The organism is Marinobacter sediminum (assembly GCF_023657445.1).
GTDB lineage: Bacteria > Pseudomonadota > Gammaproteobacteria > Pseudomonadales > Oleiphilaceae > Marinobacter > Marinobacter sediminum_A.
The window spans coordinates 230,687-459,831 of sequence record NZ_JAGTWY010000001.1 but is presented as its reverse complement, the minus strand read 5'-3'; the positions used below and the strand labels follow the sequence as shown (position 1 = coordinate 459,831).

The window sequence follows — 229,145 nt, the reverse complement described above, 5'->3', positions numbered from 1 at the left end:
GATTTCATGTTGAATCTTGACGTTCAGGTTCACGGTTATGGGTTCCTTCGGAGCCGCCATTTGCACGGTTGGTGTGCAGGCTGCGGCCAGTAACGGGATAACGGCAATAGCGACAAGCTTCCGCATCACGCCCGCTGTACCAAGCCCCCGGCTGTATCCTGTCATGTGATTTACCCCTGTTCGATTCCGCCGATCATCTGTCCGGCACTATTGTCCGGTCTTGCCGGCCTCACGCTTTTTCATCAGGTTCCGGACCTTTTCAGTTACCGCTTCGTTCACCCGCCCGCTCAGCTGCAGACTGGTCAGTAACGCCGGGATGTCTTCCTCGAAATTGATGTTAACCACCATGGGGTGGCCATCCCGAACGTCAGGATTGCTTCCCTCCAGCCGAAGTCCCAGGCTCAGGGTTCCATCCTGATCATAGTCTATCGTGCTACGCAGCCGGTCATAGTTAAAGTTTTGAAGGGCCAGAACCACCAGTTTCATGGTGTCGTTATTCTGTGCCAACGCCTGCAAACGACCCGCCGGGAATTTCAGCATGCCGCCCGGTGAAGCGGCATTGATCACGCCACCGGCAACCCGCACACCATCCATGCTGATTAGCAGCGGAACCTCCCCCTCTAGCGTCCCACTGCCATCCAACCCCTCTGCCGGATATACCTTCATCAAGCGGCCAACCTGAACATCATTCAGCCAAACCGTTACCCTGGCGGGCAAATCGGTCACCCTCCACTCCCCGGGCTTCACCCGAAGCTCACCACCGAGAAATCCCGCGTGCCCCTTTATCACCGACACGGTACCTGCGAACGGCGCTTCACGAGACGCCTCGTAACGGCCACTAACGACGAGGGGGCCCATGGCGATGCCAGGATTCAACCGTTCCAGCCTGAGATCGGATGTCCGGACAACCATTTTATCCCCGTACTGAACATCCAGCTGGCCATTAAGTCCGGTCCATGCCATGCGGTCCAGAATGCCTGACACCCCTTTCGCACGGACCTTCGCCTCGGCCACAGGCGTTGCGCCAGGCAAACGCACTTCGGCCTGCAAGTTGAGCTGCCCTTCACTGATCTCAAGGCCGGACGGCCAGGGGGTCAGTGTTTCGGCAAAGGCCTTTCCGGCTTTCTCTCCCGCCATATCCAGCGTCGCCGAAATAACAGGCACGCCAGCTACAGGCCAGAGAACTGATACATCCGAGGTAACGCCAGCCTCACCGGCCACCGCCCCTCTGAGGTCGACCTGACGGAGGTTGCCGTCGACCAGGCCCTTAAAATTCCAGAATTGTGGTTGTAGATTCGGATGATGTAACGACCGGGCGGCCAGAGTCAGAGGACCTTCATACGCCAGTGTCAGCAGATTGCGGTCGGTGAGGCTGTAGGTTGCTTCGAGGCGAAGTCCGTCCGCAGCGGCATCTACCTGACCAAGCCAGATGTTTTCGCCCGCGCGGGGGCCATCGAGGCGGTCAACATGGAGCACTGAATCCGGAAGCACATCCAGGGTGAGCTGGTCGAATCCGGCCGAGCCGGCAAGTCCCACCCGGGCGTTAACGCCCCGGAAAGTCCAGCCTGCCTGGTGGATGTCTGGCAGAGCAGCCTCAATCCACGTTTCATCGGTTTCCAGATGCCATTGCTCCGGGTTCGCGGCGAGACTGAGCACCAGATTGCCACGGACCTGAACCTTATCTGGCAAGCTGGCACTAAAGTGCCTGATGGCAATGCGATCGGGGAGCCACGAGGGCAGCTGATCTGGCAGATTCAACGGACTTCCTGTTTCCGTTGTCGCCTGCGCAACCGGCCAGGACGGGATCTCAACATCGAGTCGTTCGACCCGGACATTGGAGAGCGCCAGATGCCAAAGGCTCCAACCCAGAGCAAACCCGTCGCCCTCGACAGAAAATCGCTGTGCCCCGTCAGACCGGACCAATGAGAATGCCTCTGCATGGATACCGTCCAGAGAAAGCCTGACGCCCTGCCAATCGAACTGCTGGATCGCCTGCGCTGCCTTCCACTCCTCCCAGGCCTTACGGGCATAAAGGCCGCACACCAGAAGAACTGCCAGGAGAATGACCACAGACCAGACAAACAGCCGGCGGATTTTGCTAGACATTGAGCTCTCCAGGTTGCTCAGTAATCAGGAATTGCCAAAGTCACACAAGCCGTAACCTGACATCCGGTCCAATCAGTAATAAAGTTTATACAGGATCAACTTCCCGGAGTTCCAGTATGGCAGCATTGCTCAAACAGTCTCTCTTGTTAACGATGCTGGCTTTGGCACTCGGAGGCTGTGCCAGTACCACAAACCTGCAAACCGCAGGCGATAACCGGTTTTCGGCGGTTGACCCATCACAGTCTTCGGAATCGACCCAGCGGCTATGGCAGGTTTTTGAGCGCTATCAGGGCGCGCCTTATGAATACGGTGGCACCTCGGCGCAAGGTTTTGACTGTTCCGGGTTCATTATGACCGCTTACCGTGAGGGCCTTGGCAAGCAGGTGCCCCGAACGACCTCCCAGATGCTCAAATATGGAAAGGTGATTGCCCCAGCCAGCGTACAACCGGGCGATCTGGTGTTTTTCCGGATCCGGGGCAAGGAACAGCATGCGGGTATCTACATGGGCGATGACCGTTTCATCCATGCGTCCACGTCTGCGGGCGTTACGCTTTCAGAGCTGGATGGCTACTACTGGAGAGACCGCTTTACTGAGGCACGCCGCTTCGAGTAGAAGCGGCTCCTTGCAACGGATCGCAATCAAAGCCCTCCGAACGCCAGTTGAAGCGCTATTCCCGCCATCATAAGTCCAATTACGCCATCAATGATACGCCAGGCCAGCGGGCGGGAGAGGATGGGTGCCAGCGCAGAACCACCCCAGGCAACCAGCCCGAACCAGAGTATTGAGGCACTGCTGGCCCCGGCCACAAACGTGGTGGCATTTTCCTGCTGCGCACCGATCGCAGGAATCAGCAACAGGGTATCCAGGTACACTTGCGGGTTCAGCAGCGTCACCGCCAGTGTGGTGAACAATACCCCCTTGAGACTGCGCTTTGTGATCTCACCGGCCTCAAGCGCCGCCCTGCCCCGACTGGCCCGAAAGAACGCCTGAATCGCCAGCCACCCCAGAAAGGCAACCCCCAGCCAGCGCAGAATATCCAGCGCCTCCGGCATCGCCATCAGGGCCGCGCTCACGCCAAACATTCCCAGGGTGAACAGGGTAATATCCGCCACCATACACAGGCCCGCGGACCACCAGTGATGTTCACGACGAATGGCCTGGCTCAGGATATAAGCATTCTGGGCACCAATAGCCACAATGATGCCACCGCAAACAACCAGACCTGTCAGATAACTCTCGAGCACGATGAAACCTCCTGATTTGATGACGGCAGCATATCGATTTCCGTCTATACTGGAAATTCATACTGATAATGCTACATAAGATTTTCTAATGCTTGACTACAAACTGCTGGAAGCGTTGGCCACCGTCATCGAGTGTGGCGGTTTTGAACGGGCGGGAGCTGCGCTCGGTCTTACTCAGTCCGCCGTATCCCAGAGAATACGGACGCTCGAGATCAGGCTGGGCCAGCCTGTACTGGTTCGCAGCCCCACCATCAAGGCAACACTCGCCGGCCAGCGGCTTCTGAACCACGTACAGCAGGTTCAGTTGCTGGAGCGGGATCTGTCGCAATCCATTCCCTCGCTTTCAGAACCGGCGGCAAGACTCCGTATTGCCCTCAACGCTGACAGCCTGGCCACCTGGTGGGCGAGCGCTATCAGCCGGTTTTGCCGTGAGGAATCGCTGTTACTCGATATGGTGATCGAAGATCAGGACATCGGCCTGCGCCGCATGCGGGAGGGCGATGTCGCAGCCTGCCTGTGCAGCAGCCCTCACCCTGTTGCGGGAGCACGTTGTGTGCCTTTGGGCAGCATGACCTATCTGCCCCTGGCAACACCGGACTATGTCCGCCGTCATTTCCCCGATGGCTTTAATGAGACCAACCTGGAAACGGCTCCGGCTATCGTGTTCGGACCGCACGACCAGCTGCAGCATCGCTTTCTTGCCCAATGCGGCTACCATGGCAGTGTGCCCTACCACCTTTGCCCTTCCTCCGAAGGTTTTGTAAAACTGGCACTGGCCGGCATGGGGTATGGCATGATTCCCGAGCTGCAGGCGCGCGACGAAGTGCAGGCCGGGAAACTGGTTAACATTGGGCCCAGGCAGTCGCTGCAAGTCCAGCTATACTGGCACTTCTGGCGCCATGGCGGGGGCATTATGGATCGCATGACCCAGACGCTGACGTCCGCAAACACATTTACCTGAACAAAGGAGCTTATGGGAATGGCTACGCTGATCGCTGGTCTGATTCTGTTTCTTGGCCTTCACTCGCTATCGATTATCAACGAACCGCTACGAAACAGATTGCATGGATCGCTTGGAGAGGCTGCTTTCAAAGGAATCTACTCCGTTATTTCCCTGGTCGGCCTGGTGCTGATCGTGATGGGTTACGGTGCTGCCAGAATGGACCCTACGCTTGTCTACACCCCTCCGGGCGGGCTACGACACCTGGCCATGCTGTTATTGATTCCGGTGTTTCCTCTGCTGCTTGCAACCTATCTCCCCGGCCGCATCAAAGCCAGACTGAAGCATCCTATGCTGGTTGCGGTAAAGCTTTGGGCCCTGGCGCATTTACTGGCCAACGGGATGTTGCATGACCTGATTCTCTTCGGCTCATTCCTGGCCTGGGCCGTGGTTGACCGCATCTCCCTCAAGCGCCGCACACCCAGGGCAATAGCAACCCTTCCGGCTGGCAAGGCCAACGACCTCATCGCCGTCGTGGGAGGGCTGATACTTTATGTCATCACGGTGCTCTGGGCTCACCAGTGGCTGATTGGCGTTGCGCCGGTCTGATCGCTTTATGAAGCATATGGTCGCGGTCTACGGCACCCTCAAGCGGGGTCACAACAACAGCCATCTGTTGAAGGGTGCCAGGTTTATTGGCGAGGACTCTCTGAGTGGGCTGACCCTGTTCAATCTGGGCCCGTACCCCGGTGCCCTGGCGAAGCCCTCAGAGGGGGTTCTGGTGGAAGTGTACGCCGTCAACGACCAGATCCTCACCGAGCTCGATATACTGGAGGACTACTTTCCGGCTGCGCCCGGTGACAGTCTTTACCTGCGCAAGAGGATGGCGACGAAGCACGGGCCCGCGTGGGTCTATATATATAACAGGCCGGTTCAGCACCAACAGCGCATTAGTTCCGGAACCTGGTAACCCTGCGCTCCCATCGAACAAGACAAGGACCCGACTTTGGATCTTACGACCCCTGCCCTGCTATTCCCGGCTATTTCGTTACTGCTGCTGGCCTACACCAACCGGTTCCTGGTTCTGGCACAGCTTATCCGGCAGCTCAGACAGATGGATACCGAAGAAGACCACGCACTGATCGCTCGCCAGATCAGCATGCTTCGAAAACGCATCGTGCTGACAAAGCGCATGCAGGCGTTCGGGGTTATGAGTTTCTTTGTCTGCACCGTATCCATGTTCCTGCTGTTCCTGGGGACGGAATTGCCCGGCATTATCGCGTTCGGAACCAGTCTGGTGCTGCTGTCTTTGTCGCTGCTTTTCTCCCTGTACGAAATACAGATATCCACAAATGCCATCAATGTGGAACTGGCCAGCTTTGAAGCGAGGAAACGGGCACTGCGGGAAGATATCGATCAGGACTGATCTGAGCGCCGGACACCAAACCAGTGGGGAAAACGAAGCAGACAGAATAGCGCAACCATGTCGTACACGGCGTGCCAGATCATGACCAGCGCAATGCTGTCGGAGAGTGCATAGGCTGAGCCCAGCAAAAGACCGAGGCCTGTTGCTACCAGGAAGTAGGCGAAAGAAAGGTAGTGCACCGCCCCAAAAAGCACAGAGGACACCACAACAGCAGCCAGCTCACCGGTCACCCCCGTCAGCCAGCCCTGAACAGCGCCCCGAAAAAGAAGCTCCTCGCCAACCCCGGCAAAGATGGACAAAGCCACCAATACGGGCCAGCCAAAGCTGGAAGCAAACCGATGCAGCCCTCGCATCTGTCGCTCCAGGTCGTCAGGGAAAATGCCTGGGATACGGGCCATCAGGAGCAACAGCCCATAGGTACCAAACGCACCAACGCATCCGTAAGCCAGCGCCTGTGAAAAAGACACCCCGCCGTTTTGAACCGGTATATCGAACAGGACAATGGCAATCAGCCCAAACACACCAATGCCGCCCTGAAATACCAGGGCAGCACGGGAGGAAATGCCGGAACGGGATTCGGCAGCGGCCATTTACGACTCGAACAGTCCCTTCACCGGGAACAGGTCATCGTATTCGGGCGTTTTCTTCTGGGCCTTGGCCTGGAAGGATTTCATCATGTCACCGGGACGGAACATCCCCGCCTGCCAGGTCGCCATGTACTTCAGACTGTCCTCCACTGAGTGGTCCCGGCTGTAATTCAGCATCTCCTTGCAGCCAGTTACCGCCAATGGTGCATTGGCCGCAATCTGACCGGCAATGCCCATCACAGCCGCCAGCATAGCCTCCTGATCCTCGTAGACAGCATTCACGAAGCCAAGATTCTGCGCTTCGTTGGCAGAGAACTTGCGGCCGGTATATGCCAGTTCCCGAACCACACCTTCCGGCATCAACTTCGGCAAACGCTGCAGCGTGCCAACGTCGGCCGTCATGCCCAACTCGGTTTCCTTGATGGTGAAGTAGGCGTCCTCGGTGCAGTAACGGCTGTCCGCGGCGCACACCAGATCCAGAGCACCACCAATACAGCCACCGTGAATGGCGGCCAGCACCGGCAGGCGAATCTTTTCAAGCGAGGTCAGTGTGTCCTGCAGCTGCAGTACCACACGACGAAGATTTTCTGCCATGCGGCCGGGATCGCCACTCATCGGAACCGCTTTCGGATCGCTGAATACGCCCAGGTCCATACCGGCCGAGAAGTGCTTGCCGGTGCTGGAAATCACGATGACCCTGGCGTCGGTATAGGCCTCAATGTCCTGCATGCATTTTGGCAGTTCCAGCCAGAATGCCTTGTTCATGGTGTTCATCGCTTCCGGGCGACTGAACTGGACATGGGCAATGAAATCCGTGATTTCTACCGAAAAGCTTTGATAGGTGGGCAGGTTAGACAAGACAAAACTCCTTTGATCGTCTCTTGTTCTGGAGAAGCATACGGAAAATGACACCGAATCGGAAATGACGGGACAGTCCGGCGATGCGGCCCGGGAGCAGACAGTGTCCAGCAAGAGATCGGTAAATTCGGTTACCGGGATTGGCGGTGTCTCTTTCATTCAGGAACTATAAGGCGATTTCAGCCGGACCATCAACAGACTTGCCGTTTGGTTCCGTCGAGACCATGCTGAAGGTCCACGGAGAGAGACCAGAATCATGACACAGCGCTTTCAGGCACGAACCGGAGAAGTGGGTGGTATTCCTGTCGCACGCAACCTCCCTACCCGGGGCCTCCGTCAAATAGGCGCCTGGTGTTTTATGGATCACATTGGCCCCATAACGTTCGATGATGAAGCAAGCCAGGGACTGCGAGTTGCCCCCCACCCGCACATTGGACTGCAAACCTTTACCTGGATGATCCAGGGCGAACTGCTGCACCGGGACAGCCTCGGTACGGCACAGCCCATTCGGCCGGGCGAGGTTAACCTGATGACCGCCGGACGCGGAGTCAGCCACACGGAGGAATCCCTGTTCGGCGACCGGACCCTGCATGCCGCGCAACTTTGGATTGCCCTTCCGGAAGGGGATCGCAACGTACCACCGCGCTTTGATCATTACCCGTCTCTTCCCTGCTGGCAGAATCAGGGGGCAACCTGGACCCTGCTCACCGGACAGTACGAGTCCCGGCAAGCCGACACCCTGCAATATTCAGCGCTAGTAGGGCTCGATATCGACTGCCAGATGTCCCTGACCATTGAGCTGGTCCTGGAACCTGATTTTGAATACGGCATTCTGCCCCTCACCGGGGCCTGCGAGATTAACGGTGAGCGCTTTGAGACCGACGAACTGGCTTATATCGGCAATGGCCTGGAAAAGCTGACCGTTGCCTGTGATCCGGAAACCCGTATGTTGCTTATCGGCGGCCAGCCGTTGGGTAAGGATGTGGTCATCTGGTGGAACTACGTGGGTTATTGCAAAGAGGAGATAGTCGAAGCCGAACAGGACTGGGAGAACCAGAGCCTTCGGTTCGGCGACATCCCCGAATGGCAGGGAGACCGGTTACAAGGGCCGCCATCACCTTGGCGGCGCTGACAGCTCTTCGACCTCTTCCCCATCCACCAGGCGTGCGCGAATCCGTGGCAGGTAGTCCGGATAATGCTCTTGCAGGAAGCTGATCAAGCCTTCTCTTACCGCACACCGGAGATCCCATGCCTTACTGGAATCGGGAGCACTCATCAGAAAGCGGACCTGGATGGTGCGGTCGTCAGACTCCGTCACCTGCACGGTTTCGGTCTTGCCATCCCATTGCGATGACTGTCGAAGAAGTCGCGCAAACTCCTCTCTCAAAGGATTCATCGGCATGGCGTAATCCAGCCGGATAAACACCGTACCCAGCAGGTCCGCATTGTTTCTGGACCAGTTCTGGAACGGATTCTCGATGAACCACTGCAACGGCACAATCAAACGACGCAGATCCCAGACCCGCAGCACCACATAAGTCGCCGTGACCTCCTCGACCCAGCACCATTCACCCTGCACATAAAGCACATCGTCAATCCGGAATGGCTGAGTGAGCGCAATCTGCATCCCTGCGAGAAGACTTCCCAGCACCGGCCTCGCTGCAAAGCCCAGAATAATGCCACCGACACCCGCCGAAGCAAGCAGACTGCCTCCCACATGACGCACTGAATCAAAAGTCATCAGTGCAGCACCGAGGCCCAGTATCACGATCAGAATATTCAGCCCGCGAACGAGAAAATGGGTCTGGGTTTCCACTGTTCGGGCGCGCTTCCACTCCCCCTCCAGAACCGGGTTGAGGGTGACAACCACCTTTCCGATTGCCGACGTACAACGCACCATCGCCCAGGTCACGGACAGAATCAGAAACAGGGTCGCGGTGTGCTGAAGCTCCGCCAGAAACGGCAGATCGGATGGCGCGGCTTCCAGCACCCCGTTGAGCACCAGCAGGCAGACGAATACCCCCAGGGCCCGATCCGCAGCATCCAGAAACAGGCGGGGGATGGCTTTGCGACGGGTCAACCGCCGAACCGCGCCAAGCGCAAGGCGAAAAACAAGGTAGGTAATTCCCACGGAAAGCAGCGCAGACAGGCCCGGAACCAGCCACGCTCGCAACCCTGCCTCAATCGATTCCCACATGTCCTGCTCCACTCACCGGTTTCACTCTGCCTTAAGATAGCAGGCATTTCCGAGGCGCAAGATATGATAAAACTGGAAACGGCACAATTGAGACAAAAGAGGCGTTATGGAATTCACCTTTCTGGGCACATCCGCGGGCACGCCCACCAGGGCCAGGAATGTCACCGGCCTGGCCCTGCAGCATGGCAAACCGAAACACTGGTACCTGATCGACTGCGGTGAAGGCACCCAGCAGCAGCTCTTGAAGACCCGATATTCCGTAATGCAGTTACAGGCAATCTTTATTACCCATGTTCACGGGGACCATACCTTCGGGCTACCCGGCCTCTTGACCAGTGCGTCCATGCTCGGCCGCAGCGAGCCGCTGTTCCTGATCGCACCAAGACCGGTTCGCTCCTTCGTCGAGGCTGCACTCGGCAACACAGACTCCAGCCTGAGCTACGAACTGAAATTTATCGATTCCGAGGCCAGCGACTTCGCCTGGGAGGACGGCGCGTGTCAGGTGACCGCAACGGCCCTTTCTCACAGGGTGTCGTGCAGGGCATTTGCGTTTACGGAGACAAACCTGGAGCGCCAGCTCCTCAAGGAAAAACTACTCGCTGACGGTATTGAAGCAGGGCCGGCATGGGGAAAACTGCAACAGGGACTGGATGCGGTCCTTGAAAGCGGAACCCTGTTACGCAGCGATGACTACACAACCATCACCCGCTCGCCCCGAAAAATAGTGGTTGGCGGCGACAACGACACACCGGAGCTGCTGCAGGAAACCTGCAAGGATGCCCAGGTGCTGATACATGAAGCGACCTATACCCAGGAAGTCGCAGACCGTGTCGGCACCTGGCCCCAACACAGTTCGGCGGCGCAGGTAGCGCGCTTTGCTCAATCAGTGAAACTGCCAAACCTGGTACTCACACATTTCAGCTCCCGCTACCAGTTCAACCCCAATGCCTATCCGCACATTGGTGAGGTGGAGTCGGAAGCGAGGGGGATTTACCGGGGCAACCTTTACCTCGCCAGAGATTTCGACAGCTATCGACTGGACAGGGAAATGAACCTGGTTGCCAGAGAATCGTCCTGAATTGATGACTGATTGAGACGCCCCATCCCGGGCCTAACCACGTAATTTACAATATCGCGTCGGTAGATTCACTTTGCGAAAAAGTCAATCCCTCTCTAGAGTGAAGGTGCTTCCATAGCAAAAAGATTCTGTTTTGGCTGCAAAGGAAGGCAGTAGATGAGTTCAGATCAGTCCCGGAACGCCAAACTCACAATGGATGTTATCCTCGTGGCTCAGGGCACGCCTCCCTGCGGCTGTATCGTTTCCGATGTTAGTATGCTGAACAATCAGGTTATTCTTTCCCTCGGAGAGCTGACATCCCCTTCCATAAGTCATCAACTCGCAGACGGCCACTCCCATCAGACTGAGTTGCACATATGCAGGCTCACAGACTCCGAAGAGCAGCACCTTCACCTCAAAGGCAAGGCAAGATGGGAAAAGGAGCAGGGCTTGACCTTCCGAACCCAATCGGAACAACCGGTCTCAGACGCACTTCAGACGCTAGAGCATGGCTCGAGGCAAACGCAATTGCTCGGCAACGGTGCAGCCATCGAGTCGTTAGGGCGACTCTACCGGCAACACAGCATTTGTCTGCTCGAAAGTCTGCTTGCTGAGTTTGTAGAAAACGCCAGAGACGGCATTGAAAAGGATCTGGACAACGCTGCAGAAGTCCGCGAAATTACCCGCCTGAAGGACATGCGCTTTATCTTCAACAGCCGGCAATCCCAGATCTTTCAGGATTTCGAAGCCCGCTTTTCCGCCACCAGCGCAGACCTGACGACTGAACCCGGCCGCAGCGACAAAAGCAACGAGTTACATCTTCTTCAGCAGCATGTGTTCGAAGACTGGCTGGGGCTTCAAATAGTCGCCTCCAGGCTCGCCGAAAACCACTCCAATACCCTGTTTGCCCTGAATCAGCTGCTCAACCGGATTTTCAGGCGGGATGTCAGCGATTCGAATAACCCCCTGTCTCCCCGATCGTTATGCGTCTGCCTGCAATATGCCGTAGACCGGTTGGGTATCAGCCGGGAACACCGACAAACCATTTACCATGCGTTCGAAATTGCTCTGAATGAGATCTGGCCAACCGCCACGCAATCGTTGATCCATGAATGCACCAGGGCTGGGCTCAGAACGCTCAATTACAGTGATCTTCCAGCAAACTGGTCACTCCGTGAGGAAGCCTCGTCCGAAGACCTTCAGAAGGATGATACTGCCGCTGATGAACACCCGCTCTCCGGGGACGACACCGACACTGTAGGGGAAGCCGAAACAGATCCCCAGAAGACACCTGACCAGTCGATTTTCCGATTGATGGGATTGCAGCACAGTCCCGACGCCAGTCCGGGAGGCTGGCACAAATCCAGCCCTCAGTTCTGCGAAAACCTGAAACCCAAACGAGCAGATCTGCTTGATAAGCTGCGGACCGATCAACCGGAAATCAGCCGTGCCATTCGTGAGCTGGCCGATAACGATCCAGACCTGGGCAGCTCTCTTGATCAGCAAACCCTGGAGAAGGCCAACCTGGTCGACCAGCTCTTTGCGCCGCTTAAAGGTCAAAACGGACTGTCTGATGCCCTGCGGAACGAACTTGAACAGCTCCGCCTCCCGGTCTTTGAAGAGCTGCTCAATACTCCGGGATTTCTTAATGAGAAAGATCATCCCGCCCGGGAAATCGTCAATAACCTGATGAAACTCAGTTTCGCCGACAGGATTTCAACCAAGAGTCTCGAATCCACCGTTTCCGCAATCATTGGAGAACTGGTTCAGTCTGAGACAGAGGACCCGGATCGGCTTAAGGACCTCAACCATAAACTCAAAAAACTGGTTGAACGTCAGGATCAGTCGTTCCTCAGAAATTCCGAGCGGCTGGCCAAGGCACTGGAAGGCAAGGAACGCCTGAAAAATACCCGAAAGCAGGTTCAGCAACAGCTGAATACTCTGCTCGCCGGCAAAGAAGTCCCTGTCGTACTCATGGATTTGCTCGAATCCGGCTGGGAGCAGCTCATGGTCCTTGCACTGCTGCGCGAAGGGCCAGAGAGCCCTCACCATGAAGAACTTATGGAGGTCGTGATTCTGCTCCAGGAGTGGCTTTCACCGGGAGGACATCATGAGGAGCGAGCTTTTGAACGGGAGCTGGAAAGTGGCACTGTGCTGAAATTCATAGACCGGGAACTGCGAAGTGTCGGCGACATCGCCCGCTTCCAGTCGGTCATGGCAGAGCTCACCGATCAGATCCGGCACCAAAAGAAAGCCCGTACCGTAATGGTAGACCACTACGGCGAAGAACCAGATCAACAGACACCCCCGAGTGAACCCGAAGAAAACCGTTGGGCACAAAGAGCCCGGTCGCTTGGCGCTGGTGACTGGGTGGAGCTTGCTCTTGATAGTGGAGAAAGACGCCGCATACGAATGGTTTGGGGCGGTGAAGATGTCTTGCGGTTCGTTTTCCTGTCGCCGAAGGGAATGAGCGAAATCAGCTATGAGTTTTCTGAGTTTGTCCAGAAACTCGCAACCGGCGAAGCGTGGATCGTGGATGAAGGGGAAGTTCCTTTCGTGGACCAGAGCCTGTTCAATATCGTTCAGAACGTCTACCAACGACTGAACTTTCAGGCGACTCACGACGCCCTGACCGGTTGCATGTATCGCCATGATTTCGAGAAACATCTCGCCGGCCTCTTGACCGAAAACCCGGACAACAGCGCTGGGGCACTTATCGTGCTCGACATCGACGAGTTCAGCGTTATAAACGCCTCCTACGGCGCACAGGCCGGCGATGCCCTGCTTAAAGCCACCGGTCAGTTGATCCAGAGGCATGTCGAGCACCGGGAGTCTGAAACGTATCTTGGCCGAATCAGCGGCAATGAATTCGCCATACTGCTGGGCAATACATCCATTGAGGAATGCCTCGATTTCGCCGAAATACTGCGTCGGGATTTTGAAGAGCAGACCTTCAGTCATGGCGATGCGGAATTCAGCGTCACCATCAGCTCATGTGTCTACCCGATAACCATTAATGCAGGCTCCGCCGGTGACCTGCTGAACCGTTCCAGCCTTTCGCTGAAATCGGTCAAGCGCCTGGGCGGCAATCGCACGGAACTGCTCAGGGAAACACCAGATGAATCCAGGCCGGCAACGCCTCAGTGGGTGTCCGAGATCGACCGCAGCATACGCGACGGCAGCCTCTACCTTCGGGCTCAGCCTATCGTTCCCTTGCATGACTCACCCGGCACCGGCAAATCCTACGAACTCCTGCTGGGGATGAGAAACGCCTCTGGCAACGAAGTATCGCCCCAGAATTACATCGAGGCTGCGGAAAAATTCCGGCGAAGCACTCTGGTGGACCTCTGGGTGGTGGAAGAGGTGCTCGGCTGGATGAATGACAACCGCGAAACCCTCGCAGGTATCGACACCCTCAACGTGAACCTTTCTGGTTGCTCGTTGAGCGACGACACCTTCATGCTAAAGCTTGAATCCATTCTCAGGCAGAACCGCAGCCATACACCCAGAATATGTTTTGAGGTCACCGAAACCTCAGCGGTATCCAACCTCCACTACGCCGCAGACTTCATGCGAGAGATGCAACGACTGGAATGCCGGTTCGCACTGGATGATTTTGGTACCGGAATGTCGTCCTATGCCTACCTTCAGAAATTGCCGGTAGACTATGTGAAGATCGACGGTACGTTTGTCCGTGACATGGCCACGAACCTGACAAACTACGCCATGGTCCGCTCCATCAATGAACTCTGTCATTTTCTGGACCTGAAAACGATCGCCGAATACGTCGAAAACCTGGAGATCATTGAAAGCCTTCGGGAGATACAGGTGGACTTCGCCCAGGGTTACGGGATCGCAAAGCCGAGACGGCTGGACAGCCTCAAAAACGAAAAAACCGCCTACACGGGTTTCTGCGTATAAAAAATTGCTTTGCGTTTTCAGGTTTCTCGCGTAAAGTGACTCTCGTTGGAAAGATTAGCAAAGCATTTCATGAATAAGACGCCTCCGAGTTGTAACTAGTAGCACGTCCTGTTTTTGATCCCGCAAGTTTTTTGTTTCCCGCATACCGCTGATCAGTTATCACGACGATAGCCTGACGGCACATTACAGATTGATTTCAGGAAAGTTATATTATGTCTACAGTTACCGGCAACGTTAAGTTCTTCAACGAAGCAAAAGGTTTTGGTTTCATCACTCGTGAAGGCGGCCCGGACGTATTTGTTCACTACAGCGCCATTCAAGGCGGTGGTTTCAAGACTCTGGCCGAAGGCCAAGAAGTCGAGTTCACCGTGACTCAGGGCCAGAAAGGTCCTCAGGCGGAGAACGTTGTTGCTCTTTAATCCTTAACGGATTAAGCAATAACCGCAAAAAAGGCAGCTTCGGCTGCCTTTTTTTATGCCTGCTGCCTCACTCCAATCCTTCCACCGGTATGGTCTCGGTGTTCTTTATCTCCCGCAAGGCAAAATTCGAGTTCACCTGGGAAATCCCCTTCAAGGTAAATATCTTTTCGTTCAGGAAGCGATCGTAGCTGGCCATATCCGGCACGATAACCCTCAGTACGAAGTCCGCAGTTCCGGTGACAGCAAAGCACTGAAGCACCTCAGGGTAGCTGCTGACCTGCTGCTCAATCTCGGCCGTGCTATCAATGTTGTGCCTCTGAAGTGAAAGATTGACCAGCACACACAACCCCTGCCCCATAAGCTGTGGGTCCACGCGCGCACTGTACCCCTGAATGACCCCGGTTTCCTCAAGGGTTCTCACCCGCCGCCAGCAAGCAGCCGGCGATAATCCGACCTGTTCCGCCAGCAACTGATTACTGATACGCCCATCCTGCTGCAGGGCCGCAAGGATACGCCGATCCAGCTTATCCAGTTCCACCTGTTTCATTTGGTAACACCCGATTTTATTCAAAGCTTCTTTCTTTATATTGTCATTTATCAAAACCTCTTTCGCAAACTCTGCCAACGGTCATCCAATAAGAAAGCACCTTTTGCGGACTTCCGTCTAAACTTTTGGTCATAAAATCGACAAATAAGGAGGGCGCCATGTCCGCCGATACCCCACAACTCGACAATTACAAGCTTGAAGACCGCTATTTGCGGGACTCAGGCCGGGTATTTCTGACCGGAACACAGGCCCTGGTCCGCATACCGCTGATGCAAGCTGCTCTTGATCGTAAGCAGGGCCTGAACACCGCCGGCATGGTCAGCGGCTACCGGGGCTCCCCTCTCGGGGCCTACGACCAGGCACTGTGGCAGGCCAAAACGCTGCTGGACGACAACAGCATCGATTTCGTACCGGCGATTAACGAAGACCTGGCCGCAACCATCATGCTGGGCACCCAGCAAGTGGAAACCGATGATGACCGTCAGGTGGATGGGGTGTTCGGCCTCTGGTACGGCAAAGGTCCCGGCGTTGACCGGGCCGGTGATGCCCTCAAACACGGCACCACTTACGGCAGCTCGCCTCACGGCGGGGTGCTGGTGGTCGCCGGTGATGACCACGGGTGCGTATCCTCCTCCATGCCTCACCAGTCCGATGTGGCGTTCATGAGCTTTTTCATGCCCACAATCAACCCGGCCAACATCGCTGAATACCTTGAGTTCGGCCTGTGGGGCTATGCGCTGTCCCGTTACAGCGGCTGCTGGGTAGGATTCAAGGCCATATCGGAGACGGTGGAAAGCGCCGCTTCAGTGGATCTGCCGGCCCTTCCGGAGTTTGTTACCCCGGACGACTTCACCTCACCCGAGGGCGGCCTGCACTACCGCTGGCCAGACCTGCCCGGGCCCCAGCTGGAGACCCGGATAGAACACAAACTCGCCGCAGTGCAGGCATTTGCGCGGGCCAATCCCATCGACCGCTGCCTGTACAACAACACGGAAGCGCGCTTCGGCATTGTCACCACGGGCAAAGGCCATCTGGACTTGCTGGAAGCCCTGGACCTGCTGGGTATCGACGAAGACCGCGCCCGGAAAATGGGCCTCGATATCTATAAGATCGGCATGGTCTGGCCTCTGGAGCGCCACGGCATTCTCAACTTTGTTCATGGCAAGGAAGAAGTTCTGGTCATTGAGGAGAAGCGGGGCATCATCGAGAGCCAGATCAAGGAATACATGTCCGAACCGGATCGTCCCGGTGAAGTTCTGATTACCGGCAAACAGGACGAACTGGGCCGACCGCTGATTCCCTATGTGGGTGAACTCAGCCCGAAACTGGTTGCCGGCTTCCTGGCGGCCCGACTGGGCCGTTTCTTTGCCGTGGATTTCAGCGAACAACTGGCGGTCATGAACACCATGACCACGGCGCAGGATCCGGGTGGGGTCCGACGCCTGCCGTATTTTTGCTCCGGTTGCCCCCACAATACCTCCACCAAGGTACCGGAAGGCAGTAAGGCACTGGCCGGCATCGGCTGCCACTTCATGGCGTCCTGGATGGGCCGTAACACCGAATCCCTGATCCAGATGGGCGGCGAAGGTGTGAACTGGATCGGCAAGAGCCGGTATACCGGTAACCCTCACGTATTCCAGAACCTGGGCGAAGGCACCTACTTCCACTCAGGTTCCATGGCCATCCGCCAGGCGGTAGCCGCCGGCATCAATATTACCTACAAGATCCTGTTCAACGATGCGGTTGCCATGACTGGTGGCCAACCTGTGGATGGACAGATTACCGTGCCCATGATCGCTCAACAGGTGACGTCCGAAGGCGTCCGCCGGGTAGTGGTGCTTAGCGATGAACCGGAGAAGTATCAGGGTCATGAAGATCAGTTCCCGAAGGACGTCACCTTCCACGATCGTAGCGAACTGGACCATGTGCAGCGAGAGCTAAGGGAAATTCCCGGCTGCACCGTGCTGATCTATGACCAGACCTGCGCCGCTGAGAAACGGCGTCGCCGCAAGCGCAAGCAGTTCCCGGACCCGGCAAAGCGGGCCTTTATCAACCACCATGTCTGCGAAGGCTGTGGTGACTGCTCCGTCCAGTCCAACTGCCTGTCGGTGGTGCCGCGCAATACGGAACTGGGGCGCAAGCGCAAGATTGACCAGTCCTCCTGCAACAAGGACTTCTCCTGCGTTAATGGTTTCTGCCCCAGTTTCGTCACTATTGAAGGCGGCCAGTTGCGCAAATCTCGCGGCATGGACACCGGCTCCGTGCTGACCCGCAAACTGGCAGACATTCCCGAGCCCGACCTGCCCGCAATGACCGGCTCTTACGACCTTCTGGTCGGCGGTGTTGGCGGCACCGGCGTGGTCACCGTAGGCCAGCTCATCACCATGGCGGCACACCTGGAATCCCGCGGCGCCTCGGTGCTGGACTTTATGGGCTTTGCCCAAAAAGGCGGTACCGTGCTGAGCTATGTACGAATGGCACCTTCCCCGGACAAGCTGCATCAGGTTCGCATCAGCAACGGCCAGGCCGACGCCGTCATCGCCTGTGACCTGGTGGTAGCCTCTTCCCAGAAAGCTCTGAGCGTACTGCGCCCGAACCACACCCGAGTGGTGGCCAACGAGGCAGAACTGCCCACCGCCGATTACGTGCTGTTCCGGGATGCAGACATGCAGGCGGACAAACGTCTGGACCTGATTCGTGACGCAGTAGGAGACGACCACTTCTCCCGGCTGGACGCCAACGGCATTGCCGACAAACTGCTGGGGGACACCGTGTTCTCCAACATCATGATGCTGGGCTTCGCCTGGCAGAAAGGGCTACTCCCGCTGTCACAGGCGGCACTGATGAAGGCGATTGAACTGAACGGCGTTGCCATTGAGCGCAACAAGGAAGCCTTTGGCTGGGGCCGTGTGGCTGCGGTTGCACCGGAGGCGATTACCGATCTGCTGGATAACAACAAGGCGCAGGTCGTGGAAGTGAAACCGGAGCCGTCTCTGGATCAACTGATCGACACGCGCTACAAGCACCTCGTGAACTACCAGAACAAAAGCTGGGCAAACCAGTACACCGACCTGGTCAGCCAGGTACGCAAAGCCGAGGAAAACCTGGGCCAGACCAATTTGCTGGTAACCCACACCGTGGCCCAACAGCTCTACCGTTTCATGGCCTACAAGGACGAATACGAAGTAGCCCGCCTGTTCGCGGAAACCGACTTCATGAAGGAAGTGAACGACACCTTTGAAGGCGACTTCAAGGTCCACTTCCACCTGGCACCCCCCATCATGAACAGGGGCACCGATGCCCAGGGCCGGCCGAAAAAACGCCAGTTCGGACCCTGGATGTTCCGCGCTTTCAAGTTCCTTGCAAAATTGCGTGGCCTTAGGGGTTCGGCACTCGACCCGTTCCGTTTCTCCGCTGACCGCCAGCTGGACCGCTCCCTGCTGCAAGACTACCGGCAGCTGGTGGAGCGCATGGCCCGGGAACTGGACGCCAGCAACTACGACACCTTCCTGCAACTGGCGGAACTGCCGGCAGACGTCCGCGGCTATGGCCCGGTTCGCGAGCAGGCTGCAGAAGCCATTCAGGAGAAGCAGTCACAACTGACCAAGGCGTTGGACACCGGTCGTCCCACCCTGATTCGCACCCAGCAGGCCGGTGATAAGGAGGAAAACCATGTTTGAGTCCCTCAAGACCCTGCCCCAGGACCCGATACTGCAACTGATGCAAACCTTCCGGGACGACCCACGTCCGGACAAGGTGGACCTGGGCATCGGCGTTTATAAAGACGATGCCGGCAATACCCCGATCATGGCAGCGGTGCACGAAGCAGAACGACGTCTGCTTGAAGGTGAAACCACCAAGAGTTATGTAGGCCCGGCCGGGTCCGCAGGCTTCAATGACGCGATGGCTCGTCTGATCCTCGGGAACGGAAGCACACTGATTCGGGATGGCCGTACCTCTGTGGTCCAGACGCCAGGTGGTTGTGGCGCCCTGCGCATGGCAGCGGAATTCCTTCGGCTGTGCCAGCCGGATACCAACGTTTGGGTCAGTACCCCCACCTGGGCAAACCACCTGCCCCTGCTTGGTGGCGCCGGCCTGACCATTCGCGAATATTCCTATCTGAATCAGGACACGTTGCAGGTGGACTTCAACGCCATGCTGGAGGCCCTGGAAGGAGCCAGCACCGGCGACGTGGTACTGCTTCACGGATGCTGCCATAACCCGTCCGGTGCGGACCTGTCCTTCGAACAGTGGCAGGCCGTTACCAACCTCATTCAGCGCAAGGGGCTGCTGCCCTTTGTGGACATGGCATATCAGGGACTGGGTGACGGGCTTGATCAGGACGCTGCCGGCCTTCGCCACCTGGCAAGCCAGGTGCCGGAAATGCTGGTGGCCGCTTCCTGTTCCAAGAACTTTGGCCTTTACCGGGAGCGCACTGGCGCCCTGATGCTGATCTCTGCCACGGAAACGATCAACAAGGCGGCTACCAGCCAGTTGCTGAGCGTTATTCGCTCCCACTACTCCATGCCCCCGGCCCACGGCGCGGCAATTGTGGAGACCATCCTGGGCGATGACGGATTACGCGACCAGTGGCAGGACGAGCTGAACGGTATGTGCGAACGCATCCTGCACCTTCGCCACGCCTTCGCCGACGCCCTGGCCCCGGTCGGCGATTTCCGCTTTATTGCCCGGCAAAGAGGCATGTTCTCGTTCCTGGGCATTTCCCCGGAGCAGGTTCGCCGGTTACGGGAAGAGCACGGCATCTACATGCTGGAAAGCAGCCGGGTCAATGTCGCTGGCCTGAATGACCGGGTCCTTCCGCGGGTCGCGACCGCGATACGCAACATCCTGTGACGGTCCAGTTGACCAGATCACCCAAGAACACCCTGAAAGACGATCCGACAAAAACAACTACTCGGAGAACCCAATGAGTCAAAATGCTCAACCCCACCAGCAGGCCAACAACCTCTGGTCCTCGAAAATGGCCTTCACCCTGGCCGCCGCCGGTTCTGCCGTAGGGCTCGGCAATATCTGGAAATTCCCCTACATCACCGGTGAGAATGGCGGTGGTGCCTTCGTGCTTATTTACCTGGCCTGTATCTTTCTCATAGGCGTGCCCGTCCTCATCGCCGAAACCATGATCGGCCGCCGGGGTGGCCAGAGCCCCATCGCAACCATGCGCAGCCTGACCAAATCCGAGGGTACCAACAGGGGCTGGCAGGCCATCGGCTGGAACGGCGTTATCGCCTCGTTCCTGGTGCTCTCTTTCTACGCAGTTATCGGTGGCTGGGCCCTCGTATACATAGGCAAGGCGGCACTTGGCCTGTTCACCGGTGCCGATGCCGAAGCCATCGGCGGGCAATTTGGCAACCTGCTGGCCAACCCCTGGGAGCTGCTGCTCTGGCACTCCGTATTCATGGGCATTGTGGTCTTTATTGTCAGCCGTGGCATCCGCTCCGGCCTTGAGAAAGCCGTCAACCTGCTGATGCCCCTGCTGTTCATATTGCTAATCGCCATGGTGTTCTATGCGATGACCAGCGGCAGCTTCGGCCGGGCGGTCAGCTTCATGTTCTCACCCGACTTCAGCAAGCTCACGACGGCCGGCGTGCTCACCGCCCTTGGTCATGCGGCTTTTACCCTCAGTATCGGCATCGGCGTTCTGATGGCCTACGGCTCATACCTGCCGAAAAGCGTGAACATCGCCAAAACCGCCATGACCATTGCCGTACTGGACACCGGTGTTGCCCTCCTGGCCGGCCTGGCAATCTTCCCGCTGGTATTCGCCAACAACCTGGAACCCGGCGCCGGCCCTGGTCTGATCTTCGTAACCCTGCCTCTGGCCTTCGGACAAATGAGCGGCGGCGCCGTCTTTGGCACCCTCTTTTTTGCCTTATTGTTGGTTGCTGCCATCACCTCCGCCATATCCATGCTGGAACCGGTGGTGGAATGGCTGGAGGAACACAAAGGCGTCAGCCGGGTCAAAAGTGCCATGGGTGGCGGGCTGGCCATCTGGTTTATCGGCATTGGTACGGTGCTGTCTTTCAACGTCTGGGGAGACCTGCATCCGCTCGGGTTTGTCAGCTTCTTTGAGGGCAAGACGGTGTTCGACCTGCTCGACTTCCTGGTATCGAACCTGATGATGCCTCTCGGCGGTCTGGCCATCGCCCTGTTTGCCGGCTGGGCCATGAGGCGGGAAGGGCTGGTTACCGAAATCGGCCTGAAAGGTGGGAGCTTCAAAGCCTTTATGTTCGTACTCCGGTTCGTGACACCCGCCGGTATCGGCATTGTATTCCTGTACAACCTCCTCTGACCCGGGGGCCCTCCCTGCTTTCACGGCGCCAACGCGGCGTGAAAGCAGGCTCTTCCCCTATCGGCAAGAGCCCCCAATTTTTGCCTGCAATCAATTTCATTCCTTTCGTTTTGGCAAAATCCGGCGATTACTGCCACGCTTTTAGACATGGATGGCGTGATTCAACGCCCGACCTGACATAAGGAGCGTCACTATGTACAGAAAAATTCTCGTGCCCGTCGATCTGGCACACACGGAAAAAATGTCGAAAGCCCTTGATACCGCGATCGACATCGCCAAGCACTATAACGCCACGCTCTGCTACATCACCGTGACCAACACGGCCCCGTCTGCTGCGGCACACACCCCGGAAGAGCTGGCCGACAAGCTCAGCGCCTTCGCGCAAGAACAGGGCACATCACACGGCATCAATACCGACAGCAAAGTACTGTCAACAGCAGATACCGCTGTGGAACTGGATGACCGCCTTCTGGACGCGATCAAAGACACGGGTGCGGACCTTGTCATCATGGCCTCTCATCCGCCTGGCATCGGAGACAAACTGCATATTCTCCATTCCAATGGCGCAAACATCGTCAAACACAGCGACGTGTCGGTCTTTGTTGTGCGTTAGAGCTGAGCCGGCGCCGCGCGGGGGTCAGGGGCGATGATCCTGTCGTTGCGCACGTAGAAGTCTCCGTTAATGGTCAGGGCCAAAGGCTTCCCACTTAGCGGAGCACCCTCAGGCAAGCCCCGCTGGGCATGCACGTGTAAGTGCGGCTCGGAACTGTTTCCGGAATTACCCATTTCACCAAGCCTGTCACCTGTGTCCAGCCGATCACCGGCCCGAACCTCAATGCTGCCCTGGCGAAGATGCGCCAACACGACAAAAAAATCGCCGCAATCAACGGCAACGTAATTGCCTGCCATGTGCTCACGGTCCATCTGAGGGACCTGCATGTCCTTCACGCCACCCACAACCCTGGCGACTTCCCCGCTGCAGGGGGCGAGCACGGGCGTACCAAAGGTAACGTATCGAGCAGGGTCGACCGGTTGCCAGCCATCCACATGCCGGCCGAACGGAGTCGTGCGGAAGATATCGAGAGCACGGCTCTGGCCTCGCCAGGGCCGGAATCGTTCCACGGACTCGTCCAGGGTATGCAGGTGGATATTAACCAGATTATTTGAGCCTCCATGGGCCACCAGATAGGTTCCCGCGCCGAAGGGCGGCGCGATATCCACGGTTTCCACCTTCGGGAGTTCTCTGCCCAGCAAACCCAGATAGCCCATGTAGCCACCCATCAGGCCTAACCCGAATGCCAGCAGCACCAGTGTCGTTGGGCCGGCGGTAGCTCGCCAAAGCCCGTTGCCCAGGAAGCGGCCTTTCAAAAGGTGCCACGCTGCGATCATCAGGAACACCACGCCGTAAAGATACGGTACCCAAAATGGCGGCATGGCCCACAAGGCGGTGAGCCCCAGCCCCAGAAGAACCGCCCCGACCGAGAGCGCCTGGAGTCCAAGGGCAAGCACACCAGCCGCCGGAAACAGGGCAAACCAGAGCAACAACAGAACGGGTAGCAGAACCTGAGTGACAATCACCATCCAGGACATTAATCGGGATTCCTTAATACAGGCCGGGCTGAGCCGGTCGTGATTAGTGTTTGGGAAACGTTATACCCGTCACCCTGGCGATAAAGAAGGGAAAGTAATCTTCCGTGCCGAAGAAATTGCCGGCTTCCACGTGCGTTGGCAACCGAAAACCACCAAAAGTTCTGAATTCGGACAGAAATCCGCCAAAGGGCTGCAGTCGGTGAACCTTGTCCGGATTGGCGTCACTCCAGCGGGCAAAGCTGACCTGAGTGGGTTGGCCGTCTTCGGCAACCGTTACGTCGACCGACTGTTCAAGTCTGTTGTGGCGAACGGTCACTCTAGCGGTGTTCACGTCCACCAGTTCCCAGCGAACGCCCGGCCCTGGCAGCATCGCTGCCGGCGTCCAGAATACCGCTTCCGCCACGTAACGACCGAATGCCGACCGGGTGTGGTCCGGTGTGCCTCCCATACGCGCCACCGGGATAACCTCCATCAGCCAGAACCGGGTCCAGCGCTGGCTGTCCGAGCCGGACAAACGCATCAGGCCCCGCCCGGCACGCATCTGCCAGACAAAACCTTTTGGCAGGGCCAGAACCTGCCTGGCGGCCATCCGGAGGTAACCGGGCTTGTCCCTCTCACCCATGCCAAACCGGCCATCCATGACGATGTCGGCCACCGTATATAGCGGTGTTCCCGGTTCAATGGTGTAGGCGAAATAGCGGCGCGCCGGCTCTGGAAGCCCGGCAACCATGGCCAGATCAAAACACGCCGGGCGTTCGGGCTGAGCGGCCATCAATTGTTGCATGGCAGCCAAATCAGAACGGCGGTCCATCTGTCGCCACAACCAGAGCAGCGCCAAGAGGCCAAAGACAGTAATCAACAGGATGAGCAAAAGGGTTTTCATGTAAGCTATGCTCCATAATAGTCATTCTCCCTTTAAAGCCCACGCCTGGCCTTGCTTCAGATCAACGGCACCGTCAGCACATTTACGGTTAACTGAAAAGGTTTTATGAAAGTACCGAAGAGATTACAACCCCTTGTCGACGATGGCATGGTGGACGAAGTGCTTTACCAGTTGATGAGCGGTAAGGAAGCGCAGGTGTATGTCGTTCGCTGTGGTGATCATGTGCGCTGTGCAAAAGTCTTCAAGGAAGCGCAGAAGCGCAGCTTCAAGCAGGCCGTGGAATACCAGGAAGGCCGGAAGGTGCGCAACAGCCGCCGAGCCAGGGCCATGAGCAAGAAGACCAAGTATGGCCAGAAGGAACAGGAAGATGCCTGGCTCAATGCCGAGGTAGACGCCCTGTATCGCCTGGCGGCGGCCGGCGTGCGTGTGCCGGAACCCCTGGGGTTTGTGGATGGCGTGCTGCTGATGGAACTGGTCGCCGACGAAGATGGCAAGGCGGCGCCGCGGCTTGGCGATGTCACCCTCACCCCCGAACAGGCCCGTGAGTATCACGGCAGGGTGGTCGCAGAGGTGGTCCGGATGCTGAGCGCCGGACTGATTCACGGAGACCTGTCCGAATTCAACGTGCTGGTTGATAGCGAAGGCCCCGTTATCATCGACCTGCCCCAGGCCGTAAACGCCGCTGGCAACAACAGTGCGGAACGCATGCTCGAGCGGGATGTTGACAACATGCGCCGCTATTTCGGCAAGTACGCCCCGGAACTGCTGATTACCGACTACGGCAAGGAAATCTGGGCGTTATACGAAAGCGGCGACCTGCACCCGGACAGCAAGCTGACAGGCTGCTTCGAACACGATACCCACAGCGCGGATGTTGACGAGCTGATGGCCGTGATAGACGCCGCCAAAGAGGAAGAGCTGGAACGGCAGGAACGCATGCAGGCTGAGGACGACGACTAAGCCTGTTTACCAGGCCAGCCAGATAACATGCTTCGCGCCTTTACCGGGGCGGTGAGCCCTTACTGTGACCGGCTCGACCGACAAGCCGGCGCGTTTCAGCCGTTCAGTAAAGGCGGGATCCTGTCCCGCCGACCAGTAGGCCAGAATGCCGTCAGGTGTCAGGGCTGCCTGCGCCGCGGCAATGCCAGGTGCGGTGTATAACCAGTCATTTTCCTTTCGGGTCAGCCCCTCCGGGCCATTGTCGATATCCAGCAGAATCGCATCGTAGCTGGCCGGCGAGGCCTTGATCAGTTCTACCACGTCCCCGATGTGAACCCGGGCTCTCACATCCTTCAGCGGATAGCCGGCAGCACTGCCCAGAGGTCCGAGGTTCCACTGCTCCACTTCCGGCACCAGCTCCGCAACCGTCACCTCGGCCGTCTCGCCCAGAGCACCCAGCGCCGCTGCCAATGTGAATCCCATGCCCAGGCCACCGATGAGAACCCGCGGGGCGGGATGGTCCGCGACCCGCTCGCAAGCCAGCGTTGCCAGTGCATCCTCGGAGCCATGCAAGCGGCTGTTCATCAGCTCGCCGGTGCTGCCGGCAATCTTGATGGAAAACTCGTCGTTGCGCTGGAGCAGGCGCAGCTGGGACCCCTTGCCGGGAATAGTGGCAGTACCGAGCAACTCAAAACGGGCCATACAAACCTCAGAAAAGTGAATCAATGCGCTGACACAGCGCGTGTGCAAACCGACCCGCAAGCGGAACTGAAGAAACTACAACACCGGGTAAATCAGGAACGTTGATCAAGCAGGCTCGCCAGTATCTCTTGTTCAGCCGGGAGCGGGAGTACACCGGTCAGCCATGCTTCGATCACAATCTCACCATGCTGGTTGGACAACACCGCCTCTGCCTTGGCACGGTTGCGGTCATCCAACTCGGAAAGGGTAAACACACAGGTAATCGTATCCCCGAAATACACCGGCCGTCGGAATCGAAAGTTCATCCCCGAGGCCAGCCAGCCAATCTGGCCGCCCACTTCCGTGATCATTCCTCCAACCAGCAGACCATGGCAGATCTTTCCCTGCAGGTCTTTGGCGTCGGCGAAGCGATCGTCATAATGCACCGGGTTGTGGTCACGGCTGATCTCGCCAAACGCCAGACTGTCTTCTTCTGAAAATGTCCGGCTAATGGTGAACGAATCACCGACCTTGAGACCAGCTGCGGCCTTTTTTCGGATATGGGACATGCTGAATTTCCGTCGTTCGGGCCGAATCGCTTACAGGTAGCGCCCGCCTGCGCCGACCACAACCACCACAATGCCAATGATCAGGTTGATACCCACCAGCTTGCGGATCTGCCCCACCCGGCGGCCACCTTCCTCTGGGTTCTTCTCGGCAACAGCCTGTTTAAGGCGGCGGAAGGGCGCAAAATACACATGAAAGAAAAGCAGCATCATGATCAGGCCGAGAGTTTGCATCACGTGGATGTGCCAGCCAGCCCCGGCCATACCGCCAAACATGCTGAAGGTCATCCAGTACCCGGTCACCAGCAACAACACAACCGCCAGCCAGACCCACCGGAAAAACCGGGACAGAGTCTGACACCAGAGCACGCCACGCTGGGATGCTTCTACAACTTCCACCACGGCGGGACGCATGGCCATGTAGGCGAAGAACATACCGCCAACCCAGATAACCGCAGACAACACGTGCAGCGCAATCGCCAGACTCATAAAACACTCCCGGTGGACAAAACGTGAAAATGAACGGTCAACACTCTACCACGGCAACAGCTCGCCGTTGCTATGCCAGAACGACCCCGTATTCTCCAGGTTCAGGGCCTCAATGCGGGCTGCCAGCCCTTTCGCTGACTCCTCCGGTGTGATCAGCCCGCCAAAATTCACCATGCGGGTCTGCACATACCCCGGGTGAAGCTGGGCAACGGCGATGCCACGGGGCTTCAGGTCCATCGCCAGGGATTTGCCGAACGCATTCAGCGCGGCCTTGGAAGCCCGGTACCCGTAGCGCCCGCCGGAATCGTTGTCGGCAATCGACCCCATGCGGCTGGTAATGTTGGCAATCTTGCCACCGGACGGAATCTGGACGTACAGTGCCTCGGCAACCCGCAAAGGTGCGTAGGCGTTGATTTCCATCTGCGTGCGAATGGAATCGAGATCGATGCTCCCGAGCTGTTCATCCTGCAACAGGCCCGCGTTGTTGATCAGCAAGTCGATTTCCCGGCCCTTCAGGCCTTCGGTCAGCTTCCGGATGCCGGCATCGGTGGTTACATCAACACCGTCGATCACGCTCGCAGCCGCTTCCGTCAACTCGGCCGAGGCTTCGCGACAAACGCCGATAACCTCGCAACCCTCGCTTGCAAAGTGTCGGGTCAGCTCCAGCCCAATTCCCCGATTGGCGCCAGTAATTACAACAACTCGTTTATCAGACATCACAACTCCTTAAGCATGAATAGGATAAGATGGCGGGAAACCCACCTGGACAGGACACATACGAAATGTCGTCCCCTTTTGTATTTGCCGTCTTCGCCCTGACATTCATCACACTGGCCGTATTTTACCTGTTTTTCTACCGTAACTGGCGGCGTGAACGGGAACTGCGACACCCCTTTCCGAAAGCGTGGCGCAAGCTGCTGAAAACCAATGTCCCGCTTTACCAGAAACTCCCCGCTCAATTGAAAAAGCGGCTGGAGCAGCACGTTCAGCTCTTTCTCTCAGAAAAAGAGTTCTACGGCTGCGCGGGCTTTCAGGTGGATGACCGGGTAAGAGTCACCATTGCCGGGCACGCCTGCCTGCTTATCCTCGCCCGCCCGTACAGTTCGTATGACGAGGTTCGCAGTATCCTGGTATACCCGGATGTGTACCGGGTTCAGGCGCCCCAAAGCGACGGCCTGGTGGTCAGCGTCAACGAGCAGGTCCGGGCAGGCGAAGCCTCTACCCGGGGGCAAGTGGTGCTGGCATGGTCCGAGTGTGAAGAGGGAGCCATGCACCCGAACGGCCCCCATAATGTCATTCTCCACGAATTCGCCCACCAGCTGGACTACCTCGACGGAACCGCCGACGGCGCACCGCCGCTGAGTGGAGAGCAGGCCAGAGACTGGCAAAAAACCATGACCAGAGCCTACGAGAACCTTCGGGACACCCTGAGGCATCACCGCAAAAGCTGGCTGGATCCCTACGGCGCAACCCAGCCTGCGGAATTTTTCGCGGTGCTGACAGAGGCCTTCTATCAGCAACCCAGACACCTGAAAGCTGAGCAGCCCGGTGTATATGAGGCACTACGAGGGTTTTACCGGCTGGATCCGCTGGATTTCAAAGCCCGTAACCGTTGAACGGAATGAGCGAAGTCATAACCACCTGCGCACCCGTGACTCATAGGCCCTGAACTCCTCCCCGAACAGCTCCCGCAGCGCCTGTTCTTCCGGAATGATCTGGAAGTGATTCAGGTAAAGCACAAAACCGACGACGCCTGACAGCGACCACGCCGATGCCAGAAAGACAGCCCATGCTGACAGGGCAAGAGCAAACCCCACGTACATGGGATTCCTGGAAAAGCGATAAATGCCGGAGCTGACCAAAGAGGAAGCCGCCTCCGGCTTACGGGGATCCACCGTGGTGTTTGCCTGCCGGAACGAAATCACTCCGGCAACACTGAAGAACACCCCCAGGGCGAGCAACAGAGCCGCACCACCCATACGGACAATTTCAGGAACCGGCATACGGCCGGTGACCTGAGACACTCCCCACATGCAGGCGCCAACCACTGCAGCCAGCAACAGAGGCGGAACTTTGCTGGCTAATACCCGCATGATCGGTCTTTCTCCGGGTGCTGGCCAGACGCCCAGCTCCTGATGCTCTGCGCCAATGCCTGCGCCTCTTCCAGCGATTCCGTGGCTTTGCGCAGGGACCACGTTTCCTCTGCCCATATCGCGGCCCGGAGAAACTCATGCGCCCCGAACGTCACCCGGATAATTTCACCGAGCTGGTTGTCACTGAACTGGGTGAGAGCCAGCGCCCCCTGATCACTCAAAGTCAGAAATACCGCGGCTTTGTCACCCTGATCACTCACGGCGACCTTATCGATGTAGCCCGGGCACAACTGGAAAACGGGTTCTTCCTCACCGAATGCCGGAGAGGCACACCCAATCAGCAGGGCCGCAATGGCACACTGCAACTTGAGGCCGGGGCAAACCCGATCAAGCAGAAACGACCCTGTTTTTGCCCATTCGCTTAGCTTCATACATGGCACCATCCGCGCGTTTCAGGGTGTCTTCATACGACCGGTCTGAAGGCAACATGGTCGCCACACCAATGCTTGCGGTTGCGGCGACACCATCAATGGAAAATTGAGTCAGTTCGCTCCTGAAGCACTCACGCAGCCGGTCGGCAAATTGCACTGCATGCTCCCGTTCAATATTGGGCAGGGCAATGACGAATTCATCACCACCAAAGCGACAGGCAGTATCTGTTTTTCTAAGCTCTGATCGACAAATGTTTGCAACCGCAAGGATCATCTCATCACCGGCGTGATGGCCAAGGGTGTCATTGATCTTCTTCAGGTTGTCGAGATCAAACATCAAAATGGACGTTGGCACCGCGTGTCGGTCGAACGTCTCATAATTCAGTGTCAGGTCGCGCTCCAGTTTTCTGCGATTGAAAAGCCCCGTGAGCTGATCGGTGTCGCTGAGTTCCCGCAGCTTGATTTCCAGTTCGTGTCGCTCTGAAATATTACTCGCCACCCAAAGCACAACCGCTTCACCGTCCACCAGGAAATCGAGGGCCTGAATACGGCCCTCGAACCAGATCGGTTGTTCGGGCCCTTCATCGGGCAGCCCTTTTACATCCTTGTTGCTCAGCTCGTACTCTTCGATCAGCAACTTGCCGGTTGCCAGTGCCAGCTCTATCTGTTCAAGAAACCAGTTCGCCTTCTCGGCTTTCACCAGATCGGAAACATACAAACCCACCAGCCCGCTGCCGTCGTGGTAATAACGGGCATCACGGCCCCCGAACACCGCTACATATTTGCCGCTGCGGGACAATATAAAGGCCGGGTCCGGCAATGCATCCAATACGGAGGCCATCTGCTCAATATCAATCATAAAAAGTACTTTGAAATTGCTTTTGAAAACAACGGATGGCCCACGACTCTCTTTACAGTCATCCTCAACACCAGGCCATAATTCTATCGATATTTGAATTAACGTTCACACTTTTCGAGGCTCTGGCAGACTCTGAACCTTTCAGGTTGACCTTCCCGGTTCCCTCCTGCCCCGCGCCCTGTAGAATGCAGCACATCCGATTACTCAAAAGGCCAGACCACCATGATCGATTTCCGCAGCGATACCGTCACCCGCCCTACCCGGGAAATGCGTCAGGCCATGGCCAACGCCGAGGTGGGTGACGATGTGTACGGAGACGACCCAACGGTTAACAGCCTTCAGGCCTATACCGCCGAGCGGTTCGGTTTTGAGTCCGCCCTGTTTACCGCCACCGGCACCCAGGCCAACCTCCTGGCCATCATGAGCCACTGTGGCCGGGGCGATGAGTATCTCTGCGGCCAGTCGGCGCACAACTATCGCTATGAGGGCGGCGGCGCCGCCGTACTCGGCAGCGTGCAGCCGCAACCCATTGAGAACGAGCCTGACGGAAGCATCAACCTCGACAAGGCCCGCGCAGCCATCAAGGCCGATGACTTCCATTTCGCCATGACCCGCCTGCTGTCGCTGGAGAACACCATCGGCGGCAAAGTGCTGTCACTGGACTACCAGCGCCAGGCTCGCGCCTTCTGCGATGACCATCAGCTGCGGTTACACCTCGATGGCGCCCGGGTATTCAACGCAGCAGTAAAGTCCGACTGTGATGTGACCGGGATAACCAAACACTACGATTCGGTGAGCGTTTGCCTCTCCAAAGGACTGGGTGCCCCGGTGGGCTCCATGCTGCTGGGCACAAAAGCCTTTATCGACCGGGCCACACGGCTGCGGAAAATGGTGGGCGGCGGCATGCGCCAGGCCGGCATACTGGCTGCCGCCGGGCGAATCGCTCTGGAGCAGGGGCCGCTTCGATTGCATGAAGACCATGAAAACGCCGAATACCTGACCGCCGGCCTCGCGGATATTGCAGAGCTGGACATCAACGCGGCCAACACCCAGACCAACATCGTCTACGCCCGCTGCCGGTCCGGCAAAGCCATGGCCCTGCGAGACTACCTGGCCGACCAGGGCATCCTTATCACTGCGGGTAAGCCGATCCGGTTTGTGACCCATCTGGATGTGAATCGTGAGGATGTGGATCAGTTGTTGCGGGCTATCCGGCGGTTTTATCAGGCGTCTTCATAGATTCAACAGCATGACCGATCCTGCTGAATGGGCGGGCACGGTGTATCGCCATATGAGCAGAATACACAGCAATCACCAGGCTTTGGTTTGAGCAGAGCCTTGCAGTTTTTGCATTCATAGAAATACTGGCAGGCATCTTCCGGCATGGTCTCTACTTCTTTGTGCCCACAGCCCGGGCAGGTGATTTCAGACCTCAACTTTGGCGTCATAATCAGTCACCCCCAACATTTGTAGCTCCTGCGAGAGCATAACATCAGGCCAGGCGCAGGCGGCCACTAAATTCAGCCTGGCGCCAATGCCGAGGGCGTCTGACAGCCGACAGTCGCAGGGGCCTCATGAATGAGTTCGTCATTCTCAAGGGCTTCTACCATGAAAAGCGCAAAGTCTATACGGCGGGTGAGATTGCTCTCAAGAATGGGGTCACCCACGTGTCGACTCCACACCGGCAACCCCTGGCTTTCCCCCTCCTCTAGGTCACTCCCGCGTACAACGGTCCACCTGGTATCGCTGGCAAAAATTCGACTGCATGCCTCAACCTGATCGTCTAGCTCCACCAGTCGGAAAAGCCTCGCCAGTCCGCCAAATACTTTGACGAGCGCCTTCAGTTTCCAAGAGTAGACATCCTTGCCATCCATGCTGATGTGCCAGCCGCAGGAAAAGATCAGCCGGGCACCCGGTTCCGCATAGTCCAGCACCGACTGTGCAGTGCCGGACGAGTACTGCTGAACACCCCAGGGCACCAGCACCGTCAGTACACCGTCACATCCCGAGACAGCCTTCCTGATCACCTCCCGATCGTTCGTCGCGCCCGGAACGATGGTCATCTGCCCTTTGAAAGCGTCGAGTTTTCCGACGCTTTGCTCCCTGCAGACGCCAACTACTTCATAGCCACGATCCAGCGCGTGCTGAACCATGTACTTCCCGAGTTTCCCCGATGCACCTACGATACAAACCTTGTTCATATCCACCCCTTACAGAGGCACATAGCGCAGTGCTTAGCGGCAGCCTGGATTACTCCATGTTTTGTCCAGACTGGTCCATTTTCATCCGCTCATAAGATCTGCTTCACAACCGGAAAGCAGAGCCGGTGAATCAAGCCGGAATCGCGGCAATGACCATAATTTCCACTTTCCATTCCGGTTTGGCCAGATCGCCTGTGACACAGGCACGAGCTGGGGTACGTTCCGGCACAACCCAGGCATCCCAGGCGGCATTCATTTCCTGGAACTCGGCCATGTCGGTTACCCAGATGGTCGCAGACAGAATGTGGGATTTATCGGTACCGGCCTTGGCCAGAAGTTGATCAATGCCTTGCAGAATCTGTTCGGTCTGTCCGCGCATACCGGCACTGGCGTCATGAGCTACCTGGCCTGCCAGATAGGCGGTGTTGCCGTGCACGACGACCTGACTCATGCGCTGGTTGCTATCGATGTAATGATCACTCATAAAACACACTCTCTTTAGTTGAAAAAAGCGGGAAGCCCGCACCATTAACCACAACGGAAGCCCTGCAGAAAGGCGGTGAGATTATCACCGAGACTGTCAGTGGGATAGCCGCCCTCCTGAACAATCACTTTCGGGCCTTTAACCTGAGCCAGGCGCTGGCCAATGCGGTAAAAATCCTCGGTTTCCAGCGTCATCCCGGCCAGCGGGTCATCCTTGTGGGCATCGAGCCCGAGTGCGATGACGATGGCCTGAGGCTGGAATTCAGCCAGGGTTGATAACAGGCGCGACAAGGCCTGTAAAAAGTCGATGCCGTTGGCGCCAAGTGGCAGGGGCACATTACGGTTATACCCCTTGCCATCGCCCTCCCCATCTTCGTCCGCCGCACCCCAGTAAAAGGGGTAGTAGTCCGCAGGGTCGACATGGACCGATCCAGTCCAGACGTCGTTTCGTTGCCAGAAAATGTCCTGGGTGCCGTTGCCGTGATGCACATCGACATCAACGATGGCGACGCGATCATAGCGCTCCCGCAATACTGTGGCCGCCAGAGCCGAGTTGTTCAGGAAGCAGAAGCCCCCCGCCCGCTCCGGCCCGGCATGGTGGCCCGGCGGCCGACACAGGGCGTAGCTCGCAACCTCACCTTGCAGCACAGCATCGGCGGCGGCCTGGGCTGTTGTTGCACTGGCGAGGATGCCGGTATAACTGCCTTCATCCATCGGACAGGCCATATCGTGCATGTGCCAGCCTGCCTGGCCGACTATGTGGCGTGGGTAAAACCGGGCATAGCCACAGGGGTGTGTATTGGGAGCCACTACATCAGATGCACCAGACAGGGCTCGCCAGCGCTCCACCGCGTTCTCAAGGAAAGTCAGATAGCGAGGGGTATGAATGCGTTTCAAACGGTCCAGGAGGAGCGGATCCCGGGTAAGTTCTGGCAATAAAGTCAGGCTGGCATTCGTGGCTTCAATTGCCGTTTTCAGTCGCTCGAAGCGCACCGGCTGCTCCGGTGAGGGTGCAGGTTGACCGCGAAGAAAAAAGTGCTTCGGCGCGTGAAGCGATTGCGCCTCGTGGTAAAAATATTTCACGATTCACAGCCTAGTGATGACCGCCAAGGTGTTTGCGCAGGAAGTTGCGTGTGCGCTCCTGCTCCGGATTACTGAACAGCTTCTCCGGGGTGCACTCTTCAACGACGACGCCCCCGTCCATAAACATGGCCCAGTCTGAAACATCGCGCGCAAAGGTCATCTCGTGTGTCACAATCAACATGGTCATGTGTTCCTCTGCCAGGCCGCGCATTACCCGGTTAACTTCTTCGACAAGCTCTGGATCCAGGGCTGACGTTGCCTCATCAAACAGCATCACCTTGGGCTGCATCGCCAGCGCCCGGGCAATGGCCACCCGTTGCTTTTGACCGCCCGACAACCAGTTGGGAAACACGTCAGCTTTTTCGGCAAGGCCGACCCGGTCGAGCAATTCCATGCCCAGTTCGTGGGCAACTTTCTTATCCATGCCTTTCAGCTTTCGAGGTCCCAGGATGACATTGTCAATCGTGGACAGATGGGGAAAGAGATTGAAGTGTTGAAACACCATGCCCATGTTCTGGCGGACGTGGTTGATGTGGCGTTCAAATGCGAGGCCGTTCATATCAGGCCGGTTCACCTGAACGCCATCAAGAAGGATCTCACCCTGGTCAATCACCTCCAGGTGATTGACCGAGCGTAACAGAGTGCTCTTGCCAGAACCGGAAGGGCCGATGATGGATACAATCTTTCCACGATTCACCGTCAGGTTGATGCCTTTTAAAACTTCCAGATCGCCAAAACGCTTGTATACATTGCGGATTTCGACCATTGGAGTGTCGATTTGATGCTCAGTGCTCATGGGTTCTACCGCCTTTTATACTGTTATCGATTTGGATCTAGCGACGATAGGCCGCCTGCCGCTCCAGCCAGGCCTGACCCAGCTCCATAAAGATGTTGATCACGTAATACAGCAGTGCGATAACGATGAAAAACTCGAAGGGTCGGAACGATACGCTGATCGCATACTGGGAGGCATACACCAGCTCGGCCACACCAATGGCGGATAAGACCGAGGTATCTTTCACCATTAAAATCATATTGTTGCCCAGCTGCGGGATCGCGCGAATAAAGGCCTGTGGCACAATGATGTAGACAATGGTGGCAATATGTCCGAAGCCGAGCGACCGTGACGCTTCATACTGACCGCCGGACACTGACTTGATGGTGGCAATGAAAATGTCGGCATTGTAAGCCATGTAGTGAAAGCCCAGCCCAAGAATGCCAACCAGGATGGCGGGAATCAGAATCCACTCGCCGAGGCCGAAATACAAAAAGTAAAGCTGTAACAGCAATGGCGTCGTCATGAACAGCCAGATAAAGAAGCGCAATGGCCAGCTCAGAACCTTATTGATATAAATGGAGATCACCGCCACCACCAGCCCACCCACAATCGACAGGAAGGCAACCGCGATGGCTACCAGAGAAGCCACCCCCAGGCCTTTCAGCAAGGTAGGGAAGTAGGTTATTACCGGACCGAAATCAAGTTCCATCTCCGCGTCCTCCTATTGGGTCGTGTAGCGCGTCGCGCGACGGTAGGCCAGTTCAATGATGCCCATCACCGCGTAGACAATGACGATGTACATCAGCGCACTAAGGGTGAAAATCTCCAGGGGCTTGTAGGTCGAACCGATCAACCGCTGAGCCTGATACGTCAGCTCAACAACGGAGATGATGGAAACCAGAGAGGAATTTTTCACAAGTACAATGGCTAACACGCCGACCGAACGAATCATCAGCGGGGCGGCTTGCGGCAACACGATAGACACCATCGTTTTTACCTTGCCAAACCCCAGTGATCTGGCGGCCTCTGTCTGGCCGTTATCCACAGACTCGATAGAGCCGCGAATCGCTTCACTCATATAGGCGCCAATATTGAAGGCGCCTACGAAGATACCGCACGTGATGGGGTCAAGCCTGAAGCCAATACTCGGGCCGCCATAAAATACCAGCAACAATTGGACGAAATAGGGTGTCCCGCGCACCACGCTGACATAGCCCCGGGCAAACCAGCGGATGGGTGCAAAGCGAAACGTCTGCAAGAACACCAGCCCACAGGCGACAAAAAACCCAAAGAACATTGAACGAGCAGAGACGTCTATCGTGACCCATGCGGCCTTGATTAACAGGGGCGTGACCTCGACCATCAAGTTAAAATCCATGGTCATACCTTCCTAGCGATTGTTGTTGATACAACGCTCGACATGTTGTCGCCGAGAGCGAAGTGAAAAGTGGGGTGAAAGGCGAACCTTCACCCCACTTGCCCCGCCTTTACTCGATGTTGGCGCCCTCGCCAATCCACTTGTCGACAATGTCCTGGTACGTGCCATCAGCCTTGATTTCTGCCAGGGCAGTATTCAACGCTTCAAGCAGTTCAGGGCTGTTTTTTTGAACAGAAATGGCGGCAGGCCAACGTGGCAATTCACCAACGTCGACCATCTTGATTGCGGGTGAGTCCTCCTGCATGGCAACCAGCACAGGCACATCATCGGCAATCATCAGATCGATGCGGCCTGTGGTCAGGCCGTTCATCATGCTCGGCAGGCCCTGGAAGGTCTGGTTAGTCCATTTGCCTGCGCCATTTTCCACTGCCCACTGGTTGCCGGTTTCACCCAGGGTTGAGCCGACCTTTTTGCCAGCAAAGTCTTCAATGCTGTTAATGTCGTCGGTGCCTTCTTGCACCCACACTGACAGCCCGGCGCTGTAGTAAGGGTCGGAAAAGTCAATTGCCTTCCGACGCTCTTCGGTATTGCTCATGCTGCAGATGCAGGCATCAAAACGGCCACCGACCATGGCGGCGATGATGCCGTTCCAGGGCGATGATTGAACGTTGACCTCAACGTCCATCTTTTCAGCCAGGGCCCTGGCAATATCAACATCAAAGCCAACCAGTTCGCCCTTGGTGTTCACAAAACTGAAGGGAGGGTACGCGCCGGAATTTACAACCTGAAATACGTCATCACGAATTTCATCCATATCACGCGCCTGCGCGGGCATGGCGACCATGGCCGCTGCACTGGCGACTATTGCTGCGACAGCCAGAGATTGGGAGAACCTTTTAGTAAGAGTCTTCATATTCTTCTTCCTGTTCAGACTTTTTTATAAAGCAATGCACACATCGATGCATCGCACCTCTTCACACTGGAACTGTTGAGCCAGGATCGATCGCTTTTATCCATCCACGTTAATTATAGATATAACTATTTTGTTTGCTGGTAGGGTCACCTCCTGTCCGTTTTCTCCTGATGCACGCGTCTAGTGGGGATTGCCCGGCATCCGACACGGCAAAGGGCAAAACTTCATCGATAAAGGTCATGACTCTGCCTCTCCGGTGGCAAACGTCAGCTCCGCTTCGGTCTTGGCCTGCAAATCAGCGTTACTGATCTGGACCAGTTTTTCACGCACCACCAGGCCTTGCGGAGTAATGTCCATCACAGCGAGGTCGGACACTATGCGGTTAACGCAGGCTTCAGCCGTCAAAGGTAATCGGCAATTTTTAAGGATCTTGGGTCGACCGTGTTTATCAGTATGGGTCGTCAGCACGACGATGCGCCGTGTCTTTTGTGCCAGCTCCATGGCACCACCAATCCCTGGCGAAAATTTGCCCGGAATTTTCCAGTTGGCAAGGTTGCCGTGCTCGTCGACTTCGAAGGCGCCAATCATGGTCAAATCCAGGCGAGCGCGACGAATCATGGCGAAAGAGACAGCACTGTCGAACAGACTGGCCCCCTCGCGAAGGGAAACATAGGCGCCGGCAGCATCAATGAGGAAGGGGTCCATTTCCTCTGGTGGACTCTGCTTCCAGGCACCGAGAATGCCGTTCTCCGAATGGATCTGTACATCGAAGTCGTCCGGAAGGTAACGGATAACCTGCGTTGGCAAACCAATACCCAGATTAACAATGCTGCCCGGGGTGATTTCATTCACCGCCCGGCCCAAAATGCGTTCAGCGGCGGACATGATGCTCCAGAATCCCGTAGTCAGAGGTGAGTGATTCCAGCGGTACAATGCTGTCGACGAAGGCCCCCGGCGTATGCACCTGTTCCGGTTTGAATCGGCCGGGCTCACCGAGATCCGGCGTTTCAGCAATGACGTGGTTCGCAGCCATGGCCATCAAGGGGCTGAAGTTGATAGCCGAGCCCCGATACACCAGATTGCCGATCCAGTCCGCCTGTGCGGCATGAATGAGAGCATAGTCAGCCGACAACGCCATCTCGACCTTGTAGGTCTGACCTTGCCATTCGAGCAGATCTTCTGGCCGGGTAATCTCGGAATGGATGCCGATGTCAGTGAGGAAACCAAAGCTGCCAGCACCGGCGGTGCGAATCTTTTCGGCCAGAATGCCCTGGGGATGAAACTCAACCTCAAATTCGCCCTGGTTCATTAAATCAATCACGCGTTTGTTCAGGCCAATATGCGTGGTGATCAGCTTGCTCACCTGGCCATTCTCCATCAGCCTGCTCAAACCATGACCGGGTTCGTTGGCATCGTTCTTGATAAGCGTCAGACCGGTCTGTCCCTGACGCACCAGTTCATTGATCAGGCTGAACGGCGTACCCGGATTGCCAAAACCACCGACCATAACCACAGCTCCGGACGGGATGGCGGCGATGGCATTTTCCAGGCTTTGATTCTTTTTCATGAACAGACCGCCTGCTCTCGCGCTACCTGTTCAAAGGCAGCCAGGCTGTCGTCCAGCAGGGCGATTATGTCGTCAATGTCCGTAGTGGTGACGGTCAGGGGCGGTGTAATCAACACATGATCCCCCTCCAGGCCATCCAGGCAACGCCTCGGATAAATCAGCAGGCCACGGGCCTTGGCCAGAGCGGTGAGCTTGTCGAAGGCATTGAACGATGCCGGGAACGGCCGCTTTCCCGCCTTGTCCTGCACCAGTTCCACTCCCTGCAACAAGCCGATGCCCCGTACATTGCCAATGCAGTCATACTTGAGAGCCAGTTGGTCAAGTTGCTGACGAAGATAGGCACCCTGCTCTACCGCATTGCTGACAAGCTGTTCCGAGCTCATCACACCAATGACAGCAAGGGCCGTAGCACAGGCCAGGGGGTTACCGGCGTAGGTATGGCCGTGCATGAAGCCGCCACTGCGACTCACCTCGTCAACCAGCTCCTGACGCGCCATCATGGCCGCGATGGGGTAGTAGCCAGAACCGAGCCCTTTGGCCAGCGCCATAATGTCGGGCACCACATCGAAATGCTGGTAGGCAAACCAGGCACCGGTACGGCCCATGCCGCTGAGCACTTCGTCCATAATCAGCAGGCAACCGTAGCGGTCACACAAAGCCCGCAGCCCTTCCATATAGGCCCTGGTGACCATGCGTCCGCCGGTGCTGGCACCGCCAACCGGCTCCAGCGCCAGGGCGGCAATGGTCTCCGGGCCTGCCGCCAGAATGGCGTTTTCGGTCTGTTCCAGCACCGACGCAATGTGTTCTTCAACGCTGGCTTCCCGGTAACGGTACAAATCCGGCGAGGGCACCTTGACAGAGCCAAGAGTGATCGCGCGATAGGGCGCCTCCAGGGGCTCATACCCGGTCAGTCCAAGTGCTCCGATGGTGCTGCCATGGTAGGAAGGGCGCAGCGAAACAAACTTGCAACGCTCTGGCTGCCCTTTGGCGACGAAATACTGGACCGCCAGTTTGATCGCGCTCTCGACCGCTTCTGAACCGCTGCCGACAAAAAAGACTTTGTCCAGCTCACCGTCGGTCAGATCAACCAGTCTGGTTGCCAGGTCCAGCGCGACCTGGCTTTCGAACTGGGTGCGATAACTGAAAGCAACCTTATCGAGTTGCTCAACCATGGCGCGTTTTACGGTGGGATGATTGTGGCCAATATTACAGGTGATGGCACCAGAGCAGGCATCGATGTAACGGCGCCCTGTGGTATCCCAGATATAAATGCCATCGGCATGGCTGACCAGCGGCATGTCATTACTGGTCAGATAGAACAAAGCGTTGCTGGACATGGCATCAGCTATCCTTGCAAAAGGATCGGTGTTTTTTTGATCGATTTTCATTATAGGAACAGCTAAACATTTATTTCAACGCATAATGTTTTTTCATTATTTGATGATTTAAAATCATGTTTTAGTCCAGAAAATCGCCTCCGAGATCAGCCGATATGAGCGACATAAATCTTAATTCTCTGAAATCTCTGCTTATTTTTAAAACGCTTTACGAGACCGGCACGGCCACACGGACCGCCCGGGATTTGGGCATTACCCAGTCTGGCGTCAGTCGATCTCTGGCGCAGTTGGAAGAAAATATTGGAATTCCGCTCTTCATGCGGCACAAGAAGCGGCTAATCGCTCTGCCTGAGGCCGATGAGCTCTATGGTGAGATTCTTGGTTTGCTGAGCAACTTGGAGAACATGAAGCACAGCATTGTGTCACTGCGCGAATTTGGCGCCTCGCGCATACGCATCGCCTCTGCACCGGCTCTGGGTTTTGCCTATGTCCCCAAAACCATCGCCCGTATTCTGAGTGACAACCCTAAATACAGCATCTACCTGGACATCATGCCCAGCCCGGAAGTGGTTCGTGCGGTTGAAGCGGGTTATTTCGATGTCGGATTTGTCACCCTTCCGGTTACCAGTCAGGTACTGGCGGTTGATGAGTTGATCTCAACCGAAGCCGTGTGTCTGATGCCAAAAAACCACAGCCTGGCCAAAGCCAGGGTGATCACAACAGAGGACCTCAAAGGCCAGCACCTGGTCATACCCAACCAGCCCAATCTGGCCGCCGACCAGCTCCTGCTGCACCTGTCGGAGAAAAACATTCGCATCGCCGGTAAAACCGAAGCCAACATCGCTGCCATTTGCTCACTGGTTGCCAACGGTGTCGGTATCACCCTGATCAACCCCATCACAGCCTACGACCACCAGGCGGCCCGTGATGACCTTCTGATCAAGCCGTTCAAGCCGGCCTTTCACTATCGTTTTGGACTGGTGTACAAGCAGAAATGGGCGAACAACCGGTTAATCGGTTTGCTCAAGGAAATGATACCGGCATTGCCGGATCACCTCGGGAAAAACGCACATACGCCTGAGTGACTTGAGGCAGTCATTCAAGGTCGGGAGGGCCAGCATACCGGACTTCACTGCGCCGGTTCGGATTCGGCTGTTGAACCGGAGGCATAAAAAACCGATCACATGAAATTGGTCAGCTTTAACACTCAGCCAAAGAAAGTAACTCGAAACCGGTTAACTGATAGCCAATCCATTCATCTTTTGGCTTAGCACCAAGTGATTTATAAAATTCAATAGCAGTTTCGTTCCATTCAAGCACACTCCACTCAAGCCTTCCGCACCTATTATCCAAAGCAATTTTAGCCAGATGCTTTAGAATACACTTTCCTGCCCCACTACCCCGCTCCGCATGAGTTACATACAAATCCTCAAGGTAGAGACCATGCTTTCCTAACCAGGTTGAATAATTAAAATAGTAAACGGCAAAACCAATTGGCTCACCTTGTTTCTCGCAAATAACAGCTTTTGTAGAAGAATTTTCAGCAAAGAGCGAATTCTTAAGAGACGACTCAGTAGCGCGGACTTCATGTTCAGATTTCTGATATTTTGCTAATTCTTTAACAAACCCGAGAATTAAACCTGAGTCATCTTTATTTGCTTCTCGTATTACAACTGACATTGAAACTCCATGTGAAAACTAACGCCTGGGCTGAGGGGCGTTTGTGGGGCACGCACCGCGTACGGAACAAACATCACACTCCAACGACTTGTTGGCTGTCATCGATTCTGAACACGTTCTTTCTGAATCACCAAATTATCGTTTTTCAGTTTTCCATATTGTGTCCGGTATGGTCCATCTTCATGTCCTGTTTCCGCATGCCACCGTCCAGCGGCTTTACCGTCAGCTCAACGTCCATGGCCTCGGCACCGTCAAACCGCAGAGTGACGGGTATGCTCTCCCCTTCCACCAGGGGCGATTTCAGCTTTTCCAGCATCAGGTGGTAGCCGTGGGGTTTGAGCTCTACGGTTTTGCCTGCGGGTATGGTCAGGCCGCCTTTCACAGGCTGCATGCGCATTACGCCGTCTTTCATGCTGGATTGGTGAATGGAGATTCGGGCAGCCCGGGGGGTTTCGGCGCTGGTGAGGGTAATGGTCTTGTCGCCACTGTTGGTGATGGCCAGGTAACCTACACCCATGGGGGTGCCTGGGGGGGTTGGGCGGCTCCAGGGGTGATCGATTTTTACGTGGCCAAGAGCGTAGTCATGGGCGAAGCCACAGGCAGACCACAGGGCCAACAGCAGGGCAACGGTCGCGGTTCGAATTTTCATATCAGCGGTTTCCTTACGGCAAACAGGTAGTTACCAGTTAGAATAGGGGCATTGACACCCCACCGCCAAATGATTTGCTGCGTCTTATCGTCGCAGCAGTTCAGATGACTTCAGCGGAGAGGGCGTCCCGTATCTGGGCCATGGATTGCGGTTTGCTGAAGTAGTAGCCCTGGAAGCGGCGGCACCCCATGTGAAGCAGCGCATTCACCTGATCTTCCAGCTCCACCCCCTCGGCAATCAGCTCCATGTTGTGGTTGCGGGCAATGGCGATGATGCTCTCAATCATGTTTCTGGCTTTTTCATCATCCAGAATGTGGTCCACAAAGCTCTTGTCGATCTTCAGTTCATCAATGGGTAGCTGGCGTAACAGGCTGAGAGAGGAGTAGCCCGTGCCGAAGTCGTCCATGGAAACCCGGATACCCTCCGCCCGCAATCGCTCCAATGTATTGAGTACCCGAGCAAAGTTATACATGAAGAGCGTTTCCGTGATCTCAAGGACCAGGTGTCTGGGGGGCACGCCGTGTTTAGCGAGTACGCTCAGTACGGAATCCACGAAATCCGGCTGGGTGAACTGAATAACCGAGATGTTCACGGCAAGATCGAGGTGATCACCCAGGTCAGACCGCAACTCACTGAATTCGCGAATGCTCCTTTTCAGAACGTAATGCCCCAGCGGCACCATCAGGCCACTCTGCTCGGCCACTGCGACAAACTCCGCCGGCGAGACGAACCCCAGCTCCTCGTCCTGCCAGCGAACAAGCGATTCCAGTGCGACGGTTTGCCCCTTTTCATCCACCTGGGGCTGGTAAACCATGTAGGGCGCCTCTAGCGCGAGGCCGTAGCGAAGCCGTTGTTCAATGGTCAGCCGGCGCAAATACGCCATTTCCATTTCTTTCAGGTAAACACACGCGGAATTGCGGTTTTTCTTGGCTTCATACACTGCAAGGTGCGCACCGCGGATCAGGTCGCTGAAGGAGTCGCCATGATCGGGGTAAATGACGACGCCGACACTGGCCGTAACCTGCAACTGCAACCGCTCCACCTCAACGGTATCAGCCATTTGATGAACCAATGAGATGCACGCCTTCTCAAGAGCCTGCAGGTCGACATTCCGGGTGAGAACGGCGAACTCGTCACCTCCGAGCCGGGCAAGGTCATCAGAGCTTTCAAGCATCTGCCAGAGCCGCTGGCTGAACTGCTGAAGCGTCTTGTCACCGTACTCTTCCCCAAACCGGTCGTTAATGCCGCGGAAATTATCAATATTCACGACCACCAGGCCGAACGGACGGTCTTTTGAGATCAGGTATTCAACACGGTCCATCAGCCCGGCACGGTTAAGCAATCCGGTCAGGTCATCGTGCCGCGACTGGAACATCAGTTGCTGATGCCGCTTGCGCTCAGTCCGGTCAATTACCCGGAAAAGAAGAAAGAGAACGCTACTCACAGCGACATACGCAAGGAAGTAACCCAAAAACGACCGGGCGAACTCCCGATGGACAGGCGCCATTTTGGTTTCCGATAACACCCAAAGCTGGTAACGCTTGTTGAACACGCCTGCCATCAGAACGTCATGCCCATCTCGCTGCATCCTTACAGAGACTGCTTCCTTACTGGCAAAGACGTCCTCGAAGGGCATGTTGAGCTGTTTCTCAAAGCTTCGCCGATTCGAAAGTTTCCGGTCCTCTGGAATCCTGATCTCGGAAAACTGCTCAGGTCCCACACCTTCCTGGGACATGAATTGCACATAACCATCAGCTTCCCGAAACAGAATGACAGCATCGTCTGGTCCATCGTGGAGGGTCTGGTCAAACACCGTTGGCCCTGATCCAATCTGCAGGCCTGCCGTCATCACCGCTACCACATCACCCTCGGGTGACCGGAGGGCCTTCCGGATGGGAATTACCCATGAACCCAAAGCGTCCATGAAGTAGGTTCGGCCCAAAACCATGGAATCCGATTCCAGAGCCTGTGCAAAGCCCTCTCTGGTCTCCGGGTGGGTTCGCAGGTTGGGGAGTATCGAGAGATCCAGATTAGAACTGACTCTGACGAGCTTTCCGTTCGGGCGCGCCAGTCCGAATCCGATCAGTGAGGGGTCGGCTCGCAGAATGCTGTCCAGCAACGGGATCCGCCGGCTTCGGGACCAGATATCCTCTTGCCGCAACAACTCACGCCCCACCACATCCAGCACGAGCTCCTGGGTGCGAAGCACACTGTCGACAGATTGCGCCACCAATTTGGCCCGGGCTTTCTGATAGCTCTCATGATCGGAAAGGACGGTTTGCCAGCGGGAATAGAGATTAAAACCCAGAAGCGCCACGCCACCAGACAGGATCAGAAAGAACAATGCCCAGATATTTCGTTTGATGGCAAGCACCGGTATTCCTTGGGAGTCGTGGCGGAAAAACACGCGGGAAACCACCCGGTGAAGCAACAGGTAGCTAATTCACCGCTCCATAAGAATCTGAATCCGGCGTATTTTTCAGTCCCTTACCATAACGCAGTATTCATGATCTGGACAGTGCCTCGACGACAACGGAATGATCAACGGAACCTTTCCCTCGATTTCGTGACAATAGAGAAACTCTGGCTTGACGAAGCAAACGAGGCTGCCCGGCCGGAATGGCTCTGGAAACTTTCAAATGAACCCAATGGCAGGAGTGGAAAATGAATGTGATGTCGGTCCTCAATCAGGTGATGAATCAAGCCCAAGGCGGTCAGTCACGCGGAGGCGGTGGAATGGGTGTCAACGGGGTGGTGGACAGCCTTAGCTCTCATTTCACAGGTGGACAGAGTTCTGGCGGCGGCAGTGGGATTGACGTCAAAAGCCTTCTGGGCGGCGGTGCCCTGGGGCTGATGCTGGGCTCAAAACGCGGCCGCAAGATGGGCGGAAAAGCTCTGAAATACGGCGCTTTGGCGGGCGTGGGCGTACTGGCCTGGAAAGCCTACCAAAACTACCAAACCAATACCCAGAGCGGCGGGCAACCAGCCGGCTCCCAGCAGGGTCAACCGCTGGAGCAGCTACAGGGACAGGCGCAGGAGCAGCGTGGCCTGGAAATATTGCAGGCCATGATTATGGCTGCCCGGGCGGATGGCCATATCGATGCCAACGAGCGCGCATTGCTTACCGGGGAGATTGAGAACCTGGGACCGGATGACGAGCTGCATGCCTGGATTCAACAACAGTTCGATGCACCTCTGGATGCCAACGCACTGGCCCGGAACGCAGATTCGCCTCAGGCCAGCCGGGAGATATACATCGTCAGCGCAGTCATGATTGATGAGCAGAACCCGATGGAGCGCGCCTGGCTTGACCAGCTCGCGACGGCTCTAAACCTGGATGCGGGGATGGCCAGAGAACTTGAGCAACAGATCCAGACCGCAACCAGCTGATACTCTGCGGTGCACCGGGGGCAGCGCAGTCAATCCCTCTCTGGGGAGGCTGGCTGCCCTGGCAGCCAGCGCCCAAGGCGCGCGGACTTGGTCAAACCTTTTTGACGAATTCCGACTTCAACTTCATTGCACCGATACCGTCAATTTTGCAATCGATATCGTGGTCACCCTCCACCAGGCGGATGCTCTTCACCTTGGTACCCACTTTCACCACCGAACTGGAGCCCTTCACTTTAAGGTCTTTAATCACTGTGACTGTATCACCGTCCTGCAGTTCATTGCCGTTGGCATCACGAATCACCTTGCCCGCCTCGGCCTCAGCCGCTTCGGCTTCTGTCCATTCATGGCCACATTCCGGGCACACAAGCTGAACGCCATCTTCGTAGGTGTATTCAGAACCACACTGGGGGCAAGGAGGAAGCTGGGACATTATCATTTCCTGTTAATTGAATGGGAACAGGATTATACCATCAACGCCCCGGCGAAACCCGGGCAAGCACCTCGGGCGAGTCCGACAACGGCAAGGCAATAATCACCCCCTCATTGGACGACGGATAAATCCCGGTCAGCGCCGTTGTATTAACCTGGTGGGAAACCATGATCACCGGCGCACCTGGCGGCAACTCGTTCACGCCCTCAATCGTTTCGCGAGTCTGATCCGGCCCATCGCCCCGGCTCTGGAAGAACGAATTCAGCGGGGCCCACCCGGTCACCTCCCCCATGTTCAACTCCGTTGCGGTATCCATACAACGGCACCACTGGCTGGAAAAAACCCGCGCCTCGGTGATGCCGTGTTCTGCCAGAAACGGCTTCCAGGACCGCGCCTGCTCCCGCCCAGTCTCATTAAGATTCCGTTGGGTGCTGCAATCACCCAGCTTGAAGTTCGCCGGGTCGCCCGTGCCCGGCGCCAGCGCATGGCGCATCATCAGAACCGCGTTACCCTCGCGGAGGGCTTTCCAGGCATCAGAGTTGCCGTCGTTTGCGAGCGACGGAAGCGAGATAACAAAAGCCAGTATTCCTGAAACCAACATTCTCAGAGACATAACTATTACTCCTGCTGAAAACCTTAGCCGGCAAACCTGAGACGGCGCGGAACTGCCCGCGGTTTCGAATCGAGACATTGAGAGGGTTCTTCCAAAAATGTCGGAGGCCAGGGAAGGCCGGAGACAAGCCCACATGGATGTGTTCGTAGCGGTTTTTGGAAGAACCCTCTCGATGTCTCAGCCACCAAAACCAACAGGCATATAGAGCTTTACGTGGCAATCAACTACCAAGCTCACATCAACAACCGTTAAACTCCGCGAAGACAACAAACCAATGAAGGAACCAACCATGCCAATCTGGGTCGACGCCGACGCCTGCCCCGTACCCATTCGGGAAATCCTCTGCCGTGCGGCTACTCGCTGGCAGGTCCAGACGACCTTCATCGCCAACCACGCCATTACCCTGCCGCCCAGCCAATACATCCAGCGCCGGCAGGTACCTCAGGGCTTCGACGTGGCAGACAACGAAATCATGGACCAGATGACCGAGGGCGACCTGGTGATCACGCAGGACATCCCTCTGGCCGCCGAAGCCATCGAAAAAGGCGCGGACGTATTCAACCCACGGGGCCAGGCGTTCACCAAAGAAAACATCCGCCAGCGCCTGGCCATGCGCAACTTCATGGAAGAAATGCGAAACGCCGGCGAGGTTACCGGTGGCCCCCCACCCTTCAGCCAGACCGACCGCAAAGAATTCGCCGACAAACTGGACCGCTGGCTGCAACGCAATCGTAAACACTGATTGAACATGGCGGTTCCCCGCCGCGTTCTGGACCTGTTGGCCAAGCCGGTGCACGTGCACGATGAAGCGCGCCAGCCTTTGAAGGGGCCCGTCAAAGTCGACGTCCATTTCGAAAAAGTAAGCTTTCACTATCGCTCCAGCGGCGACAGATAATAGTAGGTGCTATCCTGAAATATTCTCGACACCAGGCGAGTTGACTGACTTTTACGATGACTTCGGGGAGGTTCTGATGGGCCCATTCAAACATCTGGCGATGACATGCAGCCTTTTTCTTGCGAGCGTACCCTTGGCTGTTGGCCAGACCTTCTCGTCCGATCGCCTGGAGTTCCGGCTGGAAACCGTTGCCGCCGGGCTAGCCTATCCATGGAGCCTCGCCTTCCTTCCGGATGGTTCCGCGTTGGTAACCGAAAGAGCCGGAAGACTGCGGATGATTCGGGATGGTGCGCTGGAGGCCGACGCCATCTCCGGGTTACCAGAACTGGTCGTCTCGGGCCAGGGCGGCCTTCTCGATGTGCTTTTACATCCCGCGTTTGCCGACAACCGAACACTGTTCCTGAGTTATGCCCACCGAACCGGCAGTGGCATGACCACGAGGGTTGCCAAAGCGACATTACAACAGGACCGACTGGAAAACGTTGAGGTGATCTTTGAAGCCCTGCCCCGCTCCGGCAGCACTCGGCATTTCGCCGGGCGGATGGCATTCGACAGCAGTGGCTACCTTTACGTTGCCGTTGGTGACCGGGGCGAAATGGATCGGGCCCAGGACACAGCCGACGATGCCGGTGGCGTTCACCGGATGACCGTGAACGGCGAACCTGCCCCCGGGAACCCCGGGCTGAATAATTCACGCATTAACGACACCTTTTACACCTGGGGCAATCGCAATATCCAGGGCATGACCGTGCATCCGGACACTGGTGACATCTGGACTCACGAACACGGCCCCCGTGGCGGAGACGAAATCAACATCCTTCGCGCCGGCACCAATTATGGCTGGCCTGAAATCACCTACGGCATCGATTACTCGGGACTCCCGATCACCCTGGACACCCGGAAAGAGGGCATGGCCCAGCCTCTGCACTACTGGGATCCATCCATTGCGCCCTCGGGCATGGCCTTCTACACAGGGTCTCTGATCCCCGAGTGGCAGGGCGATTTATTTGTGGGCGCACTCAAGCTGCGGAAGCTGGTCCGCCTCAGGATTACGGATGACATTGTGCGCGAGGAAGAAGATCTTCTGACGGATTTCGGGGAACGCATCCGTGACGTGCGGATGGGACCGGACGGAGCCCTGTGGCTCCTGACCGATGCCTCGAACGGGAAGGTTCACCGGTTGGTTCCGGCTCAGTGAGGATCGTTGGTTCTTTCGGTTTTTTCGAACTGGGGAATGTCGTCGGTAATCTCGAACCAGTCTGATTTTGAGCCCACGTAAACATGCTGTGACGGGCCCTTGCCAAGGGGTTCGTTGATCACACCAACCCGCAGGCGAAGAATCCCCGGGATGGCATCTACCCGGCTGTAAAGCTGGCTGCCACAACGGCTGCAGAAGGCCCGGTATTTGCCAGGCCGGGACTCAAACTCGGTCACGAGCGCTTCGCCAGACAGGAAACGGAAGCGGATTTTCTGGACCGGAGAGCTGGCAGAGAACGCACTGCCATGGGCTCGGCGGCACTGGCTGCAGTGACACAAGGCAACCGGTCCGAGCGGGCCGTCGTATTCAAAGGTGATATCGCCGCACAGGCATTGGCCGGTATACATAACTCTTACTCTCGGTTTAGCGGGTCGCGTCAATTCAGCGCCGATGATACCCGCCGGCCACTTGAAGAACCAGAGAGCCGGCACCATCTAACGAATACACAGATCGAACAGGAGGAAAGTATGTCGTTCAGCACACTTCCGAGCATCGGCATGGGAACGTTCCGGTTGAAGGGTAATGACGCACGGGATGCGGTTAAAAGTGCCCTGTCGCTGGGTTACCGGCACATTGATACTGCCCAGATGTACGGGAACGAAGCGGAAGTCGGCGATGGCATTACATCCAGCGGCATCCCCCGCCGCGAGATTTTCCTCACTACGAAAATCTGGCACGACCAGCTACGTGCAAGTGACCTGATCAACAGCCTGCATGACAGCCTCGCCCGTCTGAAAACCGACCATGTGGATCTCACCCTGATTCACTGGCCGTCTCCGGACGACGAAGTGGCCATGGAAGAATACCTGGGGGCTTTGCGGGACGCGCAACGGGAAGGCCTTACCGATCACATCGGCATTTCAAACTTCACCTGCGCCCAGATGGACAAGGCGAAGGAAATCCTCGGCGAAGGCGCCATATTCACCAACCAGGTAGAAGTACATCCGTTCCTGGCCAACCGTAAAGTCGTGGAGCATGCCCAGAAGCTCGGCATTACCGTGACAGGCTACATGCCTCTTGCTGTTGGCAAGGTGATGGAAGACGAAACCCTGCAGCGGATCGGCCAAACACATAACGCAACGCCGGCCCAGATCGCCATTGCCTGGGTAGCCGCCCGTGGCGTCGTGCCGATTCCTTCATCTACCCGCTCAGCTCACCAGAAAGCGAACCTGGATGCGTTGAACATCAAACTGAGCGAAGACGAAATCCGGGCTATTGACGAGCTGGATCGGGGCGAGCGGATTGCAAACCCGGGCTTTGCCCCGGACTGGGACTGAGCCACAACCCGGCGCCAGCCAGCAGCAGCGTGGCCAGTGGGGTAATGAGCAACCACCAGGTTTGCAACACCCAGAACATGGCCGCGCTGAACAGACTCCACAGCACCAGCAGCGGCAGATAAAGCCAACGCCAGGGCCCTGTCATCAGAGCAAGAGCCAGGGCGCCGGCGGCGGCTGTTGTGCCTGGCGCCACGCCAAAGAGCGCCACCGACTGCCAATCGCCGGTATCAGCCACTACCAACCAGGGCAAACCACACACAGCTGCCAGCCAGAAGAGCGCGAGCTGCTTTGCTCGCAGCGTTTGCCCATGGACACCCCCGAAATGCGCTGCGGCTGCAAGCAGGCCGCCCTGCGCAACAAAGGCCCAGCCAAACCACGCCGCTGGCCAGTTAATGGGTCCGAAGTAGCCCACCAGAAATCCGTAACCACTGCTCGCCCAGGCCGCAGCCATCAGTCCAACAGCCAAACGCGAGGCACGAAGATCCCGTTGCAGAAGCAGTAACGGCATACCCACGGCAACCACCACAGCCAACAGTTGCCAGGGCCAGAGGTCCTGATTGATCCGAACAAACAGCCGCAGAAACACCTGCGGCCCGAACATCACAAAATCCTGGAGCGAATAACTCAGCCAATCCTCACCACTCACAGGGACCTCACGTAATTCGCCATCCGCCGACGCTGCTCCGGGTTTGGCAGGGCCCCGTAGAGTGCGCCCATATTTTCCTTCATGTGCTCAACCTTGCTTGTGGCCGGAATCGCACAGGTCACCGCTGGGTGGGAGATGATGTACTTGAGAAAGAACTCTGCCCAATTACTGACGCCAGCCTCACCAGCCCACTCAGGCAAAGGCTCCGACTGGAATCGGCGAAACAGCGAACCACCCTTGAACGGCCGGTTTACAATCACCCCGATTCCCCGTTCCTCTGCCAGGGGCAGCAAACGATCCTCGACCTCACGATCCAGGACGTTATAAGTCAGCTGCACAAAATCCAGCGGTTCACGCTCCATAAACCGCTCGAAATCACCATGGCGACGACCGTGGGAAGTCGTGATACCGATATATCGCACCTCCCCGTCCGACTTCATCTGTTTCAACGTTTCAAGATGCCCTTGCCAGCCCAGCAGATTGTGCACCTGTAACAGATCAAACCGCTCAACGCCCCAACGCTGCTGGGAACGCGCCGCCGCCTGTCGGGTTTCCGACTCGTCGCCAGTCCAGATTTTGGTGGCCGCAAAAATCCGGTCATGTGCATCCAGCGCATTCAGCGCCTCACCCACCACATCAGAGGCGCTGCCGTACATGGGAGAGCCATCCACAACCGTGCCGCCGAGATCGAAAAAGGTTTTCAGAACCCTGGTGCGCTGCTCAACCAGCTGCGTGTCGCCACCCACATTGAAGGTGATCCAGGTACCCATGCCGATCGCCGGAATGGTTTCGTTGGTTCCGGGAATCCGGCGGGTGATGGGTGAAGAAGAGGGATTCCCTGCCATGTTCGCCAATATGCGAGGGGATGTCAGTGCTAATCCTACCAATCCGGAACTAACTAGAAACTGCCTTCGAGTAAACCGATTCTTCATACCTGCTGCCCCACTGCCATGAATTTCATTGCGAATAGCACGTGGCCCTAAAGCGCGAGCGGGTCATCCCTTTGACAGACCGTGGAGGGCCAGGGATGGCCCGACCGAGCCTACATGGAAGTATTTACGGCGTGTCTGGCAAAGGGATGACCCGCTCGCGCGGCTACTTCATGGCTGACAGTCCTACAAACAGGTCAGTTCCCGTACTCACGATCCAGGTATTTCAGAATCCGAGAGGACTCAAACAGCCCTTCCCCAGTATTGGGATCCTCCAGATAAGGCACCTGAACCCGCTTGTGCACCTGAAAGAACGCATCCCGTTTGCCACCCGGAATGGGCGTATATGGCCCCGGCTTGATGCGCTGCTTCGCTGGCCCGAGCTCTGACCAGTGCTCTTTTGCAAGGTTATGGAGCGTATAGGGGATTTCCAGCTCGCACAGCTTCTCCCGCACCAGTCGCGAAAACGGGCTGCCCTCGAAGCTCCACAAATGCAGCGGTTGCTCCGGCCGCTTCCCGGGACTGGCCCGCAGCCCCCTCATGGCACTGGTCACGGAGGCCACCGAACCCAGAACCGGCTGCCAGACCCGGCCCCGGTAATATTTGGGCACTGGCCCCCCGGCGTACTGACGGAAAAGATACTCAATGATCTCCTCAGACTCATACATCACCACGCCGGTGTTCTGGTCCGCCAGCAACGGAAACTGCTGTTTGCCACCAAGCGCCTCGGCCTGCTCCCGAAACACCGAACCACCTGTTGGACAGGGGCGGATTTCCACATCCAGGTTCAGAGCGGTCAGGGCTTCACGGACCCGGCGGCAGTATGGGCAGCCTTCCATATCGTAGAGCACGATCGGCTTTTCCGGTTGGGGCACATGCTTCACCACCAGGCAACCACGCCAGCCTGTCAACGAAGAGGTAGCGACCGAGCCCAGAACATGAGCGTTATGAGACAACATTTTGGACATAAATAAACCTTCTGTTGGAGACCACGCCATTATCACGCAATCTGACGATTTTCCATTGGCTCCCGGGAACGTTAAATTTTGGACACCTAACCTCATGATTCAAAAGGGCACTTACAAGGCGTCACAAAAGTTCAATACAAACAACGACTCTACTGCCATTTTTTAACGTCATGTAGAGGTTTTCTGCATAGTATGGCGGACAAAGATGGGCTATTGTTGAAGCATAAGAACTCATTGAATGACCATCAGGGTGGTTCCGGTATGCAACGCGCTTCATCGACAGGTAAAAAGGGGTCGGTTTTCAGACGTTCGGCTCTGGCTGCCAGTACCGCCCTGGCTTTGGCCGGGAGCCCCACCCTGCAGGCCCTGGATAATGATCATTCGGGGTTTTCCTCTGCCCGGGTCTGGAGCAATCAGGTCCGGGACTATGCCTTCGAATCCCTCCATGACGAGAATGCCCTGAGCATGGCGGCCATTCCTCTCAATGGCCCGGGAATTGAGCAGTACATCAATGCCGACGAGCTGATGAGCCCCGGTTCCATCATGAAACTGGTCACCACCTTCGCTGCACTGGAAATACTGGGCCCGAGCCACCACTGGGATACCGCTTTCCTGACCGACGGCGACATGGTTGGCGATACCCTGACGGGTAATCTGTACGTTCGCTTCGGAGGCGACCCCAAACTCACCATCGAACGCCTCTGGGGCACGCTCCGGGAACTTCGGAGCATGGGCATCACCCGCATTGATGGTCAACTGGTTCTCGACGGTAGCTATTTCGAGATTGATGATGGCTTCCCGATCTTTGAAGACAACGGCGACAACCCTCACGCCCCTTTCCTGGTTGAGCCCTCGGCCTATCTGACCAACCTTAACCTGTTGCATTTCCAGGTCCGGGCAGACGAGCGTGGTACCCAGGCCTGGAGCACACCGGCGCTGGGCGAGGTTGTCATTGATAATCGCGTGACTGCTACCGCAGATGGTCCCTGTCCGAGTCGCAGGAGCTTTGAATGGGAGCCGATCTACCACGATAACGGCAATGTCACTGTTCGCGTTCAGGGTGAGCTGCCCCAGGGCTGCCGAACCACAAGTTACCTTTCGCTTCTGTCTCACGAGCAATACACCGCATCCATGATCCGTTCACTGCTGGCCGACATCGGTGTGACCGTTACCGGTGAGAACGCCACAGGTGTGACTCCAGAAGACGCTCGCCTGGTGTTGAAAACCACATCACCGGATCTGGTGGCAATGGTGCGCGACATCAACAAATGGAGCAGCAACGTAATGGCCCGCCAGATGCTGCTGACCATTGGTGCCGAAAACCGGATGGACAGCGAAGACGACGACCGGGTTGCCGGTATCCGCGTGATCTATGACTGGCTGGAGAATAAAGGCATCAACACAAACGGTATGGTGATCGAAAACGGCGCCGGCCTGAGCCGCCACGGGCGCATCACTGCCCGCCAGGGTGCCGAGCTTTTGCAACATGCCTGGAACAGCCCCTTCGCTGCCGACCTCATGGCCTCCATGCCGATCATCGCCATGGACGGAACCATGGCCCGCAGACTGAGAAACACCGGCATGGACGGCAGTGGGCGCATTAAAACCGGTTACCTCGAAGATGTTCGCTCTATTGCCGGCTTCACCCGGGATGAGCACAACACAACCTGGGCTGTGGTGGGCATGGTCAATAACGATCCCGCCTGGAATGGCCAGGCAGTGCTGGACCGGATCCTGTATTCCCTGCATTTCAGGCCGCCGACCGGTACGGCCATTTCCCAGGCCAATTCGGGTTCTCCGGAAACGTCCATCCAATAAAAAATCCCCGGCCGTAGCCGGGGATTTCATGGTCTCTAAACTGATATTGACCTGATTATCAACGCAAATCGTCAAGAATCAGGGCACTTAGATTTCCTCCTGATGCTCCCAGGGCGATGGCCGTTGCGACACCACCGGTTCCAAGGGTTATGCCATCAGTTCCAGGCACGGCTGCTGTCGTTGTCCCGTCGGCTGCAATGACAACATCATAGCCGGCCGGCGCAGCAAGCGTGACATAGCCCGTGTCCTGACCGAACAGGACATCCGGAAAGTCGGGGTCACCCGATACCATCGTGCCTGCGGCAACGACAAAGATGTCAACAGGCTGCGCTACGGACGCTGAGGCTGCATGAACCAGTCTCACCTTCGCCTCGTCGCTGGATACAAATTCCCTTTCGTCTTGCAGAACGATCAGTTGAGTAGCTGCCAAGTTGTTCAAACCACCGGCCGCAATCACCGTGTAAGACTCCCCGCGCTCAAGGGTGAGGGTATCAGTCAGGCTCTCAATAGCATTTCCAATGCCCTGACCCGCCGGTGCAATGGCCACATCAAGAATGCCGGCACCAACTTCGACATAGTCCTGCACACTGGTGTACGTGAAATCACCAAGCAGTTCCTCTCCACCCGCAAAAACGTCCACATCGACATCATCAACCGCATGGACAATCCTCACCTCTGCGCTGTTGCTCAGAACGACCGCGACCGGGGTCTGGGTTTCGGTCCATACCAACAATGAAACAGGAGATGCCCCTTTCTGGCTGTTCACCGCGACAGCAGTTACATCAGCTCCAACATTTAGCGTTCCGGAGTCATAAACCACATCGGTTGATCCGGCAGCGGCGATTCGAACCTGGTAGTCACCGGCTGCTATCTGTTCGAGCGTCGCATTTGCGCCAAAAGGAACGTCTGGCAAAGTCGGCATCATCGGAAGTGCAGCACCTGCTGCCGTGACATTCACGTCCACATTTCCGGCATCGGGAGAAGCATGCACCACTGTCACATCATTGGTGCTGTTTGCCCTGCGTTCCGTGTCGTCAAGCGCTTCGAGATCAATGCTGGCCAGTTCATTCAGGGCGAGAATAGAGTATGAGCGATTGGCTTCTACGGTGAACATTTCAGAATAAACATCCGTACCGTCAACCTGGAGCGAAACCTCTCGGGTGCCAGCAGTAACAGGCAGATAACCTGAACCTTGCTGAAATTCCACGCCGGATAAAACAACTTCTCCATCAATCGCCACGTCCACCGCAGGCGCGTCCGCAGACGCGTGCATCACTCGGACACTCGCAGTTGGTGCTGGATCATCATCATTGTCACTACAACCAACCAGTCCAAGACTCAGAATGGCAGGTATCAAAACCAGTTTCTTTGTATTCATTGTCTTTTATCCTCGATCGCTGAGGTTGATTACCAGGGTTAGGTGGTTCGAACCTGCACTAATTCAGTCCCTGAATAGTACGTATCAGCAATCTACGGAGATTCAAATGAAACGGATTGACATTTTTTTACGTTCTGGAGTTTGAGTGCCTCGTGTCTCAGGACTGGAAGCGGCGCAGGGTAGCCTCTGTCATTTTGCCTGCCAGCGGTGCAATAAAGGTAACCAACGGAAAAGCAACGCCCCAGGCAACCAGCCATGCGGCAAGCCAACGCATGGGGAAATCCCGATCAATGCCGGTATTGATCAGAGTGATCACGGCGGACATCAAAAAAGACATGATGCCCGACATATAAAATCCGAAGACGAGTTGGCGTATACGTGCAGACTTCATTCGGCCCATGATATCTCCCGTTCAGGCGGTCCGATTCGCATCGGTAACATCCGAAAAAGACGGATTGTCGTAAACTAAGGGGATGCAAGGATTGCATGATAATGAGCTTGCGCTCTTTTTGCGATAAGACTTAATACTATCCCGAGGTCAATATGGCTGTCCTGAGGGGCATTCAAATCGTCAAGCGTGGCACAGTCGCACTGCTTTTGATCAGTGCGTTGCTGGTTTCGGCCTGCAGTTCAACCAAGGTGGCCTACCGCTATGCCGACTGGGGAATTGTCTGGTGGGTTGAAGATTATGTCACCCTCACCGATGCCCAGAAGCAGCAGCTCAATATCGACATTGATCAGTTTCGCCAGTGGCACTGTTCAACCGAACTCCCGCGCTACCAAACCTGGCTGAACGACCTGGAGTCCGACATCAGGAAGGGCAGCCTGGACCAGAGTGACGTCGCCTTTCACCAGGAACAGTTGTTCGACTTCTTTGGGCCTCTGCTTTCAAGAGTGCCCCCGATTGCCACGAACCTTCTTGCCAGCCTCAGCGAGGCCCAGGTACGCGAACTCACCAGAAACATGCAGGAAAATCAGCAGGAGCTCGAAGAAGAGTTCCTGGCCGACGATCCGGAAGCCACGGCAGCAGCTCGTGCCGAGCGAACGCTGGAGCGCGTGGAGCGCTGGTTGGGCGATCTTAACGACGACCAAAAGGCGATCGTCAGAACCTGGTCGGAACAGCGTGGCCGGCAAACCGAGATCTGGCTGGAGGGGCGGCGTAAGTGGCAACTTGCCTTACTTGACGCTCTGGAAAAACGAAATGACCCAGGGTTTTACACCGAGATTGAACGGCTGATAACGGAATCGGAACAATTTCGGGGCGAGGATTATCAGGCGATGATGGCCGAGAGCCGCACCGCAATGAATACCCTGATGCTCACGTTGATTCAGGCGAGCGACTCAACGCATCTCACCCACCTGAGTAATCGTGCCGCAGAACTGAATAGCGACTTCGAGACACTGACCTGTTCACCAGCTCCCGAAGTTGCGGAGTCATCCTGAAGTCAGATGGTCAGATAACCACCGTCGACATTGATACAGGCGCCAGTAGTGTAGCTTGAGGCATCTGAAACCAGGTACAGAACGGTACCCGCCATCTCGCTGGGATCCGCTACCCGTTTCATCGGGATATGGGCCATGGCCTGCTTTTTAATGGCCTCATTGCTGGTCAGCGCACTGGCAAACTTGGTATCGGTCAGGCCCGGCAGCAGCGCGTTTACCCGGATCTTCTGCTGGCCAAGCTCCATGGCGAAGGACTTGGTCATGGAGATAACCGCTGCCTTGGTCACCGAGTAGATGCCCTGGAAGTGCCCCGGATTGACACCGTTTACTGAAGCGACGTTGACGATCGATCCACCGCCGTTCTTTTTCATCAGCTGCGCACCACGGGCACACATGAAGAAATAACCACGGATATTCACATCAACCGTCTTGTCGAACGCACCCAGGTCCGTGTCTTCAATCGGTCCAAAGTAAGGATTCGCGGCCGCATTGTTCACCAGGATATCCAGCTTGCCATGCTCTTTTTCTATGTGAGCCCAGATACTTTCGATCTGATCCATCTCACCAATGTGACATGCTACGGCCTCAGCACTGCCGCCCGCTTCGCGGATACTGCTGGCCACGGCCTCACAGCCATCAATCTTGCGGCTGCTGACAATCACATGGGCGCCATAATCCGCCAGTGTGCGGGCGATACTCTCACCGATACCACGGCTGGCGCCGGTAATCAGGGCTACCCTGCCGCTCAGATCAAACAGGTCTTTGCTGTTCATTCATTCACCTCAATCGCTATCGGAACGTCACCAGAGCGGGGTCTTCCGCTTCCAGATGACTGTAATTGTTAAAAACTGACAGGCTGCAGCGTGGCCCGGAATAAAGAACCCGGCTGACGCTGGTATTGGCGATCACCTCATTCAGGCCCAGCGCACGCCGATCATCAAGGGCCAGCAGGTGCTGGCAGATAACCGATATCGGTCCGCCGGAGGTAGCAACCAGGACATCACCACCATCCGCGTACTCAATCATGTCATCAAATGCCTTGAGCACTCTCGCCTTGAAGTCTGGCCAGGTCTCCTCGTAGTCATGGTCATGCTCACCGGAGGCCCAGCGACGGACTGCCTGAACGAAGGCTTCCTGAAACGCTCTCGCAGGCTTGGGAAAAGCCGCCAGATCCCGGGCCATGATTTCACGGTCCCTCCACTCAGGGCGATAGCATGTCAAAACCGACGTGTGATCGAATTCGTTGAAGCCCGGCGCCACCTGCATATCCGGAAGCCTGGTGCCAAAACCGGTGGCAATGGCTTCGACGGTTTCCCGGTGACGCTCCTGGTTGCCACCAAAAATGGCGGCCGGTGTCACCTTGTCTGCCAGCCAGCGTCCCAGTACCCGACCCTGCTCCCAGCCGGTAGGTGACAGCTGGTCGTAGTTGGCCTTTCCGAAACTCGCCTGCCCGTGACGCACCAGATAAACCGTAGCCATTACAGGGAACTCTCGGCGATCAGGCGCTGACAGCGTTTTTCCAGATAATTGGCGGCCTGGCCGAAGGCTGCAAAGCGCTTGTCACTGGTCTGGCCATGGTAATAGCGGTAGTAGATCTGCTGAACAATCACCGCCAGCCGGAACAGGCCATAGATTTCATAGAAATCGAAGTTATCGACCCGAAAGCCGGACTTCTCCATGTAATACTCCACCACTTCCTTCCGGCTCAGCATGCCGGGACGGTGAGTAGGCTGACGACGCAGCATCTGGAATGGACCTTCATCGTCTGCCTCAATCCAATAGGCCAGACTGTTGCCCAGATCCATCAGCGGGTCGCCGATGGTGGCCATTTCCCAGTCCAGCACACCGGTCACTTCAAACGGGTTATCCGGGTTCAGCACCACATTGTCGAAGCGGAAATCGTTATGGATGACAACCTGGGCAATATCCTCCGGCATTTTGTCATCCAGCCAGGACATGACGGCCTCGAAATCACCAACATCCTCAGTACGTGCCTTGCGAAAACGATCGCTCCAGCCGCCAATCTGGCGCTGAACATAGCCCTCGCCCTTGCCGAGCCTATCCAGGCCAGCAGCCCTGGCATCCACACGGTGCAGGTCAACCAGTTTGTCGACAACGTTCAGGCACAGCTTGCGGGTATCTGCCTCGCTCAAATCGAAGTCTTCGGGGAAATCCTGGCGCAGGATGATGCCTTTCAGTCGCTCCATGACATAGAAATCACAACCCAGCACATCGTGGTCATCGCATATGGCGATAATAGTCGGCACGTAGGGATAAACCGGCTTCAGAGCCCTCATTACCCTCGCTTCCCGCAGCATGTCGTGGGCTGACTTGGCAATCTTGCCGAGAGGGGGACGACGGAGAACGTAGGAACGGTCTCCGTAATCCACCTGGTAGGTCAGGTTCGAGGCACCGCCCGGGTACTGGCGAATATCCGGTTCGCCTGCTAATTCCGGAATGGCCTTTTTCATGAATCGGTCTACGGCGGCTACGTCCAGCTCTTCGCCTTCACGGATCTCCATCGCCTCATCAATCTGGGTCATTCAGGGCTCTCCTCTTGTTCGCGTGTCTGGTTCAGGCCTTGGCCTTACCGCCCATCTTTTTCATCCAGCGCCTGCTTTCCTGATGCATCAGCCAGTCAAAGGCCTTGGGCGCGTGCCTCTTGAGCATCCACATACGGCGCTCTTTGGCGTGAGGCAGAACCCAGAAACTCTGGTCATTCGCTGACCGCACGACGTCCTCAGCCACATCTTCAGCGGTAATACTGGAGCGCTTCATCAGCTTGTTCACGTTCTGCTGAACACCGGGAAGATCGGAACGCATGCTGCTGGCGAGGTTGGTCTGGAAAAATGCCGGGCACACGCAGCTGACATGGATACCGGCATCACGCAGCTCATGGCTCAGGGTCTCAGACAGGGCAATCACACCGGCCTTGGATACATTGTAGCTATCCATCAGCGGCGCAAGCATCAGGCCTGCCATGGAGGCGATGTTCACAAACGTGCCGGAACCCTGCTTCTTGAACTGGGGTGTAAAGGCCTTACAGCCACGAACGACACCCAGAACGTTGATGTCCAGGATCCATTCCCAGTCTGCCATGGTGGTGTCTTCAATAGAGCCTGCAGAGGCAACGCCCGCATTGTTCACGACAACATCCACGCCACCCCATTTGGTGGTCAGATCGTCGCAGATCTTCTCCAGATCGGTCAGGCGGCGAACATCGCATTCCACGAAGTAGCCTTCGCCACCTGCGTTGTTGATTTCCTGTTCAACACTGGCACCCTGCTCCGGGTTAATGTCACCGATACAGACTTTGGCGCCGTCTTTGGCGTAACGCAGTGCGATGGCACGACCGAGTCCGCTCGCGCCGCCTGTTATGAATACTCGCTGTGTCATGGTGTTCCCCACTGCCTATTTGTTAAAAACCGAAGCCAACTCCGAAGCACAATGGAGTCAGCGAAAGGGTATTTCTGAAACTGTGCGGAGCCATGGATGGCGGAGCCCAAGCATCACATGGATGTGCCGCCAGGAGCGTGTTTCAGAAATACCCTTCCGCCGACTCCTGCCCCGAATTCTAAGTCTCAGCTCTTGTATTTGCGCAATTCCAGGCGAGCTACCATCGCCCGGTGCACCTCATCCGGACCATCCGCCAGCCGCAATACACGAGCGTACGCAAATAACTGGGTCAACGGGAAGTCATCATCACTGACCCCGGCGCCACCATGGATCTGAATGGCCTGATCGACAATGGTCTGCAGCATGGAAGGAATCACCGCCTTGATCATGGAAACTTCCTGCAGTGCGCCCGCAATACCCTTGGTATCCAGCGCCCAGGCGCATTTCAGCGTTAGCAGGCGGGCCTGCTCAATAGCCATTCGGGCATTGGCAATAATATCCGGATTGCCACCGAGCTTGGCAATCGGGCGACCAAACGCTTCACGTGTCGTCGCACGGTTAATCAGCAGTTCCAGGGTACGCTCCGCAGCGCCGATAGCCCGCATGCAATGGTGTACGCGACCGGGGCCCAAACGGCCCTGAGCAATTTCGAAACCGCGGCCCGGGCCTGCAATGATTGCACTCTTGGGCAGGCGGACATTGTCGAACAGAACCTCACCATGGCCATAAGGCTCGTCATATTCACCAAACACCGGGAGCATCCGCTCGATTTTCACACCTGGTGTATCCAGCGGGACCAGCACCATGGAATGACGGCGATGTTTCTGGGCATCCGGATCGGTGACACCCATGAAAATGCCGACCTTACAGTCCGGATGACCGATACCGGTGCTCCACCATTTGCGGCCATTCAGGACCACTTCATCGCCTTCTACCGTCGCGGTTGCTTCCATATTGGTCGCATCGGAAGAAGCCACGGCCGGCTCAGTCATACAGAAGGCAGAGCGGATTTCGCCACTCATCAACCCGGGCAACCACTCAGCCTTCTGCTCGTCGGAACCGTAATGAATCAACACCTCCATGTTCCCGGTGTCCGGCGCATTGCAGTTGAAAATCTCCGGGGCAATGAAGCTGCGACCGGTTTCCTCGGCAATCAGGGCATAATCGGAGTTCAGCAGGCCACAACCGTGCTTTTCATCCGGGAAAAACATGTTCCACAGTCCCTGGGATTTGGCTTTCTCTTTCAGCTCCTTGATAACGGGCAACACAACCCAGCGGTCCTCAAGAGATGCGAGCTCCTTGTGGTACTGTTCTTCAATGGGAAAAATCTCATCCTTCATGAATTGCTTCACTCGGTTGAGATAGTCCTGACCTTTCTCGGAAATATTAAAATCCATCGCCGTATCCTCGCTGAAATTGCACGACCAGGTGCGCTGAAAAATTGATGAGTCCAGTCTAGGGTGGGGACAACTATTACGCGACTGAATTATTCTTATCGTTTATCATTAGTATAACTTATTCACAAACGCGGACTTTTAACATGGCCCTGAATCGCCTGGACCTGAATCTTCTGCATGTTTTCGACACTATCTATCGGGAAGGCAGCCTGACCCGAGCAGCACGGGCACTGCATCTCACTCAGCCCGCAGTCAGCCATTCGCTGTCCCGACTCAGAGAGCATTTTGATGACCCCCTGTTCTCACGCCAGGGCAATCAAATGGTGCCCACCCCTCTGGCGCGAAGATTCCTGGAATCCATGCGCCCCGGTTTGACCCAGATCCAGAGCGCGGTTAACCAGTTTCATGCCTTTGATCCGGCAAGCCAGCGCAAAACCTACTCACTGGGTCTGAGGGATATCCTGGAATCCACGTTTCTGCCCCAGTTAATGAAGCGTCTGGATCAGTATCCGGAGCTGGAGATTGTCAGCCAGCGTATTGCGCGACGGGAGATGGAAACCCAGCTGGCCGCCGGCAAGCTGGACTTTGCGGTGGACGTATTGCTGCCGGTGAGCAACCAGACATCTCACGAACTGCTTCGGCGGGACCGGCTGGTGGTGCTGGCAAGAGATGACCACCCACTGGCGGCTGAGGCACTGACCATGGAAGGCTATCTATCTGCCCGGCATGTGCTGGTGTCGTCCCGGACGGAAGGCCCCGGAATTGAGGATTTCGAACTGTCCCGCCTTGGCGTGCAGCGCAGCATCCGGTTGCGCTGCCAGCACTACTATGCTGCCTGTCGGGTCGTGGAAGAAACGGATCTGCTGCTCACCATGCCGGAAGCCTATGCAAAGATTATTGCCGAGCGAGCGAACATCACCATCATGGACCCGCCCGCCGATTTTCCCTCGATTGACGTGCACCTTTACTGGCACAAAGCCTATGAGCGGGAACCGGCGCTCATCTGGTTCAGGGAGCAGCTACGCGTGATCAGCTGAAAAGGCCGGTCAATAGGCCCCCACGGCCGCGAGAAAACCGAAGAAGCCGATGGCGGTAATGCCGAGGGCCGCCACAACAATGCCGAAGCCCCACCAGATTGCAGCGCCGTCGGATATGTTCACGTCATGACCCCTGAGTGTTCGATAGAACGCCCAGGGGCCCAGAACAAAAGCGCCAACAACGGCGAAAACGAGCCCGACACTGATACCGGCAAAGGTCCAGGTCGCAAGCACAGTGGCTCGATCAGAGACCTGATCAGTAACGCCATGGTACTCAAGGAATTTCTTGCAGAAATACCAGAGCAGGGCGAACAGGGCGACAACAAATATCAGTCCGCCAACAATCGTTAAAATGCGGTAGAGCAACGGTAGAGTCCTGTCAGTTCAGGGGTACGTTAAGCCGGATAAACCGGCTCCGGAAGGCACTCGAACCCGGGCTTCGCGAAAAGAAAGCCCTGATAAAGGGTAATACCTTGTGAGCGTAACCAGAAATACTCTTCTTTGGTTTCCACTCCCTCAGCAACAATCTTACCACCCAACTGCTTCATCATGGTGATGATGCCGGCCACCACGGCCTGCTTGTTGGGCTGTTCCTGAATGTTACGGACGAGCCCCATATCCAGTTTAAGCAGATCCGGGGGGCAGGCCATCATGATGTTGTAGCGGGAGTACCCTGCGCCAAAATCATCAATTGCGGTGCTGAAACCCATCTCTTGATAGGCCTCGATAATCGATACCAGGTGCTCCACGGACGTCAGCTTTTCGTCCTCCGTCAACTCAAAGATAATTTTACTGGTATCAAAGTTATAGGTCTTGGCAGCCGCCAGCGTTGTACGGATGCAATATTCGGCCTGGTAGACCGCATTAGGCATGAAATTAATACTGAGCTTGGCGTCCATACCCAGCCTGGACGCCAGTTTCACCGCCTTTACCCGACAAACCTGATCAAACGAATAACGATTACGCTCGTTCACCTTCGACAGGACACTCATGGCGCCCTCGCCTTCCGGACCACGAACCAGTGCTTCGTAGGCATATACGGATTTGTTCACGACATCCACAATAGGCTGGAACGCGAACGTGAAGGAAAAATCCAACCCTTCGCCACAGGCGCATTGCTCACAATGAGACTCATCAAACAGGACAGCGGGCTGGTTCACTTCAACTCCTAAACAACTCGTCGGGCCGAATACTTACCTTTTGTAAGCAGTATCTTCACATTAATATAAACGTCAACCACTCCCTGGTAAAACAGCTCGAAGCTATTACGTCGATATACGGTGGCATCCCCAATTTACATGACTAAACTGAGGTGAGTTTGTTATACGAGTCTATTCAAAAAAGGAGTCTCCGGAATGGGTGAAACTACCCGCATCGCAGTCACACCAGGCGATGGAATTGGGCCAGAAGTTGTTAGTGAAGCCGTGCGTTGCCTGGAAACCCTGCGGGCCAGGCACGATCTGACGCTGGAGTGGACACGTTTTCCCTGGCCTTCCCATGCCTGGCATGAGGACCATGGCGAATCCATGCCGGAAGACGCGCTGACCCAGCTGCAGGCTTACGATGCCATTTTGCTCGGCGCACTGGGGGATCCCGGCCCCGTTGACGATCCCGAGCGCTATCTGCTGCCAGACAGCATTTCGCTGGCGCCCCTGCTGGACATGCGCAAGGGTTTTGACCAATGGGTGTGTGAGCGCCCTGCCCGGCTATTACCTGGTGCCCGCCAGTACCTGGCTGACGACCGGGCGAGAGATATCGACATGCTGGTCATCCGGGAAAACTCAGAGGGTGAATATGTCGGTCAGGGCGGCCGCCTGCGAAAGGGTTTACCGGACGAAGTGGCGACCCAGATGGAAGTGTTCACCCGCAAGGCAACCGACCGCATTATTCGCTATGGTTTTGAACAGGCACGTGCCAGGGCAGCTGAGCGGGTAAAGGGTGGCCGCACACGCAGCTTCCGCACTATTGACGGCCGGACCTGCGAAAGCCAGGTGTGCCTGGTGACCAAACGCAATGCCCTGCGTTACTGGGGCGACATGTATACCGAAGCTTTTGAGGAAATCAGCCGGGAGTATCCGGACGTTGCCATTCACCACGAGCTGGTGGATGCAGCCTGCATGAAATTCGTGCAAAGCCCCTGGGCCTTTGATGTGGTTGTCGCCAGTAACCTGCAAGGCGATATTCTGACCGATCTCGCGGCAGTACTTTCAGGCGGCATGGGCGTGGCACCGTCCTGCAACCTTAACCCCACAGACCCGCACATGCCTTCCATGTTCGAACCCACCCATGGCAGTGCTCCGGACATTGCGGGCCAGGGCCTGGCAGACCCCACGGCCATGCTGTTCACCACAGCCCGTATGCTTGAGTGGCTGGGCCGAAAGGACCCATCACTGGCGGCCGCCGGCAAGGAGTTATTTGAAGCAGTAGCTGCCGATCTGGCCGAAAACGCAGGCAGTCAGCGCGGCACCCATGAAATCGGCTCCGCAATCTGTAAGCGACTGTCCCCCTGACCTGGAAGGATGCGGGCGGTCCGGAAGCGGACCGCCCGCATTGTTCAACGTGACGCCCTACTGGTCCGCCATGACAAATTCCAGACGCCCGGGCGCCACCCGCACATCCACCGGCATCATGCCAAACATCCGCTGGGCAAAATCGGTATCGTCGAGACGATAAACTGGCATGGTTTCCAGCATCTGGGCCACAACCCGCATCGCGGTATCGGTGACCGGCTTCAGGTCACCCTTGAACAGGGGGGAATCAATGCTGCTCTCCAGTAACTGCAGGCGGCGAATGTAAATCGCCTTCTCCTTACTGTCATAGACGGGTGCGCCCTCCACCTTGAGGGCAATGTCTACGGGCAGTTTAACCATCAGCGCATTGAGGGCTACCTGCCCCCGCACATCGATCACGGCAACGTCCCGGCCATCAGGTCCAAGGGTTATGTCTGCATCGTCGAGACTCAGACTAAGAGGCGAGCCACTTTGCAGCTGCTGGCGATCATACTCACTCACTACATCCTGCAGATGGCGTTCCAGCTCCCCTTCCGAAATAGAGTAGGGAGATAAACTGGCGCAACCACTGGTCAACACCAGGGTAAGTAAAACAAGAGCCCAGAGGCCCCTCAAGGGTAATGTCGTCATGGAATTCTCTCCGTGAATGTCACCTTCATCCTGAGGCACGGCGGGCATTCGGGCAACTTTGGCAGGTTAATGATTGGTCAGAATTGACCGGGCCGGTTATTCGTTCTCGGCCCGGGCATCAACATGGGGAGTCAGGTTGTCATCAAAGATAACGTGAATCAGGATCGGCTGGCAGCAAACCTGGCAGTCCTCAACGTATTCCTGCTCCGGCACTGATGGGTCGACACTTATGTCCAGCGACTCCCAACAGTATGGGCATTGGATGAGAACTGAGTCCAGGGCTGCCATGATCCAGCCTCAGAACTGCTGCTTCGCCATCCAGGGGATGATGCGATCGAAGGCCTCATCCAGTTTTTCACAGGTCGTCGAGAAACTGATCCGTACAGCGTTCGTGCAACCCTCACCAAAAGCATCACCAGGCACGAGACAGACACCGGTTTCTTTCAGCATCCTCAGAGCCAGATCTGACCCATCCACATGGGGAGGGAGATCGGGGAACGCAAAAAACGCCCCGCCAGGCTTGTAGCCAGTCATGTACGGCGTCTGGTCGATCAGTTCCACCACCTTGTCACGACGCTCACGGTAGATATTGACCATATCCGTAACGCACTGCTGGTCACCGGTCAGTGCCGCCACACCCGCAAACTGGGACGGCGTATTGGCGACTGAGGTGGTGAACATGTGATAGCGCCTCAGGGACTTGATGGCTGCCTGGCTGGATATCACCCAGCCTATCCGAAGCCCGGCCATGCTGTAGGTTTTGGAGAAGCTGCTGATGCACATTATGTTGTCCAGATCCATCGAGCAGTTCAGCACACTGGCAAAGTCGTCATCGTCGAAAATCAGGTGGTCGTATACCTCGTCCGCATACACCTGAATACCCCGATAAGCGCATTCCTCAAGAATGGTCTCCACCGTAGTACGGGGATAAACCGCGCCAGTGGGATTATTGGGGTTGTTCAGAATAAGCGCGAAGGTGCGCGGCCCCATAGCTGCGATCACCTCATCCGGATCCAGCTGGTGGTCATTCTCTGCCCGTGTCGGGACGAACTTGACCTCGCCGCCATTCATCCGGATCAGCGGCGCGTAAAGCAGGAACGACGGATCCGTGACGATAAACTGCCGGCCGGGAGCCGACGTGGCAGAAATAGCCAGGTACATGGCCTCAGTGGCGCCACTGGTGATCAGGATGTTATCCCGGGTCAGTTTCCGGTTATAGCGCTTGCCGTAGTAATCCCGCAATGCAACCAGAAGCTCCGGCAAACCAGCGTCCATGGTATAGCCGGTTTGCCCGGCATTGAGCGCATCAATATACGCATCAATAATGTGCTTGGGCGTAGGCAAATCCGGCTGGCCGATGGAAAGATGTATGACGTCCTTCATGGTGGCTGCCATATTCACCATACGGCGAATGCCCGGCACAGGAACGGCCTGCATGGCAGGGTTCCAACTGGCCTTGTTCTTGCGGTACTTCACCTTACGGGGTTTGGACTGGCCAGTCTCTCTGTTGGTGGGTTCAGCCATATACACCTCTTGCGAACGGGACAATGATTATCTACCCCTGCAGATTAGTCAGTAAGGAGGGGGCATACAAGACTTAAAATCAGAAAGATTATGTACGTGAAAGTGCTGCGATCAGAGGCGTCCCGGAAGGTTCGCGCAAGCACCAGTTGACCCCGCAGCACCAGCGAACCAGACTGTAGTGGATTCAACCCACCAGATCGTCAGCCAGATAACCAGGCGGAGGTTAAATGACGCAGCAAAACAAGCCCGTTGTAACCGTTCTTACTGCTCCGGGCGAGCAGGAACCACCAGGGATGGACGCAGTCCGGGCGCGGGCGGAAGTGCGATTCGCCTTTGACGAGCAAACCCTCCGGGATACTCTGCCTGGCACCGAGATAATGATGGTGACAGACTTCCGTACGGAAGCCCTTGAAGCGGCCTGGCCATGTGCGGACAAATTGAAATGGATCCACGCCACCAGCGCCGGTGTGGACGCACTGATGTTTCCGGCCCTGATCAAGGGCGATGTTGTGGTCACTAATGCCCGGGGGATCTTTGACCGGACCATCGCCGAATACGTTCTCTGTACCATTCTCATGTTTGCCAAGGACTTCCCCGGTTCCATCCGGTTGCAGCTGAAACACCAGTGGAAGCACCGGGACACTGAACGGGCAGAAGGCAAGCAGGTGCTGGTAGTTGGCGCCGGTTCCATTGGTCGCCAGATTGGGCGCCTGGTAGGTGCTGCCGGTCTGAAGCCCCACGGAATTGCCCGCACCCCCCGCCGTGACGACCCGGACTTCGTTGCCGTCCATGGCAACGATGACCTGTATGAACAGCTGGGGCATGCGGACTACGTGGTTATCGCTGCGCCTCTGACACCTCAGACTGAAGGCCTGTTCGACGAAAAGGCGTTCAAGGCGATGAAAAATACGGCACGCCTTATCAACATCGGCCGCGGCCCGATTGTGAAAACCGATGACCTGGTTGCGGCACTCAACAGTGGCGAGATTGCCGGAGCCGGACTGGACGTCTTCGAAGAAGAGCCGTTACAGGAAGATCACCCACTGTGGGACATGGAGAACGTCACCATGACCGCCCACATGGCGGGCGACTTTATTGGCTGGAAACGCGCCCTCACCGACCAGTTCCTCGAGAACTTTGATCGATGGCACAAAAGCGGAAAGCTGTTCAACCTGGTGGACAAGGAACTGGGTTACGCCGGAAGTAAGTAATACGGCTATCAGTGAACAAAACTTGAGAACGGGTACAAACAAAAAACGGGAGCCCCAGGGCTCCCATTTCATATCCAAACCGGAAAAGCTGAGTTTCAGCTTCCAGACAACGACTGATCCGAAGGATCAATCTCCATCTGCTGGATCGCAATCACCGCCTGGGTCCGGTTACGAACCCCGAGCTTCCTGAACACGGCCGTAATATGTGCCTTGATCGTTGCCTCCGAAACATCCAGATCATAAGCAATCTGTTTGTTCAGAAGCCCCTCGGCCAACATACCCAGCACCCGGAACTGTTGCGGTGTCAGCGACGCCAGTTTTTCCGAAAAGTCTGTGGCATCCGAATGCATCCGCTCAATCTTATCGGCCACCCCGGCCGGCAACCAGACGTCTCCTTCCAGAACCGCCTGAATCGCCTCCGTGATGGTGGGCAACGGCGCCGACTTGGGAATGAAGCCGGACGCCCCGTAATCAATCGAGCGGCGCATCACCTGCATTTCTTCAGAACCTGACACAACCACCACCGGCAAGCCCGGGTACTGCCCGCGCATAAACACGAGCCCGGAGAAACCGTGGGCACCCGGCATATTGAGATCCAGTAGAACCAAATCCGCATCCGGGTGTGACTCTACCGCCGCCTGCAGTGCCTTGATGCTATCGACCTCTACTGTCTCTGCATCCGGCACCGCCTGACTGACCGCCTGCTTTAGCGCTGCTCTGAACAGCGGGTGATCATCAGCGACGATAATTGTTTGTGGCATTCAACGATTCCTTACAGGTTTGCGGCCTGCATCCAGACCTTATTTAAACTCACGACTGCCGATGAGCTCATCTACCACACCCGGGTCTGCCAGAGTGGAGGTATCGCCCAACTGATCGTGCTCGTTTGCAGCAATCTTACGCAAAATCCGGCGCATAATCTTGCCAGAACGCGTTTTCGGCAGTCCAGGTGCCCACTGGATCACATCCGGAGAGGCAATCGGACCGATTTCCTTCCGCACCCATTGGACCAGTTCCTTTTTCAGCTCATCGCTTGGCTCAACGCCCTGAACCAGGGTTACATAGACATAGATGCCCTGCCCCTTGATGTCATGCGGATAACCAACCACGGCGGCTTCGGCTACCTTGCCATGCCCCACGAGAGCACTCTCGACCTCGGCGGTGCCCAGGCGGTGACCCGATACGTTCAGAACGTCGTCGACACGGCCGGTAATCCAGTAATAACCGTCTTCATCACGACGGGCACCGTCACCGGTAAAGTACATGCCCTTGTAAGTGCTGAAGTAGGTCTGCACAAAGCGCTCATGATCACCGTAGATGGTGCGCATCTGACCGGGCCAGCTATCCAGAATAACCAGGTTACCCTCGGTCTTGCCTTCCAGGATGTTGCCGTCGTTATCAACCAGTGCCGGCTGCACGCCAAAGAACGGAACAGTGGCTGAACCCGGCTTCAGGTCAATAGCGCCCGGCAGCGGCGAAATCAGAATGCCGCCAGTCTCGGTCTGCCACCAGGTATCCACGATCGGGCACTTGCTGTTGCCGATCACGCGGTGATACCACTCCCAGGCTTCCGGGTTGATTGGTTCGCCGACAGAACCCAGCAGCTTAAGGCTCTCACGGGTTGTGCCATTCATGCAGGACTCGCCCTCGGCCATAAGGGCACGGATAGCTGTCGGCGCAGTGTAGAGGATATTGACCTTGTGCTTGTCAACAACCTGCCCCATGCGAGAACTGTCCGGATAGTTGGGCACACCCTCGAACAGGACAGAGATAGCGCCGTTGGCCAGCGGGCCGTAGAGGATATAGCTGTGGCCGGTAACCCAGCCGAAGTCAGCGGTACACCAGTAGACATCACCATCGTGATAATCGAACACGTATTCATGAGTCATGGAGGCGTAAACCATGTAACCACCGGTGGTGTGCAGAACACCTTTGGGGGCACCGGTTGAGCCTGAAGTGTAAAGCATGAACAGCGGGTCTTCCGCTCCCATTGGCTCCGGCGGGCAGTCTGCGGAAGCAGACTTCATCAGATCCTCATAACGCTCGTCACGACTTTCGTTCCAGGGCACATCGCCGCCGGTACGGGAAACCACAACGACTTTCTCAACCTTGGCAGACTCTTCCTTCTTGAGGGCCGCATCCACGTTCTTTTTCAGAGGAATCTTGCGACCGCCACGAAGGCCTTCGTCTGAGGTGATCACGAAGCGGGAGTTGCCATTAACAATACGGGCACCCAATGCTTCCGGCGAGAAGCCGCCGAAAACGACAGAGTGGATCGCACCGATGCGTGCGCAGGCCAGCATGGCAACAGCGGTCTCGACAATCATTGGCATGTAGATGGTGACGACATCACCCTTCTTCACACCCAGACTCTTGAGGACGTTGGCGAACTTGCTGGTCTCCTCGTGCAGTTCGCGATAAGTCACGTTGCGGGAATCGGCCGGATCATCACCTTCAAAGATAATGGCAGTCTGGTCACCCTTCTTTTCGAGGTGACGATCAAGGCAATTGGCAGAGGCGTTCAGCTGACCATCCTCGAACCACTTTATCGACAGATTGTTATAGTCGTAAGAGGTGTTCTTCACCTTGGTGTAGGGCTTGATCCATTCAAGGCGCTTGCCGTGTTCAGCCCAGAAGGTATCCGGGTCCTCGACTGACTGACGATACATTTCGTCATACTGTTCCCTGTTAAGCAGGGCCCGTTTAGCCACATCAGGGCTTACCGGATATACCTGTTTATCAGTCATTGTGCTCCCCCTTTAGTCAGAGTCTGTTGTCGTTGTCGGTTTTTTTGGAATACAGAGCGATCGGGCCTCTCCAGCCCTTAAGACGGATAGCGGTAGTTCAACATGTGTGCCACTGCACATTGAATTAGACTAACGTCCTAACACGCATGAACTTTTGGCCGAATTAGTCCAGTAACCTTCAAGAAAACAACGGTAATTTGCATCCAATGAGAAGCTCCTCAAAGGATAGACCTATCAGGGCCAACCGCAACCAGGATTAACAACAGTTCGGCCCGGCGCATTGGAAGAGGAGAGTAAAGCCCGATTCGGGAGAATCGGGCGGGGAGTTTAAGCCGCTTTCTTGCGGGCCTTGGCCGAACGAAGGCTGTAGAGCTTCCGCTCCTTGAGTGCGTAACGGTTCAAACCCGCAAGGTGGATCTTCTGGAGGTAAACGCCCCAGTTGATCTGGCGCGCATCGATCGGGAACAGAACCTTGTCCACTTGCCCCATTCGGGAAGCGAGCGCGAGCAGCTCATCGTTACGGAAGATATAATCCGGCGCTGTGTAAAAACCAAAGATCGTTGCCAGAGAACGAGTAGTATCCAGGTTACGCAATACCTTCAGCTCGCGATTCTGCCCGAGCATTTTGAGAACCCGGCCAGTAATGCTGAGCGGGATACGTACCCCACCAACCACGGCATCAAAGAGTTTCCGGTTCACGGCAATGAACGGCTTGCTCGGCTGACGATAGAACAGCTGATCGTATTCCGCGTAGTTGGCTTTGGCTTCCGCCATCAGGTGGTCAATGAACTCGCCTAGAGAGATGGGGTTCGAGCTACCACTGCAACACTGGTAAATGCGCTGGCGCGCGGGCTCTGAAAGCGCTTCGGCCAGGGACAATATGATCGCGTTAGCAACCAGATCCACCGGAATAACATCAATCACACCGGAACGTTTGCCCGGGAACAGAGTCACCTTCTCACGGGCATAGGCAAGAATAATCGCATCCGCCACCTTCACACCCTCAATCCAGCCCGGTGCCGGTTCTTCCAGCGCGCTTTCGATGATGGATGGACGTATAATGGTCAGGGGTCGACCGGACAGCGCTTTCATCAGCAACTGCTCCCCCAGCCACTTGGTAAAGGTGTAGGTGTCGCTCCAGCCATACCGATTGGCTTCACGAATCCCAAGATCCACCAGTTTTTTCTCCAGTGCCTTGCCCGAATACCTCGAACGTACATCGGCGATCTTGTCTTCCAGCAGCCGAACCAGTTCGTCGATCTCGTAATAACCTTCCGTGCTGCGCGGAATGGGCTCGCCTGCAGGCTTGATAACCGCTTCGGCTACCTGACCCGAATTCATACCATTCACATAGCAGGTAGAAACCTGCAACACAGCCAGATCACTGTTCTGACGGGCCAGTTCAGCGACATTTTCCAGGCAACGGGTATTGATCGCCAAGGCCTTGTCCAGCTCTTCTCGGAAATTCACACTGGCCGCGGAATTGATCACTGCATCCAGGCCACCCGCCAGTTTCCGGAAGTGATCCGGTGATAGTCCGAACAGCGGTTCCGTCACTTCACCGGTTACACAATGGATCCGATCCTCCACAAAGTTTTCGAACGCCTCATTGTCTTCCTGACGCAGACGTTCAAATACCGAGGACGTTGCAATCTCATTCATGAACCGGCCGCGGGCATCAGGATGGCGCTTGTTACCCCGAATCAACAGATAAATACCACCAATCTCGGGAACAGCTCGAATCAGTTTTTCGAGCACAACCTTGCCAAGGAAACCCGAGGTACCAGTGATAAGAACGTGCTTGCCCCGGAGCTGTTCGAGTACCTTCGACGACGACTCTCCGGATGTAAGCTGCTGTGTTGCCATTTAAGAACTCCTTCTCAATATTCATGTCTGCGGCCGGACTCAGCCCTGCCGGCAAGGAAAATACCTGCGAACCACGCTCAGAAATCCTGTTGCATATTACGCGCCACTACGGGCGATTGTGGTTAATCTTTGCACACCTTCCATGACATTGTGGTGACACACTGCAAAGTTACGATACAAAAAAATGCTAATAAAATGAGGGGGAAAATAGGCGGGCTTTTGGGTGGCAAATCAGGATCGGCTGCTGTCCTTGCCAGCGAGGGATCGCAACAGCTGATCCAGGGAAATATCCGCGGGCTGCTCCCTGAGCACACGAACCAGTCGGTCCTGCTCACCAAAACTGATCCTGTCATAAACAGGTTCGGGCAGAGCCGGGTGGCCCGGTGATACGGGTGTGTCTGGCGGCTGCTCTTCTTGCGGTGCGATTTCATCGGCCAGATGACGAAGGTGCACAGCGAGATGCTCCTTGCGCTCTATATCCAGTTTTTCCCACTCCATGGACCCCAGCCCGGTCTGGATTATTTCCACGGTATCACTGTCCAGTGTGCTCCCCAGCAGTGCAAACAGCCGGGTAAATGCCTCATAACGCAGCATCGCGTTATCCGGCACTTGCGTCAGCGCTGCCTCAAGCTCGCTGACTGCGTTAAGACACCGCTCCCGAGGGTCGACGGATTGCGGAGGCCGGGCAGCCTCCTTGCGCTCACCATTCTGACGGCGTGATACATTGTGCCAGTATGCAGCAATACCGGCTTTTCGCTGGGGCAACTGGGAAAGCCGGACATTCACCATGTCCGCCAGGGTATGAAACTGTCGACAGGAAGGATCTGACACCGGCAACAGTGCAACCGGCTTCTGATTGAGCACAGACTGGCGAAGGGTCTCGTCCCGCCAGATACCTCCCATGTAGTGGAGCGAAATCCCAAGGTGGCGCTGCGCAGCCGAATCAAGGCGCTGGAACACCGACCGGGCCTGGCTGGCTCCCTGCGCCATGTTCACGAGAATACTGGGCACTCTCTTGTAGCCGCGGCGGAGGATGACTTTAATCAGCGAGAAGGCATCCGTGAGCGATGCCGGATCCGAAGTCACCACAACGCATGCAAGCTCCGCCGCTGCAATCATATGAAGGCTCGGGGCCTGCAGGCCGGCCGCGGTATCCGTGATCACATAGTCGTACCGGCTTTCAAGATGGGAAAGCGCCCGCAGTATGCGCAGGCTGTCAGAGGGACTCATGTCCATGCATTCCTGCATACCGGAAGCTCCCGGCACAATGTGAAGGTCATAGTCCGTCTTGAGGAGGATATCTTCAAGCCGGCATTCACCAGCCATCACATTAGCCAGAGTCTTCTGAGGATACAGGCCAACCATAATACTGACGTTGGCAAGATCGGTGTCACCATCCAGCAGCAAAACCCGGTTTCCCTGACGCGCGAGAGTCAGTGCCAGATTCAAGGCCACCGAGGTCTTGCCGACACCGCCCTTGCCACCGGTAATGGCAATGGTCCGGGGTTGATGTAATTTGGGCTTTGCTGGTTCTTTTACGGTCATGACCGGTAAGCTACGTCCCTGATTTTACGGATTCTGACATTTTAACCTGTAAAAATTCTACACATATCACATGATAGATAATATATTGCTTAAAAAAAGAGCAACAAGTATTTAATAACGACGGATTATTGTCTAAGCTCAACGCGGGCCCTAAGAATGAACAGGACGTCACAGGCTGTCTTTTGGACCTATAATAAACTTTGCCAAGGCGCGGCAGGTAAGCTCCATGCAATTTGCTCCTGATCTTCAACTACCGAGTCTGCCGGAGGTAACCCTTCGGGCGCTTGAGGCGTGCCAACAGGATGAGAACTACCGGACCATCAGTCAGATAGTTTCGGCAGATACGGCTCTCGTCACGCGCATCCTCGCGCTCGCAAACTCAGCCCTTTACGGCCCGACAACGCGGATCCGGTCGGTGGACCAGGCCCTTCTCAGGCTCGGCACAAGGCGATTCCATACCCTAGTTCTGACCGCAGCTTTACGCCAGCTTTTGTTCGAGCTGGGCGGTGATGAGTGGCAGCAGCTCCGTGATTTCTGGCGCCATTCACTGACGACAGCACTCACCGCGCGAGCTCTTGCCACCCTCACCCGATACTCGGAACCGGACGAAGCTTTCATGCTGGGCATGCTTCACAATATCGGCGAGTTGATAGCCATTAAAACCCCGGCAGCGGAAACGAAGCAATACTATTTTGATCACCAGTCCGACATTGCGGCCGAGCTGGTTACAGCCTGGGGGCTTGGCCCCATGGCGGCCGATGCCATGCGTTATCAGCAAGCCCTCCCGAATGAACTACGGGACGCCGGACATCTGGTAAAACTGATCAGCCTTGCCACCCGCCTGGCACTTTCGGATGCCGCCGGCATTGCCGCCGCCGCAACCATTTTTGGCCTCAATGAAGAATTAACCCGGGAGATCAACCGCCGCATCGCCCACGAAGTGTCAGGAATGGCTGCATCATTGGGGATCCCCCTTGATGATGAGTACAGTGGTGAAAGCGCAACACAGCAACTGAAACAGGTAATCCTTCGACAGACGATTGCCAGTCAGGCTATTCAGCTTGCGGACCTCAATGGTGAGATGGATAGCATTCTCGCCGAGACGGTCAACAGCCTGACCCTGGTCACGGGCCTCCCCGCCCTTTGCTTTGGCCACGTGGATGACAACCTGGTACTGCTTTCAGGAACCATCGGTGACATCCCGCATTTTTCCATCTCGGCCCAGCCTGGCGGTAGCGTGCTGACCGAAGCATTCACTTCGGGGCGCTCCGTGAGCCTCGGGGATCGCGCTCCCACGGTTCTGGATCGCCAGTTGCTGTCTCTCCTGCATGCGCCATCCCTGCTGGCAGTGCCGGTTGTCAGTGGCGACAAGTCCTCGGGCGTGTTCGCCCTGGGCACGGACAAGGAGGATCTGACAGCGACCACTGAACTTGCCAGTTTGTTTACTCGCCAGCTCTCGATCGCTCTGGGTGACCGGACGCCCGCAGTCACACCTTCGAAGGCTGACCATCAGTTTGATGAAGAAATCGCCAGCGCGCAGATGCGAAAGCAGGTACACGAGGTAAGTAATCCGTTAACCATTATACGTCAGTATATTTTCAGGCTGAGAAACCGGCTTGAAGATAGTGACGTGCGCCAGGAGCTGGATGTCATTCGTGAGGAGCTGGACCGGGCAGGCAATCTGCTGCTGCAGATGAGTCGTTCCGACAGCGCACTGCAGGATTCCGAAGGGATCGGGCCGAGCACTGAATTGAATGCCGAGCTGAAAAGTCTCTCACGTATACTGGAAGACAGCCTGTTCGCGGACAGCAAACGTAAACTTGACGTGCTACTGTGCAAACAGTCAACCGAAGTCGCCGCGAGCGCTCCACCCATTCGCCAGATCGTAATCAATCTGGTACGTAATGCGGCGGAAAGTCTTCCCGAAGATGGCGGCAGAGTCGAAATAAGGACATCGGCCCCTGTGTGGCAAAATAACCGCACGTGGGTGGAGCTTGAGATTACGGATACCGGAGCGGGAATACCCGAGCAGATTCGGGAATCGCTGTTTGCACCGGTCAGTACCACAAAGGGAGAGGGCCACAGCGGTTTGGGCCTGAGTATTGTGAAGCAGCTCATTGATGACATGGAGGCCATCATAGCTTGCCGCACGGGGCAGGAAGGAACCACCTTCAGGATTTTGCTGCCAGCGGCCAGCCATAAAAAGAATGAGACCGACTGACGATGAAACGGACACAGACCGATGGCATCTGAACTCGCTGACCAGCCTTTCAGTTATGGATTAACCGCCCACATTCTGGTGGTGGATGACGAGCCCCGCCTGCTGACTACACTCGCCTCCCTGTTGCGGGACCGTGGCTACCAGGTTACGGAAGCCAGTGGAGGGGCAAAGGCATGTGAACTGGTAAATTCGCAACACTTCGACCTGGCTCTTCTGGACCTGCGAATGCCAGAAGTCGATGGCTTCGATGTCATGGCCCACCTGACCGACATCCAGCCCGACTGCGGCACCATCGTGGTCAGCGGAGAAAGCTCCTTCAACGCCGTCAGTCGTGCACTCCGGCGGGGTGCACTGGACTACATCCGGAAACCCTTTGATCCGGAAGAGTTACTCGCCACCGTTGAAAGTGTTATCGGTCAGCAGTCGCTGATGAAAGCCCATGAACACGTTCAGATGCGGCTGGAGAAGTCGGAAGCCCTGCACCGGTATATCGTAAACAGCTCCCCCGACATTGTGTTCATGCTCGACGATCATGGTCATTTTTGCTTCGTAAACAGCAAGGTCGAAAGTCTGCTGGGTTATCAGCCGACGGAGCTCTGCGGTCGGCATTTTCGCCACATTCTGGACGACCGTGACGTAGCCCGGGGAACATATGCCCTGAAGGGCCCTAACATAACCGCTGACAACCCCAGAACCCTGGAGGTTCGCCTTAAAACCCGAGGCAGCCGTCGTGCAACAAGACATTTCGAGGTCACCGCATTCCCTGTCGACCCTCAAACCTGGCCACACGCCGGTGCAACCCATGGTGGCGGGAATGGCAAGGCTGCTCGCTATTACGGCACAGCAAGAGATGTCACTGAGAGGAAAGAAGCCGAGGCGTTCATTAACTTCCAGGCCTATCACGACCTGCTGACACGGTTACCAAACCGTGCGCTATTTAAAGACCGCCTGGAACTGGCCATAACTCATGCCAGTCGCGAAGAGCAGAAACTGGCGGTGATGTTCCTGGACCTTGACCGTTTCAAGGTTATCAACGATACCCTGGGCCACGCGATGGGTGATCGTCTGTTGCAGGCAGTCACCCAGAGGCTTGAGAAGTGCCTTCGCAAAGGCGATACCCTGTCCCGTTTTGGCGGTGATGAATTCACACTGCTACTTCCCTCCATGCACAATCACGATGATGCGAAACAGATAGCGAAGAAGTTGATCAATGCATTACGGGCGCCTTTCCAGCTTGGCGACCATGAGGTTTTTGTAGGCGTCAGCATTGGCATTGCCATCTACCCTGAAGCCGGCGTAAACATGGATCAGCTGATCCAGAACGCCGACATTGCCATGTACCACGTCAAAGGCAAAGGCAAGGACGGTTACCGATTCTATTCAGAGAGCATGAGCATCGACACGGCAAACCGGCTGAATCTTGAGCGGGATCTCCGTCGTGGGCTTGAACGGGATGAATTAAGGGTCTTCTACCAGCCCCAGGTCTGCTCGACCACCAATCGAATTGTCGGCCTTGAGGCTCTGGTGCGCTGGCAACATCCTGAACGGGGATTGCTCTACCCCCGGGATTTTCTGCCCCTGGCAGAGGAAACCAAATTGATCGGCCAGCTAAGCGAATGGGTGCTGGACCAGGCATGCCAGGACGTCGGTCAGTGGATTCGCTCCGGCCACTCTGACCTTCGTCTCGCGGTGAACCTGTCCCCGATTCAGGTCGAACACCCACGCTTTGTGGAAACTCTGATGCAGAGAGTGAAGGCCCGCAATTTCCCGGCCAGCAATCTCGAGATTGAGATTACCGAAAACGTGATCATGACGGATCTGGAGCAGATCAGTCAGAAACTCCGTGAGCTGGCAGCACTTGGCGTGCGTATCGCCATCGACGACTTCGGCACCGGTTACTCCTCGCTCAACTACCTGCACAGACTGCCTATCCATACCCTGAAAGTGGACCAGTCCTTTGTCAAAGCCATACGCAGCGGCGATGACGGGGCCTGTATTGTGAATGCCATTGTCGCCATGGCCCATGGCCTGAAGCTGGAGATTGTGGCTGAAGGCGTTGAAACTGATGAGCAGCTGAAGTACCTGCGAGATCTGGGCTGTCATCAGGTTCAGGGCTTCTTCTACGGGCCGGCGCGACCTGCTGCCGATATTTGTAAATCCCTTGGCCAGGCGACCGCCCAGGCTGTGGCCTTCTAGCTCCACCCTCCCTTTATTGATTGTCTGACACTCCTAGTTAAAACCTTGATCCGGTTTGCAAAGTATTGCAGTGCGTTACTTTGTGTATCTGGAAATGCGTATTGCTGCACATAATTCCCCCAGCCTGTTCTCTAAGCTCAAACCCATACGACGTTGCTCACCGAAAAACCGACAGGCCGTCGGGCCAATAAAGACAAAAACGGTGACAACATCCCAAGGAACAAGAACAGGCAACAGTCATCATGCGCGACAAGTACAAATACATTGGCCCCGTCTACGATTTCCTGAGCAATCTCTACAGCGGCAAAAACATTCACCGCTGTAAAACCGCGATGCTGGATGTAGAAACTGTAAAACCCGGTGACCGTATTCTGTTTGCCGGCGTTGGTCATGGCCGCGATGCCATCCGCGCCGCTGAACTGGGTGCAGACGTGACTGTGGTGGACCTTTCTGAAACCATGCTGCGCAAGTTTGGCGAAGCCCAGGAGCAGGAGGCACCGCAACTGACTATCCGCCGCATTCATAGCGACATCATGGCGGTGGAGGAGTTCGAACAGTACGACATGGTCGTCGCCAATTTCTTCCTGAATGTGTTTGACGAAGACATGATGGTGCGGGTTTTAGAGCACCTGATCCGACTCGGCAAGGCCGATGCCAAAGTTGTGGTTGGAGACTTCTGCTACCCCACTGGCAACGTTCTCGCACGTATGTTCAAGAAGCTCTACTGGTACATGGCGGTGTTTACTTTCTGGCTATTCGCCAACAATGCCTTCCACAAGATTTACAACTATCCCGAGCACATGAAACGCCTGGGCCTTCAGGTTACCGAGAAGAGGCATTTCAAGCTTCTGAATATGGACTGCTACTGGTCCATTCTGGGCCAGAAACAGGCGTAATCCGCCTCGCCACCCAAGAAATAACAACAATCGGGGAGCATAAACATGTCGGATCAGATTCTTGCACTGGATGGATTACGCGAACTGGATGGTGGCTCATTCACTTTTCCCGAGCGCGTCGGTTACCTGAAAAAGTACGGGACACACTCCCAGTCTTTCTCGACGCTTCAGCCAGGCATGCAATACTTTGACGTGCCGGGCGTCGGTTATGTGGCGTACATGCGCAAATGGGGCGGAACCTTCGTCCTCTCCGATCCGGTCTGTGCACCAGAAAGCTTCGGCGTCATGCTTGAGCATTTTCACAACCGTTTCCCCAATGCCTGCTACATTCAGGTATCCAAGCCCGTCGTGGACTTCCTGCACCTGCGCTATGGCCTTTATGGCACACAGTTCGGCAGTGAGTCCCGGATTGATCTCGGCAAATGGTCGCTGACGGGTAAAAAAAAGCAGATCCTTCGCACCGCTCTTAATCAGGCCAAGAAGAACAATATCACCGTAAAGGAACGATTCAGTGACGACCACACCCGGGAAATCTCGGAAGCGTGGATTCGCACCCGAAAGTGCAAGAGCAATGAGATCCGCTTCCTGATTCGTCCGATGGAGATGGAGTATCGGGAAAACGAGCGCCACTTCTACGCGTACCAGGATGGCAAGGCGGCCGGCTTCATCTATTTCGACCCGATTTATCGCAACAATGAAATCATCAGCTATGTGCCGAACATATCCCGGGCCAACGCCGATTTCCGGCAGGGAATTTTCTATACCCTGATGGCTCATGCCATGGACGTCTTCAAAGCCGAAGGTGTGCCCTACCTGGATCTCGGCCTGATTCCACTGTCCCTGGATACTACTACCGAGCATCAGGAAAGCCGGTTATTGAAACGACTATTACACGGCCTCTATGAGAAGGGGAACTTCCTGTATAACTTCAAGGGCCTCGAATTCACGAAATCCCGTTTCAGGGGCGACAGTTTCAAAACCTATTGTTGCCACAAACGTGCGATTCCCGCTCTGGAGTTTCTCGCGATGTTCAAGCTGACCCGGTTGTTGTAATACTCTCAGCACTACCGGGCCAGCATCCGCAGATTTCATGCGGCCGCAGGCCGAGCCTGGCCATATAGCTGGCCACCCCCCCGGGCACCGGGCCGGAAAACAACGCCGCTCTTACCGGATCACGCTGCTCAACCTCAGCTTTGGTGGTCCGTGGCCGCTTCCCATGCTGGTCGAGCAGGTAGCCCACGCGCCTGGCAATGGCGTCGCCGGAATCCACCCAGAACTTTACCTCCGGCAGCGTTTCCTTGAGCGCTTCCAGCAGTAACGGGTAATGGGTGCAACCAAGCACTACGGTATCGACACCTGCCCTGCGAAACCCCGAGACAGCCTCAGCCAGCGCATTCCGCGACACGTCCACCCCACCGACCGAATCTTCGACCCAACGCACCAGGTCCGGATGGCCGATACGCTCCACGTGGCAATGCCCGGCAAACTCATTCACCAGAGTATCCAGATAAGGCCTTCGGATAGTGGCCGGTGTTGCCAAAAGACCTATGCGCTGGTTGCGGGTTTTTTCGGCTGCAGGTTTAACGGCAGGGACAACGCCGACCACCGGCACTGTTGTTATCGCCCGCAGGTGAGGCAAAACAACGGTACTGGCAGTGTTGCATGCCACTACGATGACATCGCAGGGCAACTGTTCGAGAGCTTTGGCAATGAGGCCGCAACAGCGCTCAACCACCACGGATTCCGGCTGATCGCCATAGGGGAATCCGGCATTATCGGCCAGATAGACCAGCTCCGTTGCCGGCAGATGCTGGCGAATACAGGCGGCCACACTCAACCCGCCAACGCCGGAATCAAAGACCAGAACTCTTGGAGGGGCGATATCCGTCAAAGGGGAACACCTCCCTGGGATATTTCTTTTTCCATAGCACGGATGAGTCGGCCGGCAATGGTCGTCTGTGGCGGGACCGGGGGAGTATCTCCCGGCAGAAACCAGCCGGCATCCGCCAGCTCATCTTCCTGCAGAACCAATTCGCCGCCTGCATAGTCAGCAAAAAAACCTACCATCAACTGATGCGGAAATGGCCAGGGCTGCGAGGCGTGATAGCGAACATTGGTTACGTCCAGCCCGGTTTCCTCTTTCACCTCCCGTGCAACCGCGCCTTCCAGGCTCTCGCCCGGCTCTACAAATCCGGCGATGAGGCTGTAGAAATGGTGTTTTGCCCGCGATGATCTCGCCAGCAAGAGATGATCTCCCTTGCGAATCACAACAATTACACATGGAGCCAGCCTCGGATACCAGGGAATGCTGCAAGGCTGACACCACCTGGCTCGTTCTCCCGGATGGGAGGTGGTTTCGCCTCCGCAACGCCCGCAAAACCGGTGGTCACGCCACCACTGCCATACCTGAAACCCAGTACTGAGTAGGTCTGTCGGGGCGTCCTCCATCATCAGCAGTGCATCCCGAAGGGCTACAGACTCAAGTCCGGAAGCGTCCGCCTCGTCAAGCTCGGTCACAAAAACAGGGGTGTCATTCATTGACCCGAGAGATACGGTGTCGCCAGCGCCTGCCGCCAGCCCCTCACTTCCCCATGGAAGCAGCCAGCCATCAGGCGGCTTGAGGATGCTTGAGCCAGAGATAGCCAGCACCAGATCCCCTTTGCTGGGAACACCGGTAGACCAACCCGGAGTCCAGCCTGTGTTTGACATCACCATTGTCTGTTTGCGCCTGAGTGTTAAGTGGGCCAGCCTGAAATGTACCACAATGCGCTTGCGGCCAAGAATGAATGCCGACTTCCCGGCCAGTACTCAACCAAGTAAACTTGGCACCTGTTTTTAGTTACCGGAGCTTCACTATATGCGAATTTACCAGGGCATTCGCAGCCTGATCCTGACACTTTTCCGCAAGATACTGTTCCTGTGGGTCAGGACAGACGTTAGCGGCAACAGCCTCGAAGCTCTGGGACTGGATCCGGACAAATCGGTTTGCTACGTGCTCCAGTACAGCTCCCTCTCCAATCGCCTGGTACTGGAGCAGGAAGTGATTCGTGCAGGTCTGCCCGGGGCCGCGGACTCACTGCCGGTAAAAAACAGGCCATCTCACTCGTTCTTCTTCCTGTATCGCCGTACTAGCGGGCTGTTTCGTCGGCGCCAGGCACCGGTACCAACCAGCGAATTCCAGGCACTGACCCACTACGGCATCGAACATCCGGACCAGGATGTGCAGATAGTCCCGGTCTCACTATTCTGGGGCCGCTCTCCTGACAAGGAAAAGTCCCTGGTCAAGCTGCTGCTATCCGACACGTGGAGCGTCGCCGGGCGCCTGCAGAAGTTTCTGATCATCATGGTGCATGGACGCAATACCTATGTTCAGTTCAACCAGCCGCTTTCCCTGAAACAGGTTATTGATGAATATCGTAACTCTGAGGAGCGGGCCAATCGCAAACTGGCTCGAATCCTCCGCACCCATTTCCGCCGTGTTCGCCAGGCGGTGCTCGGGCCGGATCTGTCCCACCGCCGCACTCTGGTGGGCGGCCTGGTGCGCACCCAGGCGGTGAAGGAAGCGATTCGCGAAACCGCTGCAAAAGATGAAATCCCGCCGGAAAAGGTTCGCGCCAAGGCGTGGAAATATGCCGATGAAATCGCCGCAAGCATGTCGGTTGTCACTATCCGGATCCTTGAAGTTGTGTTGTCCTGGCTCTGGAACCGGATCTACAACGGCATTAACATTAATAACATCCAGGTGGTGAAGGAGGTGGCCCAGGACAATGCCGTAGTTTATGTGCCTTGCCATCGCTCACACATTGATTATCTGCTGCTCTCCTACGTGCTTTACAAGAATGGCCTTATGCCTCCGCATATCGCCGCCGGAATTAACCTGAACATGCCGATCGTGGGCCCGATTCTGCGTCGTGGCGGTGCCTTTTTCATGCGCCGCAGTTTCAAGGACAACCCTCTGTACGCCACGGTATTCAACGAGTATATGCACGTCATGTTCTCCCGCGGCTACTCCGTCGAGTACTTCGTGGAAGGTGGGCGGAGCCGGACCGGGCGGATGCTTCAGCCTCGCCCCGGCATGCTGTCCATGACCGTGCGAAGCTTTCTCCGGGATCACCGCAAGCCCATTGTCTTTGTGCCGGTGTACATCGGCTATGAAAAGGTGATGGAAGGCCGCTCCTATCTGGGCGAACTGCGGGGCAAGAAGAAGCAGAAAGAAAGTGTGTTCGCAATTGCCAGAACCGTACGTAAGCTTAACAACTCCTTTGGCCAGGTCGCGGTGAACTTTGGTGAGGCGATTCCGCTGGCAGACGTTCTGGACCAGGTTCACGACAGCTGGCGCCAGGAAGCCTATGATTCTGAGTACCGGCCAGCCTGGCTGACTAAAGCCGTGAACGAATTATCCCTGCGAGTGGCCGCCAACATCAATGCCTCTGTAGCGGTCAACCCCATTGGCATGGCAGCGACCGTCCTTCTGGGCACCGACCGCCTGGCCATGGACGAAGGTCAGCTGATCCGGCTGATGGATCAGTACGCCAACCTCCTTAAAGCCTATCCCTATGCGGAGACGGTTACCCTGCCTGAAGGCACCGGTAAGGACTGGGTCGCCTATTGCGAAAACATGGGGCTTGTTGAGCGACAGCCTCAGAAGCTGGGCGATATCATTGCGCTGGAAGGCAGCAATGCCATCCTGATGACTTACTACCGCAACAACATCCAGCACCTCTTCGCCCTGCCCTCGCTGATCGCCAGCCTGTTTGAGAATATGGATTCCCTGAGCCGGGACAAGATCGTTTTCCTGGCCGGCGTGGCGTACCCCTATCTGCAGTCAGAATTGTTCCTCAGATACCACGCGGATCAGGCCGAATCCGTCATCAATCAATGGATTGATGTGCTAATCGAGCAAGGACTGCTGAAAGCTCTGGACGATGAGCGCATCGGACGGCCCGAGGAAAGCACCGAGGAGATGCTCCGGTTACGGGTGCTGTCCAGGTTCATTATTCAGACGCTCGAACGCTACCATATTGCCCTGGGCATCCTGCGAAAATACGGGTCGGGCAAGATCAGTGCAGAGGAACTCGAAGAGCAGAGCACCCTGCTTGCCGAGCGCATGTCCATTCTTTTCGGCCTGAACGCTCCGGAGTTTTTCGACAAGAGCCTGTTCCGGAATTTCATCGCCAACATGCAAAAGAATGGGGTTATTACCACCGATGACAATGGACTTATCTGCTACGGCGAAGGTCTGGATGAAGTCGCTGAGGATGCACGTTTGGTTCTGAGCGTCGAAAAACGCCAGGCCATTCAGCAAGTCACTATGATGGGGGCCTGAGCGGCTCACCCGGCCGGCAATGCCTTAATGGGATAAATGTCATAGCGACTGCTTTTGCCCTCAATGCGGGCCGCAGGTTCCGGCCCGCTGATGGCCGGCGCCTTGCGGGACCGCTTAACCACCACCCGGTAGGTCGCACATTTCAGAGCGGCTTCAAGCAGTTCGCCGGAATCGTCATCATCGCCGACAACCACCCGGAACACCTGCATTTCTTTCTTGACGAGTGCGGACTTATCCCGGTGCGGGAACATCGGATCAAGGTAAATGATGTCTGCGGCATCCGGGCCAGCACCCCGAAGCCACTCAATACTGCCGCCCTTCTCCAGCTTCATTCGCTCGATAATAGGCGCACAGTCAACATTCAGCGAAGCTCGCGCCAGCCCGTCCTCCAGCAACGCATGAACCACGGGATTGCGCTCAAACAGGGTAACCCGACAACCAAGACTGGCAAGTATGAATGCATCCTGTCCAAGCCCAGCGGTGGCATCCAGAACGTGCAGGCCGGCACGGGTTTTCTGCAATCCCACGGCCCTGGCCACCAACTGCCCTGCGCCACCACCATGTTCACGGCGATAGCCCATTTTACCAGTCACAAACTCCGCCCTCACTGGCCCGGGAGCTCCCTTTCCGGTTAGTTGCAGGCAAAGGCCGTTTTCATCCAGAAACAATAAAACACCGACATCCCTGACATCCCTGGGCCGCACCACTCCGAGGTTTTTCAGATTCAGATCCTGACTGAGAAGGGAGGCCTGCGCCGGGTCACCTAACGGACTGCGTCCAACAGCCACTCTTTGATGCCAGTTGCCTGGTGACGAGTCTTTAGAGGAAGGATCGGACATCAGACGAGGATATCGATGCCGGCAAGCGAAGTCTCACCACCAGATTCCTGTCCCGCTGCCGCAACATCCGCAAAGGTGGACAGGGCACGGGCTGTCGGCAGTGACACTTCATCGGCCCGGAATCTTTCGAGGCGCACGTCTTCAGAAGCGCGCCGGGCCTCGACACGGCGTTCCAGGCTCTCTCCGGGAGTACGATCTTTGACAGGGGACTGGGGGCTGTCCGCCAGATCACGACGAACCGTATCTGTGATCTTTTCCGGTGTCGATGCCGGGACACGGGCCGCATCACTGCGCTCCCGGACCGGGCTATTGTTGCCGGACTGGAAGCCATAGTTGTTACCTGGATTTATACCGCCAATCATGAACAGATACCGCTGGCTCGACGACAGAAAAACGCGAGAGGAAAGTATGTAAGAATCTGGCGTGGAAGAAAAGCCTGCTGATCAGTTTTTGCTCATCCAATCCGCAGCCAACTCAGGCTAACCCCGCCCGGGCAACTTTTTCCAGGCGACTTCATCCCGGATATAGACCGGCTGGGCCTGTTCAGCCGGAACCGCCGCTCCCTGTTCATACCCGATCGCTGCCAGCCTGGCGACCCAAGCAGCCCGGGGAATCAGGGACTCATCGACCGAACCAATGCGACCTGAAACATCACCCGGCATATCCTCCCGGAACTTCCAGCCCTGCCCTGCGCCCGACCAATGCTCTGACTCGCCCGTCAGGGCAACTCTCGCCGGAGGACAGACCCGCTCATCCCCAAGAAGCACAGGAAGACCGCTCTGGCAGACGAAGCACCCCCAGTAGACCTCTCCCATACGGGCATCAAATGCCACAGCAACTGCATCGTTTTCAGCCAGATCAAGAGCATCGATTGCCCCCAGCGCCACCGCTGCCAGAGATGATACCGGTACCACAGGAATATTCAGGCCCCAGGCCAGGCCCTGCACCACGCCGGTGGCAATCCGAAGCCCGGTGAAGGAGCCCGGGCCGCAGGCAAAAGCCAGAGCATCCAGATCTGATGGTGCCAGTGCTTTTTCGGCAAGCAGTTCTCGCACCATGGGCATCAGGAGCCGGGTATGGCCTCTGGGTGCAAGCTCAAAACGTTCGGAGATCTCGCCATCAACAAGAAGGGCTGCCGAGCAGCCCTCCGATGACGTATCCAGTGCCAGCAGTTTCACGGAAGTGAAAACCCTCAGATCAGGATGACGTTGACTTACTTGAGTTTGGACAGGATCTGGTCGCGAATGTTATCCAGGCTGCCAACCCCTTCCACGCGCACGTACTTGGGTGCGGCTTCCGGATTCTCGCTGGCCAGGTCCTGATAGTAGCCTACCAGAGGAGCCGTTTGATCATGGTAGATCTTCAGGCGCTTGCGAACTGTTTCTTCTTTGTCGTCCTCACGCTGAACCAGTGGCTCACCGGTTTCATCATCCTTGCCTTCTGCCTTGGGCGGATCGAATTTCACGTGGTAAATACGACCGCTGCCTTCGTGTACGCGACGGCCTGACAGACGACTGACGATTTCTTCGTCGTCCACCGCAATCTCAACCACATAATCAATAGCAATACCCTGATCCTTGAGGGCTTCAGCCTGAGGAATGGTGCGAGGGAAGCCGTCCAGCAAAAAGCCGTTCTTGCAGTCCGGCTGCTGAATTCGCTCTTCAATCAGCGCGATGATGATGTCATCAGACACGAGGCCGCCAGTTGCCATAACCTCTTTGACCTGCTTGCCCAACTCGGACTCGGCCTTAACCGCCGCCCGCAGCATGTCACCGGTGGAGATCTGAGGAATATTAAAGCGTTCAGTGATGAACTGAGCCTGGGTCCCCTTACCTGCGCCCGGTGCGCCTAACATGATGATCCGCATAACGCTGTGCTCCCGTTTTAGTCATTATCGTTTGAAAAGTTGTGGCAAAAACCTCGGCCTTTGCGCCAACCTCTCCACACCGGAACAGGTGTCAGCCAGAATCGGCGAAGCCGCATTATACGAAGTCAGCCAGCGTAGAGAAAGTCGACCTCCGTATCATGCACGGCAAGCGGGCACCAGCCGACCTGAAAGGTCGACCGGCTCAGGATGACAGGGACATAGCCAGCGCGTCCAGATCCGGTGCAACACCATCCATTTCCAGCCCCAGATCGTCTACCACCTCAGAAGGCAGCCCGAGCCCTTCGAGCAGCTCGGGAATATCGTCTGGATTGAACTCATCACCTATGCCACGCCCCTTGAGCAAAGCATTGGCCAGTTGAACCATCAGAACGTAGCTTTCGTGCTCGCCATGATAGCCCAGGTGCTGATGCACACCCGCAGCTTTGACCACAGGATCCGGCAATTGCCACAAGCGGTGCAGGATGCCACCGATGGCGCCATGACCCACGGCCATGATCTGGTCCCCGTCACCATGGCCAAAGACCTGCTGCTCAAGGGAGTGCATACTGGCCTCGGGATTGGCTTCACGCAGGGTATTGAGCTCTTCGAATTCAGCCGGAAAGAGGTGCCCTACCAGCAAGAGTCCAAAGTTGTGCAATAACCCACACAGATAGGCCAGACCTTTGTCAGCACCACAGCGGGGCGCGATACTCTGGCACAGGAACGCGCAGTAAAGGGAGTGACGCCAGAACTGGTCCATCCCAAGCATGCCCTTACGCGGTATGTCGAAAGCGCGGACCGAAGCAATACCAAGAGCAATATGGGCCACCCGGTCGAAACCCAGAACCCGCGTTACCGCTTCCTGAACAGAATTGACCTGGCCGGGGTAATTGAACAGGGCTGATCGGGCATAGCGCATGATCTGCGCCGTCAAACTCGGGTCATACTCGATAAGCTCAGCCAACTCGCGAGCCGTCGCCTCGGTATTGGCGGTCAGGCGCAGGATACGCAGCGCCAATGCCGGCATCGGCGGCAAACGATAAAGCTTTTGGAGCTTGTCGGCGACCTCTTCAAGGGTCAGCGCCTCCCGGTCGCCATTGCCCTGCCCCCGGATCACCAGGTGGCCTTGCCGACTGCCGGCCAGCGCCAGCCTCAGAGACCGTCCATCCATCTCGACCAGACCATAAGCGGAACCGCCAGAAAACAGTACACGTTCGGCTCCGGAAACATCTTCGTCCACCAGCACCGGGAGTTCGTAGGCGGCGCCAATAGGTGGCGTGAAGCCCGGATCGCAATCACCGAACAACCTTATGCTCTGGCGCGCAGTCAAAGGCTGCAATCGGCGGCCCGTCATCTGATTGACAGCGTCCAGATCCAACGAGCTGTCGAACTTGTGAACCGCCATGATCACACCGTTAATATCAATCAGAAGCGTCGCCTGAATGAAGTCGGTTTGCGGCTGCCCGGAGGCAATCACCGCAGCATCCAGACTGGTGGCCTGCTCAATCGGCAAATCATTGTAGGGTATGCCCTTACGGGTCAGAAAACGTTCCAACTGTGCAGCCAGAGCCACAACTTACTCCTATTGTCCATAATGGGGTGTGATGACAGCCACCGCTCCAGTTTACCCCGTATTGCGCATGCCTGCTGAAATACCCGCCATGGTGACCTTGAGGGCCCGTTCCACAAGCTCCGGCACTTCGCCCTTGCCTTCACTTTCACGGTCACGCCTGAGTAACTCGGCCTGCAGATAATGCAGCGGATCTGTATAGGGGCTACGTACCCGCATGGAGTGAGCGAAAACTGGCTCACCTTCCAGTAGCTCCGTCTGCTGCTTCAGCTCCAGAAGGCGCGCGATACAGCCCTTCAGCCTTGCTCTCAGGTCCTCTCCCAGGGCACGAAGCTTATCGTCATCCAGTAGCGTCTGTTCGTAATAACTGGCAATGCGCAAATCCGATTTGGCCAACACCATTTCCAGCATATCCACATAGGTGCGGAAGAATGGCCAACCCGCCATCATCTCACGCAATACCGGGAGACGATTGTCCCTGGCAGCAGCTTCGAGTGCGACGTCACTGCCCAGCCAGCTGGGCAGCATCAATCGCATCTGGGTCCAGGCGAAAATCCACGGAATAGCCCTGAGACTCTCAACACCGCCAGTTGCTTTGCGCCTTGCGGGGCGACTTCCAAGAGACAGCTTGCCCAGAGCCTGTTCCGGCGTCACCTGGCGGAAATAGGGCACAAAATCGGGGTTTTCACGCACTACCTCCCGGTATGCCTTGAGAGACCGTTCGGTCAACCAGTCCATGGTGTCACGCCAGGTGTCTTCTGGTTCGGGTGGTGGAGCCAGTGTCGCCTCAATCACCGCTGTGGTGTAGAGAGTCAGGCTCTGGATGGCCAGTTGCGGCAAGCCAAATTTGAAGCGGATCATTTCGCCCTGTTCGGTAATGCGGAAACTGCCGTTCACCGACCCAGGTGGCTGGGACAGAATCGCACGGTTAGCAGGACCACCACCGCGGCCCACGGTACCACCGCGACCATGGAACAGCGTCAGGTGCACACCATATTGGCTGGCCACGCGTGTGAGCTTTTCCTGGGCCTGGTATTGCGCCCAGGCCGCCATCAACTGACCGGCATCCTTGGACGAATCCGAATAACCAATCATGACCTCCTGACGGCCCTGACAATATTCCCGGTACCACTCCACTTCGTAGAGCGCAGCCATGCTGTCTGGCGCGCCGCGCAAGTCATCCAGGGTCTCAAACAGTGGCACAACCCGCATCGGATGCTTCATGCCCGATTCCCGCAGCAGCAGTATCACACTGAGCACATCGGACGGCTTGCTGGCCATAGAGATTACATAGGAGCCAAGTGCCTGCGGGGTTTGCTGAGCCACGACCTCACAGGTCGCCAGTACTTCCCGCACCTGCTCGGACGGTTCCCAGTTCCGGGGAACCAGTGGGCGCCTGCCCTGAAGCTCTTTTACCAGGAAGGCCTGGCGTTCTTCTTCGCTCCAGGACAGGTAATCACCGAGGTCAAGGTAATCCACCATTTCAGCAACGGCCTCGGCGTGGCGGGACGCCTCCTGACGGATATCCAGACGGATCAGCGGTAGGCCGAAGGTGTGGGCGCGGCGGATGGTATCCAGCAGCGGCCCATTGGCGATATTATCCAGCCCGCACTCCACCAGTGAGCGGTAGCACAGCTCCAGAGGTGCGGTGAAATCCTCATTCTCGAACAGGATACCGGATGCGTCTGCCGACTGGCCGTTAATGCCGGCTTCGGCCCAGTCCCGGGTCCTGATCAGCTGTTCTCTCAGCTTCCCCAGTACCTGGCGGTAGGGCTCCCGCGCATCACCGACCCGTTCACGGAGTTCACTGCTGGCTTGCCACATGGACAACTCGGCTCTCAGTGCCTGGATATCTCTCAGGTAGAGATCCGCCGCCATCCAGCGCCCCAAAAGGAATACCTTGCGGCTGACCTGATGAGTGACATTAGGGTTACCGTCCCGGTCACCGCCCATCCAGGACGCTATCCGGATCGGCGAAGCCCGCAATGGCAGCCCCTTCCCCGTGGCGTCAGACAGCGATGTGTCCAGGCTCCGCAGGAAGCGGGGGAGCGCTTGCCACAAACTGTTTTCGATAACGGCGAAACCCCACTTGGCTTCATCCACCGCGGTGGGACGCTCATGGCGGATTTCGTCGGTATGCCAGGCTTCGGTAATCAGCTGGGAAAGCCGACCGACGATCTCCTCACGCTCACCAGGCATCAGATCATCGTGATCAAGCCGGGCCAGGCACTCGGACATCTCATCGTACTTCATGATAAGCGTGCGGCGAGCCACCTCTGTCGGGTGCGCCGTCAAAACAAACTCAATACGCAGGTCTGCGACTTTCTTGTGCAGCTCCTCCGGATCCACGCCGCCATCTTTAAGACGACCAAATACCTCACCCAGAGATTCGACCATCAGGTCAGAATGATGACCGCGTTTCCGACGGATTCCATGATATTGCTCAGCCAGGTTGGCAAGGTTGAGGAACTGATTAAAAGCACGGGTCACCGGCAATAGTTCTTCGTCGCCCAGTTTACCCAACAGCCTGATCAGACGCTGTCCGGAACCGCTTTCCTGGCGCCTGTCGGCCTTGGCGGCGGCGCGGATCTCCTCAATCAGTTCGTAGCAGTCCTGCCCCGGCTGACGCCGGATACTCTGGCCAAGCAGTTCGCCCAGCATGCGTACGTTCTCACGGAGATCGGAATGTAGCTCAGTCACATTGACATCCTTTTGAATTGACGGAGGCAAAGTAAACTTACGATACTAAGGAACAGTCGAGAAAGTCTATTGGCGATTAATACCTGAGGCCGCAAGGAGTATTCATGAAAGTGACTGATTTGCCCAAACATTGGGAACAAGACAAAGAGACCGTTGAGCGGACCCACGACTACAACCTGCGACTTCCGCTGGAAGATGCTGCGAGGATTGCCGCACTGGCGGAGCTTTATCCGGACCGGAGCGAAAGCGACATTCTTAACGACATGATTGGCGCAGCCCTCGACGATCTGGTTCGCCAGAGCCCGCTGAAAGATAAACTGGAAGGTAAGCAATAAAAGCGCTGGGGAGAACAGCCCGGCTTGAAAAGTAATAGCGCAGGTTATGCTGGATGGAGTGGCTGGCGCCACTCCATTCGGAGAGTCCTTATATCAGTCTGGCTACTGTCAGCAGCTCAGGCTACAGATTCCAGCTGACGAGCCTTGAGACGCTGGATGTGCTTCTGGCTCAGGCTCACGAACTTTGGTGTCATGCCCTGGTCCTCATAAATCTCGAAGCCATCCTCATCATAGGCAACCACCCTGGTGCCCTCCACATAGGGAAAGCTGGTTTCAATCTCATCCAGTGCAGCAGAGATCAGATCTCGCATCAGATCCTGCGGTGATTTCATCGGATAGAGAGCGGCCAGCTTTTCCAGGCGCTTGTGATGCTGGTCGGACAAAGCCATAAAATAGGCATCGCGGGTAAGACGACCGCGAGCGTGCTTGTCCCAGTACTTGACCAGATCTTTGATTTTCATGGTGCCTTCACTCCTGCATCTTTTTGATGGCGCACGTCGCACAGAATCAGTGCATCCGTTCCCGGAAGTGTAGACGAAGCCGCCCCGTCGGGGCCATAAAATTGGCTACGGATTGTACTTACCGCAGACCGTCTCTCAGTGCCCGGAGCTCCCCTTCTCCACACCTTTGACCGTTTGCCACACGGCATCCAGCGCTTCCAGGGATTCTTCGTCCAAGTTGCGGCCTTCACGCTCCAGTACATTTTCGATCGCCCGGAACCGGGCATTGAATTTGTGATTGGTGCGTTTCAGGGCCTGCTCCGGATTTACCTTCATGAAGCGTGCCAGATTCACGCACACGAACAAAAGGTCACCTAACTCGTCCTCGACAGCGTCCGGATCGCCAGTGCCGGATTCCGCTGCTTGCCAGGCCTCCTTGAGTTCGTCGATTTCCTCATGAAGCTTGTCGAATACCGGGCCAATCGTTGGCCAGTCAAACCCGTGTCTGGCGGCCCGTTTTTGCAACTTTTCCGCCCTCGCCATAGCTGGCAGGGCACGGGCGATGCCATCCAGACGGCTGAGCGGTTCACTGGATGGTGGTATCGAGGCACGTTCCTCGGCCTTGATACGCTCCCAGCTTTCCTTGATCCACGCTTCATCAGGCCGATTGCACGGATCAATCCGGCTTGCCAGCGTTCCTTCAGGAAAGACATGGGGGTGGCGCCGGATCAGTTTGCGCACCAGGTTGTCCACGACCGCATCAAAATCAAAATGGCCGTCTTCCTTGCCAATCTGGGTGTAGAAAATCACCTGGAATAACAGGTCGCCGAGCTCATCCTTTAGGTGGGGATAATCTTCCCGCGCAATGGCATCCGCGACTTCATACGCCTCTTCGAGAGTATGGGGCACGATGGTCTTGTAGGTCTGTTTCGTATCCCAGGGGCACCCGGTTTCCGGATCTCTGAGCCGGGCCATCAGGGTTTTGAGGTCTTCAATTGAATAGCTCATCCACGCTTGCGCCTTACGTCAATAATGTTGGGCAGATTACGGATCTGTGCCAGCAAACGAGCCAACTGTTCCAGGCTGGAGATTTCCAGCGTTACCGTCATGGTGGCGGTATTCTCGTCCTTGTTGGTCAGGGTATTGAGCGCAAGCACGTCGCTTTTTGACGACGACAGGACCTGGGTGATGTCCCGCAGCAAACCGGAACGATCATAAGCCTCAATTTCGACATCCACAGGATAGACCGCGGCGGGCTGGCCACCCCAGCTGACCTCGATAATCCGGTTTGGCTCAAATTCCTGCAAGTTCAGGAACGTCAGGCAATCTTGCCGGTGGACGGTCACGCCACGACCGACAGTAATGTAGCCACCGATAGCATCACCCGGCAACGGCTTACAGCACTTGGCCACCTGGGTTTTAAGCTTGCCAACCCCCACGATCTGGATATCCGATTCAGTGTCATAGGGCTTTCGGCGCTGTGTGCTGAGCTTGAGGTCCAGTTGCTCGGATTTTGGCTCGAGCATCTGTTGGGCGACATGAGCCACATGAGTTGACCGCAGGTCTCCGGCACCGATGGCCGCATACATGTCATCCGCCTCGGGGTAATTCACCTTCCTGGCAAGCTCATTCAGGTCAACGTCATACAGCGAGAGCCGTTTTAACTCGTCTTCCAGAATTGCCCGGCCATCGACAATGTTCCGCCCGCGGTCCTGCTGCTTGAACCAGTGAGTCACCTTGGCCCGCGCCCTGGACGTCTGAACGTAACCGAGACTCGGATTCAACCAGTCACGACTGGGCGCCGGATTGTTGGAAGTGAGAATGAAGATCTGGTCGCCGGTTTTCAGCGGATAGGTCAGCGGCACGATCCGGTTGTTAACCCGCGCTCCGCGGCACGCATGGCCGATCTCGGTATGCACCCGATAGGCAAAATCGACTGGCGTGGCTCCCTGGGATAAATCCACCACATGACCTTCCGGCGTGAAAACATAAACCCGGTCTGACGCCACATCGGTCTTGAGGTGATCGGCCAGGCCAGACAGGTCGCCAAGATCTTCCTGCCACTCCAGTACCTGACGAAGCCAGTTGATTTTGGCGTCATAACCGGATGACTTATTGCTCCTGTCGGTACCCTTGTATAGCCAGTGCGCGCAAACACCAAGCTCCGCCTCATCGTGCATCTTGTGAGTGCGGATCTGAACTTCCATCACCTTACCTTCTGGCCCGATCACGGCCGTGTGCAGCGACTGGTAACCGTTTTCCTTGGGGTTGGCGATGTAATCATCAAACTCGTTGGGGATATGCCGCCAGAGGGTGTGCACAATACCCAGAGCGGCGTAGCAATCCCGCACTTGCGGTACAAGAATCCTGACAGCGCGAACATCATAAACCTGGGAAAAGTCGATGCCCTTGCGGCGCATCTTTCTCCAGATGCTGTAGATATGCTTGGCACGGCCAGACAGCTCACCCTTGATTCCGTACTCTTTCAGCTCAGTCTGAAGTGTTGCAATAACCCGCCTGATGTAGCCATCCCGATCAAGACGCTTTTCATCCAGCAGCTTTGCAATCTTTTTGTAGGCGGTCTCGTGGAGATACCGGAACGACAGATCTTCAAGTTCCCATTTGATATGACCGATACCGAGACGGTGCGCCAGCGGGGCATATATATCGAATACCTCTCGCGCGACCCGCATTCGCTTCTCTTCCGGCACATTCTTGACGGCCCGGATGGCACAGGTCCGCTCCGCCAGCTTGATCAGCGCTACCCGAACATCATCGATCATGGTGACCAGCATTTTTCGGACATTATCCAGCTGGCCCTCACTCTGCCCAAGTACATTGCCTTTGAGCGGATGATGGATGGAAGAGATCGCAGCCATTTGCTGCACACCATTGATTAGCCCGGCAATTTCATCACCGAACTCTTTGCGAATATCCTCAAGCGCTACCCGCTCTTCCCTGACTGCACGATAGAGAATAGCCGCAACCAGGCTGGCCTGATCCAGATGCAGCTCTGCCAGCACCTGGGCCATTTCAATACCGATCCGGAAACTGCTGGACCCCGGAGCCCAAAGCCGGTCTTCACGGAAAGCCTGCAGGTCAATCTCCGCAGCCTTTTCACAGGCCCTGCGGAACTGGTCCTCGTTTTCCAGATAGGTTTGCGAGGCGATGTGACGGAGCCAGCGCTCAATGTCCACCTCGCCGTCACCGGTCATTGCGTAATCTTCGCGAACTTTTACCATATCGGTTTTGTTATTCCTGGTTGCGCCCGCAGCCATCCCTGGCCACGCATAACATCGGTCAACCGGAATCCCGCTCGAACAATGCGATGGATTCCACATGAGTGGTGTGAGGGAACATATCCATCACACCGGCCCGCACAAGCCGGTAGCCATTACGCGCCATAACACCGGCATCCCGGGCCAGTGTCGCCGGGTTACAGGAGACATAAACAATCCTGCTTGCCCCAAAGGCTGTCAGGTACTTGCAGATCTCCTCAGCTCCGGAGCGGGGCGGGTCTATCAGAATCTTGTCAAAGCCCTCTTTGGCCCAGCTCTGACTGGTGAAATCACCATGCAGGTCGGCACCATGGAAATCGACATTATTCAGGCCATTCAGTTCCGCATTTTCGCGACCACGAACCACCATTGCGTCATCCCCTTCCACGCCAACCACCTGACCGCCTTTGCGAGCCAGTGGCAAGGTGAAGTTACCCAGACCACAGAACAGATCAAGAACCCGCTCACCCGGCTCCACATCCAGCCACTCCACAGCCCTGTGTACCATGGTGCGGTTAATGTCTGCATTGACCTGAGTAAAGTCCATGGGATGAAATTTCATGGTCAGGTCGAACTCATCGAGACGGTAGCTCAATCGCTCGTCAGCGCGACCCGCGGACTCCGGCCAGATCCGGTGCACGGTATCCGGCCCCTTGGGCTGAAGGTAAATGTGCAAATCATGGGCCTGGCCAAAGGCAATCAGTTTTTCCCGATCGCCATCGCTGAGGTCATCCATGTTGCGAAACACCATGACGGCGGCGTCATCACCGCAGGCTACTTCAACCTGGGGGATTCGGCTGTAGGCATCAAGCTCATGGAGCATCTCGCGCAAAGGCAGAATCCTCTCGCCAATCCGGGGGTCCAAAACGACGCACTTGTCGATATCCGTGAGGAAACTGTTACGTTTCTCACGGAATCCGACCAGCACAGACTCACGGGCAGGAACATAGCGCACGCCCATACGTGCCTTGCGACGATAGGCCAAACTGCTTTCCGACCGCATCGGAGCCACCCACTCTTCTGGCTCAATGCCTCCAAAATGGGCAAAATTTTCCCGCAGGGTGTCTTCCTTGAACCGAATCTGCGCATCGCCACTCATGTGCTGAAGACTGCAGCCCCCGCAGAGATCGGCAAACTCGCATGGCGGTGTCTGCCGTTCCGGCACGGCCTCAAGCACCTCAAGGGTTCGCAGTTCGTCAAATTTGCTGCGGGTGCCGACCATCTTGGCCATGACGGTTTCACCCGGCAGGGCACCATCCACGAACTGGGTTTTGCCGTCCTGACGGGCAATGCCGCGGCCGTCATGGCTCAACTTTTCAATTTCACAGCGCACGGGCTCTTTGGGTAGAGCCTTCCGGCGTCGTCTACTCATAGTGACTACTCTTGATGAAAAGGTCCGGTTCAGGCGCCCGGGAAGACGCCGGTAGAGAGGTAGCGGTCGCCACGATCACAAATGATGGCAACGATGACGGCGTTTTCAACCTGCTCAGAGAGCTTCAATGCGGCCGCAATAGAGCCTCCGGAGGACACTCCACAGAAGATTCCTTCTTCAGAGGCAAGAGCGCGCATGGTTGTTTCCGCCTCCTCCTGACCAATATCAAGCACCTGATCGACGCGCGCGGCATCATAGATTTTGGGCAGGTACTCCTCAGGCCAGCGACGGATACCGGGAATGGCCGCGCCTTCTTTCGGTTGCAGCCCGATGATCCGGATATCAGGATTCCGCTCTTTCAGGTAACGGGACACCCCCATAATGGTACCCGTGGTTCCCATGGAGCTGACAAAGTGCGTAACCCGCCCTTCAGTCTGCGCCCATATTTCCGGGCCAGTGGTCCGATAGTGGGCCAGGGGGTTGTCCGGGTTACTGAACTGATCCAGCACCTTGCCCTTGCCTTCGGCTTCCATCTGCAAGGCCATATCCCGGGCCGTTTCCATGCCCTCTTCCTTGCTGACCGTTACAATTTCAGCGCCGTAGGCACGCATGGACGCTCGCCGCTCTTCACTCATGTTGGCGGGCATGATCAGCACCATCCGGTAACCTTTTATGGCCGCCGCCATCGCCAGAGCGATACCCGTATTACCACTGGTCGCCTCAATCAGCGTATCGCCTGGTTTAATCTCGCCCCGGCGCTCAGCCTCCTGAATCATGCTGACCGCCGGACGGTCCTTTACCGACCCAGCCGGGTTGTTACCTTCAAGCTTGGCGAGAATAACATTACTCGTTTCACCCGGGAGACGCTGCAGGCGAACCAGAGGGGTATGCCCGACATAATCTTCAATGGTGGGAAAATTCATATGATTACCCTGTGGTACACTTTTGGATCGCATGATACGCGTTATGGCCTCGGTCTCCCAATACAGCTTCTCGCTATATCCATGACCGGCGGCTATAACTGCAGCGAAATTTCCGGAGGTGCTGGGACTGATACCACAGTCATCAGCTTCCAGATCATCTATTCTGGCAGGGAAGTGACCCGCGTTTGTTCAGGCGGGCTCAGGCAATAATCAGGAACAGGGTATGCGGCGCTGGGGTATTCGCAAAAAAGTACTGGTGGTGACTCTCATTCCCACCCTGATGACAACTCTCATGCTGGGGATGTTCTTCACCTACAGCTGGGTGAACAATATTGAGAGCCTGCTCAGCGACCGGGGCGAGTCCCTGTCCCGACAGCTTGCTTCCGGCGCCGAGTATGGCCTGTTCACCGCCAACCGCAGCCTGCTCAGCAACCTTTCCAACGCTTTGCTGGAAGAACAGGATGTTCGTTCCATCACCTTCTATGGCAGTGACAGCAGCCGTCTTCTCCATACGGGCCCCGGCAGTTCCGACACCGTCGATGCTGAAAACCTGAACGCTGAAAAAGCCATCAGGGTCTCCCGCGAAGACAGTACCCGCTTCGTTACCCCGGTTTTCCTGCAGGATCTGATGATCGAGAACATGCTCGATCCCGATGCCCGGCAAACCATGTCGCGGCTGCGCGAACCCCTGGGCTGGGTAGCTGTGGAGATGTCCCATGTGCGGACAGAAAAAGAAACCTATAAGGCACTGCTGATTTCCCTTTTACTGGTGCTGGGGGGCGTGCTCCTGAGCCTTGCCATCGCCCTTCGCCTGAGCCGTGCCTTTACCAACCCGGTCTTTGAGCTTAATGAAGCCGTTGCCAGGCTCAAGGAAGGCAAACTGGACACCCGGGTGTATACGGGTGCGGGCCCGGAATTCGAACAGCTGGAATCCGGCCTGAATGCCATGGCCGGAGAATTGAGCAAGGCCCAGGCAGAAATGCAGCAAAACATTGACCAGGCCACGGAAGACCTGCGGGAAACCCTCGAGACCATCGAGATCCAGAACATTGAGCTGGACTTTGCCCGCAAGGAAGCTCTGGAAGCGAGCCGCATAAAATCCGAGTTCCTGGCCAATATGTCCCACGAAATCCGCACACCACTAAACGGCATTATCGGATTTACCGAATTGCTGCTGAAAAGTCCGCTACCACGCCAGCAGCGAGACCATTTGAGTACCATCCGGAAATCCTCGGAAATCCTTCTGACTATCATTAACGACATACTGGATTTCTCCAAGATCGAGGCAGGCAAGCTCATTCTCGACCGCATACCCTTCCAGCTTCGGGATATCGTGGAAGAGGTCATGGTTATGCTGGCTCCGGCCGCTCATGCCAAGAATCTCGACCTGGTTCCACTGGTCTACAACGACGTGCCGGATAACATCATGGGGGATCCGCTCCGGGTCAAACAGGTGATCACGAACCTGGTGAACAATGCCATCAAGTTTACCCAGACCGGTGAGGTTGTTTTGCGCGCCAGCCTGGAAGAAGAGGAAAAAGACAGCAACCACGTCACCCTTCGCCTTAGCATCACCGACTCCGGGGTTGGCCTTTCCCGAGCCCAGCAACAGTCACTATTCAATGCCTTCAGCCAGGCCGACGCCTCCACCGCAAGGCAATACGGTGGAACCGGCCTGGGCCTTGCCATCTCCAAGCGACTGGTAGAAGAGATGGGCGGCAAAATAGGGCTGGAAAGCGAGCTCGGCAAGGGCTCTACCTTCTGGTTCACCCTCACCTCAGAGCTCTCAACCAGCAGTGACGTCATTGCACCCCGGGATGACCTTCGCGGGGAACGGGTCATCTATCTGGAACAACAGAAAACGACCGGTCTGGCCGTTGAGCATCTCCTGAAGGATTGGGGTATGACAGTCGATCGGGTCGCATCACCCGGGGCCATGCAGGAACAAATTGAGGAAGCCCAGAAAAGTCAGACGGGGTATGCCGTGGCAATCCTCGGGATTACCGGGAACCTGCTTAACTCCAGTCAATACTGCGAGCTGGTTCGCACCCTGGAAATCGATCGGGATTGCCGCACGCTGCTGCTGACCCCAACACCTGAAACCCATGACACCCCACTCTCAGGCCTCGCCAGTAGCCACCTGACCAAGCCTGTTTGTCGGAATGCGCTCTACGACGAACTCCTTTTGCTGGTTCATGGCATCAATACCGGCAGCCGCATGGCGCTGGACTACGATGCCTCTGCCACGCATTTACCGTCAGTCAACATTCCCAGGGTACTGGCCGTTGATGATAACGACGCCAACCTGAAGCTGGTGAAAACTCTGCTCAATGACTGCCAGATAGAAGCCGAAGGTGCTTCAAGCGGTTTTGAAGCCCTGAGTAAAGCCCGGCAAAAACCCTTTGATCTGGTATTCATGGACTTGCAGATGCCGGGCATGGATGGCGTGGAAACAACCGCCCGGCTGCGGGATATGGATTCCAGTGCTCACCGAACCCCGATCATTGCACTCACCGCTCATGCCCTGGCCGATGAGCAGGATCGCCTGGCTCAACAGGGCTTTGACGGCTACATGTCGAAGCCCATCAGCAGTTCACAGTTAACGGAAATCGTTCGCGAATACACCGGATACGTTTGTAACAAAACAGATCAAAACAGCCAGATCCGTGTTCCGGAAGTGCGTGACACCCGGCGAGCCCTGCGTCCCTCAACGCGGAAGATGCAACAGGACTGCGTAAGCGTGGAGGAAAGTATCCAGCTTGCTGCGGGTAAGGCTGATCTTGCCGAGGAATTATTCAGCATGCTCCTTGAGCAGCTGCATATCGATATGACCCGGGTGGAAACATTCTGGCGTGACGATGACCTGGACGGCCTGCTGGAATGCGTGCATAAACTGCACGGCGCGACCCGTTATTGCGGTGTTCCGGAACTCCGCGCCGCCGCGAACCATCTGGAAACAGCACTGAAGTGCTCGGCACCAGACATTGCACAACAGAAAGATCAGCTGGTATCTGCTATGGAACGCCTGCAGATCTGGAGCGAACAGACCGACTGGCAACGACTGTTCCGCGAACAGCGCCAGTCGGAAAAAGCAACCTGACCCGCGCCTGGCCAATCAGGATCGGACACAGGCCTGTTCGAGAATAGCCTTCATATCACGCACTGCCTCTTTCAGGCCCGTGAAAACGGCGCGGGCAATGATTGCATGGCCGATGTTCAGCTCATTAATGCCCGGAATCGCCGCCACTCGTTCAGTGTTGTGGTAATGCAGACCGTGCCCTGCATTGACGATCAAACCTTTTTTCCGGGCATAGGCGACTGCATCTGAAATCGTCTTGAACGCGGTTTCAGTCTCTTCATCAGTCCTCGCCTCTGCATATTCTCCCGTGTGCAGTTCCACCACCGGTGCTCCGCAGCGGACCGCAGCGTCAATCTGTACCGGATCCGGATCAATAAACAGAGAAACTTCCGCCCCGATTCTGGCCAAACGTTCGCACGCCCTGGCTACTCGCGCTTCCTGCCCGTCTACATCAAGACCGCCTTCGGTAGTAAGCTCCTCACGTTTTTCCGGCACCAGGCAAACGCATTCCGGCCGCACCTGCTCGGCAAACGCCAGCATGGCGTCAGTAACGGCCATTTCCAGATTCATCTTGGTCTGCAGCACTTCACGCAGCAAAAGAACATCCCGGTCCTGAATATGGCGCCGGTCCTCACGGGGGTGGATGGTGATGCCATCGGCCCCGGCCTCCTCTGCCAACAACGCAGCCTGAACAGGGTCCGGGTAACGGGTGCCCCGAGCCTGTCGCAACGTGGCCACATGGTCGATATTGACGCCGAGCAATACTCTAGGATTCATGACGTTCTCCCCGAAGGTGACTGAATAAACTGCGACTATGCAGGGGCCGCCCCTGCAAAAGGTAATCGGTAAGCACCCGCATGACGCGTTTGGCGGTTCTTCGGCACGCTTCGGTAGCGAGGTCCCCCTCCGCCAAGGCCAGTAACACGTCGCCCTGCAGATTTTTTAACCGGACGCCTTGCGAGGGGGCCGCAACGATGCCTTGCTCCGGATCATAACAATACTGCGCCCCGGCCTCGACGGATTGCCCGGTATCGGTGGCAACATCCCAGGCAAAGTCATAACCGAGCGCCGACGCAAAAGCACGCTCAAACCGCCTGAGCACAGGTTCAATGTCGCTGGTCTCCGCGAGCTCGGCGATGGCATCGATGTAGGCAGCAAAAAGGGTCGGGTGCGGATCGGCGGCCGGAAGAATGCGTTGTATCAGCTCATTCAGGTAAAGACCACTGTAAAGCGAGGCCGTGCGATGAAGCGACGGACCTGTGCGGATATCGACATGGGTCAGGGTTTTCAGGTCACCACGGCCGCTCCAGTCCAGCATCAGAGGCTGAAACGGCTGTAACTGGGCCTTGAGCGGACTCCGGGCACTATTGGCACCGCGGGCAATCACCGTCATACGCCCGTGATTGAGCGTGAACACGTCCACCATCAGGCTGGTTTCGCGCCATGGCCGACGGTGAATCACGTAAGCGGGCTCCTGATGTTCCGGCCCCCTCATAAACGCCTCAGAAGTCGTTCATACCGAGGCTTTTAAGGGCTCGGTCGCTATCCGCCCAGCCACGCTTGACCTTAACCCAGAGCCGCAACATGACCTTGCTGTCGAACAGGCGCTCCATATCGGCACGGGCCTCCTGGCCGATACGACGCATCCGCTCACCCTTGTCGCCAATCATGATCTTTTTCTGTCCTTCACGCTCGACAAGGATCAGGGCAGAAATATGAAGGGTTTTGCCGTCGCGCTTGAACTCCTCGATTTCAACCGCAACGGAGTATGGCAGCTCGGCGCCCAGTTGCCGGGTGATTTTCTCGCGGACGATTTCAGAGGCCATAAACCGCTCGGAACGGTCGGTAATCTGGTCATCCGGATAGAAATGTATGCTTTCGGGAAGATACCGGCCTACCGCCTCTTCCAGCGGTTCAAGGTTGGTTTCCCTGAGAGCGGACAAGGGAATGATTTCCGCAAATTCCCGCTTTTTGGACAACATATCCAGATGCGGCAGCAGAGCGTCACGCTTCTCGATTTTATCCACTTTGTTCACAGCGAGGATAACAGGACACTTCAGTTTGCTGAGCTTTTCCAGAACCATTTCATCGGCCGTGGTCCAGGCCAGCTGGTCTATGACAAAGACCACAACATCGACATCAATCAGAGCCGACGTGGCAGCCTTGTTCATGTAACGGTTCAGTGCCCGGGGCTCTTCTTCATGCATCCCCGGGGTATCCACATAAATAGCCTGTACCGGACCAATGGACTTGATACCCAAAACCTGGTGACGGGTAGTCTGGGGCTTGCGGGAAGTGATACTCAGCTTCTGCCCGAGAATATGATTGAGCAACGTGGATTTACCCACATTGGGTCGGCCGACAATTGCTACAAAGCCGCAGCGACTGTCCGGGTTTTCCGGACGGGTAATATCGTTCATTACTGGTTCTCCACGCCAAGCTCTTTGAGGGCGTTACGGGCTGCCTGCTGCTCGGCTACACGGCGACTGCTGCCAGTACCGCTCGTCTTTCGATCCAGCGAAGGCAGCGCACAGGATACATGGAAGGTCTGGTTGTGCGCTTCGCCGTCTACGGAAATAACGTCGTAACGCGGGAGCGGGAACTGCCTGGACTGGAGATACTCCTGCAGCCGGGTCTTGGGATCTTTCTGCGTATCCTGCAGGTCCAGTTTTTCCAGCCGCTGTTCAAACCACTGCAGAACCTTTTCACGGCAGGTATGGAAATCGCTATCCAGGTAGATCGCTCCGATAATGGATTCCACAGCATCGGCAAGGATCGATTCGCGCCGGAAACCACCACTTTTCAGCTCACCCGAACCAAGACGCAGATAATTACCCAGCTGAAACTCACGGCCGATCTCAGCCAGGGTCACGCCTTTGACCATGCGGGCACGAAGTCGGCTGAGCTGGCCTTCACGGGCTTTCTCGAAGTGCAGAAAGAGATATTCCGCAATCACCATATTAACAATGGAATCGCCAAGAAACTCCAGGCGCTCGTTGTTCTGGTTGCCATAACTGCGGTGGGTAAGTGCCAACAGCAACCGCTCGGGCGATTTGAACTGATAGCCTATGCGGCGCTGTAACTGATCCAGATCTGGTTGCGAACTCACTTGCCCTTCATCTCGTATTCATGCTGGAAGTGGACAATGGTGTCCACGTTGCTGAAAAGGTTATTGCGAACCTCGTAATCCACATTGATCACGACCAACTCGCCGTCTTTCTCCACAGAAATATTCTTGGCCGAAAAACCGCGCACATTATTCACACTCAGACGCTTGTTAATGAGGGTGCGGACCTGGGCAGGGCCCATGGTGGAAAGCCCCTCGGTGCCTTCAAGGCCCTCGAGTGCCTCCTGAATTGTGATGTCATCCACATAGGCCGGGCCGAGCTTGAGTGCCAGGGTCAGAAGGCTACCAAAAAACAGCACCATGACCATCATTGTCAGCCCTGAGGCACCACCCTGCAGGCCCATGTGAGATAGGTTATTTTTCTTCATTTTTACTACGCTCCAGAATAGTCAGGATTACTCGATACCGCCGACACGATCAAAGGATGGCAGACTGGTCAGTGATTTCCAGTGCATCCAGATGGCGAAAGCCTTGCCCACCACCAAATCGTCAGGAACCATCCCCCAGTACCGGCTGTCATTGCTGTTATCTCGGTTGTCACCCATCATGAAGTAGTGGCCTTCAGGCACTACCCACTCACCCTCACCAGCGGTGCCGGGACGCCCCAGGGTCAGGAAAATGTCATGCTCAACCTCACCGAGGTCCTCCCGGCGTAACTCGACCGGGGGCAGACGCGCCACAAACCGGCTGTCTATTTCTTCACCATTAATGAACAGCTGCTTGTTCTGGTAACGAATCCTGTCGCCAGCCAAGCCGATCACACGCTTGATATAGTTGGTTTCGCCATCTTTCGGGTAGCGGAACACCATAACATCACCGCGTTGAGGGTCACCCACTTCCAGAATCTTGGTGCCGGCAACCGGCAGACGCAGACCATAAGCGTATTTGTTAACCAGAATGAAGTCTCCGACTTCAAGTGTCGGCAACATTGAACCAGAGGGGATCTGAAACGGTTCAACCAGGAAGGATCGCAAGACGAGCACAATCGCCAGCACCGGGAAAAACGACCGGCTCAAATCGACGAGATAAGGTTCTTTAGGCTCTTCAACTTCGCCTGTAACAGCGTTGCCCGTCTGGGGGGAAGACGAACTCCCGCTGGCCCGGGCAGCAGCAAGACGACGCTCACGCAAGAAAAGTTTGTCCGCCAGCCAGATCAGACCTGTCGCGAAGGTCAGAACAACCAGTACCAGGGGAAAATCAATATCCATCCGGGTGCCTTCTATTTATCCACTTGCAACACGGCAAGAAACGCTTCCTGAGGCACCTCGACATTACCCAGCTGCTTCATACGCTTCTTACCCTCTTTCTGCTTCTGGAGCAGCTTTTTCTTTCGGCTAACGTCACCACCATAACACTTGGCTGTTACGTTCTTGCGCAGGGCCTTGACCGTGACCCGAGCTACCACCTGGGTACCGATAGCCGCCTGGATGGCAATATCAAACATCTGCCTCGGAATCAGCTCCTTCATCTTGTCGATTAACTGGCGTCCCTTGTAGTGCGCCTGCTCCTTGTGCACGATCAAAGCCAGTGCATCAACTCGTTCGGCATTGATCAGGACGTCCAGGCGCACAAGATTGGCGGGCTGGAACCGGACAAAGTGGTAGTCAAGCGAGGCAAAACCACGGCTCGCAGACTTGATGCGATCAAAGAAATCCAAGACCACCTCGGCCATGGGTATTTCATAGGTAAGCTGAACCTGAGTCGACATGAAGTGCATATTCTTCTGAACTCCACGCTTCTCCTCACACAGGGTAATGACGTTACCCAGATGCTCCTGGGGCACCAGAATGTTTGCCTCCACGATAGGCTCACGCATTTCCTCAATAGACCCAATATCCGGAAGCCGTGACGGGTTGTCTACCGACAGGGTCTCACCCTGTTTGGTAACTACCTCATAGATCACGGTGGGCGCCGTTGTGATCAGGTCAATGCCGTATTCCCGTTCGAGCCGCTCCTGAATAATCTCCATGTGCAGCATGCCAAGGAAACCACAACGGAAACCAAAGCCAAGTGCGTCAGAATTCTCCGGCTCAAAAAACAGGGACGCATCGTTCAGAGTCAGCTTTTCCAGAGCATCCCGGAAATCGTCATAGTCATCGGAACTGACCGGAAACAGACCCGCGTAGACCTGCGGCTTAACCTTCTTGAAGCCCGGTAGCATCGGTGTTTCTTCGGCGAACTTCTGATGCACAATGGTATCACCCACCGGTGCACCGTGAATGTCCTTGATACCGGCAACAACGAAACCCACATCACCCGCTTCAAGAATATCCGTATCCTTCGGCTTGGGATTAAAAATGCCGACCTTGTCCGCATTCCAGGCTTTCTTCGTCGACTTGATGACAATTCTGTCACCCTTCTTCAACGTGCCTTCGGTCACGCGAACCAGCGACACAACGCCGAGGTAGTTATCAAACCAGGAATCGATAATCAGCGCTTGCAGCGGAGCATCGCGATCCCCCTTCGGCGGCGGAACTTTCTGAATCAGATCTTCCAGCACGTCCTCGACACCGATGCCGCTTTTGGCGCTGCAGCGGACAGCATCAGAAGCCTCGATACCGATAATATCCTCGATCTCGGCGGCAACGCGCTCTGGTTCCGCTTGTGGCAAGTCCATCTTGTTGAGAACCGGAACAACTTCCAGTCCCTGCTCGATCGCTGTGTAGCAGTTGGCCACGGACTGGGCTTCCACACCCTGCCCCGCATCCACAACGAGTAACGCCCCTTCACAGGCGTACAGGGAACGCGACACCTCGTAGGAGAAATCCACGTGGCCCGGAGTGTCGATGAAGTTCAGTTTGTACTCATGACCATCGCGGGCCGTGTAATTGAGCGTGACACTCTGGGCCTTGATAGTGATACCCCGCTCTCGCTCCAGGTCCATGGAGTCCAGGACCTGCTCGGCCATTTCACGCTCCGTCAGACCGCCACAGATCTGGATAAAACGATCTGCCAGCGTGGATTTGCCATGGTCGATGTGGGCGATAATGGAGAAGTTACGGATTCGGCTCAGTTCAGTCACAGACAATGAATACTCATATAAGACGAAGGATTGAGCCCGGAAAGGCCGCTACCGGGATCCGGGAACGGCGTGATTTTACCGGTTACCGGCCGCCATTGCCATGATCAGGAAATAAGCGGCCTTTCATACTGCCGAATCAGGAACCCGATCAGCGCGTCTTCATCCAGTGGGTAACTGAACAGATTGCCCTGACACTGGGCGCAACCGGCCGATTTGAGGAAGCTCAGTTGCTGAGGCGTTTCCACACCTTCCGCTACCACCGTGAGGTGCAACTTGCGGGCAAGGGCGATAACAGCAGACGCAACGTCGGTCGCGCTAACGTTGTAAGGAATATCCCGGATAAATCGGTGATCGATCTTGACCACATCCAGGGGCAACTGTTGCAGCGCAACCAGAGAGCATGACCCCGTGCCAAAATCGTCAAGAATCAGACAAACGCCCAGGTCATGCAGTGCAACCAGTAACTCCCGGAGCATCCGAGGGTCCTCATTCAGAAGCTCTGCCGGCATCTCCAACTCCAGGCGTTCCGGAGACACCCCCGTCTCGGTAATTACCTGACGGATCATATCCAGAAAACCGGAATCAGTGAGCTGGCGCACTGACAAATTGACGGCCATCTTCAGGGATTCAAATCCTGCCCGCTCCAGAGCCTGAACCTGAATGCAGGCCTGACGTAATGCCATTTCACCCAGGCGCACAATGAGACCGGTCTCTTCTGCCAGACCAATAAACTGCTGGGCCGACACAAGCCCCTTTTCCGGATGATGCCAGCGCAGGAAGGCCTCAACACCAATTACCCGATTACTGGCCAAGTCCACCTTCGGCTGGTAATGCAGCGCGAAGCTGTCGCTCTCCAGCGCCGCCGCCAGCTCCTCCTGCTGCAACAGGCGCCGGGCTGCCTTGATATTCATCGCCGGAGTAAAGAACTGGCGGGTATTACGCCCCATATCTTTGGCCCGGTACATGGCCAGGTCGGCGTACTTCATCAGTGTGCCGGAGTCCTCGCTGTCGTATGGGATCATGGTAATGCCAATGCTGACCGTGATTCCGACCTCATGGTCATTCAGGCGAATTCTCTGACACAGGCTGCGCAGAATCCCGTCCGCCACCTTGCCCGCGGCATCCGGGCCGCTGATGCGGGACAGCAGTACAACGAACTCGTCGCCGCCCAGGCGGGCCACCGAATCCTCTTCACGGACACAACCCTCGAGCCACTGAGCAACCTGGCAAAGCAGCTCATCGCCGGCATTGTGCCCGAGCGTATCGTTAATGCGTTTAAATCCGTCGAGATCCAGAAACATCAAGGCAGCAGGCTCACCACTACGGCGGCTGCGTCGGACGACATGATCGAGGCGATCACGGAACAGCTGACGATTTGCCAGGCCGGTGAGCGGATCGTAAAACGCCAGACGGTGCAGCTCCGACTGAGCGGCTCTCAGCTGGGTAAGATCACGGAGGCTAAGCACAACGCCGTTTACACCAGGCACGGACAACATGGCCGTGTAGGTGCCTTCCATATCCCGCCACTGACCGCTGGCATCGCGAATTCGTGCCCGAATAACAGGCATCTGCTTACCCGGAGCATGCACCGAATCCTCAAACCCCTGCTGCAGCTGTGGCCAGTCATCAACATGCACGAGGTTTTCGAACTCCAGCAATGGCACCTTTTCCGGATCAAAACCGAGAATATCGAAGCTCGACGGGCTGGCATACCTTACCCGGCCTGACTTGCCCATAACCAGTGTTACGTTGGCAGCACCCTCGGTGATCGCACGGTAACGCCCCGCACTGATCTGGGCCATAAGCCGTGATCGAATAAGCGCCAGTACAAACAGGAAAAGTAGCCCACTTATTACGACACCACTGCCCAGAACAATGGGCGGCCGAGGGTCCGATGCCAGATAATCGAAAGCTGGCGTGGAGCGGGTCTGCAACAGCCATTCACGGCCGCCTGTCGTTAATGTCTGGCTCATCTCGAAACTGAACTCGTTGTCCAGGGATCCGAGATTCGAGCCGTACATCACGTTTTCCCTGTCCACCACGCCGTTGTCATAGATACGAACGTCAAGGAACGGGGCTATCAGCCCGACGATACCGTCAATCAGGTTATTCATTCGGAACGCGCTGAAGACATACCCTGCCAGCATCATACGGCGTTCGGCACGAATGTCCGGGACCTCGCCGCCCTGATAAACCGGGTAGTACATCAGGAAGCTGGCCTGGTCTTCCGCCAGCTCTTCCTGAACCAGAACAACCTTTCCGGTTACCGTCGGCATAGCATCATCCCGGGCTTTCTCCATGGCGCGACGGTGAACCGGATCACTGAACGCGTCATAGCCGAGTGCCAGGCGATTCCTTTCGGTACCCGGCTCAAGATAAACCATCGGGTAGTAATAGGGCCCGGACCCCAGAGGGTTGACCAGATAGTGATGAACCCCCTCAGCACGAACTGACGCTATGTGGTCGGCCATCTGCCTCACGCCAATGCGTTTGACATAACCAATACCCTGTATGCCCGGGTAGTAACGATCGAGATCAACCTTACGGGTGTATTCCCGCCACTGGTCCCGGGAGACACCACCGGCGACGGAAAACAGGCCGGCACTGCCTGCAAGGACCTGCTCATAATTCAGCAGGCGCTCTTCGATGGCTGTTTTGAGCTGAAGGGACTGGGTGCGAAAACTGGCTTCAGTGCGGTCTTCAACGAGCCGAATAGAAACCTGCCAGAGTATGACTGTGACGGCAATCGCCACGGAGAAAACCAGCCAGGCGCCCCAGGCGTTACGGAACTCCAGCAGTCTTCGGAGGGAGAGATCCTTCTTTTTCATTGTCTAATCTGGTCCATTCCATGGCCATGCTTTAGTTAATCCGAGCGAGTATAACAAAAGCCCCCGGATGTGTCGTTTTTGGCACATCCGGGGGCTTCCAGAAGGTTACTTTGTTGGCGGAACCAGACGGTTCAGGGCTTCATCACCAGATAAATAGCGCGCCCCTCTCTAACCACCCGCACGGAGACGGCACGATCGTCCGGCAACGCGGCAACGACGTCCCGGAAATCGTCAATGGACGCTATCTTTTCCCGGTTGATCTCGGTGATAACGTCTCGGGGACGAATCCCTGCCTCAAAGGCCGGACCGCGTGCAACATCAGTGACGACGACGCCACCCTGAACGCCCAGGGAATCCGCCAGTTCCGCCGGCACCGGCTTAACGGTCATGCCCAGAGGTGCTGCTGAGGAGCCGCTGTTCTCACCCGCCGGGGCAGGCTGCCGAGCACCGCTCTGTTCAGGCAGTTGACCAATCTCGACATCGACCACTGTTTCCTCGCCACCGCGGAGAATCGTCAGACGAGCCGTTTCACCAATCGGGGTCCGGCCCACCATTGGCGGCAAGTCGGAGGACAGCTGTACCTCCTCATCATCGTACTCAAGCACAATGTCACCGGATTGAAGGCCCGCGGCTTCCGCCGGCGACCCTTCCATGACTTCAGCAACAAGTGCGCCACGAGGGCGTTTGAGGCCAAAGGACTCTGCAAGATCACGGTTCACTTCCTGGATCAGCACACCCAGCCAGCCACGGGATACAGTGCCTTTGTCGCGAATCTGGCGAAAAACGCTCATGGCATCGTCGATAGGAATTGCAAACGAAACCCCCATGAAGCCGCCTGAACGGGTGTAAATCTGGGAGTTTATGCCAACCACATCCCCATCAAGGTTGAACAGAGGGCCACCGGAGTTGCCCGGATTGATCGCCACATCGGTTTGAATGAATGGCACATAGTTTTCAGAAGGCAGGGACCTGCCGAGGGCACTGACGATACCTGCCGTTACCGTGTAATCGAAACCAAACGGCGAACCTATGGCAAATACCCACTCACCCACTTTCAAATCGCGGGAACGGCCAATCTGCACAACCGGCAGGTCGTCGCCATCGTCAATTTTCAGTACGGCCATGTCAGACCGGGGATCGGTTCCGACCAGCCTTGCTGGAAGCTCTCTGCGATCGTTCAGGCGTACGATAATCTCATCGGCGCCCTCCACCACGTGATTGTTGGTAAGGACATACCCGTCCGACGATACGATAAAACCTGACCCCATGGAGCGACGGGGCTGGGCATTACCCGGACCGCCCCCGAACGGGGACTGCTGTCCGCGAAAGAAATCCTGAAAAAACTCGGGAAGCTGCTCAAGCTGACGTTCGTTGAATGGCAGACCATGGAAACCCGTGCCACCATTTTTGGGCGTCGTTGTCGTACTGATATTGACCACCGCACCGGAGTTTTCCTCAACCAGCTCGGTAAAATCAGGCAGGCTCCGGGCCGCGACGCCCTGACTCCAGAAAACCGTCATCATGACGGACAGCATCAGCAGAGCGCCCAGCGCCCTGCGCATTTGGAAGGCAGGCGAAGGTTGGGCAACCTCTGTCATTGTACTCGGCATGTTGAACCCCTCGTTTTTCATGTGACCACATCCAGTGTTGAGATCGGCAGGCGGTTTTTCAACTTACAAATCGGTAGGGTTTATGGACAGGTTCCGGAGGGTATACGATTGATCCTCAGGAGCCGCGGCTCGTACCGTTGTTCCCCGCGCCCCTGCAGGTGACGGCTCGAAACGAAGCCCACAACGAGCCCTGCCAGCGCGCCCGCCATAGCCCAGATGTCCTGCCCACCGGACAGACGGTGCCCAATAATACTGGCAACAACCATCAGAACGAGCGGAAGGGCGTAGACAATCAACGAAGCCCCAAGCAGTGCGCTCTCATCAATGCCAATGGTGACTTCATCACCCACCTGCGCCTCAACGGCATTTTCCACCAGCACCTGATTGGCTCGCCCTCCGGTTGCCGCCGCCAGCACTTTCTGACCGCAGCCACTCCGGGCGGAACAGCTCTGACAGGCACTGTTTTGAATGGTCTGAACCCAGGCATAATCACCTTTGAGGGCAACGACCTTCCCTGTTTCTGTAATCATTGGTCAGCCGAATTCAGTGCAAGGGCGTCATCCACCTGGACCGATTCCGCTACCTGCCGGGCAGTTTTCGGCGGCACCTCACCTACAACCGTCACCATGAATCGCGCCCCGCCAGCCTCAAGTTCTCGCATATACACCGTGGTAGCGCCAATGCGGGATGCTCCAACCGGCATCCGGACCTTACGTTCGGGCTCAACAAACACTGAAAAAGCCGCAACGCCATCAGAAAATGCCACGGCCTTACCTTTGCCTGACCTCGGTGCAGCAGCCGGCACAAAACCCTCCGGGTGCCAACCGAGCTCCCACCCCTCCATAGGGGGCATGCCAAGTCCCGGGTTCCCGGCAGGGTCATCGAGTTTACGGGCAACCTCACGACCTTCCGTGCGTATCTCAAATTCACTGTCGGAAATATCATCGGTAATATCCAGGCTGGTAAACTGGAAGTGCTCCAGAACCTTTCCTCCCGGTTCACCCACGTTGCTCTTTACCAGCAGGCCCGTGGATTTTTCCAGCCACAACCTGTGGCTATAGCGATAGGCATCCCTGGCTGCAAGCGCGATGATTACCGTCTCGTATCCGGCAACACGATCCTCGCCCACGAGCTCGGAATGGTACCAGCGACCAAGGGGCATCAGCTGATTGGAAAACGCCTCGGCAAACGGGCCGGAAGGAATGATCTGGTCCAGTTTGACACGACCCTGTTCCGGCAGGACACAAACGACGTTCATACCCTTCCGAACGATCTCGCCACTGCCACCGTCCTGGAGCACCAGACGCTCCTCTATCATGCCCTCGTTGTAACGGTGAGCAATACGCATGGAATGGACACGATCTCCCCGGGCGTAGACAAACACGCCGCGATAGGAAGTCATGTTGAGAGCAGGGCCAAGGCGCTCGAGCCAGTACTCAGCCTGGCCTTCATCACTGGCGACGGCAGGCTTCGACACGGCAAGCAGAACTGCGGTCACCACCAGCAGCCCTGACAACCCGTGCTTCAACGCGCCAAAACCCGATTTAAACATGCATACACCTGCCCAGAATCATTAATGGCCGTTTCCGGTAGCACTCACCAGCCGGGCATAACCGACCGAACCCTGTCCGGCACCAACACTATTATGCTGAGCGTGCTCAAGGAGGTAACGACTCATATATTCCCACTGTTCTTTATCAAGGCCCTGCAGTGCCACCTCGCGTACTGGCTTGGTCACTGCCTGCTCAACAGGGTCGGCCACAGCAACCGCTGATTCGACGGGGACATCAACGGACTCCCAGCCCGCGCCCGCCCCGAACCCCACGAGAAGTGCCACGGCAACCATGGCAACGGCCGGCCACTGCCATCTCCGCGCTAACCTGTTGCCTGCCGCTTCCCGGTCAACCGGGAGTCTTGTGCGACCATCAAGCGCCTCCCGGACTCCGGTGCTGACGTCCACACCATCGGCCGGAGAGTGACTGCTGTGCATGAGATCACGAACCTGCTGCCAGCGCTGCCACTGTTCGCGAACCTCATCCTGGGTGTCATGGGACAGCAGGCGCCGAACCGAAAGCTCGTCGGCCTCGTCGTCCATCATTGCTGAAAGCGTTTCTCTGAGACGATCATCCATGGAGTGTAACCTCAATTAAGTCACTGAATGATTAAGCAAAGGCCCGAGATGCCGGTCAACCGCATCACGGGCTCTGAAAATACGCGAACGCACGGTACCAATCGGGCATTCAAGAATCCGGGCAATGTCCTCATAACTCAGCCCATCGTACTCCCGGAGCAAAAAGGCCGAACGCAATTCCTCTGGCAGTCTGGCTATCGCTTCGGAGAGCGCCGCCTGCAGCTCTTCCCGCTGCATCAAGCGCTCCGGTGAGGCAACGTCCCGAAGCCGGCCACCATCATCAAAATTCTCGGCGTCGACAACATCCGCACTCCCCTGGGGACGTCGGGCGCGCGACTCCAGAAAGTTCTTGGCGGTGTTAACCGCAATCCGATAAAGCCAGGTATAAAAAGCGCTGTCACCCCGGAAACGATCCATAGCCCGAAAGGCCTTGACGAAAGTTTCCTGCGTCAAATCCATTACTTCCTGACTGTCGTAGACGTACCGGCTAATGATTGACGCGACCCGTGACTGGTACTTGACCACCAACAGGTCAAACGCAGCACGATCACCGTTCCGCACCTTGCGCACGAGCTGGAGATCGGTCTGGCTGTCGGAATGTTCACCCTGTCGCTGTTCTTTATCAGGAGTCATGGACGGTGTGCCGGATTTCCCTGTTTTCCTGGCCAACTGACTGGCCTGCGCGAGATTGGTTCGAGTCATCATTGCTGTCCGGCGTCCGTTAAAAGAAGGGGTAATGCCACTTCAAAAGCGGTTTTCCCTGTCAGGCCAAATAGACAGCAAGCACAAAGTTTAGTTCAATAGACACTTCCATTATGGCCTGCGATCAAGACCCAATGCCACAGTCCTATGAATTCGATGTTCTTGTGATCGGCAGTGGTGCTGCCGGTCTTACCGTTGCACTCAACCTGCCGGAGCATCTTCGCATCTGCGTCCTGAGCAAGGCCGCGATTTCCAGCGGTGCCACTCTCTGGGCCCAGGGTGGCATCGCAGCGGTGCTGGATGATCAGGATTCGATCGAAGACCATATCCAGGACACCCTGGCCGCAGGCGCGGGACTCTGCCATGAAAACGCCGTTCGCTTCACGGTCGAGCACGGAAGGGAAAGCATTGACTGGCTGATCAATTCCGGCGTTGATTTCACGAAAGACGACAACGCCCAATATCACCTCACCCGGGAGGGCGGCCACAGTCATCGTCGCATCATTCATGCGGCAGACGCCACCGGTCATGCGGTATCCACTACTCTGGCCGAGCAGGCCCAGGCAAGGTCCAACATCCAACTGATGACCAGCCGGGTTGCCGTGGATCTGATTACAAACCGCAAGCTCTCACTTCCAGGTAACCGCTGTGTCGGTGCCTATATCCTCAATCTTGAAGACAATCATGTGGAGCTGTTCCGGGCAAGGTTCACCGTGATTGCCACCGGGGGCGCCTCCAAGGCCTACCGGTACACTACCAATCCGGACGGCGCCTCGGGCGACGGAATCGCCATGGCCTGGCGGGCCGGCTGCCGGGTTGCCAACATGGAATTCAATCAGTTCCATCCGACCTGTCTGTACCACCCTCACGCGAAATCCTTTCTGATCACGGAAGCGGTGCGTGGCGAAGGCGGCCAACTGAAGTTACCGGATGGAAGTCGTTTCATGGACCGGTTTGATGACCGCGCCGAACTGGCACCCCGGGATGTTGTCGCGCGAGCCATAGACCATGAGATGAAACGCCTGGGTGCCGATCACCTGTACCTGGATATCAGTCACAAGCCGGCCGACTTTATCAGGCATCATTTCCCGACGATTTATGAAAAGTGTCTGGAATTTGGTATCGATATCACGACGGAGCCCATTCCCGTAGTGCCCGCGGCTCACTATACTTGCGGGGGTATCATCACCGATGAGCGGGCCCGCACGGATATCAACGGGCTTTACGTGGTTGGTGAAGCCGGCTTTACCGGCCTGCATGGCGCCAACCGCATGGCCAGCAACTCTCTGCTGGAGTGCCTTGTCTATGGCCGTTCGGCCGCCCGGGACATTGCCCGAAGAGAGGCAGATATCCCGTCACCACCGGAAGCGCCGGGCTGGGACGAAAGCCAGGTTCGGGATTCTGACGAAGACGTTGTCATTTCCCATAACTGGGACGAACTTCGCCACTTCATGTGGGACTATGTCGGTATCGTCCGAACGACCAAGCGATTGCAACGCGCCAAGCACCGGGTCGATCTGCTATCCCAGGAAATCGGCGAGTTCTACAGCAACTACCGGGTATCCAACGATCTGCTGGAACTGAGAAACCTGGTGACCATATCTGACCTGATCATCTGTTCGGCGTTGCAGCGCAAAGAGAGCCGGGGCCTGCACTACACCCTGGACTACCCGGGATTACTCAACGAGGCCAACGACACCGTACTGGTTCCAACCACGTATCGTACGCTGTTGCCCTGACCTCATTCCGGTATAAATACATACTCAGACCAAGCTAACGGAACCCAATATGTCAGATTCTTCCGCCACGACCGACAACTCAGCTTTCAACCGTCTCTGGTGGCATAGCCGTCGGGGAATGCTTGAACTCGATGTTCTTCTGATCCCGTTCGTTGAAGAAGCGTACCGGGATCTACCCGCCGAAGACCAGTCCCGTTACGAGAAGCTGCTCACCTGTGAGGACACCGATATGTTCGAGTGGTTCATGCAGCGCAGCCGCCCGGAGGATCCCGATCTGCAACGCATGGTTGATATGATTCTGAACCGTGTCCAGCCGGATTGAACTAAACCTTTCTCCTTCCGTTGCTGTCGGCATATTGGCCACCCTTCCCTGGCTGGTATTACTGATTTTTATCGTCATTGCCGCAGCAACCGGTAAAGGCTGGCTGGCGGCAGGTATTCCTATCACACTTATCGGAGCGTTTGCCCAATACCGGAACAGCGGTATGCTCCGCGGCGCCTCCTCAGTTGGCGCACTGAGACTGAAAGATGAACAACTCTATGCCAAGCTTGTGGACGGCCGTCTTATTCCCGTGACCGCCGGGCCAAACAGCCGAGTCGGGGCGCGCCTGGCCCTCTTGAAACTTCGCCCCGTCGGCACCAGATTACTTTCATATTCCGCCATTCTTCTGGCCGACACAGCCGGCACCCACGGCAATGTGCCCGAGGATGAATTCCGTCGCCTGAGAGTGTGGCTCCGACTGGGCCGGTCTCAGCCAACGTCAACGTGATGCCATGACCTGGAGTACCCCATGACTGACACAGATAACCCTGTTTCAGCCGCTACCAATTCCGCCAGTGAACTGGCTGACACTCCCTTGCCGGAAACCGGCTGGGCAGAACTCACCAATCGTGTTCTTGTTCGCATCAGTGGTTCCGGTGTCGATAAATTCCTGCAGGGCCAGTTCAGCCAGCACCTTGATGAAGTGGTTACCGGCCACTCCCCCCGTGCGGCAGCAGCAACGCCCAAGGGCCGTGCTTATTGCCTGACCCGTATGGTCCGGGACGAAGGCGATATCTTGATGGATCTGGATTCCGGCCTGGCCGAATCCACTCTCACCCATCTCCGCAAATACCTCATGCTGTTCCGGGGAACGTCTGCAGACGTTATGGATGAAGGTCGGGTAATCGGTCTGCTTGGCACCTCGGCCGCAGAAACCCTGGCTGGGCAGAGCCTTTCCGGACTGGAACAACCTGGAGATACTTTAAAGCTTGCGCAAGGCCACCTGATCCGTGTCGAGCCGACGGCGGAGGGACAGTCCCGCTTCGAGCTCTGGCAGACCGGAGAAGCAAAACCCGAACTGGACAGGAAGACTGAATTGCCCATGGCTGACTGGCATGCGTCGGAAATCGCAGCCGGTATTGCCTCGTTGACCGAAGCCACTAAAGAAGCCTTCGTTCCGCAGATGTTGAACTGGCAGCATGTCGGCGGCGTGCACTTTAAGAAAGGCTGTTATACCGGTCAGGAGGTTATTGCCAGAATGCATTTCCTCGGCCAGTTGAAAAAGAGCCTTTATCGCTTCCGTCTTGAACAGGCCGACGGCTCCCCTGAGCCCGGGACAAGCGTTCTTTCCGGAGAGCGTGCCGCCGGAACGGTGGTCCGTGCGGTGAAATTTCACAATGGGGCTTGTGAACTGCTTGCAGTCGTCCGACATGATGCGGCGGAAGCCTGTCTCACTATTGATGGCATGCCCAACCAGGCCCTTTCCCGGCTGCCCCTCCCCTACGCTGTACCGGAAAGGGAAAAAAGCCCACAGACAGATACATAAGTTGACAGGCAAGCGCCTCGTAATTTGCTATAAAAGGGCTCACATTTTTGATTTTCAGGGTGCCGGCCTTTCATCCCAACAGCACCCAACTCTGACAAGCGGACTGTTACTGACCATGTCGAATATTGTCGAAACCATCAAGACCGATCTGATTACCGCCATCGAGACTGACAAGCTGGTTTTACCCACCCTGCCGGAAGTCGCACTGCAGGTTCGGGAAATCGCAGAATCTGAAGACTCCGCCATTATTGACCTGGTCAAGGTAATCAGCAACGACACCGCGCTTTCGGCACGTATCATCCGGGTATGCAACAGCCCCCTGTTCCGCGGCAGCCGAGCTATAGAAAACCTGAACATGGCCGTCAGTCGCCTTGGCATGGCGTATACCAGTAACCTGGCGATGGGCCTGGCCATGGAACAGATGTTCCAGGCGACGTCAGACATGGTCGACAAGCGCCTGCGTGCGACCTGGCAGACCAGCACCGAAGTAGCCGGTGTATGCCATGTGCTCGCCCAGCACTACACGAAATTAAAGGCGGACCAGGCAACACTGGCAGGCCTGGTTCATCTGATCGGCGTTTTGCCCATTCTGCGTTACGTTGAAGACCAGGATATCCAGATCAGCAGCATCATGCTCGATAATGTGATTGATGAACTGCACCCGCGTCTGGGAGCTGCCATTCTGAAGAAGTGGGATTTTCCAAAAGAGCTACAGAATGTACCTCTGGAATACGCCAACTTCCAGCGCGAGGTACCGTCTACGGATTACGCAGATCTTGTCATGGTGGCCAACCTGCAGCTGGTTGCCGGCACTGATCACCCATGGACTGAAATGGACTGGAAAACCATTTCCGCCTTCACTCGCCTGGGGCTCGATCCGAATGTCGATATTAGCGAGGAAGAGGATCTGAATGCTCAGATGGAAGCAGCCATGGCGCTTCTGCAGTAGGAATCACTTCCTGTACCGGGCAATCAGTTCGGCTTTGGAGGGCAGCGCCCAGTTAATGGGTTGCTGCCCTTTTTGTTGTAACCAGTCGTTGGCGCAAGAGAAATGTTTGCAGCCAAAGAATCCCCGGTAGGCGCTCAGGGGTGAAGGGTGAGGGCCATCAAGCACAAGGTGCCGGTTGCGATCAATGTGCTGCCCTTTTTTCTTCGCATAACTGCCCCAGAGCATGAATACCACGCCTTCACGTTCGCGGTTGATGGTTTCAATAACCCTGTCCGTGAAGGTTTCCCAACCCTTACCCTGGTGCGCACCCGCCTGCCCCTGTACAACGGTGAGCACACTGTTGAGCAACAACACTCCCTGCTCTGCCCAGGGCTGGAGACAGCCGTGATCCGGAGGCTCGACGCCCAGATCACCCTGGATTTCCTTGAAGATGTTGACCAGCGAGGGCGGAGGCGACACATCGGGACGCACAGAGAAACAGAGGCCATGAGCCTGGCCAGGCCCGTGATAGGGGTCTTGCCCCAGGATAACCACAGACACCTTGGCAAGGGGCGTACTGTTCAGGGCGTTGAAGCAATGCTGCCTGGCAGGAAACAGGACCTTCCCGGACTGCTCCTCTTCTGCGAGAAACTCCGCCAGCTCGCGCATGTATGGCTGACGGAATTCACCGGAGAGATGTTCCGACCAGCCCCGGTCAGGCCTGAGCTGGCTTGCCAGTACCTCAACCGGGTGCATGGTTATTCCCCGCCGTCAGCTTCGTGATGCTCGACCTTGTGTTCCGGACGCATGTGCGGGAACAGAATGACGTCACGAATGGACGGTGAGTTGGTCAACAGCATGGCCAGACGATCAATACCGATGCCTTCGCCAGCGGTCGGTGGCAAACCATACTCAAGCGCCATGACATAGTCTTCGTCATAGAACATGGCTTCATCGTCACCGGCATCTTTTTCGGCCACCTGGGCCCGGAAGCGCTCCGCCTGATCCTCAGCATCATTCAGCTCCGAGAACCCGTTGGCGAGTTCCCGGCCACCAACAAAGAATTCGAAACGCTCGGTCACAAACGGATCGCTGTCCTTGCAGCGGGCCAATGGCGACACTTCCTTTGGGTAGTCGGTAATGAAGGTCGGCTGAATCAACAGATGCTCTGCTGTCGCCTCGAAGATTTCAATCTGAACCTTGCCCAGGCCCCAGGTATCTTTAAGGTGAATCCCCAGGTTACTGGCCACGCGGCGGGCACTGGCTTGGTCGCCAAGCTGGCCGGCCTGAATATCCGGGTTGTGCTCAAGGATCGCTTCGACCACAGTCATGCGCCTGAATGGCTTACCGAAATCGTATTCCACGGTTTCCACATCACCATTGGCAAGCTCACGGGTGTTCACGACAGTCGTGTTGCCGAGAACCTCCTTCGTGATCTGACGCAGCATATCCTCGGTCAGATCCATCAGGTCGTTATAATCCGCATACGCCTGATAGAATTCCACCATGGTGAATTCCGGATTGTGCCGGGTGGACAAACCTTCATTGCGGAAGTTGCGGTTGATCTCGAACACCCGCTCGAACCCGCCGACCACCAGACGCTTCAGAAACAGCTCCGGGGCAATGCGCAGGTACATATCGATGTCCAGCGCGTTGTGATGAGTCACGAACGGGCGTGCCGTCGCGCCACCGGGGATCACTTGCAACATCGGCGTTTCCACTTCCATGAAACCGCGGGCGTTGAAATAGTTACGCATGCTGCTGATCAGGCGGGTACGCGCCAGAAATACCCTGCGGGTATCCTCGTTAACCATCAAGTCGACGTAACGGTGGCGATAACGGGCCTCCATATCCGTCAGTCCCTTGTGTTTCTCCGGCAGCGGACGCAACGACTTTGTCAGTAGCACGTACTCGTCCATGGTCACGTAAAGATCGCCCTTGCCGGACTTCGTCAGGGTACCGCGGACGCCGACGATGTCGCCCAGATCCCAGTGCTTGGTGTCTTTCTGGACATGTTTGGTCGCGTAGATCTGGATCCGCCCGCTCATATCCTGAACAACCTTGAACGCCTTACGGTCGAGCATCATGCGGCCAGCGACAGCCACTTTGATATCCAGCTTCTCCAGCTCTTCCTTGCTCTTGTCACCGTATTTTTCCTGCAGTTCAGCAGCGGTGCTGTCGCGACGAAAGTCATTAGGGAACGGATTGCCTTCCGTACGCAGCTCGGCCAGCTTTGCGCGGCGCTCGGCAATCAGCTTGTTATCCTCGTGCTGGGTAGCGCTGTGGGATTGTTCAGTCATGTTGGCTCACTAAAGATCGGGATTTATCCGGGTTTACGGTTGATGACGCTGATCACAGCGCCATCTTCAGGCTGGCTTCGATGAACTTGTCGATATCACCATCCAACACCGTTTGGGTATTGCTGGTTTCAACCTTGGTCCGCAAGTCCTTGATACGACTGTCATCAAGAACATACGAACGAATCTGGCTACCCCAGCCGATATCGGCCTTGGCATCCTCGGCCTTTTGCTTTTCCGCATTACGTTCCTGCATCTCACGCTCAAAGAGCTTGGCCTTCAATTGCTTCATGGCCTGATCTTTGTTCTGATGCTGGCTTCGGCCGGCCTGACACGCAACCACAATGCCCGTAGGGTTGTGGGTCAGTCGAACCGCCGATTCTGTCCGGTTAACGTGCTGACCGCCGGCACCGGAGGCGCGGTAAACATCGACTCGCAAATCTGCCGGGTTGATTTCAATTTCAAAGCTGTCATCCACCTCCGGAGAAACAAACACGGAAGAGAAAGAGGTATGACGGCGATTGCCGGAATCGAAGGGTGACTTCCGTACCAGGCGGTGAACGCCGGTTTCGGTACGTAGCCAGCCGTAGGCGTAATCCCCCTGGATGTGAATCGTGGCACTCTTGATACCGGCCACATCACCTTCCTGAAGCTCCACAATCTCGGCCTTGAAGCCGCGACGCTCCGCCCAGCGCAGGTACATGCGCAGTAGCATGTTGGCCCAGTCCTGAGCTTCGGTTCCACCGGAGCCGGCCTGGATATCCAGATAGGCGTTGTTGGCATCCATCTCACCAGAGAACATCCGGCGGAACTCAAGCTTCTCCAGCTCTTTGTCCAGGGCTTCAAGATCGGACTCGACCTCAGCGACAGTGCCTTCATCCTCTTCCTCAGCCGCCATGTCCAGCAGGCTCGCAGAGTCAGCCAGTCCAGTGGTGAGGTTGTCGATGGTTTTAACAATCAGTTCGAGATCGGCACGCTCTTTACCCAGCGCCTGGGCACGATCAGGGTCCTCCCACACGGTGGGGATTTCCAGCTCTCGCTCTACTTCGACCAGTCGTTCACTCCGCTGATCGTAGTCAAAGATACCCCCTGAGCGCTTCAGTGCGCTCACGAAGCTCTTTAATCTTCGTAACAATGGGATTAATTTCCATGAAACTCTTACTCGCTCTGGAAAATGATGAGTAAAACAGTGGCGGGATTCTACCGGAATTCTGCGGGTAAATCAGCCGGGGCAAACCAGAACTTCCGCTCAGGCGCACGCAGCCGGCATGAAGTACGGGTCTCTACATACTGTCTGGTCGGCAGAGGGGTGGGGGACCTTTTCTGCCGGGACAAAGGTGTCTGAGCGCAGCGAGTTCTTTTCCCAGAAGAAAAGGTCCCCCACCCCTCTGCCAGCCCCCAAATCAGGAAAGGGGCTCAAGATAATCGATCAGTAACTGCAGATTGGTGCGCCCACGGAATGTATTGGCATCAGGTTTGTAAACCACACGGGCACCAGTACGGGTAAAGTCTGGCACTTCAGAACCCGTATTGAACGCAATCCCGTCGATGATTCCGCCACCTTCCGCTGGCTGCAAAACCAGCTTGAGATGGTTCTCGCCAACGATACGCTGGCTGACTACGCGGAACTCACCATCGAACACCGGCTCAGGGAAATGCTGCCCCCATGGCCCGGCCCTCTTGAGCAGTGCAGCAGTGTCCAGACTCAACTCATCCAGGCTCAGTGGACCATCTGTCGTGATAGCCGCCTCCAGGTCCGCGGCATCGAGGGTATCCCGAACCGCTTTATCGAAGGCGGCGGAAAAGGCATCCAGATCTTCGCGCGCAAGGGTCATACCAGCAGCCATGGCGTGCCCCCCGAATTTTTTCATCATGCCCGGATGGCGCGCATCCACAGACGCGAGCACATCGCGAATATGGAGCCCCGGAATAGAACGCGCAGAGCCCTTGATATCTTCGCCGTTATCATCGCCGGCGAATGCAATCGTAGGTCGATGCGTCTGCTCACGAATGCGGGCCGCCAGAATTCCAATGACGCCCTGGTGCCAGTCGGGATCGAACAACGCCAGGCCCCAGGGTAACCCCTCAAGATCGAGCGACATCGACGCCAGCAGTTCCTGAGCCTGCGCCTTCATATCTTTTTCGATAGTACGGCGCTCGCGGTTGAAGCTGTCCAGCTCTTTGGCCAACCGCTGGGCCTCATCCGGGCTGTCTGCCAGCAAACAGGCAATACCAATACTCATGTCATCAAGCCGGCCGGCGGCGTTCAGCCGGGGACCGACGACAAACCCCAGGTCGGTGGAGCTGATTGATGTGAAATCCCGGCCGGCCACTTCGAGCAAGGCCAGGAGTCCGGGGCGGGCCTCGCCCTGACGAATCCGACGCAAACCCTGCTCAACAAAAATACGGTTGTTATGATCGAGCGGAACGACATCGGCAACCGTTCCCAGGGCGACCAGATCCAGAAGAGTACCAAGATTGGGTTCCGGCTGTGGCAAGCGGCCTATTTCACGGAGATGCTTGCGCAGTGCCGTGAGCACGTAAAACATGACGCCTACTCCGGCGGCATTCTTGCTCAGGAAGGAACAGCCGGGCTGATTGGGATTCACGATGGCATCTGCATCTGGCAAGGTCTCACCCGCCAGGTGATGGTCCGTCACAACCACCTTCATACCCATGTCACAAGCCGCTTTCACACCCTCAATGGCGGAGATCCCGTTATCCACGGTGATCAGCAGATCCGGCAGTTCTCCTTCATCTCTCAGGCGCTCGATAATTCCCGGAGTCAGACCGTAACCATCAGCAAATCGGCTGGGAACCCGAAAATCGACACTTTGCAGGCCGAGCATGGACAACCCCAGCATGGCGACCGCCGTACTGGTGGCGCCATCGGCATCAAAATCACCGAGAATCAGAACTCGCTGCTGTTGCTCGATAGCGTCAGCCAACAAAGCGACAGCCCGATCGATACCGCGGAGCTCCATGGGAGAAGCCAGGTATTTGAGGGTATAGCTCAGCTGCTCGTCAGAGGTCACCCCCCTGGCAGCATAGAGACGACGGAGCAATGGCGGGAGACTCTGCCCCCAGACCGGAGCACGCTCAGGCTGGGGGCGACGCAGGATCTTTTTCGGTGTCATACCGGATCAGGTATTTTTCCAGTGTTTGGCAATGAACTCCTGAACACCGGCAATGTTGTTGTCCAGAACGGTGTAGTGTTCTTCACGCTCGAACAGATCCGCCATATGGGCAGGCAGCTCCGGCTTCACCGTTAACCCAGCCTCGGCAATGGCATCCGGAAACTTGGCAGGATGCGCGGTACCGAGGGTAATCATCGGAACGGAGCTGTCACGGCGACAGTTACGAGCTGCCTTCACGCCGATGGCCGTGTGTGGATCAAGTAGATACTCATTCTGCTCATAGATCTCACGGATGGTATCGCAGGTAGCCTTGTCATCCACGGCATCACTGTCAAACAGCTTGCGGGCATGCTTCCAGCGATAATCCTCAATGCTCACCGGGCCTTTTGAGGCTTTCTCAAGCAACTCTTTCACGGCCTGACCGTCACGACCGTGCAAGTCAAACAATAACCGCTCGAAGTTACTGGACACCATGATATCCATACTTGGCGACAGCGTGTGCTCAAGCTGGTGCTGCTCGTACTTGTTGCCACTCATGAACCGGTGAAGGATATCATTCCGGTTGGTGGCGATGACCAGCTGAGAGATGGGCAGGCCCATTTTCTTCGCCAGATAGCCGGCAAAGATATCCCCGAAATTACCGGTAGGCACGGAAAATGCCATGCTGCGATCGGGGCCACCCAGCGACAGGGACGCCTGAAAGTAGTAGACAATCTGAGCCATGATACGGGCCCAGTTTATAGAATTGACGGCCGCCAGCTGGGTTTTGCCCTCAAGGAAAGACTGGTTGCCAAAACTCTCCTTCACCATGCGCTGACAATCGTCAAAATTGCCGCGGACAGCAATATTGTGAATATTCTTACACGTCACTGTCGTCATCTGGCGACGCTGCACTTCAGAAACTCGCTCGTGAGGATGCAGAATGAAGATATCCACGTGCTTGCAACGGCGGCAGCCTTCAATAGCCGCCGAACCGGTGTCACCGGATGTAGCGCCCATGATGACCACGTGCTGTTTGCGCTTTTCCAGCACGTAATCGAGCAGACGACCCAGCAACTGCAGGGCAAAATCCTTGAACGCCAGCGTCGGGCCCCGGAACAACTCCATCACCCATTCGTTGGAATCAAGCTGTACCAGAGGAGCCACTGCCTTGTGGCCGAATACCGAGTAGGTTTCATCAAGCATCTTCCGGAAATCATCGGCCGGAATGGCATCGTCGACGAAGGGATGCATTATGTTGAACGCGAGCTCGCTGTAAGAAAGTCCGCGCCAGCTACGAATCTCCTCAAGACTGAAATGGGGCAGTGATTCCGGCACAAACAAGCCACCATCGGTGGCGAGGCCAGTCAGCAGAACGTCTTCAAAGCCCAGTGCGGGCGCTTCACCCCGCGTACTGATATATCTCACGTGCGTACCTGTCAGTTAAAGTTTTCAGCGCGGATGCGAACAACATGGCCATCGGTGTCGGTCAGAGCTTCCAGTTCTTCAATGGCACGATTCATCTGCCGCTCCTGAACCGTGTGAGTCAGGATAATCACCGGAATACGGCCATCCTTCAGCTCGGACTCCTTCTGCATGATGGACTCGATGTTAATGCCATGCTCACTGAGAATGGAGGATATTTTCGCCAACACTCCCGGACGGTCAAGGGCAGTGATTCGCAGATAGTAGGCCGACTGAACGTCTTCCATGGACAGGACTTCAAGATCCTCCATGGCGTCCGGAGCGAATCCGAGATACGGCACACGCTGCTTGCTTTCACTTGCAACTGCCCGGGCGACATCGACAATATCGGCAATCACAGCAGAGGCCGTGGCCTCATCGCCGGCTCCCGGTCCGTAGTACATGGTCTGACCGACGGCATCGCCATCAACCAGAACAGCATTCAGCACACCGTCAACCTGGGCGATCAGATGGCTCCGGGGAACCAGGGTCGGATGCACCCGCAGTTCGATCCCGTCTTCGCGACGACGCGCAATACCCAGATGCTTGATGCGATAACCAAGCAGTTCGGCATGGGCTATGTCATAGGGAGTGATTTTAGAGATCCCCTCAGTGAAGGCTTTCTCAAACTGCAGCGGCACACCAAAGCCGGCAGATGCCAGAATCGTAAGCTTATGGGCAGCATCAATGCCTTCAACATCGAAGGTCGGATCCGCCTCGGCATAACCGAGATCCTGAGCCTCCTTCAGCACCTCAGCAAACTGACGACCAGCACGCATTTCGGTAAGGATATAGTTACCGGTGCCGTTGATAATTCCCGCGATCCAGTCAATCCGATTGGCCGCCATACCTTCGCGGATGGCTTTCATCACCGGAATACCCCCGGCAACACCAGCTTCATAGGCAACAACAACACCGGCTTTTTCGGCAGCTTCAAAAATTTCGTTGCCATGAACAGCGATGAGCGCCTTGTTGGCGGTCACCACATGCTTGCCATTCCTGATCGCAGCCAATACAAGCTCTTTTGCGGTATCATAGCCACCGATGAGCTCAACGACGACATCGATAGCAGGGTCGTTTACCACGTCAAAAATGTCGGTCGAAAATGGCACATCTCCGAGATCCATATCATTCCTGGGACGACGACTGGCAATCCGGGTAATACGTATATTACAGCCGGCCCGGCCGGCAATAAGCCTGGCATTACGGGTCAAGACATTGAATGTACCGCCGCCAACGGTACCCAGTCCGCAGATTCCGACACTGACGTCTTTCAAACTCTCACCTCTGATCCCGAAGGGGTGCTGATGAATTGCAATAAGGGGGCATAGTATACCGATTCAGGTGCCACTGAATAAGCCCCGAATCGGAAGGATGTCAAATACATGAATGTCCGGCCGCTGAGTGCAGCCGGAAAGTAACTCAAAGTAACCCGAGGCCCTTGGCGAGATTATCGGCGGGAACATATCCACGCACCATATTGCCGTCCTCCAGAAGAATGGCAGGCGTACCCGTAACCCCGACACGGCCACCCAGTCGAAATTGCTCAAGCACCGGGTTTTCGCATGTAGCGGCATCCACTCGCTGCCCACCCTTGGCGGCATCCATCGCCGCCTGCTGGTTTTCCGAGCACCATACGGAAACATATTTTTTAAACGATGGTGTCCCCGGACCGGAACGTGGGAAGGCATAGTAGTTTACAGTGATGCCGTATTCATTCAGCTGAGGAACTTCGGCATGCAGCTTCCGGCAGTAAGGACAGTCGATATCAGTAAAGACATCGACAACGGCTTTTTCCTCACCCTTTGCCGGGAAACGGATGACGCCTTCATCCCCAAAGTCCGCCATCACTTGCCGGCGCTGACCCGCTCTGGCCTGTTCGGTCACGTTGGCGATGCCATTACTGGTAACTTTTAGCAGATCACCCGTCAGCAAATACTCACCGTCCACTGTCGTATAAATAGTATCGCCATTATTACTCTGCACTTCATAAAGACCTTTCGCTTCGGATTCCCGGACCGAAGACACCTCCAGACCCGGCACAGCGTCAGACAGGCGTTTGGCAATACGATCTTCAACCTCACCAGCTACGGCCGGCAGCGCAAGCAATACACCGGCCGCCAGGCCGAGCACCATTGCAATATTTTTCATGCTATTTCTGGCAGACATACTTTTTTCCAATCAGGTGACATTCGGCCCGCTCCGAGAACATAACGGCCACGGGAATACGTTACTGCGACACAAGCCCGCCGCAAAAGTTCAAAGCGACCACCTTACCCAAAAACACCGTTATCAGCCACGGGGATGATGCGCCTGATGCAACGATTGAAGGCGCTGACGTGCAACATGAGTGTATATCTGCGTGGTCGACAAATCAGAATGCCCAAGCAACATCTGCACAACCCGCAAGTCGGCACCATTATTCAGCAAGTGGGTTGCGAAAGCATGCCGCAGGGTGTGCGGGGAAAGGTGCTTACGAATACCCACGCGGACAGCATAATGTTTAATACGGTGCCAGAAAGTCTGGCGGGTCATGGCAGAGGGCCGGTTCCCCGGAAATAACGCATCACAGGAACGCCCCTTCAGAAGCTCGCCGCGTGCTTCCTTCATGTATTTCAGCAGCCAATCCACGGCCTCTTCGCCAAGAGGAACAAGGCGCTCCTTGTCGCCCTTGCCTGTGATTCGGACGACACCCTGCCGAAGGTTGACCTGATCAACCCGCAAACCTGTAAGTTCAGAAACTCGCAGCCCACAGCCGTAAAGAATCTCCAGCATAGCCTTATCCCGCAGCTCGATGGGGACCTCCGGGTCCGGCTCCGCAAGCAGGCCATCCACTTCTTCCTCGGTGAGCGAGTCAGGAAGCCGGCGAGGCAGGCGGGGACTGTCAATGCGCAAGGTCGGGTCCTCGGCAATCACGCTTTCGCGCAACAAAAACCGGTAAAACCTGCGAATACCGGATAACCGTCTGGCCGCAGTCGAGGTTTTCACACCTTCGGCCAGCCCTCTGGACATCCAGGCCAACAAATCGGTTCTGCGCGCTGCCGTCAGTAAGGGCCGCCCAGGCTGCTCCTCAAGCCAGACCGACAGGCGAACAAGATCACTGCGGTAGGCCTGTCGCGTCTTTTCTCCCAACCCATCCTCAAGCCAGATGGCATCGGTAAAACGGGTAATAATGGCCTCGTCTTCCGGTCTCACACGATCGCTCTTTTTCTAACAACCTGTCCGGAGCATGCCTGACCCAGGACACAGACACAAAAAAGGCAGCCTTTGGCTGCCTTTTTCACAAGCGTTCTGTTCAGCGAGTTGCTGATCAGCCCAGCTTTTCCTTGATGCGAGCTGCCTTACCAGACAGGTCACGCAGATAGTAAAGCTTGGCCTGACGCACGTCACCGCGACGCTTCACGCTGATACCATCGATCAGCTTGGAGAAGGTCTGGAAAGTACGCTCAACGCCCACACCGTAGGAAATCTTACGCACGGTGAAAGAGGAGTTCATGCCACGGTTGCGCCTTCCGATGACGACACCCTCGAACGCCTGCAGACGCTCACGGTTACCCTCGGTTACGCGAACCTGAACGACCACGGTGTCGCCCGGCGCAAACGCAGGGATTTCCTTGGTCATCTGTTCTGTTTCAAGTTGACTGATGATGTTGTTCTTGCCGCTCATCGTAATGCTCCTGATACCCAATCTTTTAATGCCCTGATGATTCAGAGGCACCCGGTTCGTTCAAAATCTCTTCCAGCAGCTGACGCTCTTCATCCGTAAACACCCGCTTTTCCAGCAGGTCGGGGCGCCGCTCCAGGGTTCGCCTCAGCGACTGCTTCAGCCGCCAACGCCGGATCTGATCATGGTGACCGCCCAATAAAACATCCGGCACCGCCTGACCTTCGTAAACCTCGGGCCGGGTATAGTGCGGACAATCCAGCAAACCATCAGCAAAGGAATCCTGCTCTGCCGACTGCGCATGACCCAGCGCTCCGGGGATGAGGCGCGTAACCGCATCAATGACGGCCATGGCCGCCAGCTCGCCACCGGAGAGAACAAAGTCGCCCAGTGACACTTCCCGATCGACCTCCGCCGAAATCAGGCGCTCATCCACACCCTCATATCGGCCTGCGACCAGAATCAATCGCTCTTCCGCCGCAAGGGACTCAACAACGGACTGATTCATCGGCTCACCCTGGGGTGAAAGATACACCACACAGGCTTTGCCTGGTGCTGACTCCCGCGCCGCATGTATGGCATCCCTGAGAGGCTGTATCTTCATCAGCATTCCCGGGCCACCGCCATAGGGGCGATCGTCTACGGTGCGATGACGATCATGGGTAAACTCACGGGGATTCCAGCTCCGAAAAGTCAGCAGACCATCCCGAACCGCTCTTCCTGTAATACCGAAATCCGTTACCGCACCAAACATCTCCGGGAACAGACTGACCGAGCCAATCCACACCCGTCAGAACTCCGGATCCCAGTCGACAATCATGCGAGCACCGGCCAGATCCACTTCCCTAACCACCTGATCTGGCAGATAGGGAATCAACCGCTCTCGCTGATCGATGGAGCCTGCCGTAGCATGCACCACCAGAACATCGTTGGAACCCGTTTCAATCAGGTGATGCACTGTTCCCAGACATTCACCGTCGACCGTAAAGACACCAAGGCCCTCGAGCTCGAACCAGTAGTACTCACCTTCAGGGAGATCTGGCAACTCGCCAGTGCCGACTTTGACATCTGCACCGCAATACCTGAGGGCGACATCCCGGTCATCTATGCCTTTAAGCCTGACGACGATCCCCTGCCCTTGGCGGCGACCTTCCTCAAGCCTGACCGGAATACGCTTACCGTCCAGGTCCAGTGTCCAGTCACGGTAATCCAGTAACCCTTCTTTGGGGTCAGTGTAGGAGTAAACCTTGAGCCACCCCTTGACCCCAAACACCGAGGTAATCCGGCCGATCACAGTTTCCTGCGAATTCTGTGTCATGCCATTCAACCCCGGCGTTAAAACGTTATTACTCAGCAGCCTTCAGCAGCTGGGCAACGCGTTCGCTTGCCTGTGCACCCTGGCTCAGCCAGAAGTTCACACGATCACGATCAACGCGCAGACTCTCTTCCTGACCACGGGCAACCGGGTTGAAGAAACCTACACGCTCAATGAACCGACCGTCGCGAGATTTGCGGCTGTCGGTGACTGTCAGATGGTAGAACGGGCGCTTCTTGGAGCCGCCACGAGCCAAACGGATAATTACCATTTAACCAATATCCTGTTCTGTTGAACGAACTTTGTACGATTCACGCCTTCCGAAACACGGCTGACGCGAAGACCCATACTCGAAAGGGGCGCTATTCTATGCTAAAAAAGCGCCAAAGAAAACAGGGAAGTCTGTTGTTTCCCTGTTTTCCGTGTAAGGCATTTTACATACGGCCACCGGGGGGCATTCCGCCACCACCGCCGGGCGGCATCATACCACCAAGGCCGCGCATCATATTCGCCATACCGCCCTTTTTGCCAAACTTTTTCATCATCTTCTGCATTTGCTTGTGCTGCTTCAGCAGGCGGTTCACATCCTGGATCTGGGATCCAGAACCTGTTGCGATGCGGCGCTTGCGCGAATTATTGATCACATCCGGATAACGACGCTCTTTCGGTGTCATTGAGCAAATGATGGCTTCCATCTGCCCCATGGACTTGTCGTTGACCTGCTGCTGGGCCATCTGGGCCATCTGCCCCATACCCGGCAACTTGTCCATAAGTCCACCGATACCACCCATGCTCTTCATTTGCTGGAGCTGATCCCGGAAATCCTCCAGATCGAAGCTCTTGCCTTTCTTGATTTTCTTGGTGAGCTTCTGGGCCTTTTTCTGGTCCAGCTTGCGCTCAGCTTCTTCTATAAGGGAGAGCACATCACCCATGCCCAGGATTCGTGACGCCACACGATCCGGGTAAAAGGGCTCAAGCGCGTCAGACTTTTCGCCAACACCCAGAAACTTGATCGGCTTGCCCGTAATATGACGCACAGACAATGCCGCACCGCCACGGGCATCGCCATCGGTTTTGGTCAGGATCACACCCGTCAGCGGAAGGGCATCGTTGAAGGCCTTGGCAGTATTCGCCGCGTCCTGCCCCGTCATAGCGTCGACCACGAAAAGGGTTTCAACCGGATTAACCGCCTTATGAAGGCGCCCGATCTCACCCATCATCTGCTCGTCAACGTGCAGACGACCGGCGGTGTCCAGAATCACAACATCCACGTGTTTTTTGCGGGCAGCGGAAATTGCGCCTTCGGCAATATCCACCGGATCCTGGTCTGCGGTACTGGGGAAAAACTCCACCCCGACTTCACCAGCCAGTGTTTCAAGCTGCTTGATCGCTGCGGGGCGATACACGTCCGCACTGACCACCATTACCGATTTTTTCTGCCGCTCTTTAAGGAAGCGCGACAACTTGGCCACAGTGGTGGTTTTACCGGCACCCTGAAGACCGGCCATCATAATCACCGCCGGAGGCTGCACCGCCAAATTGAGCGACTCGTTGCCCTCGCCCATGACGCGTTCCAGCTCCTGCTGGACCACCTTCACGAATACCTGGCCCGGCGTCAGACTGCGTTGCACTTCCTGGCCAATGGCACGCGTGCGAACACCTTCTACAAAATCCTTCACCACCGGCAGGGCGACGTCCGCCTCCAGCAGCGCCATCCTGACTTCGCGCAGCGTGTCCTTTATATTGTCGTCGGTTAGCCGCGCCTGGCCGGAAATCTTGCGCAGGCTACCGGAAAGTCGGTCTTGGAGATTCTCAAACATGTTGCTCTTCCGTACCCCGGATAAATTGAGTGCATGGTCCTCAGAGCCAGCTGCGGCTCCTTGATTCCAGTTGCATAATCGCGACATTATAACCAGACTATCGCCCTGAAACGACCAGCCCGGTCAAATCGGTGATTCCAGCCACCGATCCCCAGTTAGAACAGTGGTATATAAGGAAGTCATGGGAACGCTGATTCTCGCGGTCACCTCTCTTTTTCTATACAGCGTCGGTACCGCGCTGCAGGCTCTCCATTTCAGAGGCCGGGTGCATAGCAACCTGGCTATCACCACCCTGATCGGTGCCCTGGCACTGATCAGCCACGGACTGCTGATCACACAAACCGTTCATCATGACGGCGGGTTTGATTTCGGTTTTTTCAAAAGCTCGGTACTGATTTCGTGGCTGATTGTACTTCTTCTACTCGGACTCAACCTGAAAAAGCCGGTGCAGAGTCTGTTTCTCGGGGTTTACCCTCTGGCTGCCTTAACCATCATTATGGCCCTGATCACCCACACGCCTTCCAGACTGGTCTCCGACCACAGCTACGGGATGCTCTCACACATCGCATTGTCGGTGACAGCCTACAGCTTGTTCACACTGGCCGCCATCCAGGCAATCCTTCTGTATTTACAGAATCGCCAACTGAAGCACAATTACAACAGCCCGCTGGTGCGCAACCTTCCCCCCCTGCAGACCATGGAGTCGCTCCTTTTCGAGATGGTATGGGCCGGGGTCGTCATGCTGATCCTCGCCATTGTTACCGGAGCCCTGTTCGTAGAGGATCTTTTTGCTCAGGACCTGGCTCATAAAACCGTTTTTTCGCTACTGTCACTACTGGTGTTCGTTGCGCTGTTGATCGGGCGCTACACCAGAGGCTGGCGCGGCATCACCGCGAGCCGCTGGACGCTGGCGGGCTGCGCCCTCCTTATGCTGGCCTTTTATGGCAGCAAATTTGTGCTGGAACTGGTATTCCAGAGGGGCGGCTGATCCCACCCATCAAAAGCACGACTTGACACCAGGCTCAACCAAACCCTATTTTCCCCACTTGTCGGTAATAAAAGGACCCCCTCTTGAACGAAACATCGCTTACCGCGCTGTTTATTCTGCTTGTCGGCCTCATTGTGCTTTCCGGCTTTTTCTCCAGCTCGGAAACCGGAATGATGTCCCTCAACCGGTACCGCCTCAAACATCTGGCAAAAACCGGTCACAAGGGAGCAAAGCGGGCCCAGAACCTCCTCCAGAAAACAGATCAGCTGATCGGGGTCATCCTGATCGGCAACAACTTCGTCAATATTCTTGCCTCCTCCATCGCCACGGTTATTGCAATGGAGCTCTGGGGTGATGCTGGTATTGCCATCGCAACCATATTACTGACCGTTGTCATTCTGATTTTCGCGGAAGTCACCCCAAAAACGCTGGCCGCCCTCTTCCCCGAAAAGATCGCCTTCCCCGCAAGCTATGTCCTCGGGCCGTTGCTAAAAATCCTGTATCCGATCGTATGGGCAGTAAACCTGCTCACCGGCGGTATCCTGAAACTACTCAGAGTTTCCGCAGACGACGCTGCCAGCGACCACCTCAGCCGAGAAGAACTAAGAACCCTTGTCAATGAGGCGGGCGCCCTGATCCCCGCCAAACACAAGGATATGCTGGTCAGTATTCTGGACCTGGAAAAAGTCACAGTTAATGACATCATGGTCCCCCGCAACGAGGTCGTTGGCATTGATCTTGACGACGACACCGACACCATCCTGCGCCAACTCCGTAGCAGCCAACACACCCGACTGCCCGTTTTCAAAGGCGACATCAACAATATCCAGGGCATTATGCACCTTCGCAGCGCGTCGAAGCTGGTCCAGCAGGACGAGATCAACAAGGCAATGATCATGCAGCTTTGTCAGGAACCCTACTTCATTCCTGAAAGCACCCCGCTAAACACCCAGCTCATTAATTTTCAGAAGGGAAAACGTCGATTCGGCATCGTTGTTGATGAATATGGTGACGTGCTTGGCCTGGCTACACTCGAGGATATCCTGGAAGAGATTGTCGGTGACTTCACCACGGATTACGCTGCGACCAGTCCCGACATTATTCCCCAGGACGATGGCACCTTTATTATTGACGGCACAGCCGCCGTTCGGACCATTAACAAGACCCTGGGCTGGAAAATGCCCACGGATGGCCCGAAAACTCTGAATGGCCTGATCACCGAGACACTGGAAAACATTCCGGATACAAACGTATGCGTCAAGGTGGGCGGACATTGCGTCGAAGTTCTGCAGATAAAGGACAACGTCGTAAAGGCCGCCATTGTCCACCCTCGGAAACGCAAGAAGCGCACACTGCCCCGAACATAACCCGCTCTCGTCCTGGCTCGCTATAGTCCTTTAAGTTATAGCGGGCACCGTTCTTGAAAGATCAAAATTTAACCATCCTCTTGACCCTTATCGGCGCACGACGAACACTGGAAGTGGTGCGATACAAAAATAATGATAAGGAATTTTTCCATGAGTCTGACACACAGTTTTGGTTTACTGGCCCACCCCGACCAGGAATGGGAAGCCATTCGAAAGGAATCCGAGTCGGTCACCAGGCTTTATCTGGGTCACATTTTGTTTTTAGCCCTCATTCCCGCTGCGGCCGGTTTCTTCGGAACGACCCAAGTAGGCTGGCAAATCGGGGATGGGCAAATAACGAGACTCTCCATAGGAAGCGGCCTTCAGCTTTCACTCCTGTTCTACGCTGCCATGCTTGCTGGCATTTTCATTCTGGGTAAATTTATTGATTTCTTTGCCGCGACCTATGATGCGGTTGAAAGGACACCAAGAGGCGTTGCACTTGCCGCATATACTGCCACGCCGATATTTCTCATCGGTGTAATCGCCGTATACCCCAATATCTGGGTAAACATGCTCGCCGGGCTCGCAGCCATTACCTACGCCGTATATCTTCTTTATGAAGGCCTGCCCATTCTGATGAAGATCCCTGAAGAACGTGGGTTCATGTTCGCGTCAGCGGTATTAACGGTAGGACTGGTAATGTTCGTCGCCCTTCTCGCCATGAGCGTGGTTATCTGGAGCATGGGCGTTGGCCCCGTTTATGTAAGCTGACCTCCAACGCGGAGGCAGTAATACCCTGAATTAACGAGGGGTGTCCCTGTGGGACACCCCTCGTTTTTTGAAGGCAGTCCCAGGTTAGCGTTTATTCATGTTAAGTTTGCTAAAAATGCGGTAAATTTAACCGATAAAGAAAAAATAAAGATTCAAGCTCGGTCATGTATCCGGTTGAGGCGCAAACAGGAGTCTGCCATGAATAAACAGTCCGGCATACATTACCTCCGCGAACACAGGGAAGCGGGCAGCAGCAAACCGGTTCCTGTGGAGGTCACCCGCATCCGGGACACTGTCGTCGCCGGGCTGGGAGATCTGTTGCAAGGCGCTTTTGACGCCGTCGACGACTCATTGTTTGAACTGGCTAACAACGCCCGGAGCAACAATGAGCAGAACCGCTATTTTGAGGCGATGCGGGAAATCCGCATCAAACGCAAGGGTGTGGAGCGGCACTTTCAGAACACCGTCGCCCAGTTTTTTTCCAACCCCCCTCATACCGGACACATTCAGGAAGAGACTTTAAGCAAGCAGCCCACTGCAGACACCCTGTCACTGGTCGGTAATGAAGACCTGGAAGAACAGGTCGCCCTGAATGCCATGATTACCAAAGCGAAGGCTCACTTTCAGGGTCCGTTGCTGCAACTTCAGACCCGTTTCAGTCAGGTTTACCCAGAAGCCACAGATGAGTCCCCGGTAAACCCGATGGCACCGGAACACTTATGTAGCGCCTTTACAGAAGCTATACAGGCCCTCGAAATACAAATCAGGGAACGACTGATTCTTCTGAAACAGTTTGACCGGTATGTCGTATCCAATCTCGGCATGTTGCTTGATGAGGCCAATCGAATTTTGATTCAGGCTGGTGTGATTCCAAATTTCCGCTATCACGGAAAGGCGGGAAAGCAACAAACTACCTCAGGCCGAAAGGATGACTCGCAGGCAGGTGCCAAAGAGACTGACTCTCAAGCTGGAGCATCTGACAAGGGGGTTACAGCCAGTAGCGCAGTTTTTGATCAGATCAGACAGATGCTGGCACTTCAAAGGGCCAACGCTGGAATCCCTCCTCGTGCGTCAAACCCCAATGTGCGAGTTGTCGCAGACTCGGAACTGGCCGACCTCCTGAACGCGCTGCAACTTCCGGATACCAGGCCGGCAGATGGCAACCTCAGCGACGGAGAGCCAGTCACGATCGATCTGGGCCAGGTGGTTCAGCAATTATTGTCGCAAGTAGATGCCGGAGACGGCCGAAAACCGGCGTTGAACGAGGTCGATGAGGACCTTATCAACCTAGTTTCCATGCTGTTCGAATTTATCCTTGATGACTACAACCTGTCCGCCCCGGTTCAGGTACTTATCAGTCGATTGCAGATCCCTATTCTGAAAGTTGTCATCAAAGACAAAACCTTTTTTAGCCAGACAACCCACCCCGCGCGGCGACTTTTGAATTCTCTGGCTCGGGCAGGCATTGGCTGGAGCCGCAGTGACGAAAAAGCGAAGGACAAACTCTACGATAAAATCCACGGTATCGTACAAAGAATTCTCAACGAGTTTACCGGGGACATTACACTCTTCGAAAACCTGAACCAGGAATTTGAACAATTTCTGGAGAAGGAAAACCGGAAAACGTCACTGGTAGAGCAAAGGACGCGGGAGTCAGAGAGAGGTCGCATCAAGTCCCAGAGGGCTCAGGAAACGGTAGACAAACTTCTGAAGGAAAAGGTTGCGCGCTATAAGTTGCCGGATCCGATATACGATATTCTGATGAACGGCTGGGGCCGCTTTATGTTTCTCGCCTACCTTCGGGACGATGTAGAGCACCGTTGGCAGGAGTCCGTTCGTATAGTAGATGACCTCATCTGGTGCCTCCACCCGCATCAGGAGGACGAGGAGCGGGATCAGTGGGTACGGGTTGTACCTAGCCTGCTCAAGAGACTCCGGGCCGGGCTAGAGGAAGTTTCCTATAATTCCTCCAAGCTGGACGAAATAATGGGGCATCTCAAGCACGAACTGGCGGAAGCATTCAGAACCAACGCCGCCATCGAGGCCCGTCAGGATTCGCCTTCAGAACCTGCCGAGGAGGAAATTGCAACGGTTCACCAGACCGCCGTCGAGAGGCAACAACAGCTTGAAGAAGCCGCCGTTGGCGAGTATGTCGCCCAAATCGACGGCATCGAAATCGGAAACTGGGTAGAATTCCGGCTGGTCAACGGTGCCAACTTCCGCTGCAAGCTGTCTGCAATCATTGAAGAGGCAGACAGCTTTGTATTTGTGAACCGCATGGGTCTGAAGGTCATTGAGAAGAACCGGATTGAGTTAGCCCATGAAATGCGACGTGGCCGCCTGACACTGCTTGAGCAGGGTGCGCTAATTGACAGGGCCCTCAATGCCGTTGTGGGAACGCTTCGGAGCAAGACAGCCTGAATTGATGCAGGGAAAAGGCATTAGTAACAGCGTTCCGGCGAAGTACAGGATCACCCTAGCGCTATCGGTAGCGTTCCTGGCCCATACACTCCTTTTCTCAGGGTTCCCGTCGATAAGCAGGGAGCCCTCGGAGTCGCGTGAAACCATACGCTTCGAGTTGATTCCTCCCGGAACGATTACAAGTCAGGCGGGCACGCCTTCAACGTCTACTGACCCTTCCACAAGTCGCAACCCCAGATTCGAGGTGGCGCCAGTCGCGCCCTGGCCGTCACACTCTGTTTCAAGGGTTACCGCAAGCTCCTCGAGCACCAGCGTCAGTAAACCAGAGCCCTCACCCCGCAAGGCGACCCAACAGCGTGTAAGCCAGCAAACATCAGCAAAAGCACCCACCGAAGCGAGCCCTCCCGGTAAAGGCGCCGCGTCAGACGCAGGCGGGCAGGAAACGTCGTCTGAACTGCAACCCAAGGAAAACCTGACCCGGATTACCCAGGCCCCCACGGAGCAGGATCCATACCTGATTAAACTCGCAGCGCACCTTGGTCAGGAGCTAGAAAAACTACGAGTGCCAGCTCTAAGTAGGCTTACTCAGGCGGAAAGAATGGAGATAGAACTCCAGCTCCTGGGCAATGGTGCCCTGACGCGAGCCAGAATACTGAAACCTACCGGGGTCGAGCGAATAGACAATGCGGCGTACCGCGCGGCTCTTGCCGCCAGCCCCTATCCAGAGCCTCCGGCAGAAGGCGAAGATCAGAACCGCTTCGAGGTTGAGCTTGTATTCTCCCCGGAACGGTTCTGAAACAGAGAAATCAGGCCTCGGCCTGCTTTGCGGCGTCTTTCACCATCTTGGTCAGCTCACCGCTCTCGGACATTTCCAGAACGATATCGCAGCCGCCAACCAGCTCACCGCCGATATAAAGCTGGGGGTAAGTCGGCCAGCTGGAGTAGACCTTCAAGGCTTCACGCAGCTCCTGGTTATCCAGAATATTTACAAAAGCAAAGCGCTCGCCACAAGCCATCAGCGCCTGAACGGTCTTGGCTGAGAAGCCGCACTGTGGAGCCTGCGGGCTACCCTTCATGTAGAGGATAACCGGGTTTTCGTCGAGTTGACTCTTGATGGTTTCGTTGATGTCCATGAACATTCACCTCTGGTAGAAAACGAAATTGCCTGGGGCAACGGACTGCTCACCATTGTACACGTCCGCTCAACAGCGCACCAAACAACAGATACGTAATGCAGGACACGGGCCTCCCGCAGCGTTGTCATCCCTGTCCTGAAGGGCTAGACTTGGTGCCCCGTTTTTTTCAGTCAGCTTCTCAGACAACTCAACCAACCCCGGGTTCCGTTGATATAAGGGCCATTACATGGCGGCAAGACATTTTCTGACATTGAACGACATGACTACCTCTGAGCTGGAAAGCCTGGTAGATCATGCAGCCAGGCTCCGTAATGAATGGCGGCAGGGTAAGGTGCGGGATTCCCTCAAGAATCGAGTGCTGGCGATGATCTTCGAGAAGTCTTCAACCCGGACCCGTGTGTCGTTTGAAGCCGGCATGGCCCAGCTTGGGGGCTCCGCCATGTTCTTGTCCCCACGGGATACGCAACTGGGCCGTGGCGAGCCTGTTGAGGATTCTGCCATCGTAATTTCAAGCATGGTAGATGCGGTCATGATACGTACTTTTGCGCATCAAACCGTTGAGCGCTTTGCCTCCGCCTCGCGGGTACCGGTGATCAACGCCCTGACTGATGATTTTCACCCCTGCCAACTACTTGCCGACATGCAAACATACCGCGAGCATAGAGGCAGCATTCGTGGCGCGACGGTGACCTGGATCGGTGACGGCAACAATATGTGTCACTCTTATATAAATGCTGCCACTCAATTCGATTTCCACCTCAATATCGCCTGCCCCGAGGGCTATGAACCTGATGAGTCGTTGCTCAAGGCGCACGGAGACCGCGTCACCGTGTTTCGCGACCCCGCAGAGGCTGCACGCGATTCCAACTTGCTGGTAACGGATGTCTGGGCCTCTATGGGCCAGGAAGAAGAACAGACAGCGCGAGAGCAAGCCTTCAAGAGCTACCAGATCAACCCGAAGCTGATGTCTACAGCAGATAAAGATGCCCTGTTTATGCACTGCCTTCCTGCGCACCGGGGCGAAGAGATCTCGGTCGACATGATGGAGCACCCGGGTTCTGTGGTCTGGGATGAGGCAGAAAACCGCTTGCACGCTCAGAAAGCCTTGCTGGAATTTCTCATTCTGAACCGTTTGGACTGATGCCATGAACCCAAGCACACGTGCTCCGGCAGAGTGGCTGCTGGAGGTCAACAACCTGTCTTGTGGTTATGGCGGGGATTCGGTGATTCGGGATGTCAGTTTCGCACTCAGCCACGGCGACATTGGCTGCCTGCTTGGCCCCAGCGGGTGTGGCAAGAGCACAATCCTGAGAGCGTTGGCAGGCTTTCTGCCGCTGAATGGTGGCGAGATTTGCCTACAATCGCAGGCAATCAGTTTACCTGGCCGGACCCTTGCGCCGGAAAAACGTCGGATCGGTATGGTTTTCCAGGACTATGCCTTGTTTCCGCATCTGACTATCGCAGACAACGTTGGGTTCGGGCTGCGAAAAATGTCCAGCGCGGATAAGCGCCAGAAAGTGATGGAACTGCTGAACGTGGTCCACCTTCAGGATCTCGCCGAGAATTACCCCCATGAACTTTCAGGCGGCCAACAGCAGCGGGTTGCCCTGGCACGGGCATTGGCCCCTGAACCAACGCTGATACTGCTTGATGAGCCATTTTCCAACCTGGATGCGGATCTCCGTCGACGCCTGAGTCTTGATGTACGGGAGATCCTGAAAACCCTTGGCATCAGTGCCATTCTGGTGACCCACGATCAGCAGGAAGCCTTCGCCATGTGCGACCAGGTTGCCGTCCTCCGGGATGGGCAGATACAGCAGTGGGACGTCCCCTACAATCTTTATCACGAGCCCGCAAATCGCTTTGTCGCAAGCTTTGTTGGACAGGGTGGTTTTGTCCCTGGCAAGGCACTGGGTCCAGATACCATCGAATCAGAACTGGGTGTCATTCATGGCAATCGCGCCTACAAATGGTCACCGGGCACCTTGGTCGATGTGCTGATCCGGCCCGATGATATCGTCTATGATCCGGAATCCGATCTACGGCCGAAGGTGGTAGAAAAGACGTTTGCGGGCACTTCCACGCTCTACCGGTTCCGCTGCTCCGAAGAAACCGAGTTCGAAGCCCTGTTCCGAAGCCATCTGGACTTTCACCTGGGTGAAACAGTCCCTGTGCGCGTTGAAGCGGATCACCTGATAGCGTTCGAGCGCACAGCCTGATCTCAAAGTCTGTTGTTACAGACGCGCTCCACGGCATCAAGCCAGCCCGCATAAAGAGATTCCCGCAACGCCGGCCCCATTGACGGAAGAAACTGTCGTTGACATTCCCAAAGCTTTGAAATCTGCTCAAGGCTCTCGTATACGCCAGTTTGCAGCCCTGCGAGATAGGCTGCTCCCAGTGCTGTTGTTTCCGTCTCCCGCGGGCGGTCGACCGTGACATTGAGAATATCAGCGAGAAACTGCATCACCCAGTCATTGACGACCATGCCACCATCGACACGCAAGGACTCGAGGCGGGCGCCATCATTCTGGATTGCACGAACCAGATCCTTGGTCTGGTAACACACGGATTGCAGCCCTGCGGTCACGATTTCCGCAACCCCTGTATCCCGAGTCAGTCCCATGATGGCACCGCGGGCATGGGGATCCCAATGAGGAGCGCCCAGACCCGTAAATGCCGGCACCAAGTACACAGGGTTGTCGACACCTACGCTTTCGGCATAGGCGGATGATTCGTTGGCGTGGTCAATCAACTTCAGTCCATCCCTGAGCCACTGCATGGCCGCGCCCGCAACGAATATGCTGCCTTCCATCGCGTAGCAGGGCTTACCATTCAGGCGATAGGCCATGGTGGTGAGCAATCGGTTTTCTGACCTCAGGGCCTGATCGCCGGTATTGAGAATCAGGAAGCAGCCGGTGCCATAGGTACTCTTGGCCATCCCGGGCTCAAAACAGGCCTGCCCGATCAGTGCGGCATGCTGGTCACCAGCGATTCCGGCAACCGCCACCGGTGACCCGAGCCACTCTGCCTGGGTGTTCCCAAAATCGGCCGCACTATCCAGAACCTCGGGCAGTAAAGAACGGGGAACTCGGAACAGACTCAGAAGTGCTTCGTCCCAGTCCTGGTCATGGATATTGAACAGGGCTGTCCGGGAGGCATTAGTAGCATCGGTGTAATGGGAAGCACCCCCCGTGAGATTCCACAAAAGCCAGCTGTCGACAGTGCCAAAAGCCAACTCTCCAGCCTCGGCGCGAGCCCGAGCACCCTCAACATTATCCAGAATCCAGGCAATCTTGGTCGCTGAAAAGTATGGATCGATCAACAAACCGGTTCGTTCCACTACTGTGTCTTCATGACCATCAGCCTTGAGTTTGGTACACAGAGAGGCTGTGCGCCGGTCTTGCCAGACGATGGCATGATGAATCGGCTTCCCGCTTTCCCTCTCCCATATCACCGTGGTTTCGCGCTGATTGGTAATTCCGATACCGGACAACTTGCACGCTTCTAAACCCGCCTTTTCAAGGGCCTTGCGGCAGACCGACAGCGTACTGTCCCAGATCTCAATAGCGTCGTGCTCTACCCAGCCGTCCTGAGGGAAATACTGATGAAACTCCTGCTGGTCAGTAGCAACACTGCTTCCGGACTCATCAAAAACAATGGCTCGGGAGCTTGTGGTTCCCTGATCGATGGCAAGCAGATAGCGGGTCATGAACATCTCCGGTTGTTTTCCCCGGATTTTAGCAGCAGAAAGAAAGCAGTAAGAGCGAATAGAACAAAAAATGGCGGAAAGGCATAAAAAAAGGGCCGGAAAACCGGCCCTCAAATGACGAATGAAACAAGGAAAGTTCGTAAGAACTACAACCTCAAAAGTCATCCCTTACGCAGTGTATTATTGGCAAGTCAGGCCAGGAATTCAGTAGCGGTTGTGTAGCGGCTTTGTTACATCAGGTTAGGCTTCGAGGCATGGTTCACAAAACAACCTCCACAGGCTTCTTGCGTGGCCATACCAGGCTGAATCGGGCTCCGCCAAGAGCATCACTGCGCCCCACAAAAGCCTGGCCACCATGCCAGTAGAGTATTCTTCGAACGATAGACAGGCCCAACCCATAGCCACCAGAGGTACGGGTACGACTGTCATCCAGCCGGGCGAAGGCCGTAAACACCTTCTCCCAGTCCTGCTCAGGGATACCCGGGCCATCGTCCTCTACATCAATACGGCAATTGTCTTCGTCTATGTGGCAGTGCACCATCACCCGGCTCGATGCATAACGCCCTGCATTCCCCACCAGATTCTGGATCGCGCGGTGAATATACCGCGGCTCGACATCCGACATTGCCCATTGCTCCGAACCTTCCTCAATGTGCGCTTCAATGGTCAGTGCCGATCGTATGATCTGTTGCTCGGAAACCACCTGACGGACTAGGTCGGTGACAGACGCCTCCTTCAACGAGAAAACCGGGCCGCCCTGCTCCAGCCTCGCATAGGTGAGAATCTCGTCAATTAACTGGTCGAGCTCCTGGATATCACCATCAATACCGTCCAGCTGCTTCTGCAGCCCGGCCTGATCCTCGCAATCTTCAATCATCTGAACGCCAAAACGAATTCGGGCAACGGGGGTGCGCAACTCATGGGAGACAGCATGAATCATTTCCCGCTGCACCTGAACCAGCCGCTGTATATGCTCCGCCATGCCATTGAAGGAAGCCGCCAGACGGGAAATCAGGGTTCCAGTTCCGCCCCCTACACGGGCTCCCATCTCACCCCGTGCGATTCGGACTGCCACAGACTCCACTGCGCGGAGGTTACTATCCACTGCCCTAAGCGCCACAAACAGGACCAGCGCCAGTATGCCACCCAGAACCACGATCAGAAGCAGCGTAACCGGCCACGCCCATAAATCGAAAGGCGGCGCCATATCCATTTTGAAGAGTTCACCATCGGAAAGCTGGATCAGAACGTGCCCGTCCGCTGCAGGGCCATCCCGGTAGAAAACGACTCCCTTGGTAACAACCTGATCAAGCACCTCTCCGGCAGGCAGAACGGACGCCTCATCAACGCGCCGAAGATTCATATGAAACGAATCGGACAATCGGGAAGCCTTCTTGTCTCGCTCTTCTGGAGCAGCGGCATCCATGTGCGAGCGCACGATCAGGGCAATGGCTTCTGCAACATCCCGATACGGCTCATCGAACCGCAGTTGAATTACCTTGCCGGAATAGTTGGCAATGAGCACTCGATACCCTGTTCGGCCATCCAGCGCAACCACCTGGCCATATCCAAGGCGCTCAAGGGTTATCGGAGAAAGGTTGAGTTCGCCCGCATCAACAACCTGAAAGTCATAAAGTGAGCTAAGCCAGTGGTAGCGTTCTGCCGGGGCCGAATCGGCTCCCAGGTAGCGCATCAGAGGCTCAGGAAAACGCTCATGCCAGAATTGCGACCGCACCGAGTTGACTCCGGAGAACAGGGCCACGCAAAGCAGAAGCACCAGCGCGGTCAGGCCGGCAAGACGGGCGTAAAGCTTGAGGAAGAACTTCAGGGGCATGTCACAAACCCTGGCAGGGAACGCCGGCGAATGACCAGTTGGTCACGCCGGCTCCAGAGGCTGAATCGTCAGGCTTCCTTAACGAAAAGGTAGCCCTTGCTGCGAACGGTCTTGATCCGGCGTGGATGAATCGGATCGTCGCCAATCTTCGGACGAATCCTCGATACCCGGACATCGATCGAACGGTCCTGACCGTCATATTCTATGCCGCGCAATGCAGTGAATATCTCTTCCCGGCTGAGGACTCGACCGGCATTGCTTGCAAGTAGCCAGAGCAGGTCAAATTCGGCACTGGTCAGGTCAATGCTTTCATCGGTCAGCCATGCTTCCCGCATTGAACGGTCAACCACAAGGTCATTGAACTGCAGGCGAGCCGGCTCTTCACCATTCACTTCCTCGCCACCACTCTGCCCGACTTCAGTAACCCGGCGCAGCATGGCACGGATACGGGCCAGCAGAACCCTCGGTTTAACAGGCTTGCCGATGTAGTCATCCGCCCCCATTTCGAGGCCCAGCACCTGATCAAGGTCATCCGTGCGAGCGGTCAGCATTATGATGGGGCCGGAATAAAAAGGACGCACACGGCGACAAATAGACAATCCGTCCTCGCCCGGCAGCATCAGGTCCAGAACCACCAGGTCCGGCTGTTCGTTCTTGATGCGCTCAACTGCGGGACCACCATGGGTTTCGAGGGAAACTTGCAGCCCGTTACTTTCCAGGTATTCACGGGTCAATTCTGCCAGCCGCTCGTCATCCTCGACAATGAGAATTCGCCAACTTTCGTTTGTCTGTTCCACGCCATCCATCTCTGGTTTTGTTATTCCGGTTTTTGGGTAACTCTGTTCCTGACGATACAGGCAACCTGCTGTAACAGCAATTATACATGCTATTCAGAAATATACATGGAACGGTCTCTCTGTTACAGCTCGTGACAAAGGACGGCAATGGCCCGCCATAGGCTGGCTCGCACAACAGGCCGGCACTCTGTTTATCAAACGTGGCGGAGGGGCTGGCACAAATTCAGGCGAAAGAATTCGACCAGCAAAGAATTCAACCAATCAGGACAGCGGACGCCCCTGGGCTATCTCGTCTTCAGTCGCCTCACGACGGCCAACAATTTCGAGGTCGAAATAGAGGGTAAATCCGGCAAGGGGATGGTTCGCATCAACCTTGACCAGATTGCCGTCAATGCTCACCACCTGAACAATCTGGGCCTCATCACCGGTGTTGGTCTGAAACTTCATACCAATCTGCAAGTTCTCCACGCCCTCAAACATTGAACGGGGCACCTTGCGAACAAGCTCTGGGTTATGTTCGCCATAGGCCATGGCCGGAGGTACGGTAACCTCAAGACAGTCGCCCACATTGCGGTCTTTCACGGCTTGCTGAATACCCTCAATAATTTCCGGGCTGCCGTAGATAAAATGCAACGGCTCGCTACCCTCAGAAGTGTCAACGAGCTCGCCAATCTTGTTCTTCAGCACGTAGTGAAGAGTGAAAACGTCAGGTTTTGCTTGTGAAGCATCCATCAGGTTTTTGAGTTTCCTGTATCCGTAGGTGTGTCGAGCATTTGCAGACCGTGAACAACAAGACTCTTGTCCAGCTTGTCCCGCAGCCCCGAGGGATTTTCCAGCCCCATACGCTCAAGCAACGCACGATACTTACCTTCATCGTCCCGGGCCCTGACGGCCTGCCACAAGGTCGACAGTTTACCACGACGGGTGGCCGTTGCGGCCTTCAGGGTTTTAAGGGCTTTCCCTAACCTCAGTTCCTCGTCGGTGAAATCCCGGCCGAACGGGAATGCCGGGAACAGGTTGCTGTCACCGGTAACCGAAACGGCGCGGCGCACCGCTTCCGGGGTGTTATGACACCAATCCGCCGGCAATTTGAACGCTGGGTCAACCTTGCCAGCCTTCTGCGCCTGCTTCAGCAGCTCCTGCTGAAAACGGGAATCCGCAATCCTGATCAGGCGCAGATACACTTGCTCGTCACACTGCCCACGAAGGTCGGCAATACCATACTCGGTTATGACAATATCGCGCAGATGTCGGGGGATCGTGCAATAGGCGTAATTGAAGACGATATTCGACTTGGCCTTGCCGCCAGACATGTGAGTGGCACGCATGGTAAGTATGGACCGCGCGCCCGGCAACTCATGGGCCATGGCAACAAAGTTGTACTGTCCACCAACTCCGCTCACCACCCGGCCATCATCCAGACCATCCGATACGGCCGCACCGTTGAGCGTGTACATCATTGCCGAATTGATAAACCGGCCATGCGACCGTTGCGATGCCTTAAGTCGCTGATCGCCAAACGGATGATCGTAAAGCTGGTTAATGAAATTGACGCTGGTCATGCAGATCCGGTTGCGCTGCTCATCCGTGAGGTCCCGCAGAGCCTGGTAGAACAGTTCCGGGCCGACGTAGAAACCGCCATGCATGACAATGCCACCGGTAAGCCGGTCACCCAGAGCCAGGGTTTCAATCGCCTCTCTGGCGGCCGGATCGTCCAGATCCACTTCAACAGAGTGGTCACCGACCCGTAGCCGGCCACCTTTGAACTCAACGGTCTCTTTCAGAATTCCGAGACTTACAAGCCAGGTGACATCCCGTGCCCGAAGCGGAGAATCAATCAGTTTTTCCCGGCGCAAAACATCGAGCATATCCAGCGAGACCCGCTCATCGATCACACCTTCGTTAATCAGGGACTGGAGCTCTGCATGGTCAAACACTTCCCGGCGCAGGATGCCTTCCTGCATCAGGTAGAGGAAACCGTCGACCATCATCTCACTGCAGCCATAGAGGCCTTTCTCAAACGTGCCGGTTCCGCCAACAGTCTTGACCAGGGGGAAATGCTCTTCGACGTTCAGGTGCTCATAAACCGCGCGCCAGGCATCATTCTTCTGATGCCGCAAAATGGTGCTGTGCACAAGCGCTGCGCCCAACGAGCCAATACCCACCTGAAGGGTGCCTCCGTCTTTCAACAAGGCGCTGGCATAAAAGCCGATCAGATGGTCTTCGGGACTGACCGCCATTTGCGGCGCCGAGAAAAGCGGGTGATCCGTGGCCGGCTGATCGAAAACCACGTCAAAGCGATCTTCCCCGATAGCCGCATCATGACCCAGATAGGGCAGGTTCCGGTTCAGTTCGGCTACGATTGCGACCGGTGTACCTTCGGCTTCACGCTCACGCATCAAAGGAAGTAGATCGAGGGAGAGATCCGGGTTACAACTCAGGCTGACCAGGCCGGGTTCGTTGACCTCATCCCCCGGCGATACCATCTGTGCGATAACATTGATCCCCTGCCCCATCAGATCGCGAACGGCATGCGTGTAATTGCTGCTCACATAATGGCGCTGCTGTGACGAGTTGTTCAGAAAGCTGCCGGCCTTGAAGAAAAACTCCGAGACCACAACGTTTTTCGGCAGGCGGTTGCTTGAGACATCACGTGCGTATGCCAGCTCCGGAATCTCACCGTAGAGCCGTTCTACAAAAGGGCCCATGAAGCGCTTTTCAAGGGATGATCCGCCTTTGGGGGCAAGCAGCGACAGGGCGGTAACGATGTGGAGCTGAATCTCCGGATCATCCTTGGCGCGCTGATACAGGGCGTTAACAAAACGTACCGGCTTCCCCAGCCCCAGCGGCAAGCCGAGCCTGACGGTCTTTCCAACACGGCGAATAACTTCGTCAACACAGGCATCTACATCGTTTAAACGACGACCACTTTCTACCGCCATTACCAATCTCCTTATGGGTCTTCCTGACTATCATTGCGATCGATGATCACACGACACAATGACACTGGCAATGCGTCAGGTCATGAATTGGAGAGGTTATGGCAGGGGGGTAAAACGTGACCTGGAGAGGAGTCAGAAATTCCACTTCAGGTTAAGGCAGGCACCCTCATTCAGCAGGGCAATACCGTGATCTGGCTGCGCGGGCTCGGAAGCATACTGCTTGCCGTCTTTTCTTGAACGGGAGAATGTGAGAGTCAAAAGACGCGAACCAATGGCGCTGAAAGCATCAGAGCTGTCCTGGTCGAAGTCACCTGACATACGCTCCTGCAATTCATAAAGATCTTCCGTGGTAATGGTGTCACCCATGCCAGAAAATACGCGCTCGGCGGCTTCGGCGCGTACAACGAAAGCAACCATATTGAGAGCGAGCAATGCGACAAAGATGCGAATAATCATGACACTTCAGAGACCCTTCAACCGGAATCGAATTTTACATTACCTATGGCTAAAGTCTAATAGTTGAAGCGAGAAAAAATGTGACTCTGCACACATATGCGCCGTTTTTTTGTCGTCGGACTGCCCATTTTTTGTCAAAAAATAATCCCGGATGTTTCACTTTGTAAGCCGGCACTCAACAAAGCGCCGCCGGCCATTGCGGCCAGCGGGATTCCTCCCTGACGGAGCAAGGCGTCAAACCTCAGGGACAGGGATAGGTAAATTCCTCATGGATAGCTTCAATAGCCTCCAGGATTTCAGGACTCAGAGTCAGATCCGCTGACCCCATATTTTCGCGCAACTGATCCATGGTTGTTGCCCCGATGATGTTGCTGGTTACGAAGCTTCGGCTGTTTACGTATGCCAGCGCCATCTGCACCGGAGAAAGCTCGTGCTTGCGGGCCAGTTCGACATAAGCTCCGGTGGCATCAACAGCCCGCTCACTGGTGTAGCGACTGAACCGCTCGTAAAGGGTCAGCCGGCTCTTCTCAGGCCATTTTCCACCCAGGTATTTACCGGAAAGCATACCAAAGGCAAGCGGCGAATAAGCGAGCAGGCCAGCTTGCTCCCGGTGTGCAATTTCAGCCATCCCCACTTCGAACGAGCGGTTCAGAAGGTTATATGGGTTCTGGATACTGACCATGCGGGGCCAGTCCTTTTCGCGCGCCAGGCGCAGATATTCCATAGCCCCCCAAGGGGTCTCGTTGGAAAGGCCGATGTGCCGGATCTTGCCTTCCTTTACCAGTTCACTCAGCGCACCGAGGGTTTCCTCGATAGGCGTAAATGTCTCATCCGGATTGTGCTGATAAGCAAGCTTGCCAAAAAAATTGGCGCTGCGGTCCGGCCAGTGAACCTGATAAAGGTCGATATAGTCAGTCTGGAGTCTCTTGAGACTGGCATCACAGGCCTCGCGAATATGCTCCCGAGTCAGTCGGGGGCCATTGCGGAGATAGCGGAGGCCACTTCCCGGCCCTGCCACCTTGGAGGCAATAACCAGATCATCCCGCTGGCCGCGGCGAGCCAGCCAGTTACCAAGGTAAGTCTCGGTAAGCCCCTGGGTTTCGGCCTTCGGCGGCACCGGATACATCTCTGCCGCATCGATAAAGTTCACACCTTCAGAGGTCGCATAATCCAGTTGTTCAAAGGCTTCCTGTTCGGTGTTTTGCTCACCCCAGGTCATCGTGCCCAGGCAGATCAGGCTGACGTCAATATTGGTATTTCCAAGCTTTCGCGTTTGCATATCACCTCCGTATCAGCTTTTGAACAGGTAACGGGAATATCAGGGGAGTGTCGCCACCAACACATTACCATTGTTTCCAAGACCTTTCCCCCGGAAATCAATGAGGTGAAAAGTCTGCCCCTGTTTCCAGGCTAGTGTCCCGACGGGCTATTTCGTGAACCTGCTGCGTGACACTCATCAATCGAAAAGACGCAACTGAGTAACGGGTGCATCGTCATTTCGAAAGCGCACCCCCATTCCCAGCAGGCGTACAGGCCGATCTTTCTCCCCAGCCAATTCCTTGAATAACGGCAGGTAGTCCTCCAGACCGGGCTCCCTGACCTGCTCTCTAACCCGCTCCAGCGTATGAGTTGAAAAATCACTGTAGCGGATCTTTATAAACAGTTTGTGGATCGGCTTCTGGCGGGCCTTTCTGGATAATCGGAGATTGAGATCAGCCACCAGTGAAGCCATAACCGTCTCACAGGCAGACCGGTCAGGCAGGTCCTGAGAAAATGTCCGCTCGACACTGATTGATTTGGCGATCCGGGTGACCACAACCGGACGTTCGTCACGGCCATGGGCCATCTCGTGAAGCCGGTAACCCTGTTTGCCGAAACGCTCCGTCAGTACTTCCGGCCCCACGGCCTGCAGATCCCCGCAGGTCTCTACCCCCATCTGGTGCAATCTGGAAGCCGTGACCTGCCCTACGCCGAACAGTTTTTCGACCGGCAAGGCTCGAACAAAACCATCCACATCTTCAGGCCTGATAACACACAGACCATTCGGCTTTTCCCAATCGCTGGCGATCTTCGCCAGAAATTTGTTGGGTGCAACACCCGCAGAAATCGTGATACCAACTTCACGCTCTACCCGCTCCCGCAGATACCGAGCCATCAGAGTCGCGCTGCCCTTGTGATCGGTGATATCGGACACATCCAGAAAGGCCTCATCCAGCGACAACGGCTCCACCAGATCCGTCAGTTCCCGCAGGATGGCCATAACCTGTCGCGATGCGGCCTGATAACGGGCCATGTCCGTTGGTACTGTCACCAGCCCCGGGCAAAGCCTGCGAGCCTCGCTGCCAGGCATGGCGGATCGAACACCGAATGCCCGCGCCTTATAATTGCAGGTGGTCACAACCCCGCGGCCTCCGTTGCCACCCACTGCCAGAGGAAGATCCCGTAACGTCGGGTCGTCACGCATTTCAACCGCCGCATAGAAGCAGTCACAATCCACATGGATGATCTTGCGCTGTGGCATAATCAGGAGGCTCACGTCAACTTTCTGTACATTTATACAGCCTTGTATCTTAAGCTAACATACAGAGAATGTCAGGAAGTCCAACGACAACGATCCGAAACCATCGCGAGGCACTATGAGCAACCCTATTCCCGAGTCCGACCGTACTGAAATCGAAGCGGCTGCCTTTCGCCGTCTCGTGCAACACCTGAGAGACAAAAACGACGTTCAGAACATCGATATGATGAATCTGGCCGGCTTTTGCCGCAACTGTCTGTCCAAATGGTATCGTGCCGAAGCCGAACAACGCGGTTTCGAGATATCTGATCCGGATGCCCGGGAAGAGATCTATGGCATGCCTTATGAAGAATGGAAATCCCACTACCAGACTGGTGCCAAGCTGGATCATAAATAATGAAGGCTAACGAGGCGGTTCGGATTCACCTGGCATCACTTGGCGCGGGGCATGCGGATTTCGACGACACCCTGGCCCTTATCGAGCGCCATTTTGAATACCAGCCCACCGGCTTCGAGAACGGACCGCTGCGTAATAAGGCCGGCGAAAATGCAGGCTCCTGCAAGGTCTTTGCGCTCGGTCGCTATTGCAGCTTGCCGGAGGCTGATACGCTCAGGCTCTTTGGCCAGCATTATGACCAGGTCATGGGTGACCCGGCTGGCGACAGCCATGGCAATATTCGTCAGTTTATCAGTACCGGCTGGTCTGGCATCCGCTTTGAAAATGAGCCATTGCGACCGCGTTCAACGCCCAACACCATGGAAGAGAAGCATTCATGACCGATACCGCCACCTCAGGGGTAAAACAGGGCTTTCAGCTGAAAAGCGCCAGTGTCTCAATGACGGCACTGGAATTGTACTACTTTGAAAATGATGAGTTCGAAGAGACTCTCAGGGACAAAATCAGTCAGGCACCGGGTTTTTTCAAGGATATCCCCATCATCATCAGCCTGGAGAAATACGAAGGTCTCGACAGCGAACTGGATTTCTTCAAAATCATTGGTACCTGCCGTCGTCACAATATCCACGTTGTCGGTGTTCGTGGTGGCAATGATGACCAGCGCAGGCTGGCACGGGGCGCATCCCTGGCGCTACTTCCCGGCAGCCGCCATCGCGAACCCGAGCCCTCGGGTGAAGTAGCCCCCCCTCAGGATGCAACCGCGACAGAACAGCCAGCAGCCAGCGTCACCACGGAGCCGGCACCCGCCCGGGTTATCAATCAACCGGTCCGCTCCGGCCAGCAGATTCAGGCACCGGATGGAGACCTGATCATCCTCGCATCGGTACAGGCCGGCGCTGAAGTACTGGCTGCCGGCAATATTCATGTATATGGCCCACTCCGCGGTCGGGCACTGGCAGGTATTCATGGGGCGGAATCTGCCCGGATCTTTTGCCAGTCTCTTGAAGCAGAGCTTGTGTCCATCGCCGGACACTATAAAATCTCTGAAGATCTTCAGGGCAACGGCTGGAAAAACGCTGTACAGATCCAGCTCAGGGATGACCTGCTGGTGGTAACGCCACTGGATAAGGCCTGATGTTCAGCTTGAATAAAAAAAATTGACCGGATAATTCGGCAGACACGACGAATCCATCGCGAAACAGGAACGTAACCTTGGCTAGAATTATTGTCGTTACCTCAGGAAAAGGCGGCGTTGGCAAGACCACCACCAGCGCCTCAATCAGCACTGGCCTTGCCAAGCGCGGCCACAAAACCGTTGTCATCGATTTTGACGTGGGTCTTCGTAACCTGGACCTGATCATGAACTGCGAAAGACGGGTCGTGTATGACTTCGTTAACGTCATTCAGGGGGAGGCGTCCCTGAACCAGGCGCTGATCCGCGACAAGCGGGTTAATACACTTTACATCCTGCCTGCCTCCCAGACCCGAGAAAAGGAAGCGCTCACCAAGGAAGGGGTAGAAAAGGTTATCAACGAGCTTTCCGAAACCTTCGATTACATTGTCTGCGACTCGCCGGCAGGCATCGAGCACGGTGCAATGATGGCTCTGTACTATGCCGATGAAGCGGTCGTGGTCACCAACCCGGAAGTATCCTCCGTTCGGGATTCCGACCGCATCCTGGGCATTCTTCAAAGCAAGTCCCGGCGGGCGGAAATGGGGCAGGATCCGGTCAACGAGCACCTGCTGTTAACCCGTTACAACCCTGGCCGGGTCGAAAAAGGCGAAATGTTGTCGGTAGCCGATGTTGAGGAAATCCTTGCCATCCCGCTGTTGGGTGTCATCCCGGAAAGTCAGGTGGTGCTCAATGCATCCAACCAGGGCCTGCCGGTTATTCTGGAAGAAGACAGCGATGCCGGCCAGGCATACGACGACGCTGTTGCGCGGCTACTGGGCGAGGAACGGGAACATCGTTTTATGACAGCCCAGAAGAAGGGTTTCTTCTCACGGATGTTCAAGGGAGGCTAAGGGATGAGTTTCCTAGATTACTTCAAAGGCAAGAAGCAAAATACGGCAAGCGTGGCAAAGGAACGCCTGCAGATTATTGTTGCCCACGAACGTGGCCAGCGTGAGCAACCCGACTACCTGCCGCAACTCCAGCAGGAACTGCTTGAGGTGATTCGTAAATACGTTCAGATCAGCGACGATATGGTGCAGGTGGAAGTGGACCGCAATGAAAGTTGTTCAGTACTCGAACTGAACGTCACTTTGCCCGAACGCTGACACCGCCGGGGCCAGTGGCCGTCAGGCCATTGCCCTACCAGCGAGCAAAATGATCTTCCATCAATCCCCGTAGCCCCGCTACGGGGATTTTTGTGCCTGCCTCGTCCGTTACGTAGCCGCGGAATGTCCCGACAAATTGCCGGAAATTGGATGCCAGCACCAAAGCATTCAGCTTTTCCTTCCGCACACCCGCAGGCACAAACTGCAGATCAACCCGGCCATCCTCCGTTGTTACATGCCAGTCCCCGCCAGGCTGATAACGATCAAACAAGAAGCGGGCGACACCTAACTTGATACAACGCCCATCCAGCCAAAGCGCGTTTTCAGTCATCCCCGTTTCATTCACGCCTGCGGCCAGGTTCAGCCCGAGCGAGCGCCCATCCGAAAGTTTTCCCGCCAGGCAAGCCCAGTTCCAGGCTGTCTCGCGGCGCATAAAACCACAGCTCCAGTCGATCGAGCCCCGGGTATTCTCATCACAGCGCCAGATCCGATGATCCCAGCAAACTTCCCCCTCAACCGGCAAACCGGCCGATTTCCGGGTAAACACCCAGCCACTGTAACCGGCTGGGCAAACCAGCCTCAGAGGATCATTATCCTCTTTCAGTTCCAGGTCCACTCGAATACCCCCCGGAGCTGAGACTGTGATATTGCGACCGCCTGCGCCGGCAATAATTTTCAGGGCAACGTCGCCCTTGTTGAAAGATGCCATACCCTGTTCAGGCCTCGGTTCAATATGGGTGCCGAGGGCAAAGGGCTGGAGAAAGGACTGCTCCAGCATAGTTCCGGTTTCAAAGTCGTACAGGTAGAAAAAACCGTTGCCTACCAGGTTCAGGTCCACCAACGCCATACCAAACACCCAACTTGACCCCATGGCGCTCACAAACTGAAACTGGTTAAAACGCCATCGGCGAGCCAGGCGTGAGCGTGGTCTATCCATCACCGTTCGCAGGTCATAGTCCAGATAGTTAATCTCCTCGACCGGCTGATCAAAAATGCCAGCGGTGACTTTTCCATTCTCGTCGATCAGTTTTTTTATTGTCATAGGTTGCGTCAGTTCAGGCCAATTGGAGGGACCGGTCAACCAGAGAGTTACCTGGTTCACAATCCCTTGTTTCAGTGGCCGATCCGGTCAGAGCCTCATGTTAGACTCGGGCCACCATCATCAAGGAAGTGTACAGTATGAGAAAGACCGGAGCCCACTGCTTCAGGGGCTGGGCCCCAGCCATCAGCGGAGCGGTATGCGCCCTGCTGGTCACCGCCCTCGCAGCAACCAATGCAAGGGCCGAGCTGCCAGCGGAAGATGCCGAAGGCTGGAACCTGAGCAAGGAAACCGGGAACATTCAGGTTTACACCGTCGACCAGGACACATCCAGTTTCAAGGCATTCAAAGCGGTTGCGCTTCTGGATGTACCTATCGAAAACCTGATGGCGGTGATGATCAATCCCCAGTCCTGTATTGAGTGGGTGCATAATTGCATCGAATCCTATGCCTTTGGCAAGGGCGACTTTCAGGACCGTTACGCCTATTCCGTGAATGACATGCCCTGGCCGGTAACTGACCGGGATTACGTACTGCACATCCAGACCCGTGGCGACGAAACGTCCGGCGAGGTCATTATGGATCTGAATGCCACGCCCAATCAGCTGGCCGAGAATGAAAACCGTGTCCGGGTAGACCGGTCAGACACCCTTTACCGTTTTATCCCCGAGGGCGATCAAACCCGCATGATCTGGGTTCAGCATACCGACCCCAACGGCGCACTGCCCGGCTGGCTGGTCAATTCGCTGCTAGTGGATATTCCCGTCCGATCAATTCAGGCACTGGAAAAGGTCGCCGCAACAGCACGTTATCAGGGCTTCAGACTTGTTTACGACCAGGATGGCCAGCTTATCGATGTGCGCCCCTCAGACACCTGAGGGGATGACGCGCCTCGGAGGACAAGCTAAGCTTTAGCAAAAGGACACCCAGAGGCAGGCCCAGTTCAATGACCGTTCTCGCATTCGAGATAATGACACCAAGTATCAAGGCAGTACCTCAATCATGGACCATGGACCGGCTCGCCCGATTTCTCACGGACAACGAGATTACCGGAAGCCCGGTTACTGATGAGAACGGCGACATCGTCGGTATTGCGACACTCAAGGACATCACCGAGTTCCGCTGGAACGCCGACCGTTCCGATCCTGACCCCCTGCTCACCCCGGAAGAAGAACAGGAAGCTCGCCGCCTGCGCATGGTGATCTTCGAGGAAATGGGCAAGGTCCCGGTAGAAGTCCGGGACATCATGACCCCCAGCGTTCTATCGGTTGACGAACAGACCCCTGTGCGCGACATTGCCAATATCATGATGCGCGAGCACCTGCACCGAATCTTTGTCACAAAGGAATCAAAAATTACCGGTATCATAACGACTTACGATATGCTGAAGCTGATTTCGGAAAAGGAACTCACGCAACGCTGCGCCCGAGACGACTGAGCCACCAGAGAGGTAGCGCCCCATATGCCCAGAGCACCGCAAGCTCGCAAAAAGATGTACGTCCTCGACACCAACGTCCTGATTCACGACCCCAACGCCCTCCTGAACTTCGAAGAACACGATGTCATCATCCCGATGACGGTCCTTGAAGAACTCGATAGTTTGAAATCCGGCAAACAGGCGGTGGCGGCAGATTGTCGCCAGGCCATCCGGAACATCGACAAGCTGCTGGGCGATGCTACTCCCAAGGAAATCGAGAAGGGCATTCCCATCGTTCGTGGCAAGAAAGCAGACCCGCTGGGAAAGCTGCTCATCCTGATGAGTACGGAGCATGTGGAATCCCACTCTCTGCCCGAACACCTGAATGACAACAAGATCATCAATACCCTGGCTGCCCTGCAGAACAAGCACAAGTCACGGGACATTATCCTGGTCAGCAAAGACATCAACATGCGACTCAAGGCCCGCGGCTTTGGGGTTGAGGCCCAGGATTATCACAACGACCAGCTGATTGATGACATCGACCTTCTACCCAAGGGCTACCGGGAATTTGCCAACTCCTTCTGGGATACCATTGAGAAAGTGGAAACCGTCCAACGGGAAGGCATTACCGAACACATCCTCAAACGCGAGGGTGAGCTGGCGAGACTCAACATCAACGAGTTCGTCATTGATCAACAGGGCTTTGTCGGCAAGGTGTCGGACCTCTCAGACACCCAGGTGGTGATCCGGGACCTACATCAACATGACCTGATGAATGAAGAAGTTTGGGGGCTGGTTCCACGGGATATCTATCAGGCCCTGGCCCTGAATCTGTTACTGGATCCGGACGTGCACCTGGTGAACCTGACCGGTTCCGCCGGCTCAGGTAAAACCATCCTGGCCCTCGCCGCCTGTATCGAGATGACTGTGGCCAGTAAATTGTACAAGCGCATCATCGCCACCCGCTCGACCCAGGGGCTGGACGAAGATATCGGCTTCCTTCCTGGCACCGAAGCCGAGAAGATGGAGCCCTGGCTGGGAGCCATCGTCGACAACCTTGAAGCCCTTCACGAGGACGACGAGAACATGACGGCCAGCGTGGACTACATACTCAGCAAGGTCCCGCTGCACTTCAAGTCGATGAACTACATCCGTGGCCGCAGTTTCCAGCACAGCCTGATCATCATTGATGAGTCCCAGAACCTGACGCCGCACCAGATCAAGACCATCATTACCCGTTCCGGTAACGGCTCCAAAGTAATCTGCCTGGGCAATCTGGCCCAGATCGACACACCCTACCTGAGCGCCCTGAGTTCAGGCCTGACCTACATGACCGAACGCTTCAAGAGTTTCCGCCATGGCGGGCACATACACCTTCAGGGTGTGCCTCGCTCCCTGCTGGCCGAATTCGCCGAAGCCAATCTCTGACATGAAGGGAAAAAACCGGGGCCAATGCCCCGGTTTTTTGTCCAATCCACTATACCCGGTAGCCTCTGTCCTGATCTGACATATCTGCAGCCAGAGCCTTGAGCCGCTGAGTTACCGCACCCACCCGGCGTGTCACTGCCGGGATGGCAACCGTACCGTCACGACAGCACCCTGCTGGTCCTCGCGGTCGCCAATGGTAATGCTGCCACCCATGCCCAGTATCAGTGTTCGTGCAATTGCCAGACCCAGACCGGCTCCGCCGCTTTCCCGACTGCGGGAGGTTTCCACCCGGAAGAAGGGTTCGAAGACCTTTTCACGCAACTCCCCGGGGATACCTGGCCCCCGGTCAGCGATGGTAATGGACACCCCGCCAGGCTCATTCTTCAGGAACACTTCGGCCTGCTCACCATATTTCACGGCATTCTCAATAAGATTCCGAACGGCTCTGCGCACGGCTTCAGGCCGGCCAGACAGAACGCAACGGGGAAGCTCCCCGCACTTTACTGGCATGCCGATTTCAGAGAGATCGTCGCAAAGACTTTCAAGCAAAGCACTGAGATCGTAACGCCGACCAGATTCAGAAGCGCTGCCACGGATAAACTCCAGCGTATCCTCTGCCAGGCTTTGCATTTCTGCCAGATTCTCCAGTAATCGACTGCGATCTTCCCCTTCCGGAAGCATTTCAACCCGCAACCGCATCGCCGTCACCGGTGTTCTCAGGTCATGAGCCAGCGCAGCCAGCAAGCGAGCCTTTTCATCCTGGGAGCGCCCCACCTGAACCTGCATATGGTTAAACGCCCGGATGACGTCCCGGATATCTTCCGGCCCCTGTTCCGGTAACTGCCTCGGGTTGCCCCGGGAGAACGACTGGGCGGCCTCCCGCAACCTGCGAACCGGGGCAAGAATATATCGGACAGCAAACAGCACCGCCAAAATAAGAAGAACAGCCGTAATACCTGCCCCCATGAGCGCTGCTTTCAACCAAAGCCAGGACGGTTGCGGCGGACTCGCAACCGCATTCAGCCAGTTGCCGTCCGTCAGGCGGAGTGAGAGATCAAGAACGGGAGGGCAATCCATTTTCTGCATGCGCTTGCGCCAGTCCTCGTGATACTCATCGATCAGGTCCTCATCCCGGTGATGATGCTCTTCGTGTTCATGCTCCCGGTCATCGTCTCTTTCACAGCGGTCATCATCCACCAGAATCCTGGTACGGATCGACTCGCCCTCCGGCACCAGTCCGGCTAGCGGCCCCTCGGTAAGCAACCATTCAGAAAACGGGGCCGAGGCATCGGCAGGAAGCGCCGGCGCAGGGCCGCTGGAGAGTGTCAGCAGCGGATCAGCAAGCGCTAACAGCGCCCGATCACGCTCTGCAGGCGGCATGATGTTCACCAATGAATAGGCATTGCTCACCCGCGTCAAAAGAGTATTGAGCCCCGCAGTCTGCAGCGCTCCCTGGCGTTCACCCACCATCATCCAGAAGGTCACGCCCTGGGCCGCGAGCATCACCACAATGACCAGCAATACCAGTTGACTGGCAGCACGACGGGGCAATAAACGCATGTCAGCCGGCCTCCACGGATGATGTCCACTGGTAGCCACCACCCCAGACTGTCTTGATCAATTCAGGGTTTCGCGGGTCCTTTTCCAGCTTGCGGCGGAGACGGCTGACCCGATTATCAATACTCCGGTCAAACGGAGACGCCTCGCGGCCTTCCGCCAGGTCCAGCAGGTGGTCGCGGGAAAGCACTCGGCCGGCATGGTTCAGGAACACCAGCAAAAGATTGAACTCGGCGGTGCTGAGGGCAACCTCAACGTTTTCGGGATCAGTCAGGCGACGGCGGTCCACGTCCAGATGCCAGCCATTAAACGCCAGATGCTGACCAACTCCCTCTCCCTTTCGGGGAGGCAGCGACTCTACCCGTCGAAGAACCGACTTTATTCTCGCCAGCACCTCACGGGGGTTAAACGGTTTGGTGACGTAATCGTCAGCGCCCATTTCCAGCCCGATAATTTTGTCCATATCTTCACCCATGGCTGTCAGGAGAATCACCGGCAACGATGTGTGTTCCCTCAGGAACCGGCAAAGCACCAAACCGTCATCTCCCGGCATCATAATGTCCAGCAGAACCAGGCTGACGCGATGGGTCTGGAGCTGTTTTTTCATGGCCGCGCCACCCTCGGCCAACAGCACCCGATAGCCATGATCTCTCAGGTAACGGCCCAACAGGTCTCGAATCTCCCGGTGGTCATCAACCACCAGAATCTGCGGATTTTGATCCTCGCTCATCATTTTTTAACTACATCCGGCTCGTTGGAAAGATTATAAGGCGCGAAAAGAGAAACGTCGGAATCGTATTTGTCGCAACCTGTCGCCACCCACATACCTGCGACAATTTGCGACAAAAATACCCGCCACCCGACAAACTTTAATGACAAAAAAACGGTTAACTGTGTCTCGTCAGCGAACGCTGGCGCTCAATCTGCCATCGCGGCACAGGCTTGTCATAGTGACACACCCGGTAAAGGAGAATATTGACCGTGACCATTTCCACCTCCATCAAGCGTCATCCGTTTGCAGCTATCATTGCAGTTGCAGCCATCAGTCTTGCGCCTCTCTATTCGGTTGCAGATGATGATTACGATGAACGGAACCGGTATGACTGGGCCCACAAAAACATGGAAAAAACCTATTCCATGGAAGAAATCCGTACCCTCGCCCGGGCAAATGCCCTGAAACGCTACGGCCCTGGAGCAACCGCTACAATCATTACCAGCAGGGATCGCGAGAGCTACAAGATCCAACTCAGGGATCGCCAAAACAATGTCTTGCAGGAGACTGAGGTAGGTGTCCTCGGTCGTCCCCTGCAACCATCACCGGCGGATTAAGGGAGACATCTCAATGTCATGGTTGGATTCTGAAAACCGATACGGCCTGGTTTCACGTGTTATCCACTGGCTAATGGCAGGTTTGCTGGTGATTATGTTGCTGAGTGAATGGTGGATGGAGGCACTGGAAGATATCGCCGGTATATCAGGGATGGCAATCCATCAGGGAACAGGACTGGCACTGGCAGCGCTTCTGGGTTTGAGGCTTGTCTGGCGACTGGCGAACCGTGGCCGGGTACAAACAAGGGAGAGCTGGAAGCTCGCCGCACGTATTGGCCATCTGGCGCTCTACGGCCTGATGCTTATCATTCCGTTGACCGGTTTTCTCGCCGCCTGGGGCAGCGGCCATGGCATTGACTTCTTCGGGCTTCAGGTCGTCTCGCCGGGGCCCGAGATCGAGTGGCTCGAAGACGGCGGCGAAGAGACTCACGAATTTACCACTACGCTGCTCTGGTTCGTGATCGCCGGCCACGTCGCTGCAGCGCTATTCCACCAACACGTGAAAGGCGACGGTACCATGCGGAAAATGGCGTAACGGGGCAATTCAGTCCTTGAACTGGGCCTTTTCCAGACCATGTTTCTTCATTTCGTGAAACAGGGTCTTTCGGGCCAGGTCCAACAATTATGTTTGTTGAGTGCTCAACGGAACCATTGCAGACTCCGATGGGTGGAATATCACACCCTGGCGCGGGCGTGAAAAGGTTGTGAGGCAGGAGCGAACCAGCGAGAAACTACCAGCGGCCCTGGAGAGTCGCCACGAGACGGCGGCTGCCAGCCCTGTCCCTGTGCTCACACAAATAGATTCCTTGCCAGGTGCCCAGAGCCAGATGGCCACGACTAACCGGCAAAGTCAGGGATGGACCAATCAGAATACTCTTGATGTGAGCCGGCATATCGTCCGGTCCTTCCATGGTGTGGGTGAAGTGCGGCGCATTCTCCGGAACCATCACATTGAAATGCCGTTCCAGGTCTCCGCGTACGTCCGGGTCTGCATTTTCGTTAACCGCCAGCGAAGCAGACGTGTGCTGTATAAACAGTTGCAGCAGACCAACCTCACAGTGGGTCAGATCAGGCGCCTGGGCCAGAATTTCATTCGTTACCAGATGAAACCCGCGCGGCAACGGCGCCAAATCAATAAACGTCTGATCCCAGATCATCAGCGCCCCCCATCTGTGGCTATGTTCAGATTTATTTTTGCAATTCATCCCATGGGTGGACGGGCACGACGGCCTCGGTCACTTCCGCTTCGAATGAACTCCGGAAATAATCCATAGCTTTTTCGGCTTCGCTCAGCTCATCAAAACGGGCAATGTGATAAATCGCCTCGCCTTCGTTCACCAGCGGCAGGTTGTTCACACAAATCACAATCCCTGAACAGGGGGACACTATCGCCGTTTCCGACTCCCCGAAGGGGTCCGCCACCATCGCCAATCGCTGCCCCTTGCGAACTTTCTGCCCGAGGCTGGCTATTGGCCGCATGATGCCATCAATATCCGCCCTCACCCACTGGGAGTTGGCGGCGGTCTCGGAGCGTTTCTTCGGGGCTTTGGGCGCTTTCTTGGCTGGAATCATCTCCAGCTCCCGCATAACCCGAATGACCCCCTTGATGCCACTGCCAATCACCACGTCATCAAAGCGCAGCGCCTCGCCCCCCTCGTAGGTAATCACCGGAATGTCGAGCGAGTCGGCGTAGGCGCGCAGACTGCCTTCGCGCAATCCGGCATTGATGATGATGGGGGCACCGAAGGCATCCGCCATGCGGACCGTTTCCGGATTTTTTAGCTCCGCGCGTATCTGCGGCAGGTTGAACCGGTGAACCGGCCCGGTATGCAAGTCGATAATGTGCGTTACCTTTTCCATGATCTGGGTGCGCAAAAGGTAGGCAATACGCCCCCCCAGCGAACCCGACTCACTGCCCGGGAAGCACCGGTTCAGGTCCCGCCGGTCCGGCAGATACCTTGTGCGCTGCACAAACCCGAAGATATTAACAATGGGCACGGCCACCAGCGTACCCCGCAGATGTCGGAGCGCAGAATTGGTAAGAACCCGCCGAACAATCTCAACACCATTGATTTCATCACCGTGAATAGCGCTACACACCATGAGAACCGGGCCGTTTCTCCGGCCATGCACCACCTCCACGGGAATGTGCAGAGGCGTGTGCGTATAAAGCTTGGCCACAGGGACTTCGACAGTTTTTCGGGTGCCGGCCTCAATCTGGGTACCGGCGATCTCAAACGGCGCACGCGCCATAAATCAGCCCCTTCCTTTGGTTCTGGTTTTCCAGGGTTGTTGATTCTTTTCGACCCAGTTGACGATCATGCCAGCGACATTCTTGCCGGTGGCATTCTCAATACCTTCAAGCCCGGGCGAGGAATTCACTTCCATGACCAGGGGGCCACGACTGGAGCGCAGCAAATCGACACCGGCCACATTGAGCCCCATGGACTTGGCGGCCGTGATTGCAGTTCGACGCTCCTCGGGTGAAATACGAACCAGTGAAGCGCTGCCCCCCCGGTGCAAGTTGGACCGAAACTCGCCCTCGGCACCCTGGCGCTTCATCGCAGCGATCACCTTGTCACCAATGACGAAGCAGCGGATATCGGCGCCGCCAGCTTCCTTGACGAACTCCTGCACGAGGATGTCGGCCTTCAGGCCCATGAAGGCTTCAATGACACTCTCCGCGGCCTTGCGGGTTTCCGCCAGAACCACACCAATGCCCTGGGTGCCCTGCAGCAGCTTGATCACCACCGGCGCACCACCAACCATTTTCAGCAGTTCGGGCACGTTATCAGGCTTGTTGGCGAACCCGGTCACTGGCATGCCTACGCCCTTCCGGGCCAGTAGCTGCAGAGACCGCAGCTTGTCCCGTGAGCGGGTAATGGCGACGGACTCATTGACCGGGAACACGCCCATCATCTCAAACTGCCGCAATACCGCCGTTCCGTAGAAGGTCACCGAGGCGCCGATACGCGGAACGACCACATCGTAGTCTTCCAGGACTTCCTCGTGGTAATGAATCTGGGGATTGGCGGAGGTGATATTCATGGAGCAGTGCAGGCAGTCGATCACCCTTACCTCGTGGCCACGATTGATCCCTTCCTCCACCAGACGTCGGGTGGAGTAAAGGTTTTTATTACGCGACAAAATCGCAATTCTCATTTTTCAGTCCTTAGCGCCGGTTCGCCGGCTAGGTAAGAGGCTTCGGGGTAAACAACCGAACGACCGGACATGGCGGTGCGCCCGAGTAACATTCTGAACCGCATGGAGTCCCGGTTGGTCAGTGTCATTTCAATCGGCCAGCTCTGGTCGCCTACCACCAGTGTGGTTTCAATCACCAGACGCATTTCCCGGTGACCACCGGAGTCACAAACTTTGCGCTGATCCAACACCCTGGCATCGCACTCCATCACATTGTGCAGATCGTTCTGCACCGGGTGGACCCAGAACCGGACCCGACGTTCCCCGTTCTCGGTGTAGGTTTCCGTGCGGAAGGTATGTAAGCATGAGGTGCGCGCTCCGGTATCCACCTTTGCCTTGATACGGCTGATATCCAGATCCGGCAGTGCCACCCACTCCCGCCAGCCAAGACCAACCTTATTATCGTTGGGTTTCGGGGCGATGGGTTTGATCACTTCAACGGTCTTTGTCGACATCCAGGGGTTCCTTGTTAGAGAGTGTTTCCGGCCCCAGCAGCTGCACGCGGAAGGGCTCGGAATGGCTACCGGCATAGATACTGGTGTGCGGGAAGGGGATTTCGATGCCTTCCCGGTCCAGAGCTTTCTTGATCGCCACCATGATACTGCTGCGCCCATCAAGCACCTTGTCTTTGGGCACCCAGAATGAGAACTGCAGATCAACGGAGGACGGCCCGAACGCGGTAACCAACACAAATGGTTTAGGCTCTTCCAGGCAGACAGGGTTCTTTTCCGCCAAGCCTAACAACAGAGCTTCGACTCGTTCCACATCTTCAGCGTAGGCAATACCCACGGTCAGGTCGAGCCGGCGAATGGGGAACCGGGACCGGTTCACCACCCGCGTCTTGATCAGGGTCTCATTGGGAATGCGTACATACAGGTTGTCCGGCGTGCGTAACTTTACGCTCAACATATCGATGCCGACCACCTCACCAAGAGTGGCATCAACTTCAATAAAGTCGCCGATTTCGAAGGGCTTCTCCACCAGCAGAAATAACCCGCTGATCATGTTGGACGCTGAGGTCTGGGAAGCAAAACCGATCGCTACTGTGAGGATGCCGGCTGCGCCCAGAACCACATCGAGTGAGAACCCCGCTTCCCGCAGAGCGGCTATGGCGAACAGCAGGACAATGACGTAAAATACGAACCGGCGTAACATCACGGTATGGTGTCGGGTGCTTCTTTCCGCCATAAAACGGGAGACACTTCGGGCCGCCAGCGAGCCTAGAACCAGCCCAAGAACCAGCAGAAAAATCGAGCTGACCCATTGGCCCCAGGCAACACCCGTGAGCACCGACATCATGCCGGTCTGGATTTGTTCTAACAAAACTTCAACTCCCTCAAGCTGGGGTTAACCGAACATACGATCAAAGGCGCGAACAAAACGACCACGGGCAACCTTCTCCCGGGCAGGCCCCACCTGCTGGCATTTACCTGCGGCCGCAAACACTGTCTGATCGACATGCAGACTGGCCGAGTTCATATCGGTTTCGCACTCCACCGTTACGCCCGGCGTCCATAACTGGCCCCGCTCATTCAGATGGAGCGATAACATTGGTGTCGGGAGACTGAAACGCTCCAACAGCAGCGGCTCCTCCCGGCGATTGATAATGGTGACCGGCGTTACCGCCCGCCAGGGACGCTTTGGCACCGCTTCCAACACCAGGCGGGCAACGCTGGCCGACGAATAACACAGCTCCCCTTCCATCGTGTTCCGCCCCACCCAGGTGAGCGACGGTACCGCCAGGGGTATCTCCGTCAGCATAGTCCGGGCGTCACCAACACAAACGTTCATCCACACCAATGTGCCCACGTAGATAACGCACTGCTCTCCCGCCGGAATCGTCAGCGGCTGATAAGGACGGACTACCGTGGGAAGCGAACCAACAGCAGGAATAAACGTGACAGTGTCTGCCCCCTCGGCACGGATAAAGCGCTGTAACGACATCTCTTTCGACGGCAAGGTGTGACCCACAGTCTCCGTCCAGCTGACCGGATCGATATCCAGCTCTACCGTTTCGGAACGGATCTGCCATTCCCGGTCGAGCAATGTCACCCAAAGATTAACGTGACCCAGCTGATGAGACTGGGTTTGCCCGGAGGCCAGGGTATAGGGCTGAGCCCAGACGCCATCGCGCCGGCCTTCGGTTTTGGATTCCATATACGCCACACATCTCCTTTAAAGTCTTGCAGGCAGGTTCAACTAACTATAATCCAATCGTGGCACCTCAGCGAATATCCAAGTCTGTGATTTTATTGAAACACTGGCATGTATTTACCCGTATGCCCACAAGCCAAAAGCGACGCAGGATTTACGATGACACAGCTGGTCTGGTTCCGGAATGACCTTCGGGTTGCTGACAACCCCGCCCTTACCGCCGCCTGCAAGGAGAAAGCCGGGGTGCGCGCCTGTTTTATCGTGACACCAGAGCAGTGGCTGGAGCACGACTGGTCGCCTGCTCGGGTGCATTTCCTCATAGCTCACGCCAACGCGCTCTCCGAAGAGCTCGCAAAGCTCGGCATTCCCCTGACCTTCATCTCAGCCAGCCGGTTTGATGACAGCCTCGTCAAGCTGGAGCAGTTTTGCCATGAAAACGGTATCTCCAAGGCGCACTTTAACGAGGAGTACGGTGTCAATGAGCGGCGAAGGGACAAGGCTTTCAAGCAGCGGCTGGATAGCCTGGGAATCGGCGTCTGCAAATACCGCGACCAGACCGTCGCTCCGGTAGGCGATATCCTGACCCAGCAGCGGGAGCCCTATTCGGTATTCACACCGTTTTCGAGACGCTGGCGCAGCTGGGTCGATGAGACTCAACCATCAGCATTCCCGATTCCACCTGCCCAGAGCGATGCCATAGAACCGGCAAAGCTTAATGAGATTCCGGAACCTTTCAGAGAGGCACCGCCGGCACTGGTAGAAACCGGCGAAGACGCCGCTCATCGAGAACTGGAAGGCTTTCTCAGCGAACGTGGGGGCGCCTACAAGGATGACCGGGACTTCCCGGCCATCGACGGCACCAGTCAGCTCTCACCCTACCTGGCTAACGGTGTGCTCTCGGGTCGCCAGTGTTTGCTGGCTGCACATCAGGCTCAGGGGATGGGCGGCAATCAGGAGGGCCTGACAACATGGATCAACGAAATCGCCTGGCGGGATTTCTACATCAATATTCTCTACCACTACCCTCGGGTCAGCATGCACAGGGCGTTCAAACCTGAAACCGAGAATCTGGCGTGGAACGATCCCGGCGACAGGTTTGACGCCTGGAAGACCGGGCATACCGGCATTCCCATCGTCGATGCGGCCATGCGCCAACTGAATGAGACGGGCTGGATGCACAACCGCCTGAGAATGGTTACCGCCATGTTCCTGACCAAGAACCTGTTCATCGACTGGCGCCTGGGAGAAGCCTATTTCATGTCAAAACTGGTGGATGGTTTCCTGGCCTCGAATAATGGCGGCTGGCAGTGGAGTGCCTCAACCGGTACTGACGCCGCGCCCTATTTCCGGGTGTTTAACCCGGTCACCCAGAGCGAGAGGTTCGATCCGAAAGGTTATTTCATTCGGCAGTGGGTGCCGGAACTGGCAAAGCTGGATGCCAAGCGCATTCACAATCCCGGCAAGGGTGGCGTGATCCCGAAGGGTTACCCAAGACCCATCGTCGACCTGAAGGAAAGCCGGAAAGACGCCATCGCGAAGTTTCAGGCTCTCAAAGAGTAACGGGAAACAGGCTGACAGGCTTTTCCAGAACCGTGCGGAGCCATGGATGGCGGAGCCGAGCGTACAGGGAGGTATTCACAGCGTGTTTTGGAAAAGCCTGTCAGCCTGTTTCTGCCCCAAAGCCCGAATTACCGGTCAGCGCAAACAGGGCATTCCGGATCGCGGGCCAGCTTCATTTCGCGCCATTGCATTTCCCAGGCATCGAGAATCAGCAGGCGTCCGATCAGGGACTTACCAATCCCCGAGATGACTTTGATGGCCTCCATCGCCTGGGCAGAACCAATCATGCCGACCAGAGGCGCGATAACGCCGGCCTCAGAGCAGGTCAGATCCTCATTGCCCTGCTCCGGATACAGACAGTGATAGCAGGGACTACTATCGACGCGCGAATCATAAACCGATAACTGCCCCTCCCCGCGAATGGCGGCTCCAGACACAAGGGGCACCCTGGCAGCCACGCAGGCCCGGTTCAGGGCAAAGCGGGTGTTGAAGTTGTCGCTGCAATCCAAAACCAGACTGGCATCTTCCACCTGACGAACCAGCTCATCCCCGCTCAGACGTTGATTCAGAGCGGTGACCGACACCTGTGGATTAATTCGCCGTACACGATCCGCCAGCGTTTCTGCCTTTGAGTCACCCAACTGGCCTTGCTCAAACGCGATCTGGCGCTGGAGGTTTGCCAACTCAATGTCATCGTCGTCCACGAGGGTCAGATGCCCCACGCCCGCAGCTCCGAGGTAGAGCGCTACCGGACAGCCAAGACCACCGGCACCGATGACCAACACACGGGCAGACTTCAGCGCTTCCTGGCCCGCCACATCGAACCTGGGCATCAGTATCTGCCGGCTGTAACGCAGCAGCTCGTCATCACTCAGCATGTTGGTCTCCTGTTTCCTGATCCCGTAACACAGAGGCTCCGATCCATTGTCCCAGAGTCATCCGGTCGCAGTCACCGTAGTCTTTCCGGCTCTCAACCGCCACAAATCCCCGGGACTCGAACAGCGAACGGACCGCTTCGGCCTGATCGAAACCATGCTCAACCAGCAGCCAGCCCCCGGCCTCAAGCCACTCCGGCGCCTGTTCCACGATCAGGCGCAAATCGTCCAGACCGTCCTCGCCAGACACCAGCGCAGAAGAAGGCTCAAACCGGACATCACCCTGTTCAAGGTGGTGGTCGGCACTGGCGATATAGGGAGGGTTAGACACGACCAGATCAAACTTCCCCGCGGCCAGTCCGGAAAACCAGGAACTCCGCACCACACGGACAGGCAGCTGCAACGCCCGGGCATTCCGGTGTGCAAGCTCAACGGCCTCGTCTACGTAATCGCAGGCAGTCACTTGCCAGTCTGCATGTTCGCTGGCCAATGCCAGAGCAATGGCTCCGGTGCCGGTACCGAGATCCAGCACCCGGGCACTGGCTGGCAGCGGCAGGGAAAGCGCCGCTTCCACCAGACACTCGGTGTCGGGCCGGGGAATCAGGGTGGACGGACTGACATATAAAGGAAGGGACCAGAACTCCTGATGCCCCAACAGGTAGGCAATGGGGCTCCCATTCACCCTTTCGGACACCAGTGCTTCAAACTCTGCCGCATGCGCAACGGAGACCTCCCGCTCCGGCCAGGCCCGGAAGCTGGTTCGGCTGAGCCCGGTTACATGACTCAGCAACAATTCCGCATCCAGCCGGGGACTGTCACTGGGGATACGTTCTGCAGCCTGATACAGCAGGCTCTCACAGGTCAGTAAGGATTTACTGGTCATCGGCGAGTGAAGCCAGCAACTCAGCCTGATGTTCCTGTTGCAGCGGAACAATCACCGCATCCAGATCGCCCGATACCACCTCATCGAGTTTGTACAATGTCAGGTTAATACGGTGATCGGTTACCCGACCCTGGGGGAAGTTATAGGTACGGATACGTTCGGAACGGTCGCCACTGCCGACCAGGCTCTTACGGGTCTCGGCCACGGATTTCTGCTGACGCTCAATCTCGTCATTCTGCAGCCGGGACGCCAGGAAGCTCAGCGCCTTGGCACGGTTTTTATGTTGGGAACGCTCTTCCTGGCATTCCACGACAATGCCAGTGGGAAGGTGCGTAATCCGGATGGCTGAGTCTGTCTTGTTAACGTGCTGACCGCCAGCGCCCGAGGCACGGAAGGTGTCGATCCGAAGATCCGATTTGTTGATGTCCACGGCCTCGGTTTCATCCGCTTCCGGCATCACCGCCACCGTGCACGCAGAGGTATGGATGCGGCCCTGGGATTCCGTTTCCGGCACCCGCTGGACCCGATGCGCGCCAGACTCGAACTTCAGCGCACCATACACACCATCGCCAGCGACCCGGGCGATGAGTTCCTTATAGCCTCCGTGCTCGCCTTCACTCTCGCTCAGCACTTCCACCTGCCAGCGACGGCGTTCCGCATACCGGCTATACATTCGAAAGAGGTCACCGGCGAAAATGGCAGCTTCATCGCCGCCGGTACCGGCACGGATTTCCAGAAAGATACTCTTGCTGTCGTTGGGATCCTTGGGCAGCATCAGCCGCTGCAGTTCCTCGTCCAGCTCTTCGTTTTTCTGCTGGGCGACCTCCAGCTCATCGGCCGCCATCTCGCGCATATCAGCATCACTGTCACTGGCCAGTTCTTTGGCGGCTTCGATGTCATCCAGGGAATGACGCCAGGCCTCGAAGCAATGCACGATCGGCTCGATTTCCGCAAACTCGCGGGAAAGATCGCGGAACTGATTCTGGTTGCCAATAACGGAGGCATCGCTGAGCAATGCGCTAACCTCCTCGAACCGATCAGCGAGCTGTTCGAGGCGGGATTGAATCGATGATTTCATAGTTTTTCCGGGGTGGTCGACTCGTCTGCTTCCAGAACATCCAGCTGATGCAATTCACGCAACCATTCGGTCACCTCGGGACGCCCTTCGGTGGTCGCCTTTCGGACCTGAACCGACGGTTCATGCAGAAGTTTGTTGGTAAGGCCACGAGCCAGGCTGCGCAATACCGTTTCGGGGTCGCCGCCGTTGCGGAGCGTGCGCAGGGCTTTTTCGGTTTCCGTATCACGCAGGATTTCGGCACGCTGGCGAAACTGCTTGAGGGTGGACACCGCATCCAGGGCACGGAGCTGGTTCAGGAAATCCTGCACCCCGGCGCTAACCAGATTTTCGGCTTCGCGGGCGGCGCCTTCACGGGAGCGAATGTTTTCCTCTATGACCTGGCGCAAGTCATCCACGGTATAAAGATAGACATCCGCCAGTGAGGCGACTTCAGGTTCAATATCCCGGGGTACCGCGATATCCACCATAAAATAGGGTCGGTGCTTGCGTTTCTTCAGGGCACGTTCAACGGCACCCTTGCCCAAAACCGGCATCGGGCTGGCAGTTGACGCAATGATGATATCCACGTCGCCCAGGTGATCCGGAATCTCCGAAAGCAGGATACCCTCACCACCATGCGCCCCGGCAAGAGCCTGCGCACGTTCCAGTGTACGGTTGGCAACCAGAAAGTCTTTAACACCGGCATCCGACAGATGGCGTGCTACCAGTTCCATAGTCTTGCCAGCACCAATCAACAAAGCCTTGTTACGGGACATATCGGCAAATATATGGTGCGCCATGGTGACCGCAGCGTAGGCAACGGAGACCGGGTTTTCACCAATAGCCGTCTGGGTACGAATACGCTTGGCAACGGAGAACGTCTGCTCAAACAGGCGGGAGAGGAATGAGCCGCTGGCACCATTCTCCCGCGCAAGGGCGTAGGCATCCTTCAACTGACCGAGGATCTGGGGCTCGCCGAGGACCATGGAATCCAGCCCCGCTGCCACGCGCATCACGTGCTGCACGGCATCCCCATCACGGTGCACATACAACGCCTGCTCCAGATCGGCCGGTTCCAGATCATGAAAGCCGGCAAGCCAGCGCAATACCGCGGGTGCACAGTCATCATCCCCGGCAAGGTAGAGTTCGGTACGGTTACACGTCGAAAGGATGGCGGCTTCAGTGGCACCAGACGCGGCGCGCAGTTCAGCAAACGCCTCCCCCATACGCTCGGGCGTAAACGCAATTCGTTCGCGCAACTCCACCGGAGCGGTGCGATGATTGATTCCAAGCGTTACCAGTGCCATCTATGGTTGAACAACCTTATGCCAACGAACGTTAAATTACCGCTATTTTAACGGCCAGCGGCCTCTGCTGCTACCCAAAACCTCCCCGCTTCGGGAAGTGCGGACAGGTTGGGCAAGATCAGATGCTTATGCCATTATAGGGAACCGGCCGAGGCCGCGACCCGATCCAGCTCAATAAAATCGCTGGCTTGTGGGTATTTCTGATGCGTTGTCGACAGATTCACGGGAAGTTGCATGCACAAATCCGCACTGTTTTTGGTTACCTGCCTGATAGGCCTTTCATTGTCAGGCTGTGCCAGCCTCACCGCCCCCCAGGAAACGCCCGCCACCGAAGAAGCCTCGAAGGCTTCGGGCAAGACCACCAGCGAAGAGAGCATGGAATACGCCGACTTCGAGCCGGACGTCCTCTATCTTTTATTGTCAGCTGAAATTGCCGCACAGCGGGGTCGCTTCGATGTCACGCTGGTGAACTACCTGAAAGCAGCCCAGAAGTCCCGGGATAAAGGCGTCATCTCGCGGGCTATGCGCATTGCCCAGTCACTGAATGGCGACAACGCTCAAAGACAGCTTGCCGAACTCTGGCTGGAAGTGGATCCAGACAACATCCAGGCTCACAGGGTCTCCGCCATCCAGGCCGTCAAAAATGACGAACTGGGTATCGCGCTCGATCATATGGAAAAAATCATGGACCAGGGGGGCGATGCCGACTTTGACAGCCTGGCTGCCATGTCCGGCAACCTCCGCCCGGAGCAACAGCAGGAACTGCTCTCTTTATACAACCAGATGGCCGAACGCCACCCCGACATCCCCGAACTGGAATACAGCATTGCACTGCTATTAAAAGTGACAGGCAATCCTGGCGAAGCCCTGAATCGCCTGAAACCTCTGCTGGAAGAAAAACCCAACTTCCAGCCGGCCATCATCCTCAAAGGTGATCTTCTTTACCAGACCGGTGACAAGCGGGAAGCGCTGGACTACCTGATGACCAACACTCGCCGCTTCCCCAGCAATCGCCGGATGGGCACATTGTATGGTCGTATGCTGATCGGCGAGAAGGAGCTGCAGACAGCCCAGGACGAGTTCAACCGCCTGGTTAAACGTTACCCAAACACACCTAGCCTGCGCCTTTCCTATGCACTGGTGGCACTGGAAAATGGCCAGACCGGGCTGGCAAAAGAAGAACTCACCCTTCTGATTGAACAGGGCCACCACACCAACGAAGCCAACTACTATCTGGGCCGTGTTGAAGACGAAGCCGGCAACACCGAACAGGCCATCGGGTTTTACCAGAGCGTACAGCAGGGCAACTACTACTTCCCGGCCCTGGCAAGGGCAAGCGCCCTCCTCGCCTCGAACGGCAAACTGGACGAAGCGATAGAAAACATAAGCACCCTGCGCAACACCAATCCTCAGCAGGCCGAAAATTTCTGGCTTCTTCAGGTAAACCTGCTGCTGGATCAGCAACAGCATCAGGCCGCACTGGAAACCGCAACAACCGCACTCGAAACGTTCCCCGAAAACGTCCAGATCCGCTACGCGCGTGCGATGCTGCTGGATACATTGGACCAGCCAGAGAGCGCCGTGGACGATCTGGAACAGATCATCGAGGAAAATCCTGATAACGCCATAGCCCTTAACGCCCTCGGCTACATCCTGACCACCCGCACGGATCGACTGCAGGAAGCACGGAGATACATTGAACGAGCATTGACCCTGGACCCCGGGAACCCGGCCATCCTCGACAGCATGGGCTGGGTCCTGTTCAGGGAAGGCCAGATCCAGCCGGCCCTGGAGTATCTGGCCCGGGCCTGGTCCGCCTACCCGGACCCGGAAGTCGCCGCCCATTACGGCGAAGCACTCTGGATGAGTGGCGCAGAGGAACAGGCGCGCATCATCTGGAAGAAGGGACTGGAACAGGATGCCGACCATGACATCCTCAGGGAAACCATTGAGCGGCTGACAAACAGCGGAGACCTGTAATGCGGAAGCAGCTCCGCCTGTGGTTTCTGTTGTCACTCATTACGTTTTTGGGTGCCTGCACCACCATCCAGCTGGAACCCCTGCCAGAGGGTATGACGGATCAGCCACCGGCAGGCTGGGCCGATCGAACCGCTCAGCTCAGCCGCTTTGATCACTGGCGACTGATGGGAAAGCTGGCCGTGCGCCAGCCCTCAGACAGTGGCACCGCCCTGATCAACCACTGGATCCAGAGCGGAGAAGCCTACGATCTCGCCCTCTCCTCCTCACTCCTTGGCATAGGCAGCACAACACTCAAGGGCGTACCCGGATTTATCGAGCTGACCATGCCAAGCGGTGACACCTACCGTTCCGGAGAACCGGAAGCCCTGGTGGAAGCCGCGACCGGCTGGCAATTACCCCTGAACCACCTGGTCTGGTGGATCCGGGGCCTGCCCGCCCCGGACGGCGATTTCAGACTGCTGTTTGATGAGAACCGCCAACTCGCGATGATTCGGCAAGCCGGCTGGGAGATCCGCTACGATCGCTGGCAACAGTTCCTGCCTGATTACCCCTCCCTGCCCGCAAGAATCACCGCACTGAAGGGTGAAAAACGGGTACGACTGGTCGTCAGTGAGTGGAACAGCCAGGAGGCTGCACGGTGATCAGGACGCTCACGCTGCCTTCACCCGCAAAGCTTAACCTCTTTCTTCACATCGTCGGGCGTCGGCCGGATGGTTACCACGAACTGCAAACCCTGTTTCAGTTTCTGGACTACGGTGACGACATCACCTTTACCCTGACACCAGATCAGCCAGGCGTAAGGCTTGCAGAACCCATTGCAGGCGTTCCCGACGAAGAGAACCTGATCATCCGTGCCGCGAAGGCGCTGGAGGCCAGGGCAACCGATCATCTTCCAGGTGTCACCATAAGCATCGCAAAACGTTTGCCCATGGGCGGCGGCCTGGGAGGCGGCAGCTCAAATGCCGCGACAACCCTCCTGGGCCTGAATCACCTTTGGCAACTCGGCCTGAGCATTGATGAATTGGCCGAAATGGGCCTTACCCTGGGCGCCGACGTTCCGGTGTTCGTGCGGGGCCATGCAGCACTTGGTGAGGGCGTGGGCGAGAAGCTCACTCCGGTCGACCCGCCCGAAGACTGGTTTGTGGTTCTAAAACCTGACTGCGATATAAACACAGGTAAGATTTTTTCAGAGCAAGGGTTGACAAGAAACACCCCTAGAATCACAATAGCGCCCGCTTTTGAGGGAGACGCCTCGAGGTCCCGAAACGACTGTGAGGATGTAGTTCGAAAACTGTATCCTGAGGTTAACGAAAGCCTGGAATGGCTTACACAATTCGGACCAGCAAGATTAACCGGAACCGGGGCTTGCATATTTGGACGTTTCCCGACAGAATCCGCAGCCCGGATCATCTGGGAAAGCAAACCCTCCGGCATCACGGGGTTCGTAGCTAAAGGGGTGAACATATCACCTCTACACAAAAAGCTGACAGAGCTAAAATGATGCCAAAAAAGCACGATACTGGGGTGTCGCCAAGTGGTAAGGCAACGGGTTTTGATCCCGTCATGCGCAGGTTCGAATCCTGCCACCCCAGCCACCTTTCTCCCGCTTCTTCTGAATCAAACGCCGATACTGAGAAGGATGCCGTCGTGTCCAAACTGATGATTTTTGCTGGCAACGCCAACCCTGAGCTTGCCAAAGCCATCGCGCAGAAACTCCATATTCCCATGGGGCAGGCCACTGTAGGCCGTTTTAGCGACGGCGAAACCACCGTTGAGATCAATGAGAACGTCCGTGGTCATGATGTCTTCATCATTCAGCCGACCTGCTACCCCACCAACGATAACCTGATGGAACTGATCGTGATGGCCGATGCGCTTCGCCGTGCATCCGCAACGCGTGTCACTGCTGTCATCCCCTATTACGGATACGCACGCCAGGATCGCCGGGTACGCTCGACTCGGGTAGCCATCAGCGCCAAGGTTGTTGCAGACATGATCTCCAGCATCGGCGTGGACCGCGTCCTGACCGTTGACCTGCACGCTGACCAGATCCAGGGCTTCTTCGACATTCCGGTGGACAACATCTACGCCACCCCGGTCATGCTCGAAGACATTGAAAAGCAGCGCTTTGAGAACTTTATCGTCGTTTCTCCGGACGTTGGCGGCGTTGTTCGCGCCCGCGCCGTTGCCAAGAAACTGGACGATGCCGATCTGGCCATCATCGACAAGCGACGCCCCAAGGCCAACGTTTCCCAGGTCATGCACATCATTGGTGATGTCCGAGACAAGACCTGCATCCTGGTAGACGACATCATCGATACCGCCGGCACCCTTTGCAAAGCTGCCAATGCTCTCAAGGAGCATGGCGCCGCCCGCGTTGTTGCTTATATAACGCATCCGGTTTTGTCTGGCCCCGCAATCGATAACATAAATGCATCCCAACTGGATGAACTGGTCGTTTGCGACACCATCCCGCTGGGTGACAAAGCGAAAAATTGTGATAGAATCCGCGTCCTCAGCATGGCGGGTCTGATGGCGGAGTCCATTCGCCGCGTCAGCAATGAAGAATCGATCAGCGCCATGTTCGACAATGCCTGAGCGGATTTAACGTTCTAACTGCCAGGCAAAACAAGCAGTTACCGGGTCGGGAGCCTAATCAGGCTCCCGACTCTTTTAGTCAGCCGGAAAATTCCGGCTTTTCAGAAACATCACCTGAATCCAACGCCTGGTCGCGGGCAGTTCAGGTGACGATTGAGGTTAATACCATGTCTCAGGAATTTGTTATCGAAGCATTTCCTCGTGACGATCAGGGGAGAGGTGCGAGCCGCCGCCTGCGTCGTGAGGAACGGAAAATCCCGGCCATCATCTACGGTGGCAAGAAGGAAGCTACTGCGATTTCCATCTGGCACAACGAGCTCAAGAAGGCTCTGGAGAACGAAGCATTCTTCTCTCACGTACTGACCGTTGAGCTGAACGGCAAGAAAGAAAGCGTGATCCTGAAGGACCTGCAGCGTCACCCGTACAAGCCTATCCTGACTCACGCTGACTTCCTGCGCGTCGACAAGGATCACGAGATCCACGTTAACGTACCGCTGCACTTCGTGAACGAAGAAGCTGCACCGGCTATCAAGCTGCACGGCGGCGTTGCGAACCACCAGATCAACGAAGTAGAAGTGATCTGTCTGCCGCAGAACCTGCCTGAGTTCATCGAAATCGACATGATGGATGTCGAAATGGACCAGGTTGTTCACCTGAGCGACCTTAAACTGCCGAAGGGCGTCAAGATTGCAGCCCTGCTGCAGGGCGAAGATCACGACCTGCCAGTTGTCGCCATTCACAAGCCGCGCGGTGCCAAGACCGACGAAGCGGAAGAAGGTGAAGAAGGCGAAGAAGGCGAAGAAGGCGAAAACGAGAAGGAGTAATCACTCCGGGGGCAACGGCGAATGGCACAGGATATTGTCATGGTGGTCGGCCTGGGAAATCCCGGTCCTGACTACGAGAATACCCGCCATAACGCCGGCGCCCTGTTCGTCGAAGCGCTGGCCCGCCATGCGGGCCAGACGCTCCGTCCCGAGAAGAAGTACCATGGGCTCTACGCCCGCGTTCAGTGGCAGGGTCTGGACCTGCACCTGCTGACCCCCTCCACGTTCATGAACCGCAGCGGCCTGTCCATCAAGGCACTGGCGGATTTCTTCAAGATTGCTCCCGAACAGATCCTGGTTGCTCACGACGAGCTCGACCTGCCCCCGGGCACTGCCAAGCTGAAAAAAGGCGGCGGCCATGGTGGCCACAACGGTCTGAGAGACACCGTTGCCCATCTCGGCACCAAAGACTTCCAGCGCCTGCGTCTTGGTATCGGTCATCCCGGCGACAGCCGGAAGGTCACCGGTTTCGTACTGGGCCGGCTCGGCAAGAAAGAAACCGAGGAACTCAACCTGGTGTTCGACGAGATAATACGGGTGCTTCCGGATGCCGCCAACGGGAAACTGGCTGCAGCCATGAACCGCCTGCACAGCTTCAAACCAGCTCCCTGAGGGCGCACTTCCCCCTACTCGCACCATCCGGCAGACACCGGTATAATCCGCCCACATTTTTCAGTACCAGCAGAGGCATTCCATGGGATTTAACTGCGGCATCGTCGGCCTTCCCAACGTCGGCAAATCCACCCTGTTCAACGCACTGACCAAATCCGGCATCGGCGCGGAAAACTTCCCGTTCTGCACCATTGAGCCGAACGCCGGTGTGGTGGCCATGCCCGACCCTCGCCTGACCAAGCTGGCCGATATCGTAAAGCCCGAGCGTGTCGTACCCACCACCATGGAATTCGTGGACATCGCCGGCCTGGTAGCAGGTGCCTCCAAGGGTGAAGGCCTGGGCAACCAGTTCCTCGCCAACATCCGCCAGACCGACGCCATCGCCCATGTTGTTCGCTGTTTTGAAGACGGCAACGTCATTCACGTGGCCAACAAGGTAGATCCGGCCTCGGATATCGAAGTCATCAATACCGAACTGGCTCTGGCTGACCTCGATACCGTCGAAAAGGCGATCAAACGCGTGCAGCGCGTCGCCAAGAGTGGCGACAAGGAAGCCAAAGCCCAGCTGGAGATGTTTGAGAAGCTGCTGCCCGTCCTGAACGAAGGCAAACCGGTTCGCAGCATGAATCTGGACAAAGACCAGATGGCACTGGTGCGTGAGCTTTGCCTGCTCACCGTCAAACCAACCATGTACATCGCCAACGTCAATGAAGACGGTTTCGAGAACAACCCGCACCTGGACACCGTGCGGGAAATCGCCGAGTCTGAAAACGCCGTGGTGGTGCCGATCTGCAACAAGCTGGAAGCCGAGATTTCCGAGCTGGAAGACGACGAAAAGTCCATGTTCCTGGACGAAATGGGCATGGAAGAGCCCGGCCTGGACCGCGTGATTCGCGCCGGTTACGGCCTTCTGGGCCTGCAGACCTACTTTACGGCTGGCGTGAAGGAAGTGCGCGCCTGGACCGTGAAAATTGGCGCTACCGCGCCTCAGGGGGCCGCAGTGATCCACACGGATTTCGAGCGTGGCTTTATCCGCGCCGAAGTGGTGAGCTACGACGACTTTGTCCATTACAACGGTGAGGCCGGTGCCAAAGACGCCGGCAAATGGCGCCTGGAAGGCAAGGATTACATCGTTCAGGACGGCGACGTTATCCACTTCCGTTTTAACGTGTAATTTTTTCAGCAAAAACGGGCCCCAAGCCTTGACAGCAAGGGCCCAAATACTGAAAATACGCGCCTCGTTTGGGGCGATGCCCAAAGCGAAATGGCAAGGTAGCTCAGTTGGTTAGAGCACAGCACTCATAATGCTGGGGTCGGCGGTTCGACTCCGCCCCTTGCTACCAAGATTTCAAAGGGTCACGACGCACGTCGTGACCCTTTTTTTATGGGCTGTCCTTTTTTGACTCCCCGCGGCCTCAGGCTAAGATGGCGGCAAGCTTGAGCCCGGTTCCAAGGCCGATACCTATCTGACTGCCCAAAAGATCCATTCTCGTGGATAATTAGCCCTCTGAGGACGACCTCACCCATTCAGGGATTTTTATGCGGGACGACCCGTTTTAGTGGATCGATACCATGAGAACCACCAAAGACAGAATCCGGCAGGCAATCTCTTTCGAAATCATCGGCATTACGCTCTCTGTCCCCCTGGCGGCTTTCGCGTTCGGCTTCGAGCTGGGCAAAACCGGAATCCTGGGTGTCGTGGGGGCAACCCTGGCAACTGTCTGGAACTATGTCTTCAACCTCATGTTTGATCTCGGGTTGAAAAAGCTGAACGGCTCCACTCACAAATCAATTAAGCTGCGGTTCCTTCACGCCATCAGTTTCGAGCTGGGCCTGATGGTGGCATTCCTGCCAATCATTGCCTGGTGGATGGGGATCGGGTTGTTTGAGGCACTGGTGGTCGATCTCGCGTTCATCGCCTTTTACCTGCTGTACACGTTCGTTTTCACCTGGTGTTATGACACGATCTTCCCGGACAATGATGCCAGGGGCGAAAGTCTTACCGAAGACGCCAGTAACTACTGTGAGAGATGAGCATACTGCGTCGGGGGAATTTACCTGCGACAGGTTCTGGTCTGGGCCAGAAAACAGCACTCTAGAACACCATTGCAACCATGCTATTGTGACAAGGTAGCCACCCCTTTCGGTGGCGCTCTGCGGGCGTAAGTGATGTTCGACAGCCTCCCTTCACAGCTTCGAATGATCGTGTTCGATATCTTTGGCATAGCGTTGGCCACCCCTGTCGTTCTTCTGTTCGGCGGAATAACAATCCCCCGGGCTTTCCTGTTTGCCGTTGGCGCAACCTTTTTTGCAAGGGTCTGGGATTACATCTATGAGCCGATATGGGGGCAGAACGCCAAGGGTGCCTGGCAAAGTTCGAAAAAGGGGCGGATCACTCGGTTCATGAATTACCTTGGATTCGAGGTAATCACCTTTCTTATGCTTGTACCGATGGCTCAGTATTTACTCGGGATGACCCTGATCACCGCAGTACTCTGCAGTTCACTGATGATCTTCTTATATGTACTCTACTGGGCCGTTATCGGCTGGGCTTTCCATAGCGAAAACTGAAAACGATAATGAATGGCCTCGAATCATTCCTGAACGGCGATCAGAACCCCAGGTATCGATAACCCAGTTCATTCTGGAATGAGCCAATATACTTTTGGTTGATCTCGTAAATGGTGTCATTGGCGTATGCCATGTCAAAGCACTCATCGAAAGACTTCGCCAATGCTGGCTCACGAAAAACCATCTTATAAGGCGCGGGGGTGAAAATCGGTGCAAACCTGAACCGATGCTCTTTTGTCACAGCCCCCATCAGGCTCTCTGACTTTCGCACTCGGCGGTTGACCTCGGCAACAATCAAACCATCAGCCAGAATCACATCCACCCGACCAAGGAACAACAGGTGAGAGTGGATTCTCTGGTTGGCAATTTCGACCAATGACCCGAATTTTGACTCGAACTCGCCCAAATCCAGCAGCCTGATCCCGTCCTTGAAGGTGACGACGTCCAGTCCCCACAAATCCGGCAGACCCGAGATTTCTGATATACGGTCCGCGTCATAAACCGCACCATTCTGGTACCAGATATACGCAGCCGTGGAGGCGCCTGGAAGTTCCGCTGCCAATGGAACCGTCATAACGGCGTCACCCTCGGAGGATTGCCGATAAGTGATGATATGCCTGCCAAACGGTTGAATCACAAACTCGGCATCGTGACCGCAAGCCTTCAACACCTGTTTGACGATCTCGGCGTCTCGCCCGACACCACCAGGCTCAGATGAGCTCGGCAGATCCGGCGCAAAAATACGTAACCTGTCAGCCACGCTGGTTTCCGCAAGAACCAGAAGCAGGATCAAGCTAAACGATGCTACGAGCGTTCTGGAAGGGCTCATGAATATGGCCGACACCCTGCTCTGATGAATAATTCCTCGGTTCCGTCGAGTATACCCGCGAGCCCATTGTTTCGGAAATCAGTACCGTCAGTGAACAGCCGATTTTGATAATACACTGAGCACCAGCACTCCAGAGACAATCAGCCCCATGCCCAATACCGCCCAGGCATCCAGTTTCTGCGCGAACACCAGCCATCCGGCGGCCGCCACCAACACAATGCCAAGGCCTGCCCAAATCGCGTAGGCGGTGCCAATGGGGATGGTTCTGAGAGCCAAAGCAAGAAAGTAGAAGGCCACACCATAACCGATGATCGCAGCCAGCGAAGGTGCCAACCGGGTAAAACCCTCACTGGCCTTAAGCGAAGACGTAGCGACAACTTCACCAACGATTGCCAACGCCAGAAATATCCAGTTCAACATCTGTAGCTCTCCCTCTATTGGCCGCCTATTGTGCTTTTCTCCGCGGTCAAACGAAACCGGGAATCTCCGTATGGAAGACGGCCCGATTGGAATACACTAAGCTCAACCTTTTGTTTACAGGAGCTGTCCATGTCCGGACCAAACATCATTGCCGGCCTGTCCCTCGACCGACTGGAACGCATCACTCGTCATCTTGACGAAAACTACATCCAACCCGGCAAGCTGCCCTGCGCAGTGACGCTGGTTGCACGGCACGGCAAAGTGGTCTGGACCAACGCCCAGGGCCTGATGGATGTGGAACGCAACAAGCTTGCGCAACGGGACACGATCTTCCGCGTTTACTCCATGACCAAACCAGTCACGTCCATCGCCATGATGCAGCTCTATGAGCAAGGCCGTTTTTTGCTGGACGACCCGGTGCACAAGTACATCCCGGCCTGGAAAAACCTGCAGGTCTGCAAGTCTGGCACCTGGCCGGATTTTGAAACAGAACCTGCAGCCACCACCATGACCATTCGGGACCTGCTCACCCATATGTCTGGTCTGACTTACGGTTTTCTCAACCGGACCAACCTGGACGCCGCCTATCGCGAACTGAAGCTCGACGGAGGCGGACACCTGACTCTCGACAGACTGATAGAACGACTGACCGAACTGCCTCTGGAGTTCTCACCGGGAACAGCCTGGAACTATTCGGTTTCCACCGATGTCGTGGGTTACCTGGTACAGCTATTGGCAGATAAGCCCCTGGACGACTACTTCCATGAGCACATCTTTGCGCCGCTGGGAATGGAAGACACCGGCTTTCAGGTACGCGATGAGCAGTTGGCCCGCTTTGCCGCCTGCTACCTGCACCAGCCCGGCGACACCATGAAGCTGCAGGATGATCCAGAGCGGTCCCCATACCGGCGACCTGCCAACTTCCTGTCTGGTGGCGGTGGGCTGGTGTCAACGGTGGACGATTACCACTGTTTTGCACAGGCTCTTTGTCAGGGCGGCGAATTCCGCGGACAACGCATCATCGGCCGCAAGACCCTGGAGTTCATGCGTCGCAACCACCTGCCCGGCAACCAGGACCTGCCAGCAATGTCGATTGGCGCATTCAGCGAAACACCATACGAAGGAAGCGGATTCGGGCTGGGCTTTTCAGTGAAAACGGATGTTGCCAGGTCCCTCATCAACGGCTCGGTGGGCGAGTACGGCTGGGGCGGTCTTGCCAGCACCAATTTCTTTGTAGACCCGGAAGAGGATATGGTCGTCATTTTCATGACCCAGTTAATGCCATCGTCATCCTATGCCATTCGCCAGGAACTTCGTGCGCTGGTCTACGGAGCCCTGGTCTGACAAAAGAGCCCGCAAACGCGGGCTTTCTTCTTTTGACGTATCTTGTAAAGTATCGGAGTTAGCAAGATGTCACGGATGGCAGCCGGTTTACTGAGGCCCCTCCCTGCTCGGCCCCATTCCTGTACTGCCCCTTCCGACACGGAATCAGGCGTGTTGTGTCGCTATGAAGTCACACAATGTATGAAACCCAAGGAGTCCAGTTAATGAGAAAAATTATCCCCTGGTTGATGCTTGGGGCGCTGTCAGGCTGCGCAACTCAAACGCCCCAGATGAAAGAGGTCGAGCCGGCGGTTTCGGCAGAGCAACAGCGGGCCGCACAGCGGGCTGCCCTGGAAGCGAATAAACCGGAAAAACTGAGCCTCAAGCGAAAAATCGCGGTCGGACGCCTCTCCAACGAGACCAATTATGGCCGCAGTCTGTTGCGATCAGAAGCCGAGGACCAGCTTGGCAACAAAGTTACTGACATGTTTCTCCAGGCGCTGGGCAATAGTGAAAGCTATCTGGTTTTTGAGCGACCAGATATTGAACTCCTGAGCAAGGAAGCAGAGCTTTCAGGCCAGAACATCAATATCACCGGTGTCGATACGCTGGTGATTGGTTCACTCACCCAGTTCGGCCGCGCCACCACCGGCGAGCGCGGTTTTTTGTCATCGTCCAAAAAACAGGAAGCAACAGCCACCGTGGATCTGCGACTGGTGGATGTGTCCACAGGCAGGGTATTCGCCTCAGTAACCGGTTCCGGCTCCTCCTCGACTGAACAGGCCCGCACCATGGGATTTGGCTCGGCCGCAGGTTATGACGGCAGTCTGAATGACCAGGCCATCGCCGCCGCGGTTACAGCAGCCGTGGACAAAATGACCGGACTTTTCCTCGAAAAACCGTGGACTGCCGATTTGCTGGCACAAGAAGACGGCCTTGTGTACATCAGCGGTGGCGAAAGCCAGGGCGTCGCAAAGGGAATGACGTTTGACATCGAAACCCGCGGAAAGAAGGTCAAGTCACAAACAACCGGTACCACCATTACCTTGCCCGGTAAAAAAATTGCCGAGCTAACCGTTCTTGGCCTGTTTGGCGACGACCCTCTTGACCAGGGGGCATTTGGCGAAGTTTCCCAGGGCACTCTGGAGGGTTATGGCCTGAAAGATTTGCAGGTTAAGGAGAAAAATTAATGAAGACGCTTATCACACTGCTTGTGCTCATCACGCTGACCGCTTGCGTCCAGACGCCCACACATAACACCCAGGTCGTTGATGACCGCCCTGGGCTTGCCTTCGAACTGTCGTCCATCGCCGCCGAATACTATGAGCTCCGTGTTGATGGCATTTCGTACGGCTACGTTGGGCAGTATCAGGCTGGAGAGAACCTGCTGAGGATTATTGACGGCACCCACCAGATCGAACTTTTTTCCGACGGCAAGGTGGTTTTTGCGAAAGAGGTCTATCTGGGTGCGGGCTCAAACCGGATTCTGAAGGTGGGAAACTATGAATAAGAGAGTTTTAGCGTTGAGCACAACGCTCATTCTTCTCTCCGGATGCGCAACCAATCAGGGCCTCTATGACTGGGGGCATTACCAGGAAACACTTTTCATCGTCTACCACGACCCGGCCCTGAAGGAAGAAGCACTGAATAATTATCTCGAATTCGTAGAGACAGGCGGGACGCCTCAGCATCCGATCGCCCCCGGCCTTTTTGCCGAGGCTGGCACGTTCATGCTGGAGCAGGGGAAGGTCGGGGAAGCGATCAAGTACTACAAAATGGAATACGAAGCCTGGCCCGAGAGCCAACCCATGCTCGGCATGCTGATTAAAAACCTGGAGGCCAGACAATGAAGTTGATCAAGCTTTGCCTGGCTCTGTTCGCCCTTTGCCTGGCCGCGGGCTGCGCGACAACCGGTGACTCCAATCGCCTTAATGCGTTCCATGATGCCGCGCCGAGGTCTATCCTGGTTCTTCCCCCGGTCAACGAGACCACAGACGTTCAGGGAACAACCTCCGTCCTTGCCACGCTCCCTTACTATCTGGGGGAAAAAGGCTACTACGTTTTTCCGGTCAACACGGTCAAAACGCTTCTCGAATATGAAGGGTATTATGAACCCGCAGAAGCTCATGCAGCACCGCCAGAACAGCTGGCAAACCTGTTCAAAGCTGACGCTATTCTCTATGTCATCATTCACGAGTGGACGTCAAAATATATGCTGCTGAGCACCACAACGGAGGTGGATTTCGAGTACCGAATCGTTAATGCTGACGGTGCCGAACTTTGGATCGCTCGCCAACGAATGACCTACACACCGGATAACAACAGTAGCGGTAGTCCGCTGTTCGACCTTATATCGATGGCTGTGACGGCAGCACTTGAAAGGGCTGATCCGAACTATCTGCCGCTTACCCGTCAGGCGAACGCATCGGCGTTTAACGGTGCGAATGGCATCCCGCCCGGGCCATACAGTCCTGTGTACGATCAGTACTATAAGCAACTAAACTCAGCACAGTAGGCAATGAAAATCTGGCTCAGGCCAGGCTAAGAAACCAACAACTCAAACAACCAACCATCAAGGAAGTTGTGATGAAACTCGAAACTCTGGCCCTCCACGCAGGCTTTAACGGCGACCCGACTACCCACGCGGCGACCACCCCTATCTACCAGACCACTTCCTATACCTTCGATGACACCCAGCACGGTGCCGATCTTTTCGATCTGAAGGTTCAGGGCAACATCTACACCCGCATCATGAACCCGACTAACGGTGTTCTTGAAGAGCGGATGGCGCAACTGGAAGGGGGCATTGGCGCATTGGCACTGGCGTCCGGTATGGCAGCCATCACTTACGCCCTTCAGACCATCTGCAAAGTAGGCAACAACATCGTCAGCACGAGTCAACTGTATGGCGGCACCTACAACCTGTTTGCCCATTCCCTGCCCAACCAGGGAATCGACTGCCGCATGGTTCGCCATGACGATTTCGACGCCGTTGAGAACGCCATTGATGAGAACACGCGTGCGCTGTTCTGCGAGTCCATCGGCAACCCGGCAGGCAATGTCGTAGACCTCCAGCGCTGGGCCGATATTGCCCACAAGCATGGTATTCCGCTGATTGTCGATAACACCGTGGCGACGCCCTTCCTGTGTCGTCCGTTCGAACATGGCGCTGACATCGTGGTGCACTCCCTGACCAAATACATCGGCGGTCACGGCACCACTGTCGCAGGCGTGGTGGTGGATTCCGGTAAATTCGACTGGAAGGCGAGCGCCGACAAATTCCCGATGCTGAACGAGCCGGACCCCTCCTACCACGGTGTGGTGTATACCGAAGCGCTCGGCCCTGCTGCCTTTATCGGCCGCTGCCGTGTTGTTCCGCTGCGGAACACGGGTGCCGCTCTGTCACCATTCAACGCGTTCCTGATCATGCAGGGGCTCGAGACACTGTCACTGCGGATGGAGCGTCACTGCGAGAACGCCGAGAAAGTCGCAAATTTCCTTCAGGATCATCCGTCCGTGGAGTGGGTGAACTACGCGACACTCGCCAACAGCCCGTTCAAGGCAACCTGTGACAAAATCTGTGGCGGCAAGGCCTCCGGCATTCTCAGCTTTGGCATCAAGGGCGGCCGGGAAGCCGGCGCGAAGTTCATTGATGCGCTGCAGCTAATTTACCGCCTGGTGAATATTGGCGATGCCAAATCCCTGGCCTGTCACCCGGCAACAACCACGCATCGTCAGCTGAGCCCGGAAGAGCTTGAGAGCGCAGGTGTGAGCGAAGATCTGGTGCGCCTGTCCATTGGCATTGAGCACGTGGATGACATCATTGCCGATGTTACCCAGGCACTGGACGCGGCCCAGGCCTGACAAACATCAACCGGGTGCGACGAAAGTCGTGCCCGGCATCCCCGTGATTGCCCTTACCCGCCTTGTATCTCCCCTTCCGGCCCTTTATTCTTTAATGTTCCCGAAGTCTTAACGAGAGTCCCGTTGCAATGAGCGACAGTGCAAAACCCCGCGTCACCAGTGGTTCCAAATTCCGCAATGAGCATGGCTTTTCAGCCATCAAGGATGGCATCAAGCGGTCATCTGGCGAGAGCACGGAAGCCAGCAAGGTTGAGCGGAAGCCGAAATGGCTACGGGCACGCATGCCCGGAGGCGAGCGCTACGAAGCGGTACGCAAGAATGTCAGCGAACATCGCCTGAGCACCGTCTGCCAGGAATCCCACTGTCCCAACATCGGGGAATGCTGGACCGCCGGCACCGCTACTATCATGGTTATGGGCTCTGTCTGCACCCGGGCCTGCAAATTTTGCGCAGTGGATACCGGCAATCCGAAAGGCTGGCTGGACCACGAAGAGCCGGAAAATACCGCGAAGTCCGTCGAACTGATGGGCTTGCGCTACATCGTGCTGACATCTGTAGACCGTGACGACCTGGATGATGGAGGCGCCGCCCATTACGCCGCCTGCGTCTCCGCCATTAAACAGCGCACTCCGGAAGTGGCCGTAGAAGCCCTCACCCCGGATTTTGATGCAGTGATGGCGCACGTTGAAAAGGTGGTGGATTCCGGCCTGGACGTATTCGCTCAGAACGTGGAGACCGTCAAACGCCTCACCAGTCGAGTTCGGGATCCGCGCGCCGGTTACGAAAAAACCCTGAGCGTGCTGGAGCACGCCAAAAAGCACCGTCCCGATGTGCTCACCAAAACCAGCCTGATGCTGGGCCTCGGTGAAACCGAGGAAGAAATCCTCGAAACCATGGACGATCTGCGCGCCATTGGTGTGGACATTCTTACCCTCGGCCAATACCTCAGACCCACCCCGAACCACCTGCCAGTCGAGAGCTACGTCACGCCGGAAGAGTTCAATCGTTACCGCGAGATTGGTCTGCAGAAAGGCTTCATGGAAGTGCCGTCCGGCCCCATGGTTCGCTCCAGCTACCGCGCGGACAAGGTCTTTGATCAGAACAACCTCGGCCTGGCAGTCCCAGAGGTGCCGCCAGCCTCCGACGCCATGCAGATTCCGGTGAAGGCTATCGACTGAGATCCACTATGCTGACACTGCTGCGGAATGCCCGGCTGAAGTACAAATTCTGGTTGCTGAACATTGTCGTCTTTGCAGTTCTCTGCCTACTTGTGCTCTACGCCATGCAGATCCTCTCGGAAAAAACCGGCGATACCTTCGGCGCCGTGTTTTCCGAGACCGCGCCAGGCTTTGCACTGGTGGTCTCAGTGCTGATGGTTCTGGAAATGGCCGGTTCCCAGCTTTTGATCTCCTTCATTGAACGGCACGTTAATCGCCTGAAAGACACCATGGTCTCGGTTCAGGCCTCGGGCAATCTCAGCCAGCGCGCCGACGTTGATTCCACCGACGAGATCGGTGAAATGGCCAGCGCCTTCAATGCCATGCAGGATCGTACCGTTGTCGTGGTCAAGAGCATGAAAGAAGCAGTTGAGCGCCTGCACAGTGAAGTAAACGAGCTTACCAATGCTGCAGAGGCGCGCTCGGGTGATCTGGATCGCCAACAGGCGGGCGCAGACCGTTCAGTCGAAGTGATCGAAACCATGCTCCAGAGCTTTTCCGGCATTGCAGAGCAGGCCGGTATCGCCAAAACCCTCTCCCACGAAGCCCGGGATGCCGCCGTAGACGGCAGTGAAAGGGTTGGGCAAAGTGCCGACAGCATTCGCAAACTGGCCGACGTTGTCAGCAGTTCCGCCAGCAGCGTAGAAGCCCTTGCTGCAAACAGCCATGAAATCAGCCACGCTGTGGCTGAAATCAAGGGCATTGCTGAGCAGACAAACCTGCTTGCACTGAACGCTGCGATTGAAGCAGCTCGTGCAGGTGATCAGGGCCGTGGTTTTGCCGTGGTCGCCGATGAGGTTCGCAGTCTTGCCCAGCGGGTGCAGGACTCCACTGACCAGATCCAGAAAACCATCGACCGCCTGCTAAGCGCCATGGGCACAGCGGTTCGCCAGATGACAGGCAGCTCCGAGGATGCCACCCGCTGCGTGGATGAATCTGAAGAGGGGCGCCGGGCTCTTGAAGCCATCAATGAGGTGGTTAGCCGGATCGACCGGACGAACCGGGAGATTGCAAATGTGTCCGCCGACCAGACGGCCGGAACTGACGGCGCTCTGGCCAACGTCCAGGGTATACGGGAAGCCACCCAGAGCATGGTCACCCAGCTCGCGGAGAGCGCAGACATGGCGCAACGCCTGAAGCACCTGATCGGTTCCCTGGAAGAGGCATCGTCAAAGGTCACAGTTCACTGAGGTTTGTGGCACACTCTGCACTCGTTTTTGTAGCAGAGTTGTCACTTGATGAATCGTTTCCGCACCCTTTACGATCGACTGATCCTCCCCCATCCGGTTATTGTTCTGGCCGTATTCGGCCTTTTACTGGCGTTGGCCGCGGTTAAATTCGGCCAGTTCCGGCTGGATGCCTCCGCTGAATCTCTGGTGCTGGAGAATGATCGTTCCCTGGAACAATACCGCCAGGTGAACCGCCGCTTTACAACTTCCGACGACTTCCTGATAGTTACCTACTCACCGGACAGCGAACTTTTCTCGGAACAGGGCCTCACCCGCTTGCGGAATCTGCGTGATGAACTGCAGCGCCTGGAGGCCGTAGGCTCCACCAACAGCATTCTGAATGTACCGCTGCTGCACAGCCCGGACCTGACTCTGGATACAGTCGACACCGAAATCAAGACGCTGGACAGCGATGAAGTTTCACCGGAAACCGCTCGCGATGCACTGCTCAGCAATCCGCTCTACCCCAATCTGCTGATCAGTGAGGACGCCGGGACAACCGCCATCCAGGTCAACCTGCCCACACCAGACCGCTATTTCGAACTGCTCAAAGAACGCAACAGACTACGGGACAAGGCTGATTCAGGTAGCGCCTCGGAAGCCGAACTGCAACAACTGGAAGCGGTGAAGGCATCTTTCATAAGCTTCACCGAAGCGCTCGGTGAAGATCGCGATGCCACCATTCGCCAGGTTCGCAGCATTCTTGAGCAGTACCGGGACCAGGCCGAGATCCATCTTGGTGGCGTGCCCATGATTGTTGCGGACATGATCCGCTTCATAGAGAACGATTTGTCGACTTTCGGGTTCGGAGTACTCGCATTCCTGCTACTGACGCTCGCCATCATCTTCCGCCAATGGCGATGGGTGTTAGTACCGCTGTTATGCTGCAGTTTTACCGTATGGCTGATGGTAGGTTTCCTGGGCTGGGCCCAGTGGCCGGTGACGGTGATTTCATCCAACTTCATTTCACTGCTACTGATCATGACCCTGTCGCTGACAATTCACCTGATTGTCCGCTATCGTGAGTTCCAGTCCGACGAGCCAGGGGCGAGCCCCGGGGACATACTGCGTCGCACTGTTATGGCCATGGTCAAACCCTGCTTCTATATGGCCATCACTACCATCGTTGCGTTCGGATCCCTCACATTCAGCGGTATCCGCCCGGTAATCGACTTTGGCTGGATGATGACCCTCGGCCTGACGGTCGCTTTCCTGATCACGTTCATCGTCTTCCCCGCTCTTCTGACACTCTTACCGCCGCCGCTGGACAAACGCGCTGACTCAGACCGGGTTCCGTTTACCGACGCCTTCGCACGCTTCACGGAGCGCTTCGGTAAAACCGTCCTGGTTGGCTCGGCGGTGATTGCCGTGTTGTGTGCGTTTGGTGTGAACAGGCTGACAGTGGAAAACAGCTTCATCGACTATTTCAAGGCTTCCACCGAAATCCACCAGGGTATGATCACCATCGACAACCGACTGGGCGGAACCACTCCATTGGATGTTGTCATTACCGATGATCAGCCTCCACAGAATGCCGGCGCTGATGGAGACCCGTTCGCCAGTGGCTGCGACCCATTCGTGGAAGATTGCGGTGATGAAGAGGAGTACCGGGATACCTGGTACACCTACCAGAAAATGAACCAGCTGGAGAAGGTGCATAACTACCTGGACAGCCTGCCGGAAACTGGCAAGGTACTCTCAATCAACACCACGCTGGATGTCCTGGCCAAGGTTAACCAGGGCGAACGCCTTGATGCGCTTGAGCTGGCATTCGTACCTGCCGCGGTGCCGGATGACCTGCAGGACATCCTGCTTACGCCTTACATATCAGAGGAACATGACCAGGCGCGCTTCAGCATCCGCATTCTGGAAACCATGCCGGAGCTGCGGCGTCAGGCGCTGCTCGACCGGATTCGCAAACACCTGACCACAGAGCTGGGTTACAGTCAGGATCAGATACTGTTTGCGGGCATGACGGTGATGTACAACAACATGCTGCAGAGTCTGTTTGATTCCCAGATCAAGACCATCGGCGTTGTGTTTCTGTCCATCATGGCCATGTTCCTGCTGCTGTTCCGTTCGCTGAAACTGGCCCTGATCGGTATAGCGCCCAATCTCATCGCAGCGGGGTCCGTTCTGGGCCTGATGGGCTGGCTCAACATTCCCCTGGACATGATGACCATCACCGTGGCGGCGATCACGGTCGGCATCGCCGTAGACGACACCATCCACTACATCCATCGTTTCAAAACCGAGTTTGAAAAAGATGGCAACTACCTCGCCACCATGCACCGTTGCCACCGTAGTATTGGCAAGGCAATGTTTTACACGTCCCTGACCATTATCTCCGGGTTCTCGATACTGGTGCTATCGAATTTCATCCCGACTATTTATTTTGGGCTGTTCACCGGTTTCGCTATGCTGATGGCTCTTCTGGGGGCGCTGACCCTGCTGCCCCGACTGATCATTCTGGTCAAGCCATTTGGCACGGGCACTCAGGCATAGTGTCGATATTGCCCCGGGCAATTCGCAGGCTATAAACACAAAAAAGGGCCGCTTCCGAGGAAGCGGCCCTTTTCCATATCAGCCAGAGAGTGAGCTAACTCACTGTCCTTGCTGTTGTTGCTGCATCTGCTGCATTTGCTGCTGCTGCATCATCTGACGCTGCTGCTGCATCTGCTTCATACGCTGCTCCAGCGTGTCACGCTGCTCTTGGGTAAATACGTTATCCACTTTTGCCTGCATCAGAGTCGAGAGCGCTGCAATCTCTCCGGTGAGATCGCCCAGCTCTTCCGCATTTTCACGAATAGAGTCTTCATCATAATCCGGTTTGATCTCAGCCTGCATCTGCTGCTGAAGCGCACGGGCCTCCTGACGCAGTTCACCAATCGTGCCCTGCATCTCATCGATGATGCCCCGGATCTCGGTCTGCTGATCGTCAGACAGGCCAACCATCTTCGCCAACTGATCCACCTGGTCGGGCTGACCGCCGGCCGCCTGTTGTGCCACTGCAGGCGCAGACAGGCTGAGTGCAACAAGAGCGGTACCAAAGAGTTTTGCGAGCTTCATAAACTTCTCCGTTAACAAGGTGGTGCGTTCTGAAAACCACCGATATGCGTTGGTTTCATGATTCAGGTTGTACACCCTAAAACATCATGGCGTCGTTTTTCACCCCGATGGCCCCTCTTTTTGTACATATTTCTCACTATCACCACTCACAGGCCGCCACACACGCGGATTTAAACAAATGTGAAAGTTTGGTCATTCCCCTTCATAATGGCGCCGTTCAACGACAGCCGGAGTATACGAGATGGCAATTAACTGGTTTCCAGGGCATATGCACAAAGCCCGAAAGGAGATCAAACAGGTCATGCCGCAGATGGACCTCATTATTGAGGTTCTTGATGCGCGCATCCCTTTCAGCAGCGAAAACCCGCTGGTGCCCGCCCTTCGTGGTGACACCCCACTGATCAGGGTGCTCAACAAACGGGATCTGGCCGACCCGGACATTACCGAGCAGTGGCAAACATGGCTGGAGAAGGAGCGGGGGGTAAGGACGATTACGCTCACTCATAACCAGCGCAACGAGGCACTGGGTATCCTGAAGCTGGCTGAGGAGATGACTCCGGACCACGATCGCCAGAAGAGCGCTCTGCGGGTGATGATCCTGGGCATTCCGAACGTTGGAAAATCCACCATCATCAACACTCTCGCCGGGCGCCCGGCCGCAAAGACCGGTAATGAGCCAGCGGTCACCAGGGCCCAGCAGGCGATCAAGCTTCCAAACAACATCCTGCTCTACGATACGCCGGGCTTCCTCTGGCCCAAGCTGTCACCGGAAGCCTGCGGCTATCGCCTGGCAGTAACGGGCGCCATTCGCAGTTCAGTCCTGGACTTTGAGGATGTCGCCCTGTTTGAGGCCGAGTATCTGTTGCACGCCTATCCGGAATTGGTGAAGGCCCGTTATGGATTTGACGAGTTACCAGAAGACGGACTGGGGCTGATGGATGGCATTGCCGCCAAGCGTCGCTTCTTTGGCCGTGGTGGCGTCCCGGATTTGCACAAGGTCTCGGAAGTGCTTCTCAATGAATTTCGTGCCGGCACCCTTGGCCGTATTTCCCTGGAAACGCCGGAAATGGTAGAGAAAGAGACGAGGGAAGCCGCCGTAGCGGAAGCCGAGAAAGCCGAAAGAGAAGAGGCTAAGGGCAAGAAGAAGCGCAGCGGCAAACGCTGAACCAGCCTGTCGTCACATATTCCGACGGCAAAGCATCGAACATCTCCCGGGCGGTACGTACAAAATGGGGCTGGTCATAGAAGCCGGCTTCCAGTGCCAGCCTGGACATGGATTTGCCCGCTTCCCAGTGAGCAAGCACGCGGTTCATTTTCAGGTGCAAGAGAAAACGCCGCAGCGGCACTCCGGTTTGCTGCCGGAACAGGTGGCTGAGGCGGGAAGACGACAGTCCGACCGAATCCGCCAGTAACTGAACCTCGACTTTCTCCGGCAACTCCGCCCTCAGTTGGTCGCAGATCTTCTGCACTCTCGGGTCGAGCCGCTCCGGCGGCCTCCCTAGCGCCTCAACGGCCGTCATCATGGCCTGCTCAATACCACCACAGGAACCTTCCTCTATGGCCGGCAGACACGCTTTCGGCACCCTTATGTCGGCCGTGCACTCGTCCTTGAGGTGATGCTTTAGCGCCCGCCAGTAACGGCTGTCCGGGTCCAGCTGTGCACACCACATATGCGTGTTACCAGGCTCGAGCGACTGCGCTACATCCGGCGCCACCAATGCCGCAGAGGTGGTGCGCCAGCGTCCGTCCACCTGCAGACGAAAATCACCATCAAGGCCAACCAGCCAGGAAGCGCTGATGTGTTTATGCAGGCGATTCGACATCAGCCGCCCGATTACTTGCCAGTGATCGGGCCAGAGAAAGAGCGTACCTTGGGGCAAATGCTGCATACTCGGGCCGGTTAGAGAGTGTTTTTCGTGCCCAAAGGATAACCCAGACCGGTATTTTCTCCAGCCCCCCAGGTGAAGGTCTGGAACTTAGTGCCCCTGAACCGGGCCACCCTGATTGTGCTTTCCATGAGTACCCTGGGCATGGGGAACGGGGATTCCGAGTTTCGCGGCGAACTCAACACTGACAAAAATCGGCCCGATCAACAGAAAAACCAGGTCCTCCACAAAAGAAGGTTTCTTGCCCTCCACTTTGTGCCCATACACCTGAATGGCCCAGGCCACCAGCCACACCACCAGGCTTGTCCAGAACAACGACCAGCCGGCGGAAAGCACGCTTTGAATAATCCAGGCCGACAGCGCGAACCAGCCCGCCATCAACACGAACACACCGATGGACAAACGCAGATAGACAATGCCGGACAACGCAGCCAGCAGGGTCGCCCCATTCACCCATTCAGCCACGGTCCCGCTCAGGCCCAGCCAGTTGCCGATGGGTATGAGCCAGAGCAGTCCCAGGGTAGAAATCAGAATCGCAGGAACGCAAACAATATGAATCCACTGGTTGAGCGGATTCTGGTGACTGTCTCCGTAATCATTCAGAAACTGAGACAATGATCGCATCGGAATTCTCCTGATTGTTCTATTTGATTTCCATCAGTTTACCCGCGTCCGCGCCCAAAGGCCTTGTACGTAACAGCTATCGACCTTTAAAGAACAGCAAACCCGACATCCTCCCCTTACCAAGGTCAAATATCGCACGGCGGCCAAAGGGCATAAACTGTTAAATAACGTCATTGATCGCAGGGCTTCGCCATTTCGGGCGGGGCCAGGAAGGAGGAATGTATGAGACGCGTTGTCGTCACCGGTATGGGCATTATTTCATGCCTCGGGAACTCTCTGGATGAGGTTCTGGATAGCCTGAAAAACGGCAAATCCGGCATCCGCTTTAACAATACCTACAAGGAGATGGGGTTTCGGAGCCAGGTTGCCGGTTCGCCGGACGTGGATACGTCGGTCATTGATCGCAAGGTTCGACGATTCATGGGCCCTTCAGCGATGTATAGCTACCTGTCCATGGAGCAGGCCATCGCTCAGGCAGGTCTGACGGAGGACCTGATTTCCAACGACCGCACGGGGCTGATCGCCGGTTCGGGCGGTGCTTCCTGCTCCAGTCAGGTCGAGGCTACCGACATCATGCGTGAGAAAGGGGTCAAACGCATCGGGCCCTATATGGTTCCCCGCATCATGACCAGCACCGTCTCTGCCTGCCTGGCCACCGCCTACAAGATTCGTGGCGTGAACTACTCCATGTCCTCCGCCTGCGCCACCAGCGCACACTGTATCGGCCACGCCATGGAGCAGATCCAGTCCGGCAAGCAGGACATCGTGTTTGCCGGCGGCGGTGAAGAAGAGGACTGGAGCCTGACCATGATGTTCGATGCCATGGGTGCACTTTCCACCAAATACAACGACGCCCCGGAAACAGCTTCGCGCCCGTTTGACGGCGGTCGCGACGGGTTCGTCATTGCCGGCGGTGGTGGCATGGTAGTACTGGAAGAACTGGAGCACGCCAGGAAGCGTGGGGCGAACATTATTGCCGAACTGACAGGCTACGGCGCAACCTCTGACGGCTATGACATGGTTGCACCCTCGGGTGAAGGCGCCCAGCGCTGCATGGATCAGGCCATGGCCACCATCCGGGGCAAGGTGCAGTACATCAACGCACATGGCACCAGCACCCCGGTGGGCGACGTTGCGGAAATGGGCGCAGTACGGAATACCTTCGGCAGTGACATTCCGCCCATTTCCTCCACCAAGTCCCTGTCCGGGCACTCCCTGGGCGCAGCGGGAGTGCATGAAGCAATCTATTCCCTGCTGATGCTTCAGAACGGCTTTATTTCCGGCACCGCAAATCTGAACGATGTGGACGACAAGATCAGCAACATGCCGCTGGTCGGGCCAAAATCACAAGAAGCCAGCCTGGACACAGTCATGTCCAACAGCTTCGGCTTCGGTGGCACTAACGCCTCACTGGTATTCGAAAAACTGTGAGCCTGATGACTGACGGGCGAGCCTTACTGCCCGCCCGTTAGTCATGCTTTTCCCTCATGTTCTCAGGCGTGGCTGTTGGCAAATACTTTCATCCGTATTATGGTACGACTTTGACATGAATCAATTTGGACGGTTCATCAGCTATGGCTCAAGCAATCCGATTCCGTCAGGCTTCCTCCCCTCTGAAAGCCTCATGCCACACCTGCAGCCTGAGCAACCTTTGCCTGCCGCTTGCCGTTGAAGAAAACGATCTGGAGAGTCTGGAAGATATTGTCCAGCAGGGTCGGATATTCAATCGTGGCGAACACATTTTCGACCAGAGCACGCCTTTTCGCTCCTGTTTCGCAGTGCGCAGTGGGTCAATCAAGACATCGATCATTACTGAAGGTGGAGAAGAGCAGGTCACCGGCTTTTTCATGCCCGGTGAGCTCGTTGGGCTGGACAGCATGAGCAGCGAAAACTACGCCTGCACCGCCAAAGCACTTGAGCGGACAAGCGTATGCGAGTTTCCTGTGGACAAGCTCGAAGAGCTCACCGGCAAGCTGCCAGAGCTTCAGCACCACATGTATCGCCTGATGAGCCAGGAGATTCAGAACAGCCACCAGTTGGCCATGCTGCTGAGCAAGAACACAGCTGAAGAGCGCATTGCCGCCCTGCTGCTGTCACTCTCAAGCCGCTTCCAGCGCCGTCGGATGTCAGGCACCAACTTCAGCCTGCCCATGGCCCGAAACGATATTGCCAATTTCCTTGGCCTGGCCGTCGAGACCGTCAGCCGGGTATTTACCCGTTTCCAGAACCAGGGAATCATCAAGGCGAGGGGCCGTGAGGTTGAGCTGCTGGATGTCGAAGCCCTTCAGCTAGTAACCCGGGAGTTTTCCCGCCAGCAGAGTTGCTAGTAAGAACTGCTGAACTGCCGGCTGCCCTACTCGGCCGGCACCTTTGCCAAACCTTGGACGTCCCGCTTTTTCAGCATTGACAGCTCGTCCGACAGCCCTGAACGCCAGGGCTGTTGCTTGATACCAAAGGTATTCCGGATCTTTGTGCAGATGAGCGTGGTATTCAGAGGCTCCAGATTTGCCCACTCAGGCACCTCATCGACAACACGGATGCCTTCAGGAATACCGGGCAGTCCGGCAATAGCCAGGCCCAGCTCATACAGATTAATCTCCTCGGCACCAGCGTATTGATAGGTCCCCCAGACTTCGGCGCCACAATCAATTTGCTGGATAACCGCTGTCATAACCCGCGCCAGATCCCTTGCCGCAACCGGCTGGCCGCGGCAACGACCCGGCAGTGACAGGGTCTCACCCGCAGCAGTACTTGCCTTCACCTTGCGAATAAAGCGTGACAGGCTCCAGCCGGTGCGAAGGATAATGTGACGCGGTAACAGCGTTCTGAGAGCCTGCTCACATTCCCATTGCCAGTTACCCAGCTCGTTGGCAGGTTGGCCGGGATTTGAAGTGATATAACCGCTCTGCTTCCGGCCATCGAAAACATAGCAGGAGGAGAGCTGGAGCAGCGCCATACCTCGATCACGGGCAAACTCAGCCATCGCCACCGGCAGGGAAAAAGCCGCTTTGTGGACTCCCTCAGGGTCATTCTCGGCCACTTCAGGATCCACCAGCCAGAGTGCATTGACAATAAGATCCGTATCTTCGGGAATCCAGTTTTCGAGGGCATCGAGGTCGGCACTGGCAGGATCGCTGACAAGCAACGGACTGACCTGCAGGTGCGTCTCGCGCAGGCGCTCCAGCAGAATTTTCCCCAGCGGGCCGTAATCGTGAACAACAAGCACATGCACGACTGTTCAATGCCTCCAAAATATCACTGATGTGACGGAATTCGGGAACCGGTCAGGCCAATGGCTTACCGAGACCGATCCATACAATAACACCCAGCCTGAAACGCCGGCAGACTTATCTCTTTGCACTCCCTTTCAAGAGCATACAACAACAGGAACCGACATGCTGAAACAACAGAGCCACATCGTAGCGCCGATTCCGGACGAACTTCGCACCCGCGCACTCTACACAGTGGGCGAACTGCGTGAGCGCGGTAAGGCCGACAAGGAAGCGATCGACAAACTTTTCAATCTGATCTCGGATATGACCGAAGAAGGCCTGGACTTCTTTTTCCTCGAGCCCCTGTGCCGGCTACACGCAAGCAGTATGATGATGGGCATGGCCGGGATGGGTATCAGCAGTATGCTCAAGGGTAGCAAGATGGTCGTCCACAAGGTCCTGAAAAAGCTGGACGATCGCAGCCTGGCCGCCATTCTGGATTTCATTGAAGAAATTATCCACGAGCCCGAAACCGACTGACCAGCCCCGGGCCCGATGCTACCGGTATTCCCTGGGAACCCGGGACGTAATACCGGTCAGCAGTTCGTAGGAAATGGTCCCGGCACAGGTCGCCACTTCATCTACGCCAACCGTCGGCCCCCAGAGCTCAACAAGGTCGCCCTCTCTTGCACCCGGCGCATTGCTCAGATCCACCGCGAGCATGTCCATGGAGACTCGACCAATCAAACGGATTCTCTGGCCATTCACGGCAGCCGGCGTATCAGTACCGGCATGACGCGGATAACCGTCGCCATATCCGACTGCAACCATTCCCATAAGGGTATCTCTATCGGCCACCCAGCCGCCGCCGTAGCCCACTGACTCACCGGCACGAACCGTCCGAGTCGTAATCAGCGGCGCTTCCAGGGACATAACCGGCTTCAACCCGAGCTCAGGGCCGGTCTTACCCACCATCGGCGACCCTCCGTAAAGCATGATGCCCGGACGGCTCCAGTCGAACAAAGACTGCCCTGGATGGAAATGCGCTGCGGAATTAGCAACACTCCGCATCAGCCCGGCCCAGGGGGCTGTGCCCTGTTCAAAACTTGCCGTTTGCCGGGCAGTCATGGGGCTATCCACGTCATCCGCGCAGGCAAAGTGCGTCATAAAACCCAACAGACCTGAACGAGCCCCCATTGCCTCCAGCCTGGCCATCACATCGTTCAGTTCTTCAGGCCGAAATCCGAGGCGATTCATCCCGCTATTGACCTTGAGCCAGAAGGGCGGTCGGGCTTCCGCCTGGCCAAGCCACTCCAGTTGGTGGCGCCCGTGAATAACAGGCTCAAAACCGTTTTGCCGACATACATCAAGGTCGGCGCCGGCGTGCACACCCTGCAACATAACCACAGGCTGCCTGAGCTCCGCACTCCGAATCGCCAGAGCTTCTTCCAGACAGGCTACGGCATACCTCGGCGCGTCATCCGCCAGGGCTTTGGCAACCTGAGCAATACCATGGCCGTAACCGTCGGCCTTGACCACCGCCATCGACTGGGCAGAACCGGCACGATCGCAGGCCAGGCGGTAGTTCTGCCGCAAGGCATCCAGGTTGATACGGGCAACGGTGCTACGAGGCATCAGTAGTCCCCACCGTAGTCGCCGTAATCGCCATGAGCCAGATCTTCAAACTTGGTGTACTTGCCGATAAACGCCAGGCGCACGGTTCCTATAGGGCCATTACGCTGCTTACCAAGGATGATTTCAGCGATGCCTTTATCTGGCGTGTCTTCGTTATAGACCTCATCCCGGTATACGAACATGATAACGTCCGCATCCTGCTCGATCGCCCCGGATTCACGCAGATCCGAGTTAACCGGGCGCTTGTTGGGGCGCTGCTCAAGACTCCGGTTAAGCTGCGACAAAGCCACTACCGGGCAACTCAGTTCCTTCGCAAGGCCCTTCAGTGAGCGTGAGATCTCGGAAATCTCCGCAGTCCGGCCTTCGGTATTGCCAGGTACCCGCATCAGCTGCAGGTAGTCCACCATAATCAGGCCAAGCCTGCCGTCATTCTCGCGGGCAATCCGGCGGGCCCGGGAGCGCATTTCCGTGGGGCTCAGACCGGGCGTGTCGTCAATATAAAGCGGTTTGTCCTTGAGCAGGCTGACCGCCGAGGTCAGCCTCGGCCAATCGTCTTCTTCAAGCTTACCGCCCCGGACCTTGGTCTGGTCGATGCGCCCGAGCGAAGAAAGCATCCGCATTGCCAGTGCATCAGCCGGCATTTCCATACTGAACACCAACACCGGCGTACCGGTACTGATCAGGGCGTTCTCGACAATATTCATGGCGAAGGTCGTCTTACCCATGGAAGGGCGACCCGCCACGATGATCAAGTCGGAAGGCTGCATACCCGAAGTCCTGTCATCGAGGTCCCGAAAGCCGGTGGTCAGACCGGTGGTCTGCTCACCGGACTCAAACAGCTCTTCAATACGACTCAGGGTCTTGGTCAGGATAGGGTTGATGGCCTGAGGCCCGGAACCTTCCTTTACCCGGGATTCAGCAATCTTGAAGACGTTACGCTCAGCTTCGTCCAGAATTTCACTACTGTTGCGACCCAGGGGATTGAAGGCCGAGTCGGAAATCTTGCCGGACACTTCCACCAGCTGTCGCAGGATGGAACGCTCACGAACGATGTCGGCATAGGCACGGATATTTGCCGCACCGGGGGTCTTTTCCGCCAGCTCGGCCAGATAGGACAAACCACCCGCATCCTCAATATCACCTGCGCGTTCCAGAAATTCAGCCAGTGTGACCACATCCAGCGGTTCACTTTCACTGGCCAGGCGCTCTACCGCACCAAAAATCAGACGGTGATCCTGACGGTAGAAGTCCACTGCGGAAATGACCTCGGAAATCTCATCGAACCGGCGATTATCCAGCATCAGACCACCGAGTACCGCCTGTTCCGCTTCGACAGAATGCGGAGGCACCTTGATGCGACTGGTTTCTAGATCACTATTGGCGGATTTCAGATTAGGCTTGGCCATAACAACGTCTTCAGGTGGATACCACGGATTACCCAGTTTACGGGGAACGGTTCGGGATTGGGAGAGGTTCACGAAAAGCTAAGAATACCAGAAAGCAACGGGCCCGAAACCGTCTCCGGTTCGGGCCCGCTCAATCAAGCTCGGCCGGGTTTCCCCGGCCTGGCATAACGCTGCAACAGATTAGCCTGCAACAACCGCCAGCTTGATGGTCACTTCTACGTCAGAGTGCAGCTGCAGCTCGATGTCGTACTCGCCAGTCACGCGGAGCGGACCTTCCGGCAGACGAACTTCGCTCTTCTCGACCTCAGTACCACCGGCAGTGATCGCATCCGCGATATCACGAACACCGATAGAACCAAACAGCTTGCCTTCTTCACCAGCTTTGGAGCTGATGGTGAAGGACGCACCTTCCAGAGCCTCGGCGCGAGACTTGGCAGTAGCCAGCTTCTCGGCAGCCACTTTCTCAAGCTCTGCGCGACGCTCTTCGAACGCCTTCAGGTTTGCTTCCGTGGCAGGTACAGCCTTGCCGTAAGGAAGCAGGAAATTACGACCGTAACCGGCCTTAACCTTTACCTTGTCACCCAGGGATCCAAGGTTTGCAACTTTCTCGAGCAGAATAACTTCCATCTCGTTAACCTCTTCGTGCTTTATTCAGCCGGCCCGGCAGGCTTAATTCGCCTCCGGATATCCAGCCAGCTATCCACAAAAGCCAGAACCACTAACAGAATCATCAGGCTTGGGCCCAGCAGAACCAGTGCAATATAGAACAACACCAGCCACTGCCCACTCAGCTTTTTCCGTCCAACGATGCCATGAACCAACGCCAGGCTCGCCAGAAACAGCGGTGTACCCGCCACCCATACCAGCAACATGGAGTTCAATCCGAGTACCGGACCAATCACCATGGTGACCGCACACACCACCGCAACGGCGGGCGACAGTCTCAGGGCGTGGAATTCCTTGCGGAATCCGCCGGGATTGTAGAGCCCCGACTGCCACGCCCTGGCCAGCATTGTCATGCCGATGCCAGTGGCCAGGTAGGTACCTGCCATACTGGCATTCATGGTGTCCCGGATAACCTTCTCGAGATCGCCCCCGAGGGTCTGGGCCACTTCGGCATTGTACTGTTCGTAAAAGCTGACCCCGGCCTGGACCAGATCATCCAGCAAACCGGGATACATCACGGGCAACAAAAGCCCGGTGACGATTGCCAGAAAGCTCCCTCCGAGAAGGGCTCTTTCCCAGGACAGCGTGGTTCTCAGAACAGACGCCATCAGCATTACCTGAAGCAGCACTGCCAGAGCAGTCGGATCTTGCCCGAACCAGCTCCAGCCGAGTGCCGGAAGCAAAGCCCAGAGGCCGATGTTGAGCCCCTGACTGACGCCGAGCCTGAGAATCACCAGGCCGACAACCGCTGCGCCAATCCAGAACAGCAAAGGCACCGCAGTTGTGACTGCTGCTACCCCGCCGGCCTGCAGGGGACCGCGCATTACATACTGTGCAAGTGCACGCATGGTCCCAAGTCCTGTTTATCTGTTACTTAGTTATCGTGGCTGTCCGAGTACGGCAGCAGTGCCAGGTAGCGGGCACGCTTGATAGCGGTAGCCAGCTGACGCTGATAACGTGCTTTGGTGCCGGTGATGCGGCTGGGCACGATTTTGCCGGTTTCAGTGATGTAGCCTTTCAGGGTGTCCAGATCCTTGTAATCGATCTCTTTAACACCTTCTGCCGTGAAGCGGCAGAACTTACGACGTCTGAAAAAACGAGCCATAACTTAACTCCTCAACTCCGGTTAATTACTCTTCTTCGTCCTGGGTTTCAGCTTTCTGACTGTCGTTTTGACGGTCATCAGATTCAGCTGAACGACGCGGGCGATCATCGCCGCCGCGACGGTCTTCACGGGACTCGGAAGCTTTCATCGGGGACAGGTCGGTATCAGCACCATCGCGGCGCAGGATCATGTCGCGGATGATGGCATCGTTGAAACGGAAGTTGTGAGTCAGCTCGTCCATCGCTGCCTGTGAACATTCAACGTTCATCAGGACGTAGTGAGCCTTGTGAATCTTGTTGATCGGGTAAGCCAGATGACGACGGCCCCAGTCTTCAAGACGGTGTACCTGACCGCCATCTTCAGTGATGACGCTGGTATAACGCTCGATCATCGCGGGCACCTGCTCGCTCTGATCCGGATGTACCATAAAAACGATTTCGTAGTGACGCATGAGTTCTCCCTACGGTTTAAACAGCTTTCTTTTAACGACAGGGCCATTCGCCCATACCGCCAAACATGAAAGCAAGGAGGTGACAGCCGAAGCTGCCGGTTTCTTTTTTGCTTTATCAATAAGGCTTTACAAGAAAGGCTTGATCAAAAGCGAGGGATTGCATACCTGAGCTTCAGGCAATACAAAACCACCCCTTAGGAAAGGGGAGACGTATTCTAGGCGGCCACGGCCTTCTGTGCAAGGGTTAACCAAGGCGCTGACGCAAGGCTTCGTATAGGCAAACACCCGTAGCCACGGACACATTGAGGCTGTCGACATGCCCGAGCATGGGGATATTGATGAGCTGATCACAATGCTCACGGGTCAGGCGACGCATCCCCTTACCTTCTGCTCCCATGACCAGCGCAACGCCTCCCTTGAAATCAGCCTGATAAAGCGTGGCACTGGCTTCTCCAGCGGTGCCTATCAACCACACACCCTGATCCTGCAGGGTACGAAGAAAGCGCGCCAGATTCGTCACGCGCACAAACGGCACCGTCTCGGCTGCGCCGCATGCCACTTTCCGGGCCACCGGGGTTAAAGAAGCAGACTTGTCCTTCGGAACAATCACAGCCTGAACACCGACAGCATCGGCCGTGCGCATACAGGCTCCCAGGTTGTGGGGATCCGTTACACCATCAAGCACCAGCAGGAATGGCGGTTTATCACTGCCGGCAAGCTGAGCCAGCAAATCATCCTCGCTCCACTCGCGGCTTTCACTGACCTCCGCCACGATACCCTGATGGACCCCGGAAACCCGCGTATCCAGCTCTTTACGATGAACGACTTTCCAGCGAACACCCAGATTATCCAGGGCGTCGGTGATGCTGTTCACCCGCTTATCCTGCCGGCCAGTCTGAATCCAGACCTGCTGCAACCTCTCTGGCTCACGCTTGAGAACTGCCTCAACCGCATGCCAGCCAAACACGAACTCTCCGGACACTGATTATGCTTCCTGTTACTTGCGGGATTTCCGGTTCTTGCCAGTTCCAGCACCCTTACCCGGCTTCTTGTCCTTTTTCAGGGCAAGTTTCGCGGCCTGGGCAACCAACTCATCTCTGGCCGAAAGCGGCTCGTTATCGCCAGGTGCGGTGGCCTCCGGTTTTTCCGGCGAGGCGGCACCGGAGCGTTTCCGCGGGCGCTTTTTCCCGGCCTCAGCAGGTGAACTCCCTTTACGACCCGACTTTTCCCGACCACCGGGTTTGCCTTTACCACTGGTCCGCTTTGCCTTTCCCCGGTCATCTTTTTTCGGAACCTGCAACGCATCCCGGTCAGCCTGCCGGTGCACAGGGTCGCTTATCAGCTCCAGATCAATTTTCCGGTCTTCCATGCCAACCCGAACAACCTTGACTCGAACACCGTCACCCAGCCTGAAACTCATGGCCGTCCGTTCACCGATCAACCGGTGCTTGGCAGCGTCGTGGTGGAAGTAGTCTCCACTCAGGGTAGAGACATGGACCAGCCCTTCAATGTAAACACCGGACAACTCCACAAAGAAACCGAACGGGACCACGGCGGCAATTACACCGTCGAACTCCTCTCCCACATGATCCCGGAGGTACTCACACTTAAGCCAGGCCATGACATCGCGGGTTGCATCATCCGCCCGCCGCTCGGCCATGGAGGTATGCTCGCCAAGGCGCTCCATCTGCGGCAGATCGTAAGGGTATTCAGCCAGTTCCGGATCCCGTTTTGGCGGGATCACGACATCTTTTGATCCTGCCGTACCGTGGATCACCGACTTGACGGCCCTGTGGGCAATCAAATCCGGGTAACGACGGATCGGCGAGGTGAAATGGGCATAGCCGGCAAACCCGAGACCAAAGTGGCCACCTTCCTCAGGGCTGTATACCGCCTGACTGAGTGAGCGCAGCATGACCGTCTGAATGACATTTGCATCGGGGCGATCTGAAATTTGCGAAAGTAACGCCTGGTAGTCAGCAGACGTGGGGCTATCCCCCCCGCCCAGTTGCAGACCCAGCTCACCCAAAAACAGCCTCACCGCATTCAGGCGCTCTTCGGACGGTCCATCATGGACCCGGTAAAGCGCCGGCAACTTATGCTTTTTGAGGAACCTTGCTGTGGCGACGTTCGCACACAACATACATTCCTCAATGATCTTGTGGGCGTCGTTTCGTGTTACCGGAACAATCTCTTCGATCTTGCGCTCAGCATCGAAAACAATCTTCGTTTCGGTGGTTTCAAAGTCAATCGCACCACGCTCGGTCCGGGCCTTGCGCAGCAACTGGTATAGGCCATAAAGATTATGCAGTTGCGGAAGGACATGGGCGTACTGCTCGCAAAGGCGATAACCCGACTCTGAATCCGGATGCTCGAGCATGTCGCTTACCTTGTTGTAGGTAAGCCTGGCATGACTGTACATGACCGCCTGGTAGAAGGAATAACCGCTGATGTTACCCGCCGCACTGATGGTCATATCGGCCACCATACACAGGCGATCAACACCCGGGTTTAACGAACACAGACCGTTTGACAGTTTCTCCGGCAACATCGGAACCACGTGATCCGGGAAATACACGGAGGTACTGCGATTCACCGCCTCTTCATCCAGCGGTGTCTCGAAACGGACATAATGCGAAACGTCAGCGATCGCAACCAGCAGACGATAGCCGCCACGAGGCCTGGGTTCGCAATAAACCGCATCGTCAAAATCGCGGGCAGTTTCATCATCAATCGTCACCAACCGGAGGTTACGGATATCAACCCGGTTCTCCTTATCTTTCTCGGTGACTTCTTCCGGGATTTCTGCGACCTGCTCTCCCACCGCTGGCGGCCAGCTGTGAGGAATATCGTAGGAGCGAATGGCAACATCGATTTCCATGCCTGGTGCCATGTGCTCACCCAGCACCTCGACAACCTTGCCCAGTGGCTGAGTCCGCATCGTCGGCTGGCGAACAATATCCACCACAACGTACTGGCCATGACGTGCTTCGCCGCAGCTCTCCTGAGGGATGAGAACCTCATGATTGATCCTGGCGTTTTCCGGAACGACAAAGCTGATGCCACTTTCCTGGAAAAAGCGACCTACTGTCTGGTTGGTCCGATATTCGATTACTTCGACAATCACACCTTCGCGGCGCCCGCGATCATCGACGCGGTCAACCCGGGCAGCGACACGATCACCATGGAAAACCTGGCGCATTTGCCGAGCCGTCAGGAACAGGTCGGAACCACTGTCATCCGGGACCAGAAAGCCAAAACCATCCTTGTGACCAATCACACGACCGGTCACCAGATCCGCCTCATCAATAGGGAGATAAGCGCCCCGGCGGTTACAGATCAGCTGACCGTCCCGGCACATGGCAATCAACCGGCGACGCAACGCCTCAATACCTTCTGGCGAATCCTGCCCCAGCTCTGCGCAAAGCGTCTCATGGGTCGCCGGTGCGCCTCGCTCCTTCAGGTGAGCGATAATGAATTCACGGCTTTGTATGGGGTTATCGTAATTCTGGGCTTCACGACCGGCGTGCGGGTCCCTTTCGTTTTTTTTCCTGGAAACCATTCGGATCCTTGCTCTGCTCTAGCACCAAGATGGTGCCGATTAATTCGTTTGCGTTGCAGTATAACGTCGTGAAGGCATGGCTGCCTAACAAGGAGCGATATATATAGGCATAAATACCTGCCAGCCCTTTTTAAAAAAAGTGTTTGACAGCCTTTCCGGGAATTATTAAAGTACGCGCCATCGGTTGAGGGACATGCCCAGCCGCTGGCAGAAACATATAGTTTTCAATAAACTAAAGGTTCTGCAAATCACCTGCCGAGGTGGTGAAATTGGTAGACACGCTAGCTTCAGGTGCTAGTGGGGGCAACCCCGTGGAGGTTCAAGTCCTCTCCTCGGCACCACTTCCTCCCCCAGGAAGTGAGAATATCCCCCATAATATACTGTTAATTAACCCGATAATCTCACCGTTTCGCCATAGATACGGCATTTTGTTGTGTCTGGGCACTGCTTTATTGCAATAACCCGACCAGGTATTCAGACAGTTTTTTATAGCTGTATTCGACACGTGCATAGGCGCTTGAGGGCACATCCTCAAACTTGCGGCCGCAGGCCCGGGCACCACTGTACTTTTTCAGGTAAGCCTCTCCGATATGATTTGGCTGCCCTTCCAGGAAGCCGACACCGCCTACGGGCGGGTAATACATGACCCACTCGAAGCCGGCACCCGCCTCAACGCGGGGCAGGTCGGACATGGCAGGATCCAGAAAACCGTATCTCAGTAGCCGATTCACCGGAAAGGCGTCGCCCTGCGCAGGATACTCAAACTCCCGATTATCAAACTCATAGGCCAGGCCTGCGAGTTGAGACTCGTATCCGGAAAACTCATAGCCTTGGCTGGCACTGACCACCAGGTCCGCACCCACGGCATCAGGCTCAAGTTCACAGCCTTGAACTGAACCGGTGAAAACCAGCGATGCCACCTCCGCCCCGCCCTCACTCAGACGATAACCGGGGAAGCCCGCCGAAGCGTTAACCGCTTCCGGTTCCAGCGTCCGGGTTAGCATTGAGCCGTCAGGCTGCGGAATCTGGGCGATTAACTCAGACAACCCGCCATCCTGCATGGTCCAGTTATAACTAATTTCCGGATTTCCACCCAGCTCAGTGGAACCGGCAAAGATACTTTCATGGTCATGGCAAGTGGTTGCAGTTTCAAAGTAGATGCGCTGATTATTCCAGTCGAACACCAGGCGCTCGTCGGTGCCAGCCACCTCATAATTAATCCTGCTTTGGGGAGAGAGTGCGGCCGATGGCAACCACTGAGTTTCCAGGTTCGCCATATACCCGCCAACCCCGATCAGGCGAGACAGCTCCGCCATCGATGGTGCCAGACACCCGTTGGCGGAAACAGAAAGCAGGCGCCCGTCTTCGCCATAATCAAACGCCAGCTCGGCCGAAACCAGCAAATCGGAACGGTTTGCTGGCAGAGTGTCCGAACGCTCCGGTTCCGCATAAATACGCTGTCTGGTCAGCAGCACCGGGTCACTGAGTTCAACCGCCACCTGCGGAAGCACCAGGGCGTCCACATCCACGTTGGCATACCCCGCCTGCGCTGCGGCATCGACCACTGCAATCACATCACCCGAGTTCTGGACCATCGAAATTCCAAGCAGGAAAGCGGCCTGCCGACTCAGGAACTGCTCAGTTCCATCGCTTCCGGTATCCGCAAGCAATTTGCTGTACTCAGGCGGAAACTGACTCGCCATGAAACGGGCCAGCGCACGGGCATAGGCATGGGCACGGTCGTCCTGTGCCAGCATGTAATCCCTTACCAGGTTAAGGTCAAACAGGCTGGCTGCCAGGTTACTGCTGTCGCTCAGAAACAGCCCTGCCAGCGCCCGGTAGCGGGCCAGCGTCGTTAATGGCGTTATATTTCGAATACCAGCGGGCGCCGACATCATGAAAGCACTATCAATGACCACATCGCCGTTACGGGTCTCTTCCAAAGTTTTCCCCGGCAAGGCCAATGCATAAAGCGAATAATTCCTGGGGTCGAGGTCCGGCCCGGTTTCCGGGTCCAGCGCCAGCTCTGATACATCCAGGGAAAACTCGCCACCGGCGCCACTCAAGGTCGTTGGCTCCCCGGAGGGCAGTGTGACTTCCGCGCCATTATCCAGCTGGATCACCAACGGGCCGGCCGTATACTGGCTATCGCCATCCATATCGAGCCAGACCCGGGCATTACTCAGGTAACCGTCAATGACCTTACCGGTATAGGTCGCCGGCTCGCTGTATTCCACACCGTCGAAATCCCGGCCATCCACAGGCAGCTGATCGGATTCCTCGCCGCAACCGGCAAGAGCGGATATAAGTACAGAGGCAGATAGGCTAAGGAGGCGTTTCATCGCGGCAACCGTTTATCCTTGTTAGAGGTTGTGCCGCTACTTTAGGGGATGTTGACTTGGGAGACCTTGATAGGTTTGGCAATTTGTAAAGTTTGGTAACAAATCAGCCGAGTGCAGGTCCCGGTAGCCTGAGAAGCCCCGGGACCCAGATGCCTCAGAATGACCGGGCTACAATCTCCTTCATGATCTCATTGGTGCCAGCGTAAATTCGCTGAACCCGCGAATCTGCCCAGGCACGGGCGATGGGGTATTCCCACATGTAGCCATAGCCACCGTGAAGCTGAACACACTCGTCCATAACCTTGCATTGCAGGTCCGTCGTGAGCTGCTTGAGCATCGCGGCAGTGGGGATATCCAGCTTCTTATCCAGATGAAGTTCCAGACAGCGATCGGTAAATACCCGTGCGGAGGTAATCTCGGCCTTCATTTCGGCCATCTTGAACCGGGTATTCTGGAAAGCGATCACCGGCTTGCCAAAAGCATTTCGCTCTTTCACGTAATCCAGTGTCCACTGCCAGGCCGCTTCCGCGGCGGCCACTGCGCCCAGCGCAACCTGCAGACGCTCCGCAGCCAACTCCTGCATCAGCTGGAAGAAGCCCTGCCCTTCACCGGCGCCGATCAGGTTCTTCGCGGGCACTTTCACATCCTGGAAAAACAGTTCCGAAGTATCCTGGGCTTTCATGCCCACTTTGTTCAGGTTCTGACCTTTTTCGAACCCATCCCAGGCCGTTTCCACCATGAACAGACTGATCCCCTTGGCACCTTCCTTCGGATCAGTCTTGGCTACGACAATCACGACATCCGCCAACTGGCCATTGGTGATAAAGGTTTTCGAGCCGTTGAGCAGATAGTGATCGCCCTGCTTGACGGCAGTTGTCTTTACCCCCTGCAGATCCGAGCCTGCCCCGGGCTCAGTCATGGCGATGGCTCCCACCATCTCCCCGCTAGCCAGCTTCGGCAAATAATGGCTTTTCAACTCATCGGAACCGTAGTTCAGGACATAAGGCGCCACAATATCGGAATGCAGGCCCCAGCCAATCCCGGTGAGACCCGCGCGCGCAACCTCCTCAATCAAGACCGCACTGTAACGGAAGTCGGCACCGACCCCACCGTACTGTTCCGGAAGACATGGACAGAGAAAGCCAAGTTCTCCCGCCTTGCGCCAAAGTTCACGACTGACCTGGCCGTCTTTTTCCCATTGGTCATGATAGGGCGCCGCTTCCTGCTCAAGAAACTTGCGGACAGAATCGCGAAAGCCTTCGAGATCAGCGTCGAAGAGAGTACGTGGAATCATGTTGAACCTCAGTGAATGACCTGTGTTGTGATTGTCGTTCACCAAGTCTCTGCCCGGGCGCCCCCTGGCTCAATGATGAAAACCATCAATCGGGCTGGCCAAAACCATCGCGCCGGGATCGCAGGCGTTAGCGGGAGCGCTTTTCTTCGGCGCGAGCCTCACCCCAACGGGGCATCAGATCCTGGGGAATACCGAGGTGGTCGAGCAGGCGGGCAACAATAAAATCCACCAGGTCCTCTACCGATTCCGGCTTATGGTAGAAGCCGGGGCTGGCTGGCATGATAACCGCCCCCATTCGGGTCAGTTTCAGCATATTTTCCAGGTGGACCTCTGAAAAAGGAGCTTCCCGTGGCACCAGGATCAGTTGCCGGCGTTCTTTCAGAGCGACATCACCGGCTCGTTCAATGAGGTTATTACTGGCTCCGGTGGCCAGCGCCGAAAGCGTCCCTGTGCTGCAGGGGCACACCACCAGCGGCGCCTTTTCCCCCGAGCCTGACGCGGGCGGCGCAAACCAGTCTTCCCTTCCGAACACCAGCACCTGCCCTGACTCAGCCTGAGCCCATTCAGTCAGGGTGTCCTGCATGGCCGGAGGCGTGCCGGGTAGTTTCAGATCGGTTTCTGTGGCAATCACCACTTGCGCCGCCCGGCTGACCATAACGTTTACCCGACAACCAGCCGCAACCAGGCACTGCAGGAGACGCAAGCCGTACTGGGCGCCAGAAGCGCCGGTAAACGCCAGGTTTATGGTTCGCACCTGCTGGGAGTGCTCGGTCATGGAGTTAGCCATCGGTCGTGGAAGTGGTTGCCGGACATCAGTTCTGAATACGCTCGAGTTCTGCCACCAGTTTAGCGTGAATGCCGCCAAACCCGCCGTTACTCATAATAACAACGTGGCAGGGACTGGGCAGATCTTCAAATACCCGCTCAATCAGACTCTCCACAGTTGATTCGACCCGGTGCTGACCTGACTCTGCATGCCCGGCCTGCCAGTCGGCGATCAGTTCCGGCAGCCATTCCATCTCATTGAGGTTGGCCCAGAGTACCCGATCCGCTGCGGCGGCGCTGGGCAGCAGGGTCTTCTGGTGAACACCCTGCTTCATGGTATTGGAACGGGGCTCAATCAGGGCAACGATAGGCTCGTCGCCAACCTGAGCCCGCAGCCCCTCCAGTGTCGTCTCGATGGCGGTGGGGTGATGGGCAAAGTCATCGTAAACCTTTACGCCGCCAACGTCCGCCAGCAGCTCCATCCGGCGCTTAACACCGGAGAAGCGGCACAGTGCAGCCACGGCATGATCCGGCGTAACCCCTACATGACGAGCGGCTGCAATGGCAGCCAGGGCATTACGAACATTGTGCATACCGGTCTGGGACCATTTCAGGGTAGCCACCGGCTGCTCATGATGAATCACCATGAATCGACTGCCATCTTCCGAGAGCAGTTCCGCCCGCCAGTCCGACGTTCTGGGTGTTTCACTACCAATGGCCGTGTCCTGCACCGGGCTCCAGCACCCCATTTCGAGAGCATTATCCAGATGCCTGTCCACCACTGGCCGGATAATCAGGCCCTGGGATGGCACCGTCCGCACCAGATGATGGAACTGGCGCTCAATGGCCTCGACGTTTTCAAAGATGTCGGCGTGATCAAATTCAAGGTTGTTGAGAATCAGGGTGTGGGGCCGGTAATGAATGAACTTCGAGCGCTTGTCGAAAAAGGCGCTGTCATATTCATCGGCCTCAATCACGAAAAAGTCACTGTTGCCCAGTCTTGCTGACACCGGAAAATCCCGGGGCACACCGCCGACCAGATACCCTGGTTCGAAGCCGGCCTGGTCCAGGATCCATAGCAACATGGAGGTCGTCGTCGTCTTGCCATGGGTACCAGCCACAGCCATGACCCAGCGATGCCGCAGCACTTCCCGCGCCAGCCATTCCGGGCCGGACATGTAATCGATATTCCGGTTCAGGACCGCTTCCACTTCCGGGTTACCCCGGGACATGGCATTGCCGATGAGCACCAGGTCCGGTGTGGGCTCAAGATGATCCGGACTGTAACCCTCCATCAGGCTAATACCCTGGGCTTCCAGCTGGGTGCTCATGGGCGGGTACACGCCCTGGTCGGAACCGGTAACCGTGTGACCCAACTCACGCGCCAGAACAGCAAGACTGCCCATGAAGGTGCCACAGATTCCAAGGATATGAATGCGCATTCGGCTTACAACCTCTGAATTGAAACCTGCCAAGACTCCCTTATACTTCGCAAAGCGTCAAGAGCACCGCCATCCGCAATCCTGCTCATGAAAATCCGGACCGTTTGGCGTATCATCTGCGCCATTGTCGAACCTGCAGGAGGCTCCAGCCCGAGATGGCCATCAAGAATGCATTCTACGCTCAATCCGGCGGCGTTACCGCCGTCATCAACGCCAGTGCCTGTGGTGTCATTCAGACCGCCCGCAAGCACCCGGATAAGATTGGCAAGGTCTATGCCGGTCGAAACGGTATAATTGGTGCACTACAGGAAGAACTGATTGATACCAGTCTTGAGAGCGATGAGGCTATCCACGCCCTGATTCATACCCCTGGCGGCGCTTTTGGCTCCTGCCGCCACAAGTTGAAAAACATCTCCGAGAACCGCCGCGAATACGAGCGCCTGATCGAGGTCTTCCGCGCTCACGACATTGGTTACTTCTTTTACAACGGCGGCGGCGATTCCCAGGATACCGCCTACAAGGTTTCCCAGATTGGCGAAAAGATGGGGTACCCCATTACCTGCATCGGCATTCCCAAAACCGTCGATAACGACCTGCCATTCACGGACTGCTGCCCGGGCTTTGGCTCTGTCGCGAAGTACATTGCCACCTCAACCCTGGAAGCGAGTCTCGATATCAAATCTATGTGCGAGACCTCGACCAAGGTATTTATCCTCGAGGTCATGGGGCGGCATGCCGGCTGGATAGCGGCATCCGGAGGCCTGGCAGGCCAGGGTGAAGGCGAGCCACCGCACATCATCCTGTTCCCGGAAATCCCGTTCGACCGTGAAGCCTTCCTCGCTCGCGTCGATCATTGCGTGAAGGAATACGGTTACTGTGTGGTGGTCGCTTCGGAAGGCGCCCAGTATGAAGACGGTCGATTCCTCGCCGATGCCGGCGCCAAAGATGCGTTTGGCCATACCCAGCTTGGTGGTGTTGCCCCGGCACTGGCGAACATGGTCAAGCAGGCGCTCGGCCACAAATACCACTGGGCCGTTGCTGACTACCTGCAACGCAGTGCGCGGCACATTGCCTCCGCGACCGACGTAGAGCAGGCCTACGCGGTCGGTCAGTCAGCCGTGGAAATGGCTCTGGCCGGAAAACAGGCCCTGATGCCCACGATCGTTCGTGAACAGGCCAAGCCCTACCGCTGGAAGATTGGTGAAGCGCCTTTGAGTGAAGTCGCCAACCAGGAAAAGAAAATGCCGATTCACTTCATCACTGACGACGGCTTTGGCATTACCCAGGACTGCCGGGACTATCTGGAGCCATTGATTGCCGGGGAAAGTTTCCCGCCTTTCGATAATGGCCTGCCACGAGTCGCCAAGTTGAAAAACGAGTTGGTAGAGAAGAAGCTGAAAACCGCATTCCAGCTCTGACCGGCCCGAGCAGATGGTAAAAAGCGCCCCAGGCTTTCACCTGCGGGCGCTTTTTTTTGCATCTCGCCAAGCTGCGGATCAACGTGCAGTTTCGGTTTCCTGATCTCGAACGAACGCAAAAAACTCGTCGCAACCACCGATGTATTTATCACCCACCATAATCTGTGGCACGGTGTGCACAGGCCGGCCGACTTTCTCGGCAACATCTCCCTTGCTCAGCCCCTCTGCCATCATATCCACCCAGTTATACGGTAACCCTTTGGCTTCGCAGAGGCTTTTGGCACGAACACAAAATCCGCAACTCGTGCGACCATAAATAGTAACCTGATCCATGATGACCTCCTGAGTGCCAACGTTATTTCTAATTACCTTGAAAATTTTCACGCCATGATCGCATGGCGGCCAGGAAATGAAAATTGATGCTTTGAATCACGGTCATAGCACAAGACGATGCCCGGCCATCCTGACCCGATTGCACGGAAATGATCTGCAACGTTTGAACGGGAGAGAAAGCTGTTTCATCCTAGGGCCGCCTGTTTACGGGAAGGCAACATGTGGAGTCTTGATTCGAGGAGATACAGTTGGCGTACCTGACGCTGTTCCTGACGGCTTTTGCAGCCGCAACGCTGCTACCCGCGTACTCGGAAATTTTGCTGGGCACACTCGTAACCCAGGGATTGTCCTATTGGTGGCTGTGGTTCTGGGCCACTCTGGGCAATACGCTCGGCTCCGTTGTTAATGGCGTTATCGGCCGGCAGGTCGATCGCTTCAAGCATAAACGGTGGTTTCCCGTCAGCGAACGACAATTGCACCGGGCCCGGAATCGTTTTAATCGTTATGGACAGTGGTCACTGCTACTGGGATGGCTGCCACTGGGTGGAGATGCCCTTACCCTCGTGGGCGGGATCATGCGGGTCCCGTGGCTTAATTTTGTCATTCTGGTCGGCATTGGCAAGGGTCTGCGCTACGCCTTCGTTCTCTGGCTGGTGGCAGAAGCATCCGGCGCATCATCACCATAAAGGTATTTTCGCAGCAGCGGCTCACCGTTGAACTCGGAGTGCAGAACGGCAATAAACGTATAAACACCGATCAGCTTTCGGTTCAGGAATACGAATTCCTTCGGAGGTACCCGGAAATACCGGTTGATTGCCGACCGGGCAGCCTGCCGGGCCACCCTGGAGGGCAAGTCGCTCTGCTTCCACCGGTACTGGCCGCGACTGTTTACCGCATAATCCGGCCAGTTACTCCGGTCTTTTGCCAGCGGTTCCAGAACCGACATACAAACGGAGCCAAACTTTTCCAGCACTTCCCTCGGCCAGCTCAGGCTCATGAAGTTAAGCTCGACCCCACCATCGATCACCGCCTGCAGATCGTTCTCGTACGAAGCTCGAATCATCTGTTTGACCGGCGCCAGAAACTCGTCGGAATACGCCTGCACGGCACCAAAATCCAGCAGCACGATGCGGTCATAACCCGGATCTTCGCCCTCTTCACCCGCTATACGAATGCGATAATTGCCGAAATTCGGGTCCGTCTGTATTTCTCCCCAGACAAAGAGCTCCCGGAAGAATAGTTCCAGCGCGGCCTCTCCCAGGGCAGTGCGGCGGTGTATGGGCAGATCCTTTACCGCCTGTGAACTGACGGAGTGACCATGCTCATAAGTTGAGGCAATCACGTGGGGCGTCGAGTACTCCTGCAGGACTCGCGGCACGATGAACCGTGGATCCGAGGCAAGCATATCCCGGAACTTTTCGGTGGTACGTGCTTCCAGCCGATAATCCACCTCCCGGTGCATCATTTCCCGGACTTCTTCCAGCCAATCATTAAATTCCGGGCCAAAGCTGACCAGCCGCGCAATCTTGAGAAGATGAGCAACGGCATTCAGATCGCTGTCAACGGCATCTGCCACACCCGGGTACTGTACTTTCAGCACCAGTTCCAAACCATCACTACGACGCACAGCCCGGTGCACCTGTCCGAGCGAGGCGGCGCCAATCGGTTCCGGATCGACCTGCAGTTCCGCCAGGCGTTCGCTGCCCAGGTCCTCCTTGAGTACACGCTCGATGGCAGACCACTCAAGCGACGTTGTCTGGTCTTCAAGGGTATGTAATGCCTCGGTTACCTCATCCGGCAGGAAATGCTCCCCGTACAGCGCCATAACCTGACCGATCTTGACCACACTGCCTTTCAGCTGCCCCAGCTCATCAACCAGAAAGCGCGCCTGTTTCGACAACATTGCACGATGTTTCTGGTCCCGCTTGTCCTTGCTGCTGAGCCAGTTTGTAGCCATGTGCGAGGCCATGCGAGTACCGGCGTAAAGCCCGGCGCGAGTCAGGCTCAACCGGCGCTCGAAGCTGCCGGTTTTGATGCGAGAAACCGAATTTCCTGAACGTCTGGATGACATGGATGACCTGTCGGGATCAGAGAATTTAACCGCATTTGGCGACTTTCTCATTATACGGATACTGTAACGACCTAACCTCACCGATTCGACCCGAATTTTACGGCGTCAGGGCCAATGCACCGGCGCCCAGTAAGGTTTAAACGTGTCTGTCCTATGTGTTTACGTTTTTACACAGTCTTGGACCACGAACCGGTCTGGCATGCGGGACGATCCGTTTACATCGCCCCTGCTGATTACCATCGCAGTTTAACTCGACATAAATACGGCTCTATTCTGGATAACAGGGAGCAAGGTCCTTCAGCGACAAGGGCGGAGCCCTTTATCGTGCAAAAGCTCTGGGCAGGAACCGGAGTGTTGATGACATAGAGGTAAACGCAGCCTGAGCCCTACCAGCCCTGACGGTAGTCCACGTCGCAGGAGCCCAGACCCGCAACCAGCTGGGCCGTGAGTCGTTGTTCGATATCCCTCACTGTCGCGTCCCCGACAAAGTCACGAACCTGACACATGTTTAGACCGGCATAGCCGCACGGGTTGATCCGGCGAAAGGGTTCCATGTCCATGGCAACGTTCAGTGCGAGACCATGGAAAGAACAGCCGCGCCTGACTCTCAAGCCGAGGGAGGCTATCTTGGATTCATCGACATAGACCCCGGGGGCATCCGGTCGGGGGGACGACTCAATGTCCAGCTCGGCCAGAGTTCGGACAATAGCCTTTTCGATCTCATTTACCAGCGCACGGACACCAAGCTTCCCGCGAGCGAGATCGACCAGCAGATAAACGACCAGCTGACCCGGACCGTGATAGGTCACCTGCCCGCCACGATCCACCTGGATAACAGGAATATCCCCAGGTGCGAGTATGTGCTCAGCCTTGCCAGCCTGACCCTGTGTGTAAACCCTTGGATGCTCCAGGCACCAGAGCTCATCCGTGACACTGCCATCTCGCTCAGCGGTGAAGTTTTTCATCGCCTCCCAGGTTTCCAGGTAAGGCTGCTGCCCCAGCGAGCGAACAATCAGGTCAGGCATATTGATTACAGCACCATGTGTACACGACCACTGGCTTTGAGATCCTCAAACAGCGCCTTCAGCTGTGCCTCACCCGTGGCGACGATCTTTAGCTGCACGGAAGAGTACCGTCCCTTGCGACTGTCGTTCACGGAAATATCGTCTTCGCAGATCCCGGGAGCATGCTGCTCCACGACTTCCACGACAAACTCGGTGAAGTCTGGCGCGGCATTGCCGATGACCTTGATGACATAGTCACAGGGGAACTCGATTTTTGGTGCTTTCGGCTCACTCATGCCGCGTTACTCCCGGGGTCTCAGCCACCCCTACTGAAACAACTGAAAGAAAAAGAGCTTGATAGCGTCCCAGATGCGCTTGAAGAACCCACCCTCAGGCACTTCATTCAGTGCCAGTACCGGCTGATCAACCAGTACCTCGCCGTTGAGTGAAACCTTCACACGACCCAGCTCGTCTCCCACATTAATGGGTGCTTTGATCACGGAATCAAGGTCTACGCTGGACTCGAGATCGTTTCGGGAACCTCTCGGAATAGTGACGTAGACGTCTTTGGTCATGCCAACCGAAACCTGGTCAGACTGACCACTCCAGACTCGCGCCTGAATGAGCTCCTGACCGGTACGGAACAGATGCTCGCTTTCGTAATAACGGAAGCCGTAATTCAGCATTTTCTGGACTTCCTGGGAACGCGACTGAGAACTGCTCGTGCCCATGACCACGGCGATAAAGCGAGAGTCATTGCGTTTTGCGGACGCAACCAGACAATATCCCGCTTCTTCGGTGTGACCTGTTTTCAGCCCATCCACGCTGTCATCGCGCCACAACAGGCTGTTGCGGTTGGGTTGGCGGATATTGTTGTAGGTGAAGTGTTTCTCCGCGTAGATCGGATAATTCTCGGGGTAGTCATTGATAATAGCCCGGGCCAGCACCGCCAGATCGTAGGCAGTGGAGAAATGCTCGTTTGATGGCAAGCCGGTGGCATTCTCGAAGTTGGTATCTTTCATGCCCAGCAGTTGCGCCTGCTGGTTCATAATGTCCACGAATGCGTCTTCACTGCCGGCCACAAATTCCGCCAAGGCCACCGAGGCATCGTTGCCTGACTGAATAATTACGCCCTTGATAAGGGTTTCGACCGAAACGCTGGTTCCCTCCCGGATAAAGGTACGTGAGCCTTCTGTCTTCCAGGCGCGGACACTGATGGGGACCATATCCGTCATGGAGATGCGCCCCTCATCCAGCTCACGCTCGACGATGTAGGCGGTCATCATCTTGGTCAGACTGGCCGGCGGCAAGCGCTCGTTACTATTCTCTTCCATGATGATTCGTCCACTCTTCGGATCCATCAACACGTAGGAGCTCCCCGCAATCTGCGGCGGAGAAGGAATCAAGACGGACTGTGCCATCGCTTTTCCTGCCAGCATTGAGGCCAGGACAAGAATTACCGAAACGGAGCGTATTACTGATTTTAAGGCCATGGGTCCATTCATTCGTCGTTAGGTGTGTTTCTTTCTTATGGGGTGTTCAGTTTGAATCTGTCAGCAGTATCGACTGGGAAAAGCCCCGGGCTTCCAGAAGGTTCTGAGTGCGCCTGGCGCTATCTTCATTAACAAACGGGCCAACCTGAACCCGATGGAACCGACCCGCCGCCGTATCAATGGCGCGCACGCGCACAGGATTTTCCATTACCGCACTCAGCCTGTTGAGCAGCTTGTCCGCCGGATCCCGGCTACTGAAAGAACCAAGCTGGACATAGAGCGCACGGTTGTCACCGGCCATCTGACCAGTGGCCGCAACACTGCTCTCGGGGCGGCTCACCGAAGCTCCAGGCGCGAACGGCTGGCCGGCCAGAAACATGGAACCATCCGCCCGTACGGTGATTGCTGCCACTTCAACTCTGGCAGTGCCCCGGGACTGATAACCGAGCTTTTTAGCAGCTGCGTAGGAAAGGTCAATCAGCCGATCGCCGTGGAACGGTCCGCGGTCATTGACGCGAACAACCACTGAGCGACCATTATCAAGATTCGTTACCCGGGCATAGCCTGGAATCCTCAGGGATTTATGGGCGGCCGACATCTCATACATATTGAAGGTTTCGCCGTTTGAGGTCTTATGGCCATGGAACTTCTCGCCGTACCAGCTTGCCGTGCCCCGGGCCACATATCCTTCGTTGCTTGGGATCACTTGATACTGTTTGCCCCAAACAGTGTAGGGCGACTTGTTCCCCGCCCGCCGGGGCGCCTCGTAAATCGGCTTGGCATCCGACAGGCCCGACGCATCAAACTGACCCGCCGGAGCACGATCCTGACTAATGGTGTACCGGGATGAATGATCCGTCTCCGGAGATGATGCGCAACCGCCCAGCACCAAAGCCGTGGTCACGACCAGTATCCATGAAAGCGAGGGATTGAAGTTCACAGTCCGGAATTCCTCTTGATCATATATCGCCGGGATCTCTTTTTCACGGCCAGTCTCCATTGTAGCGGGTTATAGCCGTGAATCACCATTACCCGCTCGCCACGTTCGGTTTCGGTTCCCTAAGCGCCGATCATTCGACGATGGGTATGAATCGACATCAACACCCCGAATGCGGCCATCAGTGTCACGCTTGAGGTTCCGCCATAGCTGATCAGGGGCAATGGCACACCAACGACCGGAAGCAAACCACTGACCATGCCGACGTTCACAAAAATATAGATGAAAAATGTCATGGTCAGTGCTCCGGCCAGCAAGCGGCTGAAAGAATCCTGAGCCGTCACGGCAATGTACAGGCACCTGAGAATGATGAGGAAATACACAGTCATCAGGACAAGCATGCCGATAAAGCCGAACTCCTCGGCCAGGACCGCAACAATGAAGTCCGTGTGACTCTCGGGCAGAAACTCCAGGTGGGACTGGGTTCCCTGCAACCACCCTTTACCATCAAAGCCCCCGGAACCAATAGCGGTCTTGGACTGGATAATGTTCCAGCCAGCCCCGAGCGGATCACTCTGGGGGTCAAGCAGCGTCAGCACTCTCTGTTTCTGGTAGTCACGCATGACGAAAAACCACATCATGGGCGCCGAGACGGAGACCAAAGCTATAAACGCAGTGATCAGCTTCCAGCTTATCCCCGCGAAGAAGACCACGAAAAGCCCGGCCATACCGACAAGGAGCGACGTCCCCAGATCAGGCTGTTTGATAATCATCATCATCGGCACCAGCACAATGGCAAGCCCCACTGCAACGTGTCGGAGTCGCGGTGGCAGGTAGTGACGGGACAGGTACCAGGCTGCCATCATCGGCACGACCAGTTTCATGAGCTCAGAGGGCTGGAAACGCGGCAATCCCGGTAGCGCGAGCCAGCGCTGGGCGCCCTTGGCACCCACTCCGACCACAAGCACGGCCAGCAGGGCAATAATACCTGCTCCGTAAAGCCAGGGCGCCCAGCGCCGGAAAACCGAAGGATCAAGCTGAGCGAAAACCAGCATAACCACAAACGCGACACCGAGCCGGATACCCTGAGCCTTGACCACCTCGACGTTGCGATCTGCCCCGCTGTAGAGAACGAAAAGACCGCCGGATACCAGGGCCAGCAGCAAAAATAACAGGATGGGGTCCAGGTGCAGAGTCGACCAGATTCCCCGGGGACGTCCCAGCGGGTTGGCAGCAGATGAAGCAATAAACTCATTCAGCGCCATCAATCCAGCCCCTTGTTTTCGACATTGCCAACGACGGCCTCTTGATCCCCGGCGGGAAACTCCACCAGCCAGGCATCAAACAACTCACGGGCGACTGGTGCAGCGGTACTGCTGCCACCCCCACCGTTTTCAACAATCACAGCAACCGCAATCTTTGGATTGTCTACCGGCGCAAAACCCACGAACAGCGCATGATCCCGCAATCGCTCGCGAATTTCTTCAGCGTCATACTCTTCGTCTTCCGCAAGGCTGAACACTTGCGCCGTTCCTGTTTTACCCGCCATCCGGAAAGGCGCGTTTCTACCTGAACCACGGGCTGTGCCGTGCCGGCCATGCATGACTTCCGCCATGGTGTCGACGACAAACTCCCAATCGGCCGGATTCTTGAGCTTCAGCGGCTCATGATTTCCGTCCGGAAGATACTGCTCTACGGGCGTGTCCCCATCAATTTCCCTCAGCAAGCGAGGCTCGACCCAGGTGCCACGGTTGGCAATCAGAGAGGTCGCCGTTGCCAGCTGAAGTGGCGTCGCCAGCATGAATCCCTGACCGATCCCCAGGTTCACCGAATCTCCGGGATACCAGGGCTCGCTCCGCATGGCACGCTTCCACTCTTTGGATGGCAGCAAACCGCTCAGGGCGCCGGATACATCAAGTGACGCATCTTCCCCGAAGCCAAATCGGGAAAGGTAGCTGTACATGGTATCCACCCCCATTTTCACGGCGATCTCGTAGAAGTAGACGTCGCAGGATTCCGCCATGGCATCCATCAGGTCTACCCAGCCGTGACCAGTCCGCTTCCAGTCCCGATAACGCCGACCAGAATTGTTAAGCTGAAAGTACCCCGGATCCCAGATCGTGTAATCCCGGTCCGTTGCACCGCTATCAAGGGCGGCAATCGCCAGCATCGGTTTGAGAGTCGAGCCCGGCGGATACTGCCCCCTGAGGGCCCGGTTGAACAGCGGCTTATCCCGACTTTCGCTCAGCTCGCGATAGTCTTTGACGCTAATGCCCGTGACAAATTTGTTGGTATCGAAACCAGGCACACTCGCCAGCGCCAGGATCCCTCCGGTGGCGGGTTCAATGGCCACAATTGCACCTCGCCGGTCGTCCAGAAGGTCGTAGGCGCGTTCCTGCAGCCTCAGGTCCAGCTGCAGCTGGAGGTCTTCACCCGGAACCGGATTCTCACGTTCCAGAACCCGTAAGGTCCGGCCACGGGCATTGGTTTCAACATGCTGGTAACCCACTGTTCCGTGGAGGAGCTCTTCGTAAAAACGCTCAATACCGGATTTGCCGATGTAGTTGGTACCCGCGTAATTCACTGGATCAATGCGCTGCAGTTCATCACGGTTAATCCGCCCTACAAATCCGAGCGAATGAGACGTCAGCGTACTGTGGGGATAATAACGAACCAGCTCTGCCTTTACCTCCACGCCCGGGAGCTCATGGCGATGCACCGCGAGGCGGGCCATTTCCTGCTCATTCAGGTCATACCGGAGAGGGATCTCCTGAAACGGGCGCCTGGGCTCCTGCAACCGGCGATGGAAACGCTCGAGGTCCTCACCCGAGACATCCAGAATTCCGCCAAGCTGAGACAGGGTCTGGTCCATGCCATCTACACGCTCGGGAACCAGGGTTACACTGAAAACCGGTCGATTCTCCGCCAGCAGGACATGATTGCGATCGTAAATAAGCCCCCGGGGCGGGGGCACAGACTGGACTTGCACACGATTCTTGTCAGAAAGCGTGGTGAAAACCTCGTGTTCGACAACCTGGAGCTGGTACATCCGGGCAATCAAGCCACCGATCATCAGCACGACGAATGTCATGACCACGATGGTGCGTCGCTGGAACAGGCGACGCTCGGCAGCAGTATCCTTGAACTCACCCCACGGCATGACGCCCCCTAAGCCCGGTGGTACGGGTGATTGCGGGTAATCGACCAGGCCCGGTACAGCTGCTCAGCCAAAACAATCCGCACCAGCGGATGCGGCAGTGTGAGAGGTGACAATGACCACTGTTGGTCGGCACGCAGCCGGCAGGCGTCTGCCAATCCGTCCGGACCACCAACAAGAAAGCTCACGTCTCGGCCATCCTGCTGCCAGTTTTCAAGCTGACTCGCCAACTTTTCTGTCGACCACGGGCGTCCGCCCACTTCCAGCGCAACCACCCGGTCTTTTGAGCCAGCAGCTGCCAGGATGGCATCACTTTCGCGTTGCATCAGTCTGGGGATATCCGGGTTTTTGCCCCGGTGTGCCATGGGGATTTCGACCAGTTCCAGGGACAATTCCGATGGCATCCGGCGTGCGTAATCGTTATACCCTGCACTGACCCAGTCGGGCATTTTCTGCCCCACGCAGATCAGACGTAAGCGCATGATTACTCTCTGCCTGCAACACCAAGATCCGGTGCATCGCGCCAGAAGCGCTCCAGATCATAAAATTCCCGGGTGGCGGGCATCATGACGTGGACCACCACATCACCAAGATCCACCAGTATCCAGTCGCTGGCCGTTAGACCCTCAACATTGCTTGCCCGCACGCCTTGTTCCTTTGCATCGGAAACTACGGAGTCGGCGAGGGATTTCACGTGACGATTGGACGTTCCGGATGCCAGAACCATGAAGTCGGTGACACTGGTGCGGTCACGGACATCAATGATACTGACGTCCTGTGCTTTCACATCTTCAAGCGCGTTAACTACCAGATCTTTCAGTTGTTCTGCCTGCATAATCACCCTGTTGCCCGGGCGTCGGCCAGAATGGCCGCCCGAAAAGTCATATTCAGACGCGATTGTAGCACTAAAAGTTCCCCGCGGTGCAGGCTCCGTATAGTCCTTGGCGACGAATCTCGAACCACACCGAGTCCGGCATAAGGTAGCGGGCAGAACGGCCGTCTGCAATGCGCTCGCGAATGCCGGTGGCGGAGATATCCAGCAAGGGCGGATTCAGCTCGAGAATCAACCCGCAAGGCTGGCTGGAAAGGGCTTCGGGATCGCACGCTTCGCGTTCCGCCAGCAAACGTGCCGGCACTCCCGAGGGCTCCAGTTCAGACCCCGGACGACGGACAACAACGATATGGGCGAGTTCCGGAATCTGTTGCCATTCTCGCCAGCGGTCGAAACCGCCAAAGGCATCGGTCCCCACCACCATCACCAGTGGCGCATCAGGCCCGAGCTCATTACGCAACTGGCGAAGCGTGTCGGCCGTATAGGAGGCGCCAGACCTTTTCAGCTCCCGCTCATCCACCCGGAGCTGTGGCTCATCGGCGACGGCGAGCGTCAGCAGGTGCAGGCGTTGCTCAGAAGAAGCCCCCGTATCGCCGCGATGAGGCGGAATATGACAGGGCACCAGGCTCACCTGACCAACACCGAGACGGTCACTGATCTCCAGTGCCAGTCGCAGGTGCCCATGATGCACCGGATCAAATGTGCCTCCATAGATCACATGCATGGGCATCAGGTCCGGATATGACCGTCACCGAACACCACATACTTCTGCGACGTCAGCCCTTCCAGCCCCACCGGACCGCGGGCGTGGATCTTGTCGGTCGAGATACCGATCTCAGCCCCCAGACCATACTCGAAGCCATCAGCAAAGCGTGTGGACGCATTCACCATGACCGAACTGGAATCCACCTCGGTGATAAACCGACGGGCGCGAGTGTAGTTTTCAGTAACAATGCTGTCGGTGTGCTGTGAGCTGTATCGATTAATATGCTCAATGGCGCCGTCCAGGCCATCCACGACACGCACCGCCAATACCGGCGCCAGATACTCAGCTTCCCAGTCGTCCTCGGTTGCATCAACGGCTTCAATGATGGCGCGGGTTTCTTCACAGCCGCGCAGTTCCACACCTTGCTCCACGAATGAGGACGCCAGCAACGGCAGAATATCCTCGGCAATTTCGCGATCCACCAGCAGGGTTTCCATCGTGTTACAGGTGCCGTAACGCTGGGTTTTGGCGTTTACTGCCACTTTAAGTGCCTTCTCCGGATCGGCGTGACTGTCGATGTAGACGTGGCATACACCGTCCAGATGCTTGATAACCGGCACCCGGGCATCCCGGCTGATTCGCTCAATAAGCCCTTTGCCACCCCGGGGCACGATCACATCCACAAATTCGGGCATGGTAATCAACTCACCCACAGCAGCCCGATCCGTCGTCTTGACCACCTGAACCGCAGTCTCCGGCAAGCCTGCTTCCGCCAGACCCCGGGCCAGACAGAGGGCAATGGCCTGGTTGGAGTGTATAGACTCGGAACCCCCTCGCAGAATGGTGGCATTGCCCGATTTAAGGCACAGACTGGCCGCTTCCACGGTCACATTGGGACGGGATTCATAGATGATACCGATCACGCCGAGCGGCACCCGCATTTTTCCCACCTGAATGCCGGACGGACGATAAGTCATGCCGGTGATCTCGCCAATCGGATCGGGCAAGGAGGCCACCTGCCGCAACCCCTCGATCATGGTATCGATGCGCTGAGGCGTTAGTTCCAGACGGTCAAGCATTGCCGCGTCGAGGCCGTTTTCGCGACCTTTTTCAAGATCCTTGCTATTCGCCATGGAGAGTTCGCTTCGGGCCGAATCAAGCGCATCCGCAGTAGCAAGCAGCGCCTGATTGCGCACAGCCGTGGTTGAGCGCGCAACCAGCGTTGCGGCTGCACGCGCCTGCTGCCCGACCTCGGTCATGTAAGCTGCAATATCCATCTGTTTACCTTCATATTTACAAGCAGAATTCAGGAATAAGGGCCTAACTTTACCTTTCCCGTTTCAAGTACGCACCCCAAACAGATATTATACCGCTGCGAGCTGCCAATTTAGGGAGTATCAGAAAAGGAAGGACAACATGGCCCAGCTGGCCGAAAAATTCCTGTTAAGCCGATTGTCGCGGGCCGGATTCGTGGCCCTGATTGCCATAGCCGCGGCCTGTGCTGTGCTGGGCGAGCCGCTGACTTCTGCCACAGCTGCCGCTGCTGCCGGCATCGTTATCTGTGGGCGAAGCTTTCACTCCAGTCGCGAGAAAAATCCCTGGCCCCGAATCCAGCAACTGTTTTTTGTCGCACTCCTGCTGCTTCTGCTGACCAGCTTCTGGACTGGCCCCTGGACGCTGAGCCACTGGCTTTACGCGGTCCCGCTTGTGGCATTTGCACTTGTCCCGGGGAGTATCGCGGCCCTTGCCACGATCGTGATCATCGTCCTGTCGGTCGTGGCGACGCAATGGGCCACCGGCCTTGCAGATCGCCACCAGATGATCAGTGCGTTTTTGCTGACTGTCCTGCTCTCCGGCATTCTGATCTTCCTTCGAGAGTACAAGACCCGCCAGCTCGCGCCCCTCAGGCGCACCGATGAGCTGACCCAGGCTGCAAGCCGCGAGTATCTGTCGGCTGATCTGCACAAGGAGATTCAGCGGAGCGAACGGGAAGGTACGGACATGTCCATCATTATGATCGGACTGGACACGCACCTGAGTGACAATGACCCGGACGAAGATATCCGCTCAATCCTGCCGCGCATTGGCCGCTACCTTCACTCGCAGATCCGGGATTTTGATACGTATTATCGGGTTGCAGATCTCCAGTTTCTGGTCATCCTGCCAGGCATTGCCACGAGCGACGCCATTGCACGCGCAGAAGTTATCCGTAAGGGCCTGTGCACACTGTTGGAATCCCATGGAATGAAACTGACCCTGAGTACCGGTATTGCCGGCCTGAATATCGGTGACAATGCGGACAGCCTGCAGCAAAGCGCTGCCAACGCGCTGCGACGGGCTCAGCAGCAGGGTGGCAACCGTACCCAGGCATACAGTGCATGGGGACAGGCATCATCTCATGGCCAAGCTCCTGCCGAGGGACCCGCATCATGACCGAGACACGGCTGAGAACCTGGACCCACAGTATAGGCTACGCCCTCGCCACGCTGTTTATCTTCATCCTCGCAATGCAGAATCTGCGCTATGGCTTTTACGAGTTGTTTTATCTCGCCGCCGGCATGGCCGCGCTGACGCTGGCAGGAACCGCCTATACCTTTATTTGCCGGCGACACCAATTATCGGCACCGGGGCACCTGGTCATTCTGACCGGCCTGAACAGTGGGTTGCTCGCGGCCATGGCCACTCTCGATAGCCCCGGTATCAATCACTGGGCCATGCCTTTGCTGGTTCTCAACCTGCTGATCCTGCCTCTCAGGCAAGGCGTCACGCTTTCCCTGTTACTGCTGGTTCCCGCATCGATTTTGTTGCTTATCCGCGAGCCGAGTGCCGATGCCCTGACTATCATTGCCGGCTTGTTTATTTTGTTGACTGCGGCTTCACTTTACATCTGGCATTACGACCACATGGCCCAGTCAGCCGAGGACCTGGCAATCACCGATCCGGTCACCGGCGCGCACAATGCTCGGTTTCTGGATGAAACCCTGCAGAAGGAAATCAGCAGGGCCATTGCCACCGGCCATATGCTTTCAGTGATTAATCTGAGCATTGACTATGCCTCCGAAGTGGAAGACCTGCATGGCAAGGAGGGCATTCACAAGCTGTTCCGACACATGACAGAGCATCTT

At 56.2% G+C, this 229,145-nt stretch carries 227 protein-coding genes and 3 tRNA genes (2 of these 230 running past the window's edge); 86 read left to right on the top strand and 144 right to left on the bottom strand.

The features are described 5' to 3' along the window. Together KFJ24_RS02255 and KFJ24_RS02250 are read right to left on the bottom strand one after the other, a co-directional pair. Window positions 1–126, bottom strand: partial view of a YnbE family lipoprotein gene (locus KFJ24_RS02255; protein WP_250832535.1) — the 5' portion only. It extends 57 nt beyond the left edge of the window; only the first 126 of its 183 coding nucleotides appear in the window; it begins with the start codon at window positions 124–126; the stop codon falls past the left edge of the window. Window positions 127–207: 81 nt separating this feature from the next. Beyond that, window positions 208–2,106: an intermembrane phospholipid transport protein YdbH family protein gene (locus KFJ24_RS02250; RefSeq protein WP_250829469.1), complete on the bottom strand. Its 1,899-nt coding sequence runs from the start codon at window positions 2,104–2,106 to the stop codon at window positions 208–210. A gap of 116 nt (window positions 2,107–2,222) precedes the next feature. On the opposite strand from KFJ24_RS02250, the gene KFJ24_RS02245 reads away from it, so the two are divergent. Continuing rightward, window positions 2,223–2,720: a C40 family peptidase gene (locus KFJ24_RS02245; RefSeq protein WP_250829468.1), complete on the top strand. Its 498-nt coding sequence runs from the start codon at window positions 2,223–2,225 to the stop codon at window positions 2,718–2,720. 26 nt (window positions 2,721–2,746) lie between these two features. Here KFJ24_RS02245 and KFJ24_RS02240 read toward each other — a convergent pair whose 3' ends face one another. Next, window positions 2,747–3,352, bottom strand: a complete 606-nt coding sequence (locus tag KFJ24_RS02240; protein ID WP_250829467.1) for a LysE/ArgO family amino acid transporter — start codon at window positions 3,350–3,352, stop codon at window positions 2,747–2,749. A gap of 88 nt (window positions 3,353–3,440) precedes the next feature. Between KFJ24_RS02240 and KFJ24_RS02235 the strand changes: the two genes are divergently transcribed. From KFJ24_RS02235 to KFJ24_RS02220, 4 genes are read left to right on the top strand one after another with little or no spacing between them, the layout of a single operon-like run. After that, on the top strand, window positions 3,441–4,313 hold the full coding sequence (locus KFJ24_RS02235) for a LysR family transcriptional regulator ArgP (RefSeq protein ID WP_250829466.1): 873 nt from the start codon (window positions 3,441–3,443) through the stop codon (window positions 4,311–4,313). An 18-nt stretch (window positions 4,314–4,331) separates the two neighbouring features. Then, window positions 4,332–4,901, top strand: coding sequence for an NnrU family protein (locus tag KFJ24_RS02230; protein WP_250829465.1), 570 nt, complete (start codon window positions 4,332–4,334; stop codon window positions 4,899–4,901). A gap of 7 nt (window positions 4,902–4,908) precedes the next feature. Beyond that, window positions 4,909–5,262, top strand: coding sequence for a gamma-glutamylcyclotransferase family protein (locus KFJ24_RS02225; RefSeq protein ID WP_250829464.1), 354 nt, complete (start codon window positions 4,909–4,911; stop codon window positions 5,260–5,262). Window positions 5,263–5,298: 36 nt separating this feature from the next. Beyond that, a complete protein-coding gene (locus KFJ24_RS02220) occupies window positions 5,299–5,718 on the top strand; it encodes a DUF2721 domain-containing protein (protein WP_250829463.1) in 420 nt (139 codons plus the stop codon). Here KFJ24_RS02220 and KFJ24_RS02215 read toward each other — a convergent pair. Beyond that, entirely contained in the window at window positions 5,709–6,308 is a 600-nt protein-coding gene (locus KFJ24_RS02215) for a CPBP family intramembrane glutamic endopeptidase (RefSeq protein ID WP_250829462.1), read from the bottom strand. The two genes, KFJ24_RS02220 and KFJ24_RS02215, sit on opposite strands and share 10 nt — an antisense overlap. Beyond that, window positions 6,309–7,154, bottom strand: a complete 846-nt coding sequence (locus KFJ24_RS02210; protein ID WP_250832534.1) for a crotonase/enoyl-CoA hydratase family protein — start codon at window positions 7,152–7,154, stop codon at window positions 6,309–6,311. Window positions 7,155–7,419: 265 nt separating this feature from the next. On the opposite strand from KFJ24_RS02210, the gene KFJ24_RS02205 reads away from it, so the two are divergent. Further along, window positions 7,420–8,295, top strand: coding sequence for a pirin family protein (locus KFJ24_RS02205; RefSeq protein ID WP_250829461.1), 876 nt, complete (start codon window positions 7,420–7,422; stop codon window positions 8,293–8,295). On the opposite strand, the gene KFJ24_RS02200 is transcribed toward KFJ24_RS02205, so the two are convergent. After that, window positions 8,278–9,360, bottom strand: a complete 1,083-nt coding sequence (locus KFJ24_RS02200; protein ID WP_250829460.1) for a mechanosensitive ion channel family protein — start codon at window positions 9,358–9,360, stop codon at window positions 8,278–8,280. The genes KFJ24_RS02205 and KFJ24_RS02200 overlap by 18 nt on opposite strands. A gap of 106 nt (window positions 9,361–9,466) precedes the next feature. On the opposite strand from KFJ24_RS02200, the gene KFJ24_RS02195 reads away from it, so the two are divergent. The 3 genes from KFJ24_RS02195 to KFJ24_RS02185 all read left to right on the top strand — a co-directional run bounded on the left by KFJ24_RS02195 (window position 9,467) and on the right by KFJ24_RS02185 (window position 14,757). Then, window positions 9,467–10,438 (top strand): ribonuclease Z, encoded by a 972-nt coding sequence (locus KFJ24_RS02195; protein WP_250829459.1) that lies wholly within the window; start codon window positions 9,467–9,469, stop codon window positions 10,436–10,438. 156 nt (window positions 10,439–10,594) lie between these two features. Next, complete coding sequence (locus KFJ24_RS02190; RefSeq protein WP_250829458.1) at window positions 10,595–14,338, top strand: DUF1631 family protein; 3,744 nt, start codon at window positions 10,595–10,597, stop codon at window positions 14,336–14,338. Between the two features lie 212 nt (window positions 14,339–14,550). Further along, on the top strand, window positions 14,551–14,757 hold the full coding sequence (locus tag KFJ24_RS02185) for a cold-shock protein (protein ID WP_036130097.1): 207 nt from the start codon (window positions 14,551–14,553) through the stop codon (window positions 14,755–14,757). A 67-nt stretch (window positions 14,758–14,824) separates the two neighbouring features. On the opposite strand, the gene KFJ24_RS02180 is transcribed toward KFJ24_RS02185, so the two are convergent. Further along, window positions 14,825–15,304, bottom strand: a complete 480-nt coding sequence (locus KFJ24_RS02180) for an Lrp/AsnC family transcriptional regulator (protein ID WP_250829457.1) — start codon at window positions 15,302–15,304, stop codon at window positions 14,825–14,827. Between the two features lie 158 nt (window positions 15,305–15,462). Here KFJ24_RS02180 and KFJ24_RS02175 point away from each other — a divergent pair, with 158 nt between their 5' ends. The 4 genes from KFJ24_RS02175 (at window position 15,463) to KFJ24_RS02160 (ending at window position 22,227) form a co-directional block, all read left to right on the top strand. Continuing rightward, on the top strand, window positions 15,463–18,984 hold the full coding sequence (locus KFJ24_RS02175) for an indolepyruvate ferredoxin oxidoreductase family protein (RefSeq protein ID WP_250829456.1): 3,522 nt from the start codon (window positions 15,463–15,465) through the stop codon (window positions 18,982–18,984). Then, window positions 18,977–20,158 (top strand): aromatic amino acid transaminase, encoded by a 1,182-nt coding sequence (locus KFJ24_RS02170; RefSeq protein WP_250829455.1) that lies wholly within the window; start codon window positions 18,977–18,979, stop codon window positions 20,156–20,158. Before KFJ24_RS02175 ends, KFJ24_RS02170 begins: the two co-directional genes overlap by 8 nt. A gap of 73 nt (window positions 20,159–20,231) precedes the next feature. Next, complete coding sequence (locus KFJ24_RS02165; protein ID WP_250829454.1) at window positions 20,232–21,614, top strand: sodium-dependent transporter; 1,383 nt, start codon at window positions 20,232–20,234, stop codon at window positions 21,612–21,614. Between the two features lie 193 nt (window positions 21,615–21,807). Further along, window positions 21,808–22,227 carry a universal stress protein gene (locus tag KFJ24_RS02160; protein ID WP_250829453.1) on the top strand — a complete coding sequence of 140 codons (420 nt, stop codon included), beginning with the start codon at window positions 21,808–21,810 and terminating at the stop codon, window positions 22,225–22,227. Here KFJ24_RS02160 and KFJ24_RS02155 read toward each other — a convergent pair. Both KFJ24_RS02155 and KFJ24_RS02150 read right to left on the bottom strand, forming a co-directional pair. Then, window positions 22,224–23,204 (bottom strand): M23 family metallopeptidase, encoded by a 981-nt coding sequence (locus KFJ24_RS02155; RefSeq protein ID WP_250829452.1) that lies wholly within the window; start codon window positions 23,202–23,204, stop codon window positions 22,224–22,226. The genes KFJ24_RS02160 and KFJ24_RS02155 overlap by 4 nt on opposite strands. Before the next feature lie 43 nt (window positions 23,205–23,247). Beyond that, window positions 23,248–24,087, bottom strand: coding sequence for a DUF6544 family protein (locus KFJ24_RS02150; protein WP_250829451.1), 840 nt, complete (start codon window positions 24,085–24,087; stop codon window positions 23,248–23,250). A 105-nt stretch (window positions 24,088–24,192) separates the two neighbouring features. Here KFJ24_RS02150 and KFJ24_RS02145 point away from each other — a divergent pair, with 105 nt between their 5' ends. Continuing rightward, window positions 24,193–25,047, top strand: a complete 855-nt coding sequence (locus tag KFJ24_RS02145) for a PA4780 family RIO1-like protein kinase (RefSeq protein WP_250829450.1) — start codon at window positions 24,193–24,195, stop codon at window positions 25,045–25,047. 6 nt (window positions 25,048–25,053) lie between these two features. Here KFJ24_RS02145 and KFJ24_RS02140 read toward each other — a convergent pair whose 3' ends face one another. The 4 genes from KFJ24_RS02140 to KFJ24_RS02125 form a co-directional block, all read right to left on the bottom strand. Next, window positions 25,054–25,728 carry a spermidine synthase gene (locus KFJ24_RS02140; RefSeq protein WP_250829449.1) on the bottom strand — a complete coding sequence of 225 codons (675 nt, stop codon included), beginning with the start codon at window positions 25,726–25,728 and terminating at the stop codon, window positions 25,054–25,056. Between the two features lie 92 nt (window positions 25,729–25,820). Continuing rightward, window positions 25,821–26,276, bottom strand: a complete 456-nt coding sequence (locus KFJ24_RS02135) for a MaoC family dehydratase (protein ID WP_250829448.1) — start codon at window positions 26,274–26,276, stop codon at window positions 25,821–25,823. Between the two features lie 30 nt (window positions 26,277–26,306). Further along, complete coding sequence (locus KFJ24_RS02130) at window positions 26,307–26,762, bottom strand: CopD family protein (RefSeq protein ID WP_250829447.1); 456 nt, start codon at window positions 26,760–26,762, stop codon at window positions 26,307–26,309. 45 nt (window positions 26,763–26,807) lie between these two features. After that, window positions 26,808–27,479: an SDR family oxidoreductase gene (locus tag KFJ24_RS02125; protein ID WP_250829446.1), complete on the bottom strand. Its 672-nt coding sequence runs from the start codon at window positions 27,477–27,479 to the stop codon at window positions 26,808–26,810. 65 nt (window positions 27,480–27,544) lie between these two features. On the opposite strand from KFJ24_RS02125, the gene KFJ24_RS02120 reads away from it, so the two are divergent. Then, on the top strand, window positions 27,545–28,378 hold the full coding sequence (locus tag KFJ24_RS02120) for a zinc-dependent peptidase (protein WP_250829445.1): 834 nt from the start codon (window positions 27,545–27,547) through the stop codon (window positions 28,376–28,378). A 15-nt stretch (window positions 28,379–28,393) separates the two neighbouring features. On the opposite strand, the gene KFJ24_RS02115 is transcribed toward KFJ24_RS02120, so the two are convergent. From KFJ24_RS02115 to KFJ24_RS02105, 3 genes are read right to left on the bottom strand one after another with little or no spacing between them, the layout of a single operon-like run. Further along, entirely contained in the window at window positions 28,394–28,855 is a 462-nt protein-coding gene (locus KFJ24_RS02115) for a methyltransferase family protein (protein ID WP_250829444.1), read from the bottom strand. Next, window positions 28,843–29,286: a hypothetical protein gene (locus KFJ24_RS02110; RefSeq protein WP_250829443.1), complete on the bottom strand. Its 444-nt coding sequence runs from the start codon at window positions 29,284–29,286 to the stop codon at window positions 28,843–28,845. Before KFJ24_RS02110 ends, KFJ24_RS02115 begins: the two co-directional genes overlap by 13 nt. Then, window positions 29,243–30,145, bottom strand: a complete 903-nt coding sequence (locus KFJ24_RS02105; RefSeq protein ID WP_250829442.1) for a GGDEF domain-containing protein — start codon at window positions 30,143–30,145, stop codon at window positions 29,243–29,245. Before KFJ24_RS02105 ends, KFJ24_RS02110 begins: the two co-directional genes overlap by 44 nt. A gap of 222 nt (window positions 30,146–30,367) precedes the next feature. Between KFJ24_RS02105 and ltaE the strand changes: the two genes are divergently transcribed. Then, complete coding sequence (gene ltaE / locus KFJ24_RS02100; protein ID WP_250829441.1) at window positions 30,368–31,384, top strand: low-specificity L-threonine aldolase; 1,017 nt, start codon at window positions 30,368–30,370, stop codon at window positions 31,382–31,384. Window positions 31,385–31,386: 2 nt separating this feature from the next. On the opposite strand, the gene KFJ24_RS02095 is transcribed toward ltaE, so the two are convergent. The 11 genes from KFJ24_RS02095 to KFJ24_RS02045 form a co-directional block, all read right to left on the bottom strand. After that, window positions 31,387–31,593, bottom strand: coding sequence for a GDCCVxC domain-containing (seleno)protein (locus KFJ24_RS02095; protein ID WP_250829440.1), 207 nt, complete (start codon window positions 31,591–31,593; stop codon window positions 31,387–31,389). Window positions 31,594–31,665: 72 nt separating this feature from the next. Continuing rightward, window positions 31,666–32,346, bottom strand: coding sequence for an NAD(P)-dependent oxidoreductase (locus KFJ24_RS02090; RefSeq protein WP_250829439.1), 681 nt, complete (start codon window positions 32,344–32,346; stop codon window positions 31,666–31,668). A gap of 130 nt (window positions 32,347–32,476) precedes the next feature. After that, complete coding sequence (locus KFJ24_RS02085) at window positions 32,477–32,830, bottom strand: RidA family protein (RefSeq protein WP_250829438.1); 354 nt, start codon at window positions 32,828–32,830, stop codon at window positions 32,477–32,479. 44 nt (window positions 32,831–32,874) lie between these two features. Next, complete coding sequence (locus tag KFJ24_RS02080) at window positions 32,875–33,912, bottom strand: histone deacetylase family protein (protein ID WP_250829437.1); 1,038 nt, start codon at window positions 33,910–33,912, stop codon at window positions 32,875–32,877. A 10-nt stretch (window positions 33,913–33,922) separates the two neighbouring features. Beyond that, window positions 33,923–34,708 carry an amino acid ABC transporter ATP-binding protein gene (locus KFJ24_RS02075; protein WP_284709142.1) on the bottom strand — a complete coding sequence of 262 codons (786 nt, stop codon included), beginning with the start codon at window positions 34,706–34,708 and terminating at the stop codon, window positions 33,923–33,925. A gap of 37 nt (window positions 34,709–34,745) precedes the next feature. Continuing rightward, entirely contained in the window at window positions 34,746–35,399 is a 654-nt protein-coding gene (locus tag KFJ24_RS02070; RefSeq protein ID WP_250829436.1) for an amino acid ABC transporter permease, read from the bottom strand. A gap of 12 nt (window positions 35,400–35,411) precedes the next feature. Beyond that, window positions 35,412–36,068: an amino acid ABC transporter permease gene (locus KFJ24_RS02065; RefSeq protein WP_250829435.1), complete on the bottom strand. Its 657-nt coding sequence runs from the start codon at window positions 36,066–36,068 to the stop codon at window positions 35,412–35,414. Between the two features lie 109 nt (window positions 36,069–36,177). After that, window positions 36,178–36,981, bottom strand: a complete 804-nt coding sequence (locus KFJ24_RS02060) for a transporter substrate-binding domain-containing protein (RefSeq protein WP_250829434.1) — start codon at window positions 36,979–36,981, stop codon at window positions 36,178–36,180. Window positions 36,982–37,218: 237 nt separating this feature from the next. Then, entirely contained in the window at window positions 37,219–37,866 is a 648-nt protein-coding gene (locus tag KFJ24_RS02055) for a 3-oxoacid CoA-transferase subunit B (RefSeq protein ID WP_250829433.1), read from the bottom strand. Further along, window positions 37,853–38,548, bottom strand: a complete 696-nt coding sequence (locus KFJ24_RS02050; RefSeq protein WP_250829432.1) for a CoA transferase subunit A — start codon at window positions 38,546–38,548, stop codon at window positions 37,853–37,855. Before KFJ24_RS02050 ends, KFJ24_RS02055 begins: the two co-directional genes overlap by 14 nt. After that, the gene (locus KFJ24_RS02045) at window positions 38,545–39,885 is read right to left on the bottom strand and encodes an aspartate aminotransferase family protein (RefSeq protein ID WP_250829431.1); all 1,341 of its coding nucleotides are present in this window, start codon (window positions 39,883–39,885) and stop codon (window positions 38,545–38,547) included. The genes KFJ24_RS02050 and KFJ24_RS02045 overlap by 4 nt, the downstream gene beginning before the upstream one ends. 155 nt (window positions 39,886–40,040) lie before the next feature. Between KFJ24_RS02045 and KFJ24_RS02040 the strand changes: the two genes are divergently transcribed. Beyond that, entirely contained in the window at window positions 40,041–40,970 is a 930-nt protein-coding gene (locus tag KFJ24_RS02040; protein ID WP_250829430.1) for a LysR family transcriptional regulator, read from the top strand. Window positions 40,971–41,085: 115 nt separating this feature from the next. Here KFJ24_RS02040 and KFJ24_RS02035 read toward each other — a convergent pair whose 3' ends face one another. From KFJ24_RS02035 to KFJ24_RS02025, 3 genes are all read right to left on the bottom strand, one after another. Continuing rightward, window positions 41,086–41,565, bottom strand: a complete 480-nt coding sequence (locus KFJ24_RS02035) for a GNAT family N-acetyltransferase (protein WP_250829429.1) — start codon at window positions 41,563–41,565, stop codon at window positions 41,086–41,088. 145 nt (window positions 41,566–41,710) lie between these two features. Beyond that, entirely contained in the window at window positions 41,711–42,214 is a 504-nt protein-coding gene (locus KFJ24_RS02030; RefSeq protein ID WP_250829428.1) for a copper chaperone PCu(A)C, read from the bottom strand. 100 nt (window positions 42,215–42,314) lie between these two features. Then, a complete protein-coding gene (locus tag KFJ24_RS02025; RefSeq protein WP_250829427.1) occupies window positions 42,315–44,588 on the bottom strand; it encodes a putative bifunctional diguanylate cyclase/phosphodiesterase in 2,274 nt (757 codons plus the stop codon). Window positions 44,589–44,950: 362 nt separating this feature from the next. Here KFJ24_RS02025 and KFJ24_RS02020 point away from each other — a divergent pair, with 362 nt between their 5' ends. Then, complete coding sequence (locus KFJ24_RS02020) at window positions 44,951–45,604, top strand: tellurite resistance TerB family protein (protein WP_250829426.1); 654 nt, start codon at window positions 44,951–44,953, stop codon at window positions 45,602–45,604. 91 nt (window positions 45,605–45,695) lie between these two features. Here KFJ24_RS02020 and KFJ24_RS02015 read toward each other — a convergent pair whose 3' ends face one another. After that, window positions 45,696–46,034, bottom strand: a complete 339-nt coding sequence (locus tag KFJ24_RS02015; RefSeq protein ID WP_250829425.1) for a zinc ribbon domain-containing protein YjdM — start codon at window positions 46,032–46,034, stop codon at window positions 45,696–45,698. Between the two features lie 40 nt (window positions 46,035–46,074). Beyond that, window positions 46,075–46,647 carry a histidine phosphatase family protein gene (locus tag KFJ24_RS02010; protein ID WP_250829424.1) on the bottom strand — a complete coding sequence of 191 codons (573 nt, stop codon included), beginning with the start codon at window positions 46,645–46,647 and terminating at the stop codon, window positions 46,075–46,077. A gap of 289 nt (window positions 46,648–46,936) precedes the next feature. Here KFJ24_RS02010 and KFJ24_RS02005 point away from each other — a divergent pair, with 289 nt between their 5' ends. The 3 genes from KFJ24_RS02005 to KFJ24_RS01995 all read left to right on the top strand — a co-directional run bounded on the left by KFJ24_RS02005 (window position 46,937) and on the right by KFJ24_RS01995 (window position 48,740). Beyond that, the gene (locus tag KFJ24_RS02005; RefSeq protein WP_250829423.1) at window positions 46,937–47,389 is read left to right on the top strand and encodes a YaiI/YqxD family protein; all 453 of its coding nucleotides are present in this window, start codon (window positions 46,937–46,939) and stop codon (window positions 47,387–47,389) included. A 6-nt stretch (window positions 47,390–47,395) separates the two neighbouring features. Then, entirely contained in the window at window positions 47,396–47,542 is a 147-nt protein-coding gene (locus KFJ24_RS02000) for a hypothetical protein (protein ID WP_250829422.1), read from the top strand. Window positions 47,543–47,618: 76 nt separating this feature from the next. Beyond that, a complete protein-coding gene (locus KFJ24_RS01995; RefSeq protein WP_250829421.1) occupies window positions 47,619–48,740 on the top strand; it encodes a PQQ-dependent sugar dehydrogenase in 1,122 nt (373 codons plus the stop codon). Here KFJ24_RS01995 and KFJ24_RS01990 read toward each other — a convergent pair. Continuing rightward, window positions 48,734–49,147 (bottom strand): GFA family protein, encoded by a 414-nt coding sequence (locus KFJ24_RS01990; RefSeq protein WP_250829420.1) that lies wholly within the window; start codon window positions 49,145–49,147, stop codon window positions 48,734–48,736. The genes KFJ24_RS01995 and KFJ24_RS01990 overlap by 7 nt on opposite strands. A gap of 120 nt (window positions 49,148–49,267) precedes the next feature. Between KFJ24_RS01990 and dkgB the strand changes: the two genes are divergently transcribed. Next, on the top strand, window positions 49,268–50,077 hold the full coding sequence (gene dkgB / locus KFJ24_RS01985; protein ID WP_250829419.1) for a 2,5-didehydrogluconate reductase DkgB: 810 nt from the start codon (window positions 49,268–49,270) through the stop codon (window positions 50,075–50,077). Here the strand turns inward: dkgB and KFJ24_RS01980 are convergent. The 3 genes from KFJ24_RS01980 to KFJ24_RS01970 form a co-directional block, all read right to left on the bottom strand. Next, window positions 50,013–50,723, bottom strand: a complete 711-nt coding sequence (locus KFJ24_RS01980; protein ID WP_250829418.1) for a DUF6064 family protein — start codon at window positions 50,721–50,723, stop codon at window positions 50,013–50,015. The two genes, dkgB and KFJ24_RS01980, sit on opposite strands and share 65 nt — an antisense overlap. Beyond that, window positions 50,720–51,568: an aldo/keto reductase gene (locus tag KFJ24_RS01975; RefSeq protein ID WP_250829417.1), complete on the bottom strand. Its 849-nt coding sequence runs from the start codon at window positions 51,566–51,568 to the stop codon at window positions 50,720–50,722. The genes KFJ24_RS01980 and KFJ24_RS01975 overlap by 4 nt, the downstream gene beginning before the upstream one ends. Before the next feature lie 281 nt (window positions 51,569–51,849). Beyond that, the gene (locus tag KFJ24_RS01970) at window positions 51,850–52,620 is read right to left on the bottom strand and encodes a glutathione S-transferase N-terminal domain-containing protein (protein ID WP_250829416.1); all 771 of its coding nucleotides are present in this window, start codon (window positions 52,618–52,620) and stop codon (window positions 51,850–51,852) included. Between the two features lie 261 nt (window positions 52,621–52,881). On the opposite strand from KFJ24_RS01970, the gene dacB reads away from it, so the two are divergent. Beyond that, window positions 52,882–54,438 (top strand): D-alanyl-D-alanine carboxypeptidase/D-alanyl-D-alanine endopeptidase, encoded by a 1,557-nt coding sequence (gene dacB / locus KFJ24_RS01965; protein WP_250832532.1) that lies wholly within the window; start codon window positions 52,882–52,884, stop codon window positions 54,436–54,438. A gap of 58 nt (window positions 54,439–54,496) precedes the next feature. On the opposite strand, the gene KFJ24_RS01960 is transcribed toward dacB, so the two are convergent. Both KFJ24_RS01960 and KFJ24_RS01955 read right to left on the bottom strand, forming a co-directional pair. After that, window positions 54,497–55,816 (bottom strand): DUF4397 domain-containing protein, encoded by a 1,320-nt coding sequence (locus tag KFJ24_RS01960; RefSeq protein WP_250829415.1) that lies wholly within the window; start codon window positions 55,814–55,816, stop codon window positions 54,497–54,499. A 157-nt stretch (window positions 55,817–55,973) separates the two neighbouring features. After that, window positions 55,974–56,216 (bottom strand): DUF2798 domain-containing protein, encoded by a 243-nt coding sequence (locus tag KFJ24_RS01955; protein WP_250829414.1) that lies wholly within the window; start codon window positions 56,214–56,216, stop codon window positions 55,974–55,976. Window positions 56,217–56,359: 143 nt separating this feature from the next. On the opposite strand from KFJ24_RS01955, the gene KFJ24_RS01950 reads away from it, so the two are divergent. Further along, entirely contained in the window at window positions 56,360–57,259 is a 900-nt protein-coding gene (locus KFJ24_RS01950) for a DUF6279 family lipoprotein (RefSeq protein ID WP_250829413.1), read from the top strand. 2 nt (window positions 57,260–57,261) lie between these two features. On the opposite strand, the gene KFJ24_RS01945 is transcribed toward KFJ24_RS01950, so the two are convergent. From KFJ24_RS01945 to KFJ24_RS01925, 5 genes are all read right to left on the bottom strand, one after another. Continuing rightward, window positions 57,262–58,032: an SDR family oxidoreductase gene (locus tag KFJ24_RS01945; protein WP_250829412.1), complete on the bottom strand. Its 771-nt coding sequence runs from the start codon at window positions 58,030–58,032 to the stop codon at window positions 57,262–57,264. A 16-nt stretch (window positions 58,033–58,048) separates the two neighbouring features. Then, window positions 58,049–58,738, bottom strand: a complete 690-nt coding sequence (locus KFJ24_RS01940) for a histidine phosphatase family protein (protein ID WP_250829411.1) — start codon at window positions 58,736–58,738, stop codon at window positions 58,049–58,051. Next, entirely contained in the window at window positions 58,738–59,802 is a 1,065-nt protein-coding gene (locus tag KFJ24_RS01935) for a phosphotransferase family protein (protein WP_250829410.1), read from the bottom strand. Before KFJ24_RS01935 ends, KFJ24_RS01940 begins: the two co-directional genes overlap by 1 nt. A 31-nt stretch (window positions 59,803–59,833) precedes the next feature. Continuing rightward, the gene (locus KFJ24_RS01930; RefSeq protein ID WP_250829409.1) at window positions 59,834–60,655 is read right to left on the bottom strand and encodes an SDR family oxidoreductase; all 822 of its coding nucleotides are present in this window, start codon (window positions 60,653–60,655) and stop codon (window positions 59,834–59,836) included. A 185-nt stretch (window positions 60,656–60,840) separates the two neighbouring features. Next, window positions 60,841–62,052 carry an acyl-CoA dehydrogenase family protein gene (locus KFJ24_RS01925; protein WP_250829407.1) on the bottom strand — a complete coding sequence of 404 codons (1,212 nt, stop codon included), beginning with the start codon at window positions 62,050–62,052 and terminating at the stop codon, window positions 60,841–60,843. Between the two features lie 143 nt (window positions 62,053–62,195). Between KFJ24_RS01925 and KFJ24_RS01920 the strand changes: the two genes are divergently transcribed. After that, on the top strand, window positions 62,196–63,089 hold the full coding sequence (locus KFJ24_RS01920) for a LysR family transcriptional regulator (RefSeq protein WP_250829406.1): 894 nt from the start codon (window positions 62,196–62,198) through the stop codon (window positions 63,087–63,089). 9 nt (window positions 63,090–63,098) lie between these two features. Here KFJ24_RS01920 and KFJ24_RS01915 read toward each other — a convergent pair whose 3' ends face one another. Continuing rightward, entirely contained in the window at window positions 63,099–63,455 is a 357-nt protein-coding gene (locus tag KFJ24_RS01915) for a hypothetical protein (protein WP_250829405.1), read from the bottom strand. A gap of 29 nt (window positions 63,456–63,484) precedes the next feature. Then, the gene (locus tag KFJ24_RS01910) at window positions 63,485–64,249 is read right to left on the bottom strand and encodes an EAL domain-containing protein (protein ID WP_250829404.1); all 765 of its coding nucleotides are present in this window, start codon (window positions 64,247–64,249) and stop codon (window positions 63,485–63,487) included. 195 nt (window positions 64,250–64,444) lie between these two features. Between KFJ24_RS01910 and KFJ24_RS01905 the strand changes: the two genes are divergently transcribed. After that, window positions 64,445–65,599, top strand: a complete 1,155-nt coding sequence (locus KFJ24_RS01905) for an isocitrate/isopropylmalate dehydrogenase family protein (RefSeq protein ID WP_250829403.1) — start codon at window positions 64,445–64,447, stop codon at window positions 65,597–65,599. A gap of 57 nt (window positions 65,600–65,656) precedes the next feature. Here the strand turns inward: KFJ24_RS01905 and KFJ24_RS01900 are convergent, their stop codons facing one another. From KFJ24_RS01900 to KFJ24_RS01890, 3 genes are all read right to left on the bottom strand, one after another. Continuing rightward, on the bottom strand, window positions 65,657–66,229 hold the full coding sequence (locus KFJ24_RS01900; protein WP_250829402.1) for a DUF1439 domain-containing protein: 573 nt from the start codon (window positions 66,227–66,229) through the stop codon (window positions 65,657–65,659). Window positions 66,230–66,325: 96 nt separating this feature from the next. Beyond that, the gene (locus KFJ24_RS01895; RefSeq protein ID WP_250829401.1) at window positions 66,326–66,517 is read right to left on the bottom strand and encodes a CPXCG motif-containing cysteine-rich protein; all 192 of its coding nucleotides are present in this window, start codon (window positions 66,515–66,517) and stop codon (window positions 66,326–66,328) included. 9 nt (window positions 66,518–66,526) lie between these two features. Beyond that, window positions 66,527–67,753, bottom strand: coding sequence for a pyridoxal phosphate-dependent aminotransferase (locus tag KFJ24_RS01890; protein ID WP_250829400.1), 1,227 nt, complete (start codon window positions 67,751–67,753; stop codon window positions 66,527–66,529). A gap of 227 nt (window positions 67,754–67,980) precedes the next feature. On the opposite strand from KFJ24_RS01890, the gene KFJ24_RS01885 reads away from it, so the two are divergent. Further along, on the top strand, window positions 67,981–68,964 hold the full coding sequence (locus KFJ24_RS01885; protein ID WP_250829399.1) for a D-2-hydroxyacid dehydrogenase: 984 nt from the start codon (window positions 67,981–67,983) through the stop codon (window positions 68,962–68,964). 95 nt (window positions 68,965–69,059) lie between these two features. On the opposite strand, the gene KFJ24_RS01880 is transcribed toward KFJ24_RS01885, so the two are convergent. The 4 genes from KFJ24_RS01880 to KFJ24_RS01865 all read right to left on the bottom strand — a co-directional run bounded on the left by KFJ24_RS01880 (window position 69,060) and on the right by KFJ24_RS01865 (window position 75,122). After that, on the bottom strand, window positions 69,060–69,725 hold the full coding sequence (locus KFJ24_RS01880) for a LuxR C-terminal-related transcriptional regulator (RefSeq protein ID WP_250829398.1): 666 nt from the start codon (window positions 69,723–69,725) through the stop codon (window positions 69,060–69,062). 39 nt (window positions 69,726–69,764) lie between these two features. Then, complete coding sequence (gene acs, locus KFJ24_RS01875) at window positions 69,765–71,711, bottom strand: acetate--CoA ligase (RefSeq protein ID WP_250829397.1); 1,947 nt, start codon at window positions 71,709–71,711, stop codon at window positions 69,765–69,767. Window positions 71,712–72,038: 327 nt separating this feature from the next. Beyond that, window positions 72,039–73,577 (bottom strand): fatty acyl-CoA reductase, encoded by a 1,539-nt coding sequence (locus KFJ24_RS01870; RefSeq protein ID WP_250829396.1) that lies wholly within the window; start codon window positions 73,575–73,577, stop codon window positions 72,039–72,041. A gap of 231 nt (window positions 73,578–73,808) precedes the next feature. After that, entirely contained in the window at window positions 73,809–75,122 is a 1,314-nt protein-coding gene (locus tag KFJ24_RS01865) for an AAA family ATPase (RefSeq protein ID WP_250829395.1), read from the bottom strand. A 226-nt stretch (window positions 75,123–75,348) separates the two neighbouring features. Here KFJ24_RS01865 and KFJ24_RS01860 point away from each other — a divergent pair, with 226 nt between their 5' ends. From KFJ24_RS01860 to KFJ24_RS01845, 4 genes are all read left to right on the top strand, one after another. Continuing rightward, on the top strand, window positions 75,349–77,343 hold the full coding sequence (locus KFJ24_RS01860) for an HDOD domain-containing protein (RefSeq protein ID WP_250829394.1): 1,995 nt from the start codon (window positions 75,349–75,351) through the stop codon (window positions 77,341–77,343). A gap of 21 nt (window positions 77,344–77,364) precedes the next feature. Next, complete coding sequence (locus tag KFJ24_RS01855; RefSeq protein WP_250829393.1) at window positions 77,365–79,539, top strand: EAL domain-containing response regulator; 2,175 nt, start codon at window positions 77,365–77,367, stop codon at window positions 79,537–79,539. 242 nt (window positions 79,540–79,781) lie between these two features. Beyond that, window positions 79,782–80,435, top strand: coding sequence for a class I SAM-dependent methyltransferase (locus KFJ24_RS01850; RefSeq protein ID WP_250829392.1), 654 nt, complete (start codon window positions 79,782–79,784; stop codon window positions 80,433–80,435). Between the two features lie 45 nt (window positions 80,436–80,480). Continuing rightward, window positions 80,481–81,488: a DUF2156 domain-containing protein gene (locus tag KFJ24_RS01845; protein ID WP_250829391.1), complete on the top strand. Its 1,008-nt coding sequence runs from the start codon at window positions 80,481–80,483 to the stop codon at window positions 81,486–81,488. On the opposite strand, the gene murI is transcribed toward KFJ24_RS01845, so the two are convergent. Continuing rightward, window positions 81,466–82,326: a glutamate racemase gene (gene murI / locus KFJ24_RS01840; protein ID WP_250829390.1), complete on the bottom strand. Its 861-nt coding sequence runs from the start codon at window positions 82,324–82,326 to the stop codon at window positions 81,466–81,468. The two genes, KFJ24_RS01845 and murI, sit on opposite strands and share 23 nt — an antisense overlap. Beyond that, the gene (gene nudC / locus KFJ24_RS01835; RefSeq protein WP_250829389.1) at window positions 82,323–83,150 is read right to left on the bottom strand and encodes an NAD(+) diphosphatase; all 828 of its coding nucleotides are present in this window, start codon (window positions 83,148–83,150) and stop codon (window positions 82,323–82,325) included. The genes murI and nudC overlap by 4 nt, the downstream gene beginning before the upstream one ends. 142 nt (window positions 83,151–83,292) lie before the next feature. Between nudC and plsB the strand changes: the two genes are divergently transcribed. Then, the gene (plsB, locus tag KFJ24_RS01830) at window positions 83,293–85,761 is read left to right on the top strand and encodes a glycerol-3-phosphate 1-O-acyltransferase PlsB (protein ID WP_250829388.1); all 2,469 of its coding nucleotides are present in this window, start codon (window positions 83,293–83,295) and stop codon (window positions 85,759–85,761) included. A 5-nt stretch (window positions 85,762–85,766) separates the two neighbouring features. Here plsB and KFJ24_RS01825 read toward each other — a convergent pair whose 3' ends face one another. The 6 genes from KFJ24_RS01825 to ppc all read right to left on the bottom strand — a co-directional run bounded on the left by KFJ24_RS01825 (window position 85,767) and on the right by ppc (window position 92,737). Beyond that, a complete protein-coding gene (locus KFJ24_RS01825; protein ID WP_250829387.1) occupies window positions 85,767–86,600 on the bottom strand; it encodes a class I SAM-dependent methyltransferase in 834 nt (277 codons plus the stop codon). Then, window positions 86,600–86,962, bottom strand: a complete 363-nt coding sequence (locus KFJ24_RS01820; RefSeq protein ID WP_250829386.1) for a UDP pyrophosphate phosphatase — start codon at window positions 86,960–86,962, stop codon at window positions 86,600–86,602. Before KFJ24_RS01820 ends, KFJ24_RS01825 begins: the two co-directional genes overlap by 1 nt. Before the next feature lie 117 nt (window positions 86,963–87,079). Beyond that, window positions 87,080–87,778, bottom strand: a complete 699-nt coding sequence (gene tsaB / locus KFJ24_RS01815) for a tRNA (adenosine(37)-N6)-threonylcarbamoyltransferase complex dimerization subunit type 1 TsaB (protein WP_250829385.1) — start codon at window positions 87,776–87,778, stop codon at window positions 87,080–87,082. A gap of 35 nt (window positions 87,779–87,813) precedes the next feature. Further along, window positions 87,814–88,467, bottom strand: a complete 654-nt coding sequence (gene adk, locus KFJ24_RS01810) for an adenylate kinase (RefSeq protein WP_250829384.1) — start codon at window positions 88,465–88,467, stop codon at window positions 87,814–87,816. Window positions 88,468–88,669: 202 nt separating this feature from the next. Further along, the gene (locus tag KFJ24_RS01805) at window positions 88,670–90,040 is read right to left on the bottom strand and encodes an HDOD domain-containing protein (protein ID WP_250829383.1); all 1,371 of its coding nucleotides are present in this window, start codon (window positions 90,038–90,040) and stop codon (window positions 88,670–88,672) included. Window positions 90,041–90,091: 51 nt separating this feature from the next. Beyond that, the gene (gene ppc / locus KFJ24_RS01800) at window positions 90,092–92,737 is read right to left on the bottom strand and encodes a phosphoenolpyruvate carboxylase (RefSeq protein WP_250829382.1); all 2,646 of its coding nucleotides are present in this window, start codon (window positions 92,735–92,737) and stop codon (window positions 90,092–90,094) included. Between the two features lie 104 nt (window positions 92,738–92,841). On the opposite strand from ppc, the gene KFJ24_RS01795 reads away from it, so the two are divergent. Then, window positions 92,842–93,072: a hypothetical protein gene (locus KFJ24_RS01795; RefSeq protein WP_250829381.1), complete on the top strand. Its 231-nt coding sequence runs from the start codon at window positions 92,842–92,844 to the stop codon at window positions 93,070–93,072. A 116-nt stretch (window positions 93,073–93,188) separates the two neighbouring features. Here the strand turns inward: KFJ24_RS01795 and KFJ24_RS01790 are convergent, their stop codons facing one another. The 5 genes from KFJ24_RS01790 to cysM form a co-directional block, all read right to left on the bottom strand. Continuing rightward, the gene (locus KFJ24_RS01790; RefSeq protein ID WP_250829380.1) at window positions 93,189–93,533 is read right to left on the bottom strand and encodes a pilin assembly protein; all 345 of its coding nucleotides are present in this window, start codon (window positions 93,531–93,533) and stop codon (window positions 93,189–93,191) included. Between the two features lie 135 nt (window positions 93,534–93,668). Then, the gene (mazG, locus tag KFJ24_RS01785) at window positions 93,669–94,520 is read right to left on the bottom strand and encodes a nucleoside triphosphate pyrophosphohydrolase (protein WP_250829379.1); all 852 of its coding nucleotides are present in this window, start codon (window positions 94,518–94,520) and stop codon (window positions 93,669–93,671) included. Next, complete coding sequence (relA, locus tag KFJ24_RS01780) at window positions 94,517–96,754, bottom strand: GTP diphosphokinase (RefSeq protein ID WP_250829378.1); 2,238 nt, start codon at window positions 96,752–96,754, stop codon at window positions 94,517–94,519. The genes mazG and relA overlap by 4 nt, the downstream gene beginning before the upstream one ends. A gap of 58 nt (window positions 96,755–96,812) precedes the next feature. Beyond that, window positions 96,813–98,162 (bottom strand): 23S rRNA (uracil(1939)-C(5))-methyltransferase RlmD, encoded by a 1,350-nt coding sequence (gene rlmD, locus KFJ24_RS01775; RefSeq protein WP_250829377.1) that lies wholly within the window; start codon window positions 98,160–98,162, stop codon window positions 96,813–96,815. Window positions 98,163–98,191: 29 nt separating this feature from the next. Beyond that, a complete protein-coding gene (gene cysM / locus KFJ24_RS01770; RefSeq protein ID WP_250829376.1) occupies window positions 98,192–99,085 on the bottom strand; it encodes a cysteine synthase CysM in 894 nt (297 codons plus the stop codon). A 223-nt stretch (window positions 99,086–99,308) separates the two neighbouring features. Here cysM and KFJ24_RS01765 point away from each other — a divergent pair, with 223 nt between their 5' ends. Next, complete coding sequence (locus tag KFJ24_RS01765; protein WP_250829375.1) at window positions 99,309–102,185, top strand: ATP-binding protein; 2,877 nt, start codon at window positions 99,309–99,311, stop codon at window positions 102,183–102,185. A gap of 15 nt (window positions 102,186–102,200) precedes the next feature. Here KFJ24_RS01765 and pdxJ read toward each other — a convergent pair whose 3' ends face one another. The 13 genes from pdxJ to rpoE form a co-directional block, all read right to left on the bottom strand. Further along, entirely contained in the window at window positions 102,201–102,941 is a 741-nt protein-coding gene (pdxJ, locus tag KFJ24_RS01760; protein ID WP_250829374.1) for a pyridoxine 5'-phosphate synthase, read from the bottom strand. Beyond that, a complete protein-coding gene (gene recO, locus KFJ24_RS01755; RefSeq protein WP_250829373.1) occupies window positions 102,931–103,659 on the bottom strand; it encodes a DNA repair protein RecO in 729 nt (242 codons plus the stop codon). Before recO ends, pdxJ begins: the two co-directional genes overlap by 11 nt. A gap of 7 nt (window positions 103,660–103,666) precedes the next feature. Further along, window positions 103,667–104,584, bottom strand: a complete 918-nt coding sequence (gene era / locus KFJ24_RS01750) for a GTPase Era (RefSeq protein ID WP_250829372.1) — start codon at window positions 104,582–104,584, stop codon at window positions 103,667–103,669. Next, complete coding sequence (rnc, locus tag KFJ24_RS01745) at window positions 104,584–105,273, bottom strand: ribonuclease III (protein WP_250829371.1); 690 nt, start codon at window positions 105,271–105,273, stop codon at window positions 104,584–104,586. The genes era and rnc overlap by 1 nt, the downstream gene beginning before the upstream one ends. Beyond that, window positions 105,270–105,659, bottom strand: coding sequence for a DUF4845 domain-containing protein (locus tag KFJ24_RS01740; protein WP_250829370.1), 390 nt, complete (start codon window positions 105,657–105,659; stop codon window positions 105,270–105,272). The genes rnc and KFJ24_RS01740 overlap by 4 nt, the downstream gene beginning before the upstream one ends. Window positions 105,660–105,686: 27 nt before the next feature. After that, complete coding sequence (lepB, locus tag KFJ24_RS01735; RefSeq protein ID WP_250829369.1) at window positions 105,687–106,499, bottom strand: signal peptidase I; 813 nt, start codon at window positions 106,497–106,499, stop codon at window positions 105,687–105,689. An 11-nt stretch (window positions 106,500–106,510) separates the two neighbouring features. Further along, the gene (gene lepA, locus KFJ24_RS01730; RefSeq protein WP_250829368.1) at window positions 106,511–108,313 is read right to left on the bottom strand and encodes a translation elongation factor 4; all 1,803 of its coding nucleotides are present in this window, start codon (window positions 108,311–108,313) and stop codon (window positions 106,511–106,513) included. A gap of 104 nt (window positions 108,314–108,417) precedes the next feature. Beyond that, entirely contained in the window at window positions 108,418–111,141 is a 2,724-nt protein-coding gene (locus KFJ24_RS01725) for a bifunctional diguanylate cyclase/phosphodiesterase (protein WP_250829367.1), read from the bottom strand. A 131-nt stretch (window positions 111,142–111,272) separates the two neighbouring features. Then, on the bottom strand, window positions 111,273–112,751 hold the full coding sequence (locus KFJ24_RS01720; RefSeq protein ID WP_434967992.1) for a DegQ family serine endoprotease: 1,479 nt from the start codon (window positions 112,749–112,751) through the stop codon (window positions 111,273–111,275). 80 nt (window positions 112,752–112,831) lie between these two features. Then, window positions 112,832–113,281, bottom strand: a complete 450-nt coding sequence (locus KFJ24_RS01715; protein WP_250829365.1) for a SoxR reducing system RseC family protein — start codon at window positions 113,279–113,281, stop codon at window positions 112,832–112,834. Beyond that, the gene (locus KFJ24_RS01710) at window positions 113,278–114,303 is read right to left on the bottom strand and encodes a MucB/RseB C-terminal domain-containing protein (protein WP_250829364.1); all 1,026 of its coding nucleotides are present in this window, start codon (window positions 114,301–114,303) and stop codon (window positions 113,278–113,280) included. Before KFJ24_RS01710 ends, KFJ24_RS01715 begins: the two co-directional genes overlap by 4 nt. Before the next feature lie 21 nt (window positions 114,304–114,324). Next, window positions 114,325–114,882 (bottom strand): sigma-E factor negative regulatory protein, encoded by a 558-nt coding sequence (locus KFJ24_RS01705; RefSeq protein WP_250829363.1) that lies wholly within the window; start codon window positions 114,880–114,882, stop codon window positions 114,325–114,327. A gap of 15 nt (window positions 114,883–114,897) precedes the next feature. Further along, window positions 114,898–115,584, bottom strand: coding sequence for an RNA polymerase sigma factor RpoE (gene rpoE / locus KFJ24_RS01700; RefSeq protein WP_284709140.1), 687 nt, complete (start codon window positions 115,582–115,584; stop codon window positions 114,898–114,900). A gap of 134 nt (window positions 115,585–115,718) precedes the next feature. On the opposite strand from rpoE, the gene nadB reads away from it, so the two are divergent. From nadB to KFJ24_RS01675, 5 genes are all read left to right on the top strand, one after another. After that, window positions 115,719–117,323 (top strand): L-aspartate oxidase, encoded by a 1,605-nt coding sequence (nadB, locus tag KFJ24_RS01695; RefSeq protein WP_250829362.1) that lies wholly within the window; start codon window positions 115,719–115,721, stop codon window positions 117,321–117,323. A gap of 49 nt (window positions 117,324–117,372) precedes the next feature. Beyond that, window positions 117,373–117,645, top strand: a complete 273-nt coding sequence (locus tag KFJ24_RS01690) for a succinate dehydrogenase assembly factor 2 (protein ID WP_250829361.1) — start codon at window positions 117,373–117,375, stop codon at window positions 117,643–117,645. Next, the gene (locus tag KFJ24_RS01685) at window positions 117,629–118,093 is read left to right on the top strand and encodes a hypothetical protein (RefSeq protein ID WP_250829359.1); all 465 of its coding nucleotides are present in this window, start codon (window positions 117,629–117,631) and stop codon (window positions 118,091–118,093) included. The genes KFJ24_RS01690 and KFJ24_RS01685 overlap by 17 nt, the downstream gene beginning before the upstream one ends. A 21-nt stretch (window positions 118,094–118,114) precedes the next feature. Further along, on the top strand, window positions 118,115–119,131 hold the full coding sequence (locus KFJ24_RS01680) for a YgfZ/GcvT domain-containing protein (RefSeq protein WP_250829358.1): 1,017 nt from the start codon (window positions 118,115–118,117) through the stop codon (window positions 119,129–119,131). A 115-nt stretch (window positions 119,132–119,246) separates the two neighbouring features. Further along, window positions 119,247–120,080 (top strand): HDOD domain-containing protein, encoded by an 834-nt coding sequence (locus tag KFJ24_RS01675; RefSeq protein ID WP_250829357.1) that lies wholly within the window; start codon window positions 119,247–119,249, stop codon window positions 120,078–120,080. Between the two features lie 3 nt (window positions 120,081–120,083). Here KFJ24_RS01675 and ung read toward each other — a convergent pair whose 3' ends face one another. From ung to ffh, 13 genes are all read right to left on the bottom strand, one after another. After that, a complete protein-coding gene (ung, locus tag KFJ24_RS01670; protein WP_250829356.1) occupies window positions 120,084–120,815 on the bottom strand; it encodes a uracil-DNA glycosylase in 732 nt (243 codons plus the stop codon). 2 nt (window positions 120,816–120,817) lie between these two features. Further along, on the bottom strand, window positions 120,818–122,359 hold the full coding sequence (gene lysS / locus KFJ24_RS01665; RefSeq protein WP_250829354.1) for a lysine--tRNA ligase: 1,542 nt from the start codon (window positions 122,357–122,359) through the stop codon (window positions 120,818–120,820). 52 nt (window positions 122,360–122,411) lie between these two features. Next, window positions 122,412–123,507 (bottom strand): peptide chain release factor 2 gene (gene prfB, locus KFJ24_RS01660; RefSeq protein ID WP_250829353.1). Its coding sequence is split into 2 segments (ribosomal slippage): window positions 122,412–123,434 and window positions 123,436–123,507, totalling 1,095 coding nucleotides; the frame shifts between segments, so codons are not numbered across the junction. A 252-nt stretch (window positions 123,508–123,759) separates the two neighbouring features. Continuing rightward, window positions 123,760–125,493, bottom strand: coding sequence for a single-stranded-DNA-specific exonuclease RecJ (gene recJ, locus KFJ24_RS01655; RefSeq protein ID WP_250829351.1), 1,734 nt, complete (start codon window positions 125,491–125,493; stop codon window positions 123,760–123,762). A gap of 6 nt (window positions 125,494–125,499) precedes the next feature. Then, a complete protein-coding gene (thrC, locus tag KFJ24_RS01650; RefSeq protein ID WP_250829350.1) occupies window positions 125,500–126,900 on the bottom strand; it encodes a threonine synthase in 1,401 nt (466 codons plus the stop codon). A gap of 11 nt (window positions 126,901–126,911) precedes the next feature. Next, complete coding sequence (locus KFJ24_RS01645; protein WP_250829349.1) at window positions 126,912–128,213, bottom strand: homoserine dehydrogenase; 1,302 nt, start codon at window positions 128,211–128,213, stop codon at window positions 126,912–126,914. Between the two features lie 145 nt (window positions 128,214–128,358). Then, the gene (locus KFJ24_RS01640) at window positions 128,359–129,087 is read right to left on the bottom strand and encodes a DsbC family protein (RefSeq protein WP_250829348.1); all 729 of its coding nucleotides are present in this window, start codon (window positions 129,085–129,087) and stop codon (window positions 128,359–128,361) included. Between the two features lie 141 nt (window positions 129,088–129,228). Next, window positions 129,229–130,131, bottom strand: a complete 903-nt coding sequence (gene xerD, locus KFJ24_RS01635; RefSeq protein ID WP_250829346.1) for a site-specific tyrosine recombinase XerD — start codon at window positions 130,129–130,131, stop codon at window positions 129,229–129,231. Between the two features lie 115 nt (window positions 130,132–130,246). Then, on the bottom strand, window positions 130,247–130,603 hold the full coding sequence (gene rplS, locus KFJ24_RS01630; RefSeq protein WP_250829345.1) for a 50S ribosomal protein L19: 357 nt from the start codon (window positions 130,601–130,603) through the stop codon (window positions 130,247–130,249). Between the two features lie 25 nt (window positions 130,604–130,628). Continuing rightward, window positions 130,629–131,387, bottom strand: coding sequence for a tRNA (guanosine(37)-N1)-methyltransferase TrmD (trmD, locus tag KFJ24_RS01625; RefSeq protein WP_250829344.1), 759 nt, complete (start codon window positions 131,385–131,387; stop codon window positions 130,629–130,631). A 3-nt stretch (window positions 131,388–131,390) separates the two neighbouring features. Beyond that, on the bottom strand, window positions 131,391–131,918 hold the full coding sequence (gene rimM, locus KFJ24_RS01620; protein WP_250829342.1) for a ribosome maturation factor RimM: 528 nt from the start codon (window positions 131,916–131,918) through the stop codon (window positions 131,391–131,393). 28 nt (window positions 131,919–131,946) lie between these two features. Beyond that, entirely contained in the window at window positions 131,947–132,186 is a 240-nt protein-coding gene (rpsP, locus tag KFJ24_RS01615; protein ID WP_250829341.1) for a 30S ribosomal protein S16, read from the bottom strand. 163 nt (window positions 132,187–132,349) lie between these two features. After that, on the bottom strand, window positions 132,350–133,735 hold the full coding sequence (gene ffh / locus KFJ24_RS01610; protein ID WP_250829340.1) for a signal recognition particle protein: 1,386 nt from the start codon (window positions 133,733–133,735) through the stop codon (window positions 132,350–132,352). Between the two features lie 181 nt (window positions 133,736–133,916). On the opposite strand from ffh, the gene KFJ24_RS01605 reads away from it, so the two are divergent. The 4 genes from KFJ24_RS01605 (at window position 133,917) to KFJ24_RS01590 (ending at window position 139,264) form a co-directional block, all read left to right on the top strand. Further along, window positions 133,917–134,723: a cytochrome C assembly family protein gene (locus tag KFJ24_RS01605; protein ID WP_250829338.1), complete on the top strand. Its 807-nt coding sequence runs from the start codon at window positions 133,917–133,919 to the stop codon at window positions 134,721–134,723. Window positions 134,724–134,806: 83 nt separating this feature from the next. Further along, window positions 134,807–136,090, top strand: a complete 1,284-nt coding sequence (locus KFJ24_RS01600; protein ID WP_250829337.1) for an HlyC/CorC family transporter — start codon at window positions 134,807–134,809, stop codon at window positions 136,088–136,090. 150 nt (window positions 136,091–136,240) lie between these two features. Continuing rightward, entirely contained in the window at window positions 136,241–136,843 is a 603-nt protein-coding gene (locus KFJ24_RS01595) for a Yip1 family protein (protein ID WP_250829336.1), read from the top strand. 198 nt (window positions 136,844–137,041) lie between these two features. Further along, window positions 137,042–139,264 carry a DUF1631 domain-containing protein gene (locus KFJ24_RS01590; RefSeq protein WP_250829335.1) on the top strand — a complete coding sequence of 741 codons (2,223 nt, stop codon included), beginning with the start codon at window positions 137,042–137,044 and terminating at the stop codon, window positions 139,262–139,264. 183 nt (window positions 139,265–139,447) lie between these two features. Here KFJ24_RS01590 and KFJ24_RS18215 read toward each other — a convergent pair whose 3' ends face one another. Continuing rightward, window positions 139,448–139,654, bottom strand: a complete 207-nt coding sequence (locus KFJ24_RS18215) for a hypothetical protein (protein ID WP_250829334.1) — start codon at window positions 139,652–139,654, stop codon at window positions 139,448–139,450. 64 nt (window positions 139,655–139,718) lie between these two features. Between KFJ24_RS18215 and KFJ24_RS18210 the strand changes: the two genes are divergently transcribed. Then, window positions 139,719–140,060, top strand: a complete 342-nt coding sequence (locus KFJ24_RS18210; protein ID WP_350455584.1) for an energy transducer TonB family protein — start codon at window positions 139,719–139,721, stop codon at window positions 140,058–140,060. 10 nt (window positions 140,061–140,070) lie between these two features. Here KFJ24_RS18210 and grxD read toward each other — a convergent pair whose 3' ends face one another. Then, complete coding sequence (gene grxD / locus KFJ24_RS01575) at window positions 140,071–140,397, bottom strand: Grx4 family monothiol glutaredoxin (RefSeq protein ID WP_250829332.1); 327 nt, start codon at window positions 140,395–140,397, stop codon at window positions 140,071–140,073. Between the two features lie 229 nt (window positions 140,398–140,626). Here grxD and argF point away from each other — a divergent pair, with 229 nt between their 5' ends. Beyond that, window positions 140,627–141,541, top strand: a complete 915-nt coding sequence (gene argF, locus KFJ24_RS01570) for an ornithine carbamoyltransferase (protein ID WP_250829331.1) — start codon at window positions 140,627–140,629, stop codon at window positions 141,539–141,541. Between the two features lie 4 nt (window positions 141,542–141,545). Then, entirely contained in the window at window positions 141,546–142,619 is a 1,074-nt protein-coding gene (locus KFJ24_RS01565; RefSeq protein WP_250829330.1) for an ABC transporter ATP-binding protein, read from the top strand. Between the two features lie 2 nt (window positions 142,620–142,621). On the opposite strand, the gene glpK is transcribed toward KFJ24_RS01565, so the two are convergent. The 8 genes from glpK to dinB all read right to left on the bottom strand — a co-directional run bounded on the left by glpK (window position 142,622) and on the right by dinB (window position 152,659). Further along, window positions 142,622–144,109: a glycerol kinase GlpK gene (gene glpK / locus KFJ24_RS01560; protein WP_250829329.1), complete on the bottom strand. Its 1,488-nt coding sequence runs from the start codon at window positions 144,107–144,109 to the stop codon at window positions 142,622–142,624. Between the two features lie 259 nt (window positions 144,110–144,368). Beyond that, the gene (locus KFJ24_RS01555; RefSeq protein ID WP_250829328.1) at window positions 144,369–145,943 is read right to left on the bottom strand and encodes an ATP-binding protein; all 1,575 of its coding nucleotides are present in this window, start codon (window positions 145,941–145,943) and stop codon (window positions 144,369–144,371) included. A gap of 68 nt (window positions 145,944–146,011) precedes the next feature. Beyond that, window positions 146,012–146,749 (bottom strand): response regulator, encoded by a 738-nt coding sequence (locus KFJ24_RS01550; RefSeq protein WP_250829327.1) that lies wholly within the window; start codon window positions 146,747–146,749, stop codon window positions 146,012–146,014. A 252-nt stretch (window positions 146,750–147,001) separates the two neighbouring features. Then, a complete protein-coding gene (locus KFJ24_RS01545; protein WP_250829326.1) occupies window positions 147,002–147,472 on the bottom strand; it encodes an FKBP-type peptidyl-prolyl cis-trans isomerase in 471 nt (156 codons plus the stop codon). Beyond that, complete coding sequence (locus KFJ24_RS01540) at window positions 147,472–149,682, bottom strand: acetyl-CoA hydrolase/transferase C-terminal domain-containing protein (RefSeq protein WP_250829325.1); 2,211 nt, start codon at window positions 149,680–149,682, stop codon at window positions 147,472–147,474. The genes KFJ24_RS01545 and KFJ24_RS01540 overlap by 1 nt, the downstream gene beginning before the upstream one ends. A 132-nt stretch (window positions 149,683–149,814) precedes the next feature. Next, entirely contained in the window at window positions 149,815–150,138 is a 324-nt protein-coding gene (locus tag KFJ24_RS01535; RefSeq protein WP_250829324.1) for a hypothetical protein, read from the bottom strand. 241 nt (window positions 150,139–150,379) lie between these two features. Then, window positions 150,380–151,417: an NADP(H)-dependent aldo-keto reductase gene (locus KFJ24_RS01530; protein ID WP_250829323.1), complete on the bottom strand. Its 1,038-nt coding sequence runs from the start codon at window positions 151,415–151,417 to the stop codon at window positions 150,380–150,382. Between the two features lie 177 nt (window positions 151,418–151,594). Continuing rightward, entirely contained in the window at window positions 151,595–152,659 is a 1,065-nt protein-coding gene (gene dinB, locus KFJ24_RS01525) for a DNA polymerase IV (RefSeq protein ID WP_250832529.1), read from the bottom strand. Window positions 152,660–152,774: 115 nt separating this feature from the next. Here dinB and KFJ24_RS01520 point away from each other — a divergent pair, with 115 nt between their 5' ends. The 5 genes from KFJ24_RS01520 to minE all read left to right on the top strand — a co-directional run bounded on the left by KFJ24_RS01520 (window position 152,775) and on the right by minE (window position 155,333). Beyond that, on the top strand, window positions 152,775–153,053 hold the full coding sequence (locus tag KFJ24_RS01520) for a DUF1244 domain-containing protein (RefSeq protein WP_250829322.1): 279 nt from the start codon (window positions 152,775–152,777) through the stop codon (window positions 153,051–153,053). Continuing rightward, entirely contained in the window at window positions 153,053–153,433 is a 381-nt protein-coding gene (locus KFJ24_RS01515; RefSeq protein ID WP_250829321.1) for a HopJ type III effector protein, read from the top strand. The genes KFJ24_RS01520 and KFJ24_RS01515 overlap by 1 nt, the downstream gene beginning before the upstream one ends. Next, window positions 153,430–154,188 (top strand): septum site-determining protein MinC, encoded by a 759-nt coding sequence (minC, locus tag KFJ24_RS01510; RefSeq protein WP_250829320.1) that lies wholly within the window; start codon window positions 153,430–153,432, stop codon window positions 154,186–154,188. The genes KFJ24_RS01515 and minC overlap by 4 nt, the downstream gene beginning before the upstream one ends. Before the next feature lie 77 nt (window positions 154,189–154,265). Continuing rightward, the gene (gene minD, locus KFJ24_RS01505) at window positions 154,266–155,078 is read left to right on the top strand and encodes a septum site-determining protein MinD (protein WP_250829319.1); all 813 of its coding nucleotides are present in this window, start codon (window positions 154,266–154,268) and stop codon (window positions 155,076–155,078) included. Between the two features lie 3 nt (window positions 155,079–155,081). Next, window positions 155,082–155,333 carry a cell division topological specificity factor MinE gene (gene minE / locus KFJ24_RS01500; RefSeq protein WP_250829318.1) on the top strand — a complete coding sequence of 84 codons (252 nt, stop codon included), beginning with the start codon at window positions 155,082–155,084 and terminating at the stop codon, window positions 155,331–155,333. Window positions 155,334–155,367: 34 nt separating this feature from the next. On the opposite strand, the gene KFJ24_RS01495 is transcribed toward minE, so the two are convergent. Next, a complete protein-coding gene (locus KFJ24_RS01495; protein WP_250829316.1) occupies window positions 155,368–156,375 on the bottom strand; it encodes a DUF2804 domain-containing protein in 1,008 nt (335 codons plus the stop codon). Between the two features lie 137 nt (window positions 156,376–156,512). Between KFJ24_RS01495 and KFJ24_RS01490 the strand changes: the two genes are divergently transcribed. The 3 genes from KFJ24_RS01490 (at window position 156,513) to KFJ24_RS01480 (ending at window position 159,220) form a co-directional block, all read left to right on the top strand. Then, window positions 156,513–157,250 carry an START domain-containing protein gene (locus KFJ24_RS01490; protein WP_250829315.1) on the top strand — a complete coding sequence of 246 codons (738 nt, stop codon included), beginning with the start codon at window positions 156,513–156,515 and terminating at the stop codon, window positions 157,248–157,250. Window positions 157,251–157,318: 68 nt separating this feature from the next. Further along, window positions 157,319–157,810, top strand: a complete 492-nt coding sequence (locus tag KFJ24_RS01485; protein ID WP_250829314.1) for a CBS domain-containing protein — start codon at window positions 157,319–157,321, stop codon at window positions 157,808–157,810. Window positions 157,811–157,834: 24 nt separating this feature from the next. Then, window positions 157,835–159,220, top strand: a complete 1,386-nt coding sequence (locus KFJ24_RS01480; protein WP_434967991.1) for a PhoH family protein — start codon at window positions 157,835–157,837, stop codon at window positions 159,218–159,220. A gap of 132 nt (window positions 159,221–159,352) precedes the next feature. Here KFJ24_RS01480 and KFJ24_RS01475 read toward each other — a convergent pair whose 3' ends face one another. Both KFJ24_RS01475 and KFJ24_RS01470 read right to left on the bottom strand, forming a co-directional pair. Continuing rightward, a complete protein-coding gene (locus KFJ24_RS01475; protein WP_250829313.1) occupies window positions 159,353–160,780 on the bottom strand; it encodes a sensor histidine kinase in 1,428 nt (475 codons plus the stop codon). Between the two features lies 1 nt (window position 160,781). Beyond that, window positions 160,782–161,507: a response regulator gene (locus KFJ24_RS01470; protein WP_250832527.1), complete on the bottom strand. Its 726-nt coding sequence runs from the start codon at window positions 161,505–161,507 to the stop codon at window positions 160,782–160,784. Between the two features lie 251 nt (window positions 161,508–161,758). Between KFJ24_RS01470 and KFJ24_RS01465 the strand changes: the two genes are divergently transcribed. After that, window positions 161,759–162,106, top strand: a complete 348-nt coding sequence (locus tag KFJ24_RS01465; RefSeq protein ID WP_250829311.1) for a hypothetical protein — start codon at window positions 161,759–161,761, stop codon at window positions 162,104–162,106. Between the two features lie 13 nt (window positions 162,107–162,119). Then, the gene (locus tag KFJ24_RS01460; protein WP_250829310.1) at window positions 162,120–162,641 is read left to right on the top strand and encodes a cytochrome b; all 522 of its coding nucleotides are present in this window, start codon (window positions 162,120–162,122) and stop codon (window positions 162,639–162,641) included. A 196-nt stretch (window positions 162,642–162,837) separates the two neighbouring features. Here the strand turns inward: KFJ24_RS01460 and KFJ24_RS01455 are convergent, their stop codons facing one another. From KFJ24_RS01455 to KFJ24_RS01430, 6 genes are read right to left on the bottom strand one after another with little or no spacing between them, the layout of a single operon-like run. Next, complete coding sequence (locus KFJ24_RS01455) at window positions 162,838–163,263, bottom strand: secondary thiamine-phosphate synthase enzyme YjbQ (protein ID WP_250829309.1); 426 nt, start codon at window positions 163,261–163,263, stop codon at window positions 162,838–162,840. A 31-nt stretch (window positions 163,264–163,294) separates the two neighbouring features. Beyond that, window positions 163,295–164,359 (bottom strand): succinylglutamate desuccinylase/aspartoacylase family protein, encoded by a 1,065-nt coding sequence (locus KFJ24_RS01450; protein ID WP_250829308.1) that lies wholly within the window; start codon window positions 164,357–164,359, stop codon window positions 163,295–163,297. A 3-nt stretch (window positions 164,360–164,362) separates the two neighbouring features. Next, complete coding sequence (gene rimK / locus KFJ24_RS01445; protein ID WP_250829307.1) at window positions 164,363–165,268, bottom strand: 30S ribosomal protein S6--L-glutamate ligase; 906 nt, start codon at window positions 165,266–165,268, stop codon at window positions 164,363–164,365. Beyond that, complete coding sequence (locus tag KFJ24_RS01440; RefSeq protein WP_250829306.1) at window positions 165,265–165,762, bottom strand: ATP-dependent zinc protease family protein; 498 nt, start codon at window positions 165,760–165,762, stop codon at window positions 165,265–165,267. Before KFJ24_RS01440 ends, rimK begins: the two co-directional genes overlap by 4 nt. Next, window positions 165,743–166,603 (bottom strand): mechanosensitive ion channel family protein, encoded by an 861-nt coding sequence (locus KFJ24_RS01435; RefSeq protein ID WP_434968029.1) that lies wholly within the window; start codon window positions 166,601–166,603, stop codon window positions 165,743–165,745. The genes KFJ24_RS01440 and KFJ24_RS01435 overlap by 20 nt, the downstream gene beginning before the upstream one ends. A 51-nt stretch (window positions 166,604–166,654) precedes the next feature. Beyond that, window positions 166,655–167,464 carry a hypothetical protein gene (locus tag KFJ24_RS01430; protein WP_250829303.1) on the bottom strand — a complete coding sequence of 270 codons (810 nt, stop codon included), beginning with the start codon at window positions 167,462–167,464 and terminating at the stop codon, window positions 166,655–166,657. A gap of 156 nt (window positions 167,465–167,620) precedes the next feature. Between KFJ24_RS01430 and phrB the strand changes: the two genes are divergently transcribed. Next, window positions 167,621–169,021, top strand: a complete 1,401-nt coding sequence (phrB, locus tag KFJ24_RS01425; RefSeq protein ID WP_250829302.1) for a deoxyribodipyrimidine photo-lyase — start codon at window positions 167,621–167,623, stop codon at window positions 169,019–169,021. A 128-nt stretch (window positions 169,022–169,149) separates the two neighbouring features. Here the strand turns inward: phrB and KFJ24_RS01420 are convergent, their stop codons facing one another. The 4 genes from KFJ24_RS01420 to hemA are packed head-to-tail and all read right to left on the bottom strand — an operon-like array spanning window position 169,150 to window position 173,143. After that, a complete protein-coding gene (locus tag KFJ24_RS01420) occupies window positions 169,150–169,899 on the bottom strand; it encodes a molybdopterin-synthase adenylyltransferase MoeB (RefSeq protein WP_250829301.1) in 750 nt (249 codons plus the stop codon). Next, window positions 169,889–170,779 carry a peptide chain release factor N(5)-glutamine methyltransferase gene (gene prmC, locus KFJ24_RS01415; protein ID WP_250829300.1) on the bottom strand — a complete coding sequence of 297 codons (891 nt, stop codon included), beginning with the start codon at window positions 170,777–170,779 and terminating at the stop codon, window positions 169,889–169,891. The genes KFJ24_RS01420 and prmC overlap by 11 nt, the downstream gene beginning before the upstream one ends. Then, complete coding sequence (gene prfA / locus KFJ24_RS01410; RefSeq protein WP_250829299.1) at window positions 170,769–171,857, bottom strand: peptide chain release factor 1; 1,089 nt, start codon at window positions 171,855–171,857, stop codon at window positions 170,769–170,771. Before prfA ends, prmC begins: the two co-directional genes overlap by 11 nt. Further along, window positions 171,854–173,143 (bottom strand): glutamyl-tRNA reductase, encoded by a 1,290-nt coding sequence (gene hemA, locus KFJ24_RS01405; RefSeq protein WP_250829298.1) that lies wholly within the window; start codon window positions 173,141–173,143, stop codon window positions 171,854–171,856. Before hemA ends, prfA begins: the two co-directional genes overlap by 4 nt. A gap of 234 nt (window positions 173,144–173,377) precedes the next feature. Between hemA and KFJ24_RS01400 the strand changes: the two genes are divergently transcribed. The 11 genes from KFJ24_RS01400 to KFJ24_RS01350 all read left to right on the top strand — a co-directional run bounded on the left by KFJ24_RS01400 (window position 173,378) and on the right by KFJ24_RS01350 (window position 181,728). Next, complete coding sequence (locus tag KFJ24_RS01400; protein WP_250829297.1) at window positions 173,378–175,123, top strand: tetratricopeptide repeat protein; 1,746 nt, start codon at window positions 173,378–173,380, stop codon at window positions 175,121–175,123. Next, the gene (gene lolB / locus KFJ24_RS01395) at window positions 175,123–175,764 is read left to right on the top strand and encodes a lipoprotein insertase outer membrane protein LolB (RefSeq protein ID WP_250829295.1); all 642 of its coding nucleotides are present in this window, start codon (window positions 175,123–175,125) and stop codon (window positions 175,762–175,764) included. The genes KFJ24_RS01400 and lolB overlap by 1 nt, the downstream gene beginning before the upstream one ends. Continuing rightward, a complete protein-coding gene (ispE, locus tag KFJ24_RS01390; RefSeq protein WP_250829294.1) occupies window positions 175,761–176,624 on the top strand; it encodes a 4-(cytidine 5'-diphospho)-2-C-methyl-D-erythritol kinase in 864 nt (287 codons plus the stop codon). The genes lolB and ispE overlap by 4 nt, the downstream gene beginning before the upstream one ends. A gap of 19 nt (window positions 176,625–176,643) precedes the next feature. Beyond that, window positions 176,644–176,718: transfer RNA gene (locus KFJ24_RS01385), tRNA-Gln, on the top strand. A 52-nt stretch (window positions 176,719–176,770) separates the two neighbouring features. Continuing rightward, window positions 176,771–177,721: a ribose-phosphate diphosphokinase gene (locus KFJ24_RS01380; RefSeq protein WP_250829293.1), complete on the top strand. Its 951-nt coding sequence runs from the start codon at window positions 176,771–176,773 to the stop codon at window positions 177,719–177,721. Window positions 177,722–177,888: 167 nt separating this feature from the next. Then, complete coding sequence (locus KFJ24_RS01375; RefSeq protein ID WP_250829292.1) at window positions 177,889–178,545, top strand: 50S ribosomal protein L25/general stress protein Ctc; 657 nt, start codon at window positions 177,889–177,891, stop codon at window positions 178,543–178,545. A gap of 21 nt (window positions 178,546–178,566) precedes the next feature. Beyond that, entirely contained in the window at window positions 178,567–179,157 is a 591-nt protein-coding gene (pth, locus tag KFJ24_RS01370; RefSeq protein ID WP_250829291.1) for an aminoacyl-tRNA hydrolase, read from the top strand. 82 nt (window positions 179,158–179,239) lie between these two features. Further along, window positions 179,240–180,331, top strand: coding sequence for a redox-regulated ATPase YchF (ychF, locus tag KFJ24_RS01365; RefSeq protein WP_250829290.1), 1,092 nt, complete (start codon window positions 179,240–179,242; stop codon window positions 180,329–180,331). A 92-nt stretch (window positions 180,332–180,423) separates the two neighbouring features. Next, window positions 180,424–180,500: transfer RNA gene (locus tag KFJ24_RS01360), tRNA-Met, on the top strand. Between the two features lie 229 nt (window positions 180,501–180,729). Further along, a complete protein-coding gene (locus KFJ24_RS01355; protein ID WP_250829289.1) occupies window positions 180,730–181,191 on the top strand; it encodes a PACE efflux transporter in 462 nt (153 codons plus the stop codon). Window positions 181,192–181,326: 135 nt separating this feature from the next. Next, the gene (locus KFJ24_RS01350) at window positions 181,327–181,728 is read left to right on the top strand and encodes a hypothetical protein (protein WP_250829287.1); all 402 of its coding nucleotides are present in this window, start codon (window positions 181,327–181,329) and stop codon (window positions 181,726–181,728) included. Between the two features lie 40 nt (window positions 181,729–181,768). On the opposite strand, the gene KFJ24_RS01345 is transcribed toward KFJ24_RS01350, so the two are convergent. Then, window positions 181,769–182,488 carry a transporter substrate-binding domain-containing protein gene (locus KFJ24_RS01345; RefSeq protein ID WP_250829286.1) on the bottom strand — a complete coding sequence of 240 codons (720 nt, stop codon included), beginning with the start codon at window positions 182,486–182,488 and terminating at the stop codon, window positions 181,769–181,771. Window positions 182,489–182,644: 156 nt separating this feature from the next. Next, complete coding sequence (locus KFJ24_RS01340) at window positions 182,645–182,977, bottom strand: DMT family transporter (protein ID WP_250829285.1); 333 nt, start codon at window positions 182,975–182,977, stop codon at window positions 182,645–182,647. Between the two features lie 129 nt (window positions 182,978–183,106). On the opposite strand from KFJ24_RS01340, the gene KFJ24_RS01335 reads away from it, so the two are divergent. From KFJ24_RS01335 to KFJ24_RS01295, 9 genes are all read left to right on the top strand, one after another. Continuing rightward, a complete protein-coding gene (locus tag KFJ24_RS01335; protein WP_250829284.1) occupies window positions 183,107–184,321 on the top strand; it encodes a serine hydrolase domain-containing protein in 1,215 nt (404 codons plus the stop codon). 203 nt (window positions 184,322–184,524) lie between these two features. Next, the gene (locus KFJ24_RS01330) at window positions 184,525–185,490 is read left to right on the top strand and encodes a CsgG/HfaB family protein (protein WP_250829283.1); all 966 of its coding nucleotides are present in this window, start codon (window positions 184,525–184,527) and stop codon (window positions 185,488–185,490) included. Further along, a complete protein-coding gene (locus KFJ24_RS01325; protein WP_250829282.1) occupies window positions 185,490–185,810 on the top strand; it encodes a hypothetical protein in 321 nt (106 codons plus the stop codon). Before KFJ24_RS01330 ends, KFJ24_RS01325 begins: the two co-directional genes overlap by 1 nt. Next, window positions 185,803–186,150 (top strand): DUF4810 domain-containing protein, encoded by a 348-nt coding sequence (locus tag KFJ24_RS01320; RefSeq protein ID WP_250829281.1) that lies wholly within the window; start codon window positions 185,803–185,805, stop codon window positions 186,148–186,150. The genes KFJ24_RS01325 and KFJ24_RS01320 overlap by 8 nt, the downstream gene beginning before the upstream one ends. Beyond that, a complete protein-coding gene (locus KFJ24_RS01315; protein ID WP_250829280.1) occupies window positions 186,147–186,815 on the top strand; it encodes a DUF799 domain-containing protein in 669 nt (222 codons plus the stop codon). The genes KFJ24_RS01320 and KFJ24_RS01315 overlap by 4 nt, the downstream gene beginning before the upstream one ends. A 71-nt stretch (window positions 186,816–186,886) precedes the next feature. Next, entirely contained in the window at window positions 186,887–188,164 is a 1,278-nt protein-coding gene (locus tag KFJ24_RS01310) for an O-acetylhomoserine aminocarboxypropyltransferase/cysteine synthase family protein (RefSeq protein WP_250829279.1), read from the top strand. 128 nt (window positions 188,165–188,292) lie between these two features. Continuing rightward, window positions 188,293–189,342, top strand: a complete 1,050-nt coding sequence (lipA, locus tag KFJ24_RS01305; protein ID WP_250829278.1) for a lipoyl synthase — start codon at window positions 188,293–188,295, stop codon at window positions 189,340–189,342. 8 nt (window positions 189,343–189,350) lie between these two features. After that, on the top strand, window positions 189,351–190,571 hold the full coding sequence (locus tag KFJ24_RS01300; RefSeq protein ID WP_250829277.1) for a methyl-accepting chemotaxis protein: 1,221 nt from the start codon (window positions 189,351–189,353) through the stop codon (window positions 190,569–190,571). A gap of 48 nt (window positions 190,572–190,619) precedes the next feature. Next, complete coding sequence (locus KFJ24_RS01295; protein ID WP_250829276.1) at window positions 190,620–193,115, top strand: efflux RND transporter permease subunit; 2,496 nt, start codon at window positions 190,620–190,622, stop codon at window positions 193,113–193,115. Between the two features lie 99 nt (window positions 193,116–193,214). Here the strand turns inward: KFJ24_RS01295 and KFJ24_RS01290 are convergent, their stop codons facing one another. Continuing rightward, window positions 193,215–193,679 (bottom strand): Spy/CpxP family protein refolding chaperone, encoded by a 465-nt coding sequence (locus KFJ24_RS01290; RefSeq protein WP_250829275.1) that lies wholly within the window; start codon window positions 193,677–193,679, stop codon window positions 193,215–193,217. 241 nt (window positions 193,680–193,920) lie between these two features. On the opposite strand from KFJ24_RS01290, the gene ylqF reads away from it, so the two are divergent. After that, window positions 193,921–194,844, top strand: a complete 924-nt coding sequence (gene ylqF, locus KFJ24_RS01285; protein ID WP_250829274.1) for a ribosome biogenesis GTPase YlqF — start codon at window positions 193,921–193,923, stop codon at window positions 194,842–194,844. Here the strand turns inward: ylqF and KFJ24_RS01280 are convergent. Both KFJ24_RS01280 and KFJ24_RS01275 read right to left on the bottom strand, forming a co-directional pair. Continuing rightward, window positions 194,810–195,568 (bottom strand): AraC family transcriptional regulator, encoded by a 759-nt coding sequence (locus KFJ24_RS01280; protein ID WP_250829273.1) that lies wholly within the window; start codon window positions 195,566–195,568, stop codon window positions 194,810–194,812. The genes ylqF and KFJ24_RS01280 overlap by 35 nt on opposite strands. A gap of 87 nt (window positions 195,569–195,655) precedes the next feature. Next, on the bottom strand, window positions 195,656–196,189 hold the full coding sequence (locus tag KFJ24_RS01275; protein ID WP_250829272.1) for a DUF962 domain-containing protein: 534 nt from the start codon (window positions 196,187–196,189) through the stop codon (window positions 195,656–195,658). 222 nt (window positions 196,190–196,411) lie between these two features. Here KFJ24_RS01275 and fabB point away from each other — a divergent pair, with 222 nt between their 5' ends. Further along, window positions 196,412–197,620: a beta-ketoacyl-ACP synthase I gene (gene fabB / locus KFJ24_RS01270; RefSeq protein WP_250829271.1), complete on the top strand. Its 1,209-nt coding sequence runs from the start codon at window positions 196,412–196,414 to the stop codon at window positions 197,618–197,620. Between the two features lie 143 nt (window positions 197,621–197,763). Further along, window positions 197,764–198,516 (top strand): fumarate/nitrate reduction transcriptional regulator Fnr, encoded by a 753-nt coding sequence (fnr, locus tag KFJ24_RS01265; RefSeq protein WP_250829270.1) that lies wholly within the window; start codon window positions 197,764–197,766, stop codon window positions 198,514–198,516. Between the two features lie 26 nt (window positions 198,517–198,542). Here the strand turns inward: fnr and KFJ24_RS01260 are convergent, their stop codons facing one another. Continuing rightward, the gene (locus KFJ24_RS01260; RefSeq protein ID WP_250829269.1) at window positions 198,543–199,421 is read right to left on the bottom strand and encodes an SDR family oxidoreductase; all 879 of its coding nucleotides are present in this window, start codon (window positions 199,419–199,421) and stop codon (window positions 198,543–198,545) included. A 163-nt stretch (window positions 199,422–199,584) separates the two neighbouring features. On the opposite strand from KFJ24_RS01260, the gene KFJ24_RS01255 reads away from it, so the two are divergent. Further along, window positions 199,585–199,941 carry a hypothetical protein gene (locus tag KFJ24_RS01255; RefSeq protein ID WP_250829268.1) on the top strand — a complete coding sequence of 119 codons (357 nt, stop codon included), beginning with the start codon at window positions 199,585–199,587 and terminating at the stop codon, window positions 199,939–199,941. A gap of 18 nt (window positions 199,942–199,959) precedes the next feature. Here the strand turns inward: KFJ24_RS01255 and alr are convergent, their stop codons facing one another. From alr to rnr, 8 genes are all read right to left on the bottom strand, one after another. Then, a complete protein-coding gene (gene alr, locus KFJ24_RS01250) occupies window positions 199,960–201,036 on the bottom strand; it encodes an alanine racemase (RefSeq protein ID WP_250829267.1) in 1,077 nt (358 codons plus the stop codon). Beyond that, entirely contained in the window at window positions 201,036–202,442 is a 1,407-nt protein-coding gene (gene dnaB, locus KFJ24_RS01245; RefSeq protein ID WP_250829266.1) for a replicative DNA helicase, read from the bottom strand. The genes alr and dnaB overlap by 1 nt, the downstream gene beginning before the upstream one ends. Window positions 202,443–202,622: 180 nt before the next feature. Further along, on the bottom strand, window positions 202,623–203,069 hold the full coding sequence (rplI, locus tag KFJ24_RS01240; protein WP_250829264.1) for a 50S ribosomal protein L9: 447 nt from the start codon (window positions 203,067–203,069) through the stop codon (window positions 202,623–202,625). 20 nt (window positions 203,070–203,089) lie between these two features. Beyond that, complete coding sequence (locus KFJ24_RS01235; protein ID WP_250829263.1) at window positions 203,090–203,956, bottom strand: hypothetical protein; 867 nt, start codon at window positions 203,954–203,956, stop codon at window positions 203,090–203,092. 26 nt (window positions 203,957–203,982) lie between these two features. Then, window positions 203,983–204,213, bottom strand: coding sequence for a 30S ribosomal protein S18 (rpsR, locus tag KFJ24_RS01230; RefSeq protein ID WP_007154918.1), 231 nt, complete (start codon window positions 204,211–204,213; stop codon window positions 203,983–203,985). A gap of 25 nt (window positions 204,214–204,238) precedes the next feature. Then, complete coding sequence (gene rpsF / locus KFJ24_RS01225) at window positions 204,239–204,664, bottom strand: 30S ribosomal protein S6 (protein ID WP_250829261.1); 426 nt, start codon at window positions 204,662–204,664, stop codon at window positions 204,239–204,241. A 244-nt stretch (window positions 204,665–204,908) separates the two neighbouring features. Continuing rightward, on the bottom strand, window positions 204,909–205,646 hold the full coding sequence (gene rlmB / locus KFJ24_RS01220) for a 23S rRNA (guanosine(2251)-2'-O)-methyltransferase RlmB (protein ID WP_250829260.1): 738 nt from the start codon (window positions 205,644–205,646) through the stop codon (window positions 204,909–204,911). Between the two features lie 15 nt (window positions 205,647–205,661). Continuing rightward, complete coding sequence (rnr, locus tag KFJ24_RS01215; RefSeq protein WP_250829259.1) at window positions 205,662–208,226, bottom strand: ribonuclease R; 2,565 nt, start codon at window positions 208,224–208,226, stop codon at window positions 205,662–205,664. A 254-nt stretch (window positions 208,227–208,480) separates the two neighbouring features. Between rnr and KFJ24_RS01210 the strand changes: the two genes are divergently transcribed. Continuing rightward, window positions 208,481–208,567, top strand: a tRNA-Leu gene (locus tag KFJ24_RS01210). Window positions 208,568–208,675: 108 nt separating this feature from the next. Here the strand turns inward: KFJ24_RS01210 and KFJ24_RS01205 are convergent. The 4 genes from KFJ24_RS01205 to mpl form a co-directional block, all read right to left on the bottom strand. Further along, entirely contained in the window at window positions 208,676–210,568 is a 1,893-nt protein-coding gene (locus KFJ24_RS01205) for a hypothetical protein (RefSeq protein ID WP_250829258.1), read from the bottom strand. 154 nt (window positions 210,569–210,722) lie between these two features. After that, window positions 210,723–211,862: an acyl-CoA dehydrogenase family protein gene (locus KFJ24_RS01200; RefSeq protein ID WP_250829257.1), complete on the bottom strand. Its 1,140-nt coding sequence runs from the start codon at window positions 211,860–211,862 to the stop codon at window positions 210,723–210,725. A gap of 127 nt (window positions 211,863–211,989) precedes the next feature. Beyond that, on the bottom strand, window positions 211,990–212,637 hold the full coding sequence (locus tag KFJ24_RS01195; protein WP_250829256.1) for a flavin prenyltransferase UbiX: 648 nt from the start codon (window positions 212,635–212,637) through the stop codon (window positions 211,990–211,992). Between the two features lie 37 nt (window positions 212,638–212,674). Further along, on the bottom strand, window positions 212,675–214,069 hold the full coding sequence (mpl, locus tag KFJ24_RS01190) for a UDP-N-acetylmuramate:L-alanyl-gamma-D-glutamyl-meso-diaminopimelate ligase (protein ID WP_250829255.1): 1,395 nt from the start codon (window positions 214,067–214,069) through the stop codon (window positions 212,675–212,677). Between the two features lie 155 nt (window positions 214,070–214,224). Here mpl and KFJ24_RS01185 point away from each other — a divergent pair, with 155 nt between their 5' ends. Further along, window positions 214,225–215,487, top strand: coding sequence for a 6-phosphofructokinase (locus tag KFJ24_RS01185; RefSeq protein WP_250829254.1), 1,263 nt, complete (start codon window positions 214,225–214,227; stop codon window positions 215,485–215,487). A 78-nt stretch (window positions 215,488–215,565) separates the two neighbouring features. On the opposite strand, the gene KFJ24_RS01180 is transcribed toward KFJ24_RS01185, so the two are convergent. Continuing rightward, window positions 215,566–215,820, bottom strand: coding sequence for a GrxA family glutaredoxin (locus KFJ24_RS01180; RefSeq protein ID WP_250829253.1), 255 nt, complete (start codon window positions 215,818–215,820; stop codon window positions 215,566–215,568). A gap of 248 nt (window positions 215,821–216,068) precedes the next feature. Here KFJ24_RS01180 and KFJ24_RS01175 point away from each other — a divergent pair, with 248 nt between their 5' ends. Further along, window positions 216,069–216,506: a YqaA family protein gene (locus KFJ24_RS01175; RefSeq protein ID WP_250829252.1), complete on the top strand. Its 438-nt coding sequence runs from the start codon at window positions 216,069–216,071 to the stop codon at window positions 216,504–216,506. Here KFJ24_RS01175 and KFJ24_RS01170 read toward each other — a convergent pair. From KFJ24_RS01170 to KFJ24_RS01120, 11 genes are all read right to left on the bottom strand, one after another. Next, window positions 216,452–217,891, bottom strand: a complete 1,440-nt coding sequence (locus tag KFJ24_RS01170) for an ABC1 kinase family protein (protein ID WP_250829251.1) — start codon at window positions 217,889–217,891, stop codon at window positions 216,452–216,454. The genes KFJ24_RS01175 and KFJ24_RS01170 overlap by 55 nt on opposite strands. Before the next feature lie 386 nt (window positions 217,892–218,277). Further along, window positions 218,278–218,916, bottom strand: a complete 639-nt coding sequence (gene lipB / locus KFJ24_RS01165) for a lipoyl(octanoyl) transferase LipB (protein ID WP_250829250.1) — start codon at window positions 218,914–218,916, stop codon at window positions 218,278–218,280. 5 nt (window positions 218,917–218,921) lie between these two features. Then, window positions 218,922–219,191 (bottom strand): HP0495 family protein, encoded by a 270-nt coding sequence (locus KFJ24_RS01160; protein WP_250829249.1) that lies wholly within the window; start codon window positions 219,189–219,191, stop codon window positions 218,922–218,924. 30 nt (window positions 219,192–219,221) lie between these two features. Continuing rightward, on the bottom strand, window positions 219,222–220,388 hold the full coding sequence (locus KFJ24_RS01155) for a D-alanyl-D-alanine carboxypeptidase family protein (protein WP_250829248.1): 1,167 nt from the start codon (window positions 220,386–220,388) through the stop codon (window positions 219,222–219,224). Window positions 220,389–220,434: 46 nt separating this feature from the next. Further along, window positions 220,435–221,328 (bottom strand): septal ring lytic transglycosylase RlpA family protein, encoded by an 894-nt coding sequence (locus KFJ24_RS01150; protein ID WP_250829247.1) that lies wholly within the window; start codon window positions 221,326–221,328, stop codon window positions 220,435–220,437. Window positions 221,329–221,447: 119 nt separating this feature from the next. Beyond that, complete coding sequence (gene rodA, locus KFJ24_RS01145; protein ID WP_250829246.1) at window positions 221,448–222,590, bottom strand: rod shape-determining protein RodA; 1,143 nt, start codon at window positions 222,588–222,590, stop codon at window positions 221,448–221,450. Next, the gene (mrdA, locus tag KFJ24_RS01140) at window positions 222,590–224,485 is read right to left on the bottom strand and encodes a penicillin-binding protein 2 (RefSeq protein WP_250829245.1); all 1,896 of its coding nucleotides are present in this window, start codon (window positions 224,483–224,485) and stop codon (window positions 222,590–222,592) included. The genes rodA and mrdA overlap by 1 nt, the downstream gene beginning before the upstream one ends. Window positions 224,486–224,493: 8 nt before the next feature. Further along, complete coding sequence (gene rlmH / locus KFJ24_RS01135) at window positions 224,494–224,964, bottom strand: 23S rRNA (pseudouridine(1915)-N(3))-methyltransferase RlmH (RefSeq protein ID WP_250829244.1); 471 nt, start codon at window positions 224,962–224,964, stop codon at window positions 224,494–224,496. 2 nt (window positions 224,965–224,966) lie between these two features. Beyond that, window positions 224,967–225,317 (bottom strand): ribosome silencing factor, encoded by a 351-nt coding sequence (gene rsfS / locus KFJ24_RS01130; protein ID WP_250829243.1) that lies wholly within the window; start codon window positions 225,315–225,317, stop codon window positions 224,967–224,969. 70 nt (window positions 225,318–225,387) lie between these two features. Further along, window positions 225,388–226,038, bottom strand: a complete 651-nt coding sequence (gene nadD / locus KFJ24_RS01125; protein WP_250829242.1) for a nicotinate-nucleotide adenylyltransferase — start codon at window positions 226,036–226,038, stop codon at window positions 225,388–225,390. Window positions 226,039–226,043: 5 nt separating this feature from the next. Continuing rightward, a complete protein-coding gene (locus KFJ24_RS01120) occupies window positions 226,044–227,297 on the bottom strand; it encodes a glutamate-5-semialdehyde dehydrogenase (RefSeq protein ID WP_250829241.1) in 1,254 nt (417 codons plus the stop codon). A 139-nt stretch (window positions 227,298–227,436) separates the two neighbouring features. Here KFJ24_RS01120 and KFJ24_RS01115 point away from each other — a divergent pair, with 139 nt between their 5' ends. Further along, window positions 227,437–228,453 (top strand): GGDEF domain-containing protein, encoded by a 1,017-nt coding sequence (locus KFJ24_RS01115; RefSeq protein WP_250829240.1) that lies wholly within the window; start codon window positions 227,437–227,439, stop codon window positions 228,451–228,453. After that, window positions 228,450–229,145, top strand: partial view of a GGDEF domain-containing protein gene (locus KFJ24_RS01110; protein WP_250829239.1) — the 5' portion only. 303 nt of this gene lie beyond the right edge of the window; only the first 696 of its 999 coding nucleotides appear in the window; its start codon is at window positions 228,450–228,452; its stop codon lies off the right edge, out of view. Before KFJ24_RS01115 ends, KFJ24_RS01110 begins: the two co-directional genes overlap by 4 nt.

Coding starts and splice junctions, on each gene's coding strand:
- KFJ24_RS02250 (WP_250829469.1), bottom strand. CDS start 2,106: ATGTCTAGCAAAATCCGCCGGCTGTTTGTCTGGTCTGTGGTCATTCTC.
- KFJ24_RS02245 (WP_250829468.1), top strand. CDS start 2,223: ATGGCAGCATTGCTCAAACAGTCTCTCTTGTTAACGATGCTGGCTTTG.
- KFJ24_RS02235 (WP_250829466.1), top strand. CDS start 3,441: ATGCTTGACTACAAACTGCTGGAAGCGTTGGCCACCGTCATCGAGTGT.
- KFJ24_RS02230 (WP_250829465.1), top strand. CDS start 4,332: ATGGCTACGCTGATCGCTGGTCTGATTCTGTTTCTTGGCCTTCACTCG.
- KFJ24_RS02225 (WP_250829464.1), top strand. CDS start 4,909: ATGAAGCATATGGTCGCGGTCTACGGCACCCTCAAGCGGGGTCACAAC.
- KFJ24_RS02215 (WP_250829462.1), bottom strand. CDS start 6,308: ATGGCCGCTGCCGAATCCCGTTCCGGCATTTCCTCCCGTGCTGCCCTG.
- KFJ24_RS02205 (WP_250829461.1), top strand. CDS start 7,420: ATGACACAGCGCTTTCAGGCACGAACCGGAGAAGTGGGTGGTATTCCT.
- KFJ24_RS02200 (WP_250829460.1), bottom strand. CDS start 9,360: ATGTGGGAATCGATTGAGGCAGGGTTGCGAGCGTGGCTGGTTCCGGGC.
- KFJ24_RS02195 (WP_250829459.1), top strand. CDS start 9,467: ATGGAATTCACCTTTCTGGGCACATCCGCGGGCACGCCCACCAGGGCC.
- KFJ24_RS02190 (WP_250829458.1), top strand. CDS start 10,595: ATGAGTTCAGATCAGTCCCGGAACGCCAAACTCACAATGGATGTTATC.
- KFJ24_RS02185 (WP_036130097.1), top strand. CDS start 14,551: ATGTCTACAGTTACCGGCAACGTTAAGTTCTTCAACGAAGCAAAAGGT.
- KFJ24_RS02180 (WP_250829457.1), bottom strand. CDS start 15,304: ATGAAACAGGTGGAACTGGATAAGCTGGATCGGCGTATCCTTGCGGCC.
- KFJ24_RS02175 (WP_250829456.1), top strand. CDS start 15,463: ATGTCCGCCGATACCCCACAACTCGACAATTACAAGCTTGAAGACCGC.
- KFJ24_RS02170 (WP_250829455.1), top strand. CDS start 18,977: ATGTTTGAGTCCCTCAAGACCCTGCCCCAGGACCCGATACTGCAACTG.
- KFJ24_RS02165 (WP_250829454.1), top strand. CDS start 20,232: ATGAGTCAAAATGCTCAACCCCACCAGCAGGCCAACAACCTCTGGTCC.
- KFJ24_RS02160 (WP_250829453.1), top strand. CDS start 21,808: ATGTACAGAAAAATTCTCGTGCCCGTCGATCTGGCACACACGGAAAAA.
- KFJ24_RS02155 (WP_250829452.1), bottom strand. CDS start 23,204: ATGTCCTGGATGGTGATTGTCACTCAGGTTCTGCTACCCGTTCTGTTG.
- KFJ24_RS02150 (WP_250829451.1), bottom strand. CDS start 24,087: ATGAAAACCCTTTTGCTCATCCTGTTGATTACTGTCTTTGGCCTCTTG.
- KFJ24_RS02145 (WP_250829450.1), top strand. CDS start 24,193: ATGAAAGTACCGAAGAGATTACAACCCCTTGTCGACGATGGCATGGTG.
- KFJ24_RS02140 (WP_250829449.1), bottom strand. CDS start 25,728: ATGGCCCGTTTTGAGTTGCTCGGTACTGCCACTATTCCCGGCAAGGGG.
- KFJ24_RS02135 (WP_250829448.1), bottom strand. CDS start 26,276: ATGTCCCATATCCGAAAAAAGGCCGCAGCTGGTCTCAAGGTCGGTGAT.
- KFJ24_RS02130 (WP_250829447.1), bottom strand. CDS start 26,762: ATGAGTCTGGCGATTGCGCTGCACGTGTTGTCTGCGGTTATCTGGGTT.
- KFJ24_RS02125 (WP_250829446.1), bottom strand. CDS start 27,479: ATGTCTGATAAACGAGTTGTTGTAATTACTGGCGCCAATCGGGGAATT.
- KFJ24_RS02120 (WP_250829445.1), top strand. CDS start 27,545: ATGTCGTCCCCTTTTGTATTTGCCGTCTTCGCCCTGACATTCATCACA.
- KFJ24_RS02115 (WP_250829444.1), bottom strand. CDS start 28,855: ATGCGGGTATTAGCCAGCAAAGTTCCGCCTCTGTTGCTGGCTGCAGTG.
- KFJ24_RS02110 (WP_250829443.1), bottom strand. CDS start 29,286: ATGAAGCTAAGCGAATGGGCAAAAACAGGGTCGTTTCTGCTTGATCGG.
- KFJ24_RS02105 (WP_250829442.1), bottom strand. CDS start 30,145: ATGATTGATATTGAGCAGATGGCCTCCGTATTGGATGCATTGCCGGAC.
- ltaE (WP_250829441.1), top strand. CDS start 30,368: ATGATCGATTTCCGCAGCGATACCGTCACCCGCCCTACCCGGGAAATG.
- KFJ24_RS02095 (WP_250829440.1), bottom strand. CDS start 31,593: ATGACGCCAAAGTTGAGGTCTGAAATCACCTGCCCGGGCTGTGGGCAC.
- KFJ24_RS02090 (WP_250829439.1), bottom strand. CDS start 32,346: ATGAACAAGGTTTGTATCGTAGGTGCATCGGGGAAACTCGGGAAGTAC.
- KFJ24_RS02085 (WP_250829438.1), bottom strand. CDS start 32,830: ATGAGTGATCATTACATCGATAGCAACCAGCGCATGAGTCAGGTCGTC.
- KFJ24_RS02075 (WP_284709142.1), bottom strand. CDS start 34,708: ATGAGCACTGAGCATCAAATCGACACTCCAATGGTCGAAATCCGCAAT.
- KFJ24_RS02070 (WP_250829436.1), bottom strand. CDS start 35,399: ATGGAACTTGATTTCGGTCCGGTAATAACCTACTTCCCTACCTTGCTG.
- KFJ24_RS02065 (WP_250829435.1), bottom strand. CDS start 36,068: ATGGATTTTAACTTGATGGTCGAGGTCACGCCCCTGTTAATCAAGGCC.
- KFJ24_RS02060 (WP_250829434.1), bottom strand. CDS start 36,981: ATGAAGACTCTTACTAAAAGGTTCTCCCAATCTCTGGCTGTCGCAGCA.
- KFJ24_RS02055 (WP_250829433.1), bottom strand. CDS start 37,866: ATGTCCGCCGCTGAACGCATTTTGGGCCGGGCGGTGAATGAAATCACC.
- KFJ24_RS02050 (WP_250829432.1), bottom strand. CDS start 38,548: ATGAAAAAGAATCAAAGCCTGGAAAATGCCATCGCCGCCATCCCGTCC.
- KFJ24_RS02045 (WP_250829431.1), bottom strand. CDS start 39,885: ATGTCCAGCAACGCTTTGTTCTATCTGACCAGTAATGACATGCCGCTG.
- KFJ24_RS02040 (WP_250829430.1), top strand. CDS start 40,041: ATGAGCGACATAAATCTTAATTCTCTGAAATCTCTGCTTATTTTTAAA.
- KFJ24_RS02035 (WP_250829429.1), bottom strand. CDS start 41,565: ATGTCAGTTGTAATACGAGAAGCAAATAAAGATGACTCAGGTTTAATT.
- KFJ24_RS02030 (WP_250829428.1), bottom strand. CDS start 42,214: ATGAAAATTCGAACCGCGACCGTTGCCCTGCTGTTGGCCCTGTGGTCT.
- KFJ24_RS02020 (WP_250829426.1), top strand. CDS start 44,951: ATGGGTGTCAACGGGGTGGTGGACAGCCTTAGCTCTCATTTCACAGGT.
- KFJ24_RS02015 (WP_250829425.1), bottom strand. CDS start 46,034: ATGTCCCAGCTTCCTCCTTGCCCCCAGTGTGGTTCTGAATACACCTAC.
- KFJ24_RS02010 (WP_250829424.1), bottom strand. CDS start 46,647: ATGTCTCTGAGAATGTTGGTTTCAGGAATACTGGCTTTTGTTATCTCG.
- KFJ24_RS02005 (WP_250829423.1), top strand. CDS start 46,937: ATGCCAATCTGGGTCGACGCCGACGCCTGCCCCGTACCCATTCGGGAA.
- KFJ24_RS02000 (WP_250829422.1), top strand. CDS start 47,396: ATGGCGGTTCCCCGCCGCGTTCTGGACCTGTTGGCCAAGCCGGTGCAC.
- KFJ24_RS01995 (WP_250829421.1), top strand. CDS start 47,619: ATGGGCCCATTCAAACATCTGGCGATGACATGCAGCCTTTTTCTTGCG.
- KFJ24_RS01990 (WP_250829420.1), bottom strand. CDS start 49,147: ATGTATACCGGCCAATGCCTGTGCGGCGATATCACCTTTGAATACGAC.
- dkgB (WP_250829419.1), top strand. CDS start 49,268: ATGTCGTTCAGCACACTTCCGAGCATCGGCATGGGAACGTTCCGGTTG.
- KFJ24_RS01975 (WP_250829417.1), bottom strand. CDS start 51,568: ATGGCAGGGAATCCCTCTTCTTCACCCATCACCCGCCGGATTCCCGGA.
- KFJ24_RS01970 (WP_250829416.1), bottom strand. CDS start 52,620: ATGTCCAAAATGTTGTCTCATAACGCTCATGTTCTGGGCTCGGTCGCT.
- dacB (WP_250832532.1), top strand. CDS start 52,882: ATGCAACGCGCTTCATCGACAGGTAAAAAGGGGTCGGTTTTCAGACGT.
- KFJ24_RS01960 (WP_250829415.1), bottom strand. CDS start 55,816: ATGAATACAAAGAAACTGGTTTTGATACCTGCCATTCTGAGTCTTGGA.
- KFJ24_RS01955 (WP_250829414.1), bottom strand. CDS start 56,216: ATGGGCCGAATGAAGTCTGCACGTATACGCCAACTCGTCTTCGGATTT.
- KFJ24_RS01950 (WP_250829413.1), top strand. CDS start 56,360: ATGGCTGTCCTGAGGGGCATTCAAATCGTCAAGCGTGGCACAGTCGCA.
- KFJ24_RS01945 (WP_250829412.1), bottom strand. CDS start 58,032: ATGAACAGCAAAGACCTGTTTGATCTGAGCGGCAGGGTAGCCCTGATT.
- KFJ24_RS01940 (WP_250829411.1), bottom strand. CDS start 58,738: ATGGCTACGGTTTATCTGGTGCGTCACGGGCAGGCGAGTTTCGGAAAG.
- KFJ24_RS01935 (WP_250829410.1), bottom strand. CDS start 59,802: ATGACCCAGATTGATGAGGCGATGGAGATCCGTGAAGGCGAAGAGCTG.
- KFJ24_RS01930 (WP_250829409.1), bottom strand. CDS start 60,655: ATGACACAGCGAGTATTCATAACAGGCGGCGCGAGCGGACTCGGTCGT.
- KFJ24_RS01925 (WP_250829407.1), bottom strand. CDS start 62,052: ATGGATTTTAATATTTCCGAGAAAGGTCAGGACTATCTCAACCGAGTG.
- KFJ24_RS01920 (WP_250829406.1), top strand. CDS start 62,196: ATGGCCCTGAATCGCCTGGACCTGAATCTTCTGCATGTTTTCGACACT.
- KFJ24_RS01905 (WP_250829403.1), top strand. CDS start 64,445: ATGGGTGAAACTACCCGCATCGCAGTCACACCAGGCGATGGAATTGGG.
- KFJ24_RS01900 (WP_250829402.1), bottom strand. CDS start 66,229: ATGACGACATTACCCTTGAGGGGCCTCTGGGCTCTTGTTTTACTTACC.
- KFJ24_RS01895 (WP_250829401.1), bottom strand. CDS start 66,517: ATGGCAGCCCTGGACTCAGTTCTCATCCAATGCCCATACTGTTGGGAG.
- KFJ24_RS01890 (WP_250829400.1), bottom strand. CDS start 67,753: ATGGCTGAACCCACCAACAGAGAGACTGGCCAGTCCAAACCCCGTAAG.
- KFJ24_RS01885 (WP_250829399.1), top strand. CDS start 67,981: ATGACGCAGCAAAACAAGCCCGTTGTAACCGTTCTTACTGCTCCGGGC.
- KFJ24_RS01880 (WP_250829398.1), bottom strand. CDS start 69,725: ATGCCACAAACAATTATCGTCGCTGATGATCACCCGCTGTTCAGAGCA.
- acs (WP_250829397.1), bottom strand. CDS start 71,711: ATGACTGATAAACAGGTATATCCGGTAAGCCCTGATGTGGCTAAACGG.
- KFJ24_RS01870 (WP_250829396.1), bottom strand. CDS start 73,577: ATGGCAACACAGCAGCTTACATCCGGAGAGTCGTCGTCGAAGGTACTC.
- KFJ24_RS01865 (WP_250829395.1), bottom strand. CDS start 75,122: ATGACCGTAAAAGAACCAGCAAAGCCCAAATTACATCAACCCCGGACC.
- KFJ24_RS01860 (WP_250829394.1), top strand. CDS start 75,349: ATGCAATTTGCTCCTGATCTTCAACTACCGAGTCTGCCGGAGGTAACC.
- KFJ24_RS01855 (WP_250829393.1), top strand. CDS start 77,365: ATGGCATCTGAACTCGCTGACCAGCCTTTCAGTTATGGATTAACCGCC.
- KFJ24_RS01850 (WP_250829392.1), top strand. CDS start 79,782: ATGCGCGACAAGTACAAATACATTGGCCCCGTCTACGATTTCCTGAGC.
- KFJ24_RS01845 (WP_250829391.1), top strand. CDS start 80,481: ATGTCGGATCAGATTCTTGCACTGGATGGATTACGCGAACTGGATGGT.
- nudC (WP_250829389.1), bottom strand. CDS start 83,150: ATGGTGATGTCAAACACAGGCTGGACTCCGGGTTGGTCTACCGGTGTT.
- plsB (WP_250829388.1), top strand. CDS start 83,293: ATGCGAATTTACCAGGGCATTCGCAGCCTGATCCTGACACTTTTCCGC.
- KFJ24_RS01825 (WP_250829387.1), bottom strand. CDS start 86,600: ATGTCCGATCCTTCCTCTAAAGACTCGTCACCAGGCAACTGGCATCAA.
- KFJ24_RS01820 (WP_250829386.1), bottom strand. CDS start 86,962: ATGATTGGCGGTATAAATCCAGGTAACAACTATGGCTTCCAGTCCGGC.
- adk (WP_250829384.1), bottom strand. CDS start 88,467: ATGCGGATCATCATGTTAGGCGCACCGGGCGCAGGTAAGGGGACCCAG.
- KFJ24_RS01795 (WP_250829381.1), top strand. CDS start 92,842: ATGAAAGTGACTGATTTGCCCAAACATTGGGAACAAGACAAAGAGACC.
- KFJ24_RS01790 (WP_250829380.1), bottom strand. CDS start 93,533: ATGAAAATCAAAGATCTGGTCAAGTACTGGGACAAGCACGCTCGCGGT.
- mazG (WP_250829379.1), bottom strand. CDS start 94,520: ATGAGCTATTCAATTGAAGACCTCAAAACCCTGATGGCCCGGCTCAGA.
- relA (WP_250829378.1), bottom strand. CDS start 96,754: ATGGTAAAAGTTCGCGAAGATTACGCAATGACCGGTGACGGCGAGGTG.
- rlmD (WP_250829377.1), bottom strand. CDS start 98,162: ATGAGTAGACGACGCCGGAAGGCTCTACCCAAAGAGCCCGTGCGCTGT.
- cysM (WP_250829376.1), bottom strand. CDS start 99,085: ATGAATTTTCCCACCATTGAAGATTATGTCGGGCATACCCCTCTGGTT.
- KFJ24_RS01765 (WP_250829375.1), top strand. CDS start 99,309: ATGCGGCGCTGGGGTATTCGCAAAAAAGTACTGGTGGTGACTCTCATT.
- pdxJ (WP_250829374.1), bottom strand. CDS start 102,941: ATGAATCCTAGAGTATTGCTCGGCGTCAATATCGACCATGTGGCCACG.
- recO (WP_250829373.1), bottom strand. CDS start 103,659: ATGAGGGGGCCGGAACATCAGGAGCCCGCTTACGTGATTCACCGTCGG.
- era (WP_250829372.1), bottom strand. CDS start 104,584: ATGAACGATATTACCCGTCCGGAAAACCCGGACAGTCGCTGCGGCTTT.
- KFJ24_RS01740 (WP_250829370.1), bottom strand. CDS start 105,659: ATGAAGAAAAATAACCTATCTCACATGGGCCTGCAGGGTGGTGCCTCA.
- lepB (WP_250829369.1), bottom strand. CDS start 106,499: ATGGATATTGATTTTCCCCTGGTACTGGTTGTTCTGACCTTCGCGACA.
- KFJ24_RS01725 (WP_250829367.1), bottom strand. CDS start 111,141: ATGAAAAAGAAGGATCTCTCCCTCCGAAGACTGCTGGAGTTCCGTAAC.
- KFJ24_RS01720 (WP_434967992.1), bottom strand. CDS start 112,751: ATGCCGAGTACAATGACAGAGGTTGCCCAACCTTCGCCTGCCTTCCAA.
- KFJ24_RS01715 (WP_250829365.1), bottom strand. CDS start 113,281: ATGATTACAGAAACAGGGAAGGTCGTTGCCCTCAAAGGTGATTATGCC.
- KFJ24_RS01710 (WP_250829364.1), bottom strand. CDS start 114,303: ATGTTTAAATCGGGTTTTGGCGCGTTGAAGCACGGGTTGTCAGGGCTG.
- KFJ24_RS01705 (WP_250829363.1), bottom strand. CDS start 114,882: ATGGATGATCGTCTCAGAGAAACGCTTTCAGCAATGATGGACGACGAG.
- rpoE (WP_284709140.1), bottom strand. CDS start 115,584: ATGACTCGAACCAATCTCGCGCAGGCCAGTCAGTTGGCCAGGAAAACA.
- nadB (WP_250829362.1), top strand. CDS start 115,719: ATGCCACAGTCCTATGAATTCGATGTTCTTGTGATCGGCAGTGGTGCT.
- KFJ24_RS01690 (WP_250829361.1), top strand. CDS start 117,373: ATGTCAGATTCTTCCGCCACGACCGACAACTCAGCTTTCAACCGTCTC.
- KFJ24_RS01680 (WP_250829358.1), top strand. CDS start 118,115: ATGACTGACACAGATAACCCTGTTTCAGCCGCTACCAATTCCGCCAGT.
- KFJ24_RS01675 (WP_250829357.1), top strand. CDS start 119,247: ATGTCGAATATTGTCGAAACCATCAAGACCGATCTGATTACCGCCATC.
- ung (WP_250829356.1), bottom strand. CDS start 120,815: ATGCACCCGGTTGAGGTACTGGCAAGCCAGCTCAGGCCTGACCGGGGC.
- lysS (WP_250829354.1), bottom strand. CDS start 122,359: ATGACTGAACAATCCCACAGCGCTACCCAGCACGAGGATAACAAGCTG.
- recJ (WP_250829351.1), bottom strand. CDS start 125,493: ATGACACCGAAAAAGATCCTGCGTCGCCCCCAGCCTGAGCGTGCTCCG.
- KFJ24_RS01640 (WP_250829348.1), bottom strand. CDS start 129,087: ATGAAAAATATTGCAATGGTGCTCGGCCTGGCGGCCGGTGTATTGCTT.
- rplS (WP_250829345.1), bottom strand. CDS start 130,603: ATGAGCGGCAAGAACAACATCATCAGTCAACTTGAAACAGAACAGATG.
- rimM (WP_250829342.1), bottom strand. CDS start 131,918: ATGACACAGAATTCGCAGGAAACTGTGATCGGCCGGATTACCTCGGTG.
- rpsP (WP_250829341.1), bottom strand. CDS start 132,186: ATGGTAATTATCCGTTTGGCTCGTGGCGGCTCCAAGAAGCGCCCGTTC.
- ffh (WP_250829340.1), bottom strand. CDS start 133,735: ATGTTTGAGAATCTCCAAGACCGACTTTCCGGTAGCCTGCGCAAGATT.
- KFJ24_RS01605 (WP_250829338.1), top strand. CDS start 133,917: ATGGGAACGCTGATTCTCGCGGTCACCTCTCTTTTTCTATACAGCGTC.
- KFJ24_RS01595 (WP_250829336.1), top strand. CDS start 136,241: ATGAGTCTGACACACAGTTTTGGTTTACTGGCCCACCCCGACCAGGAA.
- KFJ24_RS01590 (WP_250829335.1), top strand. CDS start 137,042: ATGAATAAACAGTCCGGCATACATTACCTCCGCGAACACAGGGAAGCG.
- grxD (WP_250829332.1), bottom strand. CDS start 140,397: ATGGACATCAACGAAACCATCAAGAGTCAACTCGACGAAAACCCGGTT.
- argF (WP_250829331.1), top strand. CDS start 140,627: ATGGCGGCAAGACATTTTCTGACATTGAACGACATGACTACCTCTGAG.
- KFJ24_RS01565 (WP_250829330.1), top strand. CDS start 141,546: ATGAACCCAAGCACACGTGCTCCGGCAGAGTGGCTGCTGGAGGTCAAC.
- glpK (WP_250829329.1), bottom strand. CDS start 144,109: ATGACCCGCTATCTGCTTGCCATCGATCAGGGAACCACAAGCTCCCGA.
- KFJ24_RS01555 (WP_250829328.1), bottom strand. CDS start 145,943: ATGCCCCTGAAGTTCTTCCTCAAGCTTTACGCCCGTCTTGCCGGCCTG.
- KFJ24_RS01550 (WP_250829327.1), bottom strand. CDS start 146,749: ATGGATGGCGTGGAACAGACAAACGAAAGTTGGCGAATTCTCATTGTC.
- KFJ24_RS01545 (WP_250829326.1), bottom strand. CDS start 147,472: ATGGATGCTTCACAAGCAAAACCTGACGTTTTCACTCTTCACTACGTG.
- KFJ24_RS01540 (WP_250829325.1), bottom strand. CDS start 149,682: ATGGCGGTAGAAAGTGGTCGTCGTTTAAACGATGTAGATGCCTGTGTT.
- KFJ24_RS01535 (WP_250829324.1), bottom strand. CDS start 150,138: ATGATTATTCGCATCTTTGTCGCATTGCTCGCTCTCAATATGGTTGCT.
- KFJ24_RS01530 (WP_250829323.1), bottom strand. CDS start 151,417: ATGCAAACGCGAAAGCTTGGAAATACCAATATTGACGTCAGCCTGATC.
- dinB (WP_250832529.1), bottom strand. CDS start 152,659: ATGCCACAGCGCAAGATCATCCATGTGGATTGTGACTGCTTCTATGCG.
- KFJ24_RS01520 (WP_250829322.1), top strand. CDS start 152,775: ATGAGCAACCCTATTCCCGAGTCCGACCGTACTGAAATCGAAGCGGCT.
- KFJ24_RS01515 (WP_250829321.1), top strand. CDS start 153,053: ATGAAGGCTAACGAGGCGGTTCGGATTCACCTGGCATCACTTGGCGCG.
- minC (WP_250829320.1), top strand. CDS start 153,430: ATGACCGATACCGCCACCTCAGGGGTAAAACAGGGCTTTCAGCTGAAA.
- minE (WP_250829318.1), top strand. CDS start 155,082: ATGAGTTTCCTAGATTACTTCAAAGGCAAGAAGCAAAATACGGCAAGC.
- KFJ24_RS01495 (WP_250829316.1), bottom strand. CDS start 156,375: ATGACAATAAAAAAACTGATCGACGAGAATGGAAAAGTCACCGCTGGC.
- KFJ24_RS01490 (WP_250829315.1), top strand. CDS start 156,513: ATGAGAAAGACCGGAGCCCACTGCTTCAGGGGCTGGGCCCCAGCCATC.
- KFJ24_RS01485 (WP_250829314.1), top strand. CDS start 157,319: ATGACCGTTCTCGCATTCGAGATAATGACACCAAGTATCAAGGCAGTA.
- KFJ24_RS01480 (WP_434967991.1), top strand. CDS start 157,835: ATGCCCAGAGCACCGCAAGCTCGCAAAAAGATGTACGTCCTCGACACC.
- KFJ24_RS01475 (WP_250829313.1), bottom strand. CDS start 160,780: ATGCGTTTATTGCCCCGTCGTGCTGCCAGTCAACTGGTATTGCTGGTC.
- KFJ24_RS01470 (WP_250832527.1), bottom strand. CDS start 161,507: ATGAGCGAGGATCAAAATCCGCAGATTCTGGTGGTTGATGACCACCGG.
- KFJ24_RS01460 (WP_250829310.1), top strand. CDS start 162,120: ATGTCATGGTTGGATTCTGAAAACCGATACGGCCTGGTTTCACGTGTT.
- KFJ24_RS01455 (WP_250829309.1), bottom strand. CDS start 163,263: ATGATCTGGGATCAGACGTTTATTGATTTGGCGCCGTTGCCGCGCGGG.
- KFJ24_RS01450 (WP_250829308.1), bottom strand. CDS start 164,359: ATGGCGCGTGCGCCGTTTGAGATCGCCGGTACCCAGATTGAGGCCGGC.
- rimK (WP_250829307.1), bottom strand. CDS start 165,268: ATGAGAATTGCGATTTTGTCGCGTAATAAAAACCTTTACTCCACCCGA.
- KFJ24_RS01440 (WP_250829306.1), bottom strand. CDS start 165,762: ATGTCGACAAAGACCGTTGAAGTGATCAAACCCATCGCCCCGAAACCC.
- KFJ24_RS01435 (WP_434968029.1), bottom strand. CDS start 166,603: ATGTCGGTGCTCACGGGTGTTGCCTGGGGCCAATGGGTCAGCTCGATT.
- KFJ24_RS01430 (WP_250829303.1), bottom strand. CDS start 167,464: ATGGAATCCAAAACCGAAGGCCGGCGCGATGGCGTCTGGGCTCAGCCC.
- phrB (WP_250829302.1), top strand. CDS start 167,621: ATGACACAGCTGGTCTGGTTCCGGAATGACCTTCGGGTTGCTGACAAC.
- KFJ24_RS01420 (WP_250829301.1), bottom strand. CDS start 169,899: ATGCTGAGTGATGACGAGCTGCTGCGTTACAGCCGGCAGATACTGATG.
- prmC (WP_250829300.1), bottom strand. CDS start 170,779: ATGACCAGTAAATCCTTACTGACCTGTGAGAGCCTGCTGTATCAGGCT.
- prfA (WP_250829299.1), bottom strand. CDS start 171,857: ATGAAATCATCGATTCAATCCCGCCTCGAACAGCTCGCTGATCGGTTC.
- hemA (WP_250829298.1), bottom strand. CDS start 173,143: ATGGCACTGGTAACGCTTGGAATCAATCATCGCACCGCTCCGGTGGAG.
- KFJ24_RS01400 (WP_250829297.1), top strand. CDS start 173,378: ATGCACAAATCCGCACTGTTTTTGGTTACCTGCCTGATAGGCCTTTCA.
- lolB (WP_250829295.1), top strand. CDS start 175,123: ATGCGGAAGCAGCTCCGCCTGTGGTTTCTGTTGTCACTCATTACGTTT.
- KFJ24_RS01375 (WP_250829292.1), top strand. CDS start 177,889: ATGTCTCAGGAATTTGTTATCGAAGCATTTCCTCGTGACGATCAGGGG.
- pth (WP_250829291.1), top strand. CDS start 178,567: ATGGCACAGGATATTGTCATGGTGGTCGGCCTGGGAAATCCCGGTCCT.
- ychF (WP_250829290.1), top strand. CDS start 179,240: ATGGGATTTAACTGCGGCATCGTCGGCCTTCCCAACGTCGGCAAATCC.
- KFJ24_RS01355 (WP_250829289.1), top strand. CDS start 180,730: ATGAGAACCACCAAAGACAGAATCCGGCAGGCAATCTCTTTCGAAATC.
- KFJ24_RS01350 (WP_250829287.1), top strand. CDS start 181,327: ATGTTCGACAGCCTCCCTTCACAGCTTCGAATGATCGTGTTCGATATC.
- KFJ24_RS01340 (WP_250829285.1), bottom strand. CDS start 182,977: ATGTTGAACTGGATATTTCTGGCGTTGGCAATCGTTGGTGAAGTTGTC.
- KFJ24_RS01335 (WP_250829284.1), top strand. CDS start 183,107: ATGTCCGGACCAAACATCATTGCCGGCCTGTCCCTCGACCGACTGGAA.
- KFJ24_RS01330 (WP_250829283.1), top strand. CDS start 184,525: ATGAGAAAAATTATCCCCTGGTTGATGCTTGGGGCGCTGTCAGGCTGC.
- KFJ24_RS01325 (WP_250829282.1), top strand. CDS start 185,490: ATGAAGACGCTTATCACACTGCTTGTGCTCATCACGCTGACCGCTTGC.
- KFJ24_RS01320 (WP_250829281.1), top strand. CDS start 185,803: ATGAATAAGAGAGTTTTAGCGTTGAGCACAACGCTCATTCTTCTCTCC.
- KFJ24_RS01315 (WP_250829280.1), top strand. CDS start 186,147: ATGAAGTTGATCAAGCTTTGCCTGGCTCTGTTCGCCCTTTGCCTGGCC.
- KFJ24_RS01310 (WP_250829279.1), top strand. CDS start 186,887: ATGAAACTCGAAACTCTGGCCCTCCACGCAGGCTTTAACGGCGACCCG.
- lipA (WP_250829278.1), top strand. CDS start 188,293: ATGAGCGACAGTGCAAAACCCCGCGTCACCAGTGGTTCCAAATTCCGC.
- KFJ24_RS01300 (WP_250829277.1), top strand. CDS start 189,351: ATGCTGACACTGCTGCGGAATGCCCGGCTGAAGTACAAATTCTGGTTG.
- KFJ24_RS01295 (WP_250829276.1), top strand. CDS start 190,620: ATGAATCGTTTCCGCACCCTTTACGATCGACTGATCCTCCCCCATCCG.
- KFJ24_RS01290 (WP_250829275.1), bottom strand. CDS start 193,679: ATGAAGCTCGCAAAACTCTTTGGTACCGCTCTTGTTGCACTCAGCCTG.
- ylqF (WP_250829274.1), top strand. CDS start 193,921: ATGGCAATTAACTGGTTTCCAGGGCATATGCACAAAGCCCGAAAGGAG.
- KFJ24_RS01280 (WP_250829273.1), bottom strand. CDS start 195,568: ATGCAGCATTTGCCCCAAGGTACGCTCTTTCTCTGGCCCGATCACTGG.
- KFJ24_RS01275 (WP_250829272.1), bottom strand. CDS start 196,189: ATGCGATCATTGTCTCAGTTTCTGAATGATTACGGAGACAGTCACCAG.
- fabB (WP_250829271.1), top strand. CDS start 196,412: ATGAGACGCGTTGTCGTCACCGGTATGGGCATTATTTCATGCCTCGGG.
- fnr (WP_250829270.1), top strand. CDS start 197,764: ATGGCTCAAGCAATCCGATTCCGTCAGGCTTCCTCCCCTCTGAAAGCC.
- KFJ24_RS01255 (WP_250829268.1), top strand. CDS start 199,585: ATGCTGAAACAACAGAGCCACATCGTAGCGCCGATTCCGGACGAACTT.
- alr (WP_250829267.1), bottom strand. CDS start 201,036: ATGCCTCGTAGCACCGTTGCCCGTATCAACCTGGATGCCTTGCGGCAG.
- dnaB (WP_250829266.1), bottom strand. CDS start 202,442: ATGGCCAAGCCTAATCTGAAATCCGCCAATAGTGATCTAGAAACCAGT.
- rplI (WP_250829264.1), bottom strand. CDS start 203,069: ATGGAAGTTATTCTGCTCGAGAAAGTTGCAAACCTTGGATCCCTGGGT.
- KFJ24_RS01235 (WP_250829263.1), bottom strand. CDS start 203,956: ATGCGTGCACTTGCACAGTATGTAATGCGCGGTCCCCTGCAGGCCGGC.
- rpsR (WP_007154918.1), bottom strand. CDS start 204,213: ATGGCTCGTTTTTTCAGACGTCGTAAGTTCTGCCGCTTCACGGCAGAA.
- rpsF (WP_250829261.1), bottom strand. CDS start 204,664: ATGCGTCACTACGAAATCGTTTTTATGGTACATCCGGATCAGAGCGAG.
- rnr (WP_250829259.1), bottom strand. CDS start 208,226: ATGGTTTCCAGGAAAAAAAACGAAAGGGACCCGCACGCCGGTCGTGAA.
- KFJ24_RS01205 (WP_250829258.1), bottom strand. CDS start 210,568: ATGAAACGCCTCCTTAGCCTATCTGCCTCTGTACTTATATCCGCTCTT.
- KFJ24_RS01200 (WP_250829257.1), bottom strand. CDS start 211,862: ATGATTCCACGTACTCTCTTCGACGCTGATCTCGAAGGCTTTCGCGAT.
- KFJ24_RS01195 (WP_250829256.1), bottom strand. CDS start 212,637: ATGACCGAGCACTCCCAGCAGGTGCGAACCATAAACCTGGCGTTTACC.
- mpl (WP_250829255.1), bottom strand. CDS start 214,069: ATGCGCATTCATATCCTTGGAATCTGTGGCACCTTCATGGGCAGTCTT.
- KFJ24_RS01185 (WP_250829254.1), top strand. CDS start 214,225: ATGGCCATCAAGAATGCATTCTACGCTCAATCCGGCGGCGTTACCGCC.
- KFJ24_RS01180 (WP_250829253.1), bottom strand. CDS start 215,820: ATGGATCAGGTTACTATTTATGGTCGCACGAGTTGCGGATTTTGTGTT.
- KFJ24_RS01170 (WP_250829251.1), bottom strand. CDS start 217,891: ATGTCATCCAGACGTTCAGGAAATTCGGTTTCTCGCATCAAAACCGGC.
- lipB (WP_250829250.1), bottom strand. CDS start 218,916: ATGCCTGACCTGATTGTTCGCTCGCTGGGGCAGCAGCCTTACCTGGAA.
- KFJ24_RS01160 (WP_250829249.1), bottom strand. CDS start 219,191: ATGAGTGAGCCGAAAGCACCAAAAATCGAGTTCCCCTGTGACTATGTC.
- KFJ24_RS01155 (WP_250829248.1), bottom strand. CDS start 220,388: ATGGCCTTAAAATCAGTAATACGCTCCGTTTCGGTAATTCTTGTCCTG.
- rodA (WP_250829246.1), bottom strand. CDS start 222,590: ATGGCGCTGAATGAGTTTATTGCTTCATCTGCTGCCAACCCGCTGGGA.
- mrdA (WP_250829245.1), bottom strand. CDS start 224,485: ATGCCGTGGGGTGAGTTCAAGGATACTGCTGCCGAGCGTCGCCTGTTC.
- rlmH (WP_250829244.1), bottom strand. CDS start 224,964: ATGCGCTTACGTCTGATCTGCGTGGGGCAGAAAATGCCCGACTGGGTC.
- rsfS (WP_250829243.1), bottom strand. CDS start 225,317: ATGCAGGCAGAACAACTGAAAGATCTGGTAGTTAACGCGCTTGAAGAT.
- nadD (WP_250829242.1), bottom strand. CDS start 226,038: ATGCATGTGATCTATGGAGGCACATTTGATCCGGTGCATCATGGGCAC.
- KFJ24_RS01120 (WP_250829241.1), bottom strand. CDS start 227,297: ATGGATATTGCAGCTTACATGACCGAGGTCGGGCAGCAGGCGCGTGCA.
- KFJ24_RS01115 (WP_250829240.1), top strand. CDS start 227,437: ATGGCCCAGCTGGCCGAAAAATTCCTGTTAAGCCGATTGTCGCGGGCC.